This is a genomic window from Litoribacter ruber (genome assembly GCF_018500185.1).
Taxonomy (GTDB): Bacteria; Bacteroidota; Bacteroidia; order Cytophagales; family Cyclobacteriaceae; genus Litoribacter; species Litoribacter ruber.
This window is the reverse complement of record NZ_JAHBGI010000001.1, coordinates 1-230,686: the sequence shown is the minus strand read 5'-3', so window position 1 is coordinate 230,686 and position 230,686 is coordinate 1. Positions and strand designations below refer to the sequence as shown.

Annotated in this window: 217 protein-coding genes, 1 tRNA gene and 2 riboswitches (1 of these 220 cut by a window edge); of the genes, 109 read left to right on the top strand and 109 right to left on the bottom strand. The window is 45.2% G+C overall.

Annotation, left to right across the window (positions count from 1 at the left end; genetic code table 11):
* The 9 genes from KIH41_RS01085 to KIH41_RS01045 form a co-directional block, all read left to right on the top strand.
* Positions 1–640: the end of a 4Fe-4S dicluster domain-containing protein gene (locus tag KIH41_RS01085; RefSeq protein ID WP_214161214.1), read on the top strand. It extends 695 nt beyond the left edge of the window; the window shows 640 of its 1,335 coding nt (coding positions 696–1,335); its start codon lies beyond the left edge, outside the window; it ends in the stop codon at positions 638–640.
* A 60-nt stretch (positions 641–700) separates the two neighbouring features.
* A complete protein-coding gene (locus KIH41_RS01080; RefSeq protein WP_213945190.1) occupies positions 701–1,492 on the top strand; it encodes a (Fe-S)-binding protein in 792 nt (263 codons plus the stop codon).
* 123 nt (positions 1,493–1,615) lie between these two features.
* Complete coding sequence (locus tag KIH41_RS01075; protein WP_214161213.1) at positions 1,616–2,104, top strand: hypothetical protein; 489 nt, start codon at positions 1,616–1,618, stop codon at positions 2,102–2,104.
* 54 nt (positions 2,105–2,158) lie between these two features.
* Positions 2,159–4,102: an OmpA family protein gene (locus KIH41_RS01070; protein ID WP_214161212.1), complete on the top strand. Its 1,944-nt coding sequence runs from the start codon at positions 2,159–2,161 to the stop codon at positions 4,100–4,102.
* Positions 4,103–4,185: 83 nt separating this feature from the next.
* Positions 4,186–4,803 carry a nicotinamide riboside transporter PnuC gene (pnuC, locus tag KIH41_RS01065; RefSeq protein WP_213945193.1) on the top strand — a complete coding sequence of 206 codons (618 nt, stop codon included), beginning with the start codon at positions 4,186–4,188 and terminating at the stop codon, positions 4,801–4,803.
* Complete coding sequence (locus KIH41_RS01060) at positions 4,796–5,329, top strand: AAA family ATPase (protein ID WP_214161211.1); 534 nt, start codon at positions 4,796–4,798, stop codon at positions 5,327–5,329. The genes pnuC and KIH41_RS01060 overlap by 8 nt, the downstream gene beginning before the upstream one ends.
* Before the next feature lie 199 nt (positions 5,330–5,528).
* Positions 5,529–6,587: a fatty acid desaturase family protein gene (locus KIH41_RS01055; protein ID WP_213945195.1), complete on the top strand. Its 1,059-nt coding sequence runs from the start codon at positions 5,529–5,531 to the stop codon at positions 6,585–6,587.
* Between the two features lie 1,659 nt (positions 6,588–8,246).
* Positions 8,247–8,342, top strand: a riboswitch (TPP riboswitch).
* 81 nt (positions 8,343–8,423) lie between these two features.
* Positions 8,424–10,823 (top strand): TonB-dependent receptor, encoded by a 2,400-nt coding sequence (locus KIH41_RS01050; RefSeq protein WP_214161210.1) that lies wholly within the window; start codon positions 8,424–8,426, stop codon positions 10,821–10,823.
* 186 nt (positions 10,824–11,009) lie between these two features.
* Positions 11,010–11,246 carry a hypothetical protein gene (locus KIH41_RS01045; RefSeq protein ID WP_214161209.1) on the top strand — a complete coding sequence of 79 codons (237 nt, stop codon included), beginning with the start codon at positions 11,010–11,012 and terminating at the stop codon, positions 11,244–11,246.
* 127 nt (positions 11,247–11,373) lie between these two features.
* On the opposite strand, the gene KIH41_RS01040 is transcribed toward KIH41_RS01045, so the two are convergent.
* Together KIH41_RS01040 and dxs are read right to left on the bottom strand one after the other, a co-directional pair.
* A complete protein-coding gene (locus KIH41_RS01040; RefSeq protein ID WP_317194901.1) occupies positions 11,374–12,150 on the bottom strand; it encodes an alpha/beta fold hydrolase in 777 nt (258 codons plus the stop codon).
* A 107-nt stretch (positions 12,151–12,257) separates the two neighbouring features.
* Entirely contained in the window at positions 12,258–14,177 is a 1,920-nt protein-coding gene (gene dxs, locus KIH41_RS01035; RefSeq protein ID WP_214161207.1) for a 1-deoxy-D-xylulose-5-phosphate synthase, read from the bottom strand.
* A 178-nt stretch (positions 14,178–14,355) separates the two neighbouring features.
* Between dxs and KIH41_RS01030 the strand changes: the two genes are divergently transcribed.
* From KIH41_RS01030 to KIH41_RS01010, 5 genes are all read left to right on the top strand, one after another.
* Positions 14,356–15,105: a segregation and condensation protein A gene (locus tag KIH41_RS01030; RefSeq protein WP_214161206.1), complete on the top strand. Its 750-nt coding sequence runs from the start codon at positions 14,356–14,358 to the stop codon at positions 15,103–15,105.
* A gap of 1 nt (position 15,106) precedes the next feature.
* Positions 15,107–16,171: a lysylphosphatidylglycerol synthase transmembrane domain-containing protein gene (locus tag KIH41_RS01025; protein ID WP_214161205.1), complete on the top strand. Its 1,065-nt coding sequence runs from the start codon at positions 15,107–15,109 to the stop codon at positions 16,169–16,171.
* A gap of 41 nt (positions 16,172–16,212) precedes the next feature.
* Positions 16,213–16,452: a Kazal-type serine protease inhibitor family protein gene (locus KIH41_RS01020; RefSeq protein ID WP_214161204.1), complete on the top strand. Its 240-nt coding sequence runs from the start codon at positions 16,213–16,215 to the stop codon at positions 16,450–16,452.
* 639 nt (positions 16,453–17,091) lie between these two features.
* Complete coding sequence (locus KIH41_RS01015) at positions 17,092–20,535, top strand: pyruvate carboxylase (RefSeq protein WP_214161203.1); 3,444 nt, start codon at positions 17,092–17,094, stop codon at positions 20,533–20,535.
* 82 nt (positions 20,536–20,617) lie between these two features.
* A complete protein-coding gene (locus KIH41_RS01010; RefSeq protein WP_214161202.1) occupies positions 20,618–21,268 on the top strand; it encodes a hypothetical protein in 651 nt (216 codons plus the stop codon).
* A gap of 112 nt (positions 21,269–21,380) precedes the next feature.
* Here the strand turns inward: KIH41_RS01010 and KIH41_RS01005 are convergent, their stop codons facing one another.
* The gene (locus tag KIH41_RS01005) at positions 21,381–21,800 is read right to left on the bottom strand and encodes a nucleoside-diphosphate kinase (RefSeq protein ID WP_213945205.1); all 420 of its coding nucleotides are present in this window, start codon (positions 21,798–21,800) and stop codon (positions 21,381–21,383) included.
* Between the two features lie 187 nt (positions 21,801–21,987).
* Between KIH41_RS01005 and KIH41_RS01000 the strand changes: the two genes are divergently transcribed.
* From KIH41_RS01000 to KIH41_RS00985, 4 genes are all read left to right on the top strand, one after another.
* Positions 21,988–23,028, top strand: coding sequence for a DHH family phosphoesterase (locus tag KIH41_RS01000; protein WP_214161201.1), 1,041 nt, complete (start codon positions 21,988–21,990; stop codon positions 23,026–23,028).
* Positions 23,015–23,947 (top strand): FKBP-type peptidyl-prolyl cis-trans isomerase, encoded by a 933-nt coding sequence (locus tag KIH41_RS00995; protein WP_214161200.1) that lies wholly within the window; start codon positions 23,015–23,017, stop codon positions 23,945–23,947. Before KIH41_RS01000 ends, KIH41_RS00995 begins: the two co-directional genes overlap by 14 nt.
* A 64-nt stretch (positions 23,948–24,011) precedes the next feature.
* Entirely contained in the window at positions 24,012–24,563 is a 552-nt protein-coding gene (locus KIH41_RS00990) for an FKBP-type peptidyl-prolyl cis-trans isomerase (RefSeq protein WP_214161199.1), read from the top strand.
* Positions 24,560–25,096 carry an FKBP-type peptidyl-prolyl cis-trans isomerase gene (locus tag KIH41_RS00985; protein WP_246535351.1) on the top strand — a complete coding sequence of 179 codons (537 nt, stop codon included), beginning with the start codon at positions 24,560–24,562 and terminating at the stop codon, positions 25,094–25,096. The genes KIH41_RS00990 and KIH41_RS00985 overlap by 4 nt, the downstream gene beginning before the upstream one ends.
* A 403-nt stretch (positions 25,097–25,499) precedes the next feature.
* Here KIH41_RS00985 and KIH41_RS00980 read toward each other — a convergent pair whose 3' ends face one another.
* The 8 genes from KIH41_RS00980 to KIH41_RS00945 all read right to left on the bottom strand — a co-directional run bounded on the left by KIH41_RS00980 (position 25,500) and on the right by KIH41_RS00945 (position 33,225).
* Positions 25,500–26,141 (bottom strand): carboxypeptidase-like regulatory domain-containing protein, encoded by a 642-nt coding sequence (locus KIH41_RS00980; RefSeq protein WP_213945209.1) that lies wholly within the window; start codon positions 26,139–26,141, stop codon positions 25,500–25,502.
* Between the two features lie 7 nt (positions 26,142–26,148).
* Positions 26,149–27,534, bottom strand: coding sequence for a CsgG/HfaB family protein (locus tag KIH41_RS00975; RefSeq protein WP_214161198.1), 1,386 nt, complete (start codon positions 27,532–27,534; stop codon positions 26,149–26,151).
* 19 nt (positions 27,535–27,553) lie between these two features.
* A complete protein-coding gene (locus KIH41_RS00970) occupies positions 27,554–27,970 on the bottom strand; it encodes a curli production assembly/transport component CsgF (RefSeq protein WP_213945211.1) in 417 nt (138 codons plus the stop codon).
* Between the two features lie 16 nt (positions 27,971–27,986).
* Complete coding sequence (locus KIH41_RS00965) at positions 27,987–28,499, bottom strand: CsgE family curli-type amyloid fiber assembly protein (RefSeq protein ID WP_213945212.1); 513 nt, start codon at positions 28,497–28,499, stop codon at positions 27,987–27,989.
* A 133-nt stretch (positions 28,500–28,632) separates the two neighbouring features.
* Positions 28,633–29,295, bottom strand: a complete 663-nt coding sequence (locus KIH41_RS00960) for a hypothetical protein (protein WP_214161197.1) — start codon at positions 29,293–29,295, stop codon at positions 28,633–28,635.
* Between the two features lie 103 nt (positions 29,296–29,398).
* Complete coding sequence (locus tag KIH41_RS00955; RefSeq protein ID WP_214161196.1) at positions 29,399–31,078, bottom strand: hypothetical protein; 1,680 nt, start codon at positions 31,076–31,078, stop codon at positions 29,399–29,401.
* A 59-nt stretch (positions 31,079–31,137) separates the two neighbouring features.
* Positions 31,138–31,509, bottom strand: a complete 372-nt coding sequence (locus tag KIH41_RS00950; protein WP_214161195.1) for a hypothetical protein — start codon at positions 31,507–31,509, stop codon at positions 31,138–31,140.
* A gap of 672 nt (positions 31,510–32,181) precedes the next feature.
* Entirely contained in the window at positions 32,182–33,225 is a 1,044-nt protein-coding gene (locus KIH41_RS00945; protein WP_214161194.1) for a response regulator transcription factor, read from the bottom strand.
* 304 nt (positions 33,226–33,529) lie between these two features.
* Between KIH41_RS00945 and KIH41_RS00940 the strand changes: the two genes are divergently transcribed.
* The 8 genes from KIH41_RS00940 to KIH41_RS00905 all read left to right on the top strand — a co-directional run bounded on the left by KIH41_RS00940 (position 33,530) and on the right by KIH41_RS00905 (position 42,038).
* Positions 33,530–34,108: a non-canonical purine NTP diphosphatase gene (locus KIH41_RS00940; protein ID WP_214161193.1), complete on the top strand. Its 579-nt coding sequence runs from the start codon at positions 33,530–33,532 to the stop codon at positions 34,106–34,108.
* A gap of 40 nt (positions 34,109–34,148) precedes the next feature.
* A complete protein-coding gene (gene udk / locus KIH41_RS00935) occupies positions 34,149–34,772 on the top strand; it encodes a uridine kinase (RefSeq protein WP_213945218.1) in 624 nt (207 codons plus the stop codon).
* Positions 34,773–35,262: 490 nt separating this feature from the next.
* A complete protein-coding gene (locus KIH41_RS00930) occupies positions 35,263–35,625 on the top strand; it encodes a hypothetical protein (protein WP_214161192.1) in 363 nt (120 codons plus the stop codon).
* A 109-nt stretch (positions 35,626–35,734) separates the two neighbouring features.
* Positions 35,735–38,707 (top strand): protein translocase subunit SecDF, encoded by a 2,973-nt coding sequence (secDF, locus tag KIH41_RS00925; protein ID WP_214161191.1) that lies wholly within the window; start codon positions 35,735–35,737, stop codon positions 38,705–38,707.
* Positions 38,708–38,843: 136 nt separating this feature from the next.
* Positions 38,844–39,515, top strand: coding sequence for a hypothetical protein (locus KIH41_RS00920; protein ID WP_214161190.1), 672 nt, complete (start codon positions 38,844–38,846; stop codon positions 39,513–39,515).
* Between the two features lie 56 nt (positions 39,516–39,571).
* On the top strand, positions 39,572–39,922 hold the full coding sequence (locus tag KIH41_RS00915) for a hypothetical protein (RefSeq protein WP_214161189.1): 351 nt from the start codon (positions 39,572–39,574) through the stop codon (positions 39,920–39,922).
* A gap of 811 nt (positions 39,923–40,733) precedes the next feature.
* A complete protein-coding gene (locus KIH41_RS00910; RefSeq protein WP_317194900.1) occupies positions 40,734–41,360 on the top strand; it encodes a sensor histidine kinase in 627 nt (208 codons plus the stop codon).
* 42 nt (positions 41,361–41,402) lie between these two features.
* Complete coding sequence (locus KIH41_RS00905) at positions 41,403–42,038, top strand: response regulator transcription factor (protein WP_213945224.1); 636 nt, start codon at positions 41,403–41,405, stop codon at positions 42,036–42,038.
* A 61-nt stretch (positions 42,039–42,099) separates the two neighbouring features.
* Here the strand turns inward: KIH41_RS00905 and guaB are convergent, their stop codons facing one another.
* From guaB to KIH41_RS00885, 4 genes are all read right to left on the bottom strand, one after another.
* Complete coding sequence (gene guaB / locus KIH41_RS00900; RefSeq protein ID WP_214161187.1) at positions 42,100–43,578, bottom strand: IMP dehydrogenase; 1,479 nt, start codon at positions 43,576–43,578, stop codon at positions 42,100–42,102.
* A gap of 389 nt (positions 43,579–43,967) precedes the next feature.
* The gene (locus tag KIH41_RS00895) at positions 43,968–44,759 is read right to left on the bottom strand and encodes a hypothetical protein (RefSeq protein ID WP_214161186.1); all 792 of its coding nucleotides are present in this window, start codon (positions 44,757–44,759) and stop codon (positions 43,968–43,970) included.
* A gap of 741 nt (positions 44,760–45,500) precedes the next feature.
* A complete protein-coding gene (locus KIH41_RS00890) occupies positions 45,501–45,959 on the bottom strand; it encodes an ABA4-like family protein (protein ID WP_213945227.1) in 459 nt (152 codons plus the stop codon).
* Between the two features lie 153 nt (positions 45,960–46,112).
* The gene (locus KIH41_RS00885; RefSeq protein ID WP_214161185.1) at positions 46,113–47,300 is read right to left on the bottom strand and encodes an RsmB/NOP family class I SAM-dependent RNA methyltransferase; all 1,188 of its coding nucleotides are present in this window, start codon (positions 47,298–47,300) and stop codon (positions 46,113–46,115) included.
* Positions 47,301–47,435: 135 nt separating this feature from the next.
* On the opposite strand from KIH41_RS00885, the gene KIH41_RS00880 reads away from it, so the two are divergent.
* Positions 47,436–47,720 carry a hypothetical protein gene (locus tag KIH41_RS00880; RefSeq protein WP_213945229.1) on the top strand — a complete coding sequence of 95 codons (285 nt, stop codon included), beginning with the start codon at positions 47,436–47,438 and terminating at the stop codon, positions 47,718–47,720.
* A complete protein-coding gene (locus KIH41_RS00875) occupies positions 47,720–48,100 on the top strand; it encodes a magnesium citrate secondary transporter (protein WP_213945230.1) in 381 nt (126 codons plus the stop codon). The genes KIH41_RS00880 and KIH41_RS00875 overlap by 1 nt, the downstream gene beginning before the upstream one ends.
* Here the strand turns inward: KIH41_RS00875 and KIH41_RS00870 are convergent.
* Both KIH41_RS00870 and KIH41_RS00865 read right to left on the bottom strand, forming a co-directional pair.
* Complete coding sequence (locus tag KIH41_RS00870) at positions 48,090–48,506, bottom strand: type II toxin-antitoxin system VapC family toxin (protein ID WP_214161184.1); 417 nt, start codon at positions 48,504–48,506, stop codon at positions 48,090–48,092. The two genes, KIH41_RS00875 and KIH41_RS00870, sit on opposite strands and share 11 nt — an antisense overlap.
* The gene (locus KIH41_RS00865; RefSeq protein WP_246538901.1) at positions 48,499–48,738 is read right to left on the bottom strand and encodes a DUF6364 family protein; all 240 of its coding nucleotides are present in this window, start codon (positions 48,736–48,738) and stop codon (positions 48,499–48,501) included. The genes KIH41_RS00870 and KIH41_RS00865 overlap by 8 nt, the downstream gene beginning before the upstream one ends.
* A 108-nt stretch (positions 48,739–48,846) precedes the next feature.
* On the opposite strand from KIH41_RS00865, the gene prmC reads away from it, so the two are divergent.
* Positions 48,847–49,686 carry a peptide chain release factor N(5)-glutamine methyltransferase gene (gene prmC / locus KIH41_RS00860; RefSeq protein ID WP_214161182.1) on the top strand — a complete coding sequence of 280 codons (840 nt, stop codon included), beginning with the start codon at positions 48,847–48,849 and terminating at the stop codon, positions 49,684–49,686.
* Here the strand turns inward: prmC and KIH41_RS00855 are convergent.
* Together KIH41_RS00855 and KIH41_RS00850 are read right to left on the bottom strand one after the other, a co-directional pair.
* A complete protein-coding gene (locus KIH41_RS00855) occupies positions 49,668–50,288 on the bottom strand; it encodes a thiamine pyrophosphokinase (RefSeq protein ID WP_214161181.1) in 621 nt (206 codons plus the stop codon). The two genes, prmC and KIH41_RS00855, sit on opposite strands and share 19 nt — an antisense overlap.
* A gap of 62 nt (positions 50,289–50,350) precedes the next feature.
* The gene (locus tag KIH41_RS00850; RefSeq protein ID WP_213945235.1) at positions 50,351–51,334 is read right to left on the bottom strand and encodes a dipeptidase; all 984 of its coding nucleotides are present in this window, start codon (positions 51,332–51,334) and stop codon (positions 50,351–50,353) included.
* 96 nt (positions 51,335–51,430) lie between these two features.
* Between KIH41_RS00850 and KIH41_RS00845 the strand changes: the two genes are divergently transcribed.
* Genes KIH41_RS00845 through KIH41_RS00825 form a run of 5 tightly spaced genes read left to right on the top strand, consistent with a single transcriptional unit; the run spans position 51,431 to position 55,216 of the window.
* Positions 51,431–51,943 carry a 3-hydroxyanthranilate 3,4-dioxygenase gene (locus KIH41_RS00845; RefSeq protein ID WP_214161180.1) on the top strand — a complete coding sequence of 171 codons (513 nt, stop codon included), beginning with the start codon at positions 51,431–51,433 and terminating at the stop codon, positions 51,941–51,943.
* A gap of 19 nt (positions 51,944–51,962) precedes the next feature.
* A complete protein-coding gene (gene kynU / locus KIH41_RS00840) occupies positions 51,963–53,240 on the top strand; it encodes a kynureninase (protein ID WP_214161179.1) in 1,278 nt (425 codons plus the stop codon).
* A gap of 22 nt (positions 53,241–53,262) precedes the next feature.
* Positions 53,263–54,618 (top strand): FAD-dependent oxidoreductase, encoded by a 1,356-nt coding sequence (locus KIH41_RS00835; RefSeq protein WP_213945238.1) that lies wholly within the window; start codon positions 53,263–53,265, stop codon positions 54,616–54,618.
* Positions 54,619–54,678: 60 nt separating this feature from the next.
* A complete protein-coding gene (locus KIH41_RS00830; protein WP_214161178.1) occupies positions 54,679–54,891 on the top strand; it encodes a hypothetical protein in 213 nt (70 codons plus the stop codon).
* A complete protein-coding gene (locus tag KIH41_RS00825; RefSeq protein ID WP_214161177.1) occupies positions 54,878–55,216 on the top strand; it encodes a type II toxin-antitoxin system PemK/MazF family toxin in 339 nt (112 codons plus the stop codon). The genes KIH41_RS00830 and KIH41_RS00825 overlap by 14 nt, the downstream gene beginning before the upstream one ends.
* 26 nt (positions 55,217–55,242) lie before the next feature.
* On the opposite strand, the gene mtgA is transcribed toward KIH41_RS00825, so the two are convergent.
* The 3 genes from mtgA to KIH41_RS00810 are packed head-to-tail and all read right to left on the bottom strand — an operon-like array spanning position 55,243 to position 57,059.
* A complete protein-coding gene (gene mtgA / locus KIH41_RS00820; RefSeq protein WP_214161176.1) occupies positions 55,243–55,947 on the bottom strand; it encodes a monofunctional biosynthetic peptidoglycan transglycosylase in 705 nt (234 codons plus the stop codon).
* Positions 55,947–56,753: a class I SAM-dependent methyltransferase gene (locus KIH41_RS00815; RefSeq protein ID WP_214161175.1), complete on the bottom strand. Its 807-nt coding sequence runs from the start codon at positions 56,751–56,753 to the stop codon at positions 55,947–55,949. Before KIH41_RS00815 ends, mtgA begins: the two co-directional genes overlap by 1 nt.
* 33 nt (positions 56,754–56,786) lie before the next feature.
* On the bottom strand, positions 56,787–57,059 hold the full coding sequence (locus KIH41_RS00810; RefSeq protein ID WP_213945243.1) for an acylphosphatase: 273 nt from the start codon (positions 57,057–57,059) through the stop codon (positions 56,787–56,789).
* Between the two features lie 82 nt (positions 57,060–57,141).
* Between KIH41_RS00810 and KIH41_RS00805 the strand changes: the two genes are divergently transcribed.
* The 8 genes from KIH41_RS00805 (at position 57,142) to KIH41_RS00775 (ending at position 64,075) form a co-directional block, all read left to right on the top strand.
* Positions 57,142–58,242 carry a vWA domain-containing protein gene (locus KIH41_RS00805; RefSeq protein WP_214161174.1) on the top strand — a complete coding sequence of 367 codons (1,101 nt, stop codon included), beginning with the start codon at positions 57,142–57,144 and terminating at the stop codon, positions 58,240–58,242.
* Between the two features lies 1 nt (position 58,243).
* Positions 58,244–59,764, top strand: a complete 1,521-nt coding sequence (locus KIH41_RS00800) for a P-loop NTPase family protein (protein ID WP_214161173.1) — start codon at positions 58,244–58,246, stop codon at positions 59,762–59,764.
* Positions 59,736–59,972, top strand: a complete 237-nt coding sequence (locus tag KIH41_RS18295; protein WP_394369775.1) for an ORF6N domain-containing protein — start codon at positions 59,736–59,738, stop codon at positions 59,970–59,972. The genes KIH41_RS00800 and KIH41_RS18295 overlap by 29 nt, the downstream gene beginning before the upstream one ends.
* Entirely contained in the window at positions 59,950–60,414 is a 465-nt protein-coding gene (locus tag KIH41_RS00795) for a MaoC family dehydratase (protein WP_213945246.1), read from the top strand. The genes KIH41_RS18295 and KIH41_RS00795 overlap by 23 nt, the downstream gene beginning before the upstream one ends.
* A 78-nt stretch (positions 60,415–60,492) precedes the next feature.
* Entirely contained in the window at positions 60,493–60,786 is a 294-nt protein-coding gene (locus KIH41_RS00790) for a type II toxin-antitoxin system HigB family toxin (RefSeq protein ID WP_214161172.1), read from the top strand.
* 5 nt (positions 60,787–60,791) lie between these two features.
* Positions 60,792–61,145: a helix-turn-helix domain-containing protein gene (locus tag KIH41_RS00785; RefSeq protein ID WP_213945248.1), complete on the top strand. Its 354-nt coding sequence runs from the start codon at positions 60,792–60,794 to the stop codon at positions 61,143–61,145.
* A gap of 15 nt (positions 61,146–61,160) precedes the next feature.
* Positions 61,161–62,318 carry an MFS transporter gene (locus KIH41_RS00780; RefSeq protein WP_214161171.1) on the top strand — a complete coding sequence of 386 codons (1,158 nt, stop codon included), beginning with the start codon at positions 61,161–61,163 and terminating at the stop codon, positions 62,316–62,318.
* A 65-nt stretch (positions 62,319–62,383) separates the two neighbouring features.
* The gene (locus tag KIH41_RS00775; protein ID WP_214161170.1) at positions 62,384–64,075 is read left to right on the top strand and encodes a serine hydrolase domain-containing protein; all 1,692 of its coding nucleotides are present in this window, start codon (positions 62,384–62,386) and stop codon (positions 64,073–64,075) included.
* A gap of 23 nt (positions 64,076–64,098) precedes the next feature.
* Here KIH41_RS00775 and KIH41_RS00770 read toward each other — a convergent pair whose 3' ends face one another.
* The 5 genes from KIH41_RS00770 to KIH41_RS00750 all read right to left on the bottom strand — a co-directional run bounded on the left by KIH41_RS00770 (position 64,099) and on the right by KIH41_RS00750 (position 69,260).
* On the bottom strand, positions 64,099–64,599 hold the full coding sequence (locus KIH41_RS00770; protein WP_214161169.1) for a hypothetical protein: 501 nt from the start codon (positions 64,597–64,599) through the stop codon (positions 64,099–64,101).
* Positions 64,600–64,677: 78 nt separating this feature from the next.
* Positions 64,678–65,295: a response regulator transcription factor gene (locus tag KIH41_RS00765; protein WP_214161168.1), complete on the bottom strand. Its 618-nt coding sequence runs from the start codon at positions 65,293–65,295 to the stop codon at positions 64,678–64,680.
* Positions 65,296–65,420: 125 nt separating this feature from the next.
* The gene (locus KIH41_RS00760; RefSeq protein ID WP_214161167.1) at positions 65,421–67,856 is read right to left on the bottom strand and encodes an outer membrane beta-barrel protein; all 2,436 of its coding nucleotides are present in this window, start codon (positions 67,854–67,856) and stop codon (positions 65,421–65,423) included.
* 246 nt (positions 67,857–68,102) lie between these two features.
* Positions 68,103–68,711 (bottom strand): superoxide dismutase, encoded by a 609-nt coding sequence (locus tag KIH41_RS00755; RefSeq protein ID WP_213945254.1) that lies wholly within the window; start codon positions 68,709–68,711, stop codon positions 68,103–68,105.
* A 105-nt stretch (positions 68,712–68,816) separates the two neighbouring features.
* Entirely contained in the window at positions 68,817–69,260 is a 444-nt protein-coding gene (locus tag KIH41_RS00750) for a nucleoside deaminase (protein ID WP_213945255.1), read from the bottom strand.
* A gap of 121 nt (positions 69,261–69,381) precedes the next feature.
* On the opposite strand from KIH41_RS00750, the gene KIH41_RS00745 reads away from it, so the two are divergent.
* A complete protein-coding gene (locus tag KIH41_RS00745; protein WP_214161166.1) occupies positions 69,382–70,401 on the top strand; it encodes a DNA topoisomerase IB in 1,020 nt (339 codons plus the stop codon).
* A gap of 35 nt (positions 70,402–70,436) precedes the next feature.
* Here KIH41_RS00745 and KIH41_RS00740 read toward each other — a convergent pair whose 3' ends face one another.
* Complete coding sequence (locus KIH41_RS00740; RefSeq protein WP_213945257.1) at positions 70,437–71,573, bottom strand: hypothetical protein; 1,137 nt, start codon at positions 71,571–71,573, stop codon at positions 70,437–70,439.
* 320 nt (positions 71,574–71,893) lie between these two features.
* Between KIH41_RS00740 and KIH41_RS00735 the strand changes: the two genes are divergently transcribed.
* Positions 71,894–73,120 (top strand): Na/Pi symporter, encoded by a 1,227-nt coding sequence (locus KIH41_RS00735; RefSeq protein ID WP_214161165.1) that lies wholly within the window; start codon positions 71,894–71,896, stop codon positions 73,118–73,120.
* Position 73,121: 1 nt separating this feature from the next.
* On the opposite strand, the gene deoC is transcribed toward KIH41_RS00735, so the two are convergent.
* Entirely contained in the window at positions 73,122–73,775 is a 654-nt protein-coding gene (gene deoC / locus KIH41_RS00730) for a deoxyribose-phosphate aldolase (protein ID WP_213945259.1), read from the bottom strand.
* 1 nt (position 73,776) lies between these two features.
* A complete protein-coding gene (locus KIH41_RS00725; RefSeq protein ID WP_214161164.1) occupies positions 73,777–74,985 on the bottom strand; it encodes an NAD(P)-dependent oxidoreductase in 1,209 nt (402 codons plus the stop codon).
* A gap of 51 nt (positions 74,986–75,036) precedes the next feature.
* On the opposite strand from KIH41_RS00725, the gene KIH41_RS00720 reads away from it, so the two are divergent.
* Entirely contained in the window at positions 75,037–75,624 is a 588-nt protein-coding gene (locus KIH41_RS00720; protein ID WP_214161163.1) for a methyltransferase family protein, read from the top strand.
* The gene (locus tag KIH41_RS00715) at positions 75,621–75,809 is read left to right on the top strand and encodes a hypothetical protein (protein WP_214161162.1); all 189 of its coding nucleotides are present in this window, start codon (positions 75,621–75,623) and stop codon (positions 75,807–75,809) included. Before KIH41_RS00720 ends, KIH41_RS00715 begins: the two co-directional genes overlap by 4 nt.
* A 196-nt stretch (positions 75,810–76,005) precedes the next feature.
* Here the strand turns inward: KIH41_RS00715 and KIH41_RS00710 are convergent, their stop codons facing one another.
* The 8 genes from KIH41_RS00710 to KIH41_RS00675 form a co-directional block, all read right to left on the bottom strand.
* Positions 76,006–76,671, bottom strand: coding sequence for a porin family protein (locus KIH41_RS00710; protein WP_214161161.1), 666 nt, complete (start codon positions 76,669–76,671; stop codon positions 76,006–76,008).
* Positions 76,672–76,773: 102 nt separating this feature from the next.
* Positions 76,774–76,989, bottom strand: coding sequence for a hypothetical protein (locus KIH41_RS00705; protein ID WP_213945264.1), 216 nt, complete (start codon positions 76,987–76,989; stop codon positions 76,774–76,776).
* A gap of 14 nt (positions 76,990–77,003) precedes the next feature.
* Positions 77,004–78,542: a glutamate--tRNA ligase gene (gltX, locus tag KIH41_RS00700; protein ID WP_214161160.1), complete on the bottom strand. Its 1,539-nt coding sequence runs from the start codon at positions 78,540–78,542 to the stop codon at positions 77,004–77,006.
* A gap of 118 nt (positions 78,543–78,660) precedes the next feature.
* A complete protein-coding gene (locus tag KIH41_RS00695; RefSeq protein ID WP_214161159.1) occupies positions 78,661–79,290 on the bottom strand; it encodes a hypothetical protein in 630 nt (209 codons plus the stop codon).
* Positions 79,291–79,575: 285 nt separating this feature from the next.
* Positions 79,576–79,941: a 50S ribosomal protein L19 gene (gene rplS, locus KIH41_RS00690; protein ID WP_213945268.1), complete on the bottom strand. Its 366-nt coding sequence runs from the start codon at positions 79,939–79,941 to the stop codon at positions 79,576–79,578.
* Between the two features lie 88 nt (positions 79,942–80,029).
* The gene (gene trmD, locus KIH41_RS00685) at positions 80,030–80,728 is read right to left on the bottom strand and encodes a tRNA (guanosine(37)-N1)-methyltransferase TrmD (protein ID WP_213945269.1); all 699 of its coding nucleotides are present in this window, start codon (positions 80,726–80,728) and stop codon (positions 80,030–80,032) included.
* 3 nt (positions 80,729–80,731) lie between these two features.
* Entirely contained in the window at positions 80,732–81,262 is a 531-nt protein-coding gene (gene rimM / locus KIH41_RS00680; protein WP_214161158.1) for a ribosome maturation factor RimM, read from the bottom strand.
* A gap of 14 nt (positions 81,263–81,276) precedes the next feature.
* Positions 81,277–81,825, bottom strand: coding sequence for a 30S ribosomal protein S16 (locus tag KIH41_RS00675; RefSeq protein ID WP_213945271.1), 549 nt, complete (start codon positions 81,823–81,825; stop codon positions 81,277–81,279).
* A 395-nt stretch (positions 81,826–82,220) separates the two neighbouring features.
* On the opposite strand from KIH41_RS00675, the gene KIH41_RS00670 reads away from it, so the two are divergent.
* Together KIH41_RS00670 and KIH41_RS00665 are read left to right on the top strand one after the other, a co-directional pair.
* Positions 82,221–82,292: transfer RNA gene (locus KIH41_RS00670), tRNA-Arg, on the top strand.
* Positions 82,293–82,349: 57 nt separating this feature from the next.
* Positions 82,350–82,601: a GIY-YIG nuclease family protein gene (locus tag KIH41_RS00665; RefSeq protein ID WP_213945272.1), complete on the top strand. Its 252-nt coding sequence runs from the start codon at positions 82,350–82,352 to the stop codon at positions 82,599–82,601.
* A gap of 171 nt (positions 82,602–82,772) precedes the next feature.
* Here the strand turns inward: KIH41_RS00665 and KIH41_RS00660 are convergent, their stop codons facing one another.
* Together KIH41_RS00660 and KIH41_RS18245 are read right to left on the bottom strand one after the other, a co-directional pair.
* Entirely contained in the window at positions 82,773–83,927 is a 1,155-nt protein-coding gene (locus KIH41_RS00660; RefSeq protein WP_213945273.1) for a DUF4221 family protein, read from the bottom strand.
* Between the two features lie 37 nt (positions 83,928–83,964).
* Positions 83,965–86,109, bottom strand: a complete 2,145-nt coding sequence (locus KIH41_RS18245; RefSeq protein WP_317194907.1) for an APC family permease — start codon at positions 86,107–86,109, stop codon at positions 83,965–83,967.
* Between the two features lie 568 nt (positions 86,110–86,677).
* Here KIH41_RS18245 and KIH41_RS00650 point away from each other — a divergent pair.
* Positions 86,678–87,472, top strand: a complete 795-nt coding sequence (locus KIH41_RS00650; RefSeq protein ID WP_214161156.1) for a 3-keto-disaccharide hydrolase — start codon at positions 86,678–86,680, stop codon at positions 87,470–87,472.
* Between the two features lie 70 nt (positions 87,473–87,542).
* On the opposite strand, the gene KIH41_RS00645 is transcribed toward KIH41_RS00650, so the two are convergent.
* Positions 87,543–87,815 carry a hypothetical protein gene (locus KIH41_RS00645; protein WP_213945275.1) on the bottom strand — a complete coding sequence of 91 codons (273 nt, stop codon included), beginning with the start codon at positions 87,813–87,815 and terminating at the stop codon, positions 87,543–87,545.
* Positions 87,816–87,957: 142 nt separating this feature from the next.
* Between KIH41_RS00645 and KIH41_RS00640 the strand changes: the two genes are divergently transcribed.
* The gene (locus KIH41_RS00640; RefSeq protein ID WP_213945276.1) at positions 87,958–88,758 is read left to right on the top strand and encodes a universal stress protein; all 801 of its coding nucleotides are present in this window, start codon (positions 87,958–87,960) and stop codon (positions 88,756–88,758) included.
* Positions 88,759–89,550: 792 nt separating this feature from the next.
* On the opposite strand, the gene KIH41_RS00635 is transcribed toward KIH41_RS00640, so the two are convergent.
* Together KIH41_RS00635 and KIH41_RS00630 are read right to left on the bottom strand one after the other, a co-directional pair.
* Positions 89,551–90,126 carry an HD domain-containing protein gene (locus KIH41_RS00635; protein WP_214161155.1) on the bottom strand — a complete coding sequence of 192 codons (576 nt, stop codon included), beginning with the start codon at positions 90,124–90,126 and terminating at the stop codon, positions 89,551–89,553.
* Positions 90,127–90,229: 103 nt separating this feature from the next.
* The gene (locus tag KIH41_RS00630; protein WP_214161154.1) at positions 90,230–91,021 is read right to left on the bottom strand and encodes an ATP-binding protein; all 792 of its coding nucleotides are present in this window, start codon (positions 91,019–91,021) and stop codon (positions 90,230–90,232) included.
* Between the two features lie 231 nt (positions 91,022–91,252).
* On the opposite strand from KIH41_RS00630, the gene KIH41_RS00625 reads away from it, so the two are divergent.
* Positions 91,253–93,643 carry an alpha-L-rhamnosidase-related protein gene (locus KIH41_RS00625; protein ID WP_214161153.1) on the top strand — a complete coding sequence of 797 codons (2,391 nt, stop codon included), beginning with the start codon at positions 91,253–91,255 and terminating at the stop codon, positions 93,641–93,643.
* Here the strand turns inward: KIH41_RS00625 and KIH41_RS00620 are convergent.
* The 4 genes from KIH41_RS00620 to KIH41_RS00605 all read right to left on the bottom strand — a co-directional run bounded on the left by KIH41_RS00620 (position 93,624) and on the right by KIH41_RS00605 (position 99,612).
* Positions 93,624–94,343, bottom strand: coding sequence for a DUF2490 domain-containing protein (locus tag KIH41_RS00620; protein WP_214161152.1), 720 nt, complete (start codon positions 94,341–94,343; stop codon positions 93,624–93,626). The genes KIH41_RS00625 and KIH41_RS00620 overlap by 20 nt on opposite strands.
* A 1-nt stretch (position 94,344) precedes the next feature.
* The gene (locus KIH41_RS00615; protein ID WP_214161151.1) at positions 94,345–95,625 is read right to left on the bottom strand and encodes an MFS transporter; all 1,281 of its coding nucleotides are present in this window, start codon (positions 95,623–95,625) and stop codon (positions 94,345–94,347) included.
* Between the two features lie 212 nt (positions 95,626–95,837).
* A complete protein-coding gene (locus KIH41_RS00610) occupies positions 95,838–98,318 on the bottom strand; it encodes a S9 family peptidase (RefSeq protein ID WP_214161150.1) in 2,481 nt (826 codons plus the stop codon).
* An 88-nt stretch (positions 98,319–98,406) separates the two neighbouring features.
* On the bottom strand, positions 98,407–99,612 hold the full coding sequence (locus tag KIH41_RS00605; protein ID WP_246538877.1) for an ATP-binding protein: 1,206 nt from the start codon (positions 99,610–99,612) through the stop codon (positions 98,407–98,409).
* Positions 99,613–99,855: 243 nt separating this feature from the next.
* Here KIH41_RS00605 and KIH41_RS00600 point away from each other — a divergent pair, with 243 nt between their 5' ends.
* A complete protein-coding gene (locus KIH41_RS00600) occupies positions 99,856–101,094 on the top strand; it encodes a sterol desaturase family protein (RefSeq protein ID WP_246538876.1) in 1,239 nt (412 codons plus the stop codon).
* 16 nt (positions 101,095–101,110) lie between these two features.
* On the opposite strand, the gene KIH41_RS00595 is transcribed toward KIH41_RS00600, so the two are convergent.
* Positions 101,111–101,638, bottom strand: coding sequence for a CHRD domain-containing protein (locus KIH41_RS00595; RefSeq protein WP_214161148.1), 528 nt, complete (start codon positions 101,636–101,638; stop codon positions 101,111–101,113).
* 81 nt (positions 101,639–101,719) lie between these two features.
* Positions 101,720–103,831 carry a T9SS type A sorting domain-containing protein gene (locus KIH41_RS00590; RefSeq protein ID WP_214161147.1) on the bottom strand — a complete coding sequence of 704 codons (2,112 nt, stop codon included), beginning with the start codon at positions 103,829–103,831 and terminating at the stop codon, positions 101,720–101,722.
* A gap of 159 nt (positions 103,832–103,990) precedes the next feature.
* On the opposite strand from KIH41_RS00590, the gene KIH41_RS00585 reads away from it, so the two are divergent.
* The 4 genes from KIH41_RS00585 (at position 103,991) to KIH41_RS00570 (ending at position 108,711) form a co-directional block, all read left to right on the top strand.
* Positions 103,991–105,283, top strand: coding sequence for a lipoprotein N-acyltransferase Lnb domain-containing protein (locus KIH41_RS00585; protein ID WP_317194899.1), 1,293 nt, complete (start codon positions 103,991–103,993; stop codon positions 105,281–105,283).
* Between the two features lie 268 nt (positions 105,284–105,551).
* Positions 105,552–107,591: an excinuclease ABC subunit UvrB gene (gene uvrB, locus KIH41_RS00580; RefSeq protein ID WP_317194898.1), complete on the top strand. Its 2,040-nt coding sequence runs from the start codon at positions 105,552–105,554 to the stop codon at positions 107,589–107,591.
* 45 nt (positions 107,592–107,636) lie between these two features.
* Positions 107,637–108,071, top strand: a complete 435-nt coding sequence (locus tag KIH41_RS00575; RefSeq protein WP_214161146.1) for a hypothetical protein — start codon at positions 107,637–107,639, stop codon at positions 108,069–108,071.
* Between the two features lie 7 nt (positions 108,072–108,078).
* Positions 108,079–108,711: an AlbA family DNA-binding domain-containing protein gene (locus KIH41_RS00570; protein ID WP_213946242.1), complete on the top strand. Its 633-nt coding sequence runs from the start codon at positions 108,079–108,081 to the stop codon at positions 108,709–108,711.
* Positions 108,712–108,851: 140 nt separating this feature from the next.
* On the opposite strand, the gene KIH41_RS00565 is transcribed toward KIH41_RS00570, so the two are convergent.
* From KIH41_RS00565 to KIH41_RS00555, 3 genes are read right to left on the bottom strand one after another with little or no spacing between them, the layout of a single operon-like run.
* Positions 108,852–109,061, bottom strand: coding sequence for a type II toxin-antitoxin system PemK/MazF family toxin (locus KIH41_RS00565; RefSeq protein WP_246538874.1), 210 nt, complete (start codon positions 109,059–109,061; stop codon positions 108,852–108,854).
* Positions 109,048–109,284, bottom strand: a complete 237-nt coding sequence (locus KIH41_RS00560) for a DUF2281 domain-containing protein (RefSeq protein WP_213946240.1) — start codon at positions 109,282–109,284, stop codon at positions 109,048–109,050. The genes KIH41_RS00565 and KIH41_RS00560 overlap by 14 nt, the downstream gene beginning before the upstream one ends.
* A gap of 60 nt (positions 109,285–109,344) precedes the next feature.
* Positions 109,345–109,842 carry a regulatory protein RecX gene (locus tag KIH41_RS00555; protein ID WP_213946239.1) on the bottom strand — a complete coding sequence of 166 codons (498 nt, stop codon included), beginning with the start codon at positions 109,840–109,842 and terminating at the stop codon, positions 109,345–109,347.
* Between the two features lie 57 nt (positions 109,843–109,899).
* Between KIH41_RS00555 and tpiA the strand changes: the two genes are divergently transcribed.
* Complete coding sequence (tpiA, locus tag KIH41_RS00550; protein WP_214161145.1) at positions 109,900–110,661, top strand: triose-phosphate isomerase; 762 nt, start codon at positions 109,900–109,902, stop codon at positions 110,659–110,661.
* Positions 110,661–111,494 carry a 50S ribosomal protein L11 methyltransferase gene (gene prmA / locus KIH41_RS00545; protein ID WP_213946237.1) on the top strand — a complete coding sequence of 278 codons (834 nt, stop codon included), beginning with the start codon at positions 110,661–110,663 and terminating at the stop codon, positions 111,492–111,494. The genes tpiA and prmA overlap by 1 nt, the downstream gene beginning before the upstream one ends.
* 91 nt (positions 111,495–111,585) lie before the next feature.
* Here the strand turns inward: prmA and KIH41_RS00540 are convergent, their stop codons facing one another.
* Positions 111,586–112,389: a sulfite exporter TauE/SafE family protein gene (locus KIH41_RS00540; protein ID WP_213946236.1), complete on the bottom strand. Its 804-nt coding sequence runs from the start codon at positions 112,387–112,389 to the stop codon at positions 111,586–111,588.
* A 169-nt stretch (positions 112,390–112,558) separates the two neighbouring features.
* On the opposite strand from KIH41_RS00540, the gene KIH41_RS00535 reads away from it, so the two are divergent.
* Complete coding sequence (locus KIH41_RS00535; protein WP_214161144.1) at positions 112,559–114,250, top strand: CoA-disulfide reductase; 1,692 nt, start codon at positions 112,559–112,561, stop codon at positions 114,248–114,250.
* Between the two features lie 56 nt (positions 114,251–114,306).
* Here the strand turns inward: KIH41_RS00535 and glmS are convergent, their stop codons facing one another.
* The 3 genes from glmS to KIH41_RS00520 are packed head-to-tail and all read right to left on the bottom strand — an operon-like array spanning position 114,307 to position 118,342.
* A complete protein-coding gene (gene glmS / locus KIH41_RS00530) occupies positions 114,307–116,148 on the bottom strand; it encodes a glutamine--fructose-6-phosphate transaminase (isomerizing) (protein WP_213946234.1) in 1,842 nt (613 codons plus the stop codon).
* 27 nt (positions 116,149–116,175) lie between these two features.
* The gene (locus tag KIH41_RS00525) at positions 116,176–117,603 is read right to left on the bottom strand and encodes a DUF4270 family protein (RefSeq protein WP_214161143.1); all 1,428 of its coding nucleotides are present in this window, start codon (positions 117,601–117,603) and stop codon (positions 116,176–116,178) included.
* Positions 117,527–118,342, bottom strand: coding sequence for a glycogen/starch synthase (locus tag KIH41_RS00520; RefSeq protein ID WP_213946232.1), 816 nt, complete (start codon positions 118,340–118,342; stop codon positions 117,527–117,529). Before KIH41_RS00520 ends, KIH41_RS00525 begins: the two co-directional genes overlap by 77 nt.
* 128 nt (positions 118,343–118,470) lie before the next feature.
* Here KIH41_RS00520 and panC point away from each other — a divergent pair, with 128 nt between their 5' ends.
* The 6 genes from panC (at position 118,471) to KIH41_RS00490 (ending at position 123,738) form a co-directional block, all read left to right on the top strand.
* Positions 118,471–119,319, top strand: coding sequence for a pantoate--beta-alanine ligase (gene panC / locus KIH41_RS00515; RefSeq protein WP_213946231.1), 849 nt, complete (start codon positions 118,471–118,473; stop codon positions 119,317–119,319).
* Positions 119,320–119,340: 21 nt separating this feature from the next.
* Positions 119,341–119,685: an aspartate 1-decarboxylase gene (panD, locus tag KIH41_RS00510; protein WP_213946230.1), complete on the top strand. Its 345-nt coding sequence runs from the start codon at positions 119,341–119,343 to the stop codon at positions 119,683–119,685.
* A gap of 3 nt (positions 119,686–119,688) precedes the next feature.
* Positions 119,689–120,693: a lysylphosphatidylglycerol synthase transmembrane domain-containing protein gene (locus KIH41_RS00505; RefSeq protein ID WP_214161142.1), complete on the top strand. Its 1,005-nt coding sequence runs from the start codon at positions 119,689–119,691 to the stop codon at positions 120,691–120,693.
* 42 nt (positions 120,694–120,735) lie between these two features.
* Positions 120,736–121,428: a zinc metallopeptidase gene (locus KIH41_RS00500; protein ID WP_214161141.1), complete on the top strand. Its 693-nt coding sequence runs from the start codon at positions 120,736–120,738 to the stop codon at positions 121,426–121,428.
* Between the two features lie 97 nt (positions 121,429–121,525).
* Positions 121,526–122,665 (top strand): acyl-CoA dehydrogenase, encoded by a 1,140-nt coding sequence (locus tag KIH41_RS00495; protein ID WP_213946227.1) that lies wholly within the window; start codon positions 121,526–121,528, stop codon positions 122,663–122,665.
* 140 nt (positions 122,666–122,805) lie between these two features.
* Entirely contained in the window at positions 122,806–123,738 is a 933-nt protein-coding gene (locus KIH41_RS00490; RefSeq protein WP_213946226.1) for a helix-turn-helix domain-containing protein, read from the top strand.
* Here the strand turns inward: KIH41_RS00490 and KIH41_RS00485 are convergent.
* The 4 genes from KIH41_RS00485 to KIH41_RS00470 form a co-directional block, all read right to left on the bottom strand.
* A complete protein-coding gene (locus KIH41_RS00485) occupies positions 123,718–124,491 on the bottom strand; it encodes a phosphoglycerol geranylgeranyltransferase (RefSeq protein WP_213946225.1) in 774 nt (257 codons plus the stop codon). The genes KIH41_RS00490 and KIH41_RS00485 overlap by 21 nt on opposite strands.
* Positions 124,472–124,867 carry a hypothetical protein gene (locus tag KIH41_RS00480; protein ID WP_213946224.1) on the bottom strand — a complete coding sequence of 132 codons (396 nt, stop codon included), beginning with the start codon at positions 124,865–124,867 and terminating at the stop codon, positions 124,472–124,474. The genes KIH41_RS00485 and KIH41_RS00480 overlap by 20 nt, the downstream gene beginning before the upstream one ends.
* A complete protein-coding gene (locus KIH41_RS00475) occupies positions 124,860–125,225 on the bottom strand; it encodes a phage holin family protein (RefSeq protein ID WP_213946223.1) in 366 nt (121 codons plus the stop codon). Before KIH41_RS00475 ends, KIH41_RS00480 begins: the two co-directional genes overlap by 8 nt.
* A gap of 92 nt (positions 125,226–125,317) precedes the next feature.
* Positions 125,318–125,908: a YkgJ family cysteine cluster protein gene (locus KIH41_RS00470; protein ID WP_213946222.1), complete on the bottom strand. Its 591-nt coding sequence runs from the start codon at positions 125,906–125,908 to the stop codon at positions 125,318–125,320.
* A gap of 210 nt (positions 125,909–126,118) precedes the next feature.
* Between KIH41_RS00470 and KIH41_RS00465 the strand changes: the two genes are divergently transcribed.
* The 7 genes from KIH41_RS00465 to KIH41_RS00435 all read left to right on the top strand — a co-directional run bounded on the left by KIH41_RS00465 (position 126,119) and on the right by KIH41_RS00435 (position 135,363).
* A complete protein-coding gene (locus tag KIH41_RS00465; RefSeq protein WP_213946221.1) occupies positions 126,119–126,856 on the top strand; it encodes an LOG family protein in 738 nt (245 codons plus the stop codon).
* Positions 126,857–126,862: 6 nt separating this feature from the next.
* Entirely contained in the window at positions 126,863–127,804 is a 942-nt protein-coding gene (locus tag KIH41_RS00460) for a lytic transglycosylase domain-containing protein (RefSeq protein WP_213946220.1), read from the top strand.
* A gap of 52 nt (positions 127,805–127,856) precedes the next feature.
* The gene (locus KIH41_RS00455) at positions 127,857–129,536 is read left to right on the top strand and encodes a DUF748 domain-containing protein (RefSeq protein ID WP_214161140.1); all 1,680 of its coding nucleotides are present in this window, start codon (positions 127,857–127,859) and stop codon (positions 129,534–129,536) included.
* Positions 129,537–129,641: 105 nt separating this feature from the next.
* Positions 129,642–132,488: an excinuclease ABC subunit UvrA gene (gene uvrA / locus KIH41_RS00450; RefSeq protein ID WP_214161139.1), complete on the top strand. Its 2,847-nt coding sequence runs from the start codon at positions 129,642–129,644 to the stop codon at positions 132,486–132,488.
* Between the two features lie 89 nt (positions 132,489–132,577).
* A complete protein-coding gene (locus tag KIH41_RS00445) occupies positions 132,578–133,624 on the top strand; it encodes a sensor histidine kinase (protein WP_213946253.1) in 1,047 nt (348 codons plus the stop codon).
* 18 nt (positions 133,625–133,642) lie between these two features.
* Positions 133,643–134,383, top strand: coding sequence for a LytR/AlgR family response regulator transcription factor (locus tag KIH41_RS00440; protein ID WP_214161138.1), 741 nt, complete (start codon positions 133,643–133,645; stop codon positions 134,381–134,383).
* Between the two features lie 224 nt (positions 134,384–134,607).
* Positions 134,608–135,363: a LytR/AlgR family response regulator transcription factor gene (locus KIH41_RS00435; RefSeq protein ID WP_213946216.1), complete on the top strand. Its 756-nt coding sequence runs from the start codon at positions 134,608–134,610 to the stop codon at positions 135,361–135,363.
* 62 nt (positions 135,364–135,425) lie between these two features.
* Here KIH41_RS00435 and KIH41_RS00430 read toward each other — a convergent pair whose 3' ends face one another.
* From KIH41_RS00430 to rfbC, 10 genes are all read right to left on the bottom strand, one after another.
* Complete coding sequence (locus tag KIH41_RS00430; RefSeq protein WP_213946215.1) at positions 135,426–135,788, bottom strand: hypothetical protein; 363 nt, start codon at positions 135,786–135,788, stop codon at positions 135,426–135,428.
* Between the two features lie 162 nt (positions 135,789–135,950).
* Positions 135,951–137,300: a PhoH family protein gene (locus tag KIH41_RS00425; RefSeq protein ID WP_213946214.1), complete on the bottom strand. Its 1,350-nt coding sequence runs from the start codon at positions 137,298–137,300 to the stop codon at positions 135,951–135,953.
* Positions 137,301–137,469: 169 nt separating this feature from the next.
* A complete protein-coding gene (locus KIH41_RS00420; RefSeq protein WP_214161137.1) occupies positions 137,470–138,720 on the bottom strand; it encodes a pyridoxal-dependent decarboxylase in 1,251 nt (416 codons plus the stop codon).
* 18 nt (positions 138,721–138,738) lie between these two features.
* Positions 138,739–139,485, bottom strand: a complete 747-nt coding sequence (locus tag KIH41_RS00415; protein WP_214161136.1) for a shikimate dehydrogenase family protein — start codon at positions 139,483–139,485, stop codon at positions 138,739–138,741.
* On the bottom strand, positions 139,482–140,414 hold the full coding sequence (locus KIH41_RS00410; RefSeq protein WP_213946211.1) for a DUF368 domain-containing protein: 933 nt from the start codon (positions 140,412–140,414) through the stop codon (positions 139,482–139,484). Before KIH41_RS00410 ends, KIH41_RS00415 begins: the two co-directional genes overlap by 4 nt.
* Before the next feature lie 60 nt (positions 140,415–140,474).
* Positions 140,475–141,236, bottom strand: a complete 762-nt coding sequence (locus tag KIH41_RS00405; protein WP_213946210.1) for a phosphosulfolactate synthase — start codon at positions 141,234–141,236, stop codon at positions 140,475–140,477.
* A gap of 34 nt (positions 141,237–141,270) precedes the next feature.
* The gene (locus tag KIH41_RS00400; protein ID WP_214161135.1) at positions 141,271–142,686 is read right to left on the bottom strand and encodes a tetratricopeptide repeat protein; all 1,416 of its coding nucleotides are present in this window, start codon (positions 142,684–142,686) and stop codon (positions 141,271–141,273) included.
* 105 nt (positions 142,687–142,791) lie between these two features.
* Entirely contained in the window at positions 142,792–143,766 is a 975-nt protein-coding gene (locus KIH41_RS00395; RefSeq protein WP_214161134.1) for an NAD-dependent epimerase/dehydratase family protein, read from the bottom strand.
* Complete coding sequence (locus KIH41_RS00390) at positions 143,763–144,512, bottom strand: tyrosine-protein phosphatase (RefSeq protein WP_213946207.1); 750 nt, start codon at positions 144,510–144,512, stop codon at positions 143,763–143,765. Before KIH41_RS00390 ends, KIH41_RS00395 begins: the two co-directional genes overlap by 4 nt.
* Positions 144,512–145,063 (bottom strand): dTDP-4-dehydrorhamnose 3,5-epimerase, encoded by a 552-nt coding sequence (rfbC, locus tag KIH41_RS00385; protein ID WP_214161133.1) that lies wholly within the window; start codon positions 145,061–145,063, stop codon positions 144,512–144,514. The genes KIH41_RS00390 and rfbC overlap by 1 nt, the downstream gene beginning before the upstream one ends.
* 154 nt (positions 145,064–145,217) lie before the next feature.
* Between rfbC and hflX the strand changes: the two genes are divergently transcribed.
* Complete coding sequence (gene hflX / locus KIH41_RS00380) at positions 145,218–146,483, top strand: GTPase HflX (protein WP_213946205.1); 1,266 nt, start codon at positions 145,218–145,220, stop codon at positions 146,481–146,483.
* A gap of 130 nt (positions 146,484–146,613) precedes the next feature.
* Here hflX and KIH41_RS00375 read toward each other — a convergent pair whose 3' ends face one another.
* The 3 genes from KIH41_RS00375 to KIH41_RS00365 form a co-directional block, all read right to left on the bottom strand.
* Positions 146,614–147,993, bottom strand: a complete 1,380-nt coding sequence (locus KIH41_RS00375) for a methyltransferase RsmF C-terminal domain-like protein (RefSeq protein ID WP_214161132.1) — start codon at positions 147,991–147,993, stop codon at positions 146,614–146,616.
* Between the two features lie 6 nt (positions 147,994–147,999).
* On the bottom strand, positions 148,000–148,503 hold the full coding sequence (locus KIH41_RS00370) for a hypothetical protein (protein ID WP_214161131.1): 504 nt from the start codon (positions 148,501–148,503) through the stop codon (positions 148,000–148,002).
* A gap of 162 nt (positions 148,504–148,665) precedes the next feature.
* Positions 148,666–151,224 carry a M14 family metallopeptidase gene (locus tag KIH41_RS00365; protein WP_214161130.1) on the bottom strand — a complete coding sequence of 853 codons (2,559 nt, stop codon included), beginning with the start codon at positions 151,222–151,224 and terminating at the stop codon, positions 148,666–148,668.
* A gap of 166 nt (positions 151,225–151,390) precedes the next feature.
* Between KIH41_RS00365 and KIH41_RS00360 the strand changes: the two genes are divergently transcribed.
* Together KIH41_RS00360 and KIH41_RS18290 are read left to right on the top strand one after the other, a co-directional pair.
* Positions 151,391–151,603, top strand: coding sequence for a PLDc N-terminal domain-containing protein (locus tag KIH41_RS00360; RefSeq protein ID WP_213946201.1), 213 nt, complete (start codon positions 151,391–151,393; stop codon positions 151,601–151,603).
* Positions 151,603–151,812 (top strand): PLDc N-terminal domain-containing protein, encoded by a 210-nt coding sequence (locus KIH41_RS18290; RefSeq protein ID WP_213946200.1) that lies wholly within the window; start codon positions 151,603–151,605, stop codon positions 151,810–151,812. The genes KIH41_RS00360 and KIH41_RS18290 overlap by 1 nt, the downstream gene beginning before the upstream one ends.
* Before the next feature lie 5 nt (positions 151,813–151,817).
* Here the strand turns inward: KIH41_RS18290 and KIH41_RS00350 are convergent, their stop codons facing one another.
* The gene (locus tag KIH41_RS00350; RefSeq protein ID WP_214161129.1) at positions 151,818–152,720 is read right to left on the bottom strand and encodes a TIGR01777 family oxidoreductase; all 903 of its coding nucleotides are present in this window, start codon (positions 152,718–152,720) and stop codon (positions 151,818–151,820) included.
* A 324-nt stretch (positions 152,721–153,044) separates the two neighbouring features.
* Between KIH41_RS00350 and KIH41_RS00345 the strand changes: the two genes are divergently transcribed.
* The 4 genes from KIH41_RS00345 (at position 153,045) to KIH41_RS00330 (ending at position 158,415) form a co-directional block, all read left to right on the top strand.
* The gene (locus KIH41_RS00345; protein ID WP_214161128.1) at positions 153,045–153,647 is read left to right on the top strand and encodes a hypothetical protein; all 603 of its coding nucleotides are present in this window, start codon (positions 153,045–153,047) and stop codon (positions 153,645–153,647) included.
* A gap of 97 nt (positions 153,648–153,744) precedes the next feature.
* Positions 153,745–154,353: a hypothetical protein gene (locus tag KIH41_RS00340; protein WP_214161127.1), complete on the top strand. Its 609-nt coding sequence runs from the start codon at positions 153,745–153,747 to the stop codon at positions 154,351–154,353.
* A gap of 137 nt (positions 154,354–154,490) precedes the next feature.
* On the top strand, positions 154,491–155,843 hold the full coding sequence (locus tag KIH41_RS00335) for a hypothetical protein (protein WP_214161126.1): 1,353 nt from the start codon (positions 154,491–154,493) through the stop codon (positions 155,841–155,843).
* Positions 155,844–156,003: 160 nt separating this feature from the next.
* Positions 156,004–158,415, top strand: a complete 2,412-nt coding sequence (locus KIH41_RS00330; RefSeq protein WP_214161125.1) for a TonB-dependent receptor — start codon at positions 156,004–156,006, stop codon at positions 158,413–158,415.
* 103 nt (positions 158,416–158,518) lie between these two features.
* Here KIH41_RS00330 and KIH41_RS00325 read toward each other — a convergent pair whose 3' ends face one another.
* From KIH41_RS00325 to KIH41_RS00285, 9 genes are all read right to left on the bottom strand, one after another.
* Positions 158,519–158,992 carry a cupin domain-containing protein gene (locus tag KIH41_RS00325; RefSeq protein WP_214161124.1) on the bottom strand — a complete coding sequence of 158 codons (474 nt, stop codon included), beginning with the start codon at positions 158,990–158,992 and terminating at the stop codon, positions 158,519–158,521.
* A gap of 111 nt (positions 158,993–159,103) precedes the next feature.
* Positions 159,104–160,615, bottom strand: coding sequence for an Omp85 family outer membrane protein (omp85, locus tag KIH41_RS00320; protein ID WP_214161123.1), 1,512 nt, complete (start codon positions 160,613–160,615; stop codon positions 159,104–159,106).
* A gap of 136 nt (positions 160,616–160,751) precedes the next feature.
* Positions 160,752–162,110 carry a sensor histidine kinase gene (locus KIH41_RS00315; RefSeq protein WP_214161122.1) on the bottom strand — a complete coding sequence of 453 codons (1,359 nt, stop codon included), beginning with the start codon at positions 162,108–162,110 and terminating at the stop codon, positions 160,752–160,754.
* Complete coding sequence (locus KIH41_RS00310; protein ID WP_213946189.1) at positions 162,107–162,805, bottom strand: response regulator transcription factor; 699 nt, start codon at positions 162,803–162,805, stop codon at positions 162,107–162,109. Before KIH41_RS00310 ends, KIH41_RS00315 begins: the two co-directional genes overlap by 4 nt.
* A gap of 359 nt (positions 162,806–163,164) precedes the next feature.
* The gene (locus KIH41_RS00305; protein ID WP_214161121.1) at positions 163,165–164,508 is read right to left on the bottom strand and encodes a hypothetical protein; all 1,344 of its coding nucleotides are present in this window, start codon (positions 164,506–164,508) and stop codon (positions 163,165–163,167) included.
* Positions 164,509–164,569: 61 nt separating this feature from the next.
* Positions 164,570–165,484, bottom strand: a complete 915-nt coding sequence (locus KIH41_RS00300) for a hypothetical protein (protein WP_213946187.1) — start codon at positions 165,482–165,484, stop codon at positions 164,570–164,572.
* Between the two features lie 18 nt (positions 165,485–165,502).
* Positions 165,503–166,294, bottom strand: a complete 792-nt coding sequence (locus tag KIH41_RS00295) for an undecaprenyl-diphosphate phosphatase (protein ID WP_214161120.1) — start codon at positions 166,292–166,294, stop codon at positions 165,503–165,505.
* Positions 166,295–166,448: 154 nt separating this feature from the next.
* Positions 166,449–167,363 carry a hypothetical protein gene (locus tag KIH41_RS00290; protein WP_213946185.1) on the bottom strand — a complete coding sequence of 305 codons (915 nt, stop codon included), beginning with the start codon at positions 167,361–167,363 and terminating at the stop codon, positions 166,449–166,451.
* Positions 167,364–167,536: 173 nt separating this feature from the next.
* Positions 167,537–169,348, bottom strand: a complete 1,812-nt coding sequence (locus tag KIH41_RS00285; RefSeq protein WP_214161119.1) for a serine hydrolase — start codon at positions 169,346–169,348, stop codon at positions 167,537–167,539.
* 110 nt (positions 169,349–169,458) lie between these two features.
* Here KIH41_RS00285 and KIH41_RS00280 point away from each other — a divergent pair, with 110 nt between their 5' ends.
* The 9 genes from KIH41_RS00280 to KIH41_RS00240 all read left to right on the top strand — a co-directional run bounded on the left by KIH41_RS00280 (position 169,459) and on the right by KIH41_RS00240 (position 177,089).
* On the top strand, positions 169,459–170,322 hold the full coding sequence (locus KIH41_RS00280) for a glycoside hydrolase family 16 protein (RefSeq protein ID WP_214161118.1): 864 nt from the start codon (positions 169,459–169,461) through the stop codon (positions 170,320–170,322).
* A gap of 631 nt (positions 170,323–170,953) precedes the next feature.
* A complete protein-coding gene (locus KIH41_RS00275) occupies positions 170,954–171,586 on the top strand; it encodes a DUF6266 family protein (protein WP_214161117.1) in 633 nt (210 codons plus the stop codon).
* Between the two features lie 51 nt (positions 171,587–171,637).
* On the top strand, positions 171,638–172,366 hold the full coding sequence (locus KIH41_RS00270; protein ID WP_214161116.1) for a hypothetical protein: 729 nt from the start codon (positions 171,638–171,640) through the stop codon (positions 172,364–172,366).
* A 205-nt stretch (positions 172,367–172,571) separates the two neighbouring features.
* Positions 172,572–173,183, top strand: a complete 612-nt coding sequence (locus tag KIH41_RS00265; protein WP_214161115.1) for a Uma2 family endonuclease — start codon at positions 172,572–172,574, stop codon at positions 173,181–173,183.
* 263 nt (positions 173,184–173,446) lie between these two features.
* The gene (locus KIH41_RS00260) at positions 173,447–174,058 is read left to right on the top strand and encodes a Uma2 family endonuclease (RefSeq protein ID WP_214161114.1); all 612 of its coding nucleotides are present in this window, start codon (positions 173,447–173,449) and stop codon (positions 174,056–174,058) included.
* Between the two features lie 276 nt (positions 174,059–174,334).
* Positions 174,335–174,964 (top strand): DUF2459 domain-containing protein, encoded by a 630-nt coding sequence (locus tag KIH41_RS00255; RefSeq protein WP_213946321.1) that lies wholly within the window; start codon positions 174,335–174,337, stop codon positions 174,962–174,964.
* A 353-nt stretch (positions 174,965–175,317) separates the two neighbouring features.
* Positions 175,318–176,517 (top strand): peroxiredoxin family protein, encoded by a 1,200-nt coding sequence (locus tag KIH41_RS00250; protein WP_214161113.1) that lies wholly within the window; start codon positions 175,318–175,320, stop codon positions 176,515–176,517.
* A 67-nt stretch (positions 176,518–176,584) separates the two neighbouring features.
* Positions 176,585–176,836, top strand: a complete 252-nt coding sequence (locus KIH41_RS00245; protein ID WP_213946323.1) for a type II toxin-antitoxin system Phd/YefM family antitoxin — start codon at positions 176,585–176,587, stop codon at positions 176,834–176,836.
* Positions 176,837–176,936: 100 nt separating this feature from the next.
* Positions 176,937–177,089 carry a Txe/YoeB family addiction module toxin gene (locus tag KIH41_RS00240; RefSeq protein WP_317195981.1) on the top strand — a complete coding sequence of 51 codons (153 nt, stop codon included), beginning with the start codon at positions 176,937–176,939 and terminating at the stop codon, positions 177,087–177,089.
* 40 nt (positions 177,090–177,129) lie between these two features.
* On the opposite strand, the gene KIH41_RS00235 is transcribed toward KIH41_RS00240, so the two are convergent.
* The 5 genes from KIH41_RS00235 to KIH41_RS00215 all read right to left on the bottom strand — a co-directional run bounded on the left by KIH41_RS00235 (position 177,130) and on the right by KIH41_RS00215 (position 181,303).
* Positions 177,130–177,459, bottom strand: coding sequence for a four-helix bundle copper-binding protein (locus KIH41_RS00235; RefSeq protein ID WP_214161112.1), 330 nt, complete (start codon positions 177,457–177,459; stop codon positions 177,130–177,132).
* Between the two features lie 79 nt (positions 177,460–177,538).
* Positions 177,539–178,108, bottom strand: coding sequence for a helix-turn-helix transcriptional regulator (locus KIH41_RS00230; RefSeq protein WP_214161111.1), 570 nt, complete (start codon positions 178,106–178,108; stop codon positions 177,539–177,541).
* Positions 178,109–178,112: 4 nt separating this feature from the next.
* On the bottom strand, positions 178,113–178,688 hold the full coding sequence (locus tag KIH41_RS00225) for a hypothetical protein (RefSeq protein ID WP_214161110.1): 576 nt from the start codon (positions 178,686–178,688) through the stop codon (positions 178,113–178,115).
* A gap of 752 nt (positions 178,689–179,440) precedes the next feature.
* Positions 179,441–180,742: a Na+/H+ antiporter NhaA gene (nhaA, locus tag KIH41_RS00220; RefSeq protein ID WP_214161109.1), complete on the bottom strand. Its 1,302-nt coding sequence runs from the start codon at positions 180,740–180,742 to the stop codon at positions 179,441–179,443.
* Between the two features lie 102 nt (positions 180,743–180,844).
* Positions 180,845–181,303, bottom strand: coding sequence for an ankyrin repeat domain-containing protein (locus KIH41_RS00215; RefSeq protein WP_213946326.1), 459 nt, complete (start codon positions 181,301–181,303; stop codon positions 180,845–180,847).
* 182 nt (positions 181,304–181,485) lie between these two features.
* On the opposite strand from KIH41_RS00215, the gene KIH41_RS00210 reads away from it, so the two are divergent.
* The 5 genes from KIH41_RS00210 to KIH41_RS00190 all read left to right on the top strand — a co-directional run bounded on the left by KIH41_RS00210 (position 181,486) and on the right by KIH41_RS00190 (position 190,042).
* Positions 181,486–181,884: a hypothetical protein gene (locus KIH41_RS00210; RefSeq protein ID WP_214161108.1), complete on the top strand. Its 399-nt coding sequence runs from the start codon at positions 181,486–181,488 to the stop codon at positions 181,882–181,884.
* 59 nt (positions 181,885–181,943) lie between these two features.
* Entirely contained in the window at positions 181,944–186,275 is a 4,332-nt protein-coding gene (locus KIH41_RS00205; protein ID WP_214161107.1) for a CusA/CzcA family heavy metal efflux RND transporter, read from the top strand.
* Positions 186,272–187,432: an efflux RND transporter periplasmic adaptor subunit gene (locus KIH41_RS00200; RefSeq protein WP_214161106.1), complete on the top strand. Its 1,161-nt coding sequence runs from the start codon at positions 186,272–186,274 to the stop codon at positions 187,430–187,432. Before KIH41_RS00205 ends, KIH41_RS00200 begins: the two co-directional genes overlap by 4 nt.
* Positions 187,433–187,569: 137 nt before the next feature.
* Positions 187,570–188,574, top strand: coding sequence for a type I glyceraldehyde-3-phosphate dehydrogenase (gap, locus tag KIH41_RS00195; RefSeq protein WP_213946330.1), 1,005 nt, complete (start codon positions 187,570–187,572; stop codon positions 188,572–188,574).
* Positions 188,575–188,645: 71 nt separating this feature from the next.
* A riboswitch (Fluoride riboswitch) is annotated at positions 188,646–188,714 on the top strand.
* 26 nt (positions 188,715–188,740) lie between these two features.
* Complete coding sequence (locus tag KIH41_RS00190) at positions 188,741–190,042, top strand: voltage-gated chloride channel family protein (RefSeq protein ID WP_213946331.1); 1,302 nt, start codon at positions 188,741–188,743, stop codon at positions 190,040–190,042.
* 57 nt (positions 190,043–190,099) lie between these two features.
* Here KIH41_RS00190 and KIH41_RS00185 read toward each other — a convergent pair whose 3' ends face one another.
* Entirely contained in the window at positions 190,100–190,906 is an 807-nt protein-coding gene (locus KIH41_RS00185) for an ion transporter (protein WP_214161105.1), read from the bottom strand.
* Between the two features lie 46 nt (positions 190,907–190,952).
* Positions 190,953–191,684: a class I SAM-dependent methyltransferase gene (locus KIH41_RS00180; protein WP_214161104.1), complete on the bottom strand. Its 732-nt coding sequence runs from the start codon at positions 191,682–191,684 to the stop codon at positions 190,953–190,955.
* A 281-nt stretch (positions 191,685–191,965) separates the two neighbouring features.
* Between KIH41_RS00180 and KIH41_RS00175 the strand changes: the two genes are divergently transcribed.
* Both KIH41_RS00175 and KIH41_RS00170 read left to right on the top strand, forming a co-directional pair.
* Complete coding sequence (locus KIH41_RS00175; protein WP_214161103.1) at positions 191,966–193,525, top strand: SulP family inorganic anion transporter; 1,560 nt, start codon at positions 191,966–191,968, stop codon at positions 193,523–193,525.
* Positions 193,526–193,615: 90 nt separating this feature from the next.
* Positions 193,616–195,151: a cryptochrome/photolyase family protein gene (locus tag KIH41_RS00170; RefSeq protein ID WP_214161102.1), complete on the top strand. Its 1,536-nt coding sequence runs from the start codon at positions 193,616–193,618 to the stop codon at positions 195,149–195,151.
* 4 nt (positions 195,152–195,155) lie between these two features.
* Here the strand turns inward: KIH41_RS00170 and KIH41_RS00165 are convergent, their stop codons facing one another.
* From KIH41_RS00165 to KIH41_RS00150, 4 genes are read right to left on the bottom strand one after another with little or no spacing between them, the layout of a single operon-like run.
* A complete protein-coding gene (locus KIH41_RS00165; RefSeq protein WP_246538872.1) occupies positions 195,156–195,842 on the bottom strand; it encodes a LytR/AlgR family response regulator transcription factor in 687 nt (228 codons plus the stop codon).
* Between the two features lie 6 nt (positions 195,843–195,848).
* A complete protein-coding gene (locus KIH41_RS00160) occupies positions 195,849–196,892 on the bottom strand; it encodes a sensor histidine kinase (protein ID WP_214161101.1) in 1,044 nt (347 codons plus the stop codon).
* Positions 196,889–197,293, bottom strand: coding sequence for a hypothetical protein (locus KIH41_RS00155; protein WP_214161100.1), 405 nt, complete (start codon positions 197,291–197,293; stop codon positions 196,889–196,891). Before KIH41_RS00155 ends, KIH41_RS00160 begins: the two co-directional genes overlap by 4 nt.
* 5 nt (positions 197,294–197,298) lie before the next feature.
* The gene (locus KIH41_RS00150; RefSeq protein ID WP_214161099.1) at positions 197,299–198,057 is read right to left on the bottom strand and encodes a hypothetical protein; all 759 of its coding nucleotides are present in this window, start codon (positions 198,055–198,057) and stop codon (positions 197,299–197,301) included.
* 206 nt (positions 198,058–198,263) lie between these two features.
* Between KIH41_RS00150 and KIH41_RS00145 the strand changes: the two genes are divergently transcribed.
* From KIH41_RS00145 to arsB, 4 genes are all read left to right on the top strand, one after another.
* Complete coding sequence (locus KIH41_RS00145) at positions 198,264–198,596, top strand: ArsR/SmtB family transcription factor (protein ID WP_213946338.1); 333 nt, start codon at positions 198,264–198,266, stop codon at positions 198,594–198,596.
* 167 nt (positions 198,597–198,763) lie between these two features.
* Positions 198,764–199,297 carry a DUF6428 family protein gene (locus KIH41_RS00140; RefSeq protein WP_214161098.1) on the top strand — a complete coding sequence of 178 codons (534 nt, stop codon included), beginning with the start codon at positions 198,764–198,766 and terminating at the stop codon, positions 199,295–199,297.
* A gap of 205 nt (positions 199,298–199,502) precedes the next feature.
* Complete coding sequence (locus KIH41_RS00135; RefSeq protein ID WP_317194897.1) at positions 199,503–200,207, top strand: low molecular weight phosphatase family protein; 705 nt, start codon at positions 199,503–199,505, stop codon at positions 200,205–200,207.
* The gene (gene arsB / locus KIH41_RS00130) at positions 200,207–201,259 is read left to right on the top strand and encodes an ACR3 family arsenite efflux transporter (protein WP_213946340.1); all 1,053 of its coding nucleotides are present in this window, start codon (positions 200,207–200,209) and stop codon (positions 201,257–201,259) included. Before KIH41_RS00135 ends, arsB begins: the two co-directional genes overlap by 1 nt.
* A 378-nt stretch (positions 201,260–201,637) precedes the next feature.
* Here arsB and KIH41_RS00125 read toward each other — a convergent pair whose 3' ends face one another.
* The 6 genes from KIH41_RS00125 to KIH41_RS00100 all read right to left on the bottom strand — a co-directional run bounded on the left by KIH41_RS00125 (position 201,638) and on the right by KIH41_RS00100 (position 208,853).
* Complete coding sequence (locus tag KIH41_RS00125) at positions 201,638–202,207, bottom strand: hypothetical protein (RefSeq protein WP_214161097.1); 570 nt, start codon at positions 202,205–202,207, stop codon at positions 201,638–201,640.
* 66 nt (positions 202,208–202,273) lie between these two features.
* Positions 202,274–203,683 (bottom strand): hypothetical protein, encoded by a 1,410-nt coding sequence (locus tag KIH41_RS00120; RefSeq protein ID WP_214161096.1) that lies wholly within the window; start codon positions 203,681–203,683, stop codon positions 202,274–202,276.
* 27 nt (positions 203,684–203,710) lie between these two features.
* Positions 203,711–206,527 (bottom strand): TonB-dependent receptor, encoded by a 2,817-nt coding sequence (locus tag KIH41_RS00115; protein WP_214161095.1) that lies wholly within the window; start codon positions 206,525–206,527, stop codon positions 203,711–203,713.
* A gap of 173 nt (positions 206,528–206,700) precedes the next feature.
* Positions 206,701–207,672 carry an AAA family ATPase gene (locus KIH41_RS00110; protein ID WP_213946344.1) on the bottom strand — a complete coding sequence of 324 codons (972 nt, stop codon included), beginning with the start codon at positions 207,670–207,672 and terminating at the stop codon, positions 206,701–206,703.
* A gap of 139 nt (positions 207,673–207,811) precedes the next feature.
* On the bottom strand, positions 207,812–208,459 hold the full coding sequence (locus tag KIH41_RS00105) for a pseudouridine synthase (protein ID WP_214161094.1): 648 nt from the start codon (positions 208,457–208,459) through the stop codon (positions 207,812–207,814).
* A 217-nt stretch (positions 208,460–208,676) separates the two neighbouring features.
* Entirely contained in the window at positions 208,677–208,853 is a 177-nt protein-coding gene (locus KIH41_RS00100; protein ID WP_214161093.1) for a hypothetical protein, read from the bottom strand.
* Between the two features lie 219 nt (positions 208,854–209,072).
* On the opposite strand from KIH41_RS00100, the gene KIH41_RS00095 reads away from it, so the two are divergent.
* Together KIH41_RS00095 and KIH41_RS00090 are read left to right on the top strand one after the other, a co-directional pair.
* Positions 209,073–209,477 (top strand): hypothetical protein, encoded by a 405-nt coding sequence (locus tag KIH41_RS00095; RefSeq protein ID WP_213946347.1) that lies wholly within the window; start codon positions 209,073–209,075, stop codon positions 209,475–209,477.
* Positions 209,478–209,528: 51 nt separating this feature from the next.
* The gene (locus KIH41_RS00090) at positions 209,529–209,891 is read left to right on the top strand and encodes a hypothetical protein (RefSeq protein WP_214161092.1); all 363 of its coding nucleotides are present in this window, start codon (positions 209,529–209,531) and stop codon (positions 209,889–209,891) included.
* 127 nt (positions 209,892–210,018) lie between these two features.
* Here KIH41_RS00090 and KIH41_RS00085 read toward each other — a convergent pair whose 3' ends face one another.
* A complete protein-coding gene (locus tag KIH41_RS00085) occupies positions 210,019–211,473 on the bottom strand; it encodes a M14 family metallopeptidase (protein WP_214161091.1) in 1,455 nt (484 codons plus the stop codon).
* 124 nt (positions 211,474–211,597) lie between these two features.
* On the opposite strand from KIH41_RS00085, the gene KIH41_RS00080 reads away from it, so the two are divergent.
* The 3 genes from KIH41_RS00080 to KIH41_RS00070 all read left to right on the top strand — a co-directional run bounded on the left by KIH41_RS00080 (position 211,598) and on the right by KIH41_RS00070 (position 214,727).
* Positions 211,598–212,608 (top strand): dipeptide epimerase, encoded by a 1,011-nt coding sequence (locus tag KIH41_RS00080; protein ID WP_214161090.1) that lies wholly within the window; start codon positions 211,598–211,600, stop codon positions 212,606–212,608.
* A 26-nt stretch (positions 212,609–212,634) separates the two neighbouring features.
* On the top strand, positions 212,635–213,687 hold the full coding sequence (locus KIH41_RS00075; RefSeq protein WP_214161089.1) for an aminotransferase class I/II-fold pyridoxal phosphate-dependent enzyme: 1,053 nt from the start codon (positions 212,635–212,637) through the stop codon (positions 213,685–213,687).
* 110 nt (positions 213,688–213,797) lie between these two features.
* Positions 213,798–214,727: a DUF4412 domain-containing protein gene (locus KIH41_RS00070; RefSeq protein ID WP_214161088.1), complete on the top strand. Its 930-nt coding sequence runs from the start codon at positions 213,798–213,800 to the stop codon at positions 214,725–214,727.
* A 96-nt stretch (positions 214,728–214,823) separates the two neighbouring features.
* On the opposite strand, the gene KIH41_RS00065 is transcribed toward KIH41_RS00070, so the two are convergent.
* The gene (locus tag KIH41_RS00065) at positions 214,824–215,297 is read right to left on the bottom strand and encodes a hypothetical protein (protein WP_246538871.1); all 474 of its coding nucleotides are present in this window, start codon (positions 215,295–215,297) and stop codon (positions 214,824–214,826) included.
* Between the two features lie 39 nt (positions 215,298–215,336).
* Positions 215,337–215,720 carry a RidA family protein gene (locus KIH41_RS00060; RefSeq protein ID WP_214161086.1) on the bottom strand — a complete coding sequence of 128 codons (384 nt, stop codon included), beginning with the start codon at positions 215,718–215,720 and terminating at the stop codon, positions 215,337–215,339.
* A 574-nt stretch (positions 215,721–216,294) separates the two neighbouring features.
* Between KIH41_RS00060 and KIH41_RS00055 the strand changes: the two genes are divergently transcribed.
* The gene (locus KIH41_RS00055; RefSeq protein WP_213946355.1) at positions 216,295–217,680 is read left to right on the top strand and encodes a dipeptidase; all 1,386 of its coding nucleotides are present in this window, start codon (positions 216,295–216,297) and stop codon (positions 217,678–217,680) included.
* A gap of 1,652 nt (positions 217,681–219,332) precedes the next feature.
* On the opposite strand, the gene KIH41_RS00050 is transcribed toward KIH41_RS00055, so the two are convergent.
* Both KIH41_RS00050 and KIH41_RS00045 read right to left on the bottom strand, forming a co-directional pair.
* Entirely contained in the window at positions 219,333–220,031 is a 699-nt protein-coding gene (locus KIH41_RS00050) for a hypothetical protein (protein WP_213946356.1), read from the bottom strand.
* Between the two features lie 268 nt (positions 220,032–220,299).
* Positions 220,300–220,902, bottom strand: a complete 603-nt coding sequence (locus tag KIH41_RS00045) for an SPOR domain-containing protein (RefSeq protein ID WP_214161085.1) — start codon at positions 220,900–220,902, stop codon at positions 220,300–220,302.
* 695 nt (positions 220,903–221,597) lie between these two features.
* Here KIH41_RS00045 and recJ point away from each other — a divergent pair.
* From recJ to KIH41_RS00030, 3 genes are read left to right on the top strand one after another with little or no spacing between them, the layout of a single operon-like run.
* Positions 221,598–223,298, top strand: a complete 1,701-nt coding sequence (gene recJ / locus KIH41_RS00040) for a single-stranded-DNA-specific exonuclease RecJ (protein WP_213946358.1) — start codon at positions 221,598–221,600, stop codon at positions 223,296–223,298.
* Between the two features lie 2 nt (positions 223,299–223,300).
* Positions 223,301–224,032, top strand: coding sequence for an LPS export ABC transporter ATP-binding protein (lptB, locus tag KIH41_RS00035; protein WP_213946359.1), 732 nt, complete (start codon positions 223,301–223,303; stop codon positions 224,030–224,032).
* Positions 224,033–224,036: 4 nt separating this feature from the next.
* Positions 224,037–225,557, top strand: coding sequence for a GH3 auxin-responsive promoter family protein (locus KIH41_RS00030; protein ID WP_214161084.1), 1,521 nt, complete (start codon positions 224,037–224,039; stop codon positions 225,555–225,557).
* Positions 225,558–226,113: 556 nt separating this feature from the next.
* Here the strand turns inward: KIH41_RS00030 and KIH41_RS00025 are convergent.
* From KIH41_RS00025 to KIH41_RS00010, 4 genes are all read right to left on the bottom strand, one after another.
* Positions 226,114–226,884, bottom strand: coding sequence for a S1/P1 nuclease (locus KIH41_RS00025; RefSeq protein ID WP_214161083.1), 771 nt, complete (start codon positions 226,882–226,884; stop codon positions 226,114–226,116).
* A 114-nt stretch (positions 226,885–226,998) separates the two neighbouring features.
* A complete protein-coding gene (gene rpiB / locus KIH41_RS00020; RefSeq protein ID WP_213946375.1) occupies positions 226,999–227,436 on the bottom strand; it encodes a ribose 5-phosphate isomerase B in 438 nt (145 codons plus the stop codon).
* Positions 227,437–227,446: 10 nt separating this feature from the next.
* The gene (tatC, locus tag KIH41_RS00015; protein ID WP_213946362.1) at positions 227,447–228,280 is read right to left on the bottom strand and encodes a twin-arginine translocase subunit TatC; all 834 of its coding nucleotides are present in this window, start codon (positions 228,278–228,280) and stop codon (positions 227,447–227,449) included.
* Positions 228,281–228,409: 129 nt separating this feature from the next.
* A complete protein-coding gene (locus KIH41_RS00010; RefSeq protein ID WP_214161082.1) occupies positions 228,410–229,678 on the bottom strand; it encodes a serine hydroxymethyltransferase in 1,269 nt (422 codons plus the stop codon).
* Between the two features lie 239 nt (positions 229,679–229,917).
* Between KIH41_RS00010 and KIH41_RS00005 the strand changes: the two genes are divergently transcribed.
* A complete protein-coding gene (locus KIH41_RS00005) occupies positions 229,918–230,631 on the top strand; it encodes a head GIN domain-containing protein (RefSeq protein ID WP_214161081.1) in 714 nt (237 codons plus the stop codon).
* The last annotated feature ends 55 nt before the right edge of the window (positions 230,632–230,686 follow it).

Below are 230,686 nucleotides of genomic sequence, written 5' to 3'. Positions count from 1 at the left end.
GTATTCCAAGCATTTGCACATCTTCCTGGCCTTCCCAAACACTTACTACTCCAACCTTAAGCCTAAGGGTGAGATGAGAAACATGGAGGAAGTCACCAATGAGGTAAATATGATGCTGGGCATACAGACTGAAAACGCACCTGAGCCACCTGCCGAGATCGCAAGATTCGGTGCAAAGGACGTGAATGACCTGAGCTGGGTAAATGTGATGAACGCTTTTGCCTGCACCGAGTGTGGCAGATGCACCGACCAGTGCCCTGCAAATATCACCGGAAAGAAACTTTCGCCTAGAAAAATCATGATGGACACCCGTGACCGCGCCGAAGAAGTAGCCATGAGCTTGGAAAAGGGCGGCAAAGGCCTCGAGGACGGCAAGTCACTCTACGGCGATTACATCACCAAGGAAGAAATCAACGCCTGTACCAGCTGCAATGCCTGTGTGGAAGCCTGTCCGGTGAATATTGACCCGCTGGCGATCATATTGGAGATGAGGAGGTATGTGGCCATGGAAGAAAGCGGTACCCCTCCACAGTGGAACGCCATGTTCCAAAACATGGAAACCAGCTTCTCCCCCTGGAAATTCGCCCCAAGCGACCGATTCAATTGGGCCGACAAGCTAAAAGAAGACAATCAATCATAACGAATACAATCTTAGTACATAGTACCTAGTACTTAGTACAGACATATAAAAACACAATCCATGTCAACATATAAAGTACCAACAATGGCCGAGATGGCCGCTTCAGGAGAATCTCCGGAAATCCTATTTTGGGTAGGATGTGCGGGATCTTTTGATGATAGATATAAAGCCGTTACCCAGGCATTTGTCAAAATATTGAATAAGGTAGGCGTAAGCTTTGCCGTGCTCGGTCCTGAGGAAGCCTGCACGGGCGATCCAGCCAGAAGAGCAGGGAATGAATTCCTGTTCCAGATGCAAGCTGTGGGAAATATCCAGGTGATGAATGGCTACAACGTCAAGAAAGTAGTGACGGCCTGCCCCCACTGCTTCAACACTATCAAAAATGAATACCCGGCACTTGGGGGAAATTACGAAGTGATCCACCACTCCACATTTTTGCAGCAATTGATCAATGATGGCAAAGTGGTGATCAAAGGCGGCGGGGATTTCAAAGGGAAGAAAATCACCTTCCACGACAGCTGTTACCTGGGCAGGGCCAACAATGTATACGAGGCCCCTCGTGATGTCATCAAAGCTTTGGACGTGGAGCTTGTAGAAATGAAAAGATGCCGCACCAAGGGCCTTTGCTGTGGCGCTGGTGGCGCACAGATGTTTAAGGAACCGGAGGAAGGCAAAAAGGACATCAACATCGAAAGAACCGAGGAAGCCTTGGAAACTGGCGCATCCGCCATCGCGGTGGGCTGCCCCTTCTGCCTCACCATGATGGCTGACGGTGTCAAAAACAAGAACCGGGAAAATGATGTGCAGGTATACGACTTAGCAGAACTGATCGCCAAAGACCAAGGTCTCTAACATCCGACAACCGACATCGGGCATCGGACACCCATTATCCCAACAATTCATTTATTTCCAAATCAAAAAAGCCTCTTTTCTCGTTAAGAAAAAGAGGCTTTTGAATTAAATAACACCCATTATATGTACTTACCTTTTGATGAAATGCCAGCGGATACCAGGATCTGGATTTATCTGGCGGACAGAAAGTTTAACCCGGAAGAGCAAAATTACATCAAGGAAGTTTTGACGGATTTTTGCCAAAACTGGAATACGCACGGCAGTAAAATGCCCACCAGCTATGAAATCAAGTTCGACCAGTTTATCATCTTGGCGGTAGACCAGTCCCAGTTGGGCGCTAGCGGATGCTCGATTGATAGCTCTGTGCGCAAACTCAAGGAAATCGAGGCGAAGCTCGGCGTGGATCTTTTAAATCAGGGGAAAGTATCTTTCCTCCAAGATAAGCAAGTATCCGTTACCAGCGTGCCCAAAGTAAAACAGGAGATAGCCGATGGCAATCTTGAAAAAGACACCTTGATTTTTAATCCGATCATGGACAAAAAGCAAGATTTGCAGGAAAAGTGGCTTCTTCCTGCCAAGGAAAGTTGGTTAAACAGATTTTTTGACAATTAATTTTAAAATATGTCCTATATTAGTTCTGCACATTTTACCCATTGATTATCACCGATGAAGCATAGCTATCTTTTTATCCTTCTATTTGCAGTAATTCTGGGCGCCTGCACGAGTCTCGACAAGAAAGGCACCGCACAATACCAGGCCGGAGAATACCAGCTTGCCATTAATACTTTTTCACGCATTCTGGAAAAAGACCCCGACAACCTGGAAGCCAACCGCATAGTGGCCGAGAGTTACAGGCTGTCTAACCGAGTGGAAAGAGCAGTGCCTTATTATGAAAAGTTGGTAGAACTGGACTCTACGGCAGAAAATTACTATAAAAAAGGGATAGGCCTGAAAAGCCAGGGGGAATACGACCGGGCAAAGGAGGCATTTTCCAAAGCGGCCGAAATGACGCTCAACGACTCCCTTGAGCTCCGCTCTAAAAGAGAGTTGGCCAACCTGGGAAAGCTGGACAACATACAGCCCTATTTTCCCAACCATCAGCTGGAAAATTATGAACTGCTAAATAGCCGTGGAATCGACTATGCCCCGATTGTAAGCGAAAACTTCCTGTACTTCACCAGTTCACGGGGAGGCGGTGGCATTTACCAAGCCACCGGGCAATCCTACACCAAGCTGTTCAGGACACGTGCCGATGGGGTAAATGTCGACGTGCAGGGCATTCAGCCAATGCCCGAGTTCAGAAACGAGGAAGGGCTCAACCAGGGCGCCATAGCCATTAGCCCCGACGGCAACACCATTGTGTATGCCCGCGGCAACAGCACCAATAGAAGAGATCAGCCAGAGGTGAGCCTTTACGCATCTTATTTCCGAGGGGCATCTTTCACGGAGCCCGTTTACATGACCCTCAATGAGGAGCCCGGCTATTGGAACTCTACCCCTGCCTTTAGCCCTGATGGCAAAACCCTCTATTTTGCTTCCAACAGACCTGGAGGCTACGGAGGCATTGACCTTTACAAGGCAACGGTTTTGGCCAATGGGGATTTTGGGAATGTGCAGAATATGGGCCCAGAAATCAATACGCCCGGCAATGAGATGTTTCCCAGACTTGAGACAAATGGCAATTTCTTCTTTGCCTCCGATGGGCATCCCGGCTATGGCAAGCTTGACCTATTTGTGGCCGAACCAAACAACAATGGCTATACCGTCAAAAACTTAGGGGACAATATCAACACCACTGCTGATGATTTTGGTATTTTCTTTACCAACTATCCTAAGGAAGGTTTTATCACCTCAAACAGAGATGGTGGTGTAGGCGATGACGATATCTACTATTTCAAGGACATGACGCCTAAACCAAAAGTGGTCAACTTCCTGCTCAACCTGATTACCAAGGAGCAAAAGGATGACGGCTCACAGGAAATCCTGCCGCAGACCAGGGTCACCATGTATGATGAAAACAACAAGTTGGTAGGCGGAGACAACACCAACCAACAGGGAAGGGTGCGCTTCAGACTATCCCCTGAGCAAGATTATTCCATCATCGCCTCCAAAAGCGGATACTTCACCAAGAGCATTACTTTCACCACCAAAGGCAAGATGCCTGACCAGAGTGAGCTGATCCAGGATGTCACCAACATCACCTTGGACACTACCGTGGTACTGGATCAATTGATCTTGGAAAAAGCGATTGTGCTTGAGAATATCTACTATGATTTTGACAGGGCTGAGATCCGACCGGATGCAGCTCAGGAGTTGAATAAATTGGTCAAAATCCTAAAGGACAATCCTAATATCCGCATTGAACTGAGCTCACACACCGATAGCCGTGGCTCGGAACAGTATAACGAGGAGCTTTCCCAGAGAAGGGCGGAATCAGCCGTGGAGTACATCATCAGCCAAGGTATAGCCAGAGAAAGGCTGGTAGCAAGAGGCTACGGAGAATCCCAACCAATTGCACCTAACGAAAACCCTGATGGTTCCGATAACCCTGAAGGCCGTCAGATGAACAGAAGGACTGAATTCAAGGTGATTGAATTATTGGAAGATTAATTTCCTGGAAAAATTATAATGAAAACCGCTTCAGATTGGAGCGGTTTTTTTCTTTTATCATAATATTAACTGAAATTCGGCCCATGGATTGGCAATACATATGGGAGGGCCTGCAGGAAGGTTTAGCTCAAACGACTTTACTGGAAGCGATAGCGGCCTTTTTTGGCGTGGCAAGCGTCTATTATTCCATCAAGAAAAACATCCTGGTTTTTCCCACAGGAATCATCAGCACCTTGATCTATATTTATATCACCGTGATGGTGGGGCTCTATGCCGATATGGGCATAAACTTTTACTATACCGCCATGTCAATCTATGGCTGGTATGTATGGAGCAAGCCTACGCCAACAGGCGAAGAAAGGCCCGTGACCTACCTCAAAAAAAGCGGCATCTTCTACAGCTTGGCTATTTTTGGAGCTTCCTATCTGACCCTTTATCTGGTATTATCAAATTACACAGACAGTACCGTGCCCTACTGGGATTCCTTCACCACCTCCTCGGCCTTTGTGGGCATGTGGCTGATGGCCAAGAAAAAGGTGGAAAACTGGATAGCCTGGATCATCACAGACCTCGTATCGGTGCCCCTGTATTGGCATAAGGATTTAATATTGACCTCTTTCCAGTTTATGGTATTCACGGTGATGGCCATTTTGGGTTTAATCGCCTGGATGAAAGCTGCTAAAAAACCCGTTTATGCTTAGAATCGTGATCATTGGACCGGAATCAACCGGGAAAAGCACACTTGCCAAAGGACTTTCTGATCATTTCGGCGAACCTTGGGTCCGTGAATACGCCCGAGAATACCTGGAGCAATTGGATAGGGAGTATCGATACGAGGACCTTCTGCCTATTGCCCAAGGCCAAATCCAGCTCGAGGAACTGGCCGCCAAGAATGCTGAGAAGATGCTTTTTTGCGATACGGACCTGCACGTGATCGATGTTTGGAGTCGCCATAAATATTGCAAAACCCATGCTTGGACCCTAGATGAAATCAGCCGCAGGAATTATGACCTCTACCTGCTTACAAACATAGATATGCCCTGGGAACCCGACCCGCAGCGCGAACATCCTGAACCTGAAATGAGGAAATATTTTTTTAATGTTTATTTGGAAAAAATCCAAACCACCAGTGTTCCTTATCAATTGGTTTCCGGCACGATTGAAGAAAGATTGCATGCCTCTATTGAAATAATAGAGGCATTAATGAGAAAAAAACGAATGGATTGAATTATATGTCCAAAGCCGCCGTTAGGTAAATGAAGCAAATCAAAAGATAAAGCAATAAAAAAGGATTTAACCACCTATCAATATTTGCATTTTTGAAAAGTTTAAAAAAGCTTATATTTGCTTAATAGCTATTAAAGTCCCCCCAGTAATACGGCAGCGCTTCAGTGGCCAAAATGAATTAGAATTTCATCATTTCTTTATGCAAAAACCAAAATTCCAGAAATCCACCCCATTTCACCAAACATTAAAAGCACGCGTCCAGAATCATTTCAAAGAAAATAACATTGCCCAAACAGGAAACACCCAGCTTTACACCAAAGCCATAATCCTGACTATCTCATTTGTGGCGGTTTATATCCACCTGCTTTTCTTCACTCCTTTCTGGCCTATTGCCATCCTGGAAAGCATCGTCCTAGGCGGACTGGCGGCCTCGATTGGCTTTAATGTCATGCACGATGGCGCCCATGGCAGCTTTAGCAACCAGCCATGGCTCAACAAACTGGCTGGCTTATCCATCAACTTCCTAGGGGCAAATGTCTTCATGTGGAAAACCAAGCACAACGTGGTCCATCACTCCTACACCAACATTGAAGGTGTGGATGACGATATGAACGCACGGCCTTTCCTACGACTTTGCCCAGCCCAAAAGCGGTATGGCATGCACAAGTATCAGCATCTATATTTCCTTCTGACTTATAGCCTGCTCTATCATTACTGGGTGTTTGTGACCGATTACAAAAAATATGTGACCGGCCGGGTAGGCATCACCCCTATCCAGAAAATGAAAACCAGTGACCACATCTCCTTTTGGGGCTTCAAGTTAGTCCATGCGGTTTTGTTTATGGCACTGCCCATTTATCTGTTAGGTTTTATGCCCTGGTTGGTAGGCTTTCTCCTGTTTGGCTTTTCCACGGGCATCTTCCTGAGCGTCATCTTCCAAATGGCTCACTCAGTAGAGGAAACCATCTTCCCTATCAATGAAGGCGTCCAGCTGGAAGACGACTGGGCTACCCACCAACTTAGGACCACCACTAATTTTGCCACCAAAAATAAGGTATTGACTTGGTTGGTAGGCGGGCTGAATTTCCAGGTGGAGCACCACCTTTTCCCAAAGATTTCCCATATCCATTATCCTGCAATAAGCAAGATCATCAAGGATGTGTGCCAGGAATACCAAGTGCCTTACTTGGAGCACTCCAGACTAAGACAGGCCTTTGCATCGCATTATTATCACCTGAAGGCATTGGGCACAGCTTAATTTCTGAAAAATAATTGCCCACAAAGTCGAAGAAGTCGCACTAAGGTTTAAATCTAACTTAGTGCGGCTTTTTTTTTATAATAACATGCCCGCTCATTCTCCATTGCTAATTATTTATTCCCAACCCTTTTTGCGGCTTTTTTAAAACTTGGTGCAACTCCTTTGTGCCCCATTTCCTTGTCCGCGAACCAGTCTTAGCGCCTTTGAGCCCATTGTGGCCATTTTATACAACCGTTCATTCTTAATTCCTAATTCTTCTATTTAAGGTTTAAATCTAACTTAGTGCGGCTTTTTTTTTATCATAACATGCCCGCTCATTCTCCATTACCAATAATTAATTCCCAACACTTTTCGCGGCTTTTTTAAAACTTGGTGCAACTCCTTTGTGCCCCATGTCCTTGTCCGCGAACCAGTCTTAGCGCCATTGAGCCCTTTGTGGCCATTTTATTCAACCGTTCATTCTTAATTCCTAATTCTTCTATTTAAGGTTTAAATCTAACTTAGTGCGGCTTTTTTTTTATAATAACATGCCCGCGCTCATTCTCCATTACAAATAATTAATTCCCAACCCTTTTCGCGGCTTTTTTAAAACTTGGTGAAACTCCTTTGTGACCCATTTCCTTGTCCGCGAACCAGTCTTAGCGCCTTTGAGCCCATTGTGGCCATTTTATTCAAACGTTCATTCTTAATTACTAAGTCTTCTATTTAAGGTTTAAATCTAACTTAGTGCGGCTTTTTTTTTATAATAACATGCCCGCGCTCATTCTCCATTACAAATAATTAATTCCCAACACTTTTCGCGGCTTTTTTAAAACTTGGTGAAACTCCTTTGTGGCCCATTTCCTTGTCCGCGAACCAGTCTTAGCGCCTTTGAGCCCTTTGTGGCCATTTTATTCAACCGTTCATTCTTAATTCCTCATTCCTAATTCTTCTATTTAAGGTTTAAACTTTAACTTAGTGCGGCTTTTTTTTTATAATAACATGCCCGCTCATTCTTCATTGCTAATTATTTATTCCCAACCGTTTTCGCGACTTTTTTAAAACCTGGTGCAACTCCTTTGTGCCCATTTCCTTGTCCGCGAACCAGTCTTAGCGCCTTTGAGCCCTTTGTGGCCATTTTATTCAACCGTTCATTCTTAATTCCTCATTCCTAATTCTTCTATTTAAGGTTTAAACTTTAACTTAGTGCGGCTTTTTTTTTATAATAACATGCCCGCTCATTCTTCATTGCTAATTATTTATTCCCACCCGTTTTCGCGACTTTTTTAAAACCTGGTGCAACACCTTTGTGCCCATTTCCTTGTCCGCGAACCAGTCTTAGCGCCTTTGAGCCCTTTGCGGCCATTTTCTTCAACCGTTCATTCTTAATTCCTCATTCCTAATTCTTCTATTTAAGGTTTAAACTTTAACTTAGTGCGGCTTTTTTTTTATAATAACATGCCCGCTCATTCTTCATTGCTAATTATTTATTCCCAACCGTTTTCGCGACTTTTTTAAAACCTGGTGCAACTCCTTTGTGCCCATTTCCTTGTCCGCGAACCAGTCTTAGCGCCTTTGAGCCCTTTGTGGCCATTTTCTTCAACCGTTCATTCTTAATTCCTCATTCCTAATTCTTCTATTTTTAATTCCATTGCCGATCTTGATAATATCCTTACCTTTGCTCCCATTAAGGGGTGCCCTAATATAACGGGCTGAGATCATACCCATTGAACCTGATACGGTTAGTACCGGCGAAGGGAAATGAGCGGTTTACAGAAAGTGGAGCAGCCTCCCCTTGGTTTGCTTCTATGTTTAACCAAACTGCCGAAAGGCAACAGTTTTTATCACCATTATTACATGAAAAAGTTAGTATTCATGCTATCCGTCATGCTCATGAGCATCGGCGCCATGGCACAGCACCGTTTGTCCGGCACCGTCACCGATGCCGAAACTGGTGAAACCCTTCCGGGAGCAAACATTATCTTGGAAGGCACTGGCAGGGGAAGTACCACCGACATGATCGGCCGTTACCAAGTCAACAGGATTCCGGCCGGGGATTACGATGTGAGGGTTTCTTACGTAGGGTACCAGACCACAAGGTCAAGCATCAACATTTCGGCCGATTTAGAATTGGATTTCTCCTTGGACAAAAGCCTGCTTTCCACCGAGGAGTTTATCGTTACAGCCACACGGGCCGGACAGACCACCCCCACCACCTTTAAAACCATCTCCAAAGAGGAACTCAACAAAAACAATCTGGGCCAGGACATTCCTTTCCTGCTAAATTACACCCCATCAGTGGTCAGCCATTCCGATGCGGGAGCAGGTGTGGGCTACACGGGTCTGAGAATCCGGGGTTCCGACCAAACCAGAATCAACGTAACAGTAAACGGGATCCCGCTTAATGATGCCGAATCCCATGGCGTATTCTGGGTCAACATGCCGGACTTTGCCTCATCCGTGGAAAACATCCAGATCCAGCGTGGTGTGGGTACTTCCACCAATGGCGCGGCTACTTTTGGGGCCAGCCTCAACATCCAGACAGATACCAAAAGGGAAGAAAGCTACGCCGAAATCGACAATGGGTTCGGTTCTTTCAATACCCGGCGCCATACAGTGAAAGCCGGAACGGGCCTATTGAACAACAGGTGGGCAGTGGACGCAAGATTATCGCAGATCACTTCCGATGGCTACATTGACCGTGCCTTTTCAGACCTTCGCTCCTATTATCTATCTGGGGGTTATTATGGCGACAACCATGTTTTCAAAATGAATGTATTTGCAGGAGCTGAGCAAACTTACCAAGCTTGGAATGGTGTCCCGGAAAACCTGCTGCAGACCAACCGTACTTTTAACAGCTATACCTACGAAAACGAAACGGATAATTACCAGCAGCAGCACTATCAATTCATCTATGCCGGTAATCTGGGTAGCAATTGGAAAGCCAATGCGGCCCTGCACTACACCAAAGGCGCCGGATATTATGAGCAGTTCCGTCCAAATGACCGACTTCTTAGAAACTACGGCATCCAGCCTATTGTGATTGGTGGGGAAACCATTGAAAGAACAGACATCATAAGAAGAAGGTGGTTGGACAATGACTTCTATGGGGCGACTTTCTCGCTGAATTACATCTCCGGTGACGGCCGATTGGATGCGATTTTGGGCGGTGGGGCAAACCGTTATGACGGGGACCACTTTGGGGAAATCATCTGGATGAGAATTGCAGGAGATACGGATATCCGCGACCGTTATTATGACAACAATGCGGTGAAAGATGACCGCAACATTTTCCTTAAAGCTACCTATGAAGTGGTAGACCAGCTTTTCCTTTTTGGCGACCTTCAATACAGAGGTATCGATTATAGGTTTGTCGGAATCAACAACGACCTCCGAGATATCAGCGGATTCCAAAACTACCATTTCTTTAACCCAAAATTCGGCTTCAGCTATGAGGCGGCCAAAGGCAAAACCTTCTACGCCTCCTATGCGGTAGCCAATCGTGAACCAGTGAGAAGGGATTTCACTGACAGCCCCCTCACAGAGATTCCAAGGCCAGAAAACCTCCAAAACATTGAGGCTGGTGTAAGGACACAGCACAACAATTTCCAATATGGCGCCAATCTCTACTACATGAAGTATAATGATCAATTGGTGCTTACAGGGCAATTAAATGATGTAGGGGCCTATATCAGAGAAAATGTGGCGGATAGCTATAGAGCGGGTATCGAGTTGGACGGAGCGGTGATGCTTTCCCCTAAGTGGACTTTGGGGGGAAACATTGCCTTCAGCCGAAACAAGATCGCAGAGTTCACCGAATTTGTGGATGACTACGCCGCCGAGGTTTTCCAGCAGGAAAGCTTCACCTATACGGACACCGACATCGCCTTCTCCCCCAATGTGGTAGGATCAGCCATGATTGACTTCCGTCCGATCAAAGGACTTGAAATCTCCCTGCTATCCAAGTATGTGGACAGCCAATATCTGGACAACACCCAAAACGAAAACAGAAAGCTAGACGCCTTTTTCACCAACGATTTGAGGTTCATCTACAAGATCAGTCCCAGATTTGTCAAAGAAATGGAGTTCACCCTTTTGGTCAACAATATCTTCAACGAGCTTTATGAACCAAACGGCTACACTTTCAGCTATTTCCTCCCAGGGGAAGCAGCTGGTGGCAGAGAACTTGTTACCGAAAACTTCTACTACCCCATGGCCGGCACAAACTTCTTGGCCGGGGTTAGCTTGAGGTTTTAAAGATTAATTTTAATAGAATATTCTTCCCAAAGGAGTTTCACGAATTGAGTGAAACTCCTTTTTGCATTAATATTTGGGTTAATTTAAAAATACTTGGAATTATTTATGATCAATTAATTAGAAAAAAGCGTATATTTTAAATAGGAACAATCTGGTTGAAATACGTTGTTAAAATAAAAAACAGGTATGCCTACTGTAATAACGGATAAAACTGATTTTGACTCAATTGAGGATATTATTAACCAATTTGAAAATGACTCTGAAGTAGATATTTATTCTTCTAAAATGTCTACTATAGACCACGCTATTGCCATGGGGCAAATTGAGATTGACAGTCTAAGCCTAACCCCTACTCATATCCTATCCCCTCTACCCCTCCAACTCGCCTCCCCTTCGGGTCCTCGTCGGGTCCACTATGGGTAATGGGATATTAGAGGCATGGGAGAAAAATAGGGAAAACAACTAGACTGATTGCGGTAATTATCGTAATTTCCACGTTGCGGCCCCTGCGCCATCTTTGCGGACGCCGCGAGAAACAATACGTCAACTCTTATACGGTAGAACTGCAGTACCTATCCAGAAACTTCCCCACTACCTCAATGGTCTTCTCTTCCCGCTCAAACATCCCCATATGCCCGGTTTCGGGAAGCTCAAAATAGAAATCCACAAAAGCCTCATGCTTTCGGCTGTCTTCAAGCTTGATGGCAGCATCCACTTGCCCAGCGATCATCATCTTGGGAGAGCGAAAGCTCTTTAATACCTCTAACCGCTCTTTTCTATCACGCATGGCCTTAGTATAGGCCATCAAACCTGGATACGAGGTCTTGAGGGCCAATCTGAGCACATAATCAATTTTATCCTGAAGCTCTTCCCTCCTGTAATCGGGAAATAAGGGCGGGACAAATGAAGTGACAAACTTTTCCACCCCATATTTTTCCACAAAAGCCAAGGTCCGGTTTCTGACACCCCTTTTTTCCTCATCATCGGCAAAAGCTGTGGAATGGAATAAGCCAAGCCCACCAAGTTTCTCCCCCATTAGCTCGGCCAGCGCCAAACCCACATAGCCCCCCAAGGAGTGGCCGATCAGGATGGGCTTTTCCAGCTGCAATTCCTCCATCCATTCCTCGAGCATCACAGCCACCTGTTCCAAACTGACCTCCTCCTCATACCAGCGGCTTTCTCCAAATCCTGGCAGATCTGGACACAGCACCCTGTAGAAGGGAGAAAAAGCCTCCTCAAATGCCTTCCACATCTCCTTGCTTTCGCAAAAGCCGTGTAAAAATATGAGCGGCTGCCCATTCCCCAAATCATTGTAAGCAATTTCCATAGGCATACGAATTTAGTATAAACAGGAAAACCGCAACTCTCGATGCGGCTCCCCCCTTATATTTCACTATTTCCTAATTTCCCTATTTCTATTAAAATATTTCTACCTTAATATTTCACATTCACTGTAACCTCATGCAAACTCCTCACCGCATCAGCTATACCATCCGGATCAAACCCACACTCTCGGTGTAGCTGAATCTGCTCTCCGTGCTCAATCACCTCATCAGGAATACCCAAACGTTTTACCTGGGCCTGATATCCGTGGTCGATCATCCACTCGAGCACTGCACTTCCAAACCCACCCATCAAGCAGCCATCTTCAACAGTTACTACCTTTTTAAATTTCCCAAAAATCTCATGCAAAAGATCTCCGTCAAGTGGCTTGACAAACCTCATATCATAATGCGCAGGATTTAGCCCGTCTTTAGCCAAGCTTTCAGCAACCTCCGTCACATAGTTACCGATATGGCCGATTGTCAATACCGCTACTTCTTCTCCTTCTTTCACAATCCTACCCTGACCGGTTGGGATTTCACGCATGGGCTGTCTCCAGTCAGGCATGACTCCCTGGCCACGTGGGTATCGGATAGAGTAAGGTCCATTATATTTGGCTGCGGAATACATCATATTTCGCAACTCCTCTTCATTCATTGGCGCTGCCACTACCAGATTAGGCACACATCGGAAAAAGGCGATATCATACGCCCCATGGTGGGTAGGCCCATCTGCTCCTGCAAATCCTGCTCTGTCCAAACAGAATACAACGGGTAGATTTTGCAAACACACATCATGCAAAACCTGATCATAGGCGCGTTGCATAAAAGTACTGTAAATATTACAGAATGGCTTCAATCCCTGGGTGGCCAATCCTGCCGAAAAAGTCACGGCATGTTGCTCGGCAATCCCCACATCAAAAGCCCTGTCAGGCATCGCATCCATCATGATGTTCATGGAAGAACCCGATGGCATGGCAGGTGTCACCCCCATGATGGTATCATCAGCTTCCGCCAATTCTACCAAAGTATGGCCGAACACATCCTGATATTTTGGTGCCTGAGGCGTAGTATGTACTTTTTTGGCAATTTCCCCGGTGATCTTATCAAATTTGCCTGGTGCATGCCATTTGGTTTGGTCTTTTTCAGCCAAGGCATATCCTTTACCTTTTACCGTCACACAGTGTAGGATTTTTGGTCCGGGGATATCTCTCAAATCACTCAACACCTCCACCAGATGATCCACATCGTGGCCATCTACCGGTCCGAAGTAACGGAGATTCAGGGATTCAAATAAATTACTTTGCTTTAACAAGGCCGACTTGATCGCGTGCTCCACGCTGGAGATCACCTCCTGAGCGCTTGAGCCGAATTTGCTAAACTTGCCTAGCAGCTTCCAAACGTCGTCTTTTACCTTATTATATGTATGGGAAGTAGTAATGTCAGTTAGATAATCCTTCAACGCCCCTACGTTGGGGTCGATGGACATACAGTTGTCATTCAGGATGATGATCATGTTGGAATCGGAAACACCCGCATGGTTCATGGCTTCAAAAGCCATCCCTCCTGTCATGGAGCCGTCACCGATTACGGCAATGTGTTGACGCTGCTTTTCGCCCTTGTATTTGGAGGCCATGGCCATCCCAAGAGCAGCAGAAATGGAGGTACTGGAGTGCCCAACTCCAAAAGTATCGTAGTTGCTTTCCTTTCTTTTTGGAAAACCTGATAGACCTTTATATAGTCTGTTGGTATGAAACTGGTCTCTGCGTCCGGTAAGGATTTTGTGACCGTATGCCTGGTGGCCCACATCCCATACCAGCTGGTCATAGGGGGTTTCCATTACATAGTGTAAAGCCACAGTAAGCTCCACCACACCCAAACTTGCTCCAAAATGCCCGCCATATACCGATACATTGTCAATTATAAACTGTCGAAGTTCATCACATATCTGTACAAGCTGATCTTTGTTGAATTTCTTTAAATCGGCTGGGCTGTCGATTTGGGCAAGCAATTTTCCAGGTTCTATCAACATCTACTTGGTTCTTTTGAAATAAATAACTTAAACCCGAAAGGTTTGTTCAGGCTCGTCAAACATACGGCCAAAAAACTTTAAACCTTACTTTTTTACAGTCAAATATTTATTTTTCTATTTATGTAATATCTTTGAATTCAATTAGATTGGCAAAAATACAACAATTTTAATATATCCAGTGAGTTTCGAAATCAAATTACCATTATTCGAGGGTCCTTTCGACCTTTTGCTCTTCTTCATCGAGCGGGATGAGCTGGATATTTATGACATTCCCATCTCCAAAATCACCAACGAATTTCTGCACTACATCCATCAATTGGAAAAATTGGAAATAGAAGTAGCCAGTGAATTCATCCTGGTGGCCGCCACCTTGATGAAAATCAAATCCAAAATGCTCATCCCACGGCCCGAGCTGAATGAGGACGGGCAGGAAATTGACCCCAGGGAAGAATTGATCAAGCATCTTTTGGAGTACAAAAAGTACAAGTCCGTGATCCAGGAGCTGTCCACCATGGAGGAAAACCGCCTATCGCGGAAATCCCGCGGCAACGTGCTCGACGAGCTCAAAGCCATGAGCAACGTGGACAATGTGGACGCCGAAATGCAGGACCTCGACCTCTACAAGCTCCTCAGGGTATACCAAAGGGTAATGGCCAAATATGCCAACCGTACAGATGAAACCACCCACACGGTAATCCAATACCCCTACACCATTGACCAGCAGAAAAACTTCGTCCTGGAAAAACTCAGCTTTTCTGACAGGGTCCCCTTTACCCAATTCATCTCCTACAAGCCGGATAAAATCTTCGTGATTTATACCTTTTTAGCCATATTGGAATTATTACAGTTATCTTTGGTTACAATTAAAATTGGAGAGGGTTTCAACAATTTTTGGGTGGAGAAAGTAGAAGAAGTCCCCGTACTGTAATATGAGATTAGATAATAAGGAGATATTCAAGACCTTAAACCCCAATAAGGTTTGGGTACCCGTGGCTATCGGGCTCGGGATTGTGTTCCTTATGTTTTACTTAGACCCCAAAGTCAACGCGCAGACGCTAAAGGGCGTGTTTGATGCTTCAGTAGGGGGCGTTTTATTGGCTTTGCTGTTTATTTTGATGCGGGATGCGGGATATGTCTACCGTATCCGGAAGATTACCGATGAGAAACTCACCTGGGTGAGGGCCATTTATGTGATCATCCTTTGGGAGTTTGCCTCGGCGGTTACCCCATCGATTGTTGGGGGTACGGCGGTGGCGGTATTTATCCTGCACAAGGAGGGCATCAAACTCGGCAAGGCTCTGGCCTTTGTCATGCTTACCGCCATTTTGGACAACCTTTTCTTCGTCATAGGAGCACCCATCATCCTGTATTTGGCCAAAGGCCATATCTTTCCCGACACCCGGATGATGGAGCTGCGGCTGGGGACCAGCATACAATACCTTTTCTGGATCAGCTATAGCCTATATGCCATTTATACCATCGTCATGTCGGCGGCTTTATTCTACAGGCCAAGGGTATTCAAATGGATCCTGATGAAGATTTTTTCCATCAAATGGATCCGAAAGTGGAAATCCAACGCCAATGATTACGGAAACCAGATTATAGAAGCCAGTGAAACTTTTAAGGATAAAAACTACAAATATTGGCTTTCAGTAGTGGGTGCCACCGTATTTATCTGGTCTGCCCGCTACCTGATGCTCAATGCGCTGATCTCGGCTTACAAGTCGGTGGACATGTTTGGCCACATCATCATCTTTGCCCGACAGATCATCATGTGGATCGTGATGATGGTTTCCCCCACTCCGGGCAGCAGCGGTACGGCCGAGTTTTTCTTTGCCCAGTTTTTCGCAGAGTTTTTACCCGGGTACACATTCGTGACGAGCATTCTCTGGAGACTTCTTTCCTACTACCCGTATTTGATTCTTGGTGCCATATTTTTGCCTAAATGGATCCGTCAGGTCTTCTTCAAAAAAGGAAACCGGAAAAATAAGTAGCGTTTGATTACCCACATCCGTTTATGGATAAAAGAGCACTTATGAAAAGATTATCCGTCTCCCTATTTGCCATCACCTGCCTGGCCTTCCAGTGCAAAGCCCCAGAGCCCACCACCGTAGCGGGCTGCATCGACAAAAGCAAAATCAACTCCGAAGCAGCCTGCTATATGATCTATGACCCCGTGTGCGGCTGTGACAACAAAACCTACAGCAACGATTGTGTCGCCCTAAATAATGGGGTGACCAAGTGGACTGAAGGGGAGTGTGAAGTACGGGATTAGAAGTACGTGACCAAACAAATGGCCACAACGGACACAAAGTTTAAAAGAAGTTTCACAAAGGCTGCTTCACGGAGAAAAATTGAAAAGCTGGGAAAGAGAGTCAAATAAAATTTAAGACTTGACAAGATAACCACGATGATCCGGAGAAATAAATCTACCGCAAAGATCGTTGAGGAGCGCGAAGATTGAGTTAGAAGTAGATATTAAGAAGTTAAAAGTCCTCACGCCCCATTTTTTCTTTGCGAATCTTTCAAATCTTTGCGGTTGTTACATTTTCTATGTGCCCTTCTTGCCTCGGTGGTTATTAATCACAACCTGCCAACATGAAAAGTAAAATCTAGTATTTAGTACCAAAAAATTGGTTTAATTTTTGAATAGGCAAAGTTTTATAACACCCAACACAAAGGAAATCGTTTGATAATTCTTAATTTCATAACAAGATCGCCTTTTTGTTAAAAACTTTAATGTATATCCATGACTGCACCTATAATTCGGCAAAATTGCCAAATGCTGGGTGTAATGCTAGAGACAACCTTTTTCGGTCCTCCGTCCTGCCTCTTTAGAGCCAGGTCTACCAGTTAAGGATATGCAAATTAATTTTAAACCCAAAACGCATAACTTTTAAAAAGCTTTACTTTTATGCCTATTCACAAGATTCACAAACTCCTGGTGGCCAACCGGGGGGAAATTGCCATCCGAGTATTGAGGGCGGCCTCCGAACTAAAAATCCGTACCGTTGCTATTTACACCTACGAGGACAGGTACTCCCTGCACCGCTATAAAGCCGATGAGGCCTATCAGGTGGGGCAGGACGAGGAACCGCTCAAGCCCTACCTTGATATAGAGGAAATCATTACCGTGGCCAAAAGAAACCAGGTAGACGCCATTCATCCGGGCTACGGCTTTCTTTCCGAAAACGTGCGGTTTGCCAGAAGATGCAAGGAGGAAGGGATCATTTTCGTGGGACCGGAACCTGAGGTAATGGAAAATCTCGGGGACAAAGTGGCAGCCAAAAAAGTAGCCATCAAATCCCAGGTGCCCATCATAGAAGATAGCCAACAAGAGCTGATTGATGTGGAAATTGGCCTTTCTGAGGCAAACAGGATCGGCTTCCCGGTGATGATCAAGGCTGCGGCAGGCGGTGGAGGAAGAGGTATGAGAGTGGTGCGGGAGGAAAAAGCCTTCAAACAGTCCTTTCTTGATGCCAAAAATGAGGCACTGAAAGCTTTTGGAGACGACACCGTTTTCCTTGAAAAATACATCGACGACCCCAAGCACATCGAAGTGCAGATAGTGGGGGACAATTATGGCAACCTAGTTCATCTGTTTGAAAGGGACTGTTCTGTTCAGCGCCGTTTTCAAAAGGTAGTGGAAGTGGCCCCGAGTGCCACTTTATCCCAAGAAGCCAAAGACAAAATTTATGGATATGCGCTTTCCATCGCCAGGGAAGTGAATTACAACAATGTGGGCACGGTAGAATTCCTGGTTGACAAAAACGAGCGGATTTACTTCATTGAAGTGAATCCCAGGATTCAGGTGGAGCATACCATCACCGAGGAAATCACCGGGATTGATATCGTGCGGACACAGATCCTAGTAGCCAGCGGGCTGGAGCTATCCCACCCGCAGATTTTCATCAACAGCCAGGAAGAAATAGTGGCCAACGGTTTTGCCATACAATGCCGGATCACCACAGAGGACCCCCAAAACGAGTTCAAACCCGACTACGGGACCATCATCGCCTATCGTAACGCCGGCGGCTTTGGGATAAGGATTGATGAGGGCAGTAGCTATCCAGGTGTAAAGATTTCGCCATTCTTCGACAGTATGTTGGTGAAAATATCCGCCTCGGGACGTACGCTCAAAGGAGCCAGCCAGCGTTTGGGCAGGACCTTGAGGGAATTCAGGATCCGCGGGGTAAAGACCAATATAGGCTTCCTAGAAAACGTGATTTCCCACCCTACTTTTTACGAAGGAAAAGCCACTGTCAAGTTCATTGACAACCATCCGGAGCTGTTTAGCATTCCAAGAAAAAAGGACAGAGGTACCAACACCCTTAAATACTTAGCCGAAGTGGTGGTCAATGGCAACCCTGATGTCAAATTTAAGGACCCTAATAAGAAGTTCAGGAACCCGAAAGTCCCGGTTTTTGACAAATACAGCGGTTACCCCAAAGGGACGAAAGACCTCCTGACCGAGCTGGGGCCTAATGGCTTTTCAGAATGGCTGAAGAAGGAAAAGGCCCTGCACTTTACCGACACCACTTTCCGGGATGCCCACCAGTCGCTATTGGCCACTAGGGTGCGCACCATCGACATGCTGAAAGTAGCCGAGGCTTTTGCCAAAAACCATCCTGAGGTATTCAGCATGGAGGTATGGGGCGGAGCGACCTTCGATGTATGCATGCGCTTTTTACATGAAAGCCCCTGGAAACGCCTACAGCAAATCAGAAAGGCAGTTCCCAACATCCTGCTTCAGATGCTTATCAGAGGCAGCAACGCGGTGGGGTATACCGCCTATCCTGACAACCTGATCGAAAAGTTCATTGAGAAATCCTGGGAAAACGGGGTGGATGTTTTCAGGATCTTTGATTCCCTCAACTGGCTGGAGGCAATGAAGGTGAGCATCAAGGCGGTGAAGGAAAGAACCGGCGGGCTTGCCGAAGGGGCAATTTGCTACACCAATGATATTTTGAACCCCGAAAACAGGAAATACACCTTACAATATTATATAGACCTGGCCAGAAGGCTGGAGGATGAGGGCATCCACATCTTGGCGATCAAGGACATGGCCGGATTGCTCAAACCATATGCAGCCCAGGAGCTGGTTCATGCCCTGAGGGAAAATGTCAGCCTGCCGATCCACCTACACACCCATGACACCAGCGGCATACAGTCGGCCACCTACCTCAAAGCCATGGAGGCCGGAGTGGATGTGGTGGATGTGGCCCTGGCCAGCATGTCGGGCCTGACTTCCCAACCCAATTTCAACTCCATTTTGGCCTATACCAAAGGAACTGAAAGGGAAAATCAATTGGATCTGGATGGCTTAAACAAATTCTCCAATTATTGGGAGGATGTAAGGGAACTCTACTATCCGTTTGAATCCGGATTGAAAGCTGGTACTGCCGAAGTGTACCATCACGAGATCCCAGGCGGGCAATACTCCAATCTACGTCCCCAAGTCTCGGCTTTGGGCTTGGAGGATAAGTTTGAGGAGGTGAAGAAAAATTACGAGATCGTCAATGAGATGTTTGGCGACATCGTCAAGGTGACCCCAAGCTCCAAAGTGGTGGGGGACATGGCCATCTTCATGACCTCCAACAACCTGACCAAGGAAGACGTGCTGGCAAAGGGCAAGGAGCTATCCTTCCCCGAATCAGTGGTGGGCTTGTTCAAGGGTGACCTGGGCCAGCCAGAGGGGGGATTCCCCAAGGAATTGCAGCAGGTGATCCTCAAGAGCGCCAAACCTTTTACCGACAGGCCAAATGCACACCTGACCCCGATTGATTTCGACAAGGAAATGGCAGCCTTTCGGGAGGAATTTGGGGACTTCAATTCCGAGCTGGACTTTTTGTCCTACAAGCTATACCCGAAAGTTTTCAAGGACTACAGAGCCTTCCGTGAGGAATACGGCGACCCTAGCAAGATCCCGACCCTGGCCTTCCTTTACGGCTTGAAGCCAAATGAGGAGATCCTGGTGGAAATTGGCCCCGGCAAGGTTATCATCATCAAACTGCTGTTCGTCTCCCAACCTGATGATTTGGGAATGCGATTGGTTTCGTTTGAGCTGAACGGCCAGGCCAGAAGGATCCAGGTGAAGGACAAAGAAGTGAAAGCCTTGAAAGTGTCGAACAAAAAAATCGAAAGCGCTGGCGATATCGGAGCACCGCTACAGGGAAGGATCTCGGCCATCATGGTCAAGGAAGGCGACACCGTAGAGGAAAATACGCCTCTCTTTGTCATTGAGGCCATGAAAATGGAAAGCACCATCAGCGCCTCCGCCGCCGGCAAAGTCGAAAAGATCATCCTACAGGAAGGCGACATGGTGGAGCAGAATGATTTGGTGCTTCAGGTGAAGTGATTACGTTAAAATTAAAAACCACAGAGGCTCAGAGAAACATGGCCTCTGCGCCTCTGTGGCTCTACAAACACTAATCTTTGAGGTGAACCAAAAAAATCAACCGCAAAGAAACAAAGTCGCGCAAAGTTTTTTAGTCAATGCTTTAATCGCAATTTTAAAAATAACCTCAGAGCTTGTCCCGAGGAGCGGAGCGATCTCTGCGTCCTCTGGGCCTCTGTGGTTAAACAAGCTCGCATCAAACTTTGGGGAGAACCAAAAAAATCAACCGCAAAGAAACAAAGTCGCGCAAAGTTTTTTAGTCAATGCTTTAATCGCAATTTTAAAAATAACCTCAGAGCTTGTCCCGAGGAGCGGAGCGATCTCTGCGTCCTCTGGGCCTCTGTGGTTAAACAAGCTCGCATCAAACTTTGGGGAGAACCAAAAAAATCAACCGCAAAGAAACAAAGTCGCGCAAAGTTTTTTAGTCAATTCATTAATCGCAATTTTAAAAATAACCACAGAACGTGTCCCGAGGAGCGGAGCGATCTCTGCGTCCTCTGGGCCTCTCTGGATAAACAAGCTCGCATCAAACTGTGGGGAGAACCAAAAAAATCAACCGCAAAGAAACAAAGTCGCGCAAAGTTTTTTAGTCAATTCATTAATCGCAATTTTAAAAATAACCACAGAACTTGTCCCGAGGAGCGGAGCGATCTCTGCGGTTAAACAAGCTCTCATCAAACTTTGTGTTACTTAGCGCTCTTTGCGGTAAATTAAAAAAACCGCAGAGAATCAGAGTCAGTAGAGAAATAATATCTCCGTGTGCTCTTCGCCTCTGCGGTTTATTTTACTAAGCAATTAACTTTCAATTATACTCTTTCAGCTTGGGAGAAGAAGAAGTTGCCTTCGATCTCGGCGTTTTCGTCAGAGTCAGAACCATGAACGGCGTTGGCGTCGATAGATTTGGCAAACATGTTTCTGATAGTACCTTCAGCAGCTTCAGCTGGGTTGGTGGCACCGATAAGCTTTCTGAAATCTTCTACTGCATTGTCTTTTTCCAAGATGGCTGCTACGATTGGACCAGAAGACATGAAAGATACCAAATCATTGTAAAAAGGTCTCTCCTTGTGTATTTCGTAGAATTTGCCCGCAAGTTCAGCTGACAACCTGGTGGCCTTCATGGCTACGATTTTGAATCCAGCATCTTGGATCATTTTAAGGATAGCTCCAGTATTGCCTGCGCCAAACGCATCAGGCTTGATCATAGTAAATGTTCTATTAGTTGCCATTTTGTGTATTTTTTTCTAGGTTTAAAATAGGGCACAAATTTACGGGTTTTAACGTAAAGTCCGAACCAATTACCAGAAATAAACCTTATGGGTTTCATTTATAGGCGGTTATCCCCATTGGGAAAATTCGAAAATAATATAGACCTTTGCACCCTATGTGCTGGATACTGCAGCCAAAACATTACACATGCAAGACTTAGAGTTATTTAAAAAACAAATATCTTCACCAAAAAAAGTTGTCATTACCACCCACCACAAGCCTGATGCTGATGCACTTGGCTCCTCACTGGGGATGGCCAACTTCCTAAAAAAGAAGAACCACGAGGTCACCGTAATCACACCCTCGGACTATCCTTCTTTTTTGGCCTGGATGAAGAGCAACGATGAAGTCCTCAACTTCGAAAACGAGGAGCATCAACCTATTGCAATTGATAAAATCAAAGAGGCTGACATCATTTTCGGGCTGGATTTCAGCTGCCTGAGCAGAACATACGACATGGAACCCTACATCAGGGAATCCAGCGCCTACAAGGTCAACATCGACCACCACCAAGACCCTGAGGATTTCGCTGATTTTGCCTATCACAGCACCAAAGCTGCAGCCACCTGCGAACTTATCTATGAACTGATTGTCAAAATCGGTGACAAAGACCTGATCGACTGCGATATAGCCGAGTGCCTTTACTCCGGCATCATGACCGACACGGGAGGCTTCAAGCATCCCAACACCACCAAAAATGTCCATCTGGTAACCGCCGAACTGATTGAGTTAGGGGCTGACAATTCCAAAATCAGCCGACTGATCTATGATACCAACTCGGTGGATAGGCTTAAGTTCCTTGGCTTTGCCCTTTCAAGAAGGCTGGTCATCATGCCAGAGCTCCAGACGGCCTACTTTACCATTAGCAAAAAAGACCTAAAAAAATACAACTCCCAGACAGGCGACACCGAAGGTTTGGTGAACTACGCCCTATCCTTGGACGGAATCAAGATCGCCGCCCTTTTCACAGAGCGTAAGGACGGTGTAAAGATTAGCTTCAGGTCAACTGAAGATGTGGCCGTGAACAAATTTGCCGCAAAATATTTCAACGGAGGAGGACATAAAAACGCTTCCGGGGGCAAATCCCAGGATTCCCTGCCCGATACAGTGGAAAGATTTGAGAAATTAATTAAAGAAAACAAACAATCCCTATTCAATCAATTAGAATTAATCGATGAGAAACATTAAGAATTTGATCCTAGCCGGGGGTATCCTGGCTACAGCCGTAGCGGTATCCAGCTGTGACAGCGGTAGAAAAGCAACCACTGCTGATGGCACTGAGTACAAGTACATCAAGGAGGGCTCCAAGGCTCCAAACAACGGTGAATACGTATTGTACCACTTCACTGCAGAAAACGAGAACGATTCCACGTTCATCTCCAGCTACGAGCAACACGCTCCCGCTTACTTGCAATACAACGATTCAGCCCAGGCCCAGACGGGTATTGATGAGATCTTCATGAACCTTAAGAAAGGTGACAGTATCTTGGTAGAAACCACCGCTGAGAAAATGTTTGGTGGATTCGGCGTGCCCCCATTCTTGACTGCTGAAGAAATCATCAGATTGAGAATTGGTGTGGTTGACGTATTGGACGAGGCGGCCTTCCAGGATTTCTTCACCGCCATGGCTGAAGAGCAGCAGGAAAGACAGGCCAGAGAGTCTATGCAACAGACCGAAACGGATATCCAGCTAATCGAAGAGTATATTGCCGAAAATAATCTGAACGCCAACAGGACAGAATCAGGCCTTTTCTACGTCATTGAAGAAGAAGGTTCCGGTAAGGAAGTGAGCGCCGGCGACATGGCCAAGGTTCATTACACCGGTTATGTGTTGGACGGAAGGGTGTTTGACACCAGCCGTGAAAACATCGCCAGAGAGCAGGGCATCTACAGCGAAGGCAGAGGCGGATATGAGCCGATCGAGGTACAAGTAGGAGCAGGCAGAGTGATCCAGGGCTGGGACGAAGGTCTACAGTTGTTGAGAAAAGGTTCTAAAGCCAAATTGCTTATCCCTTCACCTTTGGCTTACGGCAGCCGCCAGGCAAGTGAGGTGATCGCGCCAAATTCAGTTTTGGTTTTTGACGTTGAAATTACAGACGTAAAATAAAAACTTAAAGCCTTCGTAATTAAATAGCGAAGGCTTTATTTTACCTAATAGTAAGCATACAGTTATGAAAAAATCATTCTTAGCGATCTTGGGCTCCGCATTGCTTTTTGCGGCCTGTATCAATGACGAGGAGTCTCTCCAGAATATTCGTGATAGAGATATTACAAGTATTGAACAATACATGCAAGAAACTCCCATCGCAGGTGTAAAAACTGAAAAAGATGGCGGTACAGGTATCGTAATGATCTGGCATAACGAGGTAGAGAACGGCAGAAGCCCACAACAAGGCGACAGTGTGTATGTTAATTACACAGGCAGGTTTTTGGACGGACGAGTTTTCGATACATCAGTAGATTCCGTTGCTCAGGAGCATGGAATCACCAGACAAGCACCCTTCGTGCCATGGGGTTATGTTTTTGGATTTGGGCAGGTGATTGAAGGATTTGATTTTGCAGTTTTTAATATGAAAGTAGGCGAAACTGTAACCACATTGATCCCTTCCATTTATGCTTATGGAGCTGGAGGATCAAGAGACGGATCTATCCAACCTCACACCCCGCTAAGATTTGATATTGAATTGGTAAGCATTCCGGATGCGCCAGAAGAAGAAATATGATGTTGAAAAGAAGTTTTATTTGGGCAGTAGTAGCCGTTTTTGCCTTTTCCTGCGACCAGTTTGAATTTGGGGAGCAGTATGATGAAATGGGGAACCTGACTAGAGATAGAGAAAGGATTGAAAATTATTTAGCAACTAATCCTTACGAATATGTAGAAAAGATAGAAGACGAAAGTGGCACTGTAATTCTTATTCAAGAAGAAAGCACACTTAATAAGCCTTCTACTGGAAGCGTTATTTATACCAATTACACTGGAAGGCTACTTGATGGGACAATTTTTGAAACTACCTTAGAAAATGTAGCTCGTGAGCATGGTCTTTTTGATGAAGAAAAAGTTTATGAGCCTGATTTTTTTGTGCTAAATTCTAATCAAAGAATTGCCGGTTTCAGCTATGGTTTTAGAAATCTTCGAAGTGGTTCCAAGGCTGTATTAATTATCCCTTCTCCTCATGCCTACAGAGACCGTGATCAAGGCCCCATCCCAGCCAATTCAGTGTTGGTATTCGAAGTGGATTTCTTGGGAATGGATTAAGAAGTAAGAATATTTATTATCATAAAAAGGCGCTTAACTTAGTTAGGTGCCTTTTTTTGTGCATAGCAGCTTGGCTAGTTGAATAGTAATAGGTAAGAAGTGCATGAGGCATACTTGGAAAGTTCACTGCGAAGAGGACTTTGGGCCTTTTTTTAACTTTCCCGATTCGCTACGCTACTCGGGACAGGCTGTGTGACTTAGTGACCCATTTTTTATTGTATAAGGTTTAAAGTTTAAGGCTTATGATTTGAAAGCACAAACCTTTTGCGCTCTTTGCGTATTCTTCGCGCTCTTTGCCTGCCCTCCGGGAGGCGGGCGTGAAACCTTACCGCAACAAAACACAAAAACCGGATCAAAGACCCGGTTCTGTGGAACAAGCAGTGGTTAAACGTGAATAGGATTATTATGGGTTGCCTGTTCTGAATGTCCATGTCGGGCTGTTAGCCACATTTCTTCCGTCATGCTTAGCCACTACATACCAGAAGTAGGTAGTTGCCGGCTGAAGATCTGCCACCACGACCTCGGTGGTTGTGAGGTTCTCCCCTACGATGGTTTGGGTAGTAGAGTTGGATTGGAAGATATATACGGTGTACTCAAGCTCCCTGTCCCTGTTGTCCTGATCTACATTCCACTGGAAGGTGAAAGATAGTGGCTGATCCACGGCACCATTACCCGGAACAGGATCATAAATCACTACATTCCCTACATCGCGGTCGTCTTCAAGAAGGAAAAAAGTGAGGTTGGTGTTCTCCTCTTCATATACGGCGATATTTATAGTCCCCGATAAAAAATCCTTTTTGCGGGCATTGATCACCACATCCCCATAGCGGACCTTGTTCAACTGAAAGGTACCTTCCTCATCGGTAAGCACACTGGTACTTGCCGGGGTGGTGGTAATCTGTACGCCAGAAAGCGGCTCATAGGACTCCCCATCAACGACTACACCGGTAATTGTTCCAAATCGATCGATATCGATATTCTCAAGCTCGCAACCCAAAAAAGAAAAGCTGATTGCCAATAAACACAAATAATTTATATACTTCATTTTACTGTTAATTTCCGATATACATTTTAATTCCGAATTTGAAGCCTAGGATGACATCATTGAAGCTGCCTGCCACTACCCCGTCATAGGTATCGCTCAGGTGCTGGTTTACATAGGCCTCCCCCACCAAGGCGGTTTTGTTGCCAAAAACATATTCCAATCCGGCTGAATAGTTGATAAAGGGAAACCAGGGCTGGTTGGAAAGCGCGATATTGTTTCCAAAGTTAAAGTACGACCCTGCACCAACAGCTGCAAAGGGCGACAATCTCCCCGATGGATTGGCGATGTATTTTACGCCAGCAGTTCCATAAAACTCCCTAGAATTGACCACATCACTGATATTGACCTGCTGGTAGCCCAGGTTCCCATCCACAAACAAGCTGTTTGAAATCCCAAAACCATAATTGGCTGCAAAACCCGTCTGGGGCGTACTGCTTGAATAATCACCCAAATAGGATTGGGTGGTAAACTTCGGAGCGATGTAGAAGGAGGATCGGTGGTCATATCGGTGAAGCCTTCCTATATAGTCGTGCTCCACATTATCGGATTTTTCCATGACATATTGATCTAGCAACATCTGGGTGGTATCATTTTCTTCCTTGAGCTCCCAAATATTCCCCATTACACCTTCCAACACCATACTGTGTACTGCTTTTTCAACAGCTTCCGTGATGGCCATTTCAGTGGGCTCATTGTAGGTGTAGCCAGTTTCGGCTTCCAAGAGCCTTCTGAATTTCACATATCGGAAAAAGCCTGCGGATACTTCCTGGGAAAGAATGGATTTGGTTGTATAAATAGTCTTTAGAACTTTCCCGTTACTGGTGGATACGGCCCGAAGGTAAATGGTAACCCTATCTTCCCGATACTGGGAAGATGCATTGGCCCCGAAATACCTCATCCCGGCACCACCCGTGAATACGTTGGTCTCATAAGAAACGATCCCCCCTTCCAACAACACTCCGGCAAAAAGCAAAGGTGGTAGAAGTACATTGTTGGTGCCTTCATATTGCTCACGGCTTGAGCGTATGATCTTTCTTTCGTTCAGAAGGTTGCTGATGTTTTCGCGCTCAATGGGCACGAACCATTTGGACTCCTCCAAGGCACGGATCAGGATATTGGTGGCGCCCTGGGTCACGGCCGTCGACCAGCTGGCACCCATATTGCTTTCCTTATACTGCCCGGTTTGATCCCTGAATTTGTACACTGCCACTACTATGGGCTCTTTAGGCTCCGGCAGGTCCAATAACTCTCTTTTCATCCTCGTCTCCGGCCCCAAAGTAGCATCCCTATCATTGAAAGGTTGATAGAAGGAAGGGGAGCAAGCGGAAATGTAAAATAGACAAACTATACTCAGTAAGCTCTTTATTAAAGAGCTTTTTAAAAATACTCTCATTAATCTTTTGGGTTATACTCTAAAAATGGGGTACTTCAACAGTCGTGGTGGCTCCGGTACGGGAATCTCGTATGGACACATTAAGTCCACCTCCGCCACCGCCAATGTCAATAAGGTAATCGCCTAATTGGTAACTCCCTTCCTGCAGGCCTTCTTCCCCAAATTGGCGTGTAACTATTTCCCTAGCCAAGTTACTTAGGATTTGCCTATTTAGGCTTTCTGCAAAATCTTCCATAGGGTCTCTCCCATATCCAAAAGCATCAGCAGAAGGATCCGTAAAGGTATCTTGAGCTTGGGCTGAGCTAAGCATCCATTGATAATTAAAAGTTTCTCCGCCAAAAGCTGGGTTGATTGGCCGATAAACCAATTGCTGGGCATCACTCATTCCAATCCAAAAGGGAAATGCTAAAACAAATACTAGTAAAAACTTCTTCATAACTCTACTATTAAAATTAAAATATTCCTGTTCCTGATCTTTCCTCTCCTTCCATGTCCCTGACAATTTGCTCATATTGAAGCAGGTACATTTGGGTGGTTTCAACGGATTCTGCTGCTAGATTTTCTATAAATTCCGCCCTGGGCTGCAAAAATGATTGGAAAACCATGGTTTCATTTATGTATATTTCAACCATAGTGATGTTCATCCGAAATGGTTTTTCCTCCACCAAAATGGAATAGTTTCTAGCTTCTTCGGGTGGATCCCAATCTCTATAGAATAGGTCAAAAAAATCTCTTCCACTTTTCGTTTTAGTTTCATCGATCAAAAGCCCATCGATCTCAACTTCCGCATCCCGCTTTGTTTTTTTTACCTCCCCCTCAATAATATCTTGCAACAAATTCTTTAAAGACTCCGGAGCTTCCTGAACTGGAACTGTATCATTTTTTAAAACCTCGGAAGTGCCTTCCGTCTGCGAAAAAGCCGGAAAAAGGATGAAAAATAATATGAAACTAAAAAAAACTCTCATGATACTCAAAACAAAACTAATCTGACTAAAATGGCAGAACACTTGCAATAAATACATTTTATTTAGGAATGTCAAGAGTAATTTGCATTTCACACCATTAAATTACCCAACTTAGTATTAATAAGACATGCGGTCATCTAACTGGCATTCCAAATTGGGAAGAAGTTACGCTCACTTGCATACCCGCACCTCCAGCTCCTGGAGTTTGGGTAATCTTGATTGGGGAAGAAAAACTATCCTGATTGGCTCTCACCCTTTGATTGTTACCCTGTTGATTGATCACCACGGGAGTGGCGCCGAGATTTCCTCCAATCAAATTGACTTCAATTTGATTATTATTTCCAATCTGACTTAAGTCTAGAGTGGATGGAGTAGCACTACTATTTGCAACTACCCCGCTAATTTGGTTACGGTTTCCATTTTGTGAAGCACTGACTTGAATAAAGGCCCCTAACATTCCTAAATTAAACTGATTATGATTGCCGGTTTGCTGAAGGATCGTCGCAAGGCCAGAGCCGCTTTGACCTAGAATAGATTTATTCTGATTCCCCTGCTGCAATATTATGGCTTGGTTTAAATGAAGTCCCTGCTGAGTTTGGTTTAAATCCACTTCATTATTGTCTCCTATTTGACGGATTATGGCAGCGTTTGAACTTACTACAGGAATGAATAGATCAATAGCCTGCACATTTATGAGATCAATTTGATCCCATCTAGTAAGCTCTTCCTCTTGCTGGGCATGGGAAATGGTAATAGACAGAATGAAAGTAAAAATTAGAAGCGAAGACTTTTTCATAGCTCAATCATTTAACACATCAAAACAACTCTCTGAAAAGATAAAGTTACCAAAAAAAGGGAATAGAAGCTATTCCCTTTTTTAATGTAAGTATCTGCAATTATTATCTTTGAGTAACTCTCGCTACGTTACCGTTGCCCATTTGAGTAACAGTTGCAGTGTTGCCAGCCGTATGCTGATTTACATATGCTCTGTTATCATTACCATGCTGAAGCACTTGAGCCATGTTGCTTCCTCCACCTTGCTTGACAAGAGTGAAGTTATCATTGCCTTTTTGGGTCACTTCTGCAGTGTTTCCAATTAAAGTAGAATTCTGAGAAATTGAAGCATCATTGCCATTACCTTTTTGCATAATACTTGCAGAATTGCTTGCAAAAAATGTAGAGGCTTGAGTAATAGAAGCATCGTTACCATTCCCATACTGCTTGATTGTGGCATCACTACCAGCACCACCCCAGCTATTAGACTGATCAATTGATGCCATGTTATGGTTACCAGCTTGCTTAATCAAAGCATCATGCCCACCGCTTTGCTCAATTGAAGCTTCGTTTCCTTTACCCCACTGAGACAAATATGCAAAATTAGAGCCGCTTACTTGTGAGATAGTAGCTTCGTTGTCAGAACCCGCCTGCTTAATAGTAGCATCATTGCCTCCGCTTGATTGATCAATAGAAGCCATATTGTTTCTACCTAGCTGATAAATTGAGGCCTCGTTTTCTCTTGCAGATTGATCAATGCTAGCGTTATTATCAGAACCAGCTTGCTTGATTAGAGCGTCATTACCCCGAGCAGACTGAGCTATGGATGCATAGTTGTCTCTACCAGCTTGATAAATGTCAGCACTATTATCTCTAGCAGATTGATCAATTGAAGCCTCATTTCTATTACCCAACTGATAAACACCAGCCATATTGTTTTCCGCAGACTGATCTATTGCCGCCTCGTTTTCAGATCCGAACTGGTAAACGGATGCATCATTATCACCACCTTCTTGAGATACAGAAGCCTCATTCAGATTTCCAACTTGAGAAATAAAACCAACATTGAATCCATCTCTTTGATCAATTGAAGCTTCATTTTCATTTCCGAATTGAAAAGATCTCGCATCGGCATCAGCCCCCAACCTAAAGGTAGATATATTATCAGAACCATATTGCTCTTGAATTATAGTACCACTAATTCTTCCAGCTCCTTGTATTCTACTTGCGGTAGAGGTGTTATCATTTCCAATTTGAATTTGTCTTACAAACCCACCATCAGCATAATACTGACCACTACCTTCTGGATTTAATAACGCAGTATTTCTGTTACCTAACTGAGTTTGGGTCACCTCAACTCTGTCAAACCCTCTCAGTCTTCTAGCCTGTGCAGTATTGTCATTCCCAACTTGAGTTTGATCCACAAAGTTATTACTAGATTGAGACCAATTACTTGCATCTGCAGAGTTCCTATTTCCTAACTGAATCTGGTTAATTACGGAATTATTACCGAATCCATTTGACCCAGCAACTGCACTATTGTTACTTCCCACCTGAAGTTGGGTACCAGTTACACTTCCACTACCTACAAAACTTGCCGAGTTTGACACTCCTACTTGATCTACATTTACTAGAGATCCATTTCCACCTGTTATTAATACAGAGCTGTTATTATTAATTCCCGTCTGATTTACCTCAGCCTCATGATTATTACCATTCTGTTCCACAGTGGCAGTATTGCTACCTTGGGCAAACACAAAGCCGCCGGCAAACAACATCGCGAAAACTAAACTTGTTTTTTTCATAATAAATAAAAGTTAAAAGTTAAAATTGAGTAAATTGATTTTTATTGATTATACATAAATTAATTGCCTGAGTTGATTTTGACACTGTTGTTGCTGCCGGTTTGGGTGATGGTCACCTTTTGGCCGGAAGTATTGTTGGGGTGTCTTTTATGGTTGATCTCCACCTTGTTGCTTTCTCCCTTCTGGTTGATCTCGCCCACCGTGCGCCCGTTGATCACTTTCAGGGTGTCGGTTCCGCTCACCAAGAGGGTATCGATCTTCACCTGGTTGTTTGGACCATAAGATTTGATGGTAAGTGTGTCGCCGGGGGAAGCTTCGGATTTGACAGCAGTGCTGCCTTTGCTTTTCTTATCGTTGGATTGTTGCGCCTGACTGGAAAAACTCACTGAGCAGCCTAAAATGAGGAGCGGAAGAATGAAGAAATAATTCATGACCTTTGTATTTAAAAATTTGCTTTTCAAAGATTTTAAAATGCTTTTCGTAAGCTTCTTTTACAAAGGTATCGAATGCCCAAAAGGCCTACAATACGTAATTTTACCCTAAAAAATTTTCAACATTACATAAGGGTTTTTACTTACCAATTACTTTTTTATGGTTTGGAAATACATTTAACAATACTTAAACCGCGTATGCAAAAGAATCGTCTAAAGGCTAAAAAATCGTCTACGTATAATCACTCAGTCAATTCCAGAATTCAGCCTAGTAGTCAATCCAAAAATAAATCTTGTAGCATAGTCAAGTTCTAATCTAATTGACCCTTTTTCCAAGCACTCCCTATATCTCCGCGATGAAGGAAACCTGCCTTTGTCGGCAGACAGGCCTGCTTGCAGCAAAGGCAAGCTCTGAGAAACTCCATAAAACTCAGCGGAACCCTGCCTGCGCAGGCAGGTCTGTGTCCCATTTTTTTGCGTCAAGAGCTCACTTCGATCCAAAACACGGCGGCAAGGCATCGGTTTTCGATCCCGCCTCTGCCGAGTCCCACAATGATTTCTCGCTGCGGCGCTGCGAAAATCGCTGCGATCGCTGCGAGAAATTTTACTCGCCAATTAAAAAAGCTCCCGCTTGTAGGCAGGAGCTATATGTTTTAATGGATATGGACAGGTTTAATTTAAGACACCGCTTTTCAAATGGCTTTCAGAATTGGGCCCTTTTATTACCCCGATCTGGACATACCAGGCGATGATCGCCTCTATAATATTTCCAGCCCCAAGCTTCTCCATAATATTGGCCCGGTGCTTTTCAACTGTACGGTTGGACACACTCAATTCCTCGGCTATTACCTTGATAGGCAATCCGGCAGCGGAAAGCTCCAGCACCTGTAACTCCCTATCCGTCAAATGGACTTTTTCCCCTATCGCCTCATAATTCACAGGCACCCCAGCAGGAAGCTTAATTTCTTCGGAATTATCATTCGAATTCCCCTTCTCCAGTAATGTAAGTTCTATCAAATATTCGCCCTGCTCACCCTGACTGCCTTTAAAAAGCAACATATCAAAGAGACAATCGGAATATTTGCATTTCACTCGGTTGAGCTTTACAATATTGGAAACCCCCGATTGAAGTCTTTTTATATTTAACCGATTGCTTTTGTGGAGCTCTACATCAAAAACCTCCTCAAAACTTTTCCCCTCAGCGGCGCCAAAAAATTCAGGGTTCATTTCAGTCAAGGCTGCATTACATTTAAAAATCTTATCGTCCCGCATCAATATCTTCAAAGCCAGCGACTCCTCAAAAAGCTCCGCAAACTCATTAACCTTAAAGAGGTTGGCATTTTTTCGCTTGATCAGCTCATTTTCAATCTTGCCAATTAGGGAGGTTTTTGAAAATGGAGGGAAAATCAAATTGGTCACTCCGACCTCCAAGGCAATCATCACCTCGTCGGCATCAAACTCATTCATGATTAAAAAGAACGGTGTAGACTGAAAAACCAACTGGAATTGCTGGAAAAGGTCCATTCCGGCCCTACCGTTGATCATCTGGTCGCAAAGTATAGCATCAACGCAATTTTCTCTAAAAAAACCGTCTATTTCTTCAATCTGACTAACTCTTTCAATCAGGAACCCATTTTTGCTTAAAAGTTTCTCTACTTTAGTTTTGGTGGTTCCGCATGAAGAAATCAGTAGCACTCGGGGAATCTGGGAATTCATACGCACAACTAAAAATCTTATTTTAAAAATTTATTTCTGATATTTGCACTTCGTGGAAATATAATTCTCATTTGAAGCAGTCAACCAAATAGAGTATTTGAAATGCAATTTTCTGTGTTAAAAGTACATTTTTAAGGTATCTAAATCAAGTATTTATGCATATTTGTCATGTTAAATTTATATTAACCTTTTATGAAAACTTGACTTTAAGCCATTTAAACAAAATTACTTCCGACAAAACACCCTCACCACCGTTCATTCATTCATAAATCAACCCATATAACAAATAAAAAAAACAAGAGAAATGAAGATCTGCTTTGCCACCAACAACCCCAAAAAGATAGAAGAAGTAAAAGCCGCCTTGGGTGAAAACTATACCCTCCTGTCCCTTAAAGACATAGGATGCGAAGTAGAGCTGCCCGAAACGGGCGATACCCTGGAATATAATGCATTTGAGAAAGCTAGGTATGTTTATGACAATTACGGGGTGAGCTGCTTTGCGGATGACACAGGACTGGAAGTGGAAGCCCTGGGCAATGCCCCCGGGGTGTATTCGGGCAGATTTGCCGGCGAACCGAGAAGTGATGAACGCAATATTGATCTTTTGCTGGAAAAACTGAAAGGCCATGCCAACCGCTCCGCCAGGTTTCGAACCGTCATCGCACTGATTCTGGAGGGAGAGGAACACAAGTTTGAAGGCATCGCCCAGGGGGAAATCACGGAAGGCAGATCGGGTGAAAAGGGGTTTGGTTATGATCCTGTATTCAAGCCGGCGGATTTTGAGGTGACCTTTGCTGAAATGAGCCTGGAAGACAAAAACCAGATCAGTCACCGCGGGCAGGCAGTGGAAAAACTGGCCGATTTTCTGCATTCTTATTTCTGAGAGCAGGGAGATTGAAAGTTTTTTTATAATTTTGTCCCCCATGAATAAACCATACATCGTGGGGATCACCGGAGGTAGCGCCTCAGGCAAAACCCTTTTTCTGGAAAGGTTGCTCAACTCTTTCGAACCCCATCAAGTCTGCTTAATTTCCCAGGACAACTATTACAAGCCCCGTCACCAGCAACCCCTGGATGACCGCGGTATCCACAACTTTGACACCCCCCACTCCATAGATTTCGAACAGTACGCCGAAGACATCCGCAAAATCCATAACGGAGAAACCGTTTACCGTCAGGAATACACCTTCAACAACCCCAACAAAATCCCCAAAATGCTGGAATTCAAGCCGGCGCCCGTAGTGGTGGTCGAGGGGATCTTCGTATTATATTATCCAGAACTTGCTGATTTGCTGGATCTGAAGGTCTTCATTGACGCCAAGGATTACATCAAACTCAAGCGCCGAATTGTGCGCGACAAAGTGGAAAGAGGCTATGACCTGGACGATGTATTATATAGGTATGAAAAACACGTGATGCCCACCTATGAAAAATACATTGAGCCCTTCAAACACGAAGCCGACATCATCGTCCCCAACAACGACAGCTTCGACCGCGCTCTTGACTTGGTAAAGTCCTATCTAAAACTAAAAGCTGAGATAATATAGAGGGAACTAAGGCTTATTAAATCATCAGTTTAGAGGGTTATTTCCCGGCGCTATCGCGCGGCGGGAGGTTTAGAGGTTTAGCGCGCGAGGGGACGCAAGGGACTTCCTGAGATCCCACTAGGCACCTTGCCCCAATAAACACCACGAATAAAAAAATGAGTGCGTAGCACGAACGCAAAAACACCCGGAAAGGCCAGAGATTGGGGAAAGCAGTCTGACCTGCGATGTACTTGGTACCTGGTACATTGTACTTTGTACCAAATGTGTACTAAGAACGATGTACTATGTACTAAGCAGCCTAGCGATGGCAGCAATTAAACACTCAAAGGTTGACAGCGGAAAACAACTTTCCCCATAAACCTTAAACCATAAGCCATAAACCACTCCCTAACTCATTGACAAATAAATATTTATCAATCGGAACCATTCTGCTCCTAAATTCTTTTTAAAAAAGTGGAGATGTATTGAAATATCTTTATATTTGCCGTTAATGAATCGAAACAGAAAAAATAGAAGCCTATTGAAGGAAAGGGTTACCATATTGATGGTAGTGTTTTTCTGCATCCTGATCTCCGGGTCAGAGAGGTTTATTATGTTTGATTCGGCCAAATCCAAGATGGAGCAGGCTGCCGGCAGCGACAAGGACACTGATGAAAATGAAACATTCATTGATGTGGCCGTGGATGCCGTGGTACCCTTTGCTACCACCATCGCCCAGACTGCCCTGTACTTCATCTATGAGATCATCGGGTTTGAAAAGGAAACCTTCACCGTAAAGGAGCAGGTATCCCGCTATCCCAGCCATTTTTTGGAGATCCTGTTGACCAGGATTATCTCTCCCAACGCCCCCTAATTCATTTTTTGCTACCCTCAGCCGCCTGAGCACTCAGGCAGATGGCATTGCTATGCCCTCACTCCCAATTTAAGAAAATCAATCAATTTACTTTATATCAATTATTACTATGCGTAACAAAGGTGTCATAGTGTTTTTGACGGTAATCATTACAGCGCTTTGCCTGTACTACCTGTCATTTACATTTATCTCTAACCGCGTCCAAAGAGACGCCGAAGCATATGCCACGGACAATGTGGGCAATGTGGATTTCAGCAAAAAGCAGTCTTACCTTGACTCCGTATGGAGGCTGCCGGTGTACAGGTTCCTAGGAGCCGAGTTTACCTACAAAGAGGTAAAAGAAACCGAACTGGGTCTTGGACTTGACCTTCAGGGCGGGATGCACGTGACCCTTGAAGTATCTCCAGTGGAAATCGTAAGAGGCCTTTCCGGAAACAGCAAGGACGCTACGTTCAACCAGGCTGTGGAAACGGCCCAGGAAAGAGCCAAAACCAGCAATGAGAAGTTTGTGGACATCTTTTATGATGCCTGGAAAGAAAAAGCCGGCGACAGAAAGTTAAACTCCGTATTTGCGACAGCAGCCAACAGAGGCCGTATCTCTTTGGAGACTTCTGATGCCGAGGTATTGAAACTTATCGACAATGAGGTGGAAAACGCCATCGAGCGTTCCTTCAACATTCTTAGAACCCGTGTGGACCGTTTCGGTACTGCACAGCCAAACATCCAGCGTATCCAGGGTTCGGGAAGAATCCAGATTGAGCTTCCAGGTGTAGACAACCCTGAGCGGGTAAGAAACCTACTTCAAGGTGTAGCCAAGCTGCAGTTTTGGGAAGTCGCTGAGATCAACGAGTTTGGCGATGCCATCGAGAGAGCCAATGCTATCCTAGTAGCTGAAGCGCAGGCGCAGAGAGGTGCAGGCCAAGAGCCGGCTGAGCAGCCTGAGCAGGACGGCGACGAAGATGATGAGGAAGGCGACCTTGCCCGTCAGCTTGCCGAAGGAGCAGATGGTGACGACTTCTCATCTGATGTATCCCCATTGCTATCCTTACTTCAGGCCAACTACGGCTTGGTGTATGACTTGAAAGATACCGTAACGATCAACAGAATCTTGGCCCGTGAGGATGTAAGATCCGTATTGCCAAGAGACGTAAGATTCCTATGGTCTGTGAAGCCTCAGAAGGCTGACGGACAGGAATTGCTTGAACTGCACGCCATCAAAACTCCAAGAGGAACCGAGCAGGCTCCATTGGAAGGTGATGTGATCACCGATGCGCGCCAGTCTTATGACCAGAGCTCCAGACCTGCTGTAAGCATGCAGATGAATGCCGATGGTGCCAGAAAGTGGAGAAAATTGACTTCAGAAAGCATCGGTAGAAGAATCGCCGTAGTATTGGATGACTATGTATATACTGCCCCTACCGTGCAGGGTGAGATCCCTTCGGGACAATCTGAAATCACCGGTAACTTCACTATCGAAGAAGCCAAGGATTTGGCCAACATCCTGAAATCAGGTACGCTACCTGCTCCTACCAGAATCGTGGAAGAAGCCATGATCGGTGCTACATTGGGTGTAGAAGCCCAAAATCAGGGGATCTACTCCATGGTGGCTGGCTTGGTGCTAGTGGTATTATTCATGGTAGCCTACTTTGCCAAAGGTGGATTTATCGCCATTGCGGCTTTGGTATTCAACATCTTCTTTATCTTGGGTATCCTTGCCCAGTTGGGAGCTGCGCTTACCTTGCCTGGTATCGCGGGTATCGTATTGACCATCGGTATGTCGATTGATGCCAACGTCTTGATCTTTGAGCGTATCAAAGAGGAGCTTAGAAACGGTGCAGGTATCCTTCAGGCGATCAGCAGCGGTTACAACAAAGCCTTCAGCGCAATCTTGGATTCAAACGTGACTACTTTCCTTACCGGTGCTATCCTTTATGCACTTGGACAGGGACCTGTAAAAGGTTTTGCCATCGTATTGATGATTGGTATTGCATCTTCATTCTTCTCTGCTGTATTCATCACCAGAGTGATTGTATATTGGATGAGCAAGAAAGGTGACAAGAGCTCCATCTCTTTCTCTACGCCATATTCCAGAAATGCCCTTTCCAACTTGAACATCGACTTCATGAGCAAGCGTAAGGTGGCCTATATCATCTCTACGGGTATCATTGTCGTTGGTCTTGCCGTAGCAGCCGTAAACGGCCTTAAATTCGGTGTGGACTTCACCGGCGGGCGTACCTACACAGTTGAGTTTAGCGAGCCGGTGACTACTACTGACATCAAAACAGGTCTTGATGCTCAGATGGACGGCTCAGTGGAAGCCAAAACTTTTGGAGGAAACAATATCCTTAAAATCACCACCTCTTATCTGATCAACGAAGATTCTGATGAGGCTAACAGAGAAGTGGAAGAAAGAGTCTTGGCAGGTATCACCGAAATCACAGGATTCAATCGAGTAAATGATGCCAGAAGATTGGAGGCAAATTCATTTGCACTAATCGGTTCATCCAAAGTGGGTGCTACCGTAGCGGATGACATTAAGAACTCTTCTATGGAGGCGATGTTCTTTGCTTTGGTAGCCATCTTCCTTTATATCTTGTTGAGGTTCCGCAAGTGGCAGTTCTCCTTGGCATCTATCATTGCCTTGGTACACGATACAGCCTTTGTGATTGCAGCATTTGCCATTGCTAGTGCGTTGGGAGCCACTTTCGAGATCGATCAGGTATTCATCGCTGCCATGCTGACGGTAGTAGGTTACTCTATAAATGATACCGTGATTGTATTTGACCGTATCCGTGAAAACATCTCCAACAGAGGTACTTCCAAGTTGGTAACCATGTTCAACGACGCGATCAACCAAACCATGTCCAGAACCCTGATCACCTCTGCTACTACCCTTATCGTGGTATTGGTATTGTTGGTGTTTGGTGGTGAGGTATTGGCAGGCTTCTCCTTTGCACTCTTGATTGGTGTATTGGTGGGTACCTATTCTTCCATCTACATTGCATCTCCGATCGTAGTGGATTTGATGAAGAGAGAAATTGCCCAGGAAAAAGCTGCAGAGGAAACCAAAAAGGTTGCTTAAGCAAAAATTTCCCCAACATTAAAAAGCCGCTGGATCACTCCAGCGGCTTTTTTTATGGAAAAATACCCCGATCGGGGTATTTTTTATGTGGCCAGTATATGGTTACTTTGAATGGTCAACCACAAGTATTTTTATCATGAGTTCACCAATCTATTTACTGTTAATATGCCTGAGCGCCCTGGTGGCCTTGGGCTACCTGATTCAGAAGCAGTCCAGTTTTCAGAAATCGGAAGTCTTGTTGCTGATTTGTCTGATATTGGTATTCATTTTTGAGACACTGAACCAATTTCTAATTACTAAAGCCATCAACAAAAACATCATGTATACCCTGAGCTGGTTTTATGTGGTGCCGGCTATCCTGACCTACTATTTTTCCCAGCAGCTACCTATCTTAAGAAATAGGGTGCTGGTCATAGGCATCATGATACTGATGCTGCTCATCCCGAGCATGTGTATAGACTGGCAAACGGATGTGAATCACCACATGCACTATATCAACTACCTTCCTCTCTGGACGCTAGTATTGATCCTGGCAGGAAAGTCTTTGTATAAAAACCTCACCTCACAGGAATTTGCAGATCAAAACCTGTTGTCCATATCCAATTTTTGGGTGAGCATAGGGGTAATCATCTTTTATTTGGAGAGTATATTTATGTTGGGGATCCTGTATATGTATCCACAGGCAGAAATCTCCCTGATTCAGACTACATTGAGTTTCAGCCATTCCCTGGGCGGATTGATGCTTTTGATCATAGGCATGTCCTTATTTGCCCCTACCCTCTTTGCCAAAACCTATAAATTTTCCTGATCATCATGGAGAATTAAAATATCCTTAATAAATTAGAACACCTTATACCTAAAACCATGAAACTTGAAGAACTAAAAAAGTTATCCGCCAATTACAGAAAAGAAGTAGGTATCGGCAAACCTGCTACGAACAGGGAGGGCAAAGTAATCACTGAGCAATCCCGATCGATATGGTTTGATAGGCACACCATCGAAAAGCTGCTTGCCCAGACTGACGAAAAAAAGGGGGGGCTAAAGATATTCTTTGCTGAATATGGAAATGACTACCTAGAGGAAAGCGGCCATGACTATACAGGTCAACTTACCGTGGTATTGGCCGCCTCCAACGATAATGAGGATCCTACTAAGGATGAGCAAATAGAGAATGGGGGCCAGCTTTGTCCACCCCACTGTGGAGGCGACATTTAATCGAATTGCCCATGGATTTATATAATACTTTCATTTTCATTTCATTTCTCATTACCATTCCGGTTTTTTTCTTAAAAAAGAACAACTATGAGCCTATCCATAGGCTATTCTTCTTCATTATTGGGTTGGTGTTGATATTAGAAATGACTGGGTATTATTTAAAAATCAGGTCAATAAACAATTCCTTATTATACAATATAGCATTTGTATACATTGAAAGCCTTTTGATTTTACTATATTTCACCTTAATATCAGAGGATGCAAAATTTAGAAAAGCAGTAAGGTTTTCAATGTTAGGATTTATTTTATGGGGTATTGCTAACACACTTTTTTTCCAAGATATAACATCCGTTTTTCATACCTATTCCTATTCGATAATTAGTCTTATAATAATTGGATGTTGTGTTAAGTTTTTTATAGATGTAATTTTGCAAGGTCAATATGAAAATCAGAACATTTTTGGAATTCCTCATATATGGATCGTAAGCGGAATTTTAATTTTTTATAGTTCTACGGCCATTTATTTTAGCTCTATCCAGGTTTTGTATGAGATGAATAAAGAGCTATTTTTAAATTTACGAGCAGTGGTAAGGTTCCTAAGCGCCACCTCTTATCTCATATTCGCCTTTTCCTTCTACACGCCGTATATTTTCAAAGAAAAGACTATTGCATCCAGAAGATGAATTCCCCTACAACTTTCGAAGTTTACATAATTATTCTTGCGGGAATCTCAATTACGTTAATTCTGGCCATGTGCATCATCTTCATGGTAATATTCCACCGCCAAAAACAGCTTAAAAACAAACAGCAGGTGGCATTATTACAAGCAGAATACGAGCATACTATATTGAGGGTGGAAAAGGAGATGCAAGAACAGACCTTGGAGTACATTGGTCAAGAGCTACATGATAACATTGGGCAGATGCTATCCCTGGCCAAGCTGAACTTAAACCAGGGCGGGCCCGAGCAGGTTTTTGAATCCAAAAAACTGCTCACACAGGCCATCAAAGAAGTGCGAAGCCTATCCAAAGCACTCAACCTAAGCTGGATCGAAGGGATTGGCGTTAAGGATTTTATAGAAAAGGAATTGGAAAAGATCGAGAAGACCGGATTTTGCCAAACAAAACTCGAATATGATACCCCGCTGGATGACCTGCCTCAGGATCACAAGCTTGTACTGGCGCGCCTAACCCAGGAATGTCTCAACAATGCCATCAAACATGCCCAGCCCAGTCTGCTAAAGATAAAGATTGAAAGCAGCCAGGACAATATGCAACTGGAAATCAGCGACGACGGGCTTGGCTTCGACACTTCCCAGGCCAGCCAGGGCATGGGGCTGCACCATATCGAAAGCCGCATGAAAAGCATAGGCGGGAAAGCCCAAATAGACTCCTTTCCCGGAAGAGGAACCTCCATCAAACTTATTTTGCCAAATTGATTCTTTACCCTTAAATTGGGTAAGAATTTAAAATAAGAAATCATGATCAGGATAGTGCTGGCAGACGACCATAAAATGTTTGCCAAAGGGATAGCGGGTTTGTTGGAGAAGGATGAGGAAATCCAAGTGGATGGAATATTCCAAAACGGACTGGAAGTGCTAAACCATCTGAAGGAATATAGGCCCCAGCCGCATATGGTACTCACTGATCTCAACATGCCCGGCATGGACGGCATGAACCTGATCAAAAACATCCGTAAAACCTGTCAGCGCTGCAAGATCATCGTGCTCTCCATGTATGATGATGAGGAAATATTCAAAGCCTGTGTAAAAGAGGGTATTGATGCCTATATACTCAAGGATGCGGATCCGGATGAGTTGGTGTATACCATCTATGAAGTGGTAGAAAACCGCCACATCCTCCACTACCCCAATGTGCTCAAGCAGGCCAGCGAAGAAATTTATCTGGATGTGTATAAGGAAAAATTCAAGCTTTCACGTCGGGAAACCGAGATTCTGAAGTTCATCGTGGTGGAGGGCCTGGCCAATAAGGACATCGCCGACAAGCTCTGCCTCAGCGTACACACCATAGAGGCCCACCGCAAAAAAATCCACCAAAAACTAGAGGTCAACAACGCCACGGAACTGATTAAGAAAGGTTTGGAGATGAATTTGTAAAAAAAAATCCCTGTGTGTAGGGGTGAAAAATTTTTCACCCCTACACACAGGGATTTCGTATTTAAAACTTCGCGCTATAATTTGGCGCTTCGCGGGTGATGTTTACATCGTGGGGGTGGGATTCGCGGACACCGGCAGCGGTGATTTTCACAAACTTGCCGTTTTTCTGCAGATCATCAATAGACTGCGTGCCACAGTAACCCATACCGGCCTGAAGCCCTCCCACCAATTGGTAAAGCACTTCCTGCACAAGTCCCTTGAAGGCCACACGGCCCACAATTCCTTCTGGAACAAGCTTCTTGATATTGTCTTCGGCATCTTGGAAGTAGCGGTCTTTGGAGCCCGATTCCATGGCTTCCAAAGAGCCCATCCCGCGGTAAGACTTGAATTTTCTTCCTTCATAGATGATCATCTCCCCTGGAGCCTCTTCGGTTCCGGCTAGCAATGACCCGACCATGATGGCATCAGCACCTGCGGCAATGGCTTTGACCACATCACCTGAATAGCGGATCCCGCCATCGGCTATTACAGCCACGCCTTTTCCTTTAAGTGCCTCGGCACATTCAAATACCGCGGATAGCTGGGGTACACCCACTCCGGCGATTACCCTGGTGGTACAGATACTTCCCGGGCCTACGCCAACTTTTACCGCATCAGCGCCGGCTTCGGCCAAAGCTACGGCCGCTTCCGGAGTGGCGATATTGCCAACAATCACGTCAAGTTCTGGGAATTTGTCTTTGATCTTTTTGCAGGTTTCGATCACTCCTTTGGAATGTCCGTGGGCGGTATCAATACTTACCACGTCCACTCCTGCATTTTTGAGAGCCTCCACGCGGGATTCGATATCAGCAGTCACGCCTACGGCCGCCCCTACTCTCAACCTGCCATACTCATCCTTACAGGCGTTAGGCTTGTCTTTTCTCTTAAGGATATCCTTGTAGGTGATCAAGCCCAAAAGCTTGTTATCCTCATCAATGATGGGAAGTTTCTCGATTTTATACTCCTGAAGGATTTCCTCAGCCTGCTCCAGGGTGATCCCGCCCTTGGCTGTCACGAGGTTTTCGGAAGTCATGATATCTTTGATCAGGCGGTTGGGATCCTTGATAAAGCGAAGGTCACGGTTGGTGATGATTCCCATAAGCTCGCGGTTTTCATTGATCACCGGGATGCCACCGATCTTGTGTTCGCTCATGATGGCCTCAGCGTCTCTCACTTTGGCTTCAATATCAAGGGTGACGGGATCCAGAATCATCCCACTTTGGGATCTTTTCACCTTGCGGACCTGTGCGGCCTGCTGCTCGATGCTCATATTTTTGTGGATGAAGCCTAGTCCCCCTTCCAAAGCGATGGCAATGGCCAGTTCAGCTTCGGTCACGGTGTCCATGGCCGCAGACACCAACGGAATGTTGAGTCTGATGTTTTTGGTAAGTTGGGTGGAGGTGTTGGTGTCGCGTGGTAGTACTTCTGAGTAACCCGGCACAAGAAGCACGTCATCGTAGGTGAGCGCTTCAAAGAGGAATTTATCTGAGTTTCGATTCATAGCAAATATTGGTTAGGTAACCCTATTTGCCCGTCAAATATACAAACTTTTTTATATCCGAATCAAATTCCCAAAAAATAAATCAGAAGATTTTTATCTGAAAGGCAGGGTATTGGAGGGATTGTTTGGTAGGTTTGTGTACTAGGTACTAGGTACAAAGTACTAAGATTTCAAGGGCACCAGGTCAAAAGGGACACAGACCTGCCTGCGCAGGCAGGGTAACTCAGAGTTCTAATGGAGTTTCGCCGAGCTTGCCTTTGCTGCAAGCAGGCCTGTCTGTCGACAAAGGCAGGTTTTCATCCTTCGCGGACAATTAATGCAATAAAATTATAACTTGGCGCGACTTCTTTTGAACTTTGTGCGACTTAGTGAGCATTTCTCCAGTTATTTCAATTCATAAATATCAAAGGCATGCCCGCTAGAGCTTGGAGGAAAGTGACTAGGGAGAGTAATCCGTACACCAATGCAAAAATAATCACCGGTCGAATTTTATCCTTGCTTGCAAACCAGGCAAACAGGGGTATTGCCTGCAGGGCATGCAGACCAAGGAAGTGGGCCACCCTAAGGTCTCCGTACTGATATGCCCAGTTGAGGAAAAACCAGCCGGGTTGCCCATCTTCGGCTCCGATGGTGTGCCCCAAGTTTGATACCATAACAAACCCCTCCAGGCTGGCAAGGATAAAGATCGCCATCCCCAGTTGGATTGCCAGTTTATAGCCCCGGGGAAGGCCCTGGGCTTTACGAAATAGGACAAACGCCCATAATACCAACAGGGTGTTTACCACAATCGCCATCCCCATCAGGGAAAACAGCAAACCATCAAAGGGGGAGGAAACGTTGAAATGGGAAAGCTTGCCCATGCTGGCCTGACCTGCTATAATCAGTATTTCTAGCCCCATCACCGCTATTATCCCAATCGAGATGAGCCTCACTTTTTTGGGAGAGGGAATATAGGCCATGTACCAGGCCAGGGTCATTACGAATATTGCAATGGAAATAAAAAACTTCATGGGCTTCACCCATACATTCACGCCAAGGAGCATGCGGTGATCAAACATCGAAATGGCCAGCACCGCCAAAAAACCCAAACCATTGGCTACCCCAAAGGTCACCAGAAGCGGATTTCTCACATACAGTTCTCGAAAGAAATTTGCGGTTGTTTTGTATTTCAGGGTGTACATGCGTTTATTTTTTGGGTACTATGTACTAGGTACTAGGTACTATGTACAAAGACATTTTAAATCAGGCGTTATTCTTAGCCATTCAGCATCATTGTGACCAATTCTTTCCTTCTTACGACTCCTTTTAATATTGGTGTCCTTCGTGACCCATTTTTCTTCAATAAACCTTTGCGCCCTCGCGCCTTAGTGGCCTTTTTTTTTCGACTTCCTTTTAACTTAGTGCGACTTCGTGACCCATTTATCTTCAATAAACCTTAGCGCCCTCGCGCCTTAGTGGCCTTTTTTTTTCGACTTCCTTTTAACTTAGTGCGACTTCGTGACCCATTTTTCTTCAATAAACCGTTGCGCCCTCGCGCCATAGTGGCCATTTTTTTTCGACTTCTTTTTAACTTAGTGCGACTTCGTGACCCATTTTTCTTCAATAAACCTTTGCGCCCTCGTGCCTTAGTGGCCATTTTTTTTCGACTTCTTTTTAACTTAGTACGACTTCGTGACCCATTGTTTCCTCACTCTAACCTAGCGCCTTTGGGTCTTTGTGGCCATTTTTTAAAGAAATCCCTTCATGCGACTTCTTTTTATCTCAGTGCGACTTCGTGACCCCTTTTTCTTCAATAAACCTTTGCGCCCTCGTGCCTTAGTGGCCATTTTTTTTCGACTTCTTTTTAACTTAGTGCGACTTCGTGACCCCTTTTTCTTCAATAAACCTTTGCGCCCTCGTGCCTTTGTGGCCCATTTTTTTATTTAAGGAGCAAAGTCCGTCGACTTAGCAAATGGATACTGAACCACCTCCCCTGCTTTCAGCGCTCTGATCACCAGATACAGCAGCAAACCCACAGGGCCAAGCATAAAGGTCAGGAAAAGGCAGGGAAGCAGCAGCCAGCGGTTAATTTTACGGTAATGGGCATCCTTGGCTACCCACATGCCCACAAAAAGGTCGAAGGCAAGGTAATGCACCCAGCCGCCCAGCAATGCATAATCATCCTGGAAAAGCATGCGGACCTCCCTGAGGCTGTTAAATCCTCCTTCGGCCCCTCCGGTAAACCCAACACTGATATAATAAAGGTAGACCGCGGCCAAAAATACGATGACCCCCGAAAAAAGTGAGGGGTAGACCCAATGGGTATGATAAAAAGCAAACAGCAACACCCAGCTCAACAGAGCCACAGCATTGACAATGGTAAACATCATCTCGAGGTCCATATTTATCTGAATTTTAAATAAATATAGACATTTATTGTACTATGTACAAGGTACAAAGTACTAAGATACAGTCCATTTTTCAACGCTTAATTCTGTGCCTCAACTTGGCCTGAACCACTATACTTAGTACCTAGTACATTGTACTTAGTACAATCACTTTTTCTTCAACCTAGCTATATAAAACCCATCAAATCCACTCTCATGGGCCAAAACCTTCTCATCGCTAATCAACTCGAAGCCTTTTCCTTTTTCACTGTTGAGGAATTTCTCCACTTGCAGCTGGTTTTCGGTAGGGAGGATGCTGCAGGTGGCATAGACCATCATTCCCCCAGGCTTGAGCATACTGGAATAATCCTGGATGATCTCCTGCTGCACTTCCTGAACCTTGGAAATAGACTCAGGGGTGAGTTTCCATTTGGTGTCCGGATTACGCTTCAACACCCCCAAACCTGAGCAAGGCACATCCAAAAGCAACCTGTCTGCAGACTCCGCCAATCGCTTGATGGTTTTGTTGCTTTCTATGACTCTTGGCTCTATGATGCTTACTCCAGCCCTTCTGGCCCTCAGCTTGGTGTTTTTCAGTTTCCACTCCTCAATATCCATGGAAAGGATCCTGCCCTTATTTTCCATGAGCGCGGCCAGATGAAGGGATTTGCCCCCCGCACCCGCGCAGGCATCAATCACCCGCATGCCCGGCTCCACCTCCAAAGCAGAGGCTACCAACTGGGAAGAGGCATCCTGCACTTCGAAAAGCCCTTCTTTGAAAGCAGGGTGTCTAAAAATATTTTGCCTTTTGGCCAACACGAGAGCGTCACGGTAGCCTTTTGGAGCATAGGTTTCCACCCCGTCTTCCCCAAGTCGGTTCATCAGATCCTCCTTGGTGGTCTTAAGGGAGTTGGCACGGATCACCACTTGGGCTTGCTGGTTGAGGGTATCGAGTTCCTCATCCCATTTATCCCCGAGCAGGTTTTCGCCCATCTCATCCATCCAGTCTGGAATGGACTGCAGGATGGCCCTTTCGCGGATAGTGTCGTAATTATATTTTATTCTGGAGGCATCCACTCCTTCAAACTCCCTCCATGGTGGCAAGGTGTTGCCCTGCATGAGCCAGTAGGTAGCGAAAAGATGAAAAATATCATCTGATGGGCTCACCTCATTGATTAGCCTCCACCAGCGGACCATCTCATATACGCTTTCGGCAATGAATCCCCTGTCCCTTGCCCCCCACTTGGGATTGGACTTTAGGGTTTTTTCAATGACTTTATCCGCATATTTGTTGTTGAAGAAGATCTCATCAAGGGCATTTACCACACCGTAAACCGTGTTGGAGTGAAGTTTCATATATATTTTTAAATTTTAATCCACAAAGATAATCATTTCATATGGGCTTATGGTTCAATTTGAAAGGATAAGAAACCTATCGGGTATATTTCTTGCTTCAGGGTATGGTTTAAAAGAAAAGGTTAATTTTGTGATATGGGAGAAAAAAGATGTCCACACTGCGGAAAATGGTCCGATTGGAACCAAAAACTGGAAGACCCCTGTGATCACTGCGGCAAGCCACTGGGTGGAGAAGACCTTGAGCACAGAAACAGGGATCGCCAGAAGGCTCAGGAGCGCGCTGAAAGCTGGATTTTTTATATTCGCGAAGATGACAGTGACTTTGTCAAATTCTGGAAGAAAGTCGGCAATACCTTCTACATCATCTACATGTCCATCCTTTCCTTTATTGCTTGGCTGATTGCCGCTTTGCCCGGCTGATGAGCGTATTTAAAAACCCTTTTTTCATTGTCTGCTGCATCCTGTTTTGGGTAAACCAATACTTGGAAAAAGTGCAGGGAATATTTATCCCGTATGTGCATGCTTATTTGGATGATCTTTTGGCCATGCCGGTGGTGCTGGGACTCACACTGCAGGCTTTCCGCTGGTTTCATTCATTAAAGGCCAAGTTCGTTTTCACCAAAACCCAAATAGCAGTGGCTGTACTGTATTTCAGTCTGATCTTCGAAGTCATTCTCCCGATGCGGTCCGAAGTATATACCAGGGACTGGTGGGATGTGCTGATGTATGCGATCGGGGCAGTGGGGTTTTATTTTTGGATTAATAGGGGAAATAAAGAAATAAAAGATCCTATTCATTGAGCCCCAAATACTCTTCAGGACTTAATATCTTAAAAACAGAGTTTTTAAAATCCTTTTTATTTCTAGTTAAAATGGCTTTTAAATCAAAAACATTTAGAGCAGCTGCCTCTTGAAGACCTTCTTCAAAGTCAGCAAAATCTCCATCTAAAGCTTTCTTAATTTCCTCCTTACCAACATTAAGAACATGAATGGTATCAATCAATTCTTGTAAAATCTTTACTGCCTTTTTATGCCCTAATGTCTTTCTGGATATATAATAAATATTATTGAAACTTAATGAAGAAGCATAAAAATTGACATTGCCCTTTTCGGACAAGATAAAAAGCTGATCCATATAGTTCGAAAAAGGCTCCCTATTTAACAAAAAATCCAGAATAACATCTGTATCCAAAAAAATATTATCCATGTTTTTTGAAAATTTCCTCTTCTATGGTTTTCTTGTAGTCCACATCCTCACTATTTTTAAGTATCCCTTTTAAAGACCTTATCCCTTTTTGAGAAGAAGGCTTATGTTCCTGATTTTTGGCTAATTTAACCAAATAGGTTTCCACGATTTCTGAAAGGTTAATACCCTTCTCAGAAGCATATTTTTCCGCTCCCTCAATCACTGACTTTTTTATGGATAGCGTTAATTTCATGTTCACATCATCGTATATAAAGCTATAACACAAATAAGTTACAAAAAAATTCTTTTATTGAAAGCACAATTGTTTAAGTAAATTTGCGAACAAATCCAACAAAGAGCTGTGCCATCCTCCAAAGAACTCTTCCTAGAATCAGTTACCGAACTTTCCTCCACCTATCCCAAACAGGAGGCGGAAAGCCTTGTTTTTTGGCTGTTTGAACACTTTTTCAATTTCAGGAGAATGGAAGTTTTGCAGGACAAATCCATACAAGATGATAAAGCCTCCTTTTTGGAAGCCTTGCAAAAAGTGAAGCAGGAAGTTCCCATCCAGTACATTCTCGGAAAGGCCCCTTTCTACGGTCGGGAATTTAAGGTCACACCAGCCGTGCTGATCCCAAGAAATGAAACGGAGGAACTGGTACACCTGATCCTGAAGGAAAACCGCCTACCGGCTCCAAAGATCCTGGACATAGGCACCGGAACCGGCTGCATTCCCATCACCCTGGCCTTGGAAATCCCAGAGGCTAAAGTATTTGGTCTCGATGTGAGCCATGAGGCGCTGAAAGTTGCCATGGAAAATGCAATGCTGCTAGATGCCGCGGTTGATTTTCACCAAGCGGATATTTTATCGGCCGACATCCCCTATCCCGATCTGGACATCCTGGTGAGCAATCCTCCCTATGTCCGGGAACTTGAAAAAGCCCAGATGCAGGCTAACGTTTTATCCCACGAACCGCACCTGGCCCTGTTTGTAAGCGATGAAGACCCACTGATTTTTTACAGAACAATAGCCGAAAAAGGCTTGAAAGTCTTAAAGCCGGGGGGAACTCTTTATTTTGAGATCAATGAGGCTTTTGGTCAGGAGACCAAGGAATTGATGGGAGCGTTAGGCTATGAGAAGGTAAGTATCTATCAAGACCTCAATGGAAAAGACAGGATTGTCTACGGTTGTACGCCCTGAAGTTCCCCAACCCAAAACAGGTCCTTGGCTTTCAACTCCACCATGCCCTCCTCCACTTCGACGAAGGTGGCATGCTTGATCTGAATCAGTTCGCTGCCCTCAGCATTTACCATCTCCACAAAGGAATCCTCAGCAGCATGAAGCTGCAGCGAGCCGGTTGAAAAGTATTTCTTTAACCTTCCTCCCTTCACCGGAAAATACCGCATAGGCCCATCCCAGATCACGATATTCAAAAACTCCAGTTTGTCCAAGAGACTAAAAACCTTCAGGTGGTCATACCCCAAGATGTTCACCGCAGAATGCTTGGAAGCGACCAGGTATTGTAGGCCTTCTTCCAGATACTTGCCTTCTTTGGCAGTCATAAACCTTACCGGGTACTGCTCTTCAAGCAGATGGATGTTTTCCTTTTGAAATCCTATAGAGGCTAAAATGAGATCTATTTTTATCCCCAAAGAAATGACCTTTTCGACGGTTTCTTCCGTAACCGCCACAGTAGGCACCCACTCCAACAATGGCGCTATAGTATCATAATCCAAACCTTCAAGGCCAAGTATGACCAATGCCGGCTCCTGATTTTCCTTTACAAAATGATGTGATGACATGGTAGTGTTGGTTGATGGTTGATCATGGTCCACAGTCGACCATCGACTGTGGACTATGCATCTTATTTCCAAACTGATTTAAAGAACCTCTGGGCATTTTTATAGGCCAGTTTTTCAAGCTGTTCACCGCTTAGATCACTCTTTAAGCTTTCCAGGACAGATGGGTATTTGGAGGCATCTTCCACCAGCGGGTAATAGAATGGATGCCTGCTCTTGTCGGGGAAATCTTTGGTGTAAAAGAAGTCCGCACCGAAGCAGATGCAGTCTTCTGCCCCAATGGCAAACCCGTGCTTGATGTGGTCAAAAATCCGCTCGGGAACGGCATTGTCCAAAAATGCCCTCAAAAAATTTACCCCTATAATCCCTTTCCTATGAATGATTTCCTTGGCAAATTCATCCGTTAAATTTCTTCTGTGGTCCCAGATGGCCCTGAAATTTGAATGGCTGGCAATTACCGGCACGTCCAGCTGCTTGACGGTAATGTGTTCCAAAATCCCTTGAGCCAACCAATCTGAGGTATGGGAAAGGTCAATGGCGATCTGCTTGCCGGAAATATAATCAAGCAACCTTCTGCCGTCGTCTTTCAGCCCCACTTCGGTATAATTCCCCCCGCCAAAGCGGTTTTCGGTATGGTGGGTAAGGGAAATATAGGCCAGTCGGCCGGTATTGGCTATGATATTGTCCAATTGGGTATAAATGGCCGTCCAATCGGCATTTTCATCTCCCAGCCCAGCAGCATTTTCAATGGCGCAAACGGCCCCAATTTTCGACTCATTCCCTAGGGAGGCCAAAAAGTCCCTGTCCGCCAGGCAAACGTCATCCTGATGCATATTGAGCATAGCCTTGAACTTGCCCACCTGCTTGGTGGCTACCTCCATGCTCCCAGGCGCCACGTCCGTGTAGATGGCCATGACCTGCAGCTTCACGTTTCCCTCCTTGAGAAAGGGAATTCCGCAGGCAATATCCCTGCTCTGGGGATCGGCATTTGGCACTTTGGCCAAGTAGGAAAGCAGGTCACAGTGGGTGTCAATTATAGGGTAGCTCATTTTGAGGGATTTTAGTCTGATAACAAATTAAGGCAAAAACTGAGAGAAATTTTATACATTTATTGTTTGATTTCAAAGCAAAAAAGAATCCAAACCATGGCATTACCCCAGCCCATCAATTTCCAAAAATGGATAGACGACCATCGCCACCTGCTCAAACCACCCGTGGGCAACCGGCAGGTTTTTCATGACAACAAAGACTTTATCGTCATGGTGGTAGGTGGGCCAAATTCCCGAAAAGACTACCACTACAACGAAGGCGAGGAGGTATTCTACCAAATCGAAGGGGACATCACCCTGAAGGTCATTGATGAGGGCGAGCCCAGGGACATCATCATCAAAGAGGGTGAGATGTTCTTGCTTCCGGGAAAAGTACCCCACAGCCCCCGCCGGCCGGCCAATACCGTAGGATTGGTTTTTGAACGCTACCGAAGGCCCGGCGAACTCGACGGGTTCATCTGGCACTGCGAAAACTGCGGCCACAAACTTTACGAGGAATATGCCGAAATCACCGACATCGTAAATCAGCTTCCACCCATCATGGAAAGGTTCTGGTCAAATCCGGAACTTACTACCTGCTCCAACTGTGGGGAGCAACTCAAGAAATAACCCTAAAAAACCATCAATCATGCAATACCAAAACACCGAAGCTTTTGCCAAGGAAATGGACGAAAAGGACCCGCTAAGGTCCTTCCGTGACAAATTCTTATTTCCGGAGGTAAACGGACAGCAGGCCATCTATTTCTGCGGCAACTCTCTGGGCCTACAGCCCAAATCCGCCATCAGCTATATTCAGGAGGAAATGGACCGTTGGGCCAGAATGGCCGTGGATGGCCATTTTCACGGGGAGTCCCCTTGGTACAGCATCCGCAAGAAATCCAAACCCATGCTGGCCAACATCCTGGGGACAAAGGAGCATGAGGTAGTGGCCATGAACAACCTGAGCAGCAACCTCCACTTTTTGATGGTAAGCTTCTACCAGCCCACCCACAAGAAATTCAAGGTGCTGACTGAAGCGGGATCTTTTCCATCGGATATCTACATGCTGGAAACCCAGGTGAAATTCCATGGGTATAAGCCCGAAGAGGCCATTATTGAAATCAGCCCCCGCGAAGGGGAGCATACCCTTAGGACTGAGGACATCCTTAGTGCAATTGAGGAGAATAAAAATGAACTGGCTTTGGTGATGATGGCCGGGTTGCAATATTACACCGGGCAGGTTTTTGACATAAGGAAAATCACCGAAGCAGGGCATGCAGCAGGAGCCCAGGTGGGTTTTGACCTTGCCCATGCGGCTGGAAACATCCCGCTAAAGCTGCATGATTGGGACGTGGACTTTGCCACATGGTGCAGCTACAAATACATGAATTCCGGTCCGGGCAACATCTCGGGGATTTTTGTCAATGAGCGCCACGCAAACAATCCCGACCTGCCAAGGTTTGCCGGATGGTGGGGTCACGATGAGGAGGAGCGCTTCAAGATGGAAAAAGGCTTCAAGCCCATGTACGGGGCAGATGGGTGGCAGCTTTCCAACACCAACGTGCTGGCACTGGCAGCCCACCAGGCCTCACTGGATATCTTTGAGGAAGCCGGAATGGAGAAGCTAAGACAGAAAAGTGAACTATTGACAGGATACCTGGAGTTCTTAATCGAAAGTATCAGCGGGGACAGCGGCATTTTGGAAATAATAACACCAAAAAGCCCGAAAGAAAGAGGCTGTCAGTTATCTTTGCTGGTTCATAAAGGCGGAAAGGCTGTCTTTGACGAGCTGTATGCCCATGGAATAGTCGGCGACTGGAGGCATCCCAACGTGATACGCATAGCCCCTGCCCCGCTGTACAACAGCTTTGAGGACGTATACAAATTCGCTCAAAGACTGGAACTAGCATTGAAGAAATTCGCTTAAAGCGATAGAAAGAGGAGATTGAATGGAAAATAACAATATTAGCATCTTAGGTGCGGGATTGATCGGCTCGTTACTGGGCATATTCTTAAGAAAAAGAGGTTTGGACGTATCTATCTTTGAAAAAAGAGAGGACCGCCGTCACCAGCTTTATAAAGAAGAGGGCAGATCCATCAACATGGCATTGAGCGACAGGGGCTGGAAAGCCCTGGAAAAGGTCGGTCTGAAAGACAAGATCAAGGATTTGGCCATTCCCATGTATGGCCGCCGCATCCACGATGAGCATGGCAACACCACTTTCCAGCAGTACGGAAAGGACGGGGAGGCCATCTATTCCATCTCCAGGGGCAAGTTCAACCAAATCTTGGTGGATGAGGCCGAAAAAGTTGGGGTCCAGCTAAACTTTGAGCACAAATGCGAGGATGTCAACATTTACAAAAAGCAGATCAAGTTTTCCCTGCCCAAATGGGAGGCCAAGAAACATCAGGCCAATGTGATCATCGGCGCTGATGGAGCTTATTCTGCTTTGAGAAGTTCCATGCAGAAGCAGGAAAGGTTCGACTTTAGCCAGCATTACATTTCCCATGGCTACAAGGAACTGAGCATTCCACCGACTGCCGAGGGTGAGTTTGCCATGGACCCAAATGCGCTCCATATTTGGCCGAGGGGCAAATTTATGCTCATCGCACTTCCCAATCCCGACAAATCATTTACCTGCACACTATTCCTTCCTTTTGAAGGAACAAAGGTTTGCTTTGATAAAATCCATGACAAAAAGGATGTTGAAAGCGTTTTCAAGACGTATTTCAACGACGCCTACAACATGATGCCAACGCTGGGGGAGGATTTCTTCAAAAATCCGACTTCGGCACTTATTACCATCAATTGCTACCCTTGGGTCAAGAACCAGTGTTTGCTGATCGGAGACGCCAGCCACGCCATGGTGCCTTTCTATGGCCAAGGTATGAACTGCGGTTTTGAGGACTGCTATGTATTGGATGGGTTAATCGAAAAGTACGGCACCACTTCTTGGGAACTGATTTTCGAGAAGTTCCAGAAAATGAGAAAGCCTGACACGGATGCCATCAGCCAGTTAGCTTTGGAAAATTTCATTGAAATGCGGGATGCGGTATCCGATCCGAAATTCCTGATCCGGAAAAAAATCGAAGCCAGACTCCATGAGCTGTATCCGAAGGAGTGGATTCCGCTTTATACCATGGTGACGTTTTCGGATATCCCATATTCCGAGGCTTATGCCCAGGGAAAAATCCAGGACCGCATCATGAACAAAGTGATGGCTGATCCATTGATCACCCAAAACTGGGATAAACTCGACTATGAGGATATTATTGATCAGGTGGAAACGGCGAGGATGGTTTAAAATCTCCCATAAAAAAAATGTAAGTTTCTTTTTTTAAAAATTATTGGGTAATTTAATACGATGGGTACCAAGGAATTAATCAAAGAAATCAGCAAACTCCCGAAAGAAGAAAGGCTTTTCATCATAGAAAAGACACTTTCTGCAATTCGGAAAGAGGAAATTTCTTCTAAATTGAAAAAGGCTGCTAACCTTTTATATGAGGATTATTCCCATGACCCTGAATTAACTGCTTTTACAGCCTTAGATACTGAGGAATTTTATGAACCGAGGTGATATTTATTTAATCAACCTTGACCCCACAATAGGAGCTGAAATTAAGAAAACCAGGCCTTGCATAATTATCAGTAATGATGATCTAGGAAAATTACCATTAAAAATCATAGTCCCAATTACTGATTGGAAGGAGAGATATTCTTCAGCTCCCTGGATGGTTAAAATTATTCCCAATCAACTTAACTCTTTGAGTAAAATATCCACAGCTGATTGCTTTCAAATTAGATCTGTTTCCCAATCTAGACTTATAAGAAAAATAGGTGCAGTTAATGAAGATGTATTAGAGAAATTAAAGGCTAGTATATCAATCGTTTTGCAGCTATGACATTTCATTCACTGGTCTTTCTACAATTATTTATAATCATACTCATACCTCAGCTCCCCCAGATTATTCATCTGCCTCAGTATCCACTGCTGACGCTGGCGGTTATAACTGGTAGGTTTCGAGGGATTCCATCGTCTGGGGTTTGGCAAGACCGCTGCTATTAATGCAGCTTCCTGTCTGCTGAGTTGTGCCGCCGGTTTGCGAAAATATTCCTTCGCTGCGGCCTCTGCCCCATATATCCCCGGCCCCATTTCGATGACATTCACATACACTTCCAATATCCGTTTCTTTCCCCAGATAAATTCAATCAAAACCGTGAAATAAGCCTCCAATCCCTTTCGAAGATAGCTTCTCTCCGGCCATAAAAATACGTTTTTGGCCGTCTGCTGGGAAATGCTGCTTCCACCCCTGATACGTTTTCCCGACTTGTTGCTTTCAAAAGCCTTCTCGATGGCCTCCCTGTCAAATCCGGAATGGGTAAGGAACTTCTGGTCCTCTGCAGCCACTACGGCAAGGGGCAGCTCAGGGCAGATTTCTGAAAGAGGCTTCCAGTTATAGCTGAACTTTACCTGCCTGTTTTCATCGTTGTAGTCCTCCAGCATGCGGATCAGCATGAGCGGGGTCACCGGTACGGGCACAAATTTAAAAAGTACCACACCCCCTACGCTCAGCACCAAAAACCAAAACAGTAACCGGCTCATCAGCCGCAACAACCACTTGATCAATTTCATTATTTGAAAGCCGTGGCCTGTATGAACCTGTAAAAGAATATGGAATCCTCCTGTTCCCTGAGTTCATCCATAGCCTGTTGCATGGCGATCACCTCTTTTTCCGTGATCAGGTTTTCCTCCATCAGGTTTGGCGCGCCGCTGCTCATGAGGTTTTTCCAATAGGAAAACACCTTTCTTTTTTGATCTGCTTCCCTTTTGTCCAAATGAAACCCTCCGCTTCGGAGTTGTATGCCTTTATATCCGGCATCGGAAAGCATGCTTCCCAACTTGGCCCCGACTTCAGGGTCCCCTCCTATGCTGATTTGGTAATCGTTGTAGATTTTCCAATAATCCTGGATTTCTTTTCTTTCCGGGTAAGTATAAAATGTGCTGTTAAAAACCTCCGTTACCACCACCATGGCCCCGTCCCTCAGGCAAGGCTTCATGCTGGTCAATATTGCCTGGGGATTTTGCACATGCTCCAGTACCCAGCAAATGAAAGCTCCGTCAAACTCCTTCTCCAAACTAAGTTGGGTGGCATCCTGATGGATAAACTCCACTTTGTCGGTATCAAATCCGTGCTTTTCCAGGTTTTTGTAGGCCTTTTCGATCTGCTTGCTTTCATACTCCACGCCCGTGATGGAGAGGTGGGGAAATCTTTTCAGCAAAATTTCGGTCTGCGCTCCTACCCCGCTGCCTATTTCGAGAAGCCTGTTCACCTGGGAAAAGTCGATAAAGTCGAAAATCTGGTTTTCTATCACCTTTGCCTGCTCCACAAGTCGCTCCTGCTCTACTTCCTGGTAGCCGTGAATATATTTTGATGCCATGGAATAAATGAATTTACGGCCAAATAAACGACATTATCGGATGATTTCAAACGAGGTATGACCCTGTTCTTCGCCATCCTGAATGATGAGGTTATCGACCTCTGCCTTTTCAGGTCCCTGCTTGAGCCAGGCCTCCATGGCCATCACCGCGTGCCTGTGGCCCTCCAGTTCGGCCAGTACCGACCCGTCTGGCTCGTTTTTCACCCAACCGGAAACATCCAGCTCCCTGGCTTTTTCCTGGGTGCTCTTTCTGAAAAAGACACCCTGCACTTTGCCTATTACCTTTATGCGTTTGTTGGTTTTCATGGTTTCTTTTTGTTAAGCTTCCTTTTGCCATTAAACCTCCCACCCAGATTTATTGTTATCAATCCAAATCAGGAGCGGAAGTATGAAAGGATTTAAGTTTACCAAGTTTGTGCCACAGCAGGACCCGGCCAAGAGCACCTTTGAAAACCTGCTCAACCTCTTCCTGCAGCTGGTCACCATGACCGGGGGCGATGTGGCCGAGGCACTGAACTGGCTCAGCAATTTGGACAAAAGATACAACATGACCAATCCCGGCTACGGGATCGGGAATTTTATAGAGGATCTGAAGGAAAAAGGCTACCTCACCGAGGAAAACCAAAAAGGGGAAATCAAAATCACAGGTAAGTCGGAGCAACAAATTCGCAAAAATGCGCTTGAGGAAATTTTCGGCAAGTTCAAACGCGGCAAGTCGGGACAGCACAAGACCACCCATTCGGGCCAGGGGGAGGAAAGGGGCACCGACAGGCGGGCATTTCAGTTTGGGGACAACCTGGACCAGATCGCCCTGACCGATTCGCTGAGAAACGCCCAGGCCAACCATGGTCTTTCAGGCGATTACCTGCTTACTGAGGATGACTTGGAGGTGGTGGAAAACGAGTACAAATCCCAGACCTCCACGGTGCTGATGATTGACATTTCCCATTCCATGATTCTGTATGGGGAAGACCGCATCACCCCGGCCAAAAAAGTGGCCATGGCCCTGGCCGAGCTCATCAAGACCCGCTACCCCAAAGACACCCTGGACATCATCGTGTTTGGCAACGATGCCTGGCAGATCCAGATCAAAGATCTGCCCTACCTGCAGGTGGGCCCTTACCATACCAATACCGTGGCAGGGCTGGAGCTTGCCATGGACCTGTTGCGCAGGCGAAAAAACCCCAACAAGCAGATTTTCATGATCACCGACGGCAAGCCCACTTGTCTGAAAGTCGGCATCAAGTATTACAAAAACAGCTTTGGGATAGACAGCAAAATCTTGAACGAAACCCTGAAGCTGGCCACCCAGTGCCGCAAAAACCAGATCCCGGTGACCACCTTTATGATCGCCTCGGACCCTTATTTGAAAGAATTTGTCAGGGAGTTTACCAAAGCCAACAACGGAAACGCCTACTATAGCGACCTGAAAGGCCTTGGCAACCTGATTTTTGAAGATTTTAAACGAAACCGAACCAAACGTTTTTAACATGGAGTATCAAAACCTTACCGGTAAGGACCTATTGAAAATAAAAACACTGGGGGAATTGAAAGCCTCCGGATACCAATCCCGCAGCATTAAAGAAGAACTCCGCTCCAACCTCATCCAAAACATCAAGGAGGGAAAAAATGTATTTGAGGGCATCTGGGGCTACGAGGACACCGTGATCCCGGATATAGAAAGGGCCATCCTCTCCAGGCACAACATCAATTTTCTAGGGCTGAGAGGCCAAGCAAAAACCCGGATCGCCAGGATGATGACCTACCTGCTGGACGAATATGTGCCCGTAGTGCAGGGATCTGAACTCAACGACGATCCCTTGGCGCCTCTTTCCAGCTTTGCCAAACAGCTGATTGAAGAAAAAGGGGACAAGACTCCCATCGACTGGTGGCACCGGAAAGACCGCTATACCGAAAAGCTGGCCACTCCGGATGTGTCGGTGGCTGATCTGATCGGGGATGTGGACCCTATCAAGGCTGCTACCATGAAACTTTCATACAATGACGAAAGGGTGATCCATTACGGGCTGGTACCCCGCTCCCACCGCAGCATTTTCGTGATCAACGAGCTCCCCGACCTGCAGGCCAGGATTCAGGTGGCCCTTTTCAACATTCTGCAGGAAGGAGATATCCAGATCCGTGGCTTCAAATTAAGGCTTCCGCTGGACATCCAGTTTGTCTTCACGGCCAACCCGGAGGATTATACCAACAGGGGCAGCATCGTAACGCCACTGAAAGACCGGATCGAAAGCCAGATCATTACCCATTATCCTAAATCCATTGAGATCGGGAAGCATATCACGGCCCAAGAGGCCAAACTTGCCGGAAAGCCATTGGAAAGGATCCATGTGCCCGAGCTAATGAAGGACCTGATTGAGCAGGTGGCCATTGAAGCCAGAAAGAGCGAATATGTGGATGAAAAAAGTGGTGTATCTGCTCGCTTGACCATTTCAGCCTATGAAAACCTGATTTCGGCCGCGGAACGAAGGCTGTATAAAAACGGTGAGGAAAAAACCGTAGTCAGGGTGGCCGACCTAATTGGCATCGTCCCCGCAATTACCGGGAAAGTGGAATTGGTCTATGAAGGCGAGCAGGAAGGAGCTGGACTTGTAGCCTACAGTCTCATCGGCAAAGCAATCAGGACTTTGTTTACGGACTATTTCCCCAGCCCTGACCAGAAAAGAAAGGAAAAAGAAAGCAACCCTTATGTACTACCCTTGGCTTGGTTTGGTGAAGGAAAGGAAATTGACATTCTCGCTTCCCAATCCGATAAGGACTATAAAAATGCCCTACATCAAGTTCCAGGCTTGGAAGAGATCGTCACCCAAAATATCAAGAAACTCTCCGAAAAGGAGAAAGAATTCTTTATGGAGTTTGCCCTCCATGGGCTGGCCGAATACAGTCAGTTGAGCAAAAAGCTGCTAGAGACCGGCATGCAGTTCAAGGATTTGTTCAGCAGCATGTTTGACATGGGGCCAAACGATGAGGATGAAGAAGATGATTTTAGATAAATCAGCAATTGAAGCCAAAATCGCCACGTCGAGCAGGTTTCCTCCCGACTTTATGTTTCAGTTGACGATTAAGGAATGGATTGCCTTGAGGTCGCAAAATGCGACCTCAAGTGAGAATGGCTTATCAAAATTCTTTTTCATACCAAGCCTTTTTAATATCTTCATGGCCTTAAATAACAATAGACATGAGCCAATTGATCATAAATAGTTTCGAGGAGTTCGAACAGCATGTGGGTAAGGAGCTGGGTGTATCTGCCTATCACACCATCACCCAGGAGCAGGTAAACCTTTTTGCGGATGCTACTATGGACCACCAGTGGATCCACACCGATCCTGAAAAAGCAAAGGCAGAAGGCGCATTCGGCGGTCCGATTGCCCATGGATACCTCACCCTTTCCATCGTTCCCTTCCTTTGGGAGCAGATCGTCAAGGTGAACAATCTCAAAATGATGGTCAACTACGGAATCGAAAGCCTGCGTTTTGCCCAACCCGTTTTGGTTGGCGATGAGGTAAGGCTAAACGCCACCTTGGCCAATATCACCAACCTTCGGGGCACGATCAAAACAGAAATGAAGGTAAAGCTGGAGATCAAAGGCCAAAGAAAGCCCGCATTCACGGCAAACTTGGTTTTTCTTTATCATTTCCAATAAGCTAAAGCCCGTTTTTATTGGGCTTTACTTTTTTTAATTACCGTTTTGGTAACTTTTGTTTTATTTTTATTGTTTTAGATGAGAGTAATTTCAAAAAAACCACTTAAAGAATTTTGGCTAAAAAATCCAGAAACCGAAAGTCAGCTAAAAAGCTGGTTTAAGGAAGTCTCTAAAGCAACATGGGAAAGCCCGGCTGATATTAAGCAGGATTATACGAAAGCTAGTATTCTGAAAGGAGGAAGGGTTGTATTCAATATCTGCGGTAACCGATATAGGTTAATTGTGGAAATAAACTTTATGCGCCAATGGGTCTTCATCAGATTTATTGGTACCCATAAAGATTACGATAAATTAGATGCCCAAACAATATAAAAAAAATGATTGTCAAGGTTTTAAAAAACGAAGAAGAGTATCAAATGGCCCTAAGCAGGCTTGAGGAAATCTTCCATGCCCCTGCGAATACTCCAGAAGGTGATGAAGCAGAGCTGTTGGTCTTACTGATCGAAAAGTATGAGGAGGAGTTTTATCCCATTGATCCTCCAAACCCCTTAGACGCAATTAAATTTAGAATGGAACAACTGGGTATGGACAATAAAGATTTGGCAGATATTTTAGGGTATAAAAGTCGAGTTTCTGAATTATTCAAAGGCAAAAGAAAACTATCCTTGACAATGATAAAAAACTTGCATCATAAATTAAACATCCCTTATGAATCCCTGCTATCGGAATAAGTTTTTTTGCTTTCAATGAAGCACATTCTCCCCATCATTGTCCTTTCACAATTCCTTTGCACTTCCCTATGGTTTGCCGGCAATGCGGTGTTGCCGGACCTTATTGCTGAGCACGGGCTTCCGATTGACTTTCTTGCCCACCTTACCAGTGCCGTTCAGTTTGGGTTCATCACCGGCACCCTGATTTTTGCCATACTGACTGTGGCGGATCGGTTTTCCCCATCCAAGGTTTTTTTCTTCAGCTCCCTCTTGGCAGCAGGATTCAATTGGGCTATTGGTCTAGAGAATCTGCAGGACTGGGAACTATTGCTATATAGGTTTCTGACCGGCGTCTTTTTGGCCGGAATCTACCCCGTGGGCATGAAGATAGCCGCCGATTATTATGATAAAGGCCTTGGAAAGTCCTTGGGTTTTCTGGTAGGCGCATTGGTTTTGGGCACGGCCTTCCCCCATTTCCTGAAAAGCATGACTGGGCCACTCCCCTGGCATTATGTAGTTTACTCCACTACCTTTCTGGCCATGCTGGGTGGACTGTTGATCCTGGTTTTTGTCCCGGACGGCCCCTACCGCAAAGCCGGGCAGCAATTTGACCCCCCAGTTTTTCTCAATGTATTTAAAAATGCAAATGTCCGTTCTGCAGCTTTTGGCTACTTTGGACATATGTGGGAGCTTTATGCCTTTTGGGCCTTCTTGCCCCTGCTGCTTGCCTATTTCAACGCTAGCCATGATTCCATGAACCTAGATGTTCCCTTTTTCAGCTTCTTGATCATAGCGGTGGGCGGAATCTCCTGTGCCTTGGGCGGTTTGCTCTCCCTGAGATTTGGGGCAAAAAGAATCGCCACAGCCTCCCTGGCCATTTCAGGATTATGCTGTATCTTTTCCCCCTTAATTCTGGCAGGGGAATCCACAGGCCTGCTTATCCTATTCCTGCTAATTTGGGGAATGGCCGTGACTGCCGACTCTCCGTTATTTTCAACCCTCGTGGTGCAAAATGCCCCCCAAGAAACCCGTGGCACCGCACTTACTATAGTCAACTGCATAGGTTTTGCCCTCACCATCGTAAGCATTCAGGTACTGAATTTCATGTTGCCTATCATGGGTGAAAAGCTTCTATTTACCGCCTTGGCAATGGGGCCACTGTTGGGGGTAATCAGCCTTCGTCGCAAAATTTGATTGCCACAACTATGATTTTTTCCGGAGTCTTCGTATTATTAAGTTGATTAACCCACAATTAACCAATGAATTACCCAAGGCTTAACTATATCATTGCTTTTCTATTGGCTTTTTTGGCAATCCCCAATCTCCAAGCGCAAAGTAATTCTAAAATTAATTCTCAAAAAGAGGCCCGCATCGATAGCATATTTGCCCAATGGAACAAACCCGACACCCCGGGAGCTACCCTAGCCTTAGTCCACAACGGTGAGGTCGTGCTTTCCAAAGGATATGGAAACGCCAATCTAGAATATTCAATCCCCAACACCCCTTCCACAGTCTTTCATATTGCCTCGATTTCCAAACAGTTCACCGTATTTGCGGTCCTGCTTTTGGAAAAGGATGGCCTCATCAACCTGGATGACGATATCAGAAAGTACGTTCCGGAAGTTCCGGACTTTGGCCACACCATCACCCTGCGCCATTTGGCCAACCATACCAGTGGCATGAGGGACCAGTGGAACCTACTCACCATGGCCGGGTGGCGCATGGATGATGTCATTACGAAAGAACATGTGATGAAGCTGGTCAGTAAGCAAAAGGAACTCAACTTTGAACCTGGCGAGGAATATGTGTATTGCAACACGGGCTTCACTCTATTGGCAGAAGTGGTGGAGCGGGTATCGGGGAAAACCTTTGCCCAGTTTACCGCCGAGCGGATCTTTAAACCTCTGGGTATGAAAAGCACCCTTTTTTATGACGACCATGAAAGGATTGTGAAAAACCGTGCCTACTCCTACAAGCCTCATCCAGAAGGCTTCAAGAAAAGCGTACTCAGCTATGCCAACGTGGGCGCCACCAGTCTCTTTACAACCGTGGAAGACTTGAGTCTTTGGGTGCTCAATTTCAAGAACCCAAAAGTAGGCGACAAAGCCCTGATCGAAAAAATGAATACAGAGGCCACCCTCAACAATGGCGAGAAGTTTGGCGGGGCACTGGGGCAGATGGTCAATCCGCACAATGGACTGTTCCAAATCCATCATGGTGGGGCTGATGCAGGTTTCAGAACCTATTTAGGCAGATTCCCCGAGGAGGATTTTGCAGTCATCGTATTCAGCAATGACGCCTCTTTTGTGTCCCAAAGAACAGCCCTGCAGGTCACCGATATTTACCTGGAAGAAACCATAGCCCAGAAGCAAGCGGAAAATCCCTCCCAACAGGAAAATCCAGATATGGACAACCAAAAACTGGAGCGCTTTGTGGGGGAGTATGAACTTGAAAACATGGGAATATTCACTGTCGGCCAAGATAAAAACGGGATCTATGCCCGCCCAGCCGGATTGGGGCGATCACACCTGAGGGCACTGTCGGAGATGGAGTTTAAAGTGGAAGGCGAGGATGCTACTATCCGTTTTATTGCCGATGGCAACAATGAAATCAGCCGACTGGAGATCCAGCAACCCAACAAGGTGCTGAAGGCCAGCCGCCGTTTAGATTTTGATCCCAAATCAGTTATTTTAAAGGACTTTACCGGGACATTTTACAGTGAGGAGCTTTCCACGGAGTACCAGCTGACCATAGTGGACAACCAGCTGGTGGCCATACATGCCCGCAACAGCGACATTGTACTCAAGCCCATTAAGAAGGATACCTTTGAAGGGGATAAGTTTTTCTTCCGGGAAGTAGTGTTCACACGTGATGTGAACAACCAGGTTAAGGAATACAAGGTCTCCAACGGACGAGTTAGAAACCTTAAATTTCATAAGGTGGGCAATTGAAAACCACTTGTTTAATCACCCTATCAATAGAAATCAATTCTGACCTTATTGGAACATTGGGTTTGGTCTGCCGGACAGAGCTGGTATGTTTTTGATACCGACGGCGGGGATTTTTCCTCATACCAAAAATATCCGGAGTTTTTGATGCTCCCCTGGATCTCTCCATCAATATAAAGATCTACTTTTTCACCCGCTACTTGAGTCCATTGTAACTGTACCTTATACCTATTGCAAACTGATTTGTGAACCGAACCGACCATTTCCAAAACAGGGGGCATATTCAACGACAACTCTTTCAGCCTGCCATTTTTGGCCTCAATTTCCCGCCTGCCTTCCTGAGTATCATATGCATAAGCTTTTCTATGGTTGGAGGCTGTAATCAGGGAAAGTCCGGGAATAGGGTTAGAGTTTTCCAGCCTCTTAGACTGATTCGATTCATTTTTCCCCGCCATAAAAAGTATCAAAAAATAGATTCCCAATAAAACAATCGGCACAACACCTAGAATCATATAAGAATGCTTCATGGAAAAAGTGGTCAGTGGTTTTCTAAATCTCCAACTAAGATCGTGAAAATCTGTCCTTTACGAAATACTCCAAAAGTACTATTTTATACTTCTCATTAAAGAAACCAGTCCTGCCAGGTTTCTGACATCCAGCTTTCTGAAAATGTTTCTGCGATGGGTCTTGATGGTCAAAGGACTTGTGCAGAGTTTATCGGCAATTTCGGAAGTCAGGTATTCATTGAGAATCAGATCCAAAATCTGCATTTCCCTTTTGGTCAACTTGTATTTTTCAGCCAATACCACCTCCAGCTCATCCATGTTGTCATTATCCATCATGAAGTAAGTTTCCCCTTCCAAAATAGAAGTGATGGCCTCCTTAAGGTCGGTGAAAACCGCATCCTTTGAAATGAAACCATCGGCCCCCAACTGCTGGCAAAGCTTGATGGTGCGCGCATCGGTGTCCATGCTAATCACCAGTTTTTTGAGTTCGGGGTATCCCCTATCCAGAAATGACAACAATTTGGCCCCGCCCCCGTCGGGCATGTGGAAATCCATAATCAGCAGATCGGGTAATTTGCCTTCGTCCAGGAAATGCTTCACTTCGGTACCCCCTTTCATGGTAGACACGATGGAAACATCCATACTGCTTTCTATTAATTGGGCAATCCCCAAAAGGAACAGTTCGTGGTCATCTACTATGGCAATGGAAGCGGTCATATTGGAAAAATGGAAATAAAAATTACAAAAATCTCACGTACCACAAATTTACCATAATTCAAGACAGAAACGACTCAATATCAATAAAAAAAGAACAGTCCAAAGGACTGTTCTCATTAGGATTTCTACTCTCCAAGCCTATCCCTTTCCTCCTTGCTTCCGCTGCGGTTGGATACCCGGAAGCTTTCACCTTGGGCAAATTTATATCTCAGTGTGAGCCTCACGCTCTGGTTGCTGCGGTACTGTTGGAACTGGGTATCCATTTGGTCAAACTGCACATCAGCACGGATTATTTGTGTACGGAAGATATCCGATCCGTTTAAGGTAATGCTCATTTTATCCTTCATTACCGACTTGGAAATCCCGGCATCCACCCAGCCAAAACCATCTATTCTGGCCTGCCCGTACAGCTGTGGCCCTAGGTACATCCCCACCAATTCAAGTTTGAACCCTTTTGGCAGCATTATATTGTGCTGGGTGCGGCCCATGTAGGAGAACTGCGATACATCCAGCATGGCATCCCCGATCATGGAAGTCCAGGCATTGTGGCTCACCTGCACCATGTTGCTGGTGTTCCACCAAGGCGTGATGTCCACCGGGATGATTCCCCTGAAGTTGAAGTTTCTCGACTTGTCAAAGTTTGCCGTATATGTAGTCGTGGTCCTAGTGGCCTCATCCTGCATGAAAATCTGCTGGAACACATCATGGGTTTCCGAATAAGAAAGAGACACTTGGTAGGCACGCTTGATGACATGGTTCATTTCAAAATTGTTTGAAAACTGCGGTCTCAAGTGCGGGTTACCCTGCTCGGTGGTTAAGGGATCGATGTAGAACACAAACGGATTCAGCAAGCGGTAATTGGGCCTGGTTATCCTTCTATTTACGTTATAATTGATCTGATAATCGTCACTAACCTTGTGTTGCACAAAAAGGCTTGGGAAAAGGCTGAAATACCTCTGGGTATTGATTTGCCCCATGGTAAGGGAATTACCCTCAATGTCGGAATATTCACCCCTTAAGCCAGCCTGGTAGTTGATCTTAGGGGAAATTCCGCCTTTATAGGAAGCATAACCTGCCAAAACCTGCTCTTTATAAAGAAATTGGTTGCTATTGGGATCCGGCATGAAAGGCTCCTCTTCCACACTTCTGCTCAGTCTCAAATCGTTGTCGGATCTCACCCAGCTACCCTTCAGCCCAGTTTCAAACATGTTACCCTTTTCACCAATCGGCTTGATAAAATCCACCTTGGCCGTCAGGATATGGTATTGCATGTCATTTAAGGTCTGAATACGGTCCCTGTTGAAAAGACTTTCATCTTCACCTGTCCAGTATCGGTTGGACAAGATCCCCTCGCTGGAAGCATTCATTTTAGTATAGTCGATATCCGAGGTCAGTTTGGTGCCTACCGAATCCAATTGGCCTACATAATGCAGGTTTGCAAAAAGGCGCTGGTTATCGGAACGGTTGTCGTTTTGGGATCCGATGAAGCTCATCGGTGCCCCTGGGTTGGTGATTTCGGTCAAGGACTCACTGGTTTCACCACCACGGTTTTCGGAAGCTTGAATGTTGACCCCCACACTGTGGTTTTTGCTGATTTCGTAATCGGCTCCACCGTTGAAGAAATAATTCTGCCGCTTCATGGTCATATCGGTATCCTGAAAAAAGTTGGACACCCCATCTTCCAGTGGGAAGTTTCGGTTTATTTCAAGCTCATTAAGTATATTGTATTCGCTATAGTTAAAACTGGTGTTGGTGGTCCACTTTCCTTTTTTAACATTGATAGTAGCTCCGCCAAACGGGGCATACATACCGTTATATTGATTTCCAGCCTGTACATTGCCAAACACGCCATCAAGGTTGTTCTTCTTCAGCTTGATATTGATCACGCCAGCGGCTCCCTCGGCATCAAATCGGGAAGATGGGTTGTTGATGACTTCTATGCTTTTGATGTTTTCGGCAGGCATGGCCCTAAGGAAGTTGGCCAAGTCCTGAGCGGACATATAAGTTTGGCGGTCATTGATCATCACGGTGACGCCCGGACGGCCGTTTAGGTTGATGTTACCTTCTTGGTCCACAAATACCCCTGGGGAGCGGCCCACCACGTCAAGGGCGGTGTTTCCCTCTGCCATTACGGTACCTTCGATATTGATGGTGGTCTTGTCCGCCTCAATAGTGACTTCCGGACGCGCGGCCCGCACTTCCACCTCGCCAAGAGAAGACATTTCCTCCTCAACCTGGATGGTGCCAAACTCAATTTTATCACCGCCATTGATTTCGAAAGGCTCAGTAAAAAATGTCTCGAAACCTATAGAGGAAACTTTCAATATAAATTTCCCGGACTGGGAAGTTGAAATCGAAAATCGGCCATCCTCGTCGGAAACTGCTCCGGTGACTAGCTTTTCTGAGGAGGCTTCTAAAAGTGCAACATTGGCAAATGGCAGCACTTCACCTTGGGAGTCTTTAACCTGGCCGGTTAGCTGGCTGTTTTCTTTGGCCACCACGTGGCTTGAGCCCAAAAGGAATAAGAAAACAAAGGCAAAAATCTGGTAAGAAAGTTTCATGTGTATGTATATTATTTCAAATGCTCGTACCACTCCAAATGAAAAAGAAATGCCAAGACTTTAAAACACCGCATAAAGGCCTTACAGGGCATTTTTTCGGACTGGGGAGAAAATCCGCTGTATCAATTCCGAACACTTTTATTGTTCGCTGGACGTACAACTTTTGAAAACGAAGCGCAAAGGTAGTCAAAAAAAATCCCCTGACACTTGCGCATCAGGGGATCTATTTTCAATCTAAGGTTTGGCTTATTTTGCCTCTTGAAATCTATTGTTTACTTCTTCCCAGTTTACCACATTCCAGAAAGCGCTGATATAATCAGGACGCTTGTTCTGATATTTTAAGTAGTAGGCGTGCTCCCACACGTCAATACCGAAGATTGGGGTACCTTTGTCATCGGCAATGTCCATTACCGGGTTGTCCTGGTTTGGCGTAGAAGTCACTTTCAAGTTGCCAGAGCCGTCTACAATCAGCCAAGCCCATCCTGAACCGAATCTGGTGGCTGCTGCTTTTTCAAACTCCTCCTTGAACTCGTTGAATGAGCCGAAGCTTTTGTTGATTGCTTCTGCAAGCTCGCCTGAAGGCTCGCCTCCACCATTTGGAGACATTACTTTCCAGAAAAGGCTGTGGTTATAGTGGCCACCGCCGTTGTTTCTTACTGCCGTAGGGGCAGAAGATATATTTTTCATCAATTCTTCCAAGCTCTTACCTTCAAGATCCGAACCTTGTACGGCCTCGTTCAATTTGGTAACATAAGCATTGTGGTGTTTTCCGTGGTGGATTTCCATGGTTTTGGCATCGATGTGCGGCTCCAAAGCATTAAAATCGTACGGAAGGTTGGGAAGTTCAAAAGCCATATTTGTTAAAATTTAGGGTTAAACATTAAAATTTTCTTCTTTATAAAAGCTATAGTTGTTAAACCACCTTAAAGAATAAATGGTTCTGCTAACAATTGTCAATCTTTATTTTCTTAATTCCTTAAAGAAATCCAAAATCAGCCGGTTGCTCTGATCGGCCATCAATCCCCTGTGTATCTTGGTTTTGGGATGCAATAAATTTGTCTCCAATCTGGAAAATCCCCTGACAGGATCCTCTGCACCGAAAAATATTTCACCCAGCTGTGCCCAATACATGGCGCCTGCACACATCACACAGGGCTCCAAAGTTACATACAGCTTGCACTCTTTGAGGTATTTGGCCCCAAGATAATTGGAAGCAGCCGTGATGGCCAAAACCTCCGCATGGGCGGTAACGTCGGTAAGTTTTTCTGTCTGGTTATAAGCTCTGGCGATGATCCTGTTGTTACAGACCACCACGGCACCTACTGGAATTTCACCTTCTTCAAAGGCCAACTGGGCCTGCTTGAAGGCTTCATTCATAAAATACTCGTCCGAGTAGATTTCCATAAAAACGGTTTAAAACATGAATTTAAGCCTTTCATACCTTTTCCGCAATAATTGGCACAGAAATCAACCGCTTAAACTTTGAAAGGCTTTTGTAGTTTATTTCAGGCAAGCTTAACCACTCATGACATTACCAGAAAACTTAATTTATACCAACCAAGAATCCGCCGGGATTTTGCGAAAGAAATCAGGCAAGGGATTTACCTACCTCACTTCTTCAGGCAAAAAGGTGACGGCCAAAAGCACCCTCAAGCGCATTGAAAGCTTGGTCATCCCTCCCATTTGGGAAAATGTGTGGATCACACGTTCCCCAAAAGGGCATATCCAAGCCATAGGCTATGACCAAAAGGGCCGGAAACAATACCTCTACCATCCCAAATGGGTCATCCACCGCCAAAACTCAAAATATGAGCGGTTGAGGCATTTTGGGGAGGCCTTGCCCTCCATCCGAAAGAAAATCGCCCGCGACGTCAAGCTCCCCGGCTGGCCAAAAGAAAAAGTACTGGCAATCATGGTCATGATTTTGGATGAGGCCTTTATCCGAATCGGCAACCTTTCCTATGCCAGACAAAACGGCACGTATGGCCTGAGCACATTGCGCAGGAAGCATGTCAACTTTGAAGAAGGACGGGTTTCATTTGAGTTTAAGGCCAAAAGCGGCAAATACCGAAAAGTGCTGCTGGAAGACGAAAGCCTGGTCAACCTGATCAAGGAATGTAATGACCTGCCCGGCTATGAACTCTTCAGGTATTTTGATGAGGAAAAGAAATGCTACTGCAACCTGATGAGCGATAATGTGAATGAGTATTTGAGGGAAATAACCGGAGAGGATTTTTCAGCCAAAAACTTCAGGACCTGGGCAGGATCGGTGCTAACCGTAAAACTCAAACCCGAAGCCGAGAAAGAAATCGAGGAAAACCCGCGGAAAAAACTGGACACCACTTTGGTCAACATGGTAGCTGACAAACTTGGCAACACCGTAAGCATCTGCCGTGAATATTATATCCATCCAAAAGTATTGGAGTGTGCCACCCAAAAAAACCTGGAGGAGGAATACGATGAGGCATTGGAAAAGCACAAAAAACTGAAACGCTCTCTGGACAAAGAAGAGATATTGACCCTCCATCTTTTGTCGCAATGCTAAAAAAAGGCCGGGGATCAACCCCGGCCTTTATATTTTTATCTACCCAATATCAGGTCAAAGATTTCTTTTCTAACCCCTTCATTGATAATCAGGGCAAGTATCAGGGACACCAAAAGCCCGATAAAAGCTTTGTAAACATCCCTTGAAGCCAATCTCCAGGCTCTTACCAATCTGGCCTTTCTCTTTTTCAGCTTCTTGGATTTGGCCAAGGCAATGGAAAGTTCTCTACCCCCTAGCAAGCCTATAAATACCCAAGTGGTACTCATTGGCATGTTGCTGTACATTTTGAAGTAGAAAAGGATGATAGCATAGACAAAATCCACGATGGTGGCTGCCCGAACATCGGTAACTTTGGTCTTTTCGTTGACTATTTTTTGGATTCTGTCGCCCTTGAGGTAAAACAAAAATCCCAGACCAAAGAATACGATACCTGCATAGGCTATAAATTCCCAAACGTTGAGCTGCCTAGGAAGGAACACGGCAATATTGGCCGCATCCTGCATGATCCAAACGGCCCAAAGTGTCCCAGAAGTAAACCACTGGAGAACATACCAGTACGGTTTTGGCTTTCCTTTAAGATAGTTGGTGACAAACTTCTCCAGCACATACCATACTATAATTGCTATACCAAAGGCCAATAGGTATCCAATAAAACTTTTCTGAACTACCCCGGCAATTGTTCCTGCTTTGTAGGTAAATACGTTTAGCAACAGGAATGTAGTAGATACCGGCATCCTGAGCCTGGTCATCACTAAAAGTACAATCGGGGCTGCAAGCTGTAGAAACACGAAGTTTTCCGGAGCTTTGTCAAGCCCAGGTACCTGTAATCGCTCGTAGCTCACGTCACCGTTAAGCGTGTACCAGCTAAAACCGACCGTTCCCACAAAAATCAACCCCATAAACAGCCACAACCAATACCATTTTCGCTCCTGGTTGGAAGCTATAAAGGTACCGATGGTCTGGATACTGTCATTGGCGATGGCCGAATAGGCCGCCAAGAAGAAGCCAAACCACATGGCCGCATACGTGTATGGAGTTAAAATCCCTGCTATGGAGATTAAGATGCAAATTACTAAAAGGAAGGATTTTTCTTTTTTGGTGAAATCAAAAAGTGAATAGGCGGCTTTGGATAAAGCGTCCTGATTAATATTTTGATCTTTTAATTTTGCCATAATGGTTTGATAGGCGTTTGATAATCTGCTTGCAAAGTTAAAGAACTTTAACCCGCTTACATGTTAAGGAATTGTTAAGTAAACCCCTTGGTATATTATTAAAATGCAATTCACGGCACTTCCGCTCCAAAGGTAGGGAATACGGAATATTTTTCAAATCTTTTTAACCTTTGAGAAATTTCATTTTGATATCACGATTATTTTCCCCCAAACCGGAGAATTAATATTAACAAAAGCTTCATATTAATACCTTAAGAAAGTAAACTTTCTCCCTTTATTTTGTACCTAGAAATTCCCTATCCAGACGCCAAGCAACATTGATGAGCAAAATCCAGCAAGCACAGACAAAGTCCTTCAAATTGATAATGGCTATACAGCTATTATTGGCTTTGTTGCTTTTCATGTTCTCCATTGACCTGCTCACTTTTTCTCTCGCAAGGCTTAACAATGAGGTGGCTAGGGATATCTTCACGGCTACCTTCAACCCATTCGTAGGCCTGTTTATCGGGTTACTAATGACTGCCCTATTCCAGTCAAGCAGCATGGTGACGGCCATGGTGGTGGCGGTAGTAGCCAGCGGCAACCTCAGCCTGCAGCAGGCTGTTCCCCTGATCATGGGGGCTAATATTGGCACCACCCTGACCAGTACGCTGGTTTCCTTTACCTTTATCATGAAAAAAAGCGGCTTTAAAAAAGCCCTTGCCGCAGGACTGTTGCATGACTTTTTCAACATCTTCACGGCCATCATCCTTTTTCCACTGGAATTCTATTTTGGACTATTGAGCAAGTCGGCCATATTCCTGACCTCAACCTTCTTTGCCTCCTCTGCCAACATTGAAGGGGATTATGTCTACAACGTGCTTTTCACCCGCCCGGCCACCATCTGGGTATACGATTTTATTGGACAGCCCTTGATTACGCTGATCATGGGTATTATCCTGATCTTTCTGACTATCAAAATCCTTTCGGACACGGTTCTCAAAACCTTTCTTTCTTCCAAATTCAAAAATCTCAATGAACACGTGTTTGGAGCTCCTGCAAGGACTTTTGTATATGGCACCTTGTTTACAGCGGCGGTACAGTCCAGTACAGTAACCACCTCACTGGTGGTACCGGCAGTGGCTACCAGAAAAATCTCATTGGAAAAAGTCTTCCCATTCATCATCGGGGCCAACATGGGTACCACCATCACCGCTGTGGTGGCCGCCATCTACAAAACTGAAGCTGCCATTAGCATCGCCATTGTCCACATTTTATTCAATCTAGTGGGCACCCTGATTTTCTTGCCGTTCCCTGCCTTGCGGAATCTTCCCATCAGGCTGGCAGTTTATTTTGGCAAGCAATCCACCAAACACAGATTCCTGAGCCTTGCCTATATTTTACTTACCTTTTTTGTGATACCATTCTTGCTGATTTACTTCAACAGAAAAGATAACGTGAAGCCTTTGGAAGCAAAAGCTGAGGTAAAAAAAGAAATCCGGATGAGGGGACCTCTATCCGGATTGAAAGCGGTGGACGGACAACCAAAGTCCGACAGCAGGTTCTAAGTCATTTTTTGCCTTTCAAAATCTCCACTCCCGAGCTCGTCCCTATGCGGTCGGCACCGGCTTGGATAAATTCCACGGCCTGCTCATACGTTTTTATGCCTCCGCTTGCCTTGATTCCCACGTTGCTGGGCAAAATCTCACGCATTAATTTGATATCCGCCAACTGTGCGCCGCTTGGCGCAAAACCGGTGGAAGTCTTCACAAAATCCACTCCCGCCTGGCTGCAGATATCACAGGCAGTTCGGATTTCATCTTCTGAAAGGTAGGCCGTCTCGATGATCACTTTCAGGATCTTCTCATGGTCATGGCAGGTGGTGGCCAGCTTGGCCAATTCGATTTTGGGCCAATTCATCCCAGCCTTAAAGGAAGTGGTAGACCAAACCACATCAATTTCATCGGCACCATTTTGAATGGCCAGCTCGGTTTCAAAAACTTTCGTTTCGGTCATGTTATAGCCTAGCGGAAAACCCACCACCGTTACCAGTTGGACATCGGCATCACCCAGGTCTCTTTTGGCTTTTTTAACCCAAAAAGGTGGCACGCAGATCCCCTTGAAATTATATTGTTTTGCATCAGCCACCAATTGATCCAGATCCTTGTCGGTCATGGTTGGCTTCAAAATAGTTTGTTCTAGATAGCGCTCCAGGTTTTTCATTTTATATCTGTTGATTTACGTAGTCCTCCAAGTAGGTGAAATTGGTGGTCAGTTTACCACCCTTTGCAATAGTAGCCCTGTCCAGCATCTCTGATTTTTCCAGCAGGAGCTCAGGAATGACATGTTTCATCAGCTGGTTTCCAAAATCATGCGAGGCATCCCTGGGCAGTTCGCAGGGCAGGTTGTCAATGGCCATCACCGATATATGGTTTTCCCCTGAAAAGGCCTCACAGGTATCCTGCGTCTGTGGGTCAAAATCAAATACCGGATCAGCCACGGTGCTGGACTTTACGGTAGTGGGCACCGACCCGTCGATGTCACAGGTAATGTCTGCGATAACTTTGATCTTGAAATCGGGACTCGCCGTATCTTTTTTTTCAAACAGCCTTGGGGCTTTGTGGTCCCAATAGGCTGCAGCCATGAAAATATCTGCCACTTTGGTAAACCTCAGAAAATTGCTTTCATAAAGCTCAGGCTGCTTGTGAAATTCCTCGCGGTTAAACATCCCATCGTCCTTCCTTTTATTGTAATCGGCCGAGCCCACTTGGGTAAAAACCGCCTCCCCATATTCTTTCTCAAGGAAGGCAACGGGTTCTACTTTTTTGATTTTTAGCCACTCAAGAACTTCAATAGCCCCTTTGGCGACCTTACCGGTACCGGTAACCAATAGTTTGACGGCTGGAAGTTTTACCTTCTGCAGCTCCTTTTTCAACTCTTTGAGGTCAAAGCATTCGTGGGCCCTTTTGAGTGAAAACCTACCGGTTTTCTGCCCATAGGTCCAAATGCCATTGTAAGCCCCCACGATTCCGGCCCAGCGGCCAAATGCAACCACACGGTTGCATTTATCATCCTTTAGAACCTCATAATCAATCATAGTGATATTTTTCTCCAGGATCGCCTGCAGCAATTTCCTGTTGGAGGGTTGTTTTTTGATGGTGTGGGAAAAGAAAAAATAAGTCTTATCAGAAAGCAGATTGGCCACGGGTACCTCTTTTATCCCCATCAGCACATCGCAGTCGTCCAGATCTGCGCTCACCTCAATCCCCTCGTCCACATATTCTTCATCCTCATAGCAACGGTGGGGGCTTGGCTCCACCACAAAGTCAAAATAGCGGTCAGAGTCTTCGTGTATGGTAGTAAGTTGGTCGGGTGAAAAAGCAACTCGTTTGTCAATGGGGATTTTGTTTTCCCGGATCAATCCAATTTTCATTGTTATTTGATGGGTTTAAATGGTAACTTGATTCAATAAAAAAAAGCAAAAATGCCATACTTCTTTCTCCTGCTGTTTTGGGCGGTCTTCTATTTCACGCACACATTCTTTGCTCGCTTGAAGTTAAAAAGAAAATTTCAGCGCATCATGGGAAAAGCATACAAATGGTACAGGTTTTTTTATACCCTGTGGTCATCGCTACTGTTTTTGGCGATTTTCCTGTATGCGGCAAGTATTCCAGCCGAACGTCTTTTTACCGGTACTGACTTCACACAATATCTGGGCCTAATGGGAGCCGGCATAGGGACCATCATACTGATCAAGTCCTTCAAAAACTTTTCCCTTTGGAAGTTCAGCGGCTTGGTCCCACACGATGACCTAGAGGAAAAGCAGGAACTGGTTGTTGTCGGAATCCACAAACATTTAAGGCACCCCATTTACTTGGGCCTTATCTTTATTTTTGTCGGTTACCTGCTTTTCACCCCCACCCTCGCCTCATTGGTTCACTTGGTTGCCTTGATGCTGTATTTACCGGTGGGCATATATTATGAAGAAAAGAAATTAATCGCCATTTTTGGTGAAAAATATAAAGAATACCAGGCCACTGTCCCGGCCCTGATCCCCAGATTTACCAGATGACTGAACTTGTCCTATACGCCCTATTATTTCTCCTTCTCATAGGCCACACTTTGATGGCTTCCAAAATGTATATGGCTGTCCACAAAGACAGTTCCCTCTCCCTACGGGAAAAGAATGACTGGAAGCTCAAAGCGCTTATTTTCCCGGCTTATTATTTCGGGCAGTATAAGAAAAGTAAGAAGTGAAAACTCCTGCGCGGAAGCAAATGGGACACAAAGTACACAAAGTTTCCACGAAGTAGCACAAAGGCCTCTTCGCGGAGAAACTTTTTTAGTTTCTCCCCTTTCACTTATCCCTTTTTACTAACAAAAAACTTCGCGTTTCTTTGTTCCCTTTGCGGTAAAAAGACTCCGAGCTCTCTGAGCCTCTGTGATTAAAAAACTACGGTTTCTTCAGTACCGCGAACAAATACGACAGGGTAAACTCCAGGTTTGTGAAATTCATATCATAAACCCTTTCAAACCTCTCCGGTCGACCAAATTCATAACCAAACCTAACCTCTGCCTGGATGGTGTTTCGTCCCAAGAGGCGGGATATGCCCACCCCTCCGGTCAGCCCGTACATAAAACGCTTTGGATCATCCTGTTCCTGTCCATATGTCGGCATGGCGGCAAAGCCCAGCTCATTAAACTCATGGGTCCTACTGATATCCCTGGAGCCAAGAAGAGTTCCAAAATGGGGTCCCAACTTAATGTGAAAGCGGTTTTTGTTGCCAAAGTAAAAATTGGATAACAGGGGGATTTTCAGATAGTCCAGTTGGCTTTCGTTTATATTTCCCAAGGTGTCGGTTTCCGCATACCCGTGGGTCACCCATTGCACCTCAATCTGCGCACCGGCATTTTTGGCAAAAAACTGTTCAATGACTATCCCAAATGTATTTCCTTGGACATCCCCGGTACGGCGGTTTGGGGTGGCCGGGATGGAGCGGTAACTCACATTGGATGAAGAAATGCCGTATCGCACCCCAATGCTGGTACTGCTCTGAGCTTCTGCTTCAACTGCCGCCCCGATTAGCAGCATAGCCAATAAGAAAATTCTTCCGATCATGGACCAAAGTTAGGGAATTTATGAATTAGTGAATGGATAATTATGAATAAGGGGGGCCAAAAAAGCAAAAGGCCATCAATAGATGGCCCTTTGCACTGTTAATTATTCTTGGTCTTTTTTCTTTTTTGACTTTTTGACGTCCTCCAGATCATCACGGTCTCTCAGCTTTTTGTCATCAACATTCTTATTGAGAAACTCATTGATCTTGTCAATGGAAAAAGAACTGGATATTTCCCCAAAGGAATTGATCTTCATTTTGAAACCCTCCAAATCTGGGTTTACTTTAGGGTTTTCATCTTTTTTGGACTTCTTGGCCATGGCTAGGATTTGGGTTAAGCATTCACCTTTAGAGTATCTAACGCAAAATCAATCCTTTTGGATAACTCTTCCTTGCCAATGATTGCAAAAACTTCCATCAGGTCTGGCCCAGCCCCAACTCCAGTTACGGCCAATCTTACTGCCTGCATCACTTTTCCAAGCTTAAGTTCGTTTTCTGCAGCCGATTCTTCCAGAAGGTTTTTTGCCTGCACAGGATCGAGATCCCCATCAAGCGCATTGATTTTGCCTTTGTAGGTGGATAACACGTTCACCGCATCATTGTTCCAGCGTTTTTCCGCTACCTTCTCATCAAACTCAGTCGGAGCGATGAGCATAAATTTGCCCTCTTTCCAAAGGTCTGCAGGGAATGTAGCTCTTTCCTTCATCAATCCGGCGATTCTTTCGGCCTTTTCTGAAGAAAGCGTGATGCCTTCATTTTTCAGGTCTTCCTTAAGATAAGCAGCCAATTCGCTATCGGACTTTGCCCTCAGGTACTGCTCGTTGTACCATTTGGCCTTGTTGATGTCAAATTTGGTCCCCGACTTCCCGATTCTCTCCACGGTAAAGGCTTCCACCAACTCCTCCTTGGTAAACATCTCCCGGTGGTCACCCGGGTTCCAACCCAAGAAAGCCAAGAAATTGATCATAGCTTCAGGCAAGTACCCCTGTTCTTTGAAGCCGACAGCCACTTCCTCGGTCTTCGGATCTTTCCAGTCCATTGGGAAGATCGGGAAACCGTGTTTATCGGCATCTCTTTTGGAAAGTTTGCCGTTTCCATCTGGCTTCAATAGCAATGGCAGGTGGGCAAACTGAGGCATGGTATCCTCCCAGCCCAAGTATCTATAAAGCAAGACGTGTAATGGCGCAGATGGCAACCACTCCTCACCACGGATCACGTGCGTGATGCCCATCAGGTGGTCATCCACGATGTTTGCAAGGTGATAAGTCGGCATGCCGTCGGATTTCATCAAAACTTTGTCATCCAAAGTACTGGAATGAACCATCACCCAACCACGGATCATGTCATTCAATCTCACTTCTTCCTTACGCGGGATTTTGATCCGGATCACATAAGGTTCACCAGAAGCCAAGCGCTCCTTTACCTCATCTTCCGGCAAGGTCAGGGAGTTTTTCATCTGTGTCCTGGTGATGGAGTTATACTGAGGGGAAACCACTCTGGCAGCGGTCAGCCTTTCGCGCATGGCGTCAAGTTCCTCAGAAGTATCAAATGCATAATAGGCATGGCCTTTTTCTACAAGGTCCATGGCATACTGCATGTACATTTCTTTTCTTTCAGACTGTCGGTAAGGCCCAACAGACCCGCCTACCCATGGACTCTCATCTGGGGTGATGCCAAGCCAGTCCAAGGCATCTTTGATATATTCTTCGGCACCAGGCACAAAGCGTGTCTGATCGGTATCCTCCACTCTAAGGAGGAATTTGCCGTTGTTTTTCTTTGCAAAAAGGTAGTTGTAAAGGGCCGTTCTCACACCCCCAATATGGAGCCCGCCCGTAGGGGAAGGGGCAAAACGTACACGTACTTCTCTATTCATGGATCAGAATGTTTCCTTATATGATTGCCCCGACGGATTTGCGCTGCATACCGCCGGATTTTAAAGGGCAAAGATAAGGATTTTGGGGCGTGAAACCGAGAACTGAAGCCCGCTTGTTTTAATCAATTGTTATCTGGACAATTTCCCCATCAATATATCGGAAATGGATTTCTTCACTCCGGCCTTTCAATTTAAGATAGGCATAATCGTAAACTATGCCTTCATCTTCTTCAGTAAAATTCATTAAATAAGGATCAAGCCTATTTCTTAGGCTATATGAAGTAGGGAAGTTTTTCTTAAAATTATGGATCGTGGACAGATTAAGAGTTAAATGAGGACGATTTTCCAACAAAAAATCTTGAATTGATAAAATTTCAAATGCTACTACCTGATCATTTTTTACAAAAACTCTGAGATCATTACCGGCATACCATTGGTTATCTCCCTCAACTTTTTCTCTTGACAAACTAAAATGGCTATGTAAATCCTCAAAATCCATATTAAGAATCACATTGCCGCCAAGAGCAAGTTTTTCAGCCTCAATTGTTTCAATGGAGGCATAAAGAGTCTCCAGTTTTTCTACATCCTCTTCCATTAACCATACGGGCGTATCCCCATGGGTAATTTTATTGATTTGGAAAGAACCATCGGTTTCACCATCTTGGATTATTGATGAAAACCCAATATCACCCGAAGAACATCCGGCTAGAAGAAAAACAGCAAAAGCTAGAAAAGAAAAAATTTTCATAATATATTAATTAATGGTTCCAAAAACCTTGGCCAAAGTCAGCTTTCACCCGAAAGCATAGTTCAAGAATAAAATAAAAAAACATATCTCCTAATTTTTTTAGAACTTTGATTCATTTCAGCCTAAAAATACCGTAATCACGGTATGCTTTTATGTCGAATGTTCTAAGTCAGATGTATTCTTTTGCGCCCTTCTTTTCCATTGTGTTCTTTGTGCCCCTATTCCGGAAGTTCACAAAAAAAGGGAGCCATCTCTGGTTCCCTTTTCTGTATGCTTGGAAAGCGATTATTTTCTCGCTCTCATTTTCTCTTTGATCTTGGCAGCTTTACCATGACGTCCTCTCAAGTAGAACAATCTGGCTCTTCTTACCTTACCTTCTCTAAGCAATTCGATTTTTTCGATGCTTGGACCCAAGATTGGGAAAATTCTCTCCACGCCGATACCGTTAGAGATTTTTCTTACAGTGAAAGTCTCCCCGTTTGAGTTAGGGTTCTTTCTCTGGATCACAGTACCTTGGAACTGCTGGATACGCTCTTTGTTACCTTCCGTAATTCTTACGTGTACATTGATGGTATCTCCTGCCTTAAAAGAAGGGAACTTAGATCGTACATCTTTGTATTCCTCTTCTACAACTTTAAGTAGTTCGCTCATATCTTTATTTATTTATATGCTTTCGCAAATTGGAATTGCAAATGTATGCAATTTTTGGTTCTATTAAATTATCTATCAAATATTTACGTTAATCGCCGCTGACCAAACCTTTGCCCTTGAGCAAGTCTGGCCTCCGTTCTTGGGTACGGCGAACCGATTCTTCAAATCTCCAGGCATCTATTTTTTCATTATGTCCTGACAGCAAAATGTCCGGGACTTTCATGCCTTCATAGTCTGCCGGCCGGGTATACACCGGCGGGGCCAACAGGCCATCTTGGAAGGAATCTGTCAGTGCGGAGGTTTCATCATTGAGTACCCCGGGAATCAGCCGGATCACCGCATCAGCCACTACGGCTGCCGCGAGCTCTCCTCCTGAAAGGACAAAATCCCCAATACTAATTTCCTTAGTAATGTATTTCTGCCTTATCCGCTCGTCCACTCCTTTATAATGACCGCACAAAATGATGATGTTTCCCTTTAAAGAAAGTGAGTTGGCCATATGCTGATCGAATGTTTGACCATCCGGCGTCATATAGATTACCTCATCGTATTCCCTTTCAGCCTTGAGTGCATCAATGCACTTGGCGATGGGCTCCACCATCATGACCATCCCTGCGCCACCACCGAAAGCATAATCGTCGACCTGCTTGTGCTTGCCGACTGCATATTCCCTTAAGTTATGCACCCTGACCATGGCCAGCCCTTTGTCCTCCGCCCTTTTCAGGATGGAATGGGAAAAAGGCCCCTCCAACAGTCCCGGCACTACCGTAATGATATCAATGCGCATGGATCAATCCTCCAAATAAATGTCAAGTAAGCCTTCAGGCAAATGGCAGTAAACTTTCTTTTCTGCCTTGTCGACCTTGGTAATGATGCCATCCTGTATGGGAATCAGCACTTCTTTGCCTTTATAGTCGAGCCCGATCAAATCCTGGGTCTGAAGGTCATATAAAACTTTAATTTCCCCGAGCTCCCCGTGATTCTCGTCGATCACGGTAAACCCGATCAGTTCATGGTAATAATACTGGTCATCCTCCAGTTCCGGAAGCACGTTGAGCGGCAGGAAAATCCCAGCGCCAACCAATGTTCCGGCGGCATTCACGTCATCATATTCCTCAAATTTTGCCAAGACCTTTCCTCCGGTCTGATAGACAAAGTGTTCGAGAAAGTATGGGACAAGGCGACCTTTCTGTTCCAGGAACACATGTCCCAGGTCTTCGTATTGCGAAGGGTCATCCACGTCCAATTTGACGGTCACCTCACCATGAAGCCCATGAACTTTTGAAATGTAGCCGATCTGGAAACAATTGTCTTTGTTCATGGAAGGGGGTACTCTTAAGCGTTGTTTTCTTCTTCGTTGGAATCAGCAGCTTCTCCACCTTCTTCCTGAGCAGGAGCTTCCTCAGCTGCAGCAGCGGCTTTGGCATCTTCCTCTCTCTTTCTGATAGCTTCAAGACGGGCTTCGTTTTTAGCTGTCTCAGCAGCAAGAGCAGCAGCACGCTTCTCTTCCTTGGCTTTGGCTAGCTTGTCCACTTTGCCAGTGATAGCGTCTTCTTTAGAAGCCAACCACTCTTCATATTTCTTGTCAGCATCTTCCTGCTGGATTGCGCCTTTAAGCACACCAATCTGAAGGTGTTTTTTCAGCATCACGCCTCTGTAAGAAAGCATAGCTTTCACAGTGTCGGTTGGCTGAGCACCGTTCAACAACCACTTCAACGCTCTCTCGTTGTTGATGTTGATAGATGCAGGGTCAGTGTTAGGATTATAAGTCCCGATTTTTTCGATAAAGCGTCCATCACGTGGAGCTCTTGCATCAGCTACTACTACGTCATAGATGGCCATTCTTTTTCTACCTCTACGCGCTAATCTGATTTTTACTGCCATATTTTATTGATATTTAGTTAATTGATGGATCCCGTCCATCTTATTTTTTGGACTGCAAAGATAGCTGAATTATCTTGAAAAGAACAACTTAGCCGCGCAATATTTGCGGAAGTGCGGGAAATTGGTTTAAATTGCGTGAGGAAGAAAGAAGACCGAAGACTGGACACGGCTTGAAAAAGGACATAGAGTTACGCAGAGTGTAAAAAGGAGTTTCACGGAGGCCCCTTCGCGGATTAAAAAAACCTGACATCCACTTCGTACTTCTAACTTCGTAACTCTTACTTCCCAAATGGCCTCGTAGTTCAATGGATAGAATACCTGCCTGCCGGCAGGCAGGGAAGTTTCCTAAACTTTAGATACAGGTTCCTACATACGGTAGGAAATATTGAGATAATGGCCTCGTAGTTCAATGGATAGAATAGAAGTTTCCTAAACTTTAGATACAGGTTCGATTCCTGTCGGGGCTACTAAGCCACTCAGATTAAGTGGCTTTTTTTGATTTTTTCATAAAAAACTATTACCCTATGTTTTTTGTCTATGCCATAAAAAGTAAAGTAGACGGGAGAATCTATGTGGGCTTCTCCACCGATCCTGTCAAAAGGCTAAAGGAACACAATGCTGGCAAAACAAAATCAACCAAAGGATTCCGGCCCTGGGAAATTATTTATCAAGAAACAGCTAAAACCAGAACGGAGGCCAGGGCAAGGGAAATATTTCTAAAATCAGGCTCTGGTAAGGAATTTCTGAAGTCTATAAAAGACTTGGGCATTTTGTAGAGATAAAAAAATAAAAAGCCCACCCTAAGCGCCCTGTTCATCAGAAGGAAGGGGGGGTGGACATATTGATACAAAATTTCAAAATTAATATAAAATTAAAAATTATTGAGGCTGATTTAACCTCTATTGTTATACCCCAACTGAAGATCCGTATTCATAACATCCAAACTTTCAGTGACCTGACATTCTCAAAATCACAAAACCCAACTCGTCATTGATATTCTCGTAGATCCAGATTTTGCCGTCTTTGGCGAAGTGCTTGGGGAAGAAGCTTGAGAAGGGTTTGGCCGGCTTTTTTTCCAGACCTGGCACTAGGGCCTCGCCGATGAGGTTAAAGTTTTTATCCAGAACTGACAGGTAAATCTCAGAACGGATATCTTCATCACTCGTGGATTTGCTTGGCAATTCTTGGAAAGAAAACCTGTAAAACACGCTGTTTTTTTCATCCCAAAATGGTGGCAAGTAGTTAATCTCCTGGTGAAACCTGGTATATTCTACTTCCAAAGCCTCTTCTGACTGAAATTCCTGTTTATAAGAATTGACTTTTTTATTCTTGGTCAATTGAGTATCAAATTCTTTCAAATACGTGGTATCCCTTTGCGTATCATAAATTGCAAGTTCACTCGAGAGCTGATTTGAAAAAATCAACCTTGAGCCGGACATTGCCATGCTCATTTTTGGGCCAAATATGACAGAACTAGACCCAAATTGTAAGGTGAATTGATTATCGTAAATAGCATCAAAACTGGATAGTGGGAGTGTTTTGTAACTATAATCCTCCAAGTCAAATACCCCCAAAGCAAACTTTCCATCCATTCTTTGATCTAGCAGAGCAAACAAGCGGGAGGCTTCTCTATCCAAATAGGTAGAAACAAAAGCCAGCCCACCTGAAGTTAGTGGATTGCTTTCCAGAAAAAAACCCTCGTAGTTCACCTTCTTTGTCCTTGTACCATCTAAAGCAAATAAAGCAATCCCATTTAAATCTTGAAGTGCAAATTCATTTGAATCATACATCCTGAACCCACCTAAAAAATTACCTGTACCATTGGGTCCCTCTCTTTCGAATGGGATTTTTTCTTCCAGTTGATAACCATCCAAGCTGATTTTTTCCAATGTATGGTCGTTTGGATTGAAATTATAAAGGTACTTCTTATCCATGCTCAAGCTAGATGTGGCTAGATTATGATTAAGAAAGACAATCTCATCTCCAGGATCAATTATGACAGTATCCAGATGGAACTTCATGCCTTCCAGATAATTATCACTTGTCTCACTTGACTTTTGCGTGCAAGAAATCACCAACAAAATGAAAATTAGATATTTCATATTTAATAAAGTTCTTTAAACCCCTAACCCAACCCCATTATCTCAACACCTCCTCAAATGCAATATCCTGTGCGGCCAGCACGAAGACCTTGGTGGGTAGGGAGGCGGTGTTTTCTTTGAGCTTGCTGTAGTACTCCTCGAAGCCTTTGCCCCCACGGGAAAAGCCCAGCCCCATCATCACCAGGTCGCTGTTGGCCGATTCCCTCTTCTGAATTTCCCAAAAACTCTCAATTTTGGCTACCAAAATCTGGTACTGGAAACCTGTCCGCATCTGGGAAAAGAGTTCGTCGAGGTTCTTCTGGGCATCCACTCGCCCTTCTTCTGATGCGACCACCATTTTGATATTCACAGTGGCGCGGTACCATTTCGGCGTGTTTTTGAGCAGGTAGGCCAGGATGATCATCAAACTCCCGTTTCTTTTCAGTCCTCCCCACCAGATATCAATTACCCGATGGTGGCGGAACCCCCTGTTGTCATCATCCTGAACAATGAGGACATTTTTCTTGGACTGGTGAAAGTGGTCGATCATTTTGGCGTATGGCGTATGATGTTTGGTCTCCTTGGTGTCCCCCAACAGGATCGTATTTGGCACCAAAGGCCCCAAGCCATAGGCATCCACCAATTGCGCTGCCCCCGTAAAGGGGTTTGCCGCCCTGATAACCCGCACCAAGGCCTGCACATTCCTCCGCTGCAGGTAATCACTCATTTGCTTTTCGAATTTGAGCACCTTATCCTGCCCCACGCTTTTTTCAGGCAAGATAGTGCTGACGGTAAAAAGGGCGTTGGCCTGTGTAAGGTCGTTGGCAAATTCTATAAGCCTCCACCTTTTGTTTGGGGAACCAGAGAGCACCAGCAAATTTGGCCTCCAGCTTTTCGGGTGGGCATCTTTGCTCAGCCTCATGATGGCATAGCGGATCAGGGTCAGGTACATGCCCCGGGTCACATCTCCCCAGGTGGCCTCCATCCTTCTTCTTTTTAGCCATAGGAAAATTAGAGATATCACGACCATGGCCGAAATGGTCGCCAAGGGATTAATCAAAAACATGGCGGCAATACAGCCAACCGCTCCAAGCAGAGAAAAAAACCAGTGGATTTTAAACTTGGGTCTAAATGATGGGGACCTGAGAAATCTCTCAATCCCCGCCGTGATGTTTAAAACCGCATAGGTGGTCAGGAAAAACATGGTCAAAATGGGCGCAATCATGTCCAGATTAAGGAAATAAACCGCCAGCATGGTAAGGGCCATGGTAAATACGGTACCCGCCCGGGGAATCTTTTCCAAGCCCGCACCCTTTCCGAGAATATTAAGCTGCTTGGTAAAAATCCTGTCATTCACCAATGCCTGAAGAACCCTCGGTGCTCCCAGAAGCGCCCCCATGGCACTGGAAAGTGAAGCACCCCATAAACCCAAAATAATCGCACCTCCCCACCATGAAATCCGCTGCATCACCAATGGGTCCTGCAATAAGGTGGACGTGTCTGCTCTACTGGCCAAAATGATCGGCAAGCCCATATAAATCAAATAACTCACCCCCAACGTCATAAAAGTCCCCTTGGGTAAGGAGCGGGCTGGATTTTTCAGGTCCCCTGACATATTAACGCCTGTGATGATCCCTGTCACGGCAGGGAAAAACAAGGCAAACAAAGGCCAAAAGCCCACCGAAGACCCCGTTGGAGTTTCCCACATTTTTATCTCAACACCTTCCATTGGCCTTCCTAAAAACAATGACAAAAGGGAAAACCCTATTATGGCTAATATGAAATATTGGGCTTTAATAGTGGCATTGGTAGAAAACAGCGCCAGTGAACCCAACAAAAAGATGGTCACCATTCCGATATATCGCGGATCCCAGTCCGGAAATATGGAGATCATACTTTCCGAAAACCCCGATATATAAAACGAAATTGAAAATGCCTGTGCAAAATAGAGCGGTATCCCTACCGCCCCTCCTATTTCAATGCCCAGCGAGCGACTGATAAGGAAGTAGGCTCCCCCACCCTTCACCGGTGTATTGGTTGCAATGGTAGCTATGGAGAGAGAGCTTAGAAATATTATAAAAGTAGCTAAAGAAATAATCGTAAGTGTACCAATCAACCCTACATTACCCACAATATACCCCAAACGCAGGTACATGATCACCCCCATCATGGTGAGAAGGGAGGGTATGAATACCCCTCCAATGGTGCCTAATTTTCTATCGGATGTCCCAGTTGAATTTTTGATAGCATCAAGATTTAATTCCTAAAATAGTAATCATAACCCAACTCCCCTAAACCGCTCCTCAAATTTATAGCGGAGGTCTATAAAACTTACCCCGTTACCCTAAAAAACCTACACTTGCTCCGCCCCACTATCTTTTGATTTATGGACAGGGTCCGGTTCTAGTATGATTCTGGTATGATGGTGATATGGATACCACTGCGCTTTGGGTCGGCGGAGACCCGAATGGGGGTCGGGAGGTTATCGGGACTCTGGAAAAATGCCACGACTCGCTAGAAAAAATCATTTCTCCAATCCAAGTAAAATTACAAAGACAATTGAATTTCACCAAATTTAAATTGATAAAATTTTATAATAATTTTATTTTACCTATAAAAATACGGATAAAGTATGGAGACACTAACCGAAAATTTTTTTCTTCCCATTTAAATTTTCAATTTTAGAAAATCATTAAGCGTTTCCCGACATGTCTTTCACTACCTCATTCCGTAAAATTTTCTTTAGTTTAATCCTTACCTCAACCTTTTACATGGCCTGCAACCCAACACAAGATGGTTCAATTGTGGAATCCGGATGGCAGGAGCTTTTCAATGGAGAGGATCTGGAGGGCTGGACGGTGAAGATCACCGGTCATGAAGTAAGTGAAAACCATGCGGAAACTTTTCGGGTAGAAGATGGCCTATTGACCGTTTCCTATGATGGCTATGACAATTTTGATGGGCAGTTTGGCCACCTGTTTTATGACAAACCATTTTCTGCTTACCTTCTAAGAGTGGAGTACAGGTTTGTAGATGAACAAGCTCCAGGAGGTCAAGAATGGGCCTACCGAAACAGCGGTGTAATGCTGCACGGCCAATCTGCAGAAAGTATGGGTTTGAACCAGGACTTTCCGGTTTCCATCGAAGGCCAGCTATTGGGAGGTGATGGTGAAAATGAAAGGCCCACCAGCAACCTCTGCACTCCCGGCACCCTTGTGGAAATGGACGGGCAGCTTTTTACCCCTCACTGCCTCAATTCCCATTCAAAAACCTATCATGGAGACCAATGGGTGACAGCCGAATTTCTGGTGTTAGGGGATTCGCTCATTGAGCACCGGTTGGAAAACAGGGTAGTATTGAGCTATACAAAGCCTCAAATCGGAGGGGGCAATGTGGCAAATCATAATGCCGAATTGTTTGAAGAAGGGCAACCGCTAACAGAAGGGTATATTTCCCTTCAAAGTGAAAGCCACCCCGTGCAGTTCAGAAGGGTATCACTCTATGATCTGGAGAGCTATATGGACGATCAGGAAGGCCTAAAAGCCAAACTGGAAGAGCTGCTTTAATTCCGGGCATATCTCCTATCAAGGAGACATGCAAAAAATAAATCCGGCGAAAAAAATGTAGGGTGGCAACTTAATAGTTTAAAGCTTCTCCGCTTACCTGACTGGAATCTTGTGTGAAGACCCATTTTTTATATTCAGTCAAAAGCTTTTTGGCCTTTGGCGGAAAATTGATCATTTGGGTTTTGATTCCTTTGGAAATCTCCTTTGCCCGTGTTCTTTCCATCTGATTTAAAAATCGGGCTTTCAGTTCTTCATGTTTGCTAAAATTTCTCATATCCAAGGGGCATTTAAATTCTACCTGCATACTTTCAATCATCGTGCCCACCGCTACATTTTTACTCAAAAAATTTAAACTTTTTCACAGTTAGATGCAAAAATCTTTTTTTTTATCGTCTACTGCATTTTAATGGTCTTTTTTGAAATCATAGGGGTTTCTCCACTTTCTTAATTTGATTATCTTTATAGAAACTTGAACCACATTATTTATGAAGTCTGTCCTTTATGCTACCGATTTTTCCGAAAATGCCGAAAGAGCCCTGCCTTTCGCAATAGGCTTGGCCGAGGCACATGATGCGGAACTGTTTATGGTTCACATTTTGCCCAAGGCCGACGATACCAGCATTTACAAAGCCAGCACCAAGCTCAAAAGCCTGTTCCACTCTTGGGGGAAGAACATTTCCATGAAAGTCCACTACATGGTGGAAGATCACAAATCCAATTCGGAGGGACTTCTGCGCGTCATCGACCTCTATGCACCAGGCTTGGTAGTGGTGGGCTCTAAAGGCGGGGGACTTCTAAAAGAAACTATCATGGGCAGCACAACCAAAACACTGATCAGGAAATCCAAATCACCAGTGATGGCCGTTCCAAAGCGTGCGGCTTATGTGGACTTCAAGGAAATCCTTTATACCTTAGATTACCACAAAGCCAATGTGCAGGCGCTTCAAAGCCTGTTGGGCATTTTCAGGGGGTACGAACCCGCCATCACGGTAGTCCATGTAAAAGACCACAAGGAAGAAGGAGAAGGAAATCTCTTTGATTATTATCGGGATGAGCTCCAGGAAAAAATCGCCTATCCCACTGTTCGCGTCAAGCAGTTTTTTGCCTCCAACATTTATGAAGAGCTCCACAACCACATCAAAGTGCATCCCTATGATCTGGTGGTGATGGTAGAAAAAGAGCGTTCAAATTTCCTGGACAGGCTTTTCGAAGAGGATCTGGTTCAAAAAATGGAATCCGATCTAAGGGTTCCTTTGCTTAGCTTTTCGGAGAAGCATTTGGTGTGAGATGTCGGGTGTCGGGTGTCGGAAGTCGGATGACCGATGACCGATGCCGGATGTAAACTTCATTATTCATCATTCGGCGTTCATCATTCATTATTCCACTTCCGTGGCTGACCCGCAACCCTTCCATCGTACCTTGTACTTCAAATTTCGTACTTACGAATGGGTACAAAGAGTACTAGGTACCAAGTACAAAGTACACCGCAGCAGGGCAAAGCCGCCTTGAGGAGTAACTTGAAGGCTTTTCCAGTATTTTACGTTTACGTCCTGATTCTCGGAGCCCTCCCTTCGAGCTGCGCTCGTCGGATGGGGTATCAGTTTCATGAGAATTCACTTAACCAATGTTTTAAATCCGTTTAAACCAACCCCCCCAAAAGGGGATGTTGGATTAAATATATTAAAAAATTGACGTAATATATTTCCCCCTGTAGGGGGCGGAGGGGGCTAAACCGCATCGGATTATATATAGTACCTCGTACTTACGAAAGGGTACAAAGTACTAGGTACCAAGTACAAAGTACACCGCAGGGCAAAGCCGTCTTGAGGAGTAACTTGAAGGCTTTTCCAGTATTTTACGTCCTGATTCTCGGAGCCCTCCCTTCGAGCTGCGCTCTTCGGATGGGGTATCAGTTTAATGAGAATTCACTTAACCATTGTTTTACTTCCGTTTCACCCACCCGCCCCTAAAGGGGAGCTTGGATGAAATAGATGAAATAATGGACGTAATCTAGTTCCCCCTTTAGGGGGCGGAGGGGGCTAAACCGCATAGGAATATCCATTGCGCCTCGTACTTTTTCAAGGAAACATTTCCCTCACGGCTTCGGAGAATTCTTCAGTGAGGGTTCGGTATTCTTCTCCAAATTCCTCCTGCCTGCTGAGGAAAGCCTCCGCCAGGCTGTAGTAGTACCAGTTTTGCTGCTCATAGGGTGCATTAAAACGGTCCCATATAGCATCTCCCACGCGGCGGTAATCGCGGGCTATGGCGCGGATGTTGTCAAGCTTATCTGCCAGTGCCAAAGCCAGAATGGCCTCGTCCTGCTCCCGGCCCACATAATCAATGGTGTGGGATTTCCTTACTTTCCACGGGGCCTCTTCCTCCCCTTCCCTATGGTTGAGCTTGGAGGGTTCTGTGGCTCCTTTGACAAGATGGGCGACTTTTGCTCCAAACTTCGCCTCCACCTGCTCAATAGTCACCGGGGTATCCTCCACGGTGTCATGCAGCAAGCCGGCCACCGCCACCTCCTCGTCGTAGCCGTATTCCAACAAAATCTTCATTACATTGGTGAGATGCGAGATGTAGGGAATATTCGTCCCTTTCCGAAAATGCCCTTCATGAGCTTGGCAGGCAAACTTTATGGCTTCAAAAATCATAATCAGATCATAAAATTTAGGGACACATATACGCAGTCCAAACATCTTCAATTTAACCACAATCCCCTTGAATCCAAAACTAATTTTACAATAATTGGAAAGCTTAATTCAGAATCGCCTTCCATTCGGGCAGGGGCGGCTTGTCCATGTTGCGCTTTACAGCCTGCTGAAAAGCCTTTTTGTATTCCTTATTTACCTTCAGGGGGACAAGCTGGAACAGCCCAACTTCAGAGATCAAGGTATTTAGGGCTTTTTCAAATGTCGGAAATGTCTTGAGATAATTCACTTCGGAAAGTTTATCAACCTCAAAGTCCGGCTCAAAGTCAAAAGTTTTGATTTCAGGGGTTAGGTAAAAGTACCTTTCTTCCCCTTCTTCTCCAGAACGGTAAAACACGGTAGACCCATTTTCCCCTCCCAGTTCCAAAATGAGCTCAAAATTTTGGTTGGCCTCAAAGGAATCTATCACGCCTTCGAGTACCTCTAGGGTTTCCTCCCGCAGCTTTGCTGAAGAAAAGTATCTCTGGGGATCGGCCTGGGCTATTCTTTCCCTACCAAGCATTTCATCCAGCTCAATATGGATTACTTCCACACATATCCCGGTTTTTTGGGCATACTTGACCAATGCCGCAAAATCATCATCATAACCCTTATTGGTGCAATATTCAACCACCAGCGTCTTCCCATCCAAAAGTGTCAACAAACCTTCCTCGCTGGCATGGTTATAAATCTGTACGATTCCATCCATTTCTTCCAAAGCCTGGAAATGGCCAAAGAGTTGCTGGCTAATTTTTGCCAGATCAAACACAAAATTTCCCGGAGAGGAAGAAAAGTTTTTCTCAATGAAAACGGTCTTTCCTGATCCGACCGGACCGGTGATGAATTTAATTCTTGCCATAAGATAAAAATTGAAATAAATGTCAAGCCTATACGAGAAACACCCCAAAAACGCTAGGGGAAAACTTTAAACTCCAAGTGGTTTAACTTAATAAAGGCTGAAAAGTTGAGATTACAGAACGAAGATACGATTAAAACTTTTCAACTTGCAAAGCCAATTCATCTCTTTGACACCATTTGACCCACTTTCACCTGATCCGAAAAATGGGTATATTGGGTAATTCTTAAGCTTATGAAAACAATCCTATTTAGTTTTTTGCTGGCTCTTGCAATTTTTTCGGTGGAGGCACAGCAATTGGCCGATATCCTGAGGGATGTAGAAGGGCTGCCGGGCCGGGAGGAATATTTGGCCTCCCCATTCGTGACTGCTGGTGACCGGCTGTACATGGTTGGCTACCAGGATGGCACCTTCCCGGATCTAGGATGGCATGTGGAAGGCGAAATGGGCGGCATCTGGAACCACCCCATCAAACTTATGGACGGCTTTACCGTCGCTGTTGGACTGGAAGACGAGTTTTTCTGCCTGGACAGGGCCGACATGTTCATCAATTATCCTTTTGCAAACAAACACGTTTACAAAACCACGGTACCAGAAATAGAAATTGAAAGAATCCAGTTTGTTCCAGAAGGAATGCAAGGTGCGGTCATCGAGTTTACCCTATCCAACCTTTCAGAAAACCCTAAACAACTAAGTTTCGAATTTACGGGACATGTGGATCTGAGACCGGTTTGGCTGGGGGAAAAAGCAGGGATGTTTGACCATCCGGACCTGCTGAGATTTGATGATGAACGGAAGCTTTGGACCGCCCAGGACGAGGGAAATGAATGGCATGTGGTCTTTGGGGGTGAGAATCCCGCCCAAATGCACCTTAGGGCCTCTCCCCACTGCAATTATGAGCCAAAAGGACAGGGAGCTGCAGCGAGCCTGATATACGATCTGACCCTTGATGGTATGGAAACTAAAACCCTCACCATATCAATAGCAGGCTCCTACGCCTCTTTGGAAGAGGCCCTGGGCACGTATGACGACCTATTATACAATTCTCAAACTTACTTGGAAGAAAAAAAACAGCATTATGAGCAGATTGCCCTAAAATCTAGAATCACCATTCCCGATAAAGATTTGGAAAAGGCCTTCGAATGGGTAAAATATAACACGGAATGGCTGGTTAGGGATGTGCCTGAAATCGGAATGGGTCTGGGAGCCGGTATGCCCGACTACCCGTGGTGGTTTGGGGTGGACAATGAATATACGCTTCAGGGGGCTATTGCGACAGGAAGAAAAGATTTGACTTATAGCACCATTGATTTGCTCCACAAGCTTTCCGAGGAAGAAAACGGAAACGGCAGGATCGTTCATGAGGTCAGTACCAATGGCGTGGTGTTTAACCCCGGCAACATCAACGAGACCCCACAGTTTGTTTCCCTGATCTGGGAAGTTTACAAATGGACAGGTGATCGGGATTTTTTGGAAAAGTACTATCCCACTATCCAAAATGGGCTGACCTGGCTGATGGAGGAAAATGATGAAGATGGCAATCTTTTCCCTGACGGATATGGCATGATGGAAATCCACGGGCTGGAGTCAGAGATGATTGATGTGGCTACCTATACGCAAGCTGCGTTTGCTGATGCCGCCAAAATTGCGGAGGAACTCCAGGACGAGCGGCAGACTATTTATTACCAAGGACTGGCGGATAGGATCAGGGAAAAAATCAATGAGGATTTTTGGGTGGAAGAGGCCAATTCCTATGCGGATTTCATCGGGACGGCTTCCGAGGCCCTTCATCTGATAGAGGCCGCAATTATCAGAGCCGACACTCTCGACAAACCATGGGCGGTAGAAGAACTGAAAGCAATGAAAAGCAAAATTTCTGCCCTACCCCCCGACCAAAAACAAGGCTTTGTGGTATTCCACAACTGGGTGGTCAACACGCCAATGGAAATGGGAATCGCTGACAGGGAAAAGGCTATAAAAGCCCTAGACAAGGGTGCGAGGTTTGTCAACCCGTTTGGGGTTTTCGTCACCGGTATAGACCGGGACGACTCTTCCGATCTGGAGGACGGGGCATTTGCCGGGAGCACGGTTTTTTCCTACACTGGAGCCGTGATGACCTTGCCGACGGGCGTACAGGCTATAGCCGAAAATAATTACGGCAGACCTGACCAGGCTTTGGATTACTTGCAGCGCATGACCCGCTCATTTGGATTTGCCCTACCTGGATCCATCTACGAAGTATCACCGGATTACGGCATGATGGCCCAGGCCTGGAACTTGTACAGTTATGCCGTTCCGATCGTGACCCAGTTTTTCGGGATAAAACCCCAAGCAGGGCAAAAAAAGTTGATTATTTCTACGCAGATGCCCAGTGAATGGGAAGAGGCCACCATTGAAAATGTAGAGATCGGCAACAATGCGATAAGTTTGAAATTCACCCGGACCACGGAAGGAATGGAACTTGAGCTTTTACAGCAAAAGGAGGACTGGGAGATCGAGTTTTCTTTTCCCGAAGGGCAATATGAAACCTGGACCATAAATGGTGAAGAGGTGACTCCGGAAAAAACTGAAAAGTCGGAAAATGTGAATGCAAGGGGAAAACGAATTACTGCCAGTTTTCATTGATCCGCTTTCTAAAGTCCATGTTATGAATTACCCAAAAGGAAAGCCCGTGTCGGTTTAATGTACGACCACTTGAAGGAATCAACCTCCAGTGATAGCCAGCTAATACAGAAAGGTTACGATAAGTAAAGGTGGGTAAAATATATAGTCGGTTTTGGTCTATCCCGTTGTCGATTTGGCCTCCCGCATTATATAAAATCTCATCCATGATTCTCAGCTGCACATTTGTGTGGGAATTAATGGTGTGGACGGGAATACGAAGTGTAGCCATAAACCTCAACCGGTTGTAAAAAAGCCTATCCTGCAAAACTTCCTGCCCTTCAATCTTCTGCCTGAAGCGGGCATCATACCGGAAACGCAACTGGTAGCTGACTTCCTTGCTCAACCAAAAGTTGCCCACCAACTGCCCCCAGGGCCGGTGCTCATCACGGATCAGCTTTTCTGAAAATGAAGTAGCCGTGGTCACCCAGGCATAGCCTCCGGAAGCAGATAGGTTTGGGCTGAAGAAATAGGTCAGTCCATGGCGAGAAACAAAAAATGAGGTGGTAGCCCAATGGAAGTCATTCCAAACCGCCCACTTTTCGGTTACGCGGATGGAAGAAATATAGGCTCCCCAAAACTCCCCTTCATGTTCTACCGTCTGTGCAGGCAGCTTGCTTATGCTGAAAATCGATAAAAGTACTACGCTCCAAATGCCACGCATGTTATGGGGTTTTGCAATTGTCCAACGTGTTTTGAGTAGGTCTGCGCAGCAACCAATCCAGCATTTTAACGGACTTGTTTTCCCCGCAGGACATTCTAAATTTAATGATTGCTGAGGAAATAAAGGTAAGAACACCGATGAAAAATATGGAGTGGGCTATTCCCAGCCAGTCAGCAATGACTCCCGTCAAAATTGCTCCAATGGCATACCCCAAGTCCCTCCACAAGCGGAAAATCCCTATACTTTTTGCCCGGTCGATCGGATGGGTGTTTTCTGCAATGGTGGCCAAAAAAGTAGGATAAACCATCGCTGTGCCCCAGCCCAATACCGAGGAAAGTACTATAAATTGAGTCATGCTTTGAGCCCACACCAAGCCTACCAGCGCAAATGCCTGCAACAGCATTCCTTTAAACAGCATTTCCTTCTTGCAAAACTTATCCGCCATCTTCCCGGTAAACAACTGTCCTATCCCCCATACAGCTGGGTAAACCGCCGTTACCACACCGATCTGCTCAAGGGAAAAGTTTTTGCTGGCTAGCAGAATGGGGAATATCCCCCAGGCCATGCCGTCATTGAGATTGTTGATCAATCCGGCCTGTGATACTGACCCCAGGTTTTTGTCTTTCCAGGTGGTGTCCCAGAAGATGTTCTTCAATTTTTTGACGGAGCTTTCATGAGTTTCCATAGCCACATGGTGCTGGGTATCTTTTACCAGAAAGATACTTCCCAATAATCCCAATATCACCAGGCCAATGCCCAAGTAAAATGGATAAGGCCGCACGCCAAACTCACTGGCGATATACCCCGTAAGGAAAGCCACCACTGCAACCGCCAGGTAACCTGCAAATTCATTAAGCCCCATGGCAAAACCACGCTGCCTATCCCCTACCAGGTCGATTTTCATCACAACGGTGCTGCTCCAGGCCAGGCCTTGGTTGATCCCCAATAGTACATTGGCCGCAATGATCCAGTTCCAGCTGGGTGCAAACATTAAGATCAGGGGAACAGGAATGGCAAAAATCCAGCCTGCAACCAGAAGCTTTTTCCTTCCAAAACGGTTGGCCAAGGCCCCAGCGTAATAGTTTGACAGGGCTTTGACTATTCCAAAAACCACAATAAAGGAAAGAATGGCTGTCTTGGCGGCAATTCCAAACTCCACTTCGGCTATCTGAGGCAAAATGGACCTTTCCAGCCCAACCATGCCTCCCACAAAAGCATTGATGATGACCAGCAGTGTAAATTGCTTCCAATTTTCCTTAAGACCCAATTCGACTTTTGACATGCTATTCTTAATTTTACAGTTGCAAAGTTAAGTTTTTCCCTTGGGCAAAAGTGTGATCCCTGTTACATAGGCTCACAAAAAAAGAGACCCATCTCTGAGCCTCTCTCATTATTTAATTGTCATTCGACATTAGTGGTCGAATACTATTTTATTTTAATATTTATCCGCGAAGTGGAAACTCTGTGAAACTCCTCTGTGACCTATTATTCGCATTACTTAGTCAACGCCTTCTCTCTTTGCACCTCTACCATGTCCACAGGAGGAGGAGTATTATCTCCCAGTAAATGCTGCACGAAGTAATCCCCCATTCTCCAGAAGAAATACTCGGTCATGTCACCGAAGCCATGTCGCTGCCCGGGAAGGGTGATAAAGTCGAACCTTTTATTGGCCTTAATCAAAGCATTGGCCATACGGATGGTGTTGGCAGGATGGACGTTGTTGTCCACATCTCCAGTCACCAACAGCAGGTGACCTTTTAGGTTTTTGGCCAGATCGGGGTTTTTCTCCACATCATAAATGAACTTGGATTCCCCGTCACCGTTTTCAACCTCTTTTACCCCATGGTGCTTCTCTGACCACCAGCGGTTATAAATGTTGTTTTCATGGTTACCAGCACTGGAAACCGCTACCTTGAACACATCCGGATACACCAACATAGCAGCGGTGGACATGAAGCCACCTCCTGAATGCCCATGGATGCCTACTTTGGATCGGTCGATAAAGGAATGCCTGTCAGCCAATTGCTCTACAGCTGCTTTCTTATCCGCCAGCCCATAATCTCTCAGGTTTCCATACCCATAATTGTGGTACCACTTAGATCGGCCGGGGTGGCCACCTCTGTTTCCAATGGTAACTACCACAAAGCCCAATTGGGCAAGTCTATCCACCCTGTCCATGCTCTTGCTGAAGGTTTTGTTGACGGCTTCAGTTTGCGGACCCGGGTAAACATATTGAATCAAGGGGTAGCTTTTGGTGGAATCAAAATCGTATGGCAAATACATTACCCCATAAAGATCTGTGATGCCATCATCAGCCTTAAAGGTAAAAGGCTGTGGGAATTTATACCCTGCGGCAAATAGCCTGGAAAGATCGGTGGTCTCCAGGTCCATTACTTTTTTGCCATTGGCATCCATCAATTCTGCTACCGGGGCGGCATCAACTCTAGAGTAATTATTGACAAAATAGGTGGCGTTGTCATTGACATTTGCCGAATGGTTGAAGTCACCCTTATTCAAAAGAGTCATCGCTCCACCATCCAAACTCACACTGTAAAGGTGCTCATAATATGGGTCCTCCCCTTTTTCCTTGCCATTGGCTACAAAATACACCCTTTTGTTTTTCTCATTGATCCGCTCCACCTTTTCCACATGAAAAGGCCCTGAGGTCAGCTGTCTTTTTAAGCTTCCATCCACACCGTAAAGATAAAGGTGCCCCCAACCATCTCTTTCCGACCAATGGATGATGTCCGTACCGTTATTTACCAGTTCAGGCTTATTGATATCGATGTAGGTGTTGCTTCTTTCTTCTACGATGATTTCTTTCCTGTTGTCTTTCAAGTTCCAGCGAGCGATGTCCACTTTTTTCAAATCCCTTGAAGTAATGGAAAAGAAAAACTGCTCATCATCTCCTAACCACGTCACCGGCCTGAATTCATCATCTCTAGTATTATTCGGCCTTGAAGCTGACCATAACCCTATATTCTGATCCTTAAAGGTGTCCACGTTCAGCTTTTGGAACTCCTCAGAGGTGAAAGAATAATAAAACAATTCCTGCTGAGGTTGTTCTTTTTCACCTGGCATGGCATACTTGTAGGTTTCCAGAGTCGGTCTTGGGTTTTTGGAATTGTGGATGACCCAGAGATCCTTGACCTTTCTGCTGTCCGACCTGCTGCCCACAAACTGCTTTGCATCAGGCGACCACATCACCATGGCTCTTTTTCGCTTGTCCTTATTTTTCTCCCTGTCCACATTGTCCTCACCTCGGCCACCGATGCCATAGTCGTAATATTCCTCTCCGTCTTCAGTCAGCTGGTGCTCCACGATGGTGCTGTCTTTTTCATCTTCCACAGCTTTCAGGAAATTTTCCTTGTCCATCCAATAGAGGTTATGATGCTTGGCAAAGACAACCTTGGAGGAATCGGGTGCGATATTGGCCCAAGCGAGTCTTTTGTCCTCCTTATCATCCTCAATTTCGGTCAGTTCCCTGGTGGTTAGGTCATAATGAAAGGTGAAAACCTTGTTTTCGAGAGAGTCCTTGGCGTTTTTGTTCTTTTCCTTGATCTTATCCCAATCCTTCTTCAAAACCTCTTCAGAGCTTTTGACTTTGAATTTGATGGTATTTTCATCATCCAGAAATTTTAACCCGGTAAGGTCCAGATGCTGCCCATCAAAGGGATCTTTGACCACTTTGGTAATCTCCATGGCCAGCTGGTCCCTGTCAAAAAGCGGGGTCTTGGATTTCTTGGCCGGGTCAACTATATAATAAAACTTGCCGTCCTGGGTTTCATAGCTGTACCAGAACCGGTCAGACTTTTTCAACCAGTGAGGATCCACTTGGGTGGAAAAAACCATTTTTTTGACTTTATCGGGGCTGAATTTGGCCGCCAATTCGTAATTTCCTTTAGAGGCCGTTTCTTGTCCGAATGCCCCAAAGGAAAGCAGCATCATCCCGATGCCCAACAATCTATATTTCATATTTAGGATTTTTTCAAGTCCTAAACTAAGGCTAATAGGATAAAATAAAGATACCGCTGATGTAAAAGTAAATTTGCCTTTGGTAAAATCAACTTTTTAAAAAGCTTCTTAAGTCCATCATCTTTATTCCTTCTACCGAGTTTCCCTCAAATTTATCCAGCGTAATGACTGTTTTCTCATAATTGTCGGGGATCTTTTGGAGGTTCCCGATTTCTCTCTCAAGGGTTTTGGGTTCATGAATACTCAAGGCAACTTGGAAATAAGCCGTCTCACCCGCGGATAGACATACAAAGTCAATTTCTTCATTCCCCAGAGTTCCGATTTTAACTTCATACCCTTTAAAAAGTAAGTGGTTATAAACCACATTCTCTAATATTTTGCCCTTATCCTCTAATCTGTAACCCCAAATCCCATGACGAATCCCTAAGTTTTCAAAATAAAACTTATCTCCGATTTCAAAAAGCCGTTTTCCAATTACATCATAGCGGGATACTTTATGGACCAAGAAGGCATTTGTCAAATACTCGGTATAGGCCTGTACAAGGTTGTGAGCCATGTTAATTTTCTGGGCTTTCAAAAAATCGGAAATTTTTTTGGCTGAAAATAAGCTACCCGTGTTACTGGCCAGAAATAACACCAATTGCTCTAAGAAGCCTGGGTTTCTAACCGCATATCTATTGATGACATCCCTATAAACAATTGTATTATAAACACTTTTCAGATACTCAAATACTATTGCATCTTTCAGCTCCAAGTGCTTTAAATAAGGCAGACCGCCATATTTTAGGTATTTTTCTAAAGCATCTCCATTATCTTCTAACGTATGAAAATCAAGAAATTCCACATACGATAGACTATAAACAATAATTTCTATATATCTGCCGCTTAAATGACCCGAAATATCTCCAGAAAGCATATTGGCATTACTGCCGGTGCAATAAATGTCCAACTCCTCATCTAACAATAATGACCTCAACGCATCTCCAAATCCTTCAATATCCTGAATCTCGTCCACAAAGACATAGTTGAGCTTACCAGAGACCTTTTTATTCTTAACATATCCATGTAAATCCTGTGCATTTTTAATCCAGGAAAACTCCAAGTCCTCCTTATTGATATAAATAATGGGAACATCAGGGTCGCTCTCTTGGAGAAATTGGATTATTTGAAAAAGCAGATAGCTTTTCCCAACCCTTCTTTGACCAGAAAATACTTTTATCAGGCCTTTTCCAATAAAAGGCTTAACTCGTTCTAAATATACAGAACGTTTATTTAATGATTTAGGCAAATTCATTATCTTAAAGCTATATCTTAAACTTTATATAAAGTTACAAAAAGTTTAAGACATATCTTCAACTTTTTAATTATAAAACAATTATTGAAGCTATACCTTCAACTCATAAATGTAAAAATGTGTCCTCTTGCTTCCAACTCCTAAAAATTCTTTTTAACTTTTAAGCCTGATTTTAACAAAACACCCTGGTCTTCAGCACGGTACCACGCCATGGAACAATACGCCCAAGTCTTAAATATTGCAATGCCCATTTTCCTCCTCATGATATTGATTGAGCAGTTTTTTGAGTGGAAATTGGGCCGAAAAGTTTCCAATAATCTGGATACTGTATCGAGCATTTCCTCTGGGATTACCAATGTGATCAAGGATGTATTGGGCCTCACGGTTTCTATACTCTCCTACAAATGGCTTGTGGATAGAGTGGCGATCTTTGAAATCGAAAACGTGTGGATGGTTTATGTGATTACCTTTGTCGCCATTGATTTTAAGGGTTACTGGCAACACCGGTGGGAGCATAAGATCAACATTCTTTGGAACCGCCACGTAATCCACCACAGCAGTGAGGAGTTCAATCTTGCCTGTGGTTTGAGGCAAACAATTTCGACGGTCTTCAGCTACTTTGCTTTCCTTTTGGCCCCTGCAGCCATTGTGGGCGTACCTGTGGAAGTGATTGCCACGGTGGCTCCCTTGCACCTATTCCTTCAATTTTGGTATCATACCAGACTGATTGGCAACATGGGGATTCTGGAGCACATCATTGTCACCCCTTCCCACCACCGGGTGCACCATGCGGTCAATAAAGAGTATATGGACAAGAATCTGGGCCAGATTTTCATTATTTGGGATAAGATGTTTGGAACTTTTCAAAAAGAAATGCCAGAAGTTCCTTGCGTCTATGGCATCTCTCGCCCAGCCCGGACGTGGAATCCCATAAAAATTAACTTTCAACATTTTTGGGTATTGTTGAGAGATGCCTTTTATGCCAGAAGTTGGTGGGATAAGTTGAGGATTTGGTTTATGCCTACAGGTTGGAGACCTCAGGATATGAAGGAAAAATTTCCAATTGATAGCATACAAGACCCTTACACTTACCAGAAATATGGGCAAAAATCCACCAAGGGCTTTCAGCGATGGGCATGGGCGCAGTTGCTTTTCAATTACTTCCTGTTGATCTATCTATTTGCCTTTATCCAGGATGTTGGTTTCACCGGGGCGCTGATTTATGGTGGATTTGTGGTGCTGTCTGTTTACAGCTACACAGAGCTTATGGATAGGAACCCAATTGCCCTCTATCTGGAAACCTTTAAGTCCCTGATAGGTCTTGGCTTGATTTTCTACATGGGCAGTTGGTTTGGTGCCACTGAAAATGTAGGTTTTTGGTATACGGCGGTTGTGGGCTGCTACATGATTTTATCAGCCGGAATGACGGCATTCTTTACAGTTAAAGGTACGGAGCCTGCAGCTGTAGGGGTGAAGGTTTAAAGTCCCTGCGGGACGTTTACGGTTTATAGACCATGGCAGATGTTAGGAACGTCTCAAAATCTTGAGGTTCGTAGATCTGGATCTGGTCTCTGATGGTAGAAGGTCCTTGTGGATGGGTGTGAAGGTCCATGTAGAGTCTGCCATCGGCAAGTAGGGCAACCTCGTCATCTGAAAGTTCAAAAGTACCATAAAAGGTACCGCTGTTCCCCTCATCATGCAATTTGACCTCCAATTCGTAAAGGTACTCGTTTTCCTCCCCTGGAAGTCCGGGATGTATATGCACCACTGGAGTTTGGGGTCTTTCACTGGCATCCTGCATTTGAATATTCAAGTCTTCAAACTCCCCGGTTACGGTAAGTTCATTTCCCAGCAAGGTTAATTTGGCCCCTCCACTGGCAGGAGTGATTTCGCCCATACTGGTGGTAGCCACATTTTCCTGCACCATCATCACCGAAAAAGTCAAAACTTCCTCATCGACTGATTGTACTTCTTTGGTACTACAAGCTATCATGGCCAGGCAAAATAACAGAACAATTGGTTTCATAGGTGTGTAGTTGGTCATACATATAACATAACCATCAAAAACCCAAATCGTTTGGATTATTCAAAGATAATTTTAAACCAATTATTGTTTTGTGAATTTTACAACTTCTCTTTTGCTCTTTATCACCAGCTCGACAAAATAAAGTCCAGGAACTAAATGTCCTAACTTCTCCGTTACATCAGTTTTTCCTCTATTTAATTCTCCCTGGGCAAGTATTTGTCCAAGTGAGTTAAAAACCTTAAATGTGCCACTGTCTGAAGCATCGGCAATTTCCATAAATACCTGGCCGTGGTGATGGGGATTTGGGTAGACCCGGAGGAGATTCGGAGAAAACTCCTGATTTCTCAACATGCGTATCTCACTATAAGTCGATCTCCCGTCAAAATCAACCTGTTGGATCTGGAAATAAACAGGAGAATCCCACCAGTTATTCTCCCCATAAGTGAATGCATACTTCCTTACCCCTTCATAATTTCCCTTGCTGGGCACCTCCCCTATCACTTGAAATTTATTGGCATTTCCCTCCGACCTCAATATGACAAACTTCTCATTGCCCGACTCCTTGGCAACGGACCAACTAAGCTCGACCATCCGATTGTGATAATTGACTTGGAAATCCAGCCAAGTCAATGGTAACACTGAAAACTCCCCAGTACTTCCAATGGTAAAGGTTTGACTCTGAAGTTCATCAAAGCTCAGGTCCCTTTTGGCCAAAAAATAGCCGATATCCGCACCCTGCTGATGGTTTCCCGGGGCGGCATGGGTATCGCTGACAATCCTTAGGTCATCAGGATCCACCACGATCAATTCATCTGCTCGGATCTTCATGGTCAGGTTATTCATGACTGCTGGTGCGGCAAGAATTTCATAATAGCTGTTCAATTTATGCAGGATTGGTGTTCCATCATTATCGTTAAATCCCGGGTTGTGGTTGACACCGGGAATTTCAATATTTTTGATATTAAGAGGAGTCGTGGTGACCCCTGGGCTGCCCAAGAGTTTCAAACTCCGCAAGCCGTTCACCTCTAGATCATAAAATGGAAAGGTGCCATTTGCCTCATTCAGGTCGTTTGCCAACATGTTCCAGGTAAGGGACTGAAGGCTTTTCCAACTTCCGGAAAGATAGAGGTATTCGGGTTTTTCCAACACCAGTTTATTTCCTCTGAAGTTAAGGTCTCCACCAATGTGGTGGAAGCTTTCGGAAATGGCAACATCGTGATTAAAGCTCACCTCACCTACTGGCTTTTCTATGGTTAGCGCAGAAATTGGTTTTCCTTTTCTGTCAATGTTTTGGTTTTGGGGACCGGTGAGGCGGTAATGGGTGTTGTTATCCAAAAGGGGACCTTCTCCATCAAAATAAAAATCTCCAGTGAGACTGATTTCGTCAGTTATCGTTTTCGAGGAAGCATTTAAAAATTGGAGGCTATGATATGAAGTGATGGGGTGATTTCCATTTTGAAGAAGTCGTTGATTTCCATTGGGACTGGAGTAAATTATTTCGCCATCTAGCCGAAGGTCACTGGCCAGCAAATAATTGTTGTTTTGAGTTATTTCGAGCTCCGCTCCTAATTCGATATAGAATTGACCAATGGGATTGTTGTCAGACCGAAAAGCAATATTTCTGGTGCAATCAGAAATTAGTCTTGCACCATTTTTCACAATTACAAACCCCTCTCCATATGGTCCCTCATTATTTGCAGAAAAAGTTGAACACCGAATTGGAGTGACGCCTCTGTTTTCTGTTTGAATTAATTTACCTGAATTTATGGTAAACCCAATTGATTTAAAAGGCTCTTCTAAAGTCAATGTTTTCCCTTCGCCTGGGTCAAAAACAACTGTGTAACGACTATTGGTATTAAATCCACTCCAGGCACCTCTTGTAATTATGGTCCGACTTTCTCCCTTAAAAACAATCTTGCTCTCGACACTATTTCCAATCCAATTTTGACTGTTCCAAGTACCACCTGGCTCCCCAGGTGCTGTACCTTTGAAAGCATTTAAAGTCCCATAAACAAAAAGAGAACTGCCATTTAAAGTCAACTTTTGACCAGCGCCTGTATCTGCAAAAATGAAAACATTTCCAATCTCTTCATCTTTGACTAATCTAACAGTATGCTTATCTTCAATATAAATCTCATCCTCCCTCCCAGGCAGCCGAGTAGCAGCTCGCCACTCTTCACCATCCCAATGCATCCAAGTATTTAAGGCATCAAAATTACCTGTCCGAGCCGACCGGAAACTGTTCAGGTTTTGGGCTGGGCAATATTTTGCGTTAATTGCAAGATTAAACAGTAATACAAGGATTATCCTGTATTTTCGTTGTGAAAACAAGTCAAGCAAGCTCATAAAAGTGTGAAAAAGATTAGGGAAAAAATTACGCGGTACGCTACTCAAAAAGTTACTCCTGTTACTGAAAAAAAGTATGTACAAGATAACCAAAAAACGATTCTTAATGCAATAGTTCTCATACTTTTTTTTACCCTAACCCCCTTACTGTCAAGCGCCCAAACCCATCGCTACCAGATTAGTTTACTGACCTGTGACCCAGGTGAGGAGCTGTACAGTTCCTTTGGCCATAGCGCCCTCCGGGTGCTGGATATGGAGACGGGCAAAGACCTGGTCTTCAATTGGGGGACTTTCGATTTTGACGACCCCAATTTCTACCTGAAATTCACCCAGGGAAGGTTGGACTACTTTCTAAGCCTTAGCACATTTGAGCAGTTCCTATACCATTACCGCTATTTCGAACGTGGCGTGCGCGAACAGGTGCTGAATTTGTCTCCCGAGCAGGTGGAGCGGACGGTGGCTCTGCTCAATGAAAATGCAAGGCCTGAAAACATCTATTACCGCTACGACTTCTTTTATGACAACTGTTCCACAAGGATCAGGGATATCATGGAGGCAGTGTTGGGAAGGAACTTGGATTGGAACGAACCTGTGGAAGAAGAGGCCAAAACCTTTAGAGACTTGATTTTTGAATATGTCTACCGGCTACCCTGGGCAGATTTCGGAATTGACCTGGCTTTGGGGAGTGTGATTGACCAGGAGGCTTCGGAGAGGGAAAAACAGTTCTTGCCGGATTATATGGAGGCCGCTTTTGCCAGAGCTGAAATTGTGGGCGACGGCCCAAGCCGCCTTTTGGCCCAACCGGCCCGGATCGTTTTGGATTATCCATTGGTAGACCAAGAAAATGAGGTGTTCAACCCGCACTTGGTGTTTTGGCTCGTGGCGATAGGCTTTATTTTATTGACTTATGTTGGTTACAAAAAACATAGGCTTTTCGCAGGAGCGGATGTGGCGTTGTTTGCAGTTTTAGGCCTTATCGGGGTAGTGATTACCTTTCTATGGTTTTTCACCGAGCACACCACCACCGTCTACAACTGGAATATCCTTTGGGCTTTTCCGGCACATTTGGTGCTTCTTTATGGGCTGACCATGAAAACCCCAGCGGCATGGGTCAAGCAATATTTGTTTTTTGCCATGCTTTTGGCGAATTTGACTTTGGTGTTTTGGATCCTGGGTTTCCAGGATTTCCATTCCAGCATTATCCCTATTCTGCTGATCATTATTTTGAGGAGCAACTATTTGTATTACAACCTAGAGAGGCTGAGGTTCAATAAAACCGCAGAGAGGGTGCGGGGGTGAGAAATGAGAGGATTTCTTTTAGTTGAAGACAGGGATTCGCAGAGTTTACTTCTTCGTTGAAAAAACATTAAAATCCTTGAAGAAAATGTTAAATAAATTTTAGATGTACCGGCTCACCCTTTGCGCCCCTCAGCGAACTTTGCGGTGAAATTTCTCCTTTGGTTCTCTGGTTCTCTGCGGTTGTTTAGCATTATAGAACAAATTTGATCGAAAAAGCATTCTTTATCTAGCTTGGGGTTACTGGGCACTATAAATTGAGAGGCTGACTATGAATTTTAAGATTACTTCTGACTATGTGCCTACAGGGGACCAACCTGTGGCCATAAAAAAACTTACTGAATCCGTCAATACAGGGGAACGTGCCCAGGTATTGCTGGGGGTGACCGGGTCAGGAAAGACTTTCACCGTTGCCAATGTGATTCAGAATGTACAGAAACCCACCTTGGTACTCAGCCATAACAAAACCCTTGCGGCCCAGCTTTATGGGGAATTTAAGCAGTTTTTCCCAGACAATGCGGTGGAATATTTCATATCCTATTACGATTATTATCAGCCCGAGGCCTTTATTCCCACTAGTGGGACCTACATTGAAAAGGACCTAAGCATCAACGAGGAGATTGAAAAGTTAAGATTGAGTGCCACTTCTGCGCTGCTTTCGGGCAGAAGGGATGTGATCGTGGTGGCTTCTGTCTCCTGCATTTATGGTATCGGAAATCCGGAGGAGTTTGGAAAGAACGTGATCCGCATGCAGGTTGGTGACCGGATTCCTAGAAACCAGTTTTTATACAAGTTGGTGGACATTCTCTATAGCAGGACTAATGCGGAATTTACCCACGGTACTTTTAGGGTAAAAGGCGACACTGTGGACATTTTTGTGGCCTATGCGGATTTTGCCTACAGGATCTATTTTTGGGGAGATGAAATCGAGAGCATTCAACGTATCGATCCCCAGTCGGGTAAAAAAATAGCGGACGAAAACATCATTTCCATATTCCCGGCCAACCTTTTTGTTACAGGTAGGGACGTGATTGATGTAGCCATACATGAAATCCAAGACGATCTGGTGAGTCAGGTAGCTTTTTTTGAAAAGGACATGAAGCTGATGGAGGCCAAAAGATTAAAAGAAAGGACAGAATTTGACCTGGAAATGATAAGGGAACTGGGTTACTGTTCAGGGGTGGAAAACTACTCCCGATATTTTGACCGGAGACTTCCGGGAACGAGGCCCTTCTGCCTTTTGGATTATTTCCCAGATGATTATCTGATGGTAATAGATGAGAGCCATGTGACCGTGCCTCAAGTACGCGCCATGTGGGGAGGTGACAGGGCCAGAAAGGTAAATCTAGTGGATTACGGATTCAGGCTTCCATCTGCTATGGACAACCGACCGCTCAAATTCGATGAATTTGAAGCCCTGACCAATCAGGTAATTTATGTCAGTGCCACCCCCGCAGATTATGAGCTTGCCCAAACAGAGGGTGAGGTGGTGGAACAAATTATTCGTCCTACCGGCCTTCTTGACCCAGTCATCGATGTAAGGCCAAGTGGCAACCAGATTGATGACCTGCTGGAAGAAATCGACCAAACCATAAAAGCGGGTGACCGTGTTTTGGTGACCACCTTAACCAAGCGGATGGCGGAGGAGCTGAACAAATTTTTGGAAAGAGCGGGGGTCAAAGCCAGGTATATCCACTCCGAGGTAAAACCATTGGATAGGGTGGAAATTCTTCGCGAATTGAGACTGGGTGTGTTTGATGTATTGGTAGGCGTAAACTTGCTTAGAGAAGGACTTGACCTACCAGAGGTTTCATTGGTGGCAATTTTGGATGCGGATAAAGAAGGCTTCTTGAGAAATGAAAGGAGTTTGGTACAGACCATTGGCCGTGCAGCTCGAAATGAGAACGGGCGTGTGATTATGTATGCAGACAAAACCACTGACTCCATGCAAGTAGCCATTGATGAAACCAATAGAAGAAGGGCAGCCCAAATGGCCTACAATGAAGAACACGGCATAACTCCTAAGACGGTAATCAAATCCCGTGAGAAGATCATGGGGTCCACCAAAGTCGCCGACAGCAAGAAAGGAAGCAAGATATATGATGGGGAGATCAGCGTGGAGCAGTCCGTTGCAGCAGATCCGGTGGTGCAGTATTTGAGCAAAGAAAAACTCGAAAAACTCATCAATCAGACCCAAAAATTGATGGAAAAGGCTGCTAAGGAATTAAACTTTATGGAAGCCGCTAGGTTAAGGGATGAATGGCAGGGGCTGAAAAAGCGGCATGAAGAGATGAATAGGAATACAATTTAGAGAATAGATTCTCACTAGAAACTTTATTGACCAAAACTTATTTAGATGAAAAAGTACATTCTGCTATCTTTTACACTTGTATTTATTTTCTTATCCGAAGTCAACGCCCAGCAGGGAGAGGGAACTATCATGTTTGCCGGTGGGGGGGACATCATCAGGACCGATGTTCCCGGTGTGTTTCAACGTTATCAAGCAGGCTTTGAAGGCCATTATTTTGTGCGATATTTCCTAAGTTTATCAGGTGGGTATGAAATTAATTCGGCTGGCCCAAACCAGGTTTCTTTAGGCTCACGGGTTTATTTTGTAGATCCGTTTTTTGTTCGGGTGCGCGGTTTGCTGGGCAGTCAGAGTGATTTGGCCTTGGGTGCGGGATATAGCCATAATGTAGGGTACAGATTTCGACTGGAAGGTATAGTGGATTATTATGCCGTCACGGGCACGGCTGGGCTGCGGGCAGGCTTTAGCATCTTATTAAATTAAAAGCACCATGACTCTTCAGGAGGTGGCCAACCTTGCCAAGCAAGGTGAAGGTTTACATATCGAGTTCAAGAAAAAAGTGGCCCATCCTGATAAGATCATCAAGGAAGTAATTGCCTTGGCCAATACGGAGGGCGGCTACCTGCTCATAGGTGTAGATGATGACGGCACCGTGAGCGGGCAGCGGTATGTTGATGAGGACGTTTTTTTATTGGACAAAACCATATCGGAGTCGGTCAAGCCCAAGCTCTTTTACGAAAAATTCATCCTGCCCATCAATGCAAAGAAGGGAGTGGCTGTGTTTAAGTTTGAGAAAAGCCCCTCCCGCCCCCATTATTTCCTGGAAGAAAAAAAACGGCGATCATTTATCCGCGTGAAGGATAGGAGTGTGCAGGCAAGTAGGGAAGTCTGGGAAATCCTAAAAAAGCAAAAAAAGGAGCAGGATGTGTTTTTTCAGTATGGAGAAAAGGAGGACGTGCTGATGAAGGCCCTGAAAGAACAGGAATCCATCACTTTGAAGCAATTTGCCAAATTGGCAAAGCTACCTAGGTTTGCTGCCTCAAGGATATTAGTGAGGATGGTTCTGGCCAATGTGCTGGAAATTATTCCGCAGGAAGGGGAGGATTTGTACGTTTTAAAATAATGGCAATTGTACTTAATCTATTTAGATTGGCTTTAATCCAATTTCAATATACTTTTCAAACCTTCATTTATTTCCTTTATTTCTTCTGCTGATAATTCACCTAATTTACCAATTACTAAATCCTTGCTGATGGTAGTTAGCTAATTTAATCGAATAAAAGAGGTTTTTTTAAGGGCGTTAAGTGGAGAAGGCTCAACAGTGACAATTGATTGTTCTTTCCAAAACTGGGTAGTGATAAATGCAACAGTGATATCCTCTTCAGAATTGATTAATACAAGGGCCGGTCTATTTTTTGAGCCTGTTAAATCTGTAAAAGGAAACGGGATCAATACAATATCACCTTTTGTCATTATAAACTTCTTTCAAATCTTTGATTGAATAAAGCTCTTCCTCTTCTTCTAAAAAGCTAAAGGTTGAAGAATTTGAAGCCAAGCTTTCAATTCCTTTGGTAAGATTTTTATTTTCAAGTTTGTTCAAAAGAAACTCAGCAAAGTCCGAAACCTCTTTCACCTTATGATCTGGTAGTTTGGAAATCTTTTCGATCGTATTTTCGATTAATTGCTCTCTTTTCATATTGCTTGGATTATCTTTTAAAAATAATCAAAATTCCTCGTATTTTTTCAGCTACCATGCCTAAGATTCCCTCATAACATCTTGTACCAAATCCATTTCAAATCCCCTAGATAAGAGATATTTCATCACTTTTTGGCGTTTGATATAATTGTCCTTATCCTTCAAGCTATCCCATTTCTTTTCAAAAACCCCTTTCAAAGTACCCCAATATTCCTCCGGATCAATTTCCTTCATACCCGCCTTAATACAATTCGGACTGATTTTGCGGAGCTTGAGTTCCTGTAGAATTTTGTTTCTCCCCCACTTCTTGATCCTGAATTTCCCGCCCACAAAAGCCTGGGCGAACCTTTCTTCATTCAAAAAGCCTTCCGTGATCAAAAAACTTATCAGCTCCTCCACCTCATCCGAATGTAGGCCATAGGAATAGAGCTTATCCCTTACCTCCTGCTGGCAGCGTTCCTGATAGGCACAGTACGCCCCGATCTTCACCTTGGCCTGTGAAGGGGTCAGCTTTTTTTGAGCTTTAGATTCAGCATAATCTTTTCTTTGGAAAGACATTTGCGTATTTTTAACCTTTTAAAATTTAGGGAGATCAAACCGATAAACCATACAAACATGAGAAAAAAAATAGTAGCAGGCAATTGGAAGATGAACTGCACCTTTGATGAGGGGCAAAAGCTGACTTCTGAGATCGTCAACATGATAAAAGATGAGCGTTCCAAAGATGTAACCGTCATCCTCAACCCGCCATTTGTCCACATCCCAAGTGTCAAAAAGCTTGTTGGAGAGATTTCAAACCTTTTTGTGGGTGCCCAGGACTGTTCTGACCAGGAGTCTGGCGCCTATACCGGCCAGGTTTCCGCCAAGATATTAAATTCTTTTGGAGTCAAATATGTGATCATCGGACATAGCGAAAGAAGGGAATTTTGCAGCGAAGGAAACGATCTTTTGGCCAATAAAGTAAAGCAGGCTCTGCAAAACGGCCTTACTCCTATTTTCTGTTGCGGGGAATCTTTGGATATCAGAGAAAACGGCTCCCATGAGGGTTTCGTCACCCAGCAGTTGACAGAAAGCCTTTTTGATCTTTCCCCGGAGGATATTTCAAAATTGGTCATCGCTTATGAACCTATCTGGGCCATCGGTACGGGCAAAACAGCTTCATCCGACCAAGCACAGGAAATGCATGCTGCCATCAGAACGCATCTTGCCAACAAATATGGCCAAGAGATCGCAGATGGGATTTCCATTCTTTATGGCGGAAGCTGTAAGCCGGACAACGCCCAGGAAATTTTCTCCAAGCCGGATGTCGACGGGGGATTAATTGGGGGAGCTTCCCTGAAATCCCGTGACTTTATGGATATCATCAAATCTTTCTGATGGAATACTTAGAATTTAAAATCTCCTGCAAGCCTGAGTTTGCTGAAATCCTTATTGCAGAACTTGCCGAGGTGGGTTTTGATTCCTTTTTGGAAAACGAGGCAGGATTTGAGGCCTACGCCGAGGAGAATAATTTCGACCGCAGCTCCTTTGAGGAGGTGATCGAAAGGTATACACAGGTAGCAGAAATAGCTGTGGTGGAAGGAAAGATGGAGAAAGTCAACTGGAATACCGAATGGGAGAAGAATTATGATCCCATCGAAGTAGGCGATGAAGTGTTTGTAAGGGCTTCCTTTCATGCCCCCAAGCCGGGAGTGACCCATGATATCCTGATCAATCCCAAGATGTCCTTTGGGACGGGCCACCACGCCACCACCTTTCTGATGCTGACCCACCAGCTGAATCTTGACCACAAAGGCAAGAGTGTGATTGACATTGGTTCTGGGACAGGGATTTTAGCCATCATGGCCAATAAGCTGGGCGCCAAAGAGGTGCAGGCCTTTGATATTGACGACTGGTGCGTTGAAAATGGCAATGAAAATTTTGACCTCAACGGAATGAGCAATGTCCGTATGGGACTGGGCACCGTAAGGGAAGTCAATCCCCAAGGTCAATTTGATATCGTTTTGGCCAACATCAACAAAAATGTGCTGCTGGATGAGATGGAGGTTTACGAAACCTTGGTTAAACCTGCGGGGCATCTTTTACTCAGTGGTTTTTATGACCATGATGTGGAAGACATCGAAGCAAAAGCAAACAGCCTGGGCTTCCAAAAGCTGGATCAAAAAGTGAAGGATAAGTGGACGGCTTTGGTTTTTGAAAAGAAAGGGTAAAATAGATAAAAATTTAATAACCGCGGAGAACCAGAGGTCTCAGAGATAATCAAAAAAACTCTTCCCTGAGTCTCTGCGGTTTTTATTTTACTCAAAACAACATCTCTTTCACCAAGATATACACGGCCATTATCAACACAAAATACCCGAATCCTTTCTTCAGATGGCTTCCGTCGATTTTGCTGGAAAGGTAGCTGCCCACAAATATCCCCACCAGGGACAAGGCTGTAAAGCCTCCTAGGAATACCCAGTCGATCTCTTGGGTGGCCACATCGCCGAGGAAGCCTATTAGGGATTTCACGGCAATGATCAACAAGGAGGTACCCACAGCCATTTTCATGGGCAAATTGGCCAAAAGCACCAAAGCAGGAATGATTAGAAATCCCCCTCCTGCACCCACCAGACCGGTCAGCACACCAACTACCGCTCCTTCTGCCGCAATCAGGGGAAAGTTGAACTTGATCTCACCCGATTTTTTCTCCAAAGACCTTTTGTTGTTCTTGATCATGGAAAATGATGCCGCGAGCATGATGAGTGCAAAAAACACCATGATTGCAATATCTTTTGTTAGCACCCAATCCCCCACGGAAAATATTTCCTCAGGAATGGAGGGCACCAAAAATTTCCGGGTAAGAAAAACGGCCAAAAAGGATGGCGTGGCAAAAACTGCCGCTGTCTTATAATTGACCAATCCTTTTTTCATAAAGGAAAATGACCCCGCCAGAGAGGTGACCCCCACCACAAACAAACTGTAGGCAGTAGCCAACACCGGACTTACACTCAGCATATACACCATGGCCGGCACGGTAAGGATAGACCCTCCCCCGCCAATCAAGCCCAAGCTGATACCAATAACCAATGCCGATAAATAACCCAATATTGTTAACAAATCCATTCCTGCTGGTTTTTTTACGAAGCCACAAAAATACAATCAATATTTTTTCCAAAATGTGACCTCGGTTACAAAATAAACATTTTGTCAAAATGTGATAATTATCATATTCTATTCGGTTTTATTCAGACAGTTTTATCTTATTAAAATTCAAGGCAAAATTCTTTAACTAATGAATACAAAAAAAGTAGTAATCATAGGAGGCGTTGCCGGAGGAGCAACTGCAGCGGCAAGACTGAGAAGGCTGAGCGAACAAGTTGAAATTGTGCTATTTGAGCGTGGGGAGCACATTTCCTTCGCCAATTGTGGCCTTCCCTATTACATTGGAGGCACTATTGAGGAAAGAGATAAGCTTTTGCTCCAAACTCCCGAAAAGATGTCCAAAAAGTTCAACATGGATATCCGCACAAGAAGTGAGGTCGTTGCCATCAACCGGGAAAGAAAAACCGTCACAGTAAAAAAATTAGGATCGGATGAAATATACGAGGAAAACTACGATAAGCTGATCCTTTCTCCTGGAGCGAAACCATTTGTACCAACTATTAAAGGCCTTGATAAAGCACCATCCACATTTACCCTGAGAAACATTCCCGATACGGATAAAATTAAATCTTATATCAATATGCATAATCCAAAGCATGCGACTGTAATCGGAGGAGGTTTTATTGGGCTGGAGATGGCCGAAAACCTGCATGAACTTGGCGTTCAAGTCAGCCTGGTAGAAAGGTCAAGGCAAGTCATGGAAGCCCTTGATTTTGAAATGGCAGCCATTCTGCAGGATCATATCGAAAGTAAAGGTGTAAAACTTTTTCTAGACGACAGTGTGGAAGAAGTGATTGGACAGGGGGAAATGCTTTTGCTAAAGAGCGGTAAAACCCTGGAAACTGATTTGATCTTACTTTCCGCTGGGGTACAGCCAGAATCCAACCTCGCCGAAACCGCGGGCTTGGCCTTGGGAAACAGAAAAACCATCGCTGTTAATGAATTTCTGCAAACCTCTGATGCAGATATTTACGCTGTAGGTGATGCCATCGAGGTGAAAGACTTTGTGAGCGGTCAGGACTGTTTTGTCCCCCTGGCTTGGCCGGCCAATAGACAGGGACGGATAGTGGCGGATAGTATTTTAGGCAAGAAAACCAGCTATAGGGGAACATTGGGAACGGCCATTGCCAAGGTGTTCGACTTCACCGGCGCCACAACGGGCAACAATGAAAAAGTACTGCAAAGACTTGGAAAGCCCTACCTGACCGCCCATATCCATCCCAATTCCCATGCAGCCTACTATCCTGGAGCAAAGCCAATGGCTTTAAAGATATTGTTCTCTTCACAAGATGGCTCTGTTTATGGTGCCCAAGGCGTTGGTGAGGTAGGTGTTGACAAAAGGATTGATGTTTTGGCTACCGCCATCAAAGGGGGCCTGAGTGTATATGACCTTCCGGAGCTTGAGCTGGCCTATGCCCCACCCTACTCTTCCGCAAAAGATCCCGTGAATATGCTGGGCTACGTATCCAGCAACATGTTGGAAGAAAACTTGAAGACATATCAGTGGCATGAAGTCGACAGATTTGTTAAAAAAGGGAAGTATTTCCTGGATGTTAGGGAAAAGGCTGAAGTGGAGTCTGGGATGATCAAAGGTGCATATCATATCCCTGTAGATGACATCAGAGAGCGCCAAAATGAACTCCCCAAGGATAAAACCATCCATATCTATTGTCACGCAGGGTTACGCGGCTACTTGGCATTTAGAACCCTTAGCCAATTGGGCTTCAATGTTACAAACCTGGATGGCGGATTTAAAACCTACCAAATGGCCAAAAAGCAACTGGAAAAATTAAAGCCTTCAGACGCTTTGGAACTAGTCTGAAATCACAAAAGCCGTAGAATTTCTTCTGCGGCTTTTTATATGGTTTATTCTTGTACTTATTCTACAGTTACGGATTTGGCCAAGTTTCTTGGCTGATCCACATTACAACCTCTCATCACAGCAATGTGGTAAGAAAGCAACTGCAACGGCACTACCGAAATTAACGGTACCAAAGCTTCATGTGCATGTGGGATTTCGATCACGTGGTCAGCCATGGCCTTCACTGATGTATCTCCTTCTGTCACTACTGCAATGATTTTACCTTTTCTAGCCTTCACTTCCTGAATGTTGCTGACAACTTTTTCGTAAGAGCTATCTTTGGTTGCGATGAATACCACCGGCATTTCCTCATCGATCAAGGCAATCGGTCCGTGCTTCATCTCTGCAGCTGGATATCCTTCAGCATGAATATAAGAAATTTCTTTTAGTTTCAAAGCACCTTCCAGGGCAACAGGGAAATTATACCCTCTTCCCAAATAAAGGAAGTTTCTGGCATCTTTATACTGTTCAGATATTTTCTCAATCTGTTCGTTAAGCTTCAAAGCCTTCTCCACCTTTGCAGGGATGGCCTCTAGCTCGCTAAGAAGCTGGATGTATTTGGTCTCGGAAAGGGTACCCCTTTGATATCCCAACATAAGAGCCATCATGGTCAACACAGAGATCTGAGCGGTAAAAGCCTTGGTAGAGGCCACTCCGATTTCAGGACCTGCGTGGGTATAGGAACCCGCGTGAGTAGCTCTTGCAATGGAAGAACCTACCACATTACAAACACCAAAGATGGTCGCTCCCTTGGATTTTGCCAGTTCGATTGCTGCCAAGGTATCGGCGGTTTCTCCAGATTGGGAAATCGCGATTACGAAATCACCTTCGTTGATTACAGGATTTCTGTATCGGAATTCAGATGCATACTCTACTTCCACCGGGATACGGGCAAATTCCTCAAATAGGTATTCAGCCACCAAGCCAGCATGCCATGAGGTACCGCAAGCGGTAATGATGATCCTGTCGGCGTTCTGGAACTTGTTGATATAATCTCTTAGACCTCCTACGATCAACCTGCCGTTTTGGGCATCCAATCTACCTCTCATACAGTCAGCGATGGATCTCGGCTGCTCGTTGATTTCTTTTAACATGAAATGCTCGTAACCACCTTTTTCGATAGCTTCCAATTCCATTTCAAGCTGGTTGATATACGGGTTTGTCTCTACGTTTTCGATGGTTTTGATCTGCAGCTTGTTGTTGCGGATCACGGCGATTTCATAATCATCCAAATAAACAACCTGATTGGTATATTCAATGATTGGAGTGGCATCAGAGGCAAGGAAATATTCATTTTCACCCACACCGATCACCAAAGGAGAACCCTTTCTGGCGGCGATCAACGTGTCAGGCTCATCTTTGCTCATGATAACAATCGCATAAGCACCTACGACCTTGTGAAGAGCCAATCTTACGGCTTCCTCAAGGGTACAGTCATTGTGTTTCTGAATATCCTCGATGAAGTTGATGAAAACCTCAGAATCGGTTTCACTGTGAAACTTATATCCTTTGTTAAGAAGGTCAGTTTTTAAAACCTCATAGTTTTCGATGATCCCGTTGTGGATCATGGCAAAGCTTTCCGTAGAGGAATAGTGAGGGTGGGCATTGGCATCATTGGGCTCGCCATGGGTGGCCCAACGGGTGTGTCCGATACCGATTTTTGAATTCAAATGAGGGTTGTCAAGCAAAGAATTTTCCAGCTCGGAAACTTTCCCCTTCTTTTTGTAAACACTTAGCCCATTATCATTCAAAAGTGCTACTCCCGCACTGTCATAACCTCTGTACTCTAGCCTTTTTAGTCCTTTGATAATGATAGGCAACGCATCCTGCTCACCTACATACGCTACAATTCCACACATAAATAATCTATTATATAAAAATTTACTTTATCTCGTCGTTGAATAATATACTTTAATCTTAATTGAATTTTGATTAATAACAAGCTGTCTTAGCGACTCTTTAAAGTTTAATGCCAAACCAGGTTGTGAATTTACAGAAGAAAGAGTCTGATTAGACCCCACCTGAAGATCTGGATTATCAGGATGAATAATAAAATCCTCATTATCTTGTGCCGACCTATAAAGACTATTCACATATGATGTTATCGACTCACTATAAATTTCGGAATCCGCTAAATAGGCAAGAGTTGCTGGTAATGGGTTTTGTTGATTTGGAACTGGGTCCCTTTCTACTCTTTTATATTCTGGATTTGAAAAGTAACCATTATTATTTCTTGCAAAATAAATAAAAAGATTACTATAAGGACGAAACCCGACTGGAAGAGTTTCAATTGGACCCATTTCTAAACTAACTCTATTAAACACCGCATTCTGAACAGTATCCAAGAAGTTTCCCAACGGCTCTGTGTTAATCTTCATTACCAAACCTGTATTCGCTTTAAGACCAACTAAATCACCTACATCGTAAGCTGACCCAGCCTGTTGAATGGACTCAAGAGGTGTGCCAGTTCTGTCATTATTGATGTGGTTGAAACTCCTTGATTCAGCAGTACTGATTAAAAACATTCTTGAAACAGTATCTCCTTCATTTCTATAATAAAAAACCATTCCAGTATTCAAAGCACTTACTGGAATCCCAGCCTGTTCTTCAACATTTCCCTTTAATGCAATTCCAGGGAAGTATTCTCTGAAAGCGAAAATATCATTAAATATAGGATCATTTGATCTAAGTCTGTTAAAAAAATCATTCGCAAGATTACCATCTAAATTCGTTCTCACGATAGTATCCCTACCTGCCTCAAATTTAAACGATCCTACTGCAATTGGATTTTCATCATATTGCAATTTATCAGTATTAAAATATGTAATATCGTTTATTGGTTCAAGCAACCTATGGACTGTTAAAGTTTTGCTTTCCTCAAAAGAATTTGCAGTTAACTGGTTAGTAATAGAAAACTGAAATTTTGCGGAATCCAAGACTGAGGTCGCACTCGGCCTGTCCTCGGCTGATAAACTTCTATTATAAGGGCCATAATTGACTCTGCTAAAACCTATAGATTCAGTTGTTCCAAAAAACGGATCAATATCACCACCTGCCATTAAAACATTTGAATTTGTGGTATTAAAAGAATCTAGTAAAACCATAGAAGCAGAAAGGGGTATTTCTGCGTAGAAAACCCCTATCTGGTTGTTTTCCGGATCCAATTCCAGGCCGATATCCGAAGGATCGGCGCAGGAGCTGGCCAGAAACAATGAAATGGAAAGAACTGAGGCTAATTTAGCCGGCCAGTTCAGTATAGATGTTGTAATAACTTTCGAACACTTGTTCTTTTTCTTCGCTGTTGTTAATCTCACACTTTTTGTCTTTAGGGCAATTTTCAATTAATTGGTGAAGATGTTCTGACATCCCATCTCCTTGCACGATGACATCGGCGTATTCCATGCCCATTTTGATAAATCCCTCGAAATCTTTGGATTTGAGAGGAGCCAAAATAGAATCGTCGATATCGACCATTTTCACCTTTTCAAATAAATCGTCCCCAAATTTATGGTTAAATTCGTTATTATAAATAGCGAAGACGGATTTTGTTCCTTTAAATAATGGCTCGTTCTTGTAAGTCGTTTTCAAGTACATAGGAATAAGGCTCGTCATCCAGTCATTGCAGTGTACAATATCCGGGGCCCATCCTAGTTTCTTTACCGTTTCTATGACGCCTTTGCAAAAGAAGATGGCTCTTTCATCATTGTCTTCATAGAAGTTTTCCTGCTTGTCATGGAAAACGCTCTTTCTTTGGAAATAGTCTTCATTGTCTATAAAGTAGACCTGAAGTTTGGCATTTGGAATAGAAGCTACCTTAATGATCAGCGGCTTCTCTTCATCACCCACAGAAATGTTGATTCCTGAAAGTCTCACTACCTCGTGCAACCTGTTCTTTCTTTCGTTTATCAAACCAAATCTTGGAACAAGAATACGGATTTCCATCCCTTTTTCCTGCATTGCCTGAGGCAAAGCTCTTACGAAGTTGGCAACTTCTGAAGTTTGAAGGAATGGGTTGATTTCACTGGCTACGTAGAGAATACGAAGTTTAGACATATCTTGTTATTTTTTATTGAGGGATATTACGGGACTACAAACTTACAAAAAAAATTGCTAAAATCCATGGTTTTTATCCGGAATAACATAGTTTTGCCCCTATTTTGTAATTCCAAAAGCGAGAAGCATTGAAAATTCTGCGGACAAGATCAGAGGTCAAATCAGCCCTGGCTCCATATAGAAAAGAAGGAAAAACCATAGGATTAGTTCCCACCATGGGCGCCTTACATGAGGGCCACCTGTCATTAGTGGAAAAATCCAAATCTAATTCGGATATTACAATTTCCTCCATTTACGTCAATCCCACCCAATTCAACAATCCCAAGGACTTGGAAAAATATCCGCGTCCGGTGGAAAAAGACCTTAAACTACTGGAAGATAACGGGGTAGATTTTGTCTTTCTTCCCGACGACGGGGAAATGTACCCTTCTGAAACCCGTCTGAAATTTGACTTTGCCGACCTGGAAAAAGTACTGGAAGGCGAATTCCGTCCTGGCCATTTCAACGGCGTGGGAATCGTGGTATCCAAACTCTTTCACATCATCCAACCCGATCATGCCTATTTCGGCCAAAAAGACCTGCAGCAGGTGGCGGTAATCAAACGTCTGGTCAATGACCTGTCCTTTGGTGTGGAGATCATAACTGTGGACACCATGCGGGAAAAGGATGGTCTGGCCATGTCTTCCCGCAACATCCGACTGGATGACCGTGACCGCCTGGTAGCTACTATTCTATATAGATGTTTAACTTTTGCAAAGGATGAACTTTTAGCCGGTAGGGATTGGTTTGAGACCAAGGAAAAGGTCACTAGAAGGTTTTTGGACGAACCAAAGGCCAGACTGGAGTACTTCGAACTAGTGAAAGCCGACACCATGGAAAAGGTGACCGCCATCACAACGGGAGAAACCTTCGCCATCTGTACCGCTGCCTTTATCAAAGAAGTCAGACTCATAGACAACTTATTAATAATTGATTAACTTCGCGCCAAATTTCAAATCATGCATATCCAAGTATTAAAGTCAAAGATCCACCGGGTCAAGATCACGCAAGCCGAACTTCACTATGTAGGAAGCATCACCATTGATGAGGACTTGATGGATGCGGCCAACCTGATCGAAAACGAGAAAGTACAGATTGTCAACATCAACAATGGCGAGCGCCTGGAAACTTACGTGATCAAAGGCGAAAGAGGTAGCGGGCAGGTATGCCTTAACGGTCCTGCGGCGAGAAAAGCACAGGTAGGCGATATTGTGATCATCATCAGCTATGCTGGCATGGAAATCGAAGCCGCCAAGCAATACAAGCCAGTGGTCGTATTCCCCGACGACAATAACCAGCTATAAACATTGAGATTAACCGCAAAACAGTGGATCCAGGTAACCGTGTCGCTCTTGGTGGCCATCTGGATATTCTGGTACCTATATAAAGACATAAAAATGGACAGCCTGAGGAATGCGCTTCAGCAGGCGTCCATTTTTTATATATTGCTTTCGGTGGCCGTTTCGTTGCTGGGCTATTGGCTCCGCGCCTGGAGATGGCGCCTGCTGATCAAAACCAGCTCTGAAAACCCCCCAACGACTCTGAGAACCTTTTGGGGACTGATGGGCGGCTACCTGGCAAACCTCTTGGTGCCTAGAGCAGGAGAAGTAGCCCGATGTGGCTATCTGAAAAAAACTGATAACCTGCAAATGGGAAATCTCCTGGGCACCGTGATCTTGGAAAGAACCGTCGATCTGGTTTTTATGATGATGGTGATTGCCTTGGCCTTTGTGGCCGAAAGCGGGACATTCCTTAATCTTATCGGAGAACTGGTTTCCCTAGAGGCACTCAAAAGCACCTTTCTGGGCGCCTTGCCGATAGTGATTGGCGCAGTGGTGGTCACAATATTAATTATCTATGGCCTGCTGAAAAAATACCGGGACAGTTCCATCATTCAAAAAGGGCAGCATTTCGTCAGGGACATTCTTACTGGGCTGAAAAGCGTGAGAAAAGTGGACAACCAGGTCGGATTCTGGGGCAGCTCTGTACTCATCTGGATCATATATTTCCTGATGATGTATCTTGTGGCAATTGCCATACCAAGCACTGCCAATTTGACTGCCACCTCGGTACTGATGGTCATGGTAATGGGAAGTATTGGCATGATTGCACCCGTACAAGGGGGCATTGGGACCTTCCACGCCCTGGTGGCCTTCATTTTGATGACCTATGGATTGACGGAGGAAGAAGGAAAAATCTTTGCCGTCATCGTACATAGCTCCCAGGTTTTGACCGTTATGGCAGTAGGCTTGGTGAGCATGGGGGTTTTGGTTAAATTAACAAATTCAAAGCAACCACAAACCGCCCCTTAGCGTAGTAATTTAGAGTTTAACAAAAAATATAAAGACACAAGTATGTTGTTAATTGTTATCGTAGTAGGTTTTGCCATTCTTGGCTATGTTGTGAGCAACAGGTTGAAGAGCAAGTTTAAAAAATACAGCCAGACTTCCCTTCAGGCCAACCTATCCGGAAAGGAAATCGCTGAACTTATGCTTGCCGACCACGGCATTTCTGACGTAAGAGTCAACTGTGTAGAGGGCCAGCTTTCTGACCACTACAACCCTGAGAACAGATCGGTAAACCTTAGCCCTGACGTTTATTATGGAAGAAACGCTGCCGCAACAGCGGTATCGGCCCACGAATGTGGCCATGCTGTGCAACATGCCACGGCTTATAGCTGGCTGCAGTTGAGATCCACTTTGGTGCCTATCCAAAACGTGAGTGGGAAAATCTTGAACTTTGTTCTTATTGCCGCCCTATTCGGGGGTATAGCCATCTTTGGCTTGCCTTATGAGGCCGTGGGCGTGGTCGTGGTAGGTGCCTATGGTATCATCACCCTGTTTTCTCTGGTAACATTGCCGGTGGAATTTGATGCCAGCAACCGAGCCCTAGCTTGGGTGAAGCAGCGAAACATCGTGACCACTTCCGAATACGCCATGTCAAAGGACGCCTTGAAATGGGCCGCCATGACCTACGTGGTCGCCGCAATGGCCTCTTTGGCCACCCTGGCCTATTATGCCTACATCTTCTTTGGCAACAGGGACTAAAAAATAATTTTAATTTGCTGAAAAGGGACAAGTCATTGTCCCTTTTCTTTTTTTAGTGTATATTCCACCCTTGAAAAAATCCAACTAATTTTAGACGATGAATTTTGAATTAACAGAGGAGCAAATTGCTGTAAGAGACGCAGCCAGAGAATTTGCAAAGGCTGAACTTTTACCCGGAGTCATAGATAGGGATACTGAAGCAAAATTTCCTGCAGAGCAGGTAAAGCAAATGGGAGAACTTGGTTTTCTCGGCATGATGGTAGACCCGAAATATAATGGTGGAGGCATGGACACGGTGTCCTATGTGCTTGCCATGGAGGAAATTTCAAAAATTGATGCATCTGCTTCTGTGTGTATGTCTGTCAACAATTCCCTAGTCTGCTGGGGTCTGGAGAAATATGGAACTGAGGAGCAAAAGGAGAAATACTTAAAGCCATTGGCGGCTGGGGAAAAAATCGGAGCCTTCTGTCTTTCCGAACCTGAGGCAGGATCTGACGCCACCAGCCAAAGAACCACCGCGGAAAGATCAGGTGACCATTATATCCTAAACGGAACCAAAAACTGGATTACAAATGGCAACACTGCCAGCATTTACCTTGTAATCGCCCAAACTGACCCCAGCAAAGGGCACAAAGGCATTTCGGCTTTCATTGTAGAGCGCGATTCAGAAGGCTTTGTGGTTGGCAAAAAAGAAGACAAGCTGGGCATCAGAGGATCGGACACCCACTCCCTGATGTTTAATGACACCAAAGTACCTGCTGCCAACAGAATCGGTGAAGAGGGCTTCGGCTTTACCTTTGCCATGGAAACGCTAAATGGCGGGAGATTAGGCATTGCCGCACAGGCATTGGGCATAGCTTCCGGCGCATATGAGTTGGCCCTGGCCTATAGCAAGGAAAGAAAGGCATTCGGAAAACCCATTTCCCAGCATCAGGCCATCCAGTTCAAACTTGCCGACATGGCAACGGAAATTGAGGCGGCCAGATTACTCTGCCTCAAAGCAGCTTGGATGAAAGATCAAGGCATGGATTACAGCCAGGCCAGCGCCATGGCAAAACTTTACGCTTCGAAGGTAGCCATGGAAGTGACGGTGGAAGCCGTACAGGTGCACGGCGGCTACGGATACGTAAAAGAATACCACGTGGAAAGGTTGATGAGGGATGCCAAAATCACCCAGATTTATGAGGGAACTTCAGAAATTCAAAAAATAGTTATATCTCGATCCCTTTTAAGATAATTAATCTCAATCACAGAATTATGGCATAAATATTACTAAATATGCCATAATTCAATTTTTTTTGTTAATATTTCTAATATTATTACACGGTTTTAGAAAAAAGTCATACTTTTACAAAAAAACACCTAAGAGGCTTCGTCATGGAATATTACAATAAGGTCATCGAATCCGTTGGGGTCAGGTTTATCAAAGGAAATAATTTTAAAGTTGAAAGACCTGTAACCGTAACTGATTTTACAGATACAGAGAACACAGTCGTCCTTTTACACCAAGGCTCAGTGAGATTTGGTGAGGACCAAGAAGCGGTAAATGAAGGGGAAATCCTATTTATACCAGCAAGCAGGACTTCAAAGGTTTCCTTTGGTACCGTTACCAAAAAGAACGAAGTAAACAATGAAGGCTTCAACGAAAACAAAAAGAAGTTTCTTCAAACCATCAGTTTCAAAGAAATCAAAAACGCAGAAGATGACTGCATCACGATGCTTACATTTGAGGCGAAGGTTTTTGATGTTGTAAACTTCTTCCACTCTTTGGGTATTCCTCCTTTCGTGATCCGATTCAATGACCGGGTTGCCTCCATTATCGAAGATATTATCAAGGAATCAGAAGCCACTACCCCTGGTAAGGAAAGGGTTATTAAAATTCACACCGAGTTATTGGTGGTAGAGGTCGTAAGACACATTCTCAAAAACAGATTGTTTGTAGAGGAACTGTCTACCAACAGTACTTACTTCAAGGACCCTCGCCTGATCGACATGTTCAATTATATCAAGAAGAACATCGGCGGCGATCTATCCAACAAGGTATTGGCAAGAGTAGCCAACGTATCGGAAGATTATGTGGGTCAGTATTTCAAAATGCTTACCGGCATCAACCCTCAGGATTACATCGAATACCAAAGAATGGAAGCTGCGGTGGATCTATTGAGAACCACCAAGAAGAGTATCCGCGATATCGGAAAAGATGTGGGCTACAAGGACACCGCTTATTTCTGTAGAAGATTCAAGATGATGTACGGACTTCCAGCAGGTAAAATGAGAAGAAGAGAGTCCCTAATTAACGTTCAAGGATAAATTATAGACATTCGCATATTCCAAAACCTCAATCAACAGATTGGGGTTTTTTTCTACCCCATTGCCAAGCACTACCACATCAGCACCGGCCATCCAAGCTGCCTTGGCGGTTTCCACTGACCTTATCCCCCCTCCTACTATCAGCGGCAATTCCGTAGCTTTCTTCACGCTTTGGATCACTTCAGGGTTGACAGGTGAATTGGCGCCACTTCCCGCCTCAAGGTAGACGTATTGCATACCCAAATATTTACCGGCAAGAGCCGTGGCTACGGCCAGATCAGGCTTGTGGTTAGGCAAGGGGAGGGTTTGGCTTACGTAGTTGACACTCGTGATTTCTCCGTCATTGACCAGCATATAGGCTGTGGGCAACACCTCCAAGTTTGACTGGGCAATCAGCGGGGCAGCGGTCACCTGCTGGCCTATCAGAAACTCTGGGTTTCTGCCGGAAATAAGAGAAAGGAAAAGTATCCCGTCAGCTTTATCCGACACTTGTACGGCATTACCCGGAAAAAGCAATACCGGAATCTCAGCGGTGATGTCTTTAATTCCGCAAATGACCTCCTCCACCAAGTCCCGCATCAGCAGGCTACCCCCTACAAAGAAAAAGTCCACCTGATGATGGACTGCTGTTTGGATTAAGGAATATAATTTAGTCTTATCCCCCACTTTGTCCGGATCAAGCAAAAGGGCCACGCCCTTTTTGCTTTCCTCCCTGAGTCGGGCAAACTTATGATTAATGCTTTTTTGAGTCATTTTTATGGATCCTTTCGGCAAGATCGGCCATAACTTTGGCTTTCACAAATTCAAATGCCGCCATCATGATTCTCTGACCTACAGGCGCCCAAAATGATGATTTTGGCGCTGGCGCAGGATGATAATAATAACGGTCTTCTGGAGCCGGAGTACGGGAAAGCATGCCTTCCTGCTCAAGTCTCTTGACGGCATCCTCAATCTTTTTGCTCTTGCGTCCCTGAATTGCCCTTACAATGCCAAAGGTAACCAGGCCACTGATCAATACGGTACCGCCTAGTTTGACCCAGGTTTGGGAGTCGGATTTGATCACTTCAAATTGCTTGTGGAGAGTTTGTTCCAACTCTTCCGCTTTTCTTTTTAGGTCGATATCACTCATCTGGATGCGTGGTGGTTTTGGTTTGAAATAAAAAAACAAATTTGTCGACAACTCTCTTAACCGAGAACTGCACTTTTTGGGAATCCTTGATAATAAACAGGATGACAAAAATCAGGATAAATATCCCCCCAACAGTAAGAAAACCCAAGGCTGTATTGGCAAATAGCGCTCCAAAATAGAATGCCAGTGATACGCTCAGAAAGAAAAGTATCAATAGCCCAACAAAACCCATGGCTGCCAACACGGCCACCCTGCTGATCAGGGTCGAAAACTCCTCTTTCAGTTCTTCCTTAACAATCTGAAACCTTACCTCAAAAATATTTTTGATGGTATTGGTGATCTCGGAGAAATTCAGCATTTGCGAAAATTTTATGGTTAAAAATAATAATCCTTTTCAAATTGGAAATTGAATATACAGCAAAAACCTTGCACAAAAAACCTAAAAAGAGCTTATACTTCTTGGTTTTCCAGATAGTAGCTATATGTCATCACATGGTCCAAGGCTTTTTTAATAGCCGTATTGACCGGAAAATGCTCTGATAACCTTTCGTCAATGTCAGACAGCAGGGAATAATAATAAGAAGCAGACGGTGCAGGCAAACCTGAATTTATGGCCTCACTCAAAGCCTTAAATTCTTCGGGCTGTCCTTCTTTGATGATTTTACAGGTAATCATCTGTTTCATTCCATGCTTATCCCGACGCACTGAGGCCCCAAATAGCCTACAGATCATTCCCCTGTATTGATAATCGCCACAAGACCCAGAATTGGTAAGGAAATTGGTTTGCCTGAACAGCAGGCAAAAGTCCTCCTCACCCATATTCTCCAGCTTCTCCATAGCCTTATCAGCCAATCCTTTGCTATAAAGGTCAAAGGCCAAAGGCAAAAACTCCAGCACTGAAGCCGAAATTTTCGGGTTCATGCAACACTTCCCACAGCCAATCACACAGTTTACTCCACTTTGAGCCATAAATTTACCCGTATCTTCAGATAGCAGGTCAAATACACGGCTGACTTCCAGCGCCTTCTCCCTTAAATTCATATTGCGTCTTAAATTGCCCACGAAAGTAGCATTCGGCAGCTGCAATTCCTATAACTGGCAAACATTTTGAACTGTTTGCATTTATCGGGGTTTACTCGCGCCCGAACTTATGTTTTTTCAACTTATTGAATTAACTTTCGAGGCTTAAAACATTACTTTTAAGTTTAACCCACGATCAACCAAGTTTTTTAAAAAGTAAATCTGATTAAAATGAGTGAAGAAGAAGTAGAAAAAGTCCAGAAGACGGAAGAGGAAAAAATTCGAAAGGCTTTTGAGGAGCGGGATTGGAGCGAAATAAAGAGTGCTGACTCTTGGGCCATTTTCAAAGTAATGGCAGAATTTGTAGAAGGATTCGAAAAACTGGCAAAAATAGGCCCATGTGTTTCCGTATTTGGATCTGCACGTACCCCTAGAGACCACCATTATTATAAAGTAGCGGAGGAGATTTCAGCCAAGCTGGTAAGGCATGGCTACGGTGTGATCACGGGCGGTGGCCCCGGTATCATGGAAGCCGGCAACAAAGGCGCCCATTCGGAAAACGGAAAGTCAGTTGGCCTAAATATCCTGCTGCCATTTGAGCAATTCAACAATATTTACATTGATCAGGACAAGCTGATCACCTTTGACTATTTCTTTGTCAGAAAGGTCATGTTTGTGAAATATGCGCAAGGATTTGTCGTTTTACCAGGAGGATTCGGCACCATGGATGAGCTTTTCGAAGCCCTTACCTTGATACAAACCAAAAAAATCGGCAGATTCCCTATCGTATTGGTAGGCAAGGAATATTGGTCAGGTCTGGTGGATTGGTTAAAGACCACCATGCTGGAGCAGGAAGCCAACATCAATGAGGAAGACCTGGATCTTTTCTCCGTGGTAGACAACGCTACCGATGCCGTAAAGGTTATTGACGAATTCTATAGTAAATATTTATTGTCCCCGAACTTCTAATTTACCGTGAACAAGATTCACTTCTTCATTCTGTACGCACTTATAATCGGCTTGGCCGGTTGGTTTTATTATTCTACCACCACACAAGCACAGCCCGCAAGGGAAGTCGTCATTCGGAATGAAGCCACTGGTCAGGAACAGCGCATGGTTGTTCCTGATTTTACCAGGGTAAAACTTTTTGACACCCCCCAAAACCTGACTTTTGCCGGTGAGCCGGTCCCATTGGACCAACAGGACATTCTGGAAAGGTTGGAAAGGGAGATCTATGTAAACGCTTACTGGAATAGCAACACCATCCTGACCATGAAGCGTGCTGGAAAGTTTTTTCCTATCATAGAACCCATCCTTGAAAAACACCATATTCCCAACGACTTCAAATATGTGGCGCTGGTGGAATCAGGACTGATGAACGTGGTCTCACCTGCCGGAGCAAGGGGTTTCTGGCAATTCATGGAAAGCACAGGCAAAGAGCTGAAACTGGAAATAAGCAACGAAGTGGACGAAAGGTACCATTTGGAAAAATCCACTGAAGCCGCTTGTGAGTATTTGAAGAAAGCCTACGGAAGATTTGGCAATTGGACTAGCGTAGCAGCTAGCTACAACATGGGAATCACAGGTTTAACCAAAAGGAAAAACGAACAGTTGATGCCAAACTATTACAGCCTGTTGCTCAATGAAGAAACCAGCCGGTATGTTTTTAGGATCTTGGCCTTCAAAGAACTCTTTGAAAACCCTGATATATACGGGTATGAAATGGATGAAAACCATTTCTACAAAATGCCAAAGCTCAGAGAAGTTACAGTCGATGATTCCATTAATGATCTAGCCAAATGGGCGGTAGAGCAAAACAGCAGCTATAAAGACCTCAAAACCTACAACCCATGGCTGAGATCCAATAAGCTATCGGTGAAAAAAGGCCGTACATACACCATTAAGTTGCCGGCATAGCTTTAAACATTATCAGGAATTATATCTTTAATGTATATACACATTCCTGGTTATGACCAAAAAGAAAAAGCTAGCCTATATATTTCTTTCTATTACCTTATTTATCCTACTACTAGTATTGGTGATCCCAATCGGGATCAATATGTACCTAAATGCCAATGCGGAAAAGATCGTAGGCAACATGATCACTCGCACTAATGATTTTGGCGGTCATGAAGTGGATTTTGGACATATCAAATTCAATTACAATTTCAGGGGCACCTTTTTGGAACTTGGCGATGTCACTATCAAGCCTGGGGAGAGTATTCCTGAGGACAAAATCAAATTTGACCTCACTGCAGAAAATGCCTATCTGACCGGGTTTTCGTGGACAAGTTTTTTATTGAACAACTCAATCACACTGGACTCCGCCTATTTGGAGAATCTTTCGGTCACCTCCCTGACACCTCCCATGGAAGATCTGGAAATGACAGATGAGGAAGAAGATGATGAGGAGTTTGGTGATAACTATGACAAAATCAGCATTGAGAGAATCCGGTTTAACAGACTATCTTATTACAACATTGACAGCGGCAATGACTCGGTTCGGATGAGCATCAAGGACCTAAGTCTGGCTGCCAATTTCTTCCAGCTTACCAAAGAGGACCTCAAAAGCGACAAGGCACTTTTCAGCGTCGATATGCTGGAAGGCTATATGGATGAAGCGGCCTACCATTTCAATGAATACCGGAATGTGGTGTACGCGAGAGATCTTTCTTTCAACTCCCAGGATCGCCATTTGCTCATTGCAGGGGTGGAACTGGACAACAAGCTGGAAAGGTACGAGTACATCAACCAATATGAACATGAAACCGACTGGATGGAACTTGAGCAGGGGGAAATTGATATTCAGGGGATGGAGTTTCATGAGTTTTTTGAAAAAGGAATCATTCATGCCGAGACCATTAAAGCTAAAGACCTGGTAATATCAATCTTTAGGGATAAGCGAAAACCGGAAGACCCTACTAACCGGCCCGAAATGGTTCATGATATAATCCGTGACATCCCCATACCCACTTTTATCCATAAACTTGAGTTGGAAAACGGCGAAATTTCTTATGACGAGCGCCCCGACAATCAGGCCCCTCGCGCTGGTTCGGTATTTTTCAAAGGGGTAAATGCCACCATTAGCAACATCACAAACATGGATGAAATGCTGGCCAAAAACAATGAAATGGACCTGCAAGCCGAAGGTTTGTTAATGGGAGAAGGAGCCATTGATCTGAACGTCACTTTTTTCCTTGAGGATGAAAATGGACGTTTCAATATGAATGGCATGATCGGCCAAATGCCATTGCCTTCAATAAATAAGATGCTGGGCCCTGGCACCAGGATAGCCATTGATGAAGGAACTTTAAACAGCCTCCAGTTTAATATCACCGCCAATGATTATGAGGGCACCGGAGATGTGGAAATGCGCTACCAAAACCTCAAAATAAAAATCCTAGACAGCGACTATGAAAAAAACCAGAACATCTTCAGAAGGGCTGGGGCATTTCTCGCCAATACCTTTGTGGTACGAAATGACAATCCTGACAGCGGAGGTACCATGGTAAAGGGGGATGTTTACACCAAAAGAGACCAAACCAAGTTTATCTTCAACTATTGGTGGGAATTGCTACTCAGTGGGATGATGTCCACCATGTCGGGAGAAACGGAAGCAGAAATGCGCGAGGCTGAGCGGGAAGATTAGTCCCCAGAAAACTTATCCCCAGGGGAAATGGTTACTTCCAAGAATGATGGAACCATATTAAATCCATATTTTTGTAAAAATCGAGATTAAAGGTCACCTCCTTTCATGATAGAAGACAAAACCACTGCTGAAGAACTGATCGAGATTTACGGTGCCAGAGAGCACAATCTCAAAAATATAGACTTGACCATTCCACGCAACAGGCTGGTGGTGATCACCGGCTTAAGTGGAAGCGGAAAGAGCTCCTTGGCCTTTGACACTATTTATGCCGAAGGCCAACGTAGGTATATGGAGAGCTTTTCCGCCTATGCCCGGTCATTTTTGGGGGGCATGGAACGTCCTGATGTGGACAAAATAAACGGCCTTTCCCCTGTCATTTCCATAGAGCAAAAGACCACCTCCAAGAATCCCCGCTCCACAGTGGGCACTGTCACTGAGATCTATGATTTTATGCGATTGCTTTTTGCCAGATCTGGAGAGGCATTTTCCTACTTGAGTGGGCATAAAATGGTGCGTCAGACCGAGGATCAGATCCTAGAGCAGCTTTTTCAGAATTTTGGAGGAAAAAAACTCTACATACTAGCACCGGTGGTAAAAGGCCGAAAAGGACACTACCGCGAGCTATTCGAACAGGTTCGCAAAATGGGCTTTTCAAAAGTCCGCATTGATGGGGTGGTGATGGACATTGTGCCCAAAATGCAAGTGGACAGATACAAAATCCACGACATTGAAATTGTGGTGGACAGGATTGTGGCCGAGGAAGAGGACCGCTTTAGAATAGCACAATCCCTCAAAACAGCCCTGCAGCATGGTAAAGGCATCATCATGCTCCGCGATGAGGCAGGAGAGATACACCATTTCTCTAAACACCTTATGGACCCCACCACCGGTTTATCCTACGATGAGCCAGCTCCCAACACCTTCTCATTTAACAGCCCTTATGGTGCCTGTCCTACATGTAATGGCCTGGGTGTGATTGAAGAAATTACGCGGGAAAGTGTGATCCCCGATCTGGAACTCAGCATTACCAGAGGTGGAATCGCCCCCTTGGGGGAATACAGGGACATCTGGATTTTCAAGAAAATCAATGCCATTCTCAAAAGATACAAAGCAAGCATTTCCACCCCTTTGAAAAACCTGCCGGAAGATGTGATCGATATCCTTCTATACGGCGACAAAATGGAGGTGGAAGTGGATTCCATCAAACATCCGGGTACGCAGTGGACAACAACTTTTGAAGGGATAGTGAAATTCCTCCAAAAACAGCAGGAGGAAGGTTCTGACAAAATAAGGAGCTGGATCAGTGATTATACCACCACCACAATCTGCCCGGACTGTGAGGGGTATAGACTGAAAAAAGAGGCCTTGCATTTTAAAATAGCAGGCTGTCACATCGGTGAACTGGCCATGCTGAATGTCGCCGCATTAGGAAAATGGTTTGAGGACATCGAAGAAAGGATGACCGAAAAGCAGAAAGTCATCGGTAAAGAGGTGCTCAAGGAGATCAGAAAACGCATCGGCTTCTTGCTGGATATTGGTTTGGATTATTTGACGCTAAACAGGCCACTCAGAACCCTTTCCGGTGGAGAGGCCCAAAGGATCCGGCTGGCTACCCAGATAGGCACTCAGTTGGTTGGCGTCTTGTATATCTTGGATGAGCCCAGCATCGGCTTGCACCAAAGGGATAACGTAAAGCTGATTAAAGCCTTACAGGATCTCCGCGACCTTGGAAACACCGTATTAGTGGTGGAGCATGACAAGGATATGATGCTGGATTCTGACTATGTGCTCGACATTGGCCCTGGGGCAGGGCGCCATGGAGGGCATATAGTGGCACAGGGAAAACCTCAGGAGTTTTTGGCCCAAAACAGCGTTACGGCCCAATACCTCAATGGACAGCGGAGCATAGCCATTCCTGAAAAGAGGAGAAAAGGCAGCGGCAAAAAGCTCAAACTCACCAATGCCCATGGAAACAACCTCCAGAATGTCACTTTGGAGATTCCTTTAGCAAGCATGGTTTGTGTGACCGGGGTTTCGGGTAGCGGAAAGAGTACCCTGATCCATGAGACCCTCTACCCTATCCTCAACCAGCACTTTTACAAAAGCAAAAGGGAGCCACTTTCCTATGAAAAAGTCGATGGGCTAAAGCACTTGGATAAAGTGATTGAAGTGGACCAGTCGCCCATTGGAAGGACACCTAGATCTAATCCTGCCACTTATACCGGTGTTTTTACGGATATAAGGGCGCTATTTACAGATTTGCCGGAGGCCAAAATAAGGGGATATAAGCCGGGAAGGTTTTCTTTTAATGTGAAAGGCGGCCGATGCGAGGACTGTGAAGGAGCAGGGATGAAATTGATTGAAATGGACTTCCTCCCAGATGTGCACATACCATGTGAGACCTGCAAAGGTAAGCGGTACAACAGGGAAACCCTGGAAGTAAGATTCAAGGGAAAATCTATCTCCGACGTACTGGATATGACGGTGGAGCAGGCGGTGGAGTTTTTCGAAAACCAGCCCAAAATCCTCCGGAAAATCAAAACCCTCCATGATGTAGGCTTGGACTACATCACCCTAGGCCAGCACGCCACCACATTGTCTGGGGGAGAGGCCCAAAGGGTAAAACTGGCCACTGAACTGTCGAAAAAGGATACTGGAAAGACGTTCTACATTCTGGATGAGCCAACCACTGGCTTGCACTTCCAGGATATTGAGCACCTGTTAGAAGTCTTAAACAGGCTGGTAGAGAAAGGGAATACCGTCCTGATCATCGAGCATAACCTGGATGTGATCAAGGTAGCCGACCATGTCATTGATTTAGGCCCTGAAGGAGGAGATAAAGGTGGAAATATAATCGCCCAGGGTACTCCGGAGAAAGTAGCCGAGAACCCCCAAAGTTATACCGGCAAGTTCTTAAAAATGGAATTGGAGCAAGCACAGAAAACAACCTGAATAAATATTGAATGCCTTATCAGAACATCCTTCCACTGGAATAAATATCGATAGGAGTCTGCAGAACTTATTTATATTTACCCATGAATATGAATAAGACCCGCCTCTATTGGATATTGCAGATTGTGGGTTGGTCAGGTTTTGCCCTGATCAACCTGATGTTTCTTTCCCTTGCCAGAGGTATCACGGGCATTCAGATTGGAGCATATTTTTCATTGGCGGCATTCTATTTTTTGTCTACCCACGCCTTCAGGTATGTGATAAAGACCTATGGCTGGTTTAACCTCCAAATCCCTAAATTAATTGTCCACGCCCTGTTGGGCTTGGTGGTGCTGAGCTTTCTAAACACAGGCGCCCAAGTGATCATTAACCTAGCTTTCGACACCTTGGATGTCAATGAGGATCTACGGCCTGTAGTCATTCTGGTCAACCTGTTCATCAGCTTTCTTTATTATTCCCTGTGGTCCATGATGTATTTCCTGTTCCACTTTTTGGACAATTATAACACCACATTGAAATACCAGGCAAAGATCAACGAAATCAAGCTCAACCATCTCAGAAGCCAACTAAACCCGCACTTTATCTTCAATGCCCTGAACAGCGTGAGGGCACTGGTGGATGAAGATCCCGTGAAAGCCAAATCGGCGATCACCCAGCTATCCAATATCCTCCGTTTTTCGCTCATCATGGATAACAAGAAGGTAATCAGCTTTGGGGATGAATTCAATACCGTCAAGGATTACCTCAATTTGGAAAAAATCAGGTTTGAGGAAAGGCTGAGTGTAAGTTATGAAGTGGAGCAGGAGGCATACAGGTTTAAGATTCCGCCTATGATGCTGCAGACCATTGTGGAAAACGCTATCAAGCACGGCATCAGTAATTTGGTGAAGGGTGGTATCGTTCAGCTCAAATGTTCCGTTGGATTATCAGGGGACCTTTACATTCAGGTCAAAAACAGCGGGCAGTTGCGCAACCCCCAGAGTAGGCGAAAGGAGGGTGGCCATGGAATCAACAATACTGTTCAACGTTTGAAAATGATCTACGGAAGCAAGGCTTCCTTCAAGATATACAATTCGGGCAGCGATTTTGTAATTACAGAAATAAAAATTCCAAAACAATCCCTTACATTAGAGTAACCATAAAATCCAGATAAAATGCGTGCATTAGTAATAGATGACGAGAGACTAGCCAGAAAAGAACTTATCGGCCTAATGGCTGACAATGAAGATGTAGAAGTGGTGGGCGAGGCCCAAAATGTGGATGATGCGAAAGAAAAAATCGAAAAGCTCCAACCGGATGTGATTTTTTTGGACATACAGATGCCAGAAAAGACAGGCTTTGACCTTTTGGAGGAACTTGACCACGTGCCCCATGTGATTTTCACCACAGCTTACGATGAGTATGCCCTACAGGCTTTTCAGGTCAATGCATTGGATTATCTGTTGAAACCCATCCAGCCAGAAAGGCTGACCGAAGCCATCAAAAAGCTCAAAACCAAGATTTCTGAGGCTGCCAAAGAGGAAGCCAATGCTTCTCCAAGTACCCAGAATGACAAAAAACTCAGCTTGGAAGACCAAGTTTTTGTGAAAGACGGCGACAGATGCTGGTTTGTAAAACTGGAAAACGTTCGACTTTTCGAATCTGACGGCAATTATATCAAAGTTTATTTTGACACCAACAAGCCGATGATCCACAAATCGCTCAATGCGTTGGATGAAAGGCTGGATGAAAAATCCTTCTTCCGTGCAAGCCGAAAGCATATCATCAATTTGAGTTGGGTAGAAAGCATCGAGCCATGGTTCAATGGCGGCCTGGTGGTGACGCTGAAAGGCGGCGACAGAATTGAGGTGAGCCGTAGACAGGCTGCCCGATTTAAGGACATGATGAGCCTTTAAAGCCGCATAAAAATTTTCACAAACTTTCTACAATTTCAACAATAAGATTTCCTTTTGAAGGATAAAATTTTAATTTAGTGCTATATTTAATAATTAACTTATTAAATAAACGGTTTTTTACGAATTAATTTTATAAACATTGGTAATTAAGGTTTGATTGTTGCAGCAAAAATGCTGATCGAAAACAACAAAAATCTTTACATCCCTTTTAACACAATAAACCTATGAAAGAGGAAAGAATCTTAATAGTTGAAGATGATCCAAGTATCGCGGAAAATATCGAAGAGATATTGGAACTTTTAGATTACACCAATATTGACATTGCCAACTCCGCCAATCAGGCCATCAAGGTGATCAAAAAATATCGCCCGGATTTGATTTTCATGGACATCAAACTTAAAGGAGACAAAGACGGAATTGAGCTAGGTGAGATCATCAAACAGATGATCGACGTGCCAATAGTTTATGTAACCTCCTACAGTGATCCGACCATCATAGAAAGAGCGAAAAGAATCCATCCTGCCGGTTTCATTGTGAAGCCATTTAACACCAATGATATCCATGCCATGGTAGAAATTGTTCTTTACAACAAAAGAACAAGACCAGCCGGAAGCGACGGAGCAGCTGCCAAGCCATTTGAAAGCCCATATTTGGTAAACGACGCGGTTTACATCAAGGCTGATAATGCGTTTGAAAGGGTTGATTACAATGACATCTATTACGTAGAGGCCAACGGCAACATGGTGACTATTTTCACCAAAAACAGAAATTATACCATCAGAAAATCCATGAAGGACATGGAGGAAAAACTTCCTTCACACCTGTTCCTAAGGGTTCAGAAATCCTTCATTGTCCAGCTGGGACAGATAGAAAATTTCAGCACCAAGGAAATAAACCTCCGCAACGGTGCCACTGTGCAAGTGGGCAGGCAGTATTACAACAGCTTCCTCGCCAAATTGAACACCATCACAGAAAGTTAACGAAAAAAGGGTAGGCCATCAGCCTACCCTTTTCCAATTGTTAACAACTAAACCAAACACCTTTATTTTTTTATGAGATATACTTCATGGATTCCTGAAGTGGTCAGGTGATAGCTCTTCGAAAAACGGTCCTTGTAAGTTTCCTCCAACACGGATTTGTTTCCATATAGCACTGCCACCACATCACCTTCTTTATTGATAAAAGTCACACTTGGCAATTCTTCCTCCAACTCAAGCTCTAGATCTTCTACGATCAGCTCATCTCTCAGCTCCTTCTTGATGTAGCGAGGTCCCTCTTCAGTGGTCCCCAACTCAGCTACTCTCAGGTCTGCTCCCTGTGCGTTTGCACTCCACACGATCATCAATGCCATTACCACCCCTAGTAGAGCACAGATATTTTTCTGGTTAAAAATTGACTTTTTCATGGTTCTTAGATTTTGAATGTTTTCAATCAACACATTTACCATAAGCCAATAAACCTACCAAAACGAAAAAACGGCCCGTAGGCCGTTTAAAGGATGTTTGCCAAAAATAGCATGTTCAGTAGTGGACACTAAACTGTTTGAAATCAAACAGTTTTTCACCGACTAGAGCAACTCGTTAGCCAGGTTTGCCAACTCCGACCTCTCCCCTTTCTCTAGTTTAACGTGGGCATATAGCGGATGATCCTTGGCCCTGTCTATAAGATAGGACATGCCGTTACTCTGGCTGTCCAGATATGGGGTATCAATCTGGTACACATCACCGGTGAAGATAATCTTGGTATTCTCCCCTGCCCGGCTAATGATCGTTTTGATTTCATGGGGCGTGAGGTTTTGCGCCTCGTCCACTATGAAGAAAATATTCGATATTGACCGCCCTCGGATATACGCCAGGGGCTGAATAACCAGTTTCTCCTGATTGACCAGCTCGGTGATTTTCTGAAACTCTTTTTCGGATTCTTTGTATTGGTTTTGGATAAATTTCAGGTTGTCCCACAGCGGTTCCATATATGGATTCAGTTTGGATTTAATGTCCCCAGGGAGGTAGCCTATATCTTTGTTGCTTAGTGGCACTATTGGCCGGGCAATGTAGATTTGCTTGTATTCCCTGCGTTGCTCCAAAGCCCCTGCAAGAGCGAGCAAGGTCTTACCTGTGCCAGCCACACCCTGGATACTCACAAGCTTCACCTTGGGGTTTAAAATGGCATGCAGGGCAAAAGCCTGTTCCGCATTGCGCGGCTTGATGTTGTAGGCAGTCTTCTTATCTACCCGCTCCATGGTGCCCTCCTCTTTGTTGAAGTAAGCCAATACGGAGTTTTTGTTGCTTTTTAAAATATAATAGGCGTTTCCCTTCGCCATATTCTTACCCAGCACATCTTGGGCAGGCACATTATAGGCTTCGTAAAGCGAGTTGATCACATCCGGGTTTACATCCTCGAGCACGACCTTGTTGGTGTTTTCGATTTCGGTAATATTCTTAATCTTGCCCGTTTCATAATCCTCTGCATAAATCTCGAGAGATTTTGCCTTCAGGCGCAAGTTGATATCCTTAGTCACCAAGATTACCTTTCTGCCCTTTTCGGATTGCTTCAGGCTCAAAGCCGCATTGAGGATTTTGTGGTCGTTCTTTTCTTCCCCAAAAATCTCATTGGCGTTCAACTTATTGTGATTGTTCATCATCACCTTAAAATGCCCCTTGGTTTTACCATTCAACGGTGTCCAGTTGTGCAGCATGTTGTCTTGGGAAATGGTATCCAATAGCCGGATAAACTCCCGGGCTTCGAAGTTTTTACTGTCATTCCCCTTTTTAAACTGGTCCAGCTCCTCCAACACCGTAATAGGAATTACCACATCATGCTCTGCAAAGGTCATAATAGAATTATGCGCATAAAGGATAACCGAGGTGTCAAGAACGAAGATCTTACGGTCTGAATCTGATTTTTTGGCTCTGGGCATACGCGTGGTCTTTAGATTGTTAGTCCTAATAATTTAGAAAAATATTAGCGCGAATACCATTTTATGAGGTGTATAAATGGTTAAATAAATCGACAAACAGGCTAACCATCTGAACCACACCCATATAAAAATCAAAGCCTGCCAAAATTAATTGACAGGCTATCCTTGATTAGGCCTTAGCCTTTAATTCCGCGTCCAAATCCATGAGGAAGGAGTCCAAAGTCCCTTGCCTTACATGGGGCATCACGACGATTTTGTACCATTTAGGCTCAAATTCATAACTATCGGCCACCAGATGGTATTTATTGGCGATTTTCGGGGATATGTATTTGGCTTTCATGGTGATGATATTTAGGAAAGGATCCCTGAAATATTCCACTCCCATATATTCCAGTTTTTTGCAGATCCGCTCCGTTCTGTCTAAAAGCGAGGCCATTTTATATTTCCACCCCTCAGAACCATGGATCTTGAGGATCATCCACATCGAAACTGCATTGGCCCCCGAGCGACTGCCGCTGAGGGTATAATCTTTTCCAGGGATGTACTGGGCCTCATTGGTACACACATAATGCATGAAACCTTTACGAATAAGGAACAGACCCGTACCGTAAGGAGTCTGAAGCATTTTGTGCCCATCTGCTGTGATGGAGTTGATGTAGGGGTTTTGAAAGGAAAACCTACTTTGATCATTTGTAAACGGATAAATGAAACCACCATATGCGGCATCTACGTGAATTTTGAAGAGCACATTCTCATTGGTGAAAAAATCCCCCAGTCTATCGACATCATCCACCGAGCCAAACATGGTCGTGGAAAGGTTGGCAATCACTATAAAATATTTGACTCCGTTTTTCCTAGCCTCCGCTATCTTGGTGTTGAGCGATTCATCCGTGATCTGGCGGGTGTTTTCATCCACTTGGAGGATGATGCTCTGCAGGCTAAGCAGGTTGCCGCCCTTTGGCATGCTGTAATGGGAGTCTTCAGAATACACCAAGGCGATTTCATGCAGTTTTGCACCGTAGGCCTCTTGAAAATAATTCCTGTAAATCCACATCGCCTCAATATTGGCCTCCGTCCCGCCGGTGGCTACGTAGCCGTCCTGCTCACCCGGATTGCCGTTGAAAATCTCCTCTGCCACCAGTTTGATCAGGTCACGCTCAATTTTTTGGGTGCCTTGAAAAACCTCCAAAACCGATTCCTCGGAAAGTGTATGGCAACCAATGTGGTTCGGGTTGCGGATCATGGCCGACATGAATGGGGCGTCCTTTAAGAAAGGTGCATCTGGGTAAAACTCGGTGGTATCCAGATAGGTGCCCGGGATTCCCAAAATCGGGTGGTCTCCGCGGTAATCCAGATTTTCATCCAGGGCTTTGAAGATATGTTCTTTTATTTCTTCGTGGGATAGTTTTTTCCAAAACATAATAGCAAAATGAAAGGGTTAAGATTGGTTCCAAATTTTCCAGGCAGCTTCTGCCTGGAGTTGCAGCATTTCCAAACCATTCTTGGAGAGCCCTCCGCGGGCCTCCACACTTCTCATTAGGAATGTTTTTTCGGGATTATACACCAAATCGTATACCTTGTGCTTGGCGGTGACCGCATCCAGGGGGATGGGCGGCATCACCTCGGTATTGGGATGGGTACCCAAAGGGGTGGTGTTTATGATTAACCTATATTGTTCCAAAATTTCGGGCTTCCTGTTCAATTCATCATACGAATATCCGAGCAAATCGTTACCCGTATTCCTGCTGACAAATTTATAACTCATCCCCAGTTTTTTCAAGGCAAACTCCACAGCTTTGGAAGCCCCGCCGGTTCCCAAAATCAGAGCTGCGGGCCTTTCAACTCCTAGCCAGTTTACTAAAGATTGCTGGAAACCTAAATGGTCAGTATTGTGCCCGATAAGCCTACCATTCTTTTTGTGGATCACATTTACCGCTCCGATTACGGAAGCCTCATCGCTTAACTCCTCCAGAAAGGTCATAACCTTTTCCTTATAAGGGATGGTCACATTTAATCCCTCCAGATTTGGATGGGAATGGATCAGAGGGGCAAATTCGGAAAGGCTTTCCAGCTCGAAAAGCTCATAGGTGGTTTCGGCAATTCCCTCTCGGATGAATTTTTCCTGAAAGTATTTCTTGGAAAAAGAATGTGACAAAGGATAACCTATTAACCCGAATTCCCTCATTTTTTGATCATTTTGGCTGCCTGCTCAAGACCGACAACGATAAAAATCCCAATTAAAAAAGCCACTACGGCTAATCCTACTTCAGGATTGTCACCGGTTTGCTCCAAATATTGTTGCGGCCAAATGTTTTTGGTATCCAAGGGCTTTTCAACCCCAGAACTGCTCATCCTGTAGCTTAATACCAACTTCCAAGGCCAGATTTTGTTAATCGACCCCAGCATAAAGCCGGAAAGAAGCGCCAGAGTCAGGGCGTGGTAGTGCTTAAGCAACCAGCTGACCAACCTGCTGAAGCTCAACAAACCGATCACGCAGCCCACGGCAAACAAACCCAGCTTTATAACGTCCCGCTGGTTTACCGCCTCCAGTATGGCTTCGTATTGTCCTAGAATCAAAAGGATAAAACTTCCGGAGATTCCAGGCAGTATCATGGCACAAATGGCAATAGAACCTGCTATCAAAGTAAAGATCGCTGAATCCGGGCTGCTAATTGGAGGCAACGAGGTAATAAAATAGGCGATGATTATTCCTAAGATCAATGCGATGATCACCGCAATACTCCACCTATTGATTTCCTTTAGAATCCAGATTGCTGAAATCAAAATCAATCCCGTGAAGAAAGACCAGAGCGGAATGGGGTGATTGTCTATCAAATACGTGAGCAATTTGCTCAGCGTGAATATACTGGTGAAAATACCCAGAAAAAGGGCCAATAAAAACGGGCCATTCACATGACGCCACAGCGCCTTCAGGTCAAAACTGAATAGGAGTTTAGCGGCCGTGGCGTCCACGGATTTTATACTGTCGAGCAGTTCCTCATAAATTCCGGTAATTAGGGCAATCGACCCCCCAGATACGCCTGGTACAATATCGGCCCCACCCATGCCCATACCTTTCAAATAGGTCAGCAGGTATTTTTTAAAATAATTCATGAAAGATGCTAGGATTAAAAAAGCTGTGCAGGAATTGCACAGCTTAGTTTTTTTGATTAATTATTTTTCCAGAAAATGGTCAAAAGTGTCCCCTCTCAAGCCCAACCGGATAGTTTCCAGTGGAATGATCTCATTGGGTGCGATATTTCCCAAATTTACATTGGAACCTATAAGTTTGATAAACCAAACCTGTTGGGCTTTTTGTGGAGCTTCCCAAATGATCTTATCTTCAGGAATCTGGGTCAGGATTTCTTCCACTAGGCCTTGTCTTACTTCCCCGCTGTCGCGGAAAAGCCCGACATTCCCACCTTCACGTGCTTCACCGATTACTTTCCAGGCACCCGCATCCAACTCCTTCCGCATCTGCTCAATCCATTTGTAAGGAGGAATGATCTTGGCAGCATCCTTGGATCCCACTTCTGAAAGGACCGTTACGTCTTGGGCCAGGGTTTTGATATACTCACATTTTTTTTTGTGATCCAAAACAATTGACCCATCAGAAACCTCTGCGAATGAAAGCTCATATTTTTCCAACACCTTTCGGTAATCGTCAAACTGGTCTCTGATCACAAAAGCTTCAAACAAAGTACCACCAAAATAAACGGGAATATTGGCCTGCTTGTACAGCCTTAGTTTTTCATCAAGTTGCTTGGTCACATATGAGGTAGCCCAACCAAGTTTTACAATATCTACAAAATCGCCTGCTGTCTCGATAAGATCGCTTACCTCACGCAAGCTTAGGCCTTTGTCCATGGCCATAGTAAATCCCGTGGTACGAGGCTTTTCAGTACGCACAGGAATGTTTTTTAGGACATAATTCATTCTACAAAATTTAAGGTAATAGTTTAATAGGCTATTATTCTTTTGCCGACCCGTCCTTATATTGAGCAATAATCTTGTAAATGGAGGTCTGATGCCTAATTTCGGGCATCAACTCATACAGGAGCTCATGTCGTTCAAAATTCAAAGTTAACGCATTTTCCAAAAATGAAAAGGCTTCTTTGTATTTACCCGTCTTAATGAAATAAACTACTAACCTATAATATAACTCGGCTTCCTCAGGCAGCTCCTCAATTCCCTCCTTTAATACATCCACAGCTTCCTCAAACCTGTTTTGATCAAAATAAATGATCGAAAGGTTTACATAGGCCTCCATGATGCCCGGTTCCAAATTAATAGCCTCCTCGTAGGCCTCGGAACTGGCGTGCAGGTTACCTAAATTGTACTCGGCATCTGCAAGACCTACCCAGTAATTCGCATTTTCAACACCAAGATTGATGGCTTTTTTGAAATAATGGATGGCTTCAAAGAACTTGTCCTTTTTGAGCATACACATGCCCAACCCAAACCAGGCATCGTCGTATTCCGGATCCAGTTTGGCTGATTTTTTAAAATATTTGAATGCCTGGTCTATTTGGTCGAGCTTTTCATAAGCCGCGGCCAAATAACAGCAGTTTTCCGCATTGGCACCCTCACAATTGATGGTGTTTTGATAAGCCTCCAACGCCAGATCAAACTGTTTGGTGTTCATGTAGGCATTGCCCAAGTTGAAATAGGCCGAGGCAAAAGTGTCGTCTATCAACAGGGCGTAATCATAGGCATGAATGGCCTCTTCAAATCTTCCCAGCCGGTTGTACACCACGCCCAAATTGTACCAGGCGCCCGCACTATAGGGATCCTGATCGATAAACTCTTTATAAAAATCGAGAATTTCGTCAAAGGAACCTTCTTCTTCGGTAATCATGGCCAGTTGGAACAGGGCGTCCTCATGGTTGATCCGAAGCTTTACGGCCTCTTTGTAGGCTTGGATGGCATTTTTCACCTGCCCATCGGCACGGTAAAAGTTCCCCAGGCTATAGTACACCTCAGCTTTATCATCTGCCAAGGGCAGGAAGTTTTCCAGCAATTGGATGGCCTCTTTTGGGCTGCCACTTAGAAGATACCCGTTGCTCAGGGCGAGCACGATCTCCTCATTGTTGGGTGAAATGTTGTTAATTTGTTCGAGTATTTCCATGCCCTCCTCCAATTCGTCATTGAAGATCAGGCTTTGAGCCTTTAACAGCTTGATTTCTATTGAAAACGGAAATTTCTCCAGAGCAAGGTCGCTGGCCTTTAAGGCCCTCTTGTATTTGCTCGCGTCAAAGTAATAGCGGATGATGTCTTCCAGCTGCTCCTCGTCGAAGAACAGATCTAGGTTAGCCTTGAGAGAATCTTCAAATTTCTGCACAAGCGCTTTTTCCTCATCCCTATTGTGATCAAAATCTCCAGTCATCGAAAGTAATTTAGAATATAGTCATTAAGATACCAATAAAATTGATACCCCCTAACAAGCCATGGTTAATTTTTACCTGGGCCTATTAATCCAAATCACAAAACCTCAGCCAAGTTGTTTTCGTTCACTTCGGGCCCACTCCAAGGTCTCCTTTAGGGGCGTATATCGAAAGTTGAGGAGCTTCCCGACTTTTGCATTGTTAAAAACTATGGGAAACTGGGCTGCTCTGACCGCTTTTTTGCTGAAGCTGGGGGCATTTTGGGTGAACAGGCCTTTAATTTTGAAGAAGTAATCGGCAAACCTTATCAACCTGCTCGGAACCGGCCACTTGGGGGCTTTCCTATCCAACACCTCAGCGGTGGATTTAAAAAATTCAGCGTAAGAAATGCCTTCCTTGTTAAGAATAAACCTTTCTCCCCAGACGTTCTTCTGAAACAGCTCTGCGGTAATCTTAGCCGCATCTCTTACATCTATATAGTTCACATTTCCCTTAGGAAAGAATTTCTTTTCCTGGAGCACATATTCATAAATGGCCGAGCTGCTTCTGTTATCATCGACTTTGCCCAAAAGAACGGATGGGTTTACCACTATAACTTCAAGCCCCTCCTGGGCGCCTCGCCAGGCCTCAAGCTCTCCCAGGTATTTTGAAATGGCATATGGGGTATTTAGGTCAGAGGTGACCCATTTTTCCCGCTCGTCCATCAGCATCTTCTCGGGATTGCGCCCAATAGCGGCAACTGAACTCACATGAATCAACTTTTTGATCCCTTGGCCCAGCATCACATTGACCACATTGGCAGTACCCTCCACGTTGACTTTCAAAAGCTTCTCCTCGTCACCGTTGCGGAACGACACCATCCCCGCAGAATGGATGACCACATCCATGCCCTCAAATGCCTCTTCCATTGACTGGTAATCGTTGATATCGCCTTCATGCCAATGAATTTGTTCATTGATTTCAGCGAGTAGATCAAGTTTGCTTTCTGCACGCTTTAATCCATGGATTTCACCTAAAGGCAGAAACGTCTTGGCTAGGTAACTTCCAAACAGACCCGTGATGCCAGTAATCAATATTTTCATAGGGAGCTGTTCAGCAGCGGAAGGGCTCTGAGTTTGTGATAATATTTGTGCATGGTGAGGTCCTCTAGCGCATCCAGGTATTTGATGTTATGGGCATCGGTTCCCAGCAGCATCACCTGCTTGGCATCTACGAGCCTTTCTGCAAATTTTTTGACGGCTTTTCCGTAATACCCTGTGTAGGATAGCAAATTGGCCTGAAAGAGAATACCACGATCCATTAGGGATTTGAGGAGCTTTTCGTCATTGTGAAGGTAAAGATATCTCTCTGGATGGGCAAAGATGGGGGTGTATCCTTGAAGCTCCAGGGCAAAAAAGCTTTCCAAAAGCATCTGAGGCTTGCTCATAAAGCCGGTTTCCACCAGCACGTATTGGCCACCCATGGTTAGGAGCTTTTCCCCGGCCTCCACTTTTTGCATGAAAATCTCATCCAAATAGTACTCGGCAGCGGCCTCGATCTCCACATCCACATCGTATGCTTTGAGCGCGGCCCGAAGGTCATCCAGACCGGTAAGAATGGTACCTGGAGAGTTTTTGTAAAACTCGGTCATGATATGGGGAGTAGTGATGATCTTCTTGATGCCCAGCTTCACCAGCCGGCCGATCATGGTAATCGATTCATCCATACTCTGGGAACCATCGTCGATTCCTGGGATCAGATGGGAATGCATATCCACCCCCAACCAGCTTAAATCAAGCGCTTCACGTTGTTTTGTTCCCGATCCTAATAATAAGTCTAATAATGACATCAAAGTCCTCCTCCACTATCTTTTACAAATTCCTTTAAACTTGGCAACAAGATATCCTTATCAGAAAGAATAGGGTTTTCCACCTGCCAATCTATTGCCAGATCAGCATCGTCCCAAATGACTCCCCCTTCTGATTCCTTGTTGTAATGATTGCTGCAGCGGTAACTAAAGACGGTGTCTTCCAAAGCAGCAAAGCCGTGGGCAAATCCGGCCGGCAAATAAAGCATGTTATGCTGTTGATCATCCAGGACAACCGCATGATGCATGCCAAAAGTAGGTGAGTTTTTTCGCAAATCCACACATACTTCCCAAACTTTGCCTACGATCACCCGGGCCAACTTGGCCTGGGCGAAAGGCTCTTTCTGGAAATGCAGCCCCCTGATGGTGCCTTTCTTGGAAAAAGACTGGTTTTCCTGCACCCAGGTTTCCGCGATTCCATTTTTCCGGAGCAGATCCTCGCGGAAAACCTCCAAAAAATACCCCCGCTCATCCGAAAAAGCCCTAGGGTAGATTTCATAAACTCCTTGTATGAAGACTTGTTTTATTTCCATGCTGAACAAAAATGCGAAAAAGAGCCTTAACTTTATGTACACAAAGCTAACATTCTACCGAAGATTTGCAACCAAGGGGAATGTAAGTGGTATTTTTATTGTTATCCTTACCATGTGGGCACAAGCCCAATTTAATAGACTGTAAATATAGTAAATGAGTAAATATTCTCGAAAATTAAAAAAACTCTATGATACCGCCCCCGTAGAGGAAACGGCGGTATTGGTAGGATTGATCCATCAAAACCAAAGCGAGCAGCAGGCCCAAGAATATCTGGACGAGCTGGCCTTCCTGACCGAAACGCTCGGTGCCCGTGCCGTTTATAGGTTTACCCAAAGAATGGAAAGGCCGGATGTACGCACTTTTGTGGGCTCCGGTAAGCTTGAGGAAATCCAGGCCTACGTCAAGCATTTTGAGGTGGACATGGTGATCTTTGATGACGATCTTTCGGCCTCCCAGATGAGAAACTTGGAAAATGAGCTGAAAGTGAAGGTTTACGACCGTTCACTTTTGATCTTGGATATCTTTCTGAAAAGAGCGCAAACGGCCCAGGCAAAGACCCAAGTGGAACTGGCCCGGTATCAATACCTTTTGCCAAGACTGACCCGGATGTGGACCCACTTGGAAAGGCAGCGAGGCGGTACGGCCACTAGGGGTGGTGCCGGTGAAAAGGAAATCGAAACAGATAAAAGGGATATCCGAAACCAGATCACCCTGCTCAAAGACAAGCTAAAGAAAATCGAAAAGCAGGGGGAAACCCAGCGTAAAGGACGGAAAGGTATAGTTAGGGTCGCCTTGGTAGGATATACCAACGTGGGTAAAAGCACCCTGATGCGCCTGATGACCAAGGCTGATGTATTGGCTGAGGATAAACTTTTCGCTACGGTGGATGCGACAGTAAGAAAGGTGGTTTTGGAAAACATTCCATTTTTGCTTTCCGATACGGTAGGTTTTATCAGAAAACTCCCCACCCACCTGATCGAATCCTTCAAATCCACATTGGATGAGATCCGGGAGGCCGATATTCTGGTGCATGTGGTGGACATTTCCCATCCCAACTTTGAGGATCATATCAATGTGGTAAACCAAACCTTGACTGAGATAGGCGTTTCCAACAAGCCTACCATTTTGGTGTTCAATAAAATCGACTTGGTGCCCAAAATGCCTTCCGAGGAAGAACTTCTTCATATGACGGAGCACGAAATCGAGGAAGCCAATTTCTTGGACTTCGATAAGCTTGAGGAGAGTTACACTAAGAAAATGGGGATTCCGCCGGTATTTATGGCCGCTGAAGACGGTACAAATATTGAAAAACTGAGATATAGCTTGGTGGATGAAGTTAAAAAGCATCACATAAAAATCTACCCTAACTACCTCGAAGACGAGACTATTGACCTTTCACAATTCAGGGACATGGAATAGAATTGACAAAACGGGAAGCCAATCGGTTTCCCATTTTTATTTAATATAATCCGCAGATTTCTTCGGTCTTCCGTCCCGCCAATCAAAAGAAATTGGCTAATGGCATTATCGCGGATAATTAAATTTTATATCATTTCATCCGGATTCGCCAGTCCTTCGGGTAATAATTGTTGACACGGTTCCCGATATTTTTTATCCAGCCCAGCGGAAGTGTTTCAAATGTAACCAGATGCCAGCCTTCTTCCGAAGTAGGCAGCTCAAAATCCTCCTTGCGCAGATAGCTGAGGGCTTGCTCCCTAGTCAGCTCCAATTTTGAAAAACCTTTCTTCTCAATTAGGCTAAGGGCAAATTCATGGGTAGGCAGAAACTGTTCGCCGCTGACTTTTCCCAACTCCACTCCGAAGTATTTCACATTCAGGCTTTTTGTCAATTGCTCAAAATGTGGGGCATACCAACTGTCCATTAGAAAAAGGCTTCCTTTGAGTTCGTAAAACTCAAATTCATTCTCCAATCCCAATAACTCCTTGACTTTCTCCTTTTGTCCGCTGCGCGAAAGAAAAGGGTGTTTGAAATCTTTCTGCTTTTTGACTGGCAAAACATAGGCATCATCCGGCCGCCTGAGGACGGTGATAAAAAAGCCTTCCCCCTGCACTTTGTGGGGATAGAATCTATATCCAAAATATGTCTGACCCTCAACCTCCACTTCAGTTTCCACTATCCCCCATTCTGGCTGAATAGAAATCCTTACCGGCTCAAAGGCAAATTCTTCGGTGAGGTATCGGAGGTTTTCCTCGTTTTCCTTTTCGTTGAAAGTACAGGTGCTGAAAAGAAGATAACCGCCTGCTGCCACCAGCGCACCTGTGGCATTAAGAATGCGTTCCTGCCTGGCTGCGCAGATTTCCACATGCTCAGGAGACCATTCGTTTCTTGCCTGCGCATCCTTGCGAAACATTCCCTCCCCAGAGCAGGGGGCGTCAATCACCAAAAGATCGAAAAAGCCCTCCAAGTCTTCAAAGTGGGAAGGGTCATTATTGGTAACCACCGTATTGCCCAGGCCCCACTTGATCACGTTTTCTTTGAGAATGTTAGCCCGGGACTTGATGACCTCATTGGCTACCAACAGGCCGTCGTTGCCCAAATAGCTGCTAAGCAAGGTCGATTTGCCCCCGGGTGCGGCACAGAGATCCAGGTAAATGCCTTTGGGGGCGTTTACGCTTTCCAAAATATGGGAAATGAACATGGAGGAAGACTCCTGAACATAATATGCCCCGGCGTGGAATAGCGGGTCAAGGGTAAATGAGGGCCTACTTTTGAGAAAGTATCCATGGGTGGCCCACGGAACTGGCAGACCGGGGGGATTATCCGCATTCCATTTGTAGGGGTTGGTCCTGATGGAAGTTTGGGGATTGCCTTCCAAGGCCTGGAAAAACTCCTGGCTTTCCTCAGCCCCGAGTTGCTCTTGAATGGTACGCTTAAATGCTGAGGGAAGCTTATTGGAGGCTTCTGACATTATGGATTAGGCTGATTTTAACTTGAGTTCGCCTTTTCTCTTGACGATCTTTAGGGCAAAATATTCGTTGATGAAGCTCTTGCAGCGGTTTTCAGAGAATTCAGCCCTGCTTTCCGTATCGAATAGCAATGTCATCCTCAACATGGTCTTCACATAGGATTCATGCTGGCCAAGTTCTCTCAACCACATGACAAATTGAGCAGCCCAGTCGTCCTGATATTTCTCCAAATGGGAACGGCCATCGAACAACAATTCAAGCTGGTTGTCTCCAAACTTGTAGCGGTAAATACCGGCAAGCTGGTTGTAAATCACCTGAATGCGGTCTTTTGGAAATTCCGCCGTTTCCATAATCTGGCGGTAAGTATTGTCCATCAATCCTAATGGATTAAAAAGTCGGGTATAGGAAGCCTTCAGCTCCGTTACCATCACATCAAGCAGCTGGGGCTCCAAACTCGCTTGGGCCTGACGCAGAATGTAATTTTTATCTAAGGGGAATAATTTCTGGATCATTTTACGGACAAATTCGATGCAAATTAAACCTTTTATTACAAAAATGAAAAAGAACCTCCATCAATCCGGTTTTTGAAAGTATAATTAGCCTCCACCCCGGTTGAAAGAAAAGAGCATTGAAACTTTCGCTCCAATGCTCTTTTATCCAAAATAGTGCTAGAATTATCGGGCTGACTGCGGGCTGATGGTCTGCCCGAAGAAAATCGAGTTCATAAACAGTTTGTTGGTTCCAAACCAAAATGCTCTGAAGTTTGGATTATCAACAAATCCGACCACACGGCCCCTTCCCACGGAGGCTACCCTAACCCCACCAGTGTTCTTCATTTTTTCCAAGTTGGCAGGAAAAACATATCCAGAAGCTAAAGGCTCATCCGTGTAGACAACCGGGTTGGCATACGGGTTGTCAGAAAGCTCCATGAATTGGTTACTGCTTCTGAAGGTGTACATTTCAGGCTTGTAGTAACCATAGTTTACCGGGTGGGTAGTGTCCAATTTTACATTGAAAATAGCTCCACCTGTAACTTGAGCTCCCGTGGTGTTTCTCATATCTGCATAACTGAGTTGCTCCGCCGGCTTCTCTTCTTTTTCATCCTTGAAGGAAAATTTTGCCACATCCTGCTGGTTTAACCAAGTCAAAGCATTCCCTCTGGCGATCACGGTATTGCCAGCCGAAGCCCAGTCCTTAAGTTTTTCCGCGCCGTTTTTTCCCAAGCTACTGTAGTTTCCGTTGGCCATTACAATTACATTGTAGCGGTTAAGGTCAGTACGGTTAAAGTTTTTCATCGGCAGCAGCGTGATCGGCATTTCAAAACGCTGGTCGAGTAAGTGCCAGATCTCACCGGCCTCGTTGCTGTACACTCCGCCATCAACCAACAGTGCAATGGAAGGTTTTTCTAACACATCAATGCTTGGGGAACCTAAGTTAGCTCCTTGGGTATACCCAGAACCAATGGCGTAAAAATCCACGCCAGTTTCCTCGGCTATTTTCTGAATCGTCTGGTGCATATTGGGATCAGCTTCTGCCCCATGGCCTTGGCTGACCAAGATAGTCCCCCTTCTGAAGGATTTCCCCTCTTCAACATTAAACTCAGTATGACTCACGCGAAGCATGTAGCCTTTCTCCATTAATTTATAAGCTGCTTTTGGCGCATAATATTCACTCCACTCAAAAGCATAAGCATATGCCCCAGAATCTCCAATCACCTCACCTTTAGGCATCTCAAAATCCGCTTTAGTCACTTCCTCCACTTCAGCGAGATTCATAATCCTGCTGTTCAATTTCATGTAATCCAGGTTGAAGGCCATGGGCAGGGTCCAGGCGGAAACATCGTAGAACAAGCTGTCCTCAAATTCAGTCCTCTCCTCAAACATCCCCTTGATCAGCTTGTACTGAGGCTGGTTCAACGGTACCACAAAAGCTTTTTCGGCTTGAAATTCTTTTCCGTTTACAGTAATATCCTGCTTTAGTTTATAAAGATCAATTTCATGATGCAAAATCATGTCGGCAAGGTGGTGGGACCGGGACTTATCATCCAAATCGCCAAAAATGATGGCTTTGTTCGGGTCATTGCCAAATTCACTCGCTGCATCTTTGTAAAAGTCCCTCATATAGGTATTCATCTCCTGGCGCATTTCCTTGGCCGCCTCAAAAGAGGAAAGCGAGGTGGTAAACTGGTTGCGGATAGTGAACGGGAAGGATAGAGGTCCAAAAACGCTCTCCTGCAGGTGGCCTCTAGAGGAAGCCTGCTCAAATAGAATCCCTACTGCCCCTTGTACGTCTGGGTAAGTAGAACCCTTGCCGTAATAAAAATCGTCAAAACTTTCCTGGGTATAATAAAGCGAGCCGATTTTATCCAAATGTTTGGCATGATACTGGGCAATTTTTTCGGTCAGTTCAAAATTCCTTTTTGGTGTAAGCGGGTGGTTTCTACTAGGTATTCCCGGCTGAAAGAAATAAGTGCTGTTGGTGCCCATCTCGTGGAAATCCAATACGATATTTGGCTTCCAATCCTGGATTTTTTCGATTCTCCCTCTGGATTCAGGGTGCTGAACCGGCATCCAGTCACGGTTAAGGTCAAACCAATAATGATTCGTTCTCCCTCTCGGCCAAGCTTCATCAAACTCCCTGGAATTGGGGTCGCCGTTCATGTTGTAACTTTTGTGGGAATTGACCCAAGAAGCAAACCTGTTAATACCATCTGGGTTAATAGCCGGGTCAAGCAGGATGATCATATCCTTGAGGTCTTCCTCAATTTCCTGAGCCGCGGCAAAGTGATACAAAGCCAATAAGGAGGCGTTCACCCCACTTGGCTCATTTCCGTGGACAGAATAGCCCATCCACATCACAATCGGCATGTTATCTATATCCACATTGCCCGATTGCCTAGAGTCACGAAGCCGCTTTCGGTCGGCTTTGATATCGGGGATGCGGGAAAAGTTATCCGGATGGGTAATCGTCAGGACCAACAGCGGGCGCTGCTCATACGATCTAGCGTATTCTTCGAGTTGAACTCTTTCTGAAGCATCAGCGACAGCTTTCATGTACATCACCACTTGGTCGTGGCTCACATGCCAGTCTCCCACCTGAAAGCCCAAAACATCCTTGGGCGTGGGGACCTCTTCTTTGTAAGTGAAATTTCCTTGTAAATAATAATCCAAATCCACCTGTGCATTTGCTTGAACAAACACTAGGCAGAACAATAGACTGAAAATTTTTCTCATTATAAAATTTTTAGGTTTTTTTATTCCCGTAATTTTCCTAATATTATAATCCTTTCGATTTAATAAATAGGAACGGGACTTCAAGCTGCTAAATTATAATCCTTGAAAGAAGAATTTTATTTTGGATGGCTATAATACTTGATTACTAACTTTTAACTGCTTTGAAATGGAAACATTTTTTCACTCCTTGTCTGCAGTAGTGGTTCTTGGAATTCTGTATGTGCTATTTTGGATAATCACCATCGTGCATGCTGCCCGGGCAAATTATAGAGATGAGATATCGCGAGTGGTTTGGATTGTCATCATCGTGATCTTTCAGGTGGTGGGACCTATTTTGTATTGGGTGTTGAGCAAAGAAAACAAAATATCTGAAAACTAATGTTTAGAATCGGACCGGATGGTTTTCCGTTTTTATGGGGCATACTTGGGGTGTTGTATCTTGTATTCTGGATAATGACACTTGTGGACGCGGTACGCTCAAATTTCCGCGACCCTACCATGAAAATTATCTGGATTCTGATAATTCTCCTGGCACAGGTCTTCGGGCCAATTCTATATTGGCTGCTTTCCCCAAAGCAGAAAGTTTAGCAAGCTTATTCCTTATATTGATAAAATAGCTGGCCCAAGGCATCATCGATATCATTGTACCTGAATTTGTAGCCGGCCGATTGTATCTTGAGGCTTGACACTTTGTTACCGCCCAGCACCATTTGTGCCATCTCCCCCAGCACCACTCTCAGCACCGCTTTGGGCACACCTACATTTACAAATGGCTTGCCTTTGGCTTTGGCAGCTTTTTCTGTCAACTCCCGGTTGGTTACAGGCTTTGGCCCAACGGCGTTGTAAACCCCATGGACGGAATCATTGAATAAAGCATGGCGGAACATCCGGGCAAGATCGCTCAAGTGGATCCAGCTCATAAACTGTTCTCCCGTTCCAAGCGGGGCAGCCACGGGTGGCCTCAAGATTTCGGAAAGCGCCCCACCTTCACTGGCCAAAACGATTCCAATTCTCAACATCACGGTGCGTATGTGTAGGGATTCAAAATGCTTCACCTCCTTTTCCCACTTTTTAACCACTTCTGCCAAAAAATCATCTCCAGGCTTGTCTTCCTCATTTAACAAGGTGTCACCCGTGTCCATCCCATAATACCCCACAGCACTTGCCGATACGATTACCTTTGGTTTTTCTTCCTCGGTGCGGGCAGCTTCAAACAGCAAACGGGTGGACTCAACCCGGCTGTCGAGGATTTCCCGTTTCCGTTTTTCAGTCCAGCGCTTATCGGCTACCCCGGCCCCGGCGAGGTGTATAATGGCGTCAGCCCAGCGCATGGCGTAGGGGTCTATTTCCTGTTTCTCCACATCCCAGATGAAGGTTTTTCGGCCTTCCTTTGGACTGCGGCTCAGCCAGGCGACTTCATAATCTTCCCTTTCCAGTTGCTCGGTGATTTTTTTGCCGACAAGACCGGAACCTCCGGTAATTAAAATCTTTTTCATATAGCCAAGTTTAGGTGATAGTTAAACATAGGAAAAAATGCAAGGATTAGCAAAAGCTTAATACTGGTATTTAATCCTTGCTTGTTTTTTACTATTTTACCTAGATTTATTAATCTAAATTGAATTTAAATCTTATAAGTGAAAATTTTTATTCCGTTAATGCACAATGGCAAAGCTTTTGATATATTTCCCAATGAAGTTTTGAACCGGAGGATCAATCTGGAAAATGAATAAAAAAAGTTTTTTTTGACATCTGTGTAAAACTTCTTACAGGCACAAATGTTGAAGCATTTAACCAAATAGTTCACTTAAATAACTAACACTATGTACACAAAAAGAAAATTATTCACCTTTGGAATTGCCGCTTCCCTATTTGCTATGGTGGCTTGTGATGCTGACAACAGGCACGATCAAGTAGAAAACTTCCGTGACGATTACAGAGACTGGGAGCAAGATTATCAGGAAAAAGATAGGGACATCGAAGAAAAGAGAAGAGAAATCGATGCTTGGTACAACGATAACAGAGACAGAGCTAACGATGCTGGGATCGGAACTGACACCAACCGTGACGATGACAGAGAAGTAGTGACTGATGCCAACACTTATCAGCAGCTAATGTCCAGAAGAGATGAGATGAACCAGAAGCATCAAGCCATGAAAGAGGAGCACAAAGCTCTAATGGACAAGCATAAGTCTTTCATGAACAGAAATGACTTGACTACCATGAGCGATGACGAGTGGGATAACCAGAAAGACCTAATCAGAAGCGATCAGGACAGAATGGAAAATGATCAAGACAGAATGAAGGATGAGATTGGTACTTTGAAAGACGAAGTAGATAACGTAACCGACACTAGAGATAGAGATGATGCCGGTACGAGAGATACAAGAACCAACACTCAAACTCAACAACAACCACGTAACTAATTAGCCTAAAAGTCTAATACAAGAAGCTGTGTATATGATAATACACAGCTTTTTTTCACTTCAAGATTTCAATTTTTCACTTAAACTATATAAACGTATGTTTACAAAATCACAATTGTTTGCCGCTAGTTTAGCTGCATCCGTATTTGCTTTGGCCTCCTGTGAGGGAGACAACAGGACTGATGAAATCAACGATAAAAGAGAAAGCCATGCAGAATGGATCGAGGATTACCAGGAGCGGGACAGGGAAATTACTGAAAAAAGAGCTGAAATAGATCAGTGGTACACCGGCCGTGAAACCCAAGCCCAAGGCGCAGCTACACAAGGTCAGCAAGGAACTGCCGCTCGTCAAGGCACAACTCAACAGAATCAGCAAGACCAGGTGGTCTCCGACCCTAACACCATGGAGCAGCTGATGTCCAGAAGAAACGAGATGTATCAGAAGCATGATGCCATGAAAACGGAGCATAAGGCGATTATTGATAAGCATAATTCCTTTTTCAACCGTGAAGATCTGACCACCATGAGTGATGATGAGTGGAACAACCAGAGAGATCTATTGGAAAGTGACCACGATCGCATCGAGGAGGATCAGAAGCACATGAAGGATGAGCTTGATGAATTGAAAAGCGAATTGGATAACCTAACAGAAAACCGGGACGCTCCAGCTAACCAGCAAAATCAACAGCAAAGACCTAGAAACTAAGATCATGCAGTCCGCAACCATTCAGGAGCTGCGGACTGTCTTCTTTTTATCAAAAAACAGGTAAATTTGCGATCCGAATTTCAGCGCTTGGCCCAAGCAGCTAATCGCGAGATGATTTCTACATTTAACTAGCTTTGATGAAATATTTAATTTTTACTCTTTTATTAATCACCCTCCACTCACCCCTTATAGCCCAAGAAAGGGATACCGTACCTGAAGACAGAGGGGCAGTAGAAAGACTGAAATACAAACAGGCGCCTGGCCTGGCTCTGGCCGCCTCCAAAATATACTTCTCAGACAAAAGATATAGTATTTCCGGTTTTGGCGAGGCTTCTTTCGTCAATTACCAGGGTCCAAAGGACACCCAAGCTGGAGACCTTGAGTTATATTACACCAACTTGTATAGGTTCGCCACTTTTTTTGGATATAGGCTGCGAGACAATTTAATCTGGAATTCAGAAATTCAAATTGAATACCTCCATGATGGCACCAACGAATCCCACACGGAATTTGTTTTTGAGGCATTTGTAGATTACCTGTGGCAGGATTATCTCAATGTGAGATTTGGTTTTTTGCCCCTGCCCATTGGCTATGTCAACAATAATGATGAGCCTGTGATGTTTTACTCGGTCAACCGTTCGGAGGTGGAACGACTGATAAACCCAACCACCTGGATCGAATTGGGTGCCATGTTTTATGGTTCCTTGGGTGCAGACTGGAGTTATGCGCTGGGGGTATCCCAAGGCTTAAATGCCTCCCAGTATCTGAGTGGCACCTGGATCCGTCAGGGCAGGGAAATCACCTTCAACATTCCCCGACGCTTATCTTTTACTCCCCAAATCACCTACACAGGCATCCCTGATTTGGAAATGAGCGCCTCCGGTTTTATTGGCAATTCGGGTAAAGACCATACTGTAATGGCAAATGGAGTCGAAAGAAATATCGATGCTCCGGTTAGAATATTGACTGGATTTGTTAAATACGACTGGGGCAATTGGAGATTTGTATCGGTGGGTTCTACTGGCAGTCTTGGCCAGACTGAGGAGATATTTGAGCTTACACGTCAAAGCGAGGGCATCCCACAAGTAATGGGGACCAGCACGTATGGATACCTTTTTGAACTAGGATACAACATCCTCCCCCATTTTGGTAAAAGAAAATTACCAAGTGAAGGATTTTTGCACAACACCGGGGAATTCAAGCTTCCCATATTTGTCAGGTTTGAAAGACTGAATACCCACAGACGCTTTAACCAGGATTTGGCCAGGGGGATTAACCCGATTTTCCCAACTAATTTAACTCCTAACCCGGGAGAACAAATCGGGTTTACTCCCAGTAATTTGAGAATATGGACAGTAGGGGCAAATTTCAACCCAAAGGAAAACATTGTTTTAAAAGGTAATTACCAGTTTAGAAACAACATCACCGACAATCCTGAAGCATTGCAGGAAGGAAACAGGATAGAGTTTGGGTTTGGATTTATTTTCTAGATTTCTCCAATTCCAGTCTCAGATTTTCTTTAATCAATTTCTCTCACATTCAAGGGAATACGAGATTTGTTTATTGATTTTTAAATATTATTAAACATTTTTCCTTCAAAAGACATTATCAATGAGCTGATGAAATCGTCAGCTCATTCTGTTTTATAGCATGTTTAGAAATACACTTCTGCTTTTCTCCATCCTCTGGATGATGCCACTTTTTATTTTTGCCCAAGGTGGCGAAATAAAGGGTAGAGTTTATAATCCTGCCAACAACCAACCGGTACCATTTGCCAATGTTATCGTATTGGGCACCGATCAGGGCACCGTCACGGATGAGGAGGGGCGGTACTTGATCCAAAATATTGAACCGGGGCTTTATAATGTAAGGGCTTCTTTTGTGGGCTTCCGCTCCAAAACCATCTTTGAGGTCCAGGTTACGCGGGCTAGGGCACTTCAACTGGATTTTGAGCTGACCGAAGATGCCTCGGATTTAGATGAAGTGGTTGTAAGCTCGGAATTCACACGATCAGACGACACTCCGATTTCAGCTCGGCGACTCAACACCAATGAAATAGAACGCTATCCGGGCGGGAACAGGGATATTAGCCGGGTGATCCAGGCCTTGCCAGGTGTGGCCAGTACGGCTAGCTTCAGAAATGACATCATTATTAGGGGCGGGGCACCCAATGAAAACAAGTTTTTTGTAGACGAAATTGAATTCCCGGTCATCAACCATTTTGCCACACAGGGATCAAGCGGTGGGCCTGTGGGCATACTAAATGTAAACCTGATTAAGAATGTGGATGTGATCAGCGGCGGCTTCCCGGCTGACCGGATGAACGCGTTGAGTTCCTTTTTTGAATTTGAGCTGAAAGAAGGCCGAAGGGACAAGATGTTTACCCAACTTACCGTAGGAGCAAGTGAGTTGACACTGTCCAACGAGGGACCCTTGACAGAAAAAACCACTTACAACGTTTCCATCAGAAGGTCTTATTTGCAGGGACTTTTCCGCTTGCTAGGCTTGCCGTTTTTGCCCACCTTCAATGATTTTTTGGTCAAAACCAAAACCAAGTTTGACGACAAAACCGAGCTTACTTTGATAGGTTTGGGTGCCATTGACAATTTCAGGCTGAATTTTGATGTGCCCTCGGATGAAACAGATGAAGAAAGGGAAAACAGGTTGTACCTATTAGACAACCTCCCCATTCAGAGTCAGTGGAATTACGCCACCGGGGCAAAGCTGCGCAGGTATAGGGATAATGGCTATTGGACTTTTATCCTGAGCCGAAATATGCTTAACAACCGGGCTTTCAAGTATGCGAATAACGACGAAAGCCGCCCTGAAAACCTATTGACGGATTATCTTTCCCAGGAAAGCGAAAATAAGTTTAGGGTGGAAAACAGCATTTTTGGCAAAGGCAGCACTTTGAAATATGGACTTAATTATGAATTCAGCCGCTATTTCATCCGAAACTTTGACCGAGCAAGCCTTTCCCAGCAGCAGCAGGTTATAAATATCAATGCCACTTCGTTTTTCAACAGCTATGGAGCATTTATCCAAGGCTCGAAAAATTACCTCTACGATCGTCTTCTGATTAGCGGGGGGGTGAGAATGGACGGAAGTGATTTTGGTGCAACGGCCCAAAATCCGTTAAACCAGATCAGCCCGAGAGCTTCCATCTCTTATCAGCTAAAGCCAAATTTCTTCTGGACGGCCAATGCGGGGATATACTACCAAAAACCACCTTACACGATTTTGGGCTTTCGAAACAACGAAGGCGAGCTGGTAAATCAGCAGAATGACGTTAGGTTCATCAGAGCCACCCATGCCATCACAGGATTGGAGTGGCAAGTCCCCGACAAAAACAGGAGATTTACCGCAGAGGCCTTTTATAAATTTTACCAAAACTACCCCACCTCAATCAGAAACGGCATCGCTTTAGCCAACCTGGGAGCAGACTTTGGGGTGATCGGAAATGAGCCGGTCAATTCTGATGCGGAAGGAAGAGCTTACGGCTTGGAGCTTTTGGCCCAGCAAAGGCTATTCAACGGTTTTTATGGAATTGCAGCCCTCACCTTGGTGAGAAGCGAGTTTACAAACCCCAACACAGAAGGCTTCCTGCCATCTGCTTGGGACAACCGCTACATTGTGTCCCTGACAGGGGGAAAGCGCCTGAAAAATGATTGGGAAATAGGAGCCCGCTGGAGATTCTTAGGAGGCACCCCATTCACGCCTTTTGACCTTGAGGCGTCTGCATTGCGATCAAACTGGGACGTAAGAGGAGTAGGCTTGTTGAATTTCAACCAGATCAATGCTTTCAGATTGAACAGTTTTCACCAACTTGATCTAAGAATCGACAAGAAATATTTCTTTGACAAATGGAACCTCAACTGGTACGTGGACATTCAAAACGCTTACAACTTCCGCGCTGAACAACCTGATATCCTTGTTCCTGAAAGGGATGCAACTGGGGCCTTGGTGATCAACCCTGAAAACCCAGATCAGTATGTACTGAGGTCGGTAGCCAACCCAGCTGGCACCATATTGCCTACGATAGGGATAATTGTGGAGTTCTAAAGGGCAAACAATAACCTAAGTAAGAAAAAGGCAATTAGGAAAAGTTGACGCATAAATTAACTATTTAAAGCAAGACGTCTCTTTCCGTTTAAATGAGACAGCCTTAGGTCAGCTTTTTAATCACCTCCCCGTATTCTGGGTAGGATTGGATCAATTCGTCATAAGTATAGAGCTTGAAATCCTCAAAATCAAACCCAGGGGCCACCACACAGGAAACCAAGGCATACCCCTCCTCCACGGTTGAACCGAAAATAGTGCCAGCGGGCACCATCTGATAAGGTTTAAAACCTTCATCATCCACAGGTCCAAGGTGCAACTGGGAATATTCCCCATCATGCAGCAGGTGTACCGTCAGTGGGTTTCCTTCGTGAAAAAACCACATCTCATCGCTTTTGATTTTATGAAACTTGGACACATTTTCGGCTGTAAGGAGGAAAAATATAGAGGTGGCCAGATTTCTTTTGCCATTGGCGCTTTCCATCTCCTCCCCACTCCGGTAAGTTTCCGCATAAAATCCCCCTTCAGGATGGGGCTGGAGGTTTAGGCTCTTGATCAATTCTATTATTCTTTCATTCATAACCCTAAAAATAACAAAACCCATTTAAATCGAGCAGGAAGTATGGGATTAGTTCCCTTACTGTCCTCTCACACCAAACTGCGTGGCTTTTTACAAACTTATATGAGAATTTTAGAAAATATGTCCAAATCCAAAGAAGAACTGCCCTCCATCACGGCTATTGGCATAATCCAGTCTAAGTACCGTGGATTGGTTCCATGCGATACGGCCACCAATTCCCGGGGCGCCTCTCCACCTTCTGAAGTTGATATCAGATAAGCTATCCCACACAGAGCCCATGTCATAAAAGGGCGTCAATCCTAAGGCAAAATGCTGATTTAAGGCATTGAAATCATATAACCGGGCCCGCATTTCCAAATTGACCAGACCGACTGTTGGTGCCAAAAATCTCGCCTCACGGTAACCTCTAAGCGACCTTTCCCCACCTAGCACCAAGATGCCTCCTGCCTCAGCCTGACTGGAAAGATCCCACATTTCAATAAAGTTGATGTTGGACCCAAAGATGTGTCCCAAAGCCCCCAATCCTGCAAAGGTAATCCTGCTTCGACCATCTCTCCACCGGCCAAGGGTTTTGATATATTGGCCTTGAACCATAAACTTGTTGAAGCTGAAATCGGAGCCCAACCAAGGTGCGGACATTTCGTGGCTGTATTCCAAGAATACCCCATCAGATGGATCCGGCTCAAGGTCCCGCGTATCGTAAATCAAAGCACCTGCAAGCATACTGGTGAAGGCATAAGCCTCCTGAAATCCGGCCATGTTAAACCTGTCCCAAGTTCCGTCCATTTGCTGTCTGTTCAGCAATGTCTGATTATTGATAGCCGTAACCTCCTCGCCACCGGGTAAAAAGGCTTCCTCAGCTTCTCTTCCCGTATAATCGGTAAATGAGGTGAATAGCGCCTCATAGCCAAACATAAACCTGAATCGGCCCCCCAGCCCTACTCTTTCAAAAAGCAAATTATAGAGCTGCTCCCTTTGGATAAATTGGTTGTAGTGGGTATCAGTAGTCAATCTGCCGTCTGCACCGGGTACAGCCAAGGCCAGATTGCTCTCATACTCGTTCACCCGGTTAAATTGCCGGGTGGCCCCATACTGTCCCCCTGATTTATCAGAAAAAGTCAGGTTATCCAGGGAGTTTCGCCCCACACCCCAATATTGGGCATTGGGATCCTCCCACACGACCGCATCGGCCCGCAACCTCCACTGGGTACCGAAAATGTAAGGCACATCCAACTGTACCGCACCCCTCACCCGGCCGTTTTCAAAGACAAAGAATTCTGTATTGACTCTGTAGCGGTATGGCGTGATATAAAAGAAGGGGTCAAATTTGTCCCTATTTTGGTATAGGAAAACATTTCCCCCGACCCCAAAGCCCCGAATGGGGTCAAATTCAAATCTTGGAAGGCCGGTTACAAAGAAGCCTTCTTTTTTATTGAGCACATCCTCTGGCGAAAGATACTTTTCCTCTGCCACCGTAAATGGCATTTGTATCGTATCACGGATGGTGAGTCGGTCGGCATTCAGGTGGCGCAAGTGGCGCTCTCTGGCTGGAGCGACCTCATCTTGGGCAAAAATCAAATTGCTAGTAGATAGCAGCAATAGCAGTAAAAGCAACTTTTTCATAAGCGTAAAATTTTGCAGGTAAACCTGATTAATAGTTGGTTTGACATCTTCTAAAAGATTGTCCTGCAAAATTACTTTGTTATGGCTCTGGGTGCTTTTAGAGGGTATTTAGAAAAATATTAGAATACCATTAGAATTATAAATTGGGCAGCCTCACAATAAAGGTAGACCCAATGTCTGGCGTGGAATCCACATTTATATTGCCATTATGGATTTCTACTATCCGCTTGCAGAGGGAGAGGCCCACACCAGTCCCCTCGGCCATTTCAGCATTGTCACCTCGGAAAAAAGGCTCAAAAATACGGACCACATCCTCTTGGGGGATGCCGGGCCCCTTATCATGAAAGGAAATGACCACGTTTTTCCCGTCATTGCCCACTTGGACCTTGCAGCTTTGGTCAGTGGAAAACTTACATGCATTCTCCATTAAATTTTTGAAAGTCACCAAAAGCAAATAGGAATTGCCATAAACCTCCATTTCCAAGTCCTCAGTCTCATCAAATATCAATTGAATATGATAATCCTGGAAGGATCGCTTCAATTCAATGTGGCTTTCCATCAGCAATTCATCCACTCTCAAGGCCGACATGGTGATTTCGGACGTCTCATAGCTTGCCTTGGCCAAATCCAGCAAATCCTGGGTGAGATCACGCATGCGCCTGGCATCGTCCAGACTGTTTTTGACTGCCTGCAGCAATTCTTCTTTGCCCTTCCTCTTCAACGTGGCAATCTCCAATTCGGCCATCAGGGCCGCAAGGGGCGTCCTTAATTCATGGGCAATATTGGAAACAAAATTCTTCTGGGCATTAAAGGATTTTTCCAGCCTATCCAGCATGTGGTTGAAGCTTTCCGAAATCTCTGTAATCTCATCGCTTTCCTTTCTGGATAGGCGAAGATCCAAATTGGAGGCAGTAATTTTTCCAATATCCTGATTGAGATCAATAAGAGGCTTAAGGGCTTTCCTGGCAAAAAAATGACTGGTAAAATAGATCACCAAAAGCATGATGGCCAGAATCACGAAAAGACTGTATTTGAGGTTTTCCAGCTTTTGAAAACCATACGCGTCATAAGCAGCGGCTGTGATCAAATAGGTCTGGCCTTCATACTCATACCGTATCCCGGCCACCTGCCAGTCATCTTGCTTGAAGAAGATTTCACCCTCCCTCTTGATTCTCTCAAGCATTTTAGGTGTTTCCTTGACAATATCAATTTCAACCGCATCATGGTAAAGCAATTCAAAATCAGTATTGTAAATGGCTACCTCCTCTTGAAAAAGGACATTGTAGCTGCTCTGATAAATGGTCTGTAAAGTCGCCGCCTCCACTTTGGCCTCCAACAGCAAATCAGCCTTTGTAACGGCCTGCAATTGAATCTTTTTGTAAAATTCCTCCTCACGGTTGTGCAGGTAGGTGAGGTAGATCGCATAGGTGAACCCACCCAGCAAAACTGCCGAAAACAAAGTAAAGAGAAAAGACAGCCGACTTTTTATCTTCATAACTCCTTAGTCAAGATAAAGCCCATGCCAGGGCGGGTATGGATAAGCTTGGGCTCGAATGTCTTGTCGATTTTCTTCCGGAGGTAATTGATGTAAACGTCAATAAAATTTGTGCCCGTGTCAAAGTCCATACCCCAAACCTCCCTTGCAATCTCCTCCCTGCTCAATACCTTTTCGGCATTCCGGACTAGATATTCCAAAAGTTTATACTCTTTTGGGGTAAGCTTCACCTCTTGCTCTGCACGGTAAACTTTTTTGACTTGGGTGTCAATTCTGATATCCTCAAATTCAAGAATCACATTATCCCCATTCAGATCACCGCTGTAGTCGGCACGCTTGAGTAAGGATTTTATACGCGCAAAAAGTTCTCGGATATCAAAAGGCTTCACCAAATAATCGTCAGCTCCGGCATCAAAACCTTCAAGTTTATCATCCGTGGTTCCCAAAGCCGTAAGCATGATGATAGGGGTTGAAGCTTTGGTCCTGCGGATGGATTTGCAAAGCTCCAATCCGTTCATCCCGGGCAAAATCAGGTCTACGATCAGGATGTCAAAGGCTTTGTTTTCAAACAGCCGCATGCCCATGGTGCCATCGTATGCCACCTCCACCTCCATGCCCTTTTCTTCCAGTCCTTTCTTTAACACCGAGGCCAACCGCTTGTCATCTTCGACCAGTAATAGTTTGATTTTGCCCATAAGGTTAAAATTAAACGAATCATTCCATACATACTATTAGAAAACCTTTAGAATGCGGGGATATAACTCAGAAAAGTAACCGCAGAACTGTACACATGTCGCAAAACGGTTCGAGAAGGAGAGAAATAGACTCGATTAAATTAACCGCCGAGGACGCAAAGGCGCGCAAAGAAATAGGCGGATATCACTTTTAATTTTTAGTAAAATTTGATTTAAAAGCCAGAATCCCTTTGCGCCACTTCCCCTTCTTTGCGGTTTATATTTTTTTTCTGTGACCTTTGCCTCTGTGGTTTATTAAATCCCTACACTATTTTCTCTGAGCCCTCAGTGTCTCCGTGGTTGGTTTTTACTGCATTTTTTCAAAAAATAAATCCAAATCCAAACTCAAACCTGTTTCCTTCATCTTCCCCGGTAGAAAGGGGCTGCCTGTTCCAGCGGAATTGGTAATTGGTCTTCAGGACCACATTTCTTCTTGGATTAAAATTGGCCCCAACGGTCAATACCCTCAAATCAGAATGGAAGCGCTCAAAATCAATAAGATCGGGATGCACGCTTGCGTGGGTGTTTAAATGTTCATATCTAAAAAACAAGGGCAGCATCACCTCCTGTGGCTTGTAGTAGAAAGTTGACTTACCTTTGAGCATATCCCTGTTTCTGAAAAAAGGCATCAAGTCATACCCCACCTCAAGATAATAACCGAAAACCTCCTTACCCAAAACCTGACCTCCAAAAGGATCCATTTGCTCAGCTGCTGTAAGCCGATAAATCCCATCAGTGTTGTTCATCCGGCCATAGGTACCCAACAACATGAAAGTAAAATTTTCCCACTCATTTCTCACAAAGGAAGAGAGCAAATAAGTTGGGGCATTGATCCTCTCGGGCATGCCGACCATAGGGGTCAATTCTTCATTGTTACCCGCATCGGTATAGAGTCCCGATACGTTAATCAGCGTATTTTGAAAACCGCTGTAAGAAATCTGGCTATTGAGCAGCATGGAATTGAAATTGAACCTCAGCTCGTCATCCCGGCCTCGGCGGATCCAGGTCCCGCCGTTGTAGCTTCTGGCATTCAGACCCTGATAAGCCGAGAGTGACCAAGACCAGTCTTCTCCAATAGCACCATAAGTCATAATCCCCAAATCGATCCACTGGCTCGGGATGATGATCCTTTCCACGTCGGGCCGGTTTACGGAGAAAAACTGGATGGGCTCGTCATGGTTGTTCACATAGCCGATCTGCACCTGGTGCGTACCCACCCTCACGTTGAATCTGGGGTCAAGCAAAAAATCTGCGAATACTTCGACAAAAAGTTCTGTATCCGATTCTATATCTTGATCCCGGAAATACTCAAAAAACAGCTCCCCATAGAGGACCAGCCAAGGTTTAGGCTTATAGGCAAGATAACTCACAAACCTGTACAGACTGGTCATGTAAAGTTCTATATCCTCGCTTCCCCGGTCTTTGGGGCCATCATAGTTGATGAAAGCGGCCTCCCCAAAACCTGAGAAGGCAAATTTTCTGTCAGTGAAATAAATCTTCGAGGCGGCTATGGGCAGGCCCGTCTGGGTCTGGTAAGTCAGGGAATCTATCACCCGCCAATCCTTCCGTCGCAGGGTATCCTCATGGGCAGGATGGGTTTGGGCTTCTGAAACTGTAGAAACCAACATTACAGTAAAAAATATCCAGTAGAGCTTTCTATTCATGGTGATTGCTTTATCTGTTGAAATTCCAAAAAACAGGGCTTTTTCCCTGTTGCAAAAATCTTTACCGGTTTAGCACAAACCTGTTAAACTTCAGCAAATCCTGTTTCATTAACGTAATCTGCGCCCCTAATTGATCCAAGAGGTCTGCTCGGGATTGGAGCATTTCCGCATTATATTCACCGCCTAGACCAAATAGCACTTCAAATTCATCTTCAGGCAAATCATTGTATTCCTGCCAACGGTAGAGAAGCTTATCCCGGAAGGCCTCGCCATCCTGGGTGGGGGTAGTTTGAAAATAATGCCAAACAGAAGCGGGAAACACCCCTTGGCTATTATCTTCTTCTTCAATCATTTTTAGCACATTTACGGGATGCTCGATTTTCACCCTCTTTTCCAAGCTAAGAATTTTTAACCCCAAATAGACTTCCACCAAGCCCCCGGTAATTCCTGCCACCTCAAGCCAAGTATCGCTACCGGATGCCAGGAGTATAGTGCCCATAATGATGGAGGAAGATGCCCCAGTGATAATAGATGCTACGGTAAGATTCCGCTCACGTCTTCTCTCCTTTTTCTCCAAAAACTGACCCAACTGCTCTGCCTTTTCCTCCTCACAATCCAGACCTCCCGCAATGGCTGAAACTTCCAGGCTGGTCACATTCACCTTGTTGAGAAGCCGCTGGACTGTGCGGTCAAATTCCTGATCCTTTTCCTTTCCTTCGAAGGAAAGCAGCGTTTGCAGATCCTCCTTCCCATTAATGACCAAAGCCATCCTAAAAATGCCTTCATCCAAGCCCTCTGCCCAGTCCGGCATTTCAGCGTCTTTGTCATTTAATTCGTAATCGGTTTTATTGTCGTCAATTAATATTTCAAGGCACTCTTCCTGAAAAGGAACATCCGATTCAATCAGCCTTGGCCCTGATACACATCCGGAAAGCAAAAGCTGAAGAATTAATACACCTGAAATGAGTCTAAACATATAGACTAAATTCAATTCCTATAGAAATGTTATAATAGCAATGATACCAACTACCACTAAGTAGGCAGAGAAATAGATAAGCTTCCCTCTCTTTACAATGTTGATCATCCACACACAGGAAATCCAGCCCGATATGAAGGCTGCCACAAAGCCGGTGATGATTGCCGCTCCGGAGATGTTACCGGTGATGGTTGGGTCTTGAAGGTATTTCAAAAACTTCAAAAGGGAGGCCCCTACAAGCGGCATCAGGATCATTAAAAACGAAAACCTGGTCGCCTTATATTTATCCACACCTACCAGCAAAGCTGTCGCAATGGTAGTACCCGATCTCGAGATCCCCGGAAGCAAAGCAATCGCCTGGGCGCAACCTATCAGCATGGCCTTGCCATAGGTAACATCAGTGCCCTTGCCTTTGCTAAAGTGCGTCATAGCCAAAAGAAGCGCAGTAAGCAGAAACATGAAGCCGATAAAAAACACCCTTCCCGCAAAAACTTCCTCAATGTAATCTTCCAAGGTAAACCCTATAATTGCCAATGGTATGGCAGAAAGCACCAATTTGGACACGTAGGTTTTGCTCTCAGACCATTCGGTTGTAAACACCCCTTTGAACAGGTCTGCAATATCCTTTCGAAATACAATGATGGTACTCAAGGTAGTGGCCGCATGGACGATAAGTTGAAAAATCAGGTTATCCTCCGGCTCCACATTCAGAATGTAAGTTCCAATCTCAATATGACCACTGCTGCTGATAGGTAAAAATTCGGTAAACCCCTGGATCAGACCCAGGATCAAAGCTTCTATTATTCCCATTGATGATGTATAAATTGAATTTGTAAAAATAGGGCGGCAAGATAAAAAACTCTGCCTTCAAAGCCATTCCCCTTTTCAAAAAACCTGCCAAATCACGCAAAAACCTGCCAGGTTTAAATTTACCTCACGAAAACCTGGGGAGGTTTAATTTATCTCAGAACCCATGCAAAAACCTCATCATATGCATAATGTCCTGCTTCATGATGTTGACCTGCGCGGTGATGTTTTCCAAAAGGTCTGAACGGGTATGGAGCTGTTCGGCATTGTAAGTCCCCTTTTCACCCATAAAAAGATCAAATTCCTTGTCCGCATACTTAGTGTAGGCCTCCCACCTCTCCATCATCTGGGTCCGGAGGGACTTCTCCATCACCTCGCTGGTTTCATTGAGGTAAAACCACACCGCAGGCGAAAAAATCCCGTCAGAATTGTCCTTTTCGATCACCATCTCTATGATATTCACCGGATGTTCCACTTCCATTTTGCGGGTAAGCAATAAAATTTTCACCGCCAAGTAAACCTCCACCAAGGCTCCTGCAAGGATCACCCCTTCCACGGCCGGGCTCTGCCAATCGCCCAAGTTGGTCACCCCACGGGCGGTGGCCATGCCGGCACCTATGGTAATGGCAGCCACGGTGAGTTTTCTTTCCTGGGAACCGACCTTGCGATCCAAATAATTGGCCAGCTGAGTACTGTTTTCCTCTTCGCATATCAAGCCGCTGGCAATCGCCGACACTTCCATTTCGGCCAAGTCCACCACTCGGATGAGCTGGTCGCGTAGCCTTTTGATATCCTCCTCCGGCTCATCATCCATTTTCATCTGCACCAGCCGCTGCAGGTCCTCCTCCATTTCCAGTGCCAGACTCAAAAAATGCTGCCTCCGGTCAATCTCGTCCTCATATTCCTCTGGTAGGCTTTTGAATTCAATATCTGTAGGGGTAAAATGCTTGTCCACCAAGGTGGCAAAGCATTCGGCCTGTATGGGCAGCTCGGTGGAGACCACCTTCTTCTGACCCAGACATCCGGTGAGAAACAGGGCAAGGATTATATAGTAAAAGTTACTTTTCAGCATAATTTAGGCACAAAATTCAGCTTATTAACTTAAAAAGGGGGCGTTTGTTATGAAAAGTCGGGGTACTAAGTACTATGTACTAGGTACTAAGTTACCAGTCCCTTAACCATGAGCGAAGCGAATGAAACGAAATCTATACTTAGTACATAGTACCTAGTACCTAGTACAATTCGTCACTTCCTCTTCGCCCTAAAGGTCCCATTCGGCTGCACAAAGACCGCTTCCTGAATCTTTTCATCCTCATTGCGTTCAAATCGGATCGTGAATCCTTCTACTATTTTTAGGGTAAAAGTATCCTCATCTATGGCCAATAAATCATACTCCGGTTGCCCAGGGACGAAGAGGTAGAGGGTGGAATCATCATTTTCCTTGAGATAGAAACGGATCCTTTGCCCCCCGAGCTCGTATTCTCCTTCATATTCCTTCAGCTTTTCTGTATCCACTTCCACCTCTTTGGGCTTTCTTCTAAATTCCAATGCATCAACAGTGGGCTCCAACTTTACAGTCAAGGCAGAAATATCTCCGCTGTCACCAATCCTGAAATTCAGCCTTAAAGGCGACATTTCCAGTGTATCTGGTAGGCCATTTTCCACAGGGTAAGGCATAAAGACATTATAATGTACATGCTTCAGCCACATGGCTTGTGTGGGTGCATTGGCAAAAAGAGAATCATTTTTCAACTCCACCGTAAACTTACCATAACCTGGGTTGGTATAATCCCCCTCAAACTCCCGCAGATTATGGGTTGGCCGTGTGCCTTTCTTCTGGCTTGAACTCATGGAAACTTGGGCTGAGTCCTGTTCAGCCTTTGCTTTGTCTGCTCTTTCCTTTATTAGTTGGTTCCAGTCCGTTGCTTCCACTCCCAGCATTTTGTCTGAAATGATGTTTCTAACGATATTCGGTACTGAGGAGCCGTTTTGATTGACCAATACCGCTATCCCCACACTGTCAGTGGGAAAAAAAGCCACGTTGGCAGAAAAGCCATCAATGTTTCCTCCATGCTCCACTCGGTAATGACCCTTGTAGGAACTCACCATCCAGCCATAGCCATAAGAACTTAAATGCAGATCAGGGCTCTCGGCCGTGGGAGGCGCGGAGCTCATCACCATATGTGGGCTGATGGCCTCTTGTATATAGCCGGGAGAAAGAATCTGCTCCCCGTTATACTTACCTCCAGCAATCCACATCTGCAGCCATTTGGCCATATCTTCCACGTTACTGTTGATACTTCCCGCCGGACCCATAGCGGCAATATCATAATAATCCATTTTGGTGATAATGGAATCGCTTTTAAGCTTGTACCCAAAAGCCGCTTCATTACCATTTTTCAGTCCATCTATTTTGGCCGTAGAGCTGGACATGCCCAGGGGCTCAAAAAACTGCTCCGCAATATTATCCTCCCAGCTTTTACCATATAGCTTTTCAGAAATCACCCCCTGAAGCAAATACATGAAATTGTTGTAATACCAGGTTTCCCGCACCTTGGCGAAAGGCTCATGATGGGCAATTCGCTGAACCAAGCTGTCACGGGAATCAGTTGAAAAAAGGTACCAGCTGATGTCATGACGCGGAAGCCCCGTCCTATGCGTGATCAGATCCCGGATGGTGACCATATTATTCAGCTCATTGTTTTTGAACTTCAGGTCAGGAATATACTGAATGGGGCTGTCCTCAAACTTGAGTTGGCCATCGTCACGGAGTTTGCCAAGCAAGGCCGCCGTGAAGGCCTTGGTGCTGGACCCGATCGCATACAGCGTCTGGGGAGTGGCCGGCAATTCGTTTTCGTAATCCCTATAGCCAAATCCCTTGCTATATACCACCTGGTCCTTTTCGACCACCACTACCGAAAAGCCCGGCGCATTCCAGGTGTCCAACACTTTTTCCAACTCCGCCTCAATCCCTTCCAGCCTTGAATCCTGTTGCTGGGCAAAGCCTGAAATACCCAGCCCTGCCACTAACGCTAAAACAATCCCTAATTTTTTCATAAAACCAAAAACTTATGTTATCCACGCTGAATTTAGGTAAAAATTTTAAATCTCCGGTTCTCTTAACCCCTCTGGTTAATTATTAATTTTACCCCTTGAATCCCAATCCCATGCCTTCCCAATTCAAATACACATTAATAGCACTAGGGACAGTAATATTAGCCTCATATATAGGGGTTCAAAACCCCTCTGTAATTTCCCCTGAGGGGTATGAATTGGTATGGAATGAGGAATTTGATTACAAGGGGATCCTCAATCCGGAATATTGGACATTTGAGGAAGGATTTATCAGAAACATGGAGATGCAATATTATCAGTCGGAAAACGCCAAAGTCCGAAATGGCAAACTGGTAATTAGAGCTAAGCGGGAGCGGGTCAAAAATCCCGCATTTGATCCGGAAAGCGAGAATTGGCGGAAAAACAGGCCTATGGCGGATTACACATCTGCCAGCATCACCACCAAGGGAAAGAAAGAATTTACATATGGAATCTTTGAGTTCAGGGCCAGGTTCGATCCCCAGGAAGGCCTTTGGCCGGCCATCTGGACCCTAGGCACAGAAAGACCTTGGCCCGAAAACGGGGAAATAGATATCCTCGAGTTTTTCCGCATCGAAGACGTTCCCACCATGGTTACCAATGTGGTCTGGCTGGATGAAAACGGCGAGCAGAACCTTCATGACAGTAAAACCCCTCTTCATCATTTCCTGACCCAGGATCCCGATTGGGCTAAAAAGTTTCACATCTGGAAACTGGAATGGACGGAGGAACACATCAAAATCTATATTGATGATGAATTATTCAACGAAGTAGCCCTGACTGACACCTACCAGCCCGACGGATTCAACCCCTTCCAAGCCCCCCACTATATTCTGATTAACCTCGCCATCGGCGCCGGCGGAGGAGACCCGAGCAACACCCGCTTCCCGAGGAAATTCGAAGTGGATTACGTAAGGGTGTTTCAGAAAGTGAGATGAGGCTGTTTAGGAGGTTATTTCTGAATTGGCGCTGCGCGCATTCAGAGGTTTAGGGGTTTAGCGCAAAGACGCAACCTTCATCTCTAAACTCCTAACCAATCCCGCACCACATAGCTACGCAATATGCGGTGCGGGATGACTAAACTCCTAAACTGCGTATATAATTAAGTCTCCAGTAAAACCACTCCCCCACCCATACCATACTCCCAAACCGCCTCCTCTTCGCCTCCCCTTCGGGTCCTCGTCGGGTCCTCGATGGGTTCCGGCATAGGGGAGACAGGGGTGAACTATGTGGTGAAAATAGCATACTAAAAATAAATATCGCAAAAAGCTTGCATGTAAAACTTATATTAATTACTTTTATCAGCTTTTTAATTTAATTACCTCTATCAAAGGTATTAGTTACCACCCGATAGCTCTTAGATCCAGCAGAATGGGTCCTACTTTTTATGTTCCTTAAGCAGTTTATCCTTAGGGTATCATCTCGTTCAGATGATGGATTTCAGTTTCTTTATTGGCGTACCTACTCAGCGGTGATTAATGCTGGGTTCTCTACTGAAAGCCTTGGGTTTGTTGGCTGCAGTAGATATTGGTGTTGACACTTATATTTTCAACTAACATTCATAAAACAATGGGAAGATTAAATTCAAACAACGGAATGAGTGGCAGGATCGGAAAGATCGTGTACTATCAGGTAGATGGGCAAACGATGGCCAGGGCCCATGTAGTCCCCGACCAATCAAACCCATCCCCACTTCAATTGGCATCCAGACGACGGTTTACCGAAGCCACCGCTTTTACCAAATACATCAAACCGGTATTGGAGCTTGGCTTTGCCAATCACCAGAAAGGAAAGCGCCATGCACTAAACGCTGCTTTCAGCAATATAAGGATGAGAGGATTTATCGGGGAGTCCACTACCCTTGACCCTTCTTTGGTAGCAATAAGCGATGGAACATTGACAGGCATGAGGGGCGGCAAGGTTTACTGGAAAAACAACGAGACCGCAGTGGTGGAATGGGAAGACAACACTGGGTTTGGCACCGCTTCCGCCAGGGACAAAGTGGCTGTGCTACTCTACGACACAGTAAAAAGAAGGGCATTCTACATCTTGGAAGGCAATCCCAGATCGGCAAAGCGGCAGGAAATAAAAGTGGAGGATTTTGAATACCATGAGGGCAACCTCCACGTCTATGCCTTTTTCACCAACAAGGCTGGCCGGACCCCACTTATCTCTGAGTCTACCTATCTGGATCTCATTTAATTTAACCCGGGGCGGCTGCGGTCGCCCCCCTCACTTGACCACAGAAACCAAATGGCAAAACAAAGCAATATACTAGAGTTAACTGGCTCTATCGGCAACATTTCCTTTTACAAAACCAAGGAAGGCTATAGAGCCAGGCAAAAAGGAGGCGTGACCAAAAAACGAATCCTGACGGACCCCCATTATGAGCGGACGCGGGAAAACAACGCCGAATTTGGAAGGGCTACCTCAGCCGCCAAGCACATCCGCCATGCCCTGGCCTTTTCGCTTGCCAAAGCAGGGGACAACACTTTTCACAACCGCCTAAAATCACTCATGGTAAAGGTAGTGCAAAGTGACCCCATTAGTGACAGAGGGGAACGGACCGTCCAGATCGGCGATCTGGATATCCTTCAGGGGTTGCGGCTAAATAAAAAGCGATCACTTGACGGGAGTTTGGGCCAGTATGTCAGAATTGAAAAGGAGAGCGGACAATTGAAATTTACCTTGAAAAACTGTAATCCGGAATTGTTTCAAGCCCCTTCCAGCACTACCCATTTCCGTTTATTTGCCCAAGGCCTTCGTATGAATTTTGAGCCTTTTGAGTTTGTCAAAAGCTTATATGAAACTCCTCTCTTACCCATCGAAAACAACGGTATCGACCTTTCCTTTGATTTGAAAATTGAGGGTGATTTGCCCGGCAAAGAACTGTTTGCGGTGGGTCTGGAATTTTTCCAAAAGCTAGGCGACACACCGTACCCAGTGGCCAAGAAGGATTTTAATGTCGGGGAAGTGGTTTAGAGGAGGCAGTTTATAAGTTTACTTCCCGGCGCTATCGCGCAGCTGGGGGTTAGCGTAAAGCGATGCAACCTTCAACCCTAACCTCCTAACCAATCCCGCACCGCATATAGCGCAGCTATGCGGTGCGGGATGACTAAACCATTAAACTTCGAAATTAACAAACTACCTATCAGACATTTACCCTGCTATTTTGTATTTTTAAGATATGAAAACCGAAGAGGACATATCCAAAGCAGAAGAGCCTTTAGCCACATATCCAGGCAAGTATTCCTATGCCGACTACCTGAGTTGGGACATGGAAGAAATGGTGGAAATAATTAAAGGCAAGGTGTACAAATGGACAGCGGCTCCGAGCAGCAAACATCAACTGGTGATTGGTGAGCTGATCTACGTGTTCAAAAAGTTTCTTAAGAACAAAAAATGCAAGCTATTTCCGGCTCCCTTTGATGTGCGCCTCCCAAAGAAATCCTTAAAGAATGAAGATATATTCACCGTAGTCCAACCCGACATTTGTGTCATCTGCGACAAAAGCAAGTTGGATGAGGCCGGATGTGTGGGGGCACCCGACCTAATAGTAGAAGTCCTTTCCCCAAGCAACAACAAAAAAGACCTGAAAATCAAATATAAACTCTATCAGGAACACGGAGTAAAAGAATACTGGATACTTCACCCCATTGCCCAAACCTTAATCATTTACACACTTGAAAACGGAAAGTACCTAGCCTCCCGACTTTTTGGTGCGGGAGATACGGTAGCCTCGAAGGTATTGGTGGGCTTTGAACTGGATTTGGAGGAGTTTTTTAAAGATATGGATTAGAGATAGTACCATGTACCAGGTACCAAGTACCAGGTATTTCCTGCTTCATAAGGTTGGTTAGCGGCCCTCTTAACGCTGTCTCTGCAACTCTATTTAGACGTAGAGATATCAGGCCTCCCATCTGAACTTTCATCCCTAAACTCCTAAACAATCCCGCACCGCATATAGCGCAGCTATGCGGTGCGGGATGACTAACCTACTAAACTGCGAAAACAACAACCTACTTATCAGATATTTACCCTACTATTTTGTATTTTTAAGATATGAAAACCGAAGAGGATATATCCAAAGCAGAAGAGCCTTTAGCCGCATATCCAGGCAAGTATTCCTATGCCGACTACCTGAGTTGGGACATGGAAGAAATGGTGGAAATCATCAAGGGGAAGGTATATAAATGGACGGCTGCGCCTAGCAGAATTCATCAACAGGCCTTAGGAGATTTGTTTGTACTCTTCAACGTTTTTTTGAAAGGACAACCCTGCAAAGTTTATATCGCCCCTTTTGACGTCCGATTACCAAAAGATTCTCTCCAAGATAAAGACATCTTTACCGTTGTCCAGCCCGACATCAGCGTAATATGCGACAAGAGCAAGCTTGACGACGCAGGCTGCATTGGAGCCCCAGATCTGATCGTGGAAATTCAATCGCCCAGCAACAACAAAAAAGACCTGAAAATCAAGTACGAGCTCTATCAGGAGCATGGAGTAAAAGAATACTGGATACTTCACCCAATAGCCAAAACCCTAATCATTTACACGCTTGAGAACGGAAAGTACCTAGCTTCCCGGCTTTTTGGTGCTGGGGATACGGTTGCATCAAAGGTTTTGAAGGGGTTTGAACTGGATTTGGAGGAGTTTTTTAAGGATATGGATTAGAGGTAGTACCACGTACCAGGTACCAGGTACCATGTATTTCCAGCTTCAGAGGTTGGTTAGTGGCTCTCTTAACGCTGTCTCCGCATCTCTGTTCACGCAGTTTAGGAGGTTATTTCCCGGCGCTATCGCGCAGCGGGAGGTTTAGGGGTTTAGGCGCAAAGCAACGCACTCCAAATCCCTAAACTCCTAAACAATCCCGCACCGCATATAGCGCAGCTATGCGGTGCGGGATGGCTAAACTCCTAAACAGCCAGGTCCCTCACAGGTTTATAAGGAATGATCACAAAACGATACCTGATATTCACCCTGTTATCCTTTACCTGCTTTCAGCTACTTGCTGAACAGGATAAATACACGATCTATGTCAGTAGCATTAGCTGGCATACCGGGTTGGTGATTCCAGGGGAAGTTTTGCCTGACAGCATTTGGAGGGAGGGGCATGAGTATGGCGAGGCGGAGTATTTGGAAATTGGTTGGGGGGATGCGGATTTTTACCCCAGTGAAGGTTTTAATCTTTGGTATGCATTTAAAGCCGTGTTTTGGCCCACCAGGTCGGTCCTGCACATTAAACCTATTGCCCGAAATCCTGAAAACCACTACTACAACACCAATGTTGTCAAAATAGAATTAAATAAAGAACAGATGGAGACGCTGGTTCAATTTTTGGTCAGGGAGCTTAACCTGGATGAAAGCGGCCAAATTATCCCTTCCACACAGGGGCTTTATTCGGACAGTCACTTTTACGAGGGAAGCAGCAGGTATTATTTCCCAAACAACTCCAACGTCTGGGTAGCCCGAGCCATCCGCCACGCCGGCTTCCCCCTGCGCCCCCTCTGGCTGCAAACCACCGGAATGGTACTGAATAAAGTAGAGGATTTCGGTACCTTGGTGGTGGAAAAAGATTAGATGTGTGGGTTAGGAGGTTATTTCTGAATTGGCGCTGCGCGCATTCAGAAGTTTAGAGGTTTAGCGCAAAGCGACGCAACCATACAACCTTCCAGGTCTTCCTGATTTTTCATTTGACCTGGAAGATTTTTTTACCGTGTTTTCACTTCATAACTTCATTATTCATCATTCAGCGTTCATCATTCATTATTTCCGATAACGTGGCTGCACCGTGAATCACTTTGTACTTAAAAACTAAACTCCTAAACAATGCCGTACCGCATATAGCGCAGCTATGCGGTACGGGATGACTAAACCCCTATACCAATCCATCAATTTTCTTACCTTTGCCCCAGTAATTACCCAAAACTATCATGATTAATAAGTATTTCCCCCTTTCCCTTCTGAGCATTTTCATCTTTTCCTGCGAGCAAGAGCAGGAGCATACAAATGAAATCCCACAGGGAAGATACAGGGCGGCTATTGAGCTTCAGGGGCAGGAAGTGCCTTTTTTTATAGAGTTTGATGGAGATGAAAACAACCTTCAGGCCTACATCCTCAACAGCAACGAGCGGCTGGAAACCGACGCCAGCATCAAGGGGGATTCCGTGATTATGGAAATGAACGTTTTTGATGCCAGCCTGAGAGGAAAGTTCGAAAATGGAAAGATAAACGGTGAATGGGTGAAGCACTACGTTAATAACTACCGGGCACCCTTTACCGCTAATCAGTCTGATAGCAATCCCCGGTTCAGCACTGACGGGGAAGCTGAGCATGATTTTTCCGGCAGGTGGGAAACTTATTTCAACTTGGGTAACGGCGACCCAAGACCGGCGGTCGGAAAATTCACCCAAGAGGGAAGCAGCCTTCAGGGAAGTTTTGCTCTGCCTTCTGGCGACTTCCGCTACCTGGAAGGCAACGTGGACGGGAACACTTTTTACCTAAGCACTTTTAACGGCGAGGAAGCCAAGCTATTTATCGGTGAGCTAGATGAAAACGGCAAGGTTACTGGCAAGTACTTCAATGGCCTTACAGGCAACTATTCTTTTACTGCTACTAGAAATGAAGGTTTCGAACTCCCTGATAAGGACCAGGAGGTTGCCAGTGAAACGATTGATTTCACTTATCCTGACCTGGATGGCAATGATGTGTCCCTCAGCGACTATAGAGGTAAGCCTGTGCTGGTACAGATCTTCGGCAGTTGGTGTCCAAACTGTATGGATGAAACCAAATATATGGGTGAGTGGTATGAGGAAAACAAGGATAAAGTTGAAATTGTGGCTCTTGCCTTTGAGAAAAAAGACGACTTCGATTATGCCAAAAACAGGGTTCAAAAATCCAGTGAGAGGCTGGGAGCCAATTATCCCTTCCTAATCGCCGGCCAGGAAAAGGATTTAAAAGCAGCCTTCCCCCAAGTTGAAGGCCCCTTATACTTCCCCTCCATGCTCTACATCGATAGCGAGGGCAGGCTGGTAGACGTACACACAGGTTTCAACGGCCCCAGTACGGGAGAGCTTTTTGAAGAATGGAAAAAAGAGCATGATGAAAAGGTAGAAAAATTGGTGAAAAGATAGTTTGGCAATTGAACTCAACAGTTTGAAAGGCAGTTGCTTTTAAGACATGAATTATTTATTTTCAATTATGGAAACCACGTCATATACAAACTTCAAACAGCATCTCAAGTCTTTCTTGGATAAGGTGTTTAATACGAATTCCCCTTTGTATATTAATCGCAACAATGGTGAAGATGTAGTAGTGATTTCGAAAGCCGAATATGAAAGTATGCAGGAAACCTTTCACTTGTTAAAAAGCCCAGAAAATGCCAAAAGATTATTGGAAGGTATTGAAGAGTATAAAAAAGGAGGAGGAACAGAACGAAATCTACTGGAATAGTGAGAGTGATTTTTTTGACTAGGGTGGAACGATTATTTATATTGGCAGAAAACCGATAATAAGACGCTCAAAAAAAATCAATCTTTAAATTAAAGAAATCATGAGGCAACCTTTCGAAGGAACTGGCAAGCCCGAACCTTTGAAACACGATTTAAGTGGTTGGTGGTCGAGAAGGATTAATTTAGAGGATAGGCTGGTATATAAGGTTGATCCCGATTCAGTTGTAATTCTTCAATGCAGATATCATTACTAAAAAAGCCCTCCAGTTTAACACTGAAGGGCTTTTTTAAAATTTATACCTGCGCGGTCTGATAGCTTTTACAAGCTTCCACACATTCGCGGCAGGCCTTGGCGCATTGCTTGCAATGGTCATGGTCATGCTTATCACATTCCGCAGCACACTCGTTGCAGATCTCAATGCATTCTTTTATTAAGTGCTGGGCATGCCTGGATCCGGAGGCTACAAAGCTTGCCGTTAGTTGACAGATCTTGGCACAATCCCTATCGGTCTTGATGCAGGCTACCATATGCTGTACATTGTCCTCACTCAGGCAACTGTCCATACAATGCTCGCACGCAGCAGCACAGACAGCTAATTTTTGGATTAAATCTTGGTGGTTCATGGTAAAGTTTATTAAGGGTTTAACATACCTTATAAACCTTTCCAACAACCATATGTTTTTATGACATTTTGGCTTAGATTTATAAATCCTGATAGCCTTTGCGGTTGGCCGAACCTCCACTTCTATAAGCACTTGGACTCAAACCTGTCAGTTTTTTAAACTGAGTTGAGAGATACTGTACACTGCTATACTGCAATCGGTCTGATATCTCCGATAGCGTCAACTCTTTATCTTCAAGCAATTCTTTCACTTTTTCAATTTTCAAAGCCAAGTAATAAGATTCTATCGATCGCCCCTCAATTTGGCTAAACAACTTACTTAGCTGGAAGTAATTTTTATGTAGTTTAAAGGCGATAAACTCAGAAAGATTTTCGGTAACCACTCGTTGGCCCACCAGGGAATCAAAATATTGCAAGACAGTATGCTTAATGGTTTCAACCGTTTTACCATCTTGGTCAGGAATAAGCTCAAACCCCTCCTCTTCCAGCAATCTACTGACTTCTCCGAGATTTATGTCTGGAGAGGAAATTTTAGCATACCCTAACTCAACCTCCTGCACTACCAGCCCATACTGCTCTAATTTCTGCCGAACCACCTTAATACATCTAGGGCAAACCATATTTTTGATCTGAATCTGAAAAGACTTCATAAGTTTAATGTTCATGCATTTCCAAGAATTCACCTTTGGGGCCGACTCCTTCAATATGTACCAAGTGGGCACCATAATGCCCCGCCATACTAACTGCATAGGAGGTAAGCAAGAGCACCAGCGCCACGGCTGTCATTGCAATCCTGTTTCTTTTAAATAGAATTAGATTACCCATCATTAGCACAGCGCCTATTGTACCGATAGTGAGGGTATTATACGCCCAAAAATCATGCAAATACATTATTTCTTGAGCGGCCTCGGTCAACCCAGCTGTATGTGGATGCAAGGGGTAACTGGCCAAATATGCCGCCCCAAGCCCTAGGATATATAGAATCAAGGCTGTCCAATATAAGGATGGCTTTCTAAAATAAACATTGACACCATAGAGTATGGCACCAACTATTAATAACACAATTACGAAATGTACAATGAGCGGATGGCTAGAAGGGAAGGCATCCAGGTCCCTCCAAGGAAAATCGAAATAGGACGCCTTAGGCGAATTGTGCTCTACTGGGTCGTGAGCAAAGGCTACTCCTGTGAATACTATAAATAATGGCAATATAAATTTAAGTACTTTCATTTTTAGCAATAGTTTTTAAGCCCCAGTCTATGGGGTTTTCAAATTTTAAAATAGATCAGATTACAGTTACGTCTTCTATTCTATTGCTAAATGATAAATACTTGATGTAGCAGATGAAGATCTCGAATTGATAAATTCGGATGAAAGTAGTATTCAGCAAAGGATTCCGTGAAAACCCCAACACCCACAGGTTCAAAGGGTGTTGGCAGAGCAAAATCCAAGCTCTTTTCTAAGGAGAGTTGGGGTATAAAATTATCCTCTAAATAAGTAAGTTCCGCAACATTTATACAACAATGCTCGTGGTCTCCCTCAGAAGAATGGGATTGGACTTCACTTCTTACATCAACATGACAGAGTTGAAGGCCACACACCAGTTCCATAGAGCCCAAAAGAGCAATCCACAGAACAACAAATAAGTTTAGTGACCTAAATTTCCCCATCTTTCAAATTGATTAGCAAATATAATAATCTGTAAACTCCAAATAGTTCCAACGTGAAAGCTCAACAGAAATTTTCAACAGTGCTTTGTAAAAACTCCCAATTAACTTTGTGACCATTTCTTTTTCTCCTTTCCATCCAACACACCTTTGCGCCTTCGAGTCTTCGTGGCCAATCCAAAACTTTAATCCCTTAGTGCGACTTCATTGGAACTTTCCCGATTCGCTACGCTACTCGGGACAGGCGGTGAAACTTTTTGACTTTCCTCCCACCACAACTTTGCGCCTTCGAGTACTTAGTGGCTAAAACTTTACCTAAGCCTTCTTCAACAATACCACTCCAACCGTACCTGACACCACTGAGGCCAGCAGAATACCATATTTAGATTGGTCGATGAGTTCATTGCTGTCAAAGGCAAGGGCCGTGATGAACAGGGACATGGTGAAGCCTACTCCGGCCAACCCTGCGATACCGGCAATGTGCATCCAGTTCATTCCCCGTGGAAGCTGGGCAACTTTGGCCTTGACCAGTACCCATACAAAGGACAGCACCCCTACCAATTTCCCCAGGGTAAGTCCAAAGAACACACCTATACTTACCGGGTTCATCAATTCGGCAAAGAAGTTTTCTCCAACCTCAACCCCGGCGTTGGAAAGGGCAAACAAGGGGATCACCACGAAGGTGACTATGGGATGCAGGGCGCTTTCGATTTTCTGCAAAGGAGTCTGCGCATCCCTTGAGATCACTTTTATCTTTTCAATGATCCTATGCTGCTTAGGGGTCATTAGTGGCCCTCGGATAGGAATCTGCTTATCAAACTTGTAGAGCAGGTAATTAATGGATCTGGAGTAAAGGGACTCGTTCACCCTGGTTCTGGCAGGAATGGCAAAAGCCACCAACACCCCGGCAATCGTGGCATGCACCCCAGAAAGCAGGAAGGCCAACCAAACCCCTCCTATACCTATCACGGCATAGAAAATGGTGTTCCTCACCCCCATGAGATTGGCCCCCACCAGAATGGAAAGCAATCCCAAGCCGCTGAAAAGGCTGAAAAAAGAAAGGTCGGAACTATAGAAAAAGGCAATTACCAATACAGCTCCCAAATCATCCACGGTAGCCAATGCCACTAGAAAGACCTTTGCGGTCAATGGCACCTTCTTACCGGCAAGCGACATCAAAGCCAGGGCAAAGACAATATCGGTGGCCATAGGGATACCCCATCCACTCATGGTGGGCTCACCTTGGTTGATAAATACGTAAATCAATGCAGGAAAAACCATCCCCCCAGCTGCGGCAGCCATGGGAAGAACGGCCTTTTTTATGGTCGAGAGCTCTCCGGCGATTATTTCCCGCTTGAGCTCCAGTCCCACCACAAAAAAGAACATGGCCATCAAGCCGTCATTCACCCAGTGGTGAAGGGAATAGGAAAGAATATTGTCGGCAAAGCCAATACTAAAATAGGTATGCCAGATATGATGATAAGAATCCCTCCACGGTGAATTGGCCCAAATCAAAGCCAGAATGACCGCCAGAAAGAGGGCAATCCCCCCGGAATTGTCATAGTGGATAAATCTATTTATGGGCCTGATCGTCTTGTCGAGTAGGGTCTTCTTCATAGCACGTCCTTATTTTCTCACAGGCAAAAATATAAAAATAAGGGCGGTTTCAAGGGAAACTAAAAATATATTGAAACATGATTAATGTCATAGGAAAGCTATTTATCGCACCATTTCGGCTAATTCCTCCAGTCCCTGCATTTTAGCATGTACATAAGCAGTGTTGCCCCTGCCGTCTACCACATGTTTGTCGGCCCCATGGGCAAGAAGCAACTTTATCAGAGCTTCATGGCCAAAAGTTGCCGCATAGATCAAGGCTGTGGCTCCCTGGTAATTCTGTGCATTGACATCCGCCCCAGCTTTTATGAGCATTTCACCCATTTCGGTGTAACCTTTAAAGCAGACTCCCATCAAGGCCGTATTGCCAGCCACATCCCTGGCCTCCACATCAGCCCCCAGCTCCACAAGCAGTTTTGCCGTGCCAGCCTGCCCATTATATGTAGCCAAAATCAAAGGGGGAAACCCTTTCTCATTAGGCTTTTCCAAAAAGGAAGGGTCATTTTTTATAATGTCCTTTATTTGCTCATCTTTTCCTTGTCTGATCAAATCGAAAAAATCCATGTTGCTTGTCTTTAGTAATGTGCTTGCTATTAAATCCTATTTATAATCTTTTTGAGACGGAAGATTGAACACCGAAGACTGAAAACTCCGAGAATTTTCTCTAGCCCGTTCTGACATGGGTATAACCATCTTATGGGCGGTTTGTTGATTTTTTTAAAAAATCCGTACATTTACTAACCTAAATGAAATCCTTCGCCTACATAGTCCTGCTCAGCCTGATTTCGGTCAAAGCCTTTTTGCCGAACATGGATCTGTGCTGCGATCTCCATCGAATTCCCGCCTTTTTCGACCACTACCAGGTCCACAAGGTGGAGTATGGGGATACCCTCTGGGAATTTGTCGAAGGCCATTATTTCTACAATGACGACGATTACGAATTTGTCGCCGAAGATCCCGACCATGCCAACCTTCCTTTCCGGGAAAGCCACCAAAGCATGAACAACTGGGTTTTCTATGCCCCATCCGAATCCATAGCACTTGCAGAACCAGCTTTTCCGCCTGCGGCAAAACTGGGCTTCCATAGGCCCGGACTCCTGGCAAAAGCCGACATTTCCCGCTTCCAGCCTCCCCGGATTTCCTGATTTAATGTTCAGGCCAAGTTCCCTTTGGCCCAAATCTTCTTATCAGTAAATCTATTCCCATGATTCATCAAATCATCGCTTTTTCCGTCAGGAACAAGCTCCTCATTGGTTTGTTGACCGTCGCATGGATCATAGCCGGTGTCTATAGCCTTACCCAGGTGCCTATGGATGCCGTCCCCGATGTGACCAACAACCAGGTACAGATCATCACTCAGGCGCCCAATCTAGGCACCGAGGATATCGAACAGTTCATTACGTACCCCATCGAAATCGCCCTGTCCAACCTCCCGGACGTGGTGGAGATAAGGTCCATTTCCCGTTTTGGCCTTTCGCTGGTCACCGTGGTTTTTGAAGACCGCATGGGTACCTATCTGCCCCGGCAGCTCATCAGCGAGAAGCTCGAGGAGGTCCGTCGGCAGATTCCCGAAGGCTTCGGCGACATGGAAATGGGGCCCATTTCCACCGGACTGGGCGAAATCTACCAGTACAGCCTGGAGGTGGACCCTGAATACCGCGACCGCTACGATCTCACCGAACTGCGGACCATACAGGACTGGATCATCACCCGGCAGATGGCCATGGTGCCCGGTGTGATCGAGGTCAATTCCTTTGGGGGCAACATCAAGCAATACGAAGTGGCCATTGACCCCGACGATCTCAGGAGCCACGGCGTGACCATTGCAGACGTATTTTCGGCCTTGGAAGCCAACAACCAAAATACCGGGGGGGCCTACATCGAGAAAAACCACATGGCCAACTTCATCCGGGGCGAGGGACTCATCCGCTCCATGGAGGATATCGAAGACATCTGGCTCCCTACCGAACGCGACATTCCGTTGCAGATCAAAGATGTGGCTGAGGTGCGTTTTGGATCGGCGGTACGCTATGGAGCCTTCACCCAAAACGGCCAGGGAGAAGCCGTAGGTGGTATCATCTTCATGCTCAAGGGAGCCAACTCCAACCAGGTGATCGGGGATGTAAAAGAGCGCATGGCACAGATTCAGCAAAGCCTGCCTCCTGGGGTCCACATCAGCCCTTTCCTGGACCGTAGCCAGCTGATCCAAGAAACTACCGGCACCATCAAAACCAACCTGACCGAAGGCGCCCTGATTGTCGTTTTTGTGCTGGTATTCCTACTGGGCAATTGGCGTGGCGGACTCATTGTGGCCTCCACCATCCCCCTTTCCCTGCTCTTTGCTTTCATCCTGATGAACGTATTTGATGTCTGGGCCAACCTGATGAGCTTGGGCGCCATTGACTTCGGAATCATCGTGGACGGAGCGGTGATCATCGTGGAAGGCTCGGTCTTTTTCATGCACCAGCGCATCGGCCAAGGACAGGTATTGAACCAGGCCAGCCGTGACCGTACCGTTTTGAAGGCTTCCAGCAAGATGATGAATGCAGCCTTTTTTGGACAGCTGATCATCCTGATTGTTTTCTTGCCCATCCTGTTTTTGGAAGGCATTGAAGGCAAAATGTTCCAGCCCATGGCCCTCACGTTCATGTTTGCCATGCTGGGAGCCATGATCCTCTGCCTGACCTATGTGCCCATGGTGTCTGCCCTTTTTCTGAAGGTCAAAGAAAAAGAGGGGCACACCTGGGGGGACAAAGTGGTTTATTGGACCGAACGTAACTATGGTCAATTGCTGGATAAGGTCTTGACAAAGGGCAATGTTGTATTGGCCTCAGCAACTTTACTTTTGGGCTTGGCAGTTTTTACCTTCACCCGGATGGGCGGGGAATTCATCCCCCAGCTCGACGAGGGGGATATTGCCTTTCACATCCTGATGCGGCCTGGCAGTACACTGGAAGAAGGCATTGCCAAAAGCACCGAAATTGAGCAATTGCTACTGGACAATTTTCCTGAAATCGAAAAAGTCCTCTCCCGCTTTGGCGTAGCCGAAGTACCCACCGACCCCATGCCTATGGACATGGCGGATTGTTTCATTATCCTCAAACCCAAAAGCGATTGGGTATCTGCCTCCAACAAGGAAGAACTCATCGAAAAGATCGAGGAGGTGCTAGAAGAGGTCACTGGGGTCAACCTGGAATTTTCCCAACCCATAGAGATGCGATTCAACGAGCTGATTTCCGGTGTCCGCGAGGATGTGGCCATCAAGCTATACGGGGAAGATCTGGAAATCCTGGCTGCCAAATCCGCTGAAATCGGCAGGCTAGTGGAGAACATCCCCGGGGTCGCCGATCTCAAAGTGGAAGCCACCTCCGGCCTCCCCCAGATCAGCGTGCAGTACGACCGCGGCCAGCTCGCCCGCTATGGCGTAAACGTGCGGGAGATCAACCAGGCCATCTCCTCGGCCTTTGCAGGAGGAAAAGCAGGGGTGGTTTTCGAGGGGGAAAGACGCTTCGACCTTGTCCTGAGACTGGATGCCGCCAAAAGACAAGAACTGGCCGACATTGAGGATCTTTTTATACCTACCGCCTCAGGAGGCCAAGTACCACTCACCCAACTGGCGTCCATCTCCTATCAGGACGGTCCCATGCAGATCAGCCGCGACGATACCCAGCGGAGGACCTACGTGGGCATCAATGTCCGGGGCCGTGATATCCAGTCGCTGGTACAGGAAATCGACGAAAGGCTCAAGCAGCGCCTGGAACTGCCTCCCGGATATTTTATCCGATATGGAGGGGCTTTTGAAAACCTCGAGCGCGCCACCGCAAGGCTAAAATTGGTCGTGCCGATAGCCTTGGCCCTGATCTTTTTCCTCATCTATCTGGCTTTGGGCTCCTTCAAGCAGACGGCCGTGATCTATGTGGCTATCCCGATGGCAGCCATTGGCGGGGTCTTTTCCCTCTGGCTACGGGACATGCCCTTCAGCATTTCAGCGGGCGTGGGCTTTATTGTGCTTTTCGGCGTGGCGGTGTTAAACGGACTTGTACTCATCAGTTCCTGGAATGAGTTGAAAAAAGAGAGCGACCTAGATCTGGAAAACCGGATCCGAATAGGCGCCAAACGCAGAATCCGACCCATCATGTTGACAGCTTTGACCGATATTCTGGGCTTTCTGCCCATGGCACTTTCCCGCTCTGCTGGGGCCGAGGTGCAGCAGCCCCTGGCCACCGTGGTGATCGGCGGGATGGTGACCGCCACCTTGCTTACCCTGTTTATCCTGCCTATTCTTTATAGGTGGACAGAATCCAGTGCAGCCCTTCCGGGAAAAAGAACGGCCCTAGGATGTGTATTGGCCCTTTTGGCATTTAGCCTGCCGGCCAAGGCACAGCAGGTAAACCCGATTTCAATGGAGCAGGCCATCCAACGGGCCTTGGAGAATTATCCCCAACTGGAAGCGGCCAAGATGCAGGTGCAACAGGAAGAGGCGCTCAAAAAGACCGCCTGGGACTTGGGTACCACCACCCTGTTTACCGCCGGCGATGAGGTGAGCCGTCCTGATGAAAACGTAGGGGTAATCACCCCGATCGGAATCAGCCAACAGGACATCAACATCTTCGGCATCAGCCCTACCCTCAATGCCCAAAAGCAGCGGATCGCCCTTTCGGAAATTGAGCTCAACCTCACCGAACTGGAGATCCGGAGGGAAGTGCAACTGGCCTATGCCGATGCATTGGTCAAGCAGGGATATCTGCAGCTATTTACCGAATTGGATTCCCTTTATGAAGGCTTTGAAAAGGCCGCAAAGGTCCGTTTGGAAGTCCAGGACATTTCCCGATTGGCTTACCTTGCAGCGCAAAACCAGTACAAACAGATGAAGCTGAAAAAGGAAAACGCCCGCTTTGACTATGCGGAATCCCTGATCAGACTGAATCTCTGGCTTTTTGGTGAAAACTTGTTCACGCCTCACGGCAGCGATGGTTTTTATGAAAAGCCATTGCATTTGGAAGAGGACCTTTCCGGGCACCCTTTGCTCCGGCGCGCTGAGGGATCGGTAATGCTGGCCGAGGCCGAAAGGCGAAGGGCCCAGTCGGCGTATTTGCCCAAGCTGCAGGCCCTCTATGGCCCCCAAACGGTGGGCGGACAGCCATCCTTTTACCAATATCAGTTTGGCTTGACCATGCCGCTTTTCTTCCTGCCCCAAAAAGGCCGGGTGGAAGCAGCCCGCCTGGAAAGCAGAATTGCCCAGCAAAGCAGCCTGCAGACCCAACTGGAAATCAGCAACCAGGTGGCCCGGCTGGAGCAGCAGTACCGAAAGTGGCTTTCCTCTTGGCTTTTCTTCAAAAATGAAACCCTGCCACTGGCCCGGGAACAGCGCCGCGGGGCCCTATTAGCGTTCCGAGAAGGTGAAATTGATTATGTCTTTATGATCCAATCGCTTAACGAATCACTGCAAACAGAGCTTCAAGCCCAAGAGGCCTTGAGCAACCTGATGCAGGCCCGCTACGAATTGGAATACTTTATTAACCCGGATTTGAAATGAAAAAATACACCTATATACTATTGGCTCTCAGCTTTTGTCTGGCCTGCGAAAACCGCTCCGCTGATATAGACCACCATGACGATGACATGGAGGAAATTACGGAAGTGACCTTTACTGCAAGGCAGGTCGAAAGGATGCAGATCGAAACAGGTCCCATGGAAAAAAGGCCAATCAGTTCCAGCATATCGGTAAATGGCATCCTGGAAGTCCCGCCCCAGCATGAGGCCATCATCACCAGCATCGTCAACGCCCACGTCAGCGGCATCACCCTAATCGAGGGGGACAGGGTCAAAAAAGGACAGGTACTGGCCTACCTCAGCCATCCGGACATCATCCGCCTGCAGAGCGATTACCTGGACACCTACCACAGACTTGCCTTAGCTGAGCAGGAACTCAACCGCCAACAGCGCCTGATGGAGGAAGAAGTCGGTGCCGGCAAAACCCTGCAGCAAACCCAGGCCAATTATAGGGGTCTACAGGCTACTTTGAGCAGCAAGGAAGGGCAGTTGCGGCTTTTGGATATCTCTACCAAGCAGGTTCAGGAAGGCAATCTGGCAGACAGAGTCGCCATCCGAAGTCCCCTGGACGGTTCCATCACGGCCGTACACGTGAAAAATGGCCAGTCCGTACAACCGGAAACAGCCCTCATGGAACTCATTAATACCGATCACATTCATATCAAATTATTGGTTTATGAAAAGGACATTTCCCGCATACAGATCGGCCAAGAGGTAAGCTTCCGCCTGCGCAATGGGGATCGGGACCGCAAAGCGGAAGTCTTCAGCATCAGCCAGAAATTTGAGCAGGACAGCAGGGCCCTGCAGGTGCACGCCGAGATTGAAGGAGAACATGAGGGGCTGGTGCCAGGCATGTACGTGAAGGCCCAGATCATTGCCGCCGGGGACTCGGCCCTGGCCCTACCCGATGCGGCCTTAGTAAGGGAAGGCGAGATGCATTACATCTTCGAAAAACTGGAAGACGCGGGCGGCTCACTCAGTTTCAAGGCTGTGCCGGTGGAAACCTTAGGCAGTTTTGGCGGATGGACTGGTGTTCGGCTAGAGGAAGCAGATGCTGCCCCCAACCGCCATTTTGCCCTAAACAACGGCTACCACATCTGGTCGGAAATGAAAAAGGGAGAAGTGGAGGATGATCATTAACGGTTAATTTACATTAATAGGCCTATTTTTGCTTATCGGTAAAATAAGCTGTAAATTCATGGCTTCTTGACAGCTACCCTCTTGGGAAACCTGTCACAAGCCTATTAACCTTTATATATTTTAAACTTAACCAAACTATGACAAAAATTAAAGTCGGTATCAACGGATTTGGCCGTATTGGTCGCTTAGTGTTCAGAGCTGCCCAGCAGCGTGATGATATCCAGATCGTAGGAATCAATGACCTTATCGATGTGGACTATATAGCTTATATGCTTAAATACGACTCCACCCACGGTCAATTTGACGGTGAAATCGAAGTCAAAGACGGTAAGTTGGTAGTCAACGGAAACGAAATCCGCGTAACTGCTGAGAAAAACCCGGCCGACCTCAAATGGGGCGATGTTGGTGCTGAATACATTGTGGAATCAACTGGTTTGTTCCTTACTAAAGATTCCGCAAAAGGCCACATCGAAGCCGGTGCCAAAAAAGTAATCATGTCGGCCCCATCAAAGGATGACACGCCGATGTTTGTAATGGGTGTAAACGAAAGTTCTTATACCCCCGATATGCAATTTGTATCAAACGCTTCCTGTACCACAAACTGTCTTGCTCCGATCGCCAAGGTATTGCACGACACTTGGGGCATTGAAGAAGGATTGATGACCACTGTTCATGCTACTACTGCTACGCAGAAAACCGTTGACGGACCTTCTGCCAAAGACTGGAGAGGCGGACGTGGTGCCGGACAAAACATCATCCCTTCCTCCACTGGTGCTGCCAAGGCCGTTGGTAAAGTTATCCCTGACCTTAACGGTAAACTAACCGGTATGGCCTTCAGAGTTCCTACTCCAAACGTTTCTGTAGTGGATTTGACCGTTAGACTATCCAAGCCTGCTTCTTACGAGGAAATCTGTGCAAAAATGAAGGAAATGTCTGAAGGTGAACTGAAGGGAATCCTGGGTTACACGGAAGACCAGGTGGTATCCAACGACTTCATCGGTGATGCAAGAACTTCCATCTTTGACGCTGGTGCCGGAATTCAACTTTCCGACAAATTTGTCAAAGTAGTGAGCTGGTATGACAACGAGTGGGGCTATTCAAGCAAAGTTGTTGACTTGCTAGCCTACATCGCCAACAAGTAATAAAGCAGGGAAAAGGAAAGGGTTAAACCTCTAACCTTTTCCCTTTTACTTCTAACTTCAAACCACTTCGTACTTCCAAAGGTGATGGGGTACCACCTTTAACCGCCCAATTAATTGGTGCTGATGACTCCTACTTCAACTTAAATTAACCTAAGCATTTTCTCCAATGTTGAAGAGGATCATTGAACAACTGCGTCTAAAGCAGTTTTTGCAGCTTGAATTTCTGCCGAGTTTACTTTTTACTTCCAAATGGCTAATCATTGCCACAGCAGTCGGTTTGTTGGCAGGCGCTGCATCTGCAATCTTTCTTATTTCACTCAAATGGGCTACCAATTACAGAGAAGCCAATATTTGGCTGATTGCCTTGTTACCTTTAGGGGGATTAATAATTGGCTGGGTTTACCATAAATTTGGAGAATCCGTGGTCAAGGGCAACAACCAACTACTGGAAGAATTCTACAATCCCTTGAAGGTAATCCCGCTCCGAATGGCCCCATTGGTACTTTTCGGAACTGTGGCTACCCACCTCTTTGGAGGCTCCGCTGGCCGAGAGGGCACAGCAGTGCAGATGGGAGGCGCCATAGCCGACCAGTTTACCAAATGGTTTAAACTTACCGCCCAGGACCGAAAAACTTTAATCACTATTGGTGTGGCCGCGGGATTTGCCTCAGTATTCGGCACCCCACTTGCGGGGGCCATATTTGCTCTGGAATGGTTGGTGATAGGCAGGATTCGATATGAGTCCATACTCCCCGCTTTTTTGGGAGCCTATGTGGCCGATTATACCTGTGCGCAGCTTTTTGAAGTACATCATACAGCTTATATCATTCCCTACATTCCGGAAATCAACCTCATCAACACCCTTTGGATCATTCCGGCGGGCATCTGTTTTGGATTGGCAGGGAGGCTTTTTGCCAAGGCCACCCATTTTTGGAGCCAGCTTTTCGGCAAATTTATCGACTACCCACCCTTACGTCCTGTTATCGGCGGGGTGCTGGTAGCAGCCACAGTCTTCGCCATCGGCACCACCAAATATATAGGGTTGGGAATCCCCACCATTGTGGATGCCTTCAATGAAAACCTGCCTTGGTATGATTTCCTGGCCAAAATTGGTTTCACATCCCTCACTCTAGGGGCAGGCTTCAAAGGCGGAGAAGTAACGCCGCTTTTTTACACTGGTGCCACTTTGGGGAATGCCTTATCGGGCATAATCCCGCTTCCGATGGCTTTATTGGCTGGAATGGGTTTCGTGGGGGTCTTCAGCGGAGCCACCAATACACCGTTGGCCTGTACCCTAATGGGCATAGAATTATTCGGTGCACAATCTGGCGTATATGTGGGATTAGCATGTGTGGTTGCCTATATTTTCAGCGGACATGCGGGGATCTACAACAGCCAGATCATCGGCTCACCCAAGCATAGGCGGTTTGAAGGGTTTAAGGGAAAGAATCTAGGGAAAATTAAGTAGATCTAGGAAGAAACGCGCTTCTTCAAAAGCTTTGCGGTTCCAAATACCGACCATTAACTACAATTTAGTCCCACAATACTTGCAGTGATAAGCGTCTCTGTCGTGGTTATGGGCATGGCAGTTTTGGCATTCGACCAGCTCCTCGCCTTTTCTCTTATACATTTGGGCCGACATTTCGGCGGTCACAATACCAGTGGGCACGGCTATGATCCCATAGCCAAGTAGCATGATAAAGGATGACATGAATTTACCTAATGGAGTGAGGGGAATTATATCTCCATAACCCACAGTAGTTAAGGTCACAATAGCCCAATACATAGATGTGGGAATGCTCGTATAACCAGCCTCCGGGCCTTCGACCAGATACATGACAGTTCCCATGACCAATACAATGGTCACCACTGAACCTATGAAAATCTGGATCTTTCTTCTGCTGGCCCATAAGGCCTCCTGAAGCAGGGATGCCTCCATCATATAGCGCCCAAGCTTGAGCACCCTCAAAACCCGTAGCAAACGAAGCGCCCTTACCACCACCAAGAACTGAGTATCCACAATCACCAAACTTAAAAAGGCAGGTAGAATGGCCAAGAAGTCAACAATGCCATAAAAACTGAACACATACCCAGCTATCCTACGGGTGAGATAGAGCCTAAGCAAGTACTCAATGGTGAAAAGCACTGTAAAAACCCACTCCAGAGTATAAAAAAGGTCTCCGTAGACCAGCCTATAACTCGCCACCGAATCCAGCAAAGCCACCGCCACACTTCCCAAAATCAAGATCAGCAACACCACATCAAAAGCCTTGGAGGCAGCATCATCCGATTCAAAAACTATGTGGGCAAGTCTGGATTTGGTCAGTTTCATTTAAAAAAGGCGGTTTGAAACTGAAATATATAAATTTTAGCTGGTTTTATTTTTCCATATGGAGGCAGAAATAGCTTTTGGTGAAATAAGAGCCCACTTTATTTGAAATCAACACCTTTCCCACCTTGCCAAGCCGGTTAATCGACGACCAGGTGATTTTGGGGTTTTTGAAACCCGCAAACCCCATCAGTTGGGCCCAGATATTGGGCGACTGATGCTTTTCCCATTCGATTTTAGGAACAAAGGGGTTCCTAATATTTAAGAGATGAAAGAAATTATGGTTGGAACAATCACAGGCGATGACCTTACCTCCCGGGTTAGTCAAGGCATATATCTGTTCAAAGATCTTCAGGTATTTTTTCTGGCTTTCCTCATTTTCAAGCAAATCCACGCAAGCAGGTTCATCAAGGTGGTTAATTGAATTATGCATCAAGATGATATCAAATTTCTCCTTGGCACCCAAGTCCTGAAGCATCAATTGTCTCAACTCAACATTTTCATACCCAAGCTTTACCTTCAATTCATTGAATTTTGTGACCACATTCGAAGAGCTTCCATCACTCTCCGGCTCAAGGCAAACCACTTTTGAAGCCCCCTTATGAGCGGCATAGAAGCTATACAAACCTTTTCCCCCACCAATGTCCAATACCGATTTACCTTTTAAATCAATCCCATCAAAAACAAAATTCAAATGGAACTTCAGCCGGGATTCACTTGCAAAGAGTTTTTCTTCCACAGCCAACTCAAAAAAGCCTACTTTTTCTGCTGCCTCATTCATAACCACAATTTTTAAAATGAAAAACAATCAAAACCGACTACAGAACACCCCCTGTTAATCAGATAATTAAGTTAACAAATTGAGCAAACAATTAAAAATCCACCTTGCTATACTTGTATTTAATTGTACTTTTGCCATCCTATTATGAAAAATCCAATTCTTTACAAACCCACCCCCACTCCACCCTGAGTTAATCAGGAGCCACTTTTTCATTTCCCTTTGATTTCTATCCTTGGGCATAACTTGTATTTCCATTACTTATAAATAAAAATAATTCTGTCATGACACAGATGTTAATCAATCTTTTTCGTCCCAAGCAGGCGAATCTCAAAGATGAAGTTTTATCGGGACTCACCGTAGCCCTAGCCTTAGTGCCCGAAGCGGTGGCATTTTCTCTTATAGCCGGAGTAAGCCCCTTAATTGGACTTTACACTGCCTTTATCATCGGGCTTATAACCTCCATTTTGGGAGGGCGACCAGGCATGATTTCAGGTGCCACAGGTGCCATCGCCGTAGTAGTAGTTGCATTGGTTGCCACCCATGGGGTGGAGTACCTTTTTGCAGCTGTGGTGTTGATGGGACTGATCCAAGTTTTGGTCGGGGTGTTGAAGCTAGGCAAGCTTATCCGTCTAGTACCTCACCCTGTGATGTTCGGGTTTGTCAATGGCTTGGCCATCGTGATATTCATGGCTCAATTTGACCAATTTAAAGTGGAAGTGGCCCCGGGAATGACAGAGTGGATGAGGGGAACACAGCTGCATTTAACCCTTGGCCTTGTTATTTTGACAATGATAATTATCAAATTTCTCCCAAAGCTGACAAAAGCCATTCCTTCCGCTCTTGCCGCAATTATAATAGTATCGCTGCTGGTCATTTTTGGGGGAATAAATGTAAGAACTGTCGGGGATATCGCCTCTATTTCGGGTGGGCTGCCAGAGTTTCACCTTCCCTTGGTCCCTCTTAATTGGGATACTTTTATGATCATCCTTCCCTATTCAGCAATTATGGCAGGTGTAGGTTTGATTGAAAGTCTTTTGACTCTGTCCTTGATAGACGAAATCACCGAAACCCGGGGTAGCGGAAATAGGGAATGCATTGGCCAGGGTGTGGCCAATATTACCACTGGCTTTTTTGGGGGAATGGGTGGCTGCGCCATGATTGGACAGTCCCTCATCAACGTGAATGCGGGAGGCAGAAATAGAATTTCCGGGATTGTGGCTTCCGTCGGTCTTTTGATGTTCATCCTGTTTCTTTCCACCTATATAGAAATGATGCCCATGCCCGCTTTGGTGGGGCTGATGTTTATGGTGGCTATCGGCACCTTTGAGTGGGCTTCCCTGAAAGTGTTCCGCAAAGTGCCTTTCCACGATGTGTTGGTCATGATCGTAGTGACGCTGGTAACAGTGTTTTTGCACAATTTAGCCCTTGCCGTATTGGTCGGAGTGATCATTTCCGCATTAGTCTTTGCCTGGCAAAATGCGAAGATGATCCGAGCAAGAAAACGTGTCGATGAAAAAGGGGTGAAGCATTACGAGATTTTTGGACCGCTGTTTTTCGCATCTGCACTCAAGTTTGGAGAAAAATTTGACCCCGTCAATGATCCAGAAGAGATCATCATAGATTTCCAGGAAAGCCGAATCGTGGACCACTCTGGAATAGATGCCATCAACAAAATAACGGAACGTTATGAAAAGCTGGGCAAGACGGTTTACATCCGCCATCTGGACACCAGCAGCAGAACCTTGCTGGCCAAGGCAGACAAAATAATAAACGTCAATTTCACCGATGATGACCCCAGCTACAAGATAGTGGAGCGGGAAAGGGAGAAAATTGAGGATTAATTATTATGAAAACCACTGGAGGAGACCCAGTGGTTTTTTTGTGTGAAAGAAAACAAAAATCCTACACAGCCGCTTTTCTTAAAAAACCACATGCCCCAAACCCTCCGACTTATTTTAGGCGACCAGCTCAACCACAAGCATTCCTGGTTTGCCAAAACCGACGACAGCATCCTTTATGTGATGATGGAAATGAAGCAGGAAACCGGCTATGTGATGCATCATGTCCAAAAAATTACGGCCTTCTTTCTGGCCATGCGGGAATTTGCTGGGTGGCTTGAGGAACGGGGACATCAGGTCCTGTACCTCAAACTGGATGATTCAAAAAACAAGCAAAGCTTACCGGAAAACCTTTCAGGCCTTATAGATGTAAATGAAATTCAGAAGTTCCAGTACCTGCTCCCTGACGAGTATAGGTTAGATAAGCAGCTTAAATCTTTTTGCAAGGATTTGAAAATCGAATCACAAGCCTATGACACCGAGCATTTTTTTACCCAAAGGGAGGAAATGGCTGATTTCTTTAAGGGGAAAAAGAGTTTCCTCATGGAGACTTTTTATCGCCATATGCGCAAAAAGCATGAAGTCTTGATGGATGGAGGTGAGCCCGAGGGCGGAAAATGGAATTATGACCAGCTCAACAGAAAAAAGCTTACCGACCCATCTCTGCTTCAGCCTCCGAAGCGTTTCCGCAAAAACATACAGGATGTTTTAGATATGCTGGAAAAAATGGAGGTCAAGCATTTTGGGGAAATTGATCCCGAAAACTTTGCCTGGGCTATTAGCAGGGCAGAAGGGCTTAAAGTGTTGAATTATTTTTGTGAGGAGTTGCTTCCCAAATTTGGAACTTTCCAGGATGCCATGCACACCGAGCACGCTTTTCTTTTCCATTCCAGATTAAGTTTTTTGATGAATTCTAAATTGCTTAGCCCCAAGGAGGTGATCGATAAGGTAATCGAAGCCTATCATCAGGCAAAGGGTAAAATCGAAATCAGTCAGGTAGAGGGCTTTATCCGCCAGATTCTGGGTTGGCGGGAATTTATGCGGGGCGTCTATTGGGCCAAGATGCCCGATTACGCCAAACTGAACAAACTCAACCACCGACGCAGCCTTCCCAAGTGGTACTGGAGCGGGGACACCAAGATGAACTGTCTCAGGCATGCCATAAGCCAAAGCCTCACCCATGCCTATGCCCATCATATACAGCGCCTGATGATCACGGGCAATTTTGCCCTATTGGCCAATGTCCATCCCGATGAGGTGGATGAATGGTATCTGGGCATATATATTGACGCAATCGAATGGGTGGAAATCACCAACACCCGCGGCATGAGCCAGTTTGCCGACGGCGGCATCGTGGGCACCAAACCCTACGTCTCCAGCGCCAATTACATCGCCAAGATGAGCAACTACTGCAAAGGCTGCCATTACTCCAAAAGCAAAAAGGTAGGGGAAAAAGCATGTCCTTTCAACAGCCTTTACTGGAATTTCTATGATAGGCATAGGGCGCTGTTCGAAAACAACCAACGAGTCAACATGATGTACAGGATCTGGGACAAAAAACCTGCAGAGGAGAGAACGGCCATTTTGGAGCAGGCGGAGGAGTATTTAACGGATTTGGATAAACTTTAATAGCTTATTTCTTCAACAGTTTTCCTTCCATTATTTCGCGATAAGTAGCCGCTACGGGAACCGCATCCCTTCCTATCCAAACTTGATGCCTTTCAATTTTTTCAATGGCTGAAAGGTTGGCAATGTAAGATTTGTGAACCCTCATGTATTGGTCTTTTGGCAGGACTTCAAGGATCTCGGTAATGGTCATCCGTGTGCTAAAGGTCTCCTTATCAAGGTGGATAAACAACAGGTTGCTGTCTGATTTGATAAACCGGATTTCATTGAGCTTTATCCGTATCCAGTCATAACTATCTTTGATGAAAATGCTGGTTTCTTCACCTTTCTTGCGTATGATTTCTTGGTAGGCACGATTCAGTGCGGTAAGGAATCTTTCAAAAGAAAAAGGCTTCAATAAATAATCGAGCGCCTGAAGTTCATAACTGTCTAATGCATATTCTCGGTAAGCAGTAGTGAAAATAAAGGATTTGCCCAAAGGCTGAATTACTTTTGCCAGCTCAATCCCGTTAATTTGGGGCATGTGGATATCAAGGAAAATTAGGTCAGGCTGCTGATCAAAAATGTATTGAAGCCCCTCCTTGGGGTTGTTAAAGGTTTTTTCCAAATGGATAAAAGGCACTTTTTTCACAAAGCTTTCCACTATTTCAAGCCCTGGGGTTTCATCATCTATAGCAACGGCCTTAATCAACATTTCGCTTCAATTTAAATTGATATGTAATTTTACTTTGAATAAATCCTGCCCTTCCAGGATTTCAAATTTATGTTTTTCAGGGTAGAGATTCTTTAATCTTTGAGCCACCAGCTCCATTCCTTTTCCGGTTCCCTTATTCCGCTTCACGTGTTGGGATATGTAGTAATTCTCGCAGGTAAATTTAAAATCATTTTCCTCCACCTTTAAAACCATCCTAATAAGCGTCGATGTGGAGTTGGCTGAGAAGTCAGAGAATTTAAACCCATTTTCAATTAAAGGCTGAATGAGCATAGGGCAGATTTCACCCGGGTACCCGTCCCAGTCTTGGTTCCATTCAACTTTAAATTGCTGTTCCGGTGACAATCTGTTCAAGTAGATCTGTATGTATTGGTTCAGAAATTCCAATTCCTCCTGCAGGCTGACCTTGGATTGGTTTGCTTTTTCAATTGCAAAGCGCATAAGAACAGCCAAACCTTGGATCTGCTCCGCGGTATTCTCACTGCCTTCTTTAATTGCCTTGCTGTAAATGCTATTTAAAGCATTAAATAGAAAATGGGGATTGAGCTGGGATTGCAGCAAAAGTAATTCCGCACGTTCCTTTTGCTGCAGCAGTAATTTTTCCCTCTTTTTTCCCCTCAGTCCTTCTGCTATCCAGATAAAGGCTACAAAATAAGCAGCCAGGAATATCAAAACCAGAAAATTCTCCCCCATCAACCCCACATCGTAGGATGTCCTCCAAAGCAAAAACTCATAGAACGCAGCAAAAATCAATAATTCCAGCGTCCAAAAACTGAGTACTGGCATTTTATTTTGCTTCCACTTGGAATACAAAAAGTTAAAATTCAGCCAGGCCATTACATTAGCCACTCCAAATATAAAAATCCAGCTCAAAAGAAATAGGCCTAGGCTTCCTATATAGGTTTCCTCTTCATCAAAACCTATTAAAGCGGAAAGTCTAAAGCCCCAATATACCAGAATGACACACAAGCCAACTGACAAAAAGAAACTAAAAACCCTTTCTTGTGGAGATTTCAAACTAAACTTCATCATTTCACCTGTTCACTTTTCATATTTTTTATTGCCTCTTTAGCTGTCTTTTCACTTTTTCTAACTAGGTGCATAGTAGTAGTGAAAGCCTGATATTCAATGACAGCCTCCAGATAATATGTTTGGCCTGCCTCCAAAGTAAGACTATATTGCTTAAGTTCCGTAAAAATATCTCCCTTTGTTTCTAACAAAACTTTTCCCGGATCCAACCTATGTTCATAATAGGTATTGGTCTTAAGACTGGGAATTACCTGTTTGCCGTCAATTCGCAACCCGATTTTTTTGGGCATTCCACTTCTTTTTCGGTAAATAATCACAGTAGCCACTTGGTCGGATTGGATTACATCCCCCCAATTTTCCCCAAGAAGAAAAGGCAATAGTATGAGCATTAATAATTTTACCATGCTGATTAATTTTCTTTATTAATCACTATCAAAGCCCTAAGATAAAAGGTAGAAACCCTGTCTCGGATCGGGTTCACCAAGGTCGTTTCTTGGGATTTCCATTGGGGTGAGCCAAGCCCATATTTATAACCAAGCTGCGCACTCTGGAGCACAGACACTTTCCGCATGGCTTTTGGCATCATTTCAAATGCTATATCCCAAGTAATGCTTTGATGTTCAAGCTGCGGCCAAGAAGTTCCAACCGGATTTCTGAAATCCTCCAAATCAAAAGGAGTGCTGCTCACTTCTTTCAAGTTCATTTCCCTAAAATGATAGCCGAGCCCACTCCTAATAATCCAGTAAAACCTTTCACTTGGAAGTAGGGCATATCCAATGGTGAAATCCAAATTACCATCCCGGACTTCAACACTTCTTGTCATTGAACCAGCCGAGATCTCCTTTCTTTGGGAAAAAATCGGAAAACTTGCATTCAAGTTATAAAACAGATTTTTCCTCCTCCATCCCACTCCGAAACTTACATGTTCAAATAATTTCGGCTGTTCCAACCCGCCGATACTATTTAGTCTCGACTGCATGTTCTCATATCCAGTTTGGTAAGAAAAGGTGGAAAGCGGAAAAGTGAGTATCATAAAACTTTTATCTGAAGGAATATAAATTTCCTCCTCCTGAAGTTCATCGAGAGAGATGGTCTGTGCAGAAAGCGAAGTGGCGCAAAATAGAAACAATGTTAAAACGAGTGCAAAACTACTGTAGGGTCGGTTCATAAATAAGTTTAGGTTAAATGCTCCACAAATAAACTTTCTAAAAACAGTTTCTCAAAGGGATCGGGGTGAACACCACTTTTTAAATGCTCAAATAACCGATTTATGTTCTCTAACAGAATGAAGGAAATTATTTTGAAAAAAACTGAAACGGTTTTGACACTTTTTCCGGTCATTAATCGTAATATTGCAATATAAACATACGCACCATGGGAATCACTAAAACAGACCTTTTCTCAACTGATCAAAACGAACTGGCGGCAGTGGCCAAGGTCTTCGCCCACCCCGCACGGATTGCCATCATCCAGCACCTGCTCAAGGCCAACTCCTGTATCAACGGGGACTTGGTGCAGGAACTTGGACTCGCACAGGCCACCATCAGCCAGCACCTGCGGGAATTAAAAAATTGCGGCATCATCCAAGGCACCATAGAGGGCGTCTCGGTCAGCTACTGCATCAACCCCATCCGCTGGACCGAGATCCAAAACCTGTTCAACGGACTATTCGATCAATTTGAAAATAAAGAAAATCAATGTTGCTAAACAAAGGGACACAGAGTTGCACCGAGTTTGAAAAAGAGTTTCTCAGAGTAGAAAAGTTCGCATAATCCGCCGCGATGAAGCCTCTGTGAAACTCCGTGTTAAACTCCGCGAAACCCTGCCTGCGCAGGAAGGTCTGTGTCCCCTTTAAACCCTCAACCCTTAGATCCATGAAAACCTCACAATTCACACACCTCCTCGAGTCCAATCCAGAGACTCCACTTTATTTTGAATACTTGCCCGGCCAATACGCCAGACCGGATTTCCACATCACCGAAATCAAAAACGTCATCTTCGACACGGTGGACTGCGGCGGGAAAAGAAACCAGTGGGAAGAAACGCACGTGCAGCTTTGGGAAAATGAAATCCCAGAGCCCAATCACCGGGTGGACACCACAAAGGCGCTAAAAATCTTCCAGTTGGTAGACTCCGTGAGGCCTACCTTCCAGGACACCGAAATCAAAATCGAATATGGTAACAGCCAGTTTCCGGCTACTACCCTCCCCATTAGTGACGTATTGGTATTAAAGGACAAAATCATCGTACAGTTGATCACCCAAAACACCACCTGCAAGGCAAAGGACAGGGCCACCACCCCAGAGGAAAAAGCCGCCGCCTGCTGTGGCCCAGCCAACGTAAAACCAAAAATCAGACTCTCCCAACTCCAGGACAACACCTGCGAACCTGGAGGAGGATGCTGCTAATCAAACGCTCGTCATTTCGAGGCTCTATATTTTGCAAACACACCAAGTGCTATGACGTTTTGATTTCTCGCGGCGGCGCTGCGAAAATCGCTGCGAGAACTTTTACACGTCATTAGTACCGACCGTAGGGAGTGAAGAAATCTCTTAGGAATTAGAGCCGTATTCAGACCACTACTAATAACGGGGAATAAAATAACCACAGAACTTGTCCCGAGAGCAGAGCGAATCGGGACAGGCTGAGGTGACGATTAATTACATCCGACATCTGACATTCGACATTTCGACATCAAACATACTTATGAACCTATACCCAAAACTCCAATCCTTCATCAACCAACTCCCCTCCCAAACCATCCCATCGGAGCGCAAAGAGTATCTTCAGGCTTTAATTGACTATATCCAAACCAAACTGGATGCTGGCAAGCCCATACGGCTTAATTTTATCTGTACCCACAACTCCAGAAGAAGCCAGTTTTCCCAAATATGGGCACAGTTGGCCGCTGACCTTCACGGCATCGACGCAGACTGCTTTTCCGGTGGAGTCGAGGTTACCGCCTTCAATGAAAGAGCTGTGGAATCCATGAAAAGAACGGGCTTCAAGGTTACCAAAAACGGGGATAGCAACCCAAAATACTACCTTTTCTACTCCGATGATGCCAATCCAATCGTGGCCTTTTCAAAGCTCTATGATGAAATAGGTAGCGATCCCTACGCTGCAGTAATGACATGTTCCCATGCAGATGAGAACTGTCCTTTCATCCCTGCAGCAGAAGTCAGGATACCGGTAAGGTATGAGGATCCCAAGGCTTTTGATGACACAGCCCAAGAAGCGGAAAAATACGATGAGCGATCCCTTCAGATTGCTTCCGAGATGTTCCATGTTTTCTCCCAAGTAAAAGTTAAAGCCTAATGCCTCAAGTAAAGAAAATTGCCTTTTTCGAAAAATACCTGACCGTATGGGTGGCCCTGTGTATCATTGGGGGAATAGCCATCGGACACTTTGCCGGCGAAAGTATGGAGGTTATGAGTCGCTGGGAAATTTACAATGTTAACATCCCCATCGCCATCCTGATCTGGATGATGATCTATCCCATGATGCTGCAGGTGGATTTTCGCAGTATCCAAAAGGTAGGCAAAGCACCAAAGGGACTGATCTGGACGGTAATCATCAACTGGCTGATCAAACCTTTTACAATGGCCTTCTTTGCCTGGCTGTTTTTCACCAACCTGTATGAAGCCTACATTCAGCCCGAGGTGGCAAGTGAGTATATTGCCGGTGCTATCCTGCTGGGTGCGGCTCCCTGTACAGCCATGGTGTTTGTATGGTCCTACCTGAGTGATGGGGACCCAAATTACACCTTAGTACAAGTTTCCGTTAATGACCTGATCCTGCTAATTGCATTTGTACCCTTGGTAGGCTTGCTACTGGGTATCACAGATGTGGAGATCCCTTACGGCACACTGGCTACATCAGTGGTAGTGTTTGTAGTGATACCGCTTATAGCCGGGGTGCTGACTCAGAAAACCATGATTGAGAAAAAAGGAGAAGCATGGTTCAAAAATCAATTTATGCCTAAGCTGAGACCAATCAGTATAGCAGCATTGTTGTTTACCTTGGTCCTGATTTTTGCCTTCCAAGGACCAAATATCTTGGACAACCCCATCGTAATCTTGCTGATTGCAGTTCCCCTGACTATTCAGACTTATTTTATATTCTTCCTGGCCTGGTATGGCGGCAAGTGGCTAAAACTACCTTATGCGGTTTGCTCCCCATCGGCCATGATTGGGGCTTCCAACTTCTTTGAGTTGGCCGTAGCCGTAGCCATTGCCCTCTTTGGCCTCAACAGCCCGGCTGCCTTGGTGACTGTGGTAGGGGTACTGGTTGAAGTCCCGGTAATGCTCTCTTTGGTGGCCTTTGCCAACAGCAACCGCTTTGGCATACAAGTCGGGCAGAAGGCTTAATAAGTAACCCATAACCGTTCCGCCCCAGCGGAACAATAAACCATAACCTATAAACAAGAAGCAGGCTCGCATCACTGCGAGCCTGCCAAACCTTATACAAAAAGTAAACTGCAATTATCAAAAAAATATCTTTGATACCGTTTACAATCTTTATTCCTTTTATGACTTGTCACCGTTAAACCATTGGAACAAAACAGTACAATTCTGAGAAAGAGTTGTTAATACAGATGAAAGGTAGAAAAAAAATTAAACAACCAAAAATAGACATGAACTTTTCCTCTTTTGAAATGAACGTTATAGTAATAAAATTAGCCCCATAAAACTTTTTTTATGGGGCTAAATACAAAATCTTGGGGAAATAAAAATTTAAGAAATTTTTTAATCTTTTGAACTCAACTGTGATTTCATTTTCCAAATCCTATCATCCACATCATAAGCGACATACAGGTCTGGAAACTCAATATATTCTTCTTTTCCGGAATTCTGTGGAAAATAAGGGGCCAGGTCCTTTTCGCGGATCATCATGGAAAACAGCATCAGGCTTTTGTTACGCAATTCTTCTTCCTCAAACTTCCAGGTTCTAAAAACCTCCTCATAATATTCCAATTCGCCAATTTGATTTCTTTTCATTTTCACCCCAGTGGCCACTTTCTTTACCTTTAGCGATGGGGCAACGCGGCTGGCCATAAAATACTCATAGCCATCGGCATCCTTATGATAAGCATCTAGGGTAAAGTCTTTTGCCAATTGGGAATAATATTGGTCAAACCTTTCTTCAAACTTATTTTCGTGAGAACCCTTTTTAGGCAAATGCCCAATGTACCGGATGGTTGTCAAAATGATATCATCCTGCTCCTTGGGAGTCAGTTGATACTTGGCCTCATAGCGGGAGGACTTGGCGCATCCGGCCAGCATGATCACTATGAAAATAAACACTGAAATTCGCATGGAATATAGGTTTTGAAAGTTGAAAGAAAACCATGCCCCGGCTAACCCGGAGGCATGGTAGATTGATTATTTATTAAGGTAATCGATATTCAATGGGTTAAACTCAGCCCATCCGTCAGTCCAGTCAGTAGCACCGAATGCTCCTACAAACTCCACATTCTCAAAGAATGAAGACCTGTTGGCTTCGTTGAACTTAGCGTTGCTGAAATCAGCTCCAGCAGCCAATGATCCACCTGAAAGCAAGGAGAAGTCAGGATTGTTTGGATAAGTTTGGAAGGTATATCTGGCAAAGAAGTTTTCAGGTCGCAAGCCATAGCCTCTGTAGAAATCCTCTTCGGCACCCGCTTCAGGTAAGGTCACGGTAGTATTGGCAGCCTCCCAAATTCTCTGTACATCCGCCACATCAGCACCACCACCCGCAGCATAGTTTGCGTTCGGGTTGATTAGAATATTGTTAGCCAAAACACCGTTGCCTGCATCGTATTGCTGGGTTACAGAAGCAGTGTTGAATCTAAGACCTGTTGGGAAACCTGTCAAAACAGTATTGAAAATACTCACTGCAGTTCTTCTTCTCATATCCATAGCGTGGAAGTTGTTTCCGGAAATAGATCTGCCGACTCTGTCTCTAGGACCGTAAACTGTCACGTTAGAGAAAGTACCCGTAGTGTAAGGCTGCACGTCGTTGTCATTTGGACCGTTGTCGGTTTCAAAGGCGTTTGACTGAGACTGATCAGCAAAGAATGGGTTTCTCACCACCAAAGCATACTGTACGTTTCCAGAGTAACCATAATCAACGTCCAAATCATCATCCCAAGTAGAGTGTGAAATGAAATAACGGCCATTTACCGTACCGCCAAACCACTCAAAACCATCATCTCCACCAAAGGAAACCATCAAGTGCTCCATGAAAGTACCACGGCCCACACCACCCATGGTGATGGAGTTGGTCTCGTTGTTGGGAGTAAGTTCGATACCCGCATATTCCACTCGCAGGTACTCGTACTCTCCAGAATTGTCATCATCCTCGTTACCGCCAAAAACAACAGCAGGATCAATACCTTCAATCTCCGGATCCACCTGGTTGGTGCTGGCACGGCCCAAAATCACCAAGCCACCCCAGTCACCTCTATCACGCTCACCCACTTCCTGCGCAGAAGTCATGACGATAGGAGCCTGCGCAGTACCCCTGGCGATCAATTTGCCTCCACGGTCTACGATCAACGTCGCTCTAGATCTTTTCTCACCATAGATGATTGTTCCAGGCTCGATAGTTACCGTTTGGCCATCCCTCACGAAAACTTGTCCTTTCAGCAAGTACTGCTGATCGGCTGTCAACGTACGGGTAGTCAAATCTCCTTCCAGAGCAACCAAGTTGTTTTCTGGATCAACGACATTGACTGGGTCAACATCTTCGGAGCAGGCAGCGGCAAAACCCATCAGGGCAGCCATTGCGGCAATTCTAAAATTTGCTTTCATTTTTAGATAGTTTTAATAAAGGTGTTTTTATTTCAGTTTATAATTGAATGAAGCGGTAAGCATTCTACCTCTTCTCCATCTGTACATGGGTTCATCCACATCAAAAGTGATCTGTCCATCGTAATTGGTGTCCTGGTAAAATCTGTATTGGAAATTCAACAGGTCCTGTACGCCCAATTTTAAAGTAGTTCGTTCACTCACCATTTTCGAGATGGTCAGGTCAATGGCATGTCTGGGCATTTCATAGATATCCGGGAAGTTCACGTTTCCAGCAATAAAAATCCTTGGGCCCGAAACATTGTATGCTGCGTTTACAGACAGGTTTCTTTTCTCATTGTGGTAGGAAAGGGAGGTGTTGAACACATACGGGGACTGGCCCTGCAGCGCCCTTCTGTTTTCCTGGAAGGCTACGTCATCTCCCAAAAACACCTCACTCCATATCAGAGATGCATTGGCGTTGATGGAAAGGTCTCTAAGGAATGGCAGGTTGGTGACCGTGCTCAGGGCTTTTCTGGCTTCCACTTCCACCCCGTACACATAGGCATCCACAGCATTGCGGTAGCTGAACTGCATTTCCTCATTCACGTTTCTTCCCACAGCCTCTATCGGACGGTCAAAGCTCTTGTAAAAACCACCTATACTAAAGGTCTCCCCTTCATTCGGGTAGTATTCGTATCGAAGGTCCAAGTTGTCAATTCTGGCCATCTGGAGGTCAGGATTCCCTGAAAAGCCCGCCAAATATTCAAAGCTGTAATAAAGGAATGGGGCAAACTCCCGGAATTCTGGACGGTTGACAGTTCTGCCGTAACCAGCCCGCATCAAGGATTTTTCGCTGAAATTATAGTCCACGTTCACCGCCGGAAGGGCGATCAGCTCCCGGTTGTCCACATTCACCGGCCCGCCAAAAGTGGCACTGGTCAATTGCTGAATTGAATATTCAGTTCTCACACCACCGGAAAGGTTAAATTTCCCAATCGGATAAACGGCGCCCAAATAACCGGCCCCCACAAAGGTGGAAGCATCATACTGGTCAGTTGGCCTGGTACCCTCTTGCACCAACCATCCATCCTGTACATTGAAGTTTTCAGGTGCAAAAGCCTGATCTATCGGCTGGCGGATCAATTCCTCTTTTGCAGCACCACTGGATGAACCTGGATAATAATAGGTGATGTATCGGGCATCAAAGCTTCTTTGTTTATAGTCAGCCAGATAACCTGCGCGAAGAATCCTTGGCCGGTCCTTTTCCACACCTTTGAATTTCTTCTCAAAATTCAACCCCTGGCTAAGCCCCCATTCATTCATGTAGCCAAAGTATCTACCCAAATCCTGGGGACTACTTGCTGGTGGATCAATGATCACATACTGACCTTCTCCCACACCGTTTTGGTAAAAAGTTCTGAACCTTCTAAAGTCCGGCTCCTCATGAGCCATGTAATTCCCTCCAACTACCCAGTTGATTTTGTTCTGCTCGTCATTCCAGAAATGATTCCCCTCGATTTGCCCTGTGTATATGGTTTTGGATTCATACCTGAAAGCATAATCCCTAGCCCCATCGGGACGCTGAATGAAATCCCTGCCCTGTCTAAGGATGGTTTCGTTGATACCCGTTTGGTTGAAAAGATTACGGAAAGCAATCGTATTGTCCTTATTAAGCCTCAAAAGCCAGTTGGACATAATGCCTGCATTATTTTCTTTAGCATAATAGCTGTCAAAATACTCATCACGTTTTGCCGTAGGCTGACCAGGGTTAAAGAAAAAGTAGCGGTTACGCTCAGCGGTAAAGGCCTGGAAGCTCTGGCCCATAGAAATGTCGGTATGCGTTGAAAGCCTCATGCCACCCAAATACCAGTTTTTCCCAAATGAAAACCCTCCGCCCAAATCGGGCATTGCCTTGGTAGTATTGATACCATAATTATTGTTCATCAACCTACCGGCCTCGGCTCTGATCGGGCTGGCACCGGAAGCGTCAATCAACCTGTCACTGCTTGGAAACCCTTGAGGCAAATCCCTGAAGCCATTGTCAAATCCCAAAAAGTCAGTCTTGGACCCCTCAGTTTGCTTATAATCCTGGAAGGTCGTTCCCTGACGGAAACCTATTCCCATCCCAAAATTGATGAAATCTTCATCTGGCGCATTTCTGGTAAAAACTTTCACCAAACCACCAGCAAAATCCCCAGGAACCTCCGGAGAAAATGATTTGTAGATCATCATTCTGTCCAGATTTTCGCTTGGGATAAGGTCAAAGGAGAAAGTCCTTTTGTCCACCTGCGTGCTTGGTGCGTTGGCATTATTGATCATCACCACATTGTAGCGGTCATCCACGCCCCTTACCCGCACGAATTTGTTGTCGGTAATGGTCACCCCCGACACACGCTTCATCACCTGGGCGGCATTTCCATCTTGGGACAACCTGATCTGCTCAGAGGAAATGCCGGATACCACCTGCAGGGATTTTCTGATTTCTGAGACAATGGCCATGTTGGATCCCGTCTCGCGGCTGGCCATCACCGTGACCTCACCCAATTCACCCAAGTCCTCCTCAAGATTTACATCCAGCACCGTGGCTTTCTCTGCCACTACCTGCACTTCTTGAAGTTTGAGGGTTTTATAGGAAATGAAGGAGACTACTAAAGTGTGCTTGCCAGGATCTACCCGGTTGATTTCAAAAGAACCGTCGATATCGGTGGCTACCCCCTGCCCGGTGCCTTCAATTCTGACGTTAGCGCCGATGATGGTTTCCCCCGATTGGGAATCGGCCACCACCCCTTTTATTGTCCCTGTCTGGGAAATAGCTGCTCCTATAAAAAGGAAATAGGCCGCTAGGATTGATAAAACATTTTTCATTTGTAGCATACGTTGAACGAACACCACAAAGGTCAGTTAGCAATTTAAACTGGAGAGGTACAAAAAGTTAATTAATAATTAATTAGAGGGCCTAAAAAAGAACAAGACCACCATCGGAATTAACACGAAGGTGGTCTATTTACCTATTTTCAAAGAAAATGGGGCCTGTAAGCCTATTTGAATGTTACGCTTTTATTAAGCGGGATTTTTTCCAGAATAATGTTGACCAGGTCTCGAGGACTGATGTTGTCGGCTTCCGCTTCATAATTAAGGATGATCCGGTGATTCAACACATCCTCGGCAACAGCTTTGATGTCCTCAGGCAGCACGTAGTCGCGCCCTTCCATCATGGCATTGGCTCTTGCAGCAAGATTCAAATTGATACTGGCCCGTGGAGAAACCCCAAATTGAATGTATTTGGCTTCCTCGTGCAGTCCATATTTTTGAGGGAATCTAGTGGCAAAAACCAGCTCAATAATGTATTCCTCTAATGGCTCGGCGATTTTCACCTCATTGATCTTATTCCTGATTTCAAAAATATCCTCTTTGGTCAAAATTGGATTTACATCGGAAACATAGGACATATTTGACATCCTCCGCATTACCTCAAGCTCATCCGATTTGGAAGGGTAGTCAATATGCACCTTCATCATAAATCTATCCACCTGCGCCTCTGGAAGCGGATACGTTCCTTCCTGATCCACCGGGTTTTGGGTAGCTAGCACCAAAAAAGGCCTATCCAAGCTATAGGTGGTTTCACCGATAGTTACCTGCTTTTCCTGCATCGCCTCCAGCAAAGCAGATTGGACTTTTGCTGGGGAACGGTTGACCTCATCGGCAAGGATGATGTTGGAAAAGATCGGTCCCTTCTTCACTTCAAAATCCCCGGCATGCTGATTATATATCATGGTACCGATCAGATCTGAAGGCAGAAGATCGGGTGTAAACTGGATTCTTTTAAAGCCAAGGTGAAGAACCCTCGCCAAGGTGTTAACGGTTAGGGTTTTTGCCAATCCCGGCACCCCTTCCAAAAGTATATGTCCATTGGTGAAAAGCCCGATCATAAGTCTATGAACCATCCGGTCCTGACCTACCACCACTTTCTTTACCTCATTGATGACTGCCTGTATCTTTTCCTGATGCATGTTTTACGTTTTGTATAAGATTGAAGACGTTGGTTGTCGGATGTCAGATGTCGGAAGTCGGATGTGATATCCTCTGGATCCTTTGCGCCTCTGTGGTTTTTCGTTTTCGAAATTAAAACTTTTACGCCTTTATCCCAATTTAACGTCGATTCTTATTTCTATTGTGGGATTTATTCATATTGCTACCCTTCGGGAAAAGCTTTTCAGGCTGAATTTTCAGCAAACGATAAATTTCCTGCTGTTCAAATTCCTTCACCTCTCCCACTTCAAAGCCTTCAATAGTCAGATTTTCCATGGACCACCTGACCAGTCTAAGCGTGGGGAAACCCACTGCAGCAGTCATTTTCCTTACCTGCCTGTTTTTACCCTCTATCAGGGTCAACTGGATCCAGGAATCGGGGACGTTTTTCCTATAGCGGATGGGAGGATCGCGATCAGGTAGGGTTGGTGATAAAGAGAGCAGCGTGGCGGTTGCTTTTTTGGTGAAATGCATTTTTCCATCCACCTTGATTTCCACCCCCGACTGCAAATCGGAGATGGCCTCATCCGTAGGCACACCTTCCACCTGAGCTAAGTAAGTCCTTTTATGCCCAAATCTGGGGTTGAGTAGGTAGTGGTTGAGCGGCTTATCATCAGTAATGAGCAATAATCCCTCGCTGTCCTTATCCAATCTCCCCACGGGATACACATCACCGGGAAAATCCCCCAACTCCCCCAGAGTCCTATCCTCCCCCGAAAACTGGCTCATCACCCCAAAAGGCTTATAAATCACAAAATATCTAGGCATAAAACGGTTTAATTTCCTAATGACCTTAACCAACGAAATGGTCACTAAGTCGCGGAAGTCCTAAAGAAGTTTCACAAAGTTAAAAAAATCCCCCCGTGCGAACATACATAAAACTTTATGTTCCCTAGTAACCAATCTCGCCACGAAGAAGCCTTGGTGTGACTTCTTTTTAAACTTTGTGCCCTTCGTGACCCATTTCTCACTTTTGCTTAACCTACTAAGACCCGCAGCCTATGCAATCGAAGTGGCTGTCCATGGGTTTGGTGCCGTTGAGTTGCATTTCCAGGTTGTGGATCTGGTCGCGGATATCCATGTCGGTAAACATATTCCCCGTAAGGGATTTCTTCAATTGCTCGATTTCCTGCTCAATGGCAGCTTTTTGCTCAGTGTTCATATCGGTAAAGGTTGTTTAATGATTCTTTGAATATAAAGGATAGGACACCACAACTCCAAACCAGGAAATTCGGTTCGCTCCGGGTTTCCTCCCTGAAAACAAACTACATTTTTACACTTATTAACTACAAAAGGAAAAATAATTAATTCAAAACTTTCTTTTTATAATTTTTTTTATTTTATTTATGAATAACCACAGCAAACTAAACCTACACTTGTTATGAAAAATTTTTGCACACTTCTACTAGGGCTGTTCCTTTTATCAGCCGTCCCCATGACGGGGCTTGCTCAAACCGATACCAACTCCAAGGTGAATGAAAACATGGTGAGCGAAAACCGTTATGATAAGCGATATGAAAAAGCCCTAAAGAAAGAAGAAAAGGAAAGAAAGGCCTACGAAAAGGATCAAAAAAGGCTGGAAAAGGCATCTGCCAAACTAGAACGATACAAGCGCAAGTTTGAAAGCGAAAACAAAAAAGGCAAGCTTTCGCCCATCGACATCAGCAAGCGTGAATCCAACATCAAAAAACAGGAAAAGCAAATCAAAAAGCTTGAAAAGAGAATTGCCCGATACGACAAAAGGCAGGAAAAATCCAAAAAAGACGACAGCCACGCATCTCTTTAGGCAACTTTCATAGACTTTAGTCGTTACACCCAAAAGCTTAATAACTAGTCTATGAAAAAACTATTTACTATTGCCCTACTGGTATTTTCGCTAGGTAGCCTTCCCGCTATGGCTCAAAATGTCGGTAAAAAAGAGGCCAGGGCCATCGAAAAGGCCGAAAAACAACTGGATAAAGAAATCCAAAAAGAACACAAAGCCACCACAAAGTACCTGGCTAACAAGAAAAAACTCAAGAAGTACAACCGGGATTATACCAAAAGCTCCCGCAAATTCGAGCGCCAAAAAAGAAGAGAAGTGCTCTCTCCCCGAGACATCAGATCCTGGGAAGCTGATTTGGATAAACAAGCAAAGCGAATCGGAAAGCTCGAAGACGAAATCGCCGCCTACCACAGGCAATATGGCAAATCAAATTAATTGAGATAAGTATCAATAAAAAACCGCAGAGACACAGGACGCAGAGAAAAGCTTAATAATTTTTTCTCTGCAACTTTGCGCCTCTGCGGTTAATTTTTTCCCGTCTACCTTCTTCGGTCTTCCAGCTTCAATAAACCCTCATCCTAACCCCCTCCACTTCAGGGTTACGCAGATCCACCAAATAGCCGTTCACTACCGCATAATGCTTCTCACCGTCTTTCTCAAGGAAAAAATTGGCAGTGCTCCCCACCGTGTGGCCGGACTTGTATTCATCATTTTCTAAAAGGATATTGATTGGCAGGTCATGGATCTTGTCGGGGTAAAAATCATAGGTCACCCCCAAAAATCCTTTCTCCAGCATCTCAATGGCCTCCTTTTGAGAAAGCTTCATATCCATCGCCGGAGTCCAAACCTTTCCCTCCGTCATCACATACCCCTCGGCATCAAGCTCCTCGTATCCATAATAAACCGACAGGTCGCCCAAATCCAGAATGGAGCTTTCCGTATAATACGCCGAATCAGCCTCTACTTCCCTTCTTCGGATTCCCAGGTCTACTTTATACTCTAGGTCATCCCGTTTGATGGTCACATTTCGCAACATTAAGTCCACAAGCTTGGTATCATTGTCAGGTATCTCAAAATAATCCTCCACCGCATATTGCCCATATTGCTGGGTCGCTATTTCATAAAGGGCGTTCAAAATGATGATGAAGTTCAGTTCCCGGATATACTGCTTATCAGGGTCACCCGGATAGCCGCCCGACTCGATCAAAATGGTACTCGTCCCCCATTTCTGGAAATTGTCCCCAAATGCTCTCGGCTCAAACCCATCATCATATTTACCTACCTGCCCAGGAATAATCTCCTGCAGCACCTCGTTCATACCCACAATAACCTTCAAAGCCCGCTCTCTTACTTCATTGATATCCTTTTCGAAATTGAAGGCAGGAGCCAAAACTGAAATGGTGGCGGGTTTTGCAGTGTTAACAGCATTATAATAAATCTGCTGGTCGTGCAGATTAAATCCATACTCAGGTTCAAAGTTGTCTCTGGCACCTTTCAAAATCCTGGCCTCAGGACTGGTCAGATGGATGGCATCCCTATTCAAATCTATGTCATAAGCATTTCTTCTTTTGAAAGCCTCTGCACCATCAGGATTCACCATAGGTATAAAACGGAGATCCAGGTTGTCTTCGATGGCTTTTCTGATAGCATCAAATCCATCATTTTTCCCTTCCAGGAAATTAAAAATATCCATCAACGACATGGTCGCAGTACTTTCATTGCCATGCATTTGGGACCAAAGCATCACACGTTTTTGCCCATTTCCATACGCAAGTTGATAAATCTCCCTGCCCTCCACACTTTTTCCTAATTCCTCCACCTGGAAGTCCTTATTCGCACGCCTTTTGATCACCAATGGCATAATATCGATGTGCTTAAACCTACGGTGGGTAATGCTGCTTTCTTTATACTTGTCCGAAGCTTCTTTGAGCTTCCGATGATCAAGTTTGGAATCTTGCGCATGACCTTGGCTGAAAAATAAAATTAAGAGAATTAGGGCGGTTAATTGTTTCTTCATGAATTGTGGGCGTTTGTCCTGACAATAGTCTACTTCGTCAAATTTTACCTTTTTATTTTGCCTCAAATTAATAAACTTCACTTTAAATTCAGGTTACTTTTATATAAAGAGACAAAAATCACCCATGAAATTACAGGTAATAGTTGCAGATCTGCCCCTTAAACACACTTTTACAATCGCCCACCAAAGCCGCGACGTCCAGGAAACCGTAATCGTCAAGCTGGAGGAAGACGGCATCGTGGGATTGGGGGAAGCCACCACCAACCCATTTTATGGAATCACGGTTGAAAACATGAAGGCTTCCTTGGAGGTGGCCAGACCGATCATCGAAAGCTCCCTTTGGGATGGACCCGAGCAACTCTGGAGCATGACCAAATCCATGTTCACTACCAATCCATTTGCCCAGTGCGCACTGGACATGGCAGCTTGGGATTTTTACACCAAAAAACTGGGCGTAAAACTCTATGAATATCTAAAACTCAACCCCGAGGACATCCCTACCACCAATTTCACCATAGGTATTGATACCGTGGAGAAGATGGTGGAGAAAATGAAGGAAGTGGATTGGCCGCTGTATAAAATCAAACTGGGAACCGATGACGACATGGCCATCATCCGTGAACTCAGAAAGCATACGGATTCGGTATTTAGAATCGACGCCAACTGCGCCTGGACTGCTGATCAGGCGATTGAATACTCACAGGAATTGCTTGACCTGAATGTGGAGTTCATGGAGCAGCCTTTGGCAAAAGATGATTTGCAGGGCATGAAGAAAGTTTTCAAGCATAGCAAACTCCCAGTTATTGCCGATGAAAGCTGCATCATCGAAAGTGATGTGCAGAAATGCAGCGGATTATTTCACGGCATCAATGTAAAACTGGTAAAAGCTGGTGGAATTACCCCAGGCTTGAGAATGATCTACGAAGCCAAATCCCTAGGCATGAAAACCATGGTAGGATGCATGACCGAAAGCTCAGTTGGCATCAGTGCCATTGCCCACATCGCCCCCCTGCTGGATTATGTGGACATGGATGGAGCCATGTTGCTTTCCAAAGATATCGCCAAAGGCGTCACCATCACCCCCGAGAAAGTAACTTTCCCCGACCGTCCCGGCATCGGCGCACTCCTACTCTAAATCCGGTCCCCAAACCCCCGAAATCAATGAAACACTACCCCATAGACGCCAAACCTGACAGAAGCATCTCCAGCGGTGAGCAGGACTACCTTTATTTCAGTGGCACAAATTATTTGGGTATAGGCTCTGTAAAGGAATTTGAAGACCTGGTGGTAAACGCCATCCGCAAATACGGCCTCAACCACGGTTCCAGCAGGAGCAGCAATGTGCAGTTGGAAGTCTATGGGAAATTTGAAGAATATTTTGCAGAGCAGGCAGAAGCGGAGGCCGGCCTGCTCTTGAGTAGCGGTTTCCTGGCAGGATCCATTGCTGTGAAAACCCTCAAAAAGTCTGCTGACATTGTGATTGTCTCCCCAGACGCCCACCCGGCCATCCAGCCAAACGATGAAGGATTCATCTCCTCCATGACCATGGAAGAATGGGAAAACCACTGCATCACCATATCCCACGGCTACAAGGGCAAACATATCGCCTTCATCAGCAATGCGGTGGATCCTTTGATGCTGCAAGAGCATAAATTCGGTTGGGTGGAAAAGCTTTCTCCCAAAAACCGATATACCTTATTGATCGACGACAGCCACGCTTTTGGGGTATTGGGAAAAGGAATCTTTGGCACTTACTCCCAACATGCCACTCCCGAAGTCGCCGTTATCACATGCGGCTCATTGGGAAAAGGCTTGGGAATGCCTGGTGGGATAGTTCTTGGACCCGAATATTTCATCAAAAAACTCCAATCTGAAATCAAGTTCCGAACTGCCTCACCTCCCCCTCCAGCCTTTTTTGAGGCCTTTTTGGAAGGGCAAAATTATTTTGGGCAGCAACGGGAAAAGCTTTTGGAAAATATCCGGTATTTCCGATCATTGACACAGGAAAATCCCGCTATCAAATCCTTGGAAGGATACCCCGTTTTCACCTTCGAAAATGAAGCCTGGGTGGAAATATTGGCCCAAAATAGCATCATCATCAGTTCCTTCCCCTACCCCTTTTTAGATGACCCGGCGGTAAACCGCATCGTGCTTTCAGGCTATCACAAGAAGGCCGACCTTGAAAAGCTGGCTGCTATTCTCAACAACCTCTGAGCAACGCTTAACCAAACTCCATACTTACTCAACGAAACCCCTTAATTACTAGACTTTTACACGGATTATTGGTAAGTTTATAGGTATATCCACTACAAAACTTTACCGCCATGAAACTCCGTATATTATCCCCCCTGATTTTAGCATTGTTATTTTGTTCCACTGAAATCTGCCAAGCCCAGTTTATGAACCGCATCAAGAGGACCGCCGAAAGGGCTGCCTCCCGGGTGGTGGAGCGGAAGGTGGAAAAAGAAGTGGAAAAAGCCATGGAACGGCAAGTGGAAAAAACCTGGGTATCCATTTTTGGCGAGCAAACAGACGCCCAAGGCCGGCCTGTGGACTGGAGCAAAGTCATCAACAGCATGAACATGGACGTAACGACTGAGGACATGTATGAATTTGACGGCAGGGCGGTGGTGGAAATCACCGGCAAAGACAACAAAGGCAAGAACATGGACCCGATGGTCATGCACTCCTACCTCAGCAAAAGCAATGAATACACCGCTGTACGCATGGAAAGCCAAGAGGCTGAGCAAATGTTCATGATCTTCGATGTGAAAAATGACGCCACGATTATCCTTATGGAAAAAGATGGAGAACGGCAGAGTATGGCCTATTCCATCAATTGGGAGGAACTGGCAGCAGCCATGCCGGAAGATGCAGAAAACCCCGAAGATGTGGAGGATTTTGAGAATCTTGATTTCAAGAAAACAGGAAACACCAAAACCCTGTTAGGCCACCTTTGCGAGGAATATGAGGTGGAAAATGAGGAATATCGCAGCACCTATTGGGTGACCAAAGAACCAATTGAAGGTGCCGCTGCCTTTTGGGGAAACAGCAGCCCCTATTTCAACCAAAAATTCAAAGGCCAATCCTCTGAAGCTTTCTCCAATCTCCCAAGCGGCAACATCCTGGAGATGAATTACATCAGCAAAACCGATAAAACAGACATGACCTTCCAGATCAAGGAAATCGACGACAACCATTCCATGGCCATCCACATGGCCGAATACCCCAACATTATGCTCGCTGAAAGATAATTGGGTTATGGTTTATTGTCCCGCTGGGCGGGACGATTATGGTTTAAAGGGACGTTAAACTTTAAGCTATAAACTATAAACGGCCGCATCAGCGGCCTAATCCTTGTTCTGCAAATCAAGCATTTTATGGAAGATCTTCTGGGATTTTTTGACTTTTCGGCTGAAATGGTGCCAGGCAAAGGCCATGTTGGCGAGACCGATAAGCAAGCTAATGGTTCCAAATAAGAGGTTGTCTTCCAAAAAAGTAAAATACATGCCCATCAGCATGGTAATGGCAAGCCAGATATAAAGGAAAAATATGGCTCCAGGGAATAGAGAATAGGAAATGAACAAAATGCTACCCTGATGGGTGGATTCTATTTTCCCGGTGATAAGGGGCAGGAAGGTGTCGGCCTTGTCCCCTTTCAGGGAAAGGTGAAATGAATCCAATTTCACCTTTCCGTTGAATTTTTGCTTGTGGTTATACTCCTCATAATCCAGATAGTTCACCTCCCTAGTCATCAGGTCCAGCCTTTTGACTACTTCCCTTTGGGAAAGGCTGGAAACTAAGATCTCGGTATGTACAGGCATGAAGTTCACACCAAAAAAACAATCTGAATGCCTAAAAGTTTACCCTTTCACCGCAATACAGGAAATTTCTACATTTACATTTTTAGGGAGTTTGCTTACCTCCACCGTTTCCCTTGCAGGGGGATTTTGTTTGAAATACTGCCCATAAGCCTCATTGATGGTGGCAAAATCATCCATGCTTTTGATGAAAATGGAACACTTCACCACATCGGCAAAGCTGTAGCCCGCCTCAGTGAGTACGGCATCAAGGTTTTTCATCACCATGTGCGTTTCTTCAGTGATGTTCTCATTCACCAGTTCGCCGCTATCCGCATCCAGCGCAATCTGCCCAGAAATATAAAGGGTTCCATGAGCTTCCACCGCCTGGCTATACGGCCCAATTGGCGCCGGCGCCGCCTTTGAGTTAATTATTCTTTTCGACATCAGGTTCTGTTATTTTTTAGCACTTAAAATTAAATCATAACAGTGGGAAAACATATTTTTTGCGAGAATTCATGAGGGTACCAAGTACCATGTACCAGGTACCAAGATACTTCTGGCCTCAACCGCAGTTTCCGCCCTCAAGCGACTTAGTAGTTTAGAAGGTTAATATCCGCTTTCGGCTGCGCCTCAAGCGAGACGGTCTAAGCGTTTAGGCATGTCGGGAACCGTCCTTGCGAAGGAGGCACGACTGAAGCAATCTAGACCCGCCTGAAACCTTCCAGGTCTCGTGATGTTCCGCAGACCTGGAAGGCGTATTTACGTTATTAGCAACGTGGTTGTCATGGTTGTCCCGCCGTGGGTCGGCCTTCCGAGGTCGGTAAACTTCGCCTTGCCTGCTCGGTTATCATGGTTGTCATTGTTCTACTTCAGGCCAGTCACGGGTGGGGATGAGAGGCGTTTTCCGATCCGTGCCCTTTGTGACCCATTTCCTTCGTCGGTCTCCCGTCTCTCCCCATTTTCATCTCTCCATTTAAAACCGTAATTTCGCACCATATTTACACGAAAAACCAACAAAATGGCAGTAAAACAATATATCCACGACAACCAGGAGAAATTCCTGAACGAACTTTTAGACCTTCTCCGCATTCCTTCAGTCAGCGCCGACCCGAAATTCAAAGGGGATGTGATGGCGGCAGCGGAATTTGTGAAGGATAGTCTTGAAAAAGCAGGCGCAGATAAAGTTGAAGTTTGCCAAACTGCGGGCTACCCGATCGTTTACGGTGAAAAAATCATCGACCCCTCAGCACCAACCGTTTTGGTGTATGGCCATTACGATGTGCAGCCGGCAGATCCGTATGAACTTTGGGATTCCCCACCTTTTGAACCGGTGATCAAAAAAACCGAGATGCACCCCGAAGGCGCCATCTTTGCCCGAGGATCAGCCGATGACAAAGGCCAGTTCTACATGCACGTCAAAGCTTTTGAAGCTATGATGCAGACCAACGAACTTACCTGCAACATTAAATTTATGATCGAGGGTGAAGAAGAAGTTGGCTCCAGCAACTTGGATATCTTTGTAAAGGAAAACAAGGAAAAACTCGCCGCTGATGTCATTTTGATATCCGATACCAGTATGCTTTCACTTGAAAACCCATCTATCACGGTTGGATTGAGAGGACTGGCCTATATGGAGGTAGAAGTAACCGGGCCTAACCGTGACCTTCACAGTGGTACTTACGGAGGAGCTGTGGCCAACCCAATCAACATCCTTTGCAAAATGATTGCCTCCCTGCAGGATGAAAACAACCACATCACCATCCCAGGATTTTACGACAAGGTGGAAGAGCTTTCCGCCGCTTACCGCGAGCAGTTAAACAAAGCTCCATTTGACGAAATCGACTATAGAAAAAAGCTGGACATCAATGCCGTCCATGGAGAGAAAGGCTTTACCACACTTGAACGAACCGGAATTCGCCCAACTTTAGATGTTAACGGCATCTGGGGAGGATATACCGGAGAAGGAGCCAAAACCGTATTGCCATCAAAAGCCTACGCAAAAATCTCCATGAGATTGGTGCCAAACCAGGATCACAAGGAAATTGCCGAACTATTCCAAAAGCACTTTGAATCCATCGCACCTGATGCTGTAAAAGTAAAGGTAACCCCACATCACGGTGGCCATCCAGCAGTGGTACCTACAGATAGCCCAGGCTACAAAGCTGCCGAATCAGCGATCATGGAAGCCTTTGGCAAAAAAGCCATCCCAACAAGAGAGGGCGGTTCGATTCCAATCACCTCCCTTTTCCAAAAGGAACTAGGTTTGGATCCCATTCTTTTAGGCTTCGGTTTGGATACAGATGCAATCCACTCACCAAACGAGCACTATGGCGTCAAGAACTACTTCATGGGCATCGAGACCATCGCCATGTTCTTCAAATACTTCAGAGAAAGTGCGAAGTAAAGGCTTGATAACAAAGAAGAGGCTGTCCTATGAGTTGGGACAGCCTCTTTTTTGTTGTACTAAGTATTATGTACTAAGTTAATAAAAATGCTTTCCAATTTCTTCCCTCCATGAGGACTCTGTGAAATCCGAATAATCTGTGTTTTTTTTGCCACAAAGGCCCGAAGACACTAAGTTTTTTTCTTTGTGCCCTTCGTGGCCATTTTCTTCCCTCCATGAGGACTCTGTGAAATCCGAATAATCTGTTTTTTTTTGCCACAAAGGCTCGAAGACACTAAGTTTTTTCTTTGTGCCCTTCGTTTCCAATTTCTTCCCTCCATGAGGACTCTGTGAAATCCGAATAATCTGTGTTTTTTTGCTACAAAGGCCCGAAGACACTAAGTTTTTTCTTTGTGCCCTTCGTGGCCTATTTCTTCCCTCCATGAGGACTCTGTGAAATCCGAATAATCTGTGTTTTTTTTGCCACAAAGGCTCGAAGACACTAACTTTTTTCTTTGTGCCCTTCGTGGCCAATTTCTACCCTCCATGAGGACTCTGTGAAAACCGAAAAATCAGTGATTTTTTTTGCCACAAAGGCTCGAAGACACTAACTTTTTTCTTTGTGCCCTTCGGGGCCTATTTCTTCCCTCCATGAGGACTCGGTGAAATCCGAATAATCAGTGTTTTTTTGCTACAAAGGCCCGAAGACACTAAGTTTTTTCCTTGCGCCCCTCGCGGCCAATTTCTACCTACCAAGAGGCCTCTGTGAAATCCGAATAATCTGTGTTTTTTTGCTACAAAGGCCCGAAGACACTAAGTTTTTTCCTTGCGCCCCTCGCGGCCAATTTCTACCTACGAAAAGGCCTCTGTGAAATCCGAATAATCTGTGTTTTTTTTGCCACAAAGGCCCGAAGACACTAAGTTTTTTCTTTGTGCCCTTCGTGGCCTATTTCTTCCCTCCATGAGGACTCTGTGAAATCCGAATAATATGTGTTTTTTTTTGCCACAAAGGCCCGTAGACACATAGTTTTTTTCTTTGTGCCCTTCATGGCCAATTTCTTCCCTCCATGAGGACTCTGTGAACTCCGAATAATCTGTGTTTTTTTTTGCCACAAAGGCCCGAAGACACATAGTTTTTTTCTTTGTGCCCTTCGTGGCCAATTTCTTCCCTCCAGGAGGACTCTGTGAAATCCGAATAATCTGTGTTTTTTTTGCCACAAAGGCCCGAAGACACATAGTTTTTTTCTTTGTGCCCTTCATGGCCAATTTCTTCCCACCAAGAGGACTCGGTGAAATCCGAATAATCTGTGTTTTTTTTGCCACAAAGGCCCGAAGACACTAAGTTTTTTCATTGCGCCCCTCGTGGCCAATTTCTACCTACGAAAAGGCCTCAGTGAAATCCGAATAATCTGTGTTTTTTTGCTACAAAGGCCCGAAGACACTAAGTTTTTTCCTTTGTGCCCTTCGTGGCCAATTTCTTCCCACGAAGAGACCTCCCGATTCGCTCTGCTCTCGGGACAAGTTCTGTGAACCTCGGTGCCTAACTCTAATTTAACTCTGTGACCAATTTGTCTCCGCGAAGGAGCTTAGTGCGACTTCTATTATACTTTGAGCGACTTGGTGACCAATTTTGTCCGCAAAGTGCCATTCGTGACTGCTTAGTACCTAGCACATTACTTATACCCCCTACTAATATACCTTACAATCATCATCTGAAATTGTACAAATACATCTATCGGCACGGTGGTCCTGTTGATATTGAGTCCATCTAGGTCAGAACTCAAGGCATTGAGAGCGGAAAGCTCGAATGATACATCCCACTTGCTTTCAAGGTTGGTACTCATACCGATTCTTACGGGTATATAAACAGAGCCGTTTTCAGCATTGCGCTCACGAATTGTATAATCCGGACGCATAGTACGCTGTAGTCTTTCCACATAAGTATAGCCCACACCTACGCCCAAATAATAGTTAACAACCTTTCCTATTCTACCTTCTGTGTTTGGGTTAAAGTTGATCACCGGAGTGATATCTCCGAAATATGCGTTTCCACGGAAGAAGAAGGCCTGGCCCTGTTCGCCCCAAGAAACCCAGGTTTCCCGGTTTTCTCCGGTAAAATCCCCACTATCCAGCCATTGTGTACCGATGGTGGCGCGCAAATCCAGGTGTCGGGTAAGCTGTGCGTTGATGGCCGCGGAAACGGCCGGCTTGACATTAAATCGAAAACGGTTGAAATTACCCGTATTATCGGCATACATCATGCCTCCCCCTGCCCCAAAGGATATATAACTCCTATTAATATAATCCTGGGCATTGGCGGTTGAACATACGGAAAGAACTACTGCGGAAAAGAGCAATAAAAATTTTTTCATGACTTGGGTTAAAAATTAATAATCAGGTTGGTTTCAAAAAGTATTCCAGTTTTGGAATTACGGTACGATATCCTGAGCAACTCCCCCTTTGAAGCGTCAGTCCCGATAAGTGAAGCGCTTCGGGAGGGGGCAGGGGGGGGATGTCTAACGCATTATTTTTCATTCAATTAACGCTAAAAACCACCCGTGACATCCGTATAACATCCCAATAACCCTCCCGTTTCCTTCCAGTCACGGGACAGGCTCTTCAAAGGGGGAATTGAACACGTCAATCCGCTAAAGCTTCATCCAGCACTTCCCTCAACGGCACCCTTTCCCCATCCCTATACGGCACAATCCAGGCATCACGGATGCCCGTCTTGCGGAGATGCTTCTTGAGTTCATCGGCTTCCTTGTAGGAGCGGAAATTGCCCATGATGTATTTGTGCCAATCATCCGTCTTTTCATATTGCAGCTGGGGGCTGCTGCCAGTGGCGTGGCTGTAGTCGTAATCGGAAAAAGCACCTATCTGAACCCTAAAAACCACCCCTTCATTCCACTGCTCTTCTTTTTGGCGCAATGCCATAAGCTCTTCCTTCCTTTGGTCAAGCTCCTTTTGAAGCCTTGAAAGCTCATTTTTAAGTTCACTGATCTGCTTTTCCTTGCCCTGCACATCCTCTTGGAGCTGGCTGGTCTGTCTGCTGAGCTCCTCTACCTTCTGCTGCAATTCAGCCTGCCTGTTTTTCATGGAATCAAATTCTTCCGGAGAAAGCTTACGCAGCTCTCTACGCAGCTCGCGCTGTTGCTGTCTGGTTTGGGCTGCTGCTTGTTGGGTGATAAGGGCTGAGGGGGCGAGCAGGCATATTATAAGAAGGAGGTTTCGAAAAGCCATATGATGTTTTAAACCTAAAGTGTAAAAATTACCGTTAGTCTTGCCTAAAATACGGATTATTTGTGATTAGAGCAAAATTAGCGCCAAATCATGGTTGTCATGGTTGTCCCACCGCAAGTCGGCTTCGCCTCCTCGGCTCGGTTGTCGGGGTTGTCATTGTTATATCTTCGCGCCCAGCAGGTCCTTGCTCTAACCTCACGTCCCAACACCTGTGCACCCACGGCCTAGCTCCGCTGTTTAGGAGTTTATGTCCGCTTTCGGCTGCGCCTCAAGCGAGACGGTTTAGAAGTTTAGCGCAAAGCGGCGACGAGGATTGAAGGTGAATGAAGGTGGTTCACGGTGCCCGCTTCAACTGCCCGCAACTGTCTGTGGAAGCCATAAGCTATGAGTGCCAAGAAGAGCCAGTGGAGCACCGCCCGGTAGGCCCTCAATAACTAAACTCCTAAACCGTCCCGATGCGCGCAGCGCCTCTCGGGACATAACCTCCTAACCGCCGGCACCAACACTTGTGCTTCCACTGCCTAGCAACGCTGTTTAGAAGTTTATGTCCGCTTTCGGCTGCGCCTCAAGCGAGACGGTTTAGGGGTATAGGCGCGAAGCGATGAAAAGAACTGAAGGTGGTGAACGGTGCACTCCCCCACATATTTTCACCCCAAATTGCCCAAATAGCAGCAATCTTTAGTAATTTAGGAGCTATGGAGTTTAGGTGGAAAATAAAGGCGCCGGCGGAGGGCGAGAGTGTGGACAAGCTCGGGAGAGAAATCAACGTTAATCCCGTGCTGGCCAACATGTTGGTCAATAGAGGTGTAGACACCTTCCAAAAAGCCAAGGATTTTTTTAGGCCCGACCTGGACAAACTACACGACCCCTTCCTCATGCAGGATATGGATCGCGCCGTGGACAGAATCCAAAAAGCCATCCTGGCCCAAGAAAAAATCATGGTCTATGGAGACTATGACGTGGACGGCACCACCTCGGTGGCCCTCATGTACGGCTTTCTTAGGGAATTTTACCCCCATGTGGACTTCTACATTCCCGACCGCTACAAGGAAGGCTATGGCATTTCTGAAAAAGGAGTGAGACACGCTGCCGAAAACGGCTTCAAGCTCATCATCTCCCTAGATTGTGGCATCAAGGCATTGGAAAAAGTAGACCTAGCCAACGAACTGGGCGTGGATTTCATCATCTGCGACCACCACACCCCAGGGGAGGTCATCCCCGATGCGGTGGCAGTTTTGGACCCCAAACGCCTCGACTGTAATTATCCCTACAAGGAATTGAGCGGTTGCGGGGTAGGCTTCAAACTCATCCAGGCCTTCTCCATCAAAACTGGCCGCGACCCGGCAAACCTCAATAGTTTCATGGACCTCGTGGCCGTCAGCATTGCCGCCGATATTGTGCCCATCACGGGTGAAAACAGGGTTTTGGCCTTTTACGGTTTGGAAAGGTTAAACAACAACCCACGTCCAGGCCTCAAAGCCCTCATGTTGAAAAACAAGATGGAAAAAGAGGTCGACATCACTGATATAGTTTTCAAAATCGGCCCCCGCATCAATGCCTCCGGCAGACTCGAGCATGCCAAGGCATCCGTTGAACTGCTGATCAGCAAAGACCTGACGGACGCATTGCGAAGAGCCGAACTGGTGGAGGAAGTCAATGCCTCTAGAAAGAATTTTGATGAAAACATCACCCGGGAAGCCATCCAGATGATCGTGGAGCGGGAAGAAGTACAGGCTTTCAAAAGCACGGTTCTTTTTAAGGAAGACTGGCACAAAGGGGTGATCGGAATCGTGGCATCCAGGTGTATTGAAAAGTATTACCGCCCCACCATCATCCTCACAGAATCCAACAACAAGGCCACAGGCAGTGCCCGATCGGTTTTCGATTTTGACATCTATGAAGCCATAAGCGAATGTAGCGACCTGCTCGAGCAGTTTGGCGGGCACAAATACGCCGCAGGATTGACCATGTCGGTGGATAAGGTGGCGGCATTTCAGGAAAAATTTGAAAAAGTGGTTAGCGAAAGGCTTACCGATATTCACATGAAACCGGTGTTGGAAATCGACGATGAACTCCTTTTGGACCAAATCAATTATAAGTTTTACAACATCCTCAAACAGATGGCACCTTTCGGCCCCGGCAATCCGGAACCGATTTTCTGCTCCAACCAAGTGCATGTGGAAAATATCCGGGTGCTGAAAGACAAACATTTGAAGTTTGACATCGTTCAGGACGGACAGGTCACCCGACCAACCTGTATCGCATTCGGCTTTGCGGATTATTACCAATTGCTCAACAGCAAGATGCGCTTCAACGTGGCCTATGAGGTGCGGGAAAACACATTTAGAAACACCAGCTCACTGCAATTGTACGTGAAGGATATAAAATTCGATTGAATATGATTTTAAAGGCGGACAACCTTGTTAAGATATATAAAGGCAGAAGGGTAGTAAATGACATCTCCGTAGAGGTAGCCCAAGGCGAAATTGTGGGTCTTCTTGGCCCCAACGGAGCGGGAAAAACCACTTCCTTCTACATGATTGTAGGGTTGATCCAGCCCAATTCGGGCAGCATTTACCTGGATGACCGCAACATCACCCCCCTGCCCATGTACCGCCGGGCCAAACTCGGCATCGGTTACCTCGCCCAAGAAGCCTCCGTATTCCGTAAACTATCCGTTGAGGAAAACATCATGGCCGTATTGGAGATGACCAATTTGCCGAAGGCAGAACAGAAAGAACGGGTGGAAATGCTGCTCGAGGAATTCAGTTTGACCCATGTCCGCAAAAATCTGGGCATGGTGCTTTCCGGAGGGGAAAGAAGAAGGACCGAGATCGCCCGCGCCTTGGCCGTAGATCCTAAATTTGTGCTTTTGGATGAGCCGTTTGCCGGGGTGGATCCCATTGCAGTGGAGGAAATTCAGACCATCGTAGCGCAGCTTAAGAATAAAAATATTGGTATATTGATTACCGATCATAATGTGAACGAAACCCTGAGCATCACCGATAGGGCTTATCTGATGTTTGAAGGGAAATTGCTTAAAGCGGGAACCGCAGAAGAGCTGGCTGCCGATGAGCAGGTAAGAAAAGTGTATTTGGGTAAGCATTTTACCCTAAAACGCAAAATCTGATAGAATGGAAGTACTGAATACTTTTATGACCTGGATCTTCCGAAACCGGCTGGGCCAGATCGAAAACTTCATGGAGCATCCCATAGATGTTCAGAGGGAGATTTTTTTTGAATTAATCAAGACAGCCAAAAAAACGGATTTTGGCAAGAAATTTCACTTTCAGGAAATCAGGAGTTATGCGGATTTTGCGCGACAGGTGCCCATACATGATTATGAGCAGATGAAGCCCTACATCGACCGCTGCATGAGCGGCGAGCAGAATGTCATCTGGCCCACTGAAATCACCTGGTTTTCCAAATCCAGCGGCACTACCGGAAACAGGAGCAAATTCATTCCGGTAAGCCCCGAAACACTGGAAGAATGCCACTTCAAAGGCGGCAAGGACATGCTTTCCCTTTATGTACGCAATTATCCCGACACCAAGCTTTTCAGCGGAAAAAGCCTCACCATCGGCGGCAGTTATCAGGTAAATCCTCTTGATGGCACCAAAAACAGCTTTTACGGTGACGTTTCCGCAGTCATCATGCAAAATCTCCCCATGTGGGTCCAATTTGCACGCACCCCATCTCTAGAGGTCGCCCTCATGAGTGAATGGGAATCCAAAATTGAGCGCATGGCCATCGAGACCATGCAGGAAAACGTGAGCAGCATCGCCGGTGTACCCACTTGGGCCATTGTGCTGATCAAACGCATCATGGAAATCAAAGGTGCTGACAATATTCTTCAGGTTTGGCCAAATCTGGAGGTATTCTTCCACGGGGCAGTGGCTTTTGGGCCATACAGACAGCTTTTCGAAGAGCTGATCCCCTCCCCTCGCATGCATTATATGGAAACCTACAATGCCTCGGAAGGCTTTTTTGGCATTCAGGATCAAGCCGATTCGGAAGATCTCCTGCTCATGCTCGATTACGGGATATTTTATGAATTTATCCCCATGGAGGAATGGGAGAGCGATGACCCTAAAGTATTGCCCCTACAAGAGATCGAACTCGGAAAAAATTACGCCATGTTGATCTCCACAAATGCGGGCTTGTGGCGGTATAAGATCGGTGACACGGTCAAATTTACCAGCATACGTCCCTACCGCTTCCGCATTAGTGGGCGAACCAAGCATTTCATCAATGCCTTTGGCGAAGAGGTGATCGTGGAAAATGCAGAAAAGGCCATCGAACTGGCCTGCGCAGCTACCAACTCCACCATTGTCAACTTCACTGCCGCCCCAGTTTACTTTGAGGGGGTGAGCGGTAAAGGTGCCCACGAATGGATCATCGAATTTGAAACCGCACCGGAGGACAGGGAGGAATTTATAAGCCTCTTGGACAACAACCTCCGTGACCTCAACTCCGACTATGACGCCAAGCGCTACAAAGACATGGCCCTAAGCGCCCCCCGTGTCCACTTTGCCGAATCGGGCCTCTTCGAAAGCTGGCTCCGAAGCAAAGGCAAACTCGGCGGCCAAAATAAAATCCCCCGCCTATCCAACAACCGCGACTTTGTCGAGGAGTTGTTGAAAATGAGAAACTGATGTGATTACTCCGTAGTTGTCATTGTTGTCCGCCCCGCGGGTCGCCTGCGGCTCCCCGGGGCTGTTGTCCCGCCATTGGTCGGCTCCGCCTCCCTGGCTAAGTTGTCATTGTTCTACATAATTACAGCCACGGGTGGGATGAGAGCCGCTAACGGGAATAGCTGCAGGTGGGGCTTCGGCGCGTACCTTCGGCTGGAACTTTCCGCTCGTACCTTCAGCTCGACTTTCGGCCATCTTTCAAAGGCCTTGCCTTTGAAAGGACCCTCGGTAAATATTACGGAGATAATGTCCTGCTGGGCGCGCTCTCGAACCATGACAACAATGACAACCCAGTCCGCCCTGGCGGACGAGACAACCAGTCCCGGTGAGCAGAGTTTACCTCCCGGGGGAGGAGAACACGGGACGGACAACAACGTCGCACTTACGTAAGTTACCTCCTGCTGAACGCGGACCCCTAACGAAAAAAACCTTCCAGGTCCCGTGAAAAAACACCAGACCTGGAAGGTTTCCAATTCGCTAAACTTAGTACATAGTACTTTGTACCTAGTACAACAAATCACCCATATATCTCATTCAACAAGCCCGCAAGCCTCAAGCCCGCTGCCAAAAGCCGCTCCTCCACGTGGTGATAGTACTTATAATTATACTGATAGCTCAAACGCTTGTTATCCGGTAGATCATAAACCATTGGACGAAGCTCCATCGCCTCAGTTAACCAATCCTCCAAACTCGCTTTCTGGTACTTCTTCACCGTTTCCGCATCAGCCCGTTTGTTGAGATGCGTAGCGATTTCAGTAAAGCTTAGGTTTTGGCCCTCTATCATTTTGGTGTCCCAAACGCTGTGAAGGTTCGTTTCCTGGTTGAAATAAAAGACGCGGACATCATTGCCCCCCTTATCATCACCCCTGCCCACGTGAAGTGGCTGGTGAAGGTCGCCCACGATGTGGATCAACATTTTCAGGTATTCCCTTTCCTCTTTTTCAGAAAGTTCCCCGCCTTTAAGCTTGGCGATGATGTTGTTCAGCATCTGAAAAGCATCACCGGCAGCTTCCTGCATTTCCCGGTCATAACTTTCCCCATCGGGGATAGTCACCCAGTGCCAGGTAGCAGTATGGTCATAAGCATTGTCCGAACGGATTTCATCCATCCAATTGGCCACCATCGGAATGCTTTCATGACGGAGGATAGCCTCTATATTTTTTCTGGCCTTTTTATTCAAATGCCACTCTGCCAGCTGGCCCACCACCCGGTGCCCATTCTGTCCCCACCCAAAACTCTGTGTTACAAAGCAAACGAGCAGGAATAGGGAGGTTATTGTTTTTTTCATAATTCGTGGTAATGTTTGGCTCTAAGTTATACCCCCTTTGAAGGAGGTTAGGGGGATGTTTTTTAAGCAAATACCACATCCCCCCTGCCCCCTTCAAAGGGGGAGTTGTTCACGTTACTTGCACGCAATCTTATCCACTCTGTTCTGATGTCTGCCACCTTCAAATTCAGTGGTCAGAAAGATATTGGCCATCTTCTCAGCCAATTCATAAGTGACAAATCGAGCTGGAATGGCTAGTACGTTGGCGTTGTTATGCTGACGGGAAAGCTCGGCAAGCTCCTCGTCCCAGCAAAGGGCCGCACGGATGCCTTGGTGCTTATTGGCTGTGATGGCCACACCGTTGCCGCTTCCGCAGATTACAATTCCCAAGTCATGTTCACCATTTTCCACGGCAGTGGACAAGGGGTGCACATAATCAGGATAATCCACAGAGGCATTGGAATCCGGACCGTAATCCTTCACTTCGTAACCTGCCTTGGTCAGCGCTTTGACCATCTTTTCTTTATAATCATATCCGGCGTGATCACCGCCTATGCCTATCTTTTTCATGATAATGGGAGTTTTATGAGTTTAATGCTTCTTCTTTTCGCTGTCTTTCCAATCGCTTGGCAATTACTATACCCGCCTCGTACAATACCAAGATAGGCATCGCTATGAGCACCTGGCTGATCACATCCGGAGGAGTAATCACCGCTGCAATCACCAAAATCCCCACAATGGCATGTCTTCTATAGCCTTTCAGCATCTCTGAAGTCACCAAACCGGAACGGGAAAGGAAATAGATCACCACCGGCAACTGGAACATGATGGCCGAAGCCAGCACCAGCATGATGAGGGTGGATACGTAGGAGGTGATGTCAAATTCATTGAGAATGGTCGGATCCAACTGGTAATTGGAAAGGAAATTAATGGAAAGCGGGGCCAGGATGAAATAGCCGAAAGCCGCACCGGAGAAAAACAGCAAGCTCACAAAGAACACTGCCCCTCTGGCTGCCTGTCTTTCCTGACTGTAAAGGCCTGGAGCTATGAATTTCCATACCTCCCAAAATATATAGGGAAAGGCTACGATGATCCCCACCACAAAACTGGAGGTCACGTGCATGGAAAACTGCCCCGTCATCTGTCTGCTTTGTATGATGAAGGGAAGTTCATCTATACACAAGGCTGAGAGGTTGAGCATGCCTGCCAGTTCGCAGAGCATCCTATAGGTGAAGAAATCAGTTTTGGAAGGGCCAAGTATGATGGTTCCGAAAACTATACTTTTGGAGAGGAAGGCTATTATGGTGAAAACCAATATCGCCGCAATAGACCGGAGCAGGTGCCAACGCAGCTGCTCCAAATGGTCCAAAAACGACATATTGGCATCCTCTTCCTCATGCAATTGATCAAGTGCCATTTTGAAGTACGGAGTACGAAGTTAGAAGTGTGATTAAGTCCGGAGACCGAAGACCGGAGATGGGGACCGTGGTCTTATTCCGTCTCCCGTCTTCCCTGCCTACCGGCAGGCAGGCGTCTTCGGTCTCTATTAATATAACGGGAACTGAATCATCCAGTCATTTACTTCTTGTTTTATTTTTGAAAGCTCGGATTCGTTGTCATGGTTCATCAGGGCACGGTCGATAAGATCTACAGTCTTGATCATGTCATCCTTGCCAAGTCCCCTGGTGGTCACCGCTGCGGAACCGATTCTCATTCCGGAAGTCACAAATGGGGATTTATCGTCAAACGGCACCATGTTTTTGTTGATAGTGATGTCCACTTTGCCCAACGTTTCCTCTGCCTGCTTTCCAGTAAGGTTTTTATTTCTCAAATCGATCAACATCATGTGGTTGTCTGTCCCCCCGGAAATGATCTCGTATCCTTTTCCAACAAATGCATCAGCCATGGTCGCCGCATTTTTCTTCACATTGACTACATAGTCCATGTATTCGTCAGTCAGTGCTTCGCCAAATGCCACGGCTTTGGCAGCTATGATATGCTCCAAAGGTCCGCCTTGCGTACCTGGGAAAACGCCTGAATCCAAAAGGGCCGACATTTTTCTCAACTCCCCCTTAGGCGTTTTGATGCCAAACGGGTTGTCAAAATCCTCTCTCATCAGGATCATCCCGCCTCTCGGACCTCTTAAAGTCTTGTGCGTGGTAGTAGTCACGATATGGCAATGGTCCAAAGGATCATTAAGCAAGCCTCTGGCGATAAGTCCGGAAGGATGGGAAATATCGGCAAGCAAGATGGCACCCACCTCGTCGGCGATAGCTCTCATACTCTCATAATCCCAATCGCGGCTATAGGCAGAGGCCCCACAGATAATCAATTTAGGCTTCACCTCACGGGCTTTTGCCTCCACCATGTCATAATCAATCAAGCCGGTCTCCTTATCTACCCCATAGAAATGCGGCACATAAAGTTTCCCCGAAAAGTTCACCGGGCTACCGTGCGTAAGGTGACCGCCATGCGAAAGGTCAAAACCCAGAATAGGATCGCCAGCTTTCAGACAGGCCAAAAACACGGCCGCGTTGGCCTGCGCACCGGAGTGCGGCTGCACATTGGCCCAGGTGGCGCCGAAAAGTTCCTTGGCACGGTCGATGGCCAGCTGCTCCACTTCATCCACTACCTCACAGCCTCCGTAATATCTTTTCTTGGGAAGCCCCTCTGCATATTTATTGGTCAAAACACTCCCGGCAGCCTCCATCACCTGCTTGCTGGTGAAGTTTTCCGAAGCAATTAGCTCTATGCCGGTTTTCTGACGGTTTTCCTCTTTGTCAATTAGGTCAAATATCGCTTGATCTCTCTGCATGATCTGTATTTTTGGTTGAGATGAATACGCCCCCATCGGGCCCTGCCCTGGGCGAGACCAAAATTAGCGCTAAAGTATGTATTATCCAATTGAATAGGACATTGGTTAGGAATGCAGAATTTTTTTTCGTAAACTTTGTATCATACCTCAATATCAGTCGGTTAATCCGGCGACTTTATACGATTCCAAGATTGTTTTTTGTACTTTTTTGTTAACTTGCGGCAATCCCTTATTGAAAAATGAAAAAGAAAACATCTTTTGCGATCCTCTTGTTGCTCATTTCCCTCTGGAGCTGCACCCAGTCGGGTGTGGAAGGCAACCGTCAACTTGACACCAGGGCCTTTGTCTTTGACCATTTCGACATCCTGGAAATTGATGATAATTTTATCGTTGAACTCTACCAGGCAGATGACTATTATGTGGAAATCGAGGCAGAGGAAAATCTCATGGAACACATCCGACTAAGGGTAGATGGACAAACCCTGAAGTTGGCCTACAAACAAAAAATTCTGCCAAACCACCCCATCCGCATAAACATTGCCACCCCCGAGCTCAAAGAAATCAACGTGCGCGGAGCTTGCAGAATACGTACCGTGGAGCCATTTGTCACCCCTTATTTGGCCATACACGCACAGGGAGCCTCTCATGTATTAATGGAACTAGTAGCCGACGAAGTGCACAGCCATAGCCAAGGCGCCGCCAAAATTGAACTTTCCGGCAGCACCAACCTCCTGGTCAAGCAAATGGAAGGCGCCGGAGTCTTCAACGGCCTGGCCCTTGGAGCCAACAACGCCCGGGTCAACCTGCAGGGCGTGGGAAAAATCTCGGTAAACGTCTCCGGTAACCTTGATGTCAACATTGAAGGCATCGGCAAAGTAGAATACGCCGGCTCCCCACCCACCCTCTCCAAAAACATCAACGGCCTCGGCAAAATCGTTGCTGTTGGTAGTTGAGTGCGGTTAGAAGTTTATGTCCCGAGGAGCGCTGCGCGCTTCGGGACGGTTTAGA

What these genes read in the sequence shown, in the direction of transcription:
- KIH41_RS01080 (WP_213945190.1), top strand. Translation starts at nt 701, where the DNA reads ATGTCAACATATAAAGTACCAACAATGGCCGAGATGGCCGCTTCAGGA.
- KIH41_RS01075 (WP_214161213.1), top strand. Translation starts at nt 1,616, where the DNA reads ATGTACTTACCTTTTGATGAAATGCCAGCGGATACCAGGATCTGGATT.
- KIH41_RS01070 (WP_214161212.1), top strand. Translation starts at nt 2,159, where the DNA reads ATGAAGCATAGCTATCTTTTTATCCTTCTATTTGCAGTAATTCTGGGC.
- pnuC (WP_213945193.1), top strand. Translation starts at nt 4,186, where the DNA reads ATGGATTGGCAATACATATGGGAGGGCCTGCAGGAAGGTTTAGCTCAA.
- KIH41_RS01060 (WP_214161211.1), top strand. Translation starts at nt 4,796, where the DNA reads ATGCTTAGAATCGTGATCATTGGACCGGAATCAACCGGGAAAAGCACA.
- KIH41_RS01055 (WP_213945195.1), top strand. Translation starts at nt 5,529, where the DNA reads ATGCAAAAACCAAAATTCCAGAAATCCACCCCATTTCACCAAACATTA.
- KIH41_RS01050 (WP_214161210.1), top strand. Translation starts at nt 8,424, where the DNA reads ATGAAAAAGTTAGTATTCATGCTATCCGTCATGCTCATGAGCATCGGC.
- KIH41_RS01045 (WP_214161209.1), top strand. Translation starts at nt 11,010, where the DNA reads ATGCCTACTGTAATAACGGATAAAACTGATTTTGACTCAATTGAGGAT.
- KIH41_RS01040 (WP_317194901.1), bottom strand. Translation starts at nt 12,150, where the DNA reads ATGGAAATTGCTTACAATGATTTGGGGAATGGGCAGCCGCTCATATTT.
- dxs (WP_214161207.1), bottom strand. Translation starts at nt 14,177, where the DNA reads ATGTTGATAGAACCTGGAAAATTGCTTGCCCAAATCGACAGCCCAGCC.
- KIH41_RS01025 (WP_214161205.1), top strand. Translation starts at nt 15,107, where the DNA reads ATGAGATTAGATAATAAGGAGATATTCAAGACCTTAAACCCCAATAAG.
- KIH41_RS01020 (WP_214161204.1), top strand. Translation starts at nt 16,213, where the DNA reads ATGAAAAGATTATCCGTCTCCCTATTTGCCATCACCTGCCTGGCCTTC.
- KIH41_RS01015 (WP_214161203.1), top strand. Translation starts at nt 17,092, where the DNA reads ATGCCTATTCACAAGATTCACAAACTCCTGGTGGCCAACCGGGGGGAA.
- KIH41_RS01005 (WP_213945205.1), bottom strand. Translation starts at nt 21,800, where the DNA reads ATGGCAACTAATAGAACATTTACTATGATCAAGCCTGATGCGTTTGGC.
- KIH41_RS01000 (WP_214161201.1), top strand. Translation starts at nt 21,988, where the DNA reads ATGCAAGACTTAGAGTTATTTAAAAAACAAATATCTTCACCAAAAAAA.
- KIH41_RS00995 (WP_214161200.1), top strand. Translation starts at nt 23,015, where the DNA reads ATGAGAAACATTAAGAATTTGATCCTAGCCGGGGGTATCCTGGCTACA.
- KIH41_RS00990 (WP_214161199.1), top strand. Translation starts at nt 24,012, where the DNA reads ATGAAAAAATCATTCTTAGCGATCTTGGGCTCCGCATTGCTTTTTGCG.
- KIH41_RS00985 (WP_246535351.1), top strand. Translation starts at nt 24,560, where the DNA reads ATGATGTTGAAAAGAAGTTTTATTTGGGCAGTAGTAGCCGTTTTTGCC.
- KIH41_RS00980 (WP_213945209.1), bottom strand. Translation starts at nt 26,141, where the DNA reads ATGAAGTATATAAATTATTTGTGTTTATTGGCAATCAGCTTTTCTTTT.
- KIH41_RS00975 (WP_214161198.1), bottom strand. Translation starts at nt 27,534, where the DNA reads ATGAGAGTATTTTTAAAAAGCTCTTTAATAAAGAGCTTACTGAGTATA.
- KIH41_RS00970 (WP_213945211.1), bottom strand. Translation starts at nt 27,970, where the DNA reads ATGAAGAAGTTTTTACTAGTATTTGTTTTAGCATTTCCCTTTTGGATT.
- KIH41_RS00965 (WP_213945212.1), bottom strand. Translation starts at nt 28,499, where the DNA reads ATGAGAGTTTTTTTTAGTTTCATATTATTTTTCATCCTTTTTCCGGCT.
- KIH41_RS00960 (WP_214161197.1), bottom strand. Translation starts at nt 29,295, where the DNA reads ATGAAAAAGTCTTCGCTTCTAATTTTTACTTTCATTCTGTCTATTACC.
- KIH41_RS00955 (WP_214161196.1), bottom strand. Translation starts at nt 31,078, where the DNA reads ATGAAAAAAACAAGTTTAGTTTTCGCGATGTTGTTTGCCGGCGGCTTT.
- KIH41_RS00950 (WP_214161195.1), bottom strand. Translation starts at nt 31,509, where the DNA reads ATGAATTATTTCTTCATTCTTCCGCTCCTCATTTTAGGCTGCTCAGTG.
- KIH41_RS00945 (WP_214161194.1), bottom strand. Translation starts at nt 33,225, where the DNA reads ATGAATTCCCAGATTCCCCGAGTGCTACTGATTTCTTCATGCGGAACC.
- KIH41_RS00940 (WP_214161193.1), top strand. Translation starts at nt 33,530, where the DNA reads ATGAAGATCTGCTTTGCCACCAACAACCCCAAAAAGATAGAAGAAGTA.
- udk (WP_213945218.1), top strand. Translation starts at nt 34,149, where the DNA reads ATGAATAAACCATACATCGTGGGGATCACCGGAGGTAGCGCCTCAGGC.
- KIH41_RS00930 (WP_214161192.1), top strand. Translation starts at nt 35,263, where the DNA reads ATGAATCGAAACAGAAAAAATAGAAGCCTATTGAAGGAAAGGGTTACC.
- secDF (WP_214161191.1), top strand. Translation starts at nt 35,735, where the DNA reads ATGCGTAACAAAGGTGTCATAGTGTTTTTGACGGTAATCATTACAGCG.
- KIH41_RS00920 (WP_214161190.1), top strand. Translation starts at nt 38,844, where the DNA reads ATGAGTTCACCAATCTATTTACTGTTAATATGCCTGAGCGCCCTGGTG.
- KIH41_RS00915 (WP_214161189.1), top strand. Translation starts at nt 39,572, where the DNA reads ATGAAACTTGAAGAACTAAAAAAGTTATCCGCCAATTACAGAAAAGAA.
- KIH41_RS00905 (WP_213945224.1), top strand. Translation starts at nt 41,403, where the DNA reads ATGATCAGGATAGTGCTGGCAGACGACCATAAAATGTTTGCCAAAGGG.
- guaB (WP_214161187.1), bottom strand. Translation starts at nt 43,578, where the DNA reads ATGAATCGAAACTCAGATAAATTCCTCTTTGAAGCGCTCACCTACGAT.
- KIH41_RS00895 (WP_214161186.1), bottom strand. Translation starts at nt 44,759, where the DNA reads ATGTACACCCTGAAATACAAAACAACCGCAAATTTCTTTCGAGAACTG.
- KIH41_RS00890 (WP_213945227.1), bottom strand. Translation starts at nt 45,959, where the DNA reads ATGGACCTCGAGATGATGTTTACCATTGTCAATGCTGTGGCTCTGTTG.
- KIH41_RS00885 (WP_214161185.1), bottom strand. Translation starts at nt 47,300, where the DNA reads ATGAAACTTCACTCCAACACGGTTTACGGTGTGGTAAATGCCCTTGAT.
- KIH41_RS00880 (WP_213945229.1), top strand. Translation starts at nt 47,436, where the DNA reads ATGGGAGAAAAAAGATGTCCACACTGCGGAAAATGGTCCGATTGGAAC.
- KIH41_RS00875 (WP_213945230.1), top strand. Translation starts at nt 47,720, where the DNA reads ATGAGCGTATTTAAAAACCCTTTTTTCATTGTCTGCTGCATCCTGTTT.
- KIH41_RS00870 (WP_214161184.1), bottom strand. Translation starts at nt 48,506, where the DNA reads ATGGATAATATTTTTTTGGATACAGATGTTATTCTGGATTTTTTGTTA.
- KIH41_RS00865 (WP_246538901.1), bottom strand. Translation starts at nt 48,738, where the DNA reads ATGAAATTAACGCTATCCATAAAAAAGTCAGTGATTGAGGGAGCGGAA.
- KIH41_RS00855 (WP_214161181.1), bottom strand. Translation starts at nt 50,288, where the DNA reads ATGTCATCACATCATTTTGTAAAGGAAAATCAGGAGCCGGCATTGGTC.
- KIH41_RS00850 (WP_213945235.1), bottom strand. Translation starts at nt 51,334, where the DNA reads ATGAGCTACCCTATAATTGACACCCACTGTGACCTGCTTTCCTACTTG.
- KIH41_RS00845 (WP_214161180.1), top strand. Translation starts at nt 51,431, where the DNA reads ATGGCATTACCCCAGCCCATCAATTTCCAAAAATGGATAGACGACCAT.
- kynU (WP_214161179.1), top strand. Translation starts at nt 51,963, where the DNA reads ATGCAATACCAAAACACCGAAGCTTTTGCCAAGGAAATGGACGAAAAG.
- KIH41_RS00835 (WP_213945238.1), top strand. Translation starts at nt 53,263, where the DNA reads ATGGAAAATAACAATATTAGCATCTTAGGTGCGGGATTGATCGGCTCG.
- KIH41_RS00830 (WP_214161178.1), top strand. Translation starts at nt 54,679, where the DNA reads ATGGGTACCAAGGAATTAATCAAAGAAATCAGCAAACTCCCGAAAGAA.
- KIH41_RS00825 (WP_214161177.1), top strand. Translation starts at nt 54,878, where the DNA reads ATGAACCGAGGTGATATTTATTTAATCAACCTTGACCCCACAATAGGA.
- mtgA (WP_214161176.1), bottom strand. Translation starts at nt 55,947, where the DNA reads ATGAAATTGATCAAGTGGTTGTTGCGGCTGATGAGCCGGTTACTGTTT.
- KIH41_RS00815 (WP_214161175.1), bottom strand. Translation starts at nt 56,753, where the DNA reads ATGGCATCAAAATATATTCACGGCTACCAGGAAGTAGAGCAGGAGCGA.
- KIH41_RS00810 (WP_213945243.1), bottom strand. Translation starts at nt 57,059, where the DNA reads ATGAAAACCAACAAACGCATAAAGGTAATAGGCAAAGTGCAGGGTGTC.
- KIH41_RS00805 (WP_214161174.1), top strand. Translation starts at nt 57,142, where the DNA reads ATGAAAGGATTTAAGTTTACCAAGTTTGTGCCACAGCAGGACCCGGCC.
- KIH41_RS00800 (WP_214161173.1), top strand. Translation starts at nt 58,244, where the DNA reads ATGGAGTATCAAAACCTTACCGGTAAGGACCTATTGAAAATAAAAACA.
- KIH41_RS18295 (WP_394369775.1), top strand. Translation starts at nt 59,736, where the DNA reads ATGAGGATGAAGAAGATGATTTTAGATAAATCAGCAATTGAAGCCAAA.
- KIH41_RS00795 (WP_213945246.1), top strand. Translation starts at nt 59,950, where the DNA reads ATGAGCCAATTGATCATAAATAGTTTCGAGGAGTTCGAACAGCATGTG.
- KIH41_RS00790 (WP_214161172.1), top strand. Translation starts at nt 60,493, where the DNA reads ATGAGAGTAATTTCAAAAAAACCACTTAAAGAATTTTGGCTAAAAAAT.
- KIH41_RS00785 (WP_213945248.1), top strand. Translation starts at nt 60,792, where the DNA reads ATGATTGTCAAGGTTTTAAAAAACGAAGAAGAGTATCAAATGGCCCTA.
- KIH41_RS00780 (WP_214161171.1), top strand. Translation starts at nt 61,161, where the DNA reads ATGAAGCACATTCTCCCCATCATTGTCCTTTCACAATTCCTTTGCACT.
- KIH41_RS00775 (WP_214161170.1), top strand. Translation starts at nt 62,384, where the DNA reads ATGAATTACCCAAGGCTTAACTATATCATTGCTTTTCTATTGGCTTTT.
- KIH41_RS00770 (WP_214161169.1), bottom strand. Translation starts at nt 64,599, where the DNA reads ATGAAGCATTCTTATATGATTCTAGGTGTTGTGCCGATTGTTTTATTG.
- KIH41_RS00765 (WP_214161168.1), bottom strand. Translation starts at nt 65,295, where the DNA reads ATGACCGCTTCCATTGCCATAGTAGATGACCACGAACTGTTCCTTTTG.
- KIH41_RS00760 (WP_214161167.1), bottom strand. Translation starts at nt 67,856, where the DNA reads ATGAAACTTTCTTACCAGATTTTTGCCTTTGTTTTCTTATTCCTTTTG.
- KIH41_RS00755 (WP_213945254.1), bottom strand. Translation starts at nt 68,711, where the DNA reads ATGGCTTTTGAACTTCCCAACCTTCCGTACGATTTTAATGCTTTGGAG.
- KIH41_RS00750 (WP_213945255.1), bottom strand. Translation starts at nt 69,260, where the DNA reads ATGGAAATCTACTCGGACGAGTATTTTATGAATGAAGCCTTCAAGCAG.
- KIH41_RS00745 (WP_214161166.1), top strand. Translation starts at nt 69,382, where the DNA reads ATGACATTACCAGAAAACTTAATTTATACCAACCAAGAATCCGCCGGG.
- KIH41_RS00740 (WP_213945257.1), bottom strand. Translation starts at nt 71,573, where the DNA reads ATGGCAAAATTAAAAGATCAAAATATTAATCAGGACGCTTTATCCAAA.
- KIH41_RS00735 (WP_214161165.1), top strand. Translation starts at nt 71,894, where the DNA reads ATGAGCAAAATCCAGCAAGCACAGACAAAGTCCTTCAAATTGATAATG.
- deoC (WP_213945259.1), bottom strand. Translation starts at nt 73,775, where the DNA reads ATGAAAAACCTGGAGCGCTATCTAGAACAAACTATTTTGAAGCCAACC.
- KIH41_RS00725 (WP_214161164.1), bottom strand. Translation starts at nt 74,985, where the DNA reads ATGAAAATTGGATTGATCCGGGAAAACAAAATCCCCATTGACAAACGA.
- KIH41_RS00720 (WP_214161163.1), top strand. Translation starts at nt 75,037, where the DNA reads ATGCCATACTTCTTTCTCCTGCTGTTTTGGGCGGTCTTCTATTTCACG.
- KIH41_RS00715 (WP_214161162.1), top strand. Translation starts at nt 75,621, where the DNA reads ATGACTGAACTTGTCCTATACGCCCTATTATTTCTCCTTCTCATAGGC.
- KIH41_RS00710 (WP_214161161.1), bottom strand. Translation starts at nt 76,671, where the DNA reads ATGATCGGAAGAATTTTCTTATTGGCTATGCTGCTAATCGGGGCGGCA.
- KIH41_RS00705 (WP_213945264.1), bottom strand. Translation starts at nt 76,989, where the DNA reads ATGGCCAAGAAGTCCAAAAAAGATGAAAACCCTAAAGTAAACCCAGAT.
- gltX (WP_214161160.1), bottom strand. Translation starts at nt 78,542, where the DNA reads ATGAATAGAGAAGTACGTGTACGTTTTGCCCCTTCCCCTACGGGCGGG.
- KIH41_RS00695 (WP_214161159.1), bottom strand. Translation starts at nt 79,290, where the DNA reads ATGAAAATTTTTTCTTTTCTAGCTTTTGCTGTTTTTCTTCTAGCCGGA.
- rplS (WP_213945268.1), bottom strand. Translation starts at nt 79,941, where the DNA reads ATGAGCGAACTACTTAAAGTTGTAGAAGAGGAATACAAAGATGTACGA.
- trmD (WP_213945269.1), bottom strand. Translation starts at nt 80,728, where the DNA reads ATGCGCATTGATATCATTACGGTAGTGCCGGGACTGTTGGAGGGGCCT.
- rimM (WP_214161158.1), bottom strand. Translation starts at nt 81,262, where the DNA reads ATGAACAAAGACAATTGTTTCCAGATCGGCTACATTTCAAAAGTTCAT.
- KIH41_RS00675 (WP_213945271.1), bottom strand. Translation starts at nt 81,825, where the DNA reads ATGGCAGTAAAAATCAGATTAGCGCGTAGAGGTAGAAAAAGAATGGCC.
- KIH41_RS00665 (WP_213945272.1), top strand. Translation starts at nt 82,350, where the DNA reads ATGTTTTTTGTCTATGCCATAAAAAGTAAAGTAGACGGGAGAATCTAT.
- KIH41_RS00660 (WP_213945273.1), bottom strand. Translation starts at nt 83,927, where the DNA reads ATGAAATATCTAATTTTCATTTTGTTGGTGATTTCTTGCACGCAAAAG.
- KIH41_RS00650 (WP_214161156.1), top strand. Translation starts at nt 86,678, where the DNA reads ATGGCCTGCAACCCAACACAAGATGGTTCAATTGTGGAATCCGGATGG.
- KIH41_RS00640 (WP_213945276.1), top strand. Translation starts at nt 87,958, where the DNA reads ATGAAGTCTGTCCTTTATGCTACCGATTTTTCCGAAAATGCCGAAAGA.
- KIH41_RS00635 (WP_214161155.1), bottom strand. Translation starts at nt 90,126, where the DNA reads ATGATTTTTGAAGCCATAAAGTTTGCCTGCCAAGCTCATGAAGGGCAT.
- KIH41_RS00630 (WP_214161154.1), bottom strand. Translation starts at nt 91,021, where the DNA reads ATGGCAAGAATTAAATTCATCACCGGTCCGGTCGGATCAGGAAAGACC.
- KIH41_RS00625 (WP_214161153.1), top strand. Translation starts at nt 91,253, where the DNA reads ATGAAAACAATCCTATTTAGTTTTTTGCTGGCTCTTGCAATTTTTTCG.
- KIH41_RS00620 (WP_214161152.1), bottom strand. Translation starts at nt 94,343, where the DNA reads ATGCGTGGCATTTGGAGCGTAGTACTTTTATCGATTTTCAGCATAAGC.
- KIH41_RS00615 (WP_214161151.1), bottom strand. Translation starts at nt 95,625, where the DNA reads ATGTCAAAAGTCGAATTGGGTCTTAAGGAAAATTGGAAGCAATTTACA.
- KIH41_RS00610 (WP_214161150.1), bottom strand. Translation starts at nt 98,318, where the DNA reads ATGAAATATAGATTGTTGGGCATCGGGATGATGCTGCTTTCCTTTGGG.
- KIH41_RS00605 (WP_246538877.1), bottom strand. Translation starts at nt 99,612, where the DNA reads ATGAATTTGCCTAAATCATTAAATAAACGTTCTGTATATTTAGAACGA.
- KIH41_RS00600 (WP_246538876.1), top strand. Translation starts at nt 99,856, where the DNA reads ATGCCCATTTTCCTCCTCATGATATTGATTGAGCAGTTTTTTGAGTGG.
- KIH41_RS00595 (WP_214161148.1), bottom strand. Translation starts at nt 101,638, where the DNA reads ATGAAACCAATTGTTCTGTTATTTTGCCTGGCCATGATAGCTTGTAGT.
- KIH41_RS00590 (WP_214161147.1), bottom strand. Translation starts at nt 103,831, where the DNA reads ATGCATTGGGATGGTGAAGAGTGGCGAGCTGCTACTCGGCTGCCTGGG.
- uvrB (WP_317194898.1), top strand. Translation starts at nt 105,552, where the DNA reads ATGAATTTTAAGATTACTTCTGACTATGTGCCTACAGGGGACCAACCT.
- KIH41_RS00575 (WP_214161146.1), top strand. Translation starts at nt 107,637, where the DNA reads ATGAAAAAGTACATTCTGCTATCTTTTACACTTGTATTTATTTTCTTA.
- KIH41_RS00570 (WP_213946242.1), top strand. Translation starts at nt 108,079, where the DNA reads ATGACTCTTCAGGAGGTGGCCAACCTTGCCAAGCAAGGTGAAGGTTTA.
- KIH41_RS00565 (WP_246538874.1), bottom strand. Translation starts at nt 109,061, where the DNA reads ATGACAAAAGGTGATATTGTATTGATCCCGTTTCCTTTTACAGATTTA.
- KIH41_RS00560 (WP_213946240.1), bottom strand. Translation starts at nt 109,284, where the DNA reads ATGAAAAGAGAGCAATTAATCGAAAATACGATCGAAAAGATTTCCAAA.
- KIH41_RS00555 (WP_213946239.1), bottom strand. Translation starts at nt 109,842, where the DNA reads ATGTCTTTCCAAAGAAAAGATTATGCTGAATCTAAAGCTCAAAAAAAG.
- tpiA (WP_214161145.1), top strand. Translation starts at nt 109,900, where the DNA reads ATGAGAAAAAAAATAGTAGCAGGCAATTGGAAGATGAACTGCACCTTT.
- prmA (WP_213946237.1), top strand. Translation starts at nt 110,661, where the DNA reads ATGGAATACTTAGAATTTAAAATCTCCTGCAAGCCTGAGTTTGCTGAA.
- KIH41_RS00540 (WP_213946236.1), bottom strand. Translation starts at nt 112,389, where the DNA reads ATGGATTTGTTAACAATATTGGGTTATTTATCGGCATTGGTTATTGGT.
- KIH41_RS00535 (WP_214161144.1), top strand. Translation starts at nt 112,559, where the DNA reads ATGAATACAAAAAAAGTAGTAATCATAGGAGGCGTTGCCGGAGGAGCA.
- glmS (WP_213946234.1), bottom strand. Translation starts at nt 116,148, where the DNA reads ATGTGTGGAATTGTAGCGTATGTAGGTGAGCAGGATGCGTTGCCTATC.
- KIH41_RS00520 (WP_213946232.1), bottom strand. Translation starts at nt 118,342, where the DNA reads ATGTCTAAACTTCGTATTCTCTACGTAGCCAGTGAAATCAACCCATTC.
- panD (WP_213946230.1), top strand. Translation starts at nt 119,341, where the DNA reads ATGCATATCCAAGTATTAAAGTCAAAGATCCACCGGGTCAAGATCACG.
- KIH41_RS00500 (WP_214161141.1), top strand. Translation starts at nt 120,736, where the DNA reads ATGTTGTTAATTGTTATCGTAGTAGGTTTTGCCATTCTTGGCTATGTT.
- KIH41_RS00495 (WP_213946227.1), top strand. Translation starts at nt 121,526, where the DNA reads ATGAATTTTGAATTAACAGAGGAGCAAATTGCTGTAAGAGACGCAGCC.
- KIH41_RS00490 (WP_213946226.1), top strand. Translation starts at nt 122,806, where the DNA reads ATGGAATATTACAATAAGGTCATCGAATCCGTTGGGGTCAGGTTTATC.
- KIH41_RS00485 (WP_213946225.1), bottom strand. Translation starts at nt 124,491, where the DNA reads ATGACTCAAAAAAGCATTAATCATAAGTTTGCCCGACTCAGGGAGGAA.
- KIH41_RS00480 (WP_213946224.1), bottom strand. Translation starts at nt 124,867, where the DNA reads ATGAGTGATATCGACCTAAAAAGAAAAGCGGAAGAGTTGGAACAAACT.
- KIH41_RS00475 (WP_213946223.1), bottom strand. Translation starts at nt 125,225, where the DNA reads ATGCTGAATTTCTCCGAGATCACCAATACCATCAAAAATATTTTTGAG.
- KIH41_RS00470 (WP_213946222.1), bottom strand. Translation starts at nt 125,908, where the DNA reads ATGAATTTAAGGGAGAAGGCGCTGGAAGTCAGCCGTGTATTTGACCTG.
- KIH41_RS00465 (WP_213946221.1), top strand. Translation starts at nt 126,119, where the DNA reads ATGAGTGAAGAAGAAGTAGAAAAAGTCCAGAAGACGGAAGAGGAAAAA.
- KIH41_RS00455 (WP_214161140.1), top strand. Translation starts at nt 127,857, where the DNA reads ATGACCAAAAAGAAAAAGCTAGCCTATATATTTCTTTCTATTACCTTA.
- uvrA (WP_214161139.1), top strand. Translation starts at nt 129,642, where the DNA reads ATGATAGAAGACAAAACCACTGCTGAAGAACTGATCGAGATTTACGGT.
- KIH41_RS00445 (WP_213946253.1), top strand. Translation starts at nt 132,578, where the DNA reads ATGAATAAGACCCGCCTCTATTGGATATTGCAGATTGTGGGTTGGTCA.
- KIH41_RS00440 (WP_214161138.1), top strand. Translation starts at nt 133,643, where the DNA reads ATGCGTGCATTAGTAATAGATGACGAGAGACTAGCCAGAAAAGAACTT.
- KIH41_RS00435 (WP_213946216.1), top strand. Translation starts at nt 134,608, where the DNA reads ATGAAAGAGGAAAGAATCTTAATAGTTGAAGATGATCCAAGTATCGCG.
- KIH41_RS00430 (WP_213946215.1), bottom strand. Translation starts at nt 135,788, where the DNA reads ATGAAAAAGTCAATTTTTAACCAGAAAAATATCTGTGCTCTACTAGGG.
- KIH41_RS00425 (WP_213946214.1), bottom strand. Translation starts at nt 137,300, where the DNA reads ATGCCCAGAGCCAAAAAATCAGATTCAGACCGTAAGATCTTCGTTCTT.
- KIH41_RS00420 (WP_214161137.1), bottom strand. Translation starts at nt 138,720, where the DNA reads ATGTTTTGGAAAAAACTATCCCACGAAGAAATAAAAGAACATATCTTC.
- KIH41_RS00415 (WP_214161136.1), bottom strand. Translation starts at nt 139,485, where the DNA reads ATGAGGGAATTCGGGTTAATAGGTTATCCTTTGTCACATTCTTTTTCC.
- KIH41_RS00410 (WP_213946211.1), bottom strand. Translation starts at nt 140,414, where the DNA reads ATGAATTATTTTAAAAAATACCTGCTGACCTATTTGAAAGGTATGGGC.
- KIH41_RS00405 (WP_213946210.1), bottom strand. Translation starts at nt 141,236, where the DNA reads ATGAATTATGTCCTAAAAAACATTCCTGTGCGTACTGAAAAGCCTCGT.
- KIH41_RS00400 (WP_214161135.1), bottom strand. Translation starts at nt 142,686, where the DNA reads ATGACTGGAGATTTTGATCACAATAGGGATGAGGAAAAAGCGCTTGTG.
- KIH41_RS00395 (WP_214161134.1), bottom strand. Translation starts at nt 143,766, where the DNA reads ATGAAAATATTGATTACTGGCATCACGGGTCTGTTTGGAAGTTACCTA.
- KIH41_RS00390 (WP_213946207.1), bottom strand. Translation starts at nt 144,512, where the DNA reads ATGTCATTATTAGACTTATTATTAGGATCGGGAACAAAACAACGTGAA.
- rfbC (WP_214161133.1), bottom strand. Translation starts at nt 145,063, where the DNA reads ATGGAAATAAAACAAGTCTTCATACAAGGAGTTTATGAAATCTACCCT.
- hflX (WP_213946205.1), top strand. Translation starts at nt 145,218, where the DNA reads ATGAGTAAATATTCTCGAAAATTAAAAAAACTCTATGATACCGCCCCC.
- KIH41_RS00375 (WP_214161132.1), bottom strand. Translation starts at nt 147,993, where the DNA reads ATGTCAGAAGCCTCCAATAAGCTTCCCTCAGCATTTAAGCGTACCATT.
- KIH41_RS00370 (WP_214161131.1), bottom strand. Translation starts at nt 148,503, where the DNA reads ATGATCCAGAAATTATTCCCCTTAGATAAAAATTACATTCTGCGTCAG.
- KIH41_RS00365 (WP_214161130.1), bottom strand. Translation starts at nt 151,224, where the DNA reads ATGAGAAAAATTTTCAGTCTATTGTTCTGCCTAGTGTTTGTTCAAGCA.
- KIH41_RS00360 (WP_213946201.1), top strand. Translation starts at nt 151,391, where the DNA reads ATGGAAACATTTTTTCACTCCTTGTCTGCAGTAGTGGTTCTTGGAATT.
- KIH41_RS18290 (WP_213946200.1), top strand. Translation starts at nt 151,603, where the DNA reads ATGTTTAGAATCGGACCGGATGGTTTTCCGTTTTTATGGGGCATACTT.
- KIH41_RS00350 (WP_214161129.1), bottom strand. Translation starts at nt 152,720, where the DNA reads ATGAAAAAGATTTTAATTACCGGAGGTTCCGGTCTTGTCGGCAAAAAA.
- KIH41_RS00345 (WP_214161128.1), top strand. Translation starts at nt 153,045, where the DNA reads ATGTACACAAAAAGAAAATTATTCACCTTTGGAATTGCCGCTTCCCTA.
- KIH41_RS00340 (WP_214161127.1), top strand. Translation starts at nt 153,745, where the DNA reads ATGTTTACAAAATCACAATTGTTTGCCGCTAGTTTAGCTGCATCCGTA.
- KIH41_RS00335 (WP_214161126.1), top strand. Translation starts at nt 154,491, where the DNA reads ATGAAATATTTAATTTTTACTCTTTTATTAATCACCCTCCACTCACCC.
- KIH41_RS00330 (WP_214161125.1), top strand. Translation starts at nt 156,004, where the DNA reads ATGTTTAGAAATACACTTCTGCTTTTCTCCATCCTCTGGATGATGCCA.
- KIH41_RS00325 (WP_214161124.1), bottom strand. Translation starts at nt 158,992, where the DNA reads ATGAATGAAAGAATAATAGAATTGATCAAGAGCCTAAACCTCCAGCCC.
- omp85 (WP_214161123.1), bottom strand. Translation starts at nt 160,615, where the DNA reads ATGAAAAAGTTGCTTTTACTGCTATTGCTGCTATCTACTAGCAATTTG.
- KIH41_RS00315 (WP_214161122.1), bottom strand. Translation starts at nt 162,110, where the DNA reads ATGAAGATAAAAAGTCGGCTGTCTTTTCTCTTTACTTTGTTTTCGGCA.
- KIH41_RS00310 (WP_213946189.1), bottom strand. Translation starts at nt 162,805, where the DNA reads ATGGGCAAAATCAAACTATTACTGGTCGAAGATGACAAGCGGTTGGCC.
- KIH41_RS00305 (WP_214161121.1), bottom strand. Translation starts at nt 164,508, where the DNA reads ATGAATAGAAAGCTCTACTGGATATTTTTTACTGTAATGTTGGTTTCT.
- KIH41_RS00300 (WP_213946187.1), bottom strand. Translation starts at nt 165,484, where the DNA reads ATGTTTAGACTCATTTCAGGTGTATTAATTCTTCAGCTTTTGCTTTCC.
- KIH41_RS00295 (WP_214161120.1), bottom strand. Translation starts at nt 166,294, where the DNA reads ATGGGAATAATAGAAGCTTTGATCCTGGGTCTGATCCAGGGGTTTACC.
- KIH41_RS00290 (WP_213946185.1), bottom strand. Translation starts at nt 167,363, where the DNA reads ATGCTGAAAAGTAACTTTTACTATATAATCCTTGCCCTGTTTCTCACC.
- KIH41_RS00285 (WP_214161119.1), bottom strand. Translation starts at nt 169,348, where the DNA reads ATGAAAAAATTAGGGATTGTTTTAGCGTTAGTGGCAGGGCTGGGTATT.
- KIH41_RS00280 (WP_214161118.1), top strand. Translation starts at nt 169,459, where the DNA reads ATGCCTTCCCAATTCAAATACACATTAATAGCACTAGGGACAGTAATA.
- KIH41_RS00275 (WP_214161117.1), top strand. Translation starts at nt 170,954, where the DNA reads ATGGGAAGATTAAATTCAAACAACGGAATGAGTGGCAGGATCGGAAAG.
- KIH41_RS00270 (WP_214161116.1), top strand. Translation starts at nt 171,638, where the DNA reads ATGGCAAAACAAAGCAATATACTAGAGTTAACTGGCTCTATCGGCAAC.
- KIH41_RS00265 (WP_214161115.1), top strand. Translation starts at nt 172,572, where the DNA reads ATGAAAACCGAAGAGGACATATCCAAAGCAGAAGAGCCTTTAGCCACA.
- KIH41_RS00260 (WP_214161114.1), top strand. Translation starts at nt 173,447, where the DNA reads ATGAAAACCGAAGAGGATATATCCAAAGCAGAAGAGCCTTTAGCCGCA.
- KIH41_RS00255 (WP_213946321.1), top strand. Translation starts at nt 174,335, where the DNA reads ATGATCACAAAACGATACCTGATATTCACCCTGTTATCCTTTACCTGC.
- KIH41_RS00250 (WP_214161113.1), top strand. Translation starts at nt 175,318, where the DNA reads ATGATTAATAAGTATTTCCCCCTTTCCCTTCTGAGCATTTTCATCTTT.
- KIH41_RS00245 (WP_213946323.1), top strand. Translation starts at nt 176,585, where the DNA reads ATGGAAACCACGTCATATACAAACTTCAAACAGCATCTCAAGTCTTTC.
- KIH41_RS00240 (WP_317195981.1), top strand. Translation starts at nt 176,937, where the DNA reads ATGAGGCAACCTTTCGAAGGAACTGGCAAGCCCGAACCTTTGAAACAC.
- KIH41_RS00235 (WP_214161112.1), bottom strand. Translation starts at nt 177,459, where the DNA reads ATGAACCACCAAGATTTAATCCAAAAATTAGCTGTCTGTGCTGCTGCG.
- KIH41_RS00230 (WP_214161111.1), bottom strand. Translation starts at nt 178,108, where the DNA reads ATGAAGTCTTTTCAGATTCAGATCAAAAATATGGTTTGCCCTAGATGT.
- KIH41_RS00225 (WP_214161110.1), bottom strand. Translation starts at nt 178,688, where the DNA reads ATGAAAGTACTTAAATTTATATTGCCATTATTTATAGTATTCACAGGA.
- nhaA (WP_214161109.1), bottom strand. Translation starts at nt 180,742, where the DNA reads ATGAAGAAGACCCTACTCGACAAGACGATCAGGCCCATAAATAGATTT.
- KIH41_RS00215 (WP_213946326.1), bottom strand. Translation starts at nt 181,303, where the DNA reads ATGGATTTTTTCGATTTGATCAGACAAGGAAAAGATGAGCAAATAAAG.
- KIH41_RS00210 (WP_214161108.1), top strand. Translation starts at nt 181,486, where the DNA reads ATGAAATCCTTCGCCTACATAGTCCTGCTCAGCCTGATTTCGGTCAAA.
- KIH41_RS00205 (WP_214161107.1), top strand. Translation starts at nt 181,944, where the DNA reads ATGATTCATCAAATCATCGCTTTTTCCGTCAGGAACAAGCTCCTCATT.
- KIH41_RS00200 (WP_214161106.1), top strand. Translation starts at nt 186,272, where the DNA reads ATGAAAAAATACACCTATATACTATTGGCTCTCAGCTTTTGTCTGGCC.
- gap (WP_213946330.1), top strand. Translation starts at nt 187,570, where the DNA reads ATGACAAAAATTAAAGTCGGTATCAACGGATTTGGCCGTATTGGTCGC.
- KIH41_RS00190 (WP_213946331.1), top strand. Translation starts at nt 188,741, where the DNA reads ATGTTGAAGAGGATCATTGAACAACTGCGTCTAAAGCAGTTTTTGCAG.
- KIH41_RS00185 (WP_214161105.1), bottom strand. Translation starts at nt 190,906, where the DNA reads ATGAAACTGACCAAATCCAGACTTGCCCACATAGTTTTTGAATCGGAT.
- KIH41_RS00180 (WP_214161104.1), bottom strand. Translation starts at nt 191,684, where the DNA reads ATGAATGAGGCAGCAGAAAAAGTAGGCTTTTTTGAGTTGGCTGTGGAA.
- KIH41_RS00175 (WP_214161103.1), top strand. Translation starts at nt 191,966, where the DNA reads ATGACACAGATGTTAATCAATCTTTTTCGTCCCAAGCAGGCGAATCTC.
- KIH41_RS00170 (WP_214161102.1), top strand. Translation starts at nt 193,616, where the DNA reads ATGCCCCAAACCCTCCGACTTATTTTAGGCGACCAGCTCAACCACAAG.
- KIH41_RS00165 (WP_246538872.1), bottom strand. Translation starts at nt 195,842, where the DNA reads ATGTTGATTAAGGCCGTTGCTATAGATGATGAAACCCCAGGGCTTGAA.
- KIH41_RS00160 (WP_214161101.1), bottom strand. Translation starts at nt 196,892, where the DNA reads ATGATGAAGTTTAGTTTGAAATCTCCACAAGAAAGGGTTTTTAGTTTC.
- KIH41_RS00155 (WP_214161100.1), bottom strand. Translation starts at nt 197,293, where the DNA reads ATGGTAAAATTATTAATGCTCATACTATTGCCTTTTCTTCTTGGGGAA.
- KIH41_RS00150 (WP_214161099.1), bottom strand. Translation starts at nt 198,057, where the DNA reads ATGAACCGACCCTACAGTAGTTTTGCACTCGTTTTAACATTGTTTCTA.
- KIH41_RS00145 (WP_213946338.1), top strand. Translation starts at nt 198,264, where the DNA reads ATGGGAATCACTAAAACAGACCTTTTCTCAACTGATCAAAACGAACTG.
- KIH41_RS00140 (WP_214161098.1), top strand. Translation starts at nt 198,764, where the DNA reads ATGAAAACCTCACAATTCACACACCTCCTCGAGTCCAATCCAGAGACT.
- arsB (WP_213946340.1), top strand. Translation starts at nt 200,207, where the DNA reads ATGCCTCAAGTAAAGAAAATTGCCTTTTTCGAAAAATACCTGACCGTA.
- KIH41_RS00125 (WP_214161097.1), bottom strand. Translation starts at nt 202,207, where the DNA reads ATGCGAATTTCAGTGTTTATTTTCATAGTGATCATGCTGGCCGGATGC.
- KIH41_RS00120 (WP_214161096.1), bottom strand. Translation starts at nt 203,683, where the DNA reads ATGAAAGCAAATTTTAGAATTGCCGCAATGGCTGCCCTGATGGGTTTT.
- KIH41_RS00115 (WP_214161095.1), bottom strand. Translation starts at nt 206,527, where the DNA reads ATGAAAAATGTTTTATCAATCCTAGCGGCCTATTTCCTTTTTATAGGA.
- KIH41_RS00110 (WP_213946344.1), bottom strand. Translation starts at nt 207,672, where the DNA reads ATGCATCAGGAAAAGATACAGGCAGTCATCAATGAGGTAAAGAAAGTG.
- KIH41_RS00105 (WP_214161094.1), bottom strand. Translation starts at nt 208,459, where the DNA reads ATGCCTAGATATTTTGTGATTTATAAGCCTTTTGGGGTGATGAGCCAG.
- KIH41_RS00100 (WP_214161093.1), bottom strand. Translation starts at nt 208,853, where the DNA reads ATGAACACTGAGCAAAAAGCTGCCATTGAGCAGGAAATCGAGCAATTG.
- KIH41_RS00095 (WP_213946347.1), top strand. Translation starts at nt 209,073, where the DNA reads ATGAAAAATTTTTGCACACTTCTACTAGGGCTGTTCCTTTTATCAGCC.
- KIH41_RS00090 (WP_214161092.1), top strand. Translation starts at nt 209,529, where the DNA reads ATGAAAAAACTATTTACTATTGCCCTACTGGTATTTTCGCTAGGTAGC.
- KIH41_RS00085 (WP_214161091.1), bottom strand. Translation starts at nt 211,473, where the DNA reads ATGAAGAAACAATTAACCGCCCTAATTCTCTTAATTTTATTTTTCAGC.
- KIH41_RS00080 (WP_214161090.1), top strand. Translation starts at nt 211,598, where the DNA reads ATGAAATTACAGGTAATAGTTGCAGATCTGCCCCTTAAACACACTTTT.
- KIH41_RS00075 (WP_214161089.1), top strand. Translation starts at nt 212,635, where the DNA reads ATGAAACACTACCCCATAGACGCCAAACCTGACAGAAGCATCTCCAGC.
- KIH41_RS00070 (WP_214161088.1), top strand. Translation starts at nt 213,798, where the DNA reads ATGAAACTCCGTATATTATCCCCCCTGATTTTAGCATTGTTATTTTGT.
- KIH41_RS00065 (WP_246538871.1), bottom strand. Translation starts at nt 215,297, where the DNA reads ATGCCTGTACATACCGAGATCTTAGTTTCCAGCCTTTCCCAAAGGGAA.
- KIH41_RS00060 (WP_214161086.1), bottom strand. Translation starts at nt 215,720, where the DNA reads ATGTCGAAAAGAATAATTAACTCAAAGGCGGCGCCGGCGCCAATTGGG.
- KIH41_RS00055 (WP_213946355.1), top strand. Translation starts at nt 216,295, where the DNA reads ATGGCAGTAAAACAATATATCCACGACAACCAGGAGAAATTCCTGAAC.
- KIH41_RS00050 (WP_213946356.1), bottom strand. Translation starts at nt 220,031, where the DNA reads ATGAAAAAATTTTTATTGCTCTTTTCCGCAGTAGTTCTTTCCGTATGT.
- KIH41_RS00045 (WP_214161085.1), bottom strand. Translation starts at nt 220,902, where the DNA reads ATGGCTTTTCGAAACCTCCTTCTTATAATATGCCTGCTCGCCCCCTCA.
- recJ (WP_213946358.1), top strand. Translation starts at nt 221,598, where the DNA reads ATGGAGTTTAGGTGGAAAATAAAGGCGCCGGCGGAGGGCGAGAGTGTG.
- lptB (WP_213946359.1), top strand. Translation starts at nt 223,301, where the DNA reads ATGATTTTAAAGGCGGACAACCTTGTTAAGATATATAAAGGCAGAAGG.
- KIH41_RS00030 (WP_214161084.1), top strand. Translation starts at nt 224,037, where the DNA reads ATGGAAGTACTGAATACTTTTATGACCTGGATCTTCCGAAACCGGCTG.
- KIH41_RS00025 (WP_214161083.1), bottom strand. Translation starts at nt 226,884, where the DNA reads ATGAAAAAAACAATAACCTCCCTATTCCTGCTCGTTTGCTTTGTAACA.
- tatC (WP_213946362.1), bottom strand. Translation starts at nt 228,280, where the DNA reads ATGGCACTTGATCAATTGCATGAGGAAGAGGATGCCAATATGTCGTTT.
- KIH41_RS00010 (WP_214161082.1), bottom strand. Translation starts at nt 229,678, where the DNA reads ATGCAGAGAGATCAAGCGATATTTGACCTAATTGACAAAGAGGAAAAC.
- KIH41_RS00005 (WP_214161081.1), top strand. Translation starts at nt 229,918, where the DNA reads ATGAAAAAGAAAACATCTTTTGCGATCCTCTTGTTGCTCATTTCCCTC.